Genomic DNA, 228,531 nt, shown 5'->3' with positions numbered 1-228,531 from the left:
CACCTGATATGGGATTTCGTCGATGACGATGGCTTCGCGTTCGCCGTTTTTGCCTATGGGTTCGATATGGGTTTTACCGCGCATGACGACGCGGCCGCGGCCGGTTTTATAGCCTTCGCGCACGCCGCTCAAGCCGTAGATGGTTGCGCCGGTCGGGAAATCGGGGGCTTGGAGGATGTTGATCAATTCGTCGATTTCGGTTTCAGGTTCGTCTAAAAGGCGCAGACAGGCGTTGATGGTGTCGGTGAGGTTGTGCGGCGGAATGTTGGTCGCCATACCGACGGCGATACCGGACGAGCCGTTGACCAACAGCGCGGGAAAGCGGGTCGGCAACACCAGCGGTTCATGTTCGCTGCCGTCGTAGTTCGGGCCGAAATTGACGGTTTCTTCTTCGATGTCCGCCAGCATTTCGTGGGCGATTTTCGCCATGCGGATTTCGGTATAACGCATCGCTGCTGCGCCGTCGCCGTCAACCGAGCCGAAGTTGCCCTGACCGTCGATTAAGACGTAGCGCATCGAAAAATCTTGCGCCATGCGCACGATGGTGTCGTAAACCGCAGAATCGCCGTGCGGATGGTATTTACCGATGACATCGCCGACGATGCGCGCCGATTTTTTGTAGGCGGCGTTCCAGTTGTTTTTCAGCTCGTGCATGGCGTAAAGCACGCGGCGGTGTACGGGTTTGAGACCGTCGCGCACGTCCGGCAGCGCGCGCCCGACAATCACGCTCATGGCGTAGTCGAGATAGCTTTTTCGCATCTCGTCTTCAAGGCTGACGGGCAGGGTTTCGAGGGCGAATTTGTGGTCGTGGCGGATGGTTGCGTCGGTCATGGTTTCAATGTTTCGTATGGCAAAAAATTGTTGCTTATTTTAGCATATTTTGACGCGGAACGGTGCGGCGGCCGGATATGCCGTCTGAAAGGCACGGGAAAAATGTGGCGGGAAGCGTCCGGCTTCCACAAATTTGTACAGGCGGCATTTCAGACGGCATTGGGGCATAATCCTTTCCATAGGAAAACGGGACGGAGGGGAAGATGGCGTATCGTGCCGATGACGGTGATTGGTGGGACGTATTGGCGTTTTTCGATTTGGAGGAACAGGTGGATGAAGACGGTATATTGTCGGATGGGAATGCGAGGAGGAAAAATGGGCGGATTGAAAAAGTTTGATGTGCAGGTATGTGTGCTTTCGGGACGGTCTTTGCCGAAGCTGATGCCGATTTTGGCATACCGCCAGAAGAGGGTTTTTCTGCCGGTAGTAGACCCTATTAGAGTAACAGATGTAATAATAACAAAAACATTATGAATAATACAGAAAAACTGCAAAAAGCTATTGCACAGGACGAAATTTTTGATTTTTTAGTTGGAAAAGGAGAATATGAAATTAAATTGTATGAGGCAAATATGCCAACAGATACAATAACAGTTTCTCGTACTATCAAAAGCTATATACAATTAAACCCATATTTTGATAAATCCGAATTTTACAAAGCATTTTATGAATTAAGCAAATCGGAATGGTTTTGGTTGATTGTGTATTATATGCAAGATAGTGAATTAGATTTTATTTCTTTTACAAATCATTTACCAAATTTGAGGAAACAAAAAAATCACTCTCAACACGAAATGAATGGATATGTTTTAATTTCGGTGATGATTGTCCTAATTTGTGGAGTGTTGTAATGTAGGAATTGAATGCAATGAATGGGAAAGGTATAAAATTACCTGACTTATCTGATTGGTAATGTTTCGAAGGATAGAATGGGGGCAATGCCGAAACGCTGGCGCATGTCATTAAAAAACGGATGCAGGCGGAGGTTCGGCATTGCCTCCCGCAAAAATGTTATTTTTTGGATGTTCCTCCACGGCTTTTGTCTGTTGTGGACAGGTAGCCGCTATGTTCAGACGGCATGGCGTATGAAGCGGGTATGCCGTCTGAAACACGGTGCGGATTATAATGCTGAGGAAATTTCGTTGCGGAGTTTGTCGAGAAACCTGCCTTGGCGGACTTGTTGTGCGGCGGTGTCGTAGTCGTTGCGGGCAAATGACTGTTTCAGGTCACAGAGCAGTTTTTCTTGTTCGGCACGGATTTCGTTGTCGAGATTTTTCAAGGATTCAAGGTCGTTACCTGTCCGTGCCTCCATCAGCGTTTCGCGCCATTCCATTTGCTGCATAAGGAATTCGGGGGCGAAAGAGGTGTGTTCCGGCGCATCGGCATCGATACCCGATGTTTTCAACAGGTACGCGGCGCGGTCGATGGGATTTTTCAAGGTACGGTAGGCATCGTTGATGGTGGAAGACATCATCACTGCCTGCTTTTGCTCGAAAGCGGAAGCTGAAGCGAATTTATCGGGATGGAAACGGGCAGCTAAGGCGCGGTAGGTTTGTTCCAAGTTTTCGGTGTCGATATCGAAAGAGGGTTCAAGTTGGAAGAGTGTGAAATATTGAGACATGGCGGGATAATGAATGTGAAATGTTCGGCAGAAGTCCAATTTTGCCTTATAATCTGCTGTTTCTTAAACAAAAGGACTGAATATGGGCGGTAAAGTGCAGCACAATAAAGGTAAAATACGCGACAATGCTTTAAAAGCCTTAGTGAAATCCGATTTGTTCCGGCACAAGGTGGAACGGAAAAGAAAAGGAAAAGGCAGCTACAACAGGCAGGAAGCGAAAAAATGGCGGGACGGTTTTGATACGGTCCCGCCATTTTTATGCCTTAAACGTGGAAGCTCTCGCCGCAGCCGCAGGAGTCTTTGACATTCGGGTTTTCAAATTTGAAACCTTCCTGCAAACCTTCTTTGGTGTAGTCGACTTGCGTGCCGTCCAAATAAACCAAGCTTTTCGGATCGATATAAATGCGCGCGCCGTGTTCTTCGAAAATCAGGTCGTCCTCGTTCGCTTCATCGACAAATTCAAGGTTGTACGCCATACCCGAGCAGCCGCTGGTTTTCACGCCCAAGCGTACGCCCAAGCCTTTGCCGCGTTTGGCGAGATAGTCATTGATGTGTTTTGCGGCATTCTCGGTAAGGGTAATCATATTTCTTCCTTGTTGAGCCGCCCCGGAAAGAACCGAAGCGGCGGGCGGTTCAGACGGCATTGCGGGACGATGCCGTCTGAAGGGGTTTATCTGTTTTCCTGACGTTTGCGGTAGTCGGCAACGGCTGCCTTTACCGCATCTTCCGCCAAAATGGAGCAGTGGATTTTTACTGGCGGCAATTCTAACTCTTCGGCGATTTCGCTGTTTTTGATTGCCAGCGCGTCATCCAAGCTTTTGCCTTTGACCCACTCGGTAATCAGGCTGGACGAAGCGATGGCGGAACCGCAGCCGTAAGTTTTGAATTTCGCATCTTCGATGATGCCTTCATCGTTCACTTTGATTTGCAGGCGCATCACGTCGCCGCAGGCGGGCGCGCCGACCATGCCGGTGCCGACGGACTCATCGTTCTTGTCGAAAGTGCCGACGTTGCGTGGGTTTTCGTAGTGGTCGATTACTTTATCGCTGTATGCCATGATGTGGTTTCCTTAATGTTTTTTGATGATTTAAGTGGTTTGTTTGCCTGTTTTCAGACGGCCTGAGTTAGATTTTGCACGCACCGCCTTCGCAGCCGTCGTCGTTTTCCGAATCGACGCCACCTTCCACGGTAACGCCGTCAAAATCTTCAAGCAGGTTGTCGAGATTGTCGAGGTCAAGTTCTTGTTCGTTCATGGGTTGTATCCTTGATTTTAATGTGGTGGCTTTTAGACCGTCTGAAAAGGTCTTTATAGGGTTTTCAGACGACCTTTTTTATTTATAGGTAGGTTGGGTTATTAAACCCAACGTTTCAGGTGCTTTAATAGGCTTGTTGGGTTTCCAACCCAACCTACGCTTGCTTAAAATATCGTGGTTTGTTGATGTTTTAGTCGTCTGAAAAAGACGATTGTTCTAAATTGTCTAAAATTAATCGTGCCAATAAACTGCTATCGGCATGGTATGCCTGAATAGAGGCTTGAATCATTTGTTCGGCAGAGATATTTTGCCAATGTATCTGCAAACCGTTTTTCATTGCCAATTGTGTCATAAACAGGCGCAATGTTCTGCCGTTTCCTTCACGAAAAGGATGTAGGACGTTCAACTCGCCCAAATAATAGGCCACACGCTCGGCGAATTTATCTTTATCCAACCCCCGCAAATAGTTTTCGCTTTGCAGCTTCTCCAAAAGTTTACGGCTTTCGTTTTCGATAAAAGCAAAATTGGCAAATCGAGTATTACCTTTGGAAATATCAATTCGCCGGATTTCTCCTGCCCAATCATAAACATTGCCAAACAGTTCGCGATGAATGGTCTGTAAATGCGCCAAATCGAAATTGCCTGTAATGGGTTGCAAAAGCAGATTTTGGGCGGAAATAGCAGAAATGTCTCTTTCGACCTTTTCTAATTTAAGTGGATCTTGAATGGCTAATTTATTTCTGAATACACCATCATTCATATAGATTATGTCTTCACCACCGTATTTACTCATTTTTTTAGAACCTTTGTTTAATTTTTCTTATTTCTTTCTCAATATTTGTTTTACCAATCTTTAGAAGTTGCATTGCATATTGAGTTTGTCGGCTAATTTCTAAATTCTCCATTTTCCATGAACCAGTGATATCATCAACATCTTTTGTCCAATGATCTTCAATAGTTAACCATTCCAAACTTCCTTTATCACGATCAATAATATCAAGATGATGCCCTCCTTGATAAACAAAAATGTTTTTATTCTTAAATAAGGAAGAGAATTTTTTGAATATAGATCGATTGTATTCAATAACAGATAAAGCAAATTCAATATCTTTTTTTAATACGTCTAAATCTTGTTTATAATCTAAGTCAAATTGTTCAAAATATTTTCCATAAATAATACGTTTATAACCATTTGGCAAATTAATAATTTTAACTTTCATGGTATTCTTTCTATGAAAATAGCTTACAAGACTGTCTATAAAAAGTGTTTTACTGTATTCAAAAATTAGACTCACTTTCTCAGACAGCCTTTGTTTGACATCAATCTTAATGCGCCGCCCATTCAATCGAGTTCAAATCAATCCCGTCTTTGAACATTTCCCACAGCGGCGACAGTTCGCGCAGTTTGCCGATTTTGGATTTAATCAGTTCGGCGGCGAATTGCACTTCTTCTTCGGTGGTCATGCGGCCGAAGGTGATGCGCAGGGACGAGTGCGCCAATTCGTCATTTCTGCCCAATGCGCGCAGGACGTAACTGGGTTCGAGCGAGGCGGAGGTGCAGGCGGAGCCGCTGGATACGGCGAGTTCTTTCACCGCCATAATCAGGCTTTCACCTTCGACGAAATTGAAGCTGACGTTCAGGTTGTTCGGAGCACGGTGTTCGAGGTCGCCGTTGATGTAGACTTCTTCGATACCTTCAATGCCTTTGAGGAAGATGTCGCGCAGTTTGCGGTAGTGCGCCATATCTTGCTCGAGTTCTTCTTTGGCGATGCGGAAGGCTTCGCCCATGCCGACGATTTGGTGGGTCGGCAGGGTGCCGCTGCGGAAGCCGCGTTCGTGGCCGCCGCCGTGCATTTGGGCTTCGAGGCGGACGCGGGGTTTGCGGCGGACGTACAGCGCGCCGATGCCTTTGGGGCCGTACACTTTGTGCGCGGACATCGAGAGCAGGTCGATTTTGGCGGCTTCGACATCGACAGGCACTTTGCCGCAGGCTTGGGCGGCATCGACGTGGAAGACGATTTTGCGTTCGCGGCAGATTTCGCCGATGGCGGGAATGTCTTGCACCACGCCGATTTCGTTGTTTACCCACATTACGGAAATCAGGATGGTGTCGTCGCGGATGGCGGCTTTGAGTTCTTCCAAGTCAATCAGGCCGTTTTCCTGCACGCCAAGGTAGGTTACTTCGAAACCTTGGCGTTCGAGTTCGCGCATCGTGTCGAGCACGGCTTTGTGTTCGGTTTTGACAGTGATGAGGTGTTTGCCTTTGGTTTTGTAGAAGTTTGCCGCACCTTTGATGGCGAGGTTGTCGGACTCGGTCGCGCCGCTGGTGAAGATGATTTCTTTGGGGTCGGCATTAATCAGGGCGGCGATGTCGGCGCGGGCTTTTTCGACGGCCTCTTCTGCTTCCCAGCCGAATGCGTGGCTGTTGGAGGCAGGGTTGCCGAAGGTTTCGGTCAGATAGGGAATCATTTTTTCGGCAACGCGTTTGTCAACGGGTGTGGTGGCGGCGTAGTCGAGGTAAACGGGGGTTTTGACGGTCATGGTTTGCTCTTTCTTTTTCGGGTGTTATTTAATGGATGTGTGTAAATTGGACGACGCGGCTGCCGTCGCCGTTGTTTTTCTGTTCGATGATGCTTTGCAGGGTAACGCTGCCGAGGTAGTCGTTGATGGTTTTGTTTAAATTCTCCCAAAGGTCGTGCGTCAGGCAGGGCGCGCCGTGGTGGCAGTTGGCTTTGCTGCCGCATTGGGTCGCGTCCAGCCGGTCTTCGGCGGCGGAAATGATTTGGGCGATGTTGATTTGTGCGGGAGGGGCGGCGAGGATGTAGCCGCCGCCGGGCCCGCGCAGGCTTTCAACCAGTCCGGCGCGGCGGAGTTTGCCGAACAATTGCTCGAGATAGGAGAGGGATATATTTTGGCGTTCGCTGATGGCACTGAGTTTGACGGCGCCGGTTTGCGCGTTCATCGCCAAATCCAGCATAGCGGTAACGGCGAAACGCCCTTTGGTGGTCAGTCTCATGGTGGTGGTTGCCCGTGTCGCTTTTTTATAGTGGGCGGAATTGTCCAATATCTGAGTGTTTCAGTCAAGTATGGGGGATCTGTTGCCGATTGTTTGTTTAAATGGCGGTATAGTCTGATTTTGCTTTATTTGTTTTATTTTTTGAATCAGTCGATTATGTTTTTTGAGGAGCGGCGGTTGGGGTGTTTTGCCGGCAAGCGGCTTTAAAACGATTTGATTTATTTTTGATATTGATATAGATTATCTAAATCTTAGTGATTTATTTGGGTATTGCCTGAAATGCCGTCTGAAGGCTCAAGCGGTTTCAGACGGCATATTCCATCAGGCTGTCAAACAGGGAAAAACAAGATGAAACGTGATTTGAGCAAAATAACCTGCATCGAAGACTTGCGCCGCGTTGCCAAGCGCAAAATGCCGCGTATGTTTTACGATTACATCGATTCAGGTTCGTGGACGGAAACGACTTATCGGGAAAATACTTCGGATTTCAAAGATATCCGCTTCCGACAAAAGGTATTGGTCAATATGGAGGGACGCAGCCTCGAAACCAAAATGATCGGGCAGGATGTGAAAATGCCGGTAGCGATTGCGCCGACGGGCTTTACCGGTATGGCTCACGCAGACGGCGAAATTTTGGCGGCGCGTGCGGCGGAGAAGTTCGGTATTCCGTTTACGTTGTCCACCATGTCCATTTGTTCGATTGAAGACGTTGCCGAAAACACCAGCGCGCCGTTTTGGTTTCAGCTTTATGTGATGCGCGACCGCGAGTTTATGGAAAACCTGATTAAGCGCGCGAAAGATGCCAAATGTTCGGCGTTGGTATTGACCGCCGATTTGCAGGTTTTGGGTCAACGCCACAAAGACATCAAAAACGGCCTGTCCGCGCCGCCGAAACCGACCATCGCCAATTTAATCAATCTGGCGACCAAGCCCGAATGGTGCATGAAAATGCTGAACACGGAACGCCGAACGTTCCGCAATATCGTCGGACACGCCAAAAACGTCGGCGATTTGTCTTCGCTGTCTTCTTGGACTTCCGAACAATTCGACCCGCGCCTGAGCTGGGACGACGTTGCACGCATTAAAGATTTGTGGGGCGGCAAGCTGATTATCAAAGGCATTATGGAACCCGAAGACGCGGAAAAAGCAGCGAAAAGCGGTGCGGACGCATTGGTTGTTTCCAACCACGGCGGCCGCCAGCTCGACGATACCGTGTCTGCCATCAAAGCCTTGCCCGACATCGTCAGCGCAGTCGGCAGCGACATCGAAGTTTGGATGGACAGCGGCATCCGCAGCGGTCAGGACATCCTCAAAGCATGGGCTTTGGGCGCGAAAGGTACGATGATAGGCCGGGCGTTTCTGTATGGTTTGGGTGCGTATGGTGAAGAAGGCGTAACCCGTGCGTTGGAAATCCTGTATAAAGAAATGGATATATCTATGGCGTTTACAGGACACTGCGATATTCAAGATGTCGATGCCTCGATTTTAAGGGGTAAAGATTGGGGTAGGGAAACGGTTTAGATACTGAAAAATATGATGCCGTCTGAACACAGGGTTCGGACGGCATTAAAATTTGGCTGTATTTTAATAATGTGTTGATTAAATATTTGACGAAACGCCCTTTTGTAAAGGAAGTTTTGTCAAACGGGGCTGCCGGCAATGCACTACTTCATTTTTCAAGCGATGCCGCACCTAAAGGGAATGACTCCGCAAATTGTCCATTTTTCTGATGATCAGTAAAAAACGGTAAACCGATCAAACGATAATGCGGTGTATCTTTTTGCAGGATTTTATCCTTCCCATATTCCACTGTGATTGCCTCTAAAAAAGCTGCTTTCCACGAATCATTTTCCACTAAATGCCCGCCTTTCGGTTCAATGAAAATTTGGTAATGCAAAAAGCCGTCCACGCTGTCGGAAGAAGATTTTTGTTTATCTTTCAGCAATAAAACAAAGTCCGGCATAAATCCTTCACCATCGGCAAAGTTATTCAATTTAAACACTTCTTCATTGCGGATTAAATGAACGTCATATTTAGATTTCAAATCGCCCAAACGCTCTGAAATAAATTGAATTAACGCTTCTTCCAAACTCGTTCCAGCAAAATTATCCATCACATACCAATCATTTTGCGTGGCAATAGTCGTTTTTACATCATCTTTTTTGACCCATTTTTGTTTTGGCGTGCCGAAAATTTCCCCCAATTTCTTAGGCGTAAATTCTTTTGTACCGATAAACGGTATATCACTTTCATTGAGGTGTTTTTCAACCATTTCCAAGATTGTCAGGCAGCCTGCAAGTTTATCATCCGGGCGAACCTGTTTATCTTGCCCTAATCCCAAAAATTCAATCTGCCAGTCTTTCAACAATTTATTTTGCAATTCATTGCGATTTTGAATGTCGAGTTTGCTTTGCAGGCGGTCAAAATGGAATAAAGATTGACTGTTTTTCCCTTTGATATGTAATGCTTTATTGAAAATATGCCGCTCCATTTCACTCATTTTTATGGTTTGAGTAAAATTATTTTGTGTGCCGATTTGTCGGGCGGTTTCATCATTTTCATCGGCTGTAAATTGCGTTTCCTGCAACAGTTGATTACCGTGAACTTGGAATGAAAGCGTTTGCGGATTGGCTTGCAGGCTGTATGCATTATTGCTTTTGGCGTTTGGGTTGGGGATTTTTTTATTTGCCCAAATTAACAATTCTCTAAAATCCTTATTATCGGCAAATTCAGATTTGAGTTTAAATGTTGCCAATACCTTATCACCGTCTTTTTCAGGCAAATAACCGTCTTTTCGCAACTCGTTTTTCAGTTCTGAAATATAGCGGGATTGCTCATCGTGCGTGTAATAAAACAATTCTTCCAAAATACGCAATTCGTGTTGCATGTCGTTGTCAAATTTGCGTTTATTCGGCTGTTTATCTTCAAACGCAAATGGAAAATAACGCACGCCGCGACCGATCAACTGCTTTTCCGATACGGTGGCGGCAGCCGTTTTGCCTGATTTTTTATTTGAACCTCCGCCGTTTTGCCCTTCATACAAACGCACAATATCAAACAAATTTAAAACGTCCCAACCTTCGGTTAATCTATCCACCGTAAAAATGGCGCGGATTGGATTATCAGCCGCTTCCAAATTGTTTAGCAATTTTTCGGTTTCGCTGTCGGTTTTTTCGGTTTTGGTTTTGTTGGTTTCGGAGTTGGTAATAATGACATTGTGTTTTTGATAATTTTGTTTCACCCAATTTGCCAAATGTGCAAACTCAAAGCCATTTTCCTGCATAAATTTTAGGGCTTGTTCGGTGCGGGTTTTGCCTTGTTCGTTGGCGTTATCGCTATCGTTTAAGCTTGTTGAAAATGTCGTTAAAAACGAAAAATCATCCGCCTGTACATTTTCCGCCCAATTTAAAAATGCCGAATAATCCGCTTTTGATTCATCAATCGTCTTACTTCTAAACAACATCACAGGCTTAAAATTGGCAATGTCATATTTCAACGCAATTTGATGGCGATACCAAGCAAACAATAAAGCGTGCAACACCCGCTCTTTCTTACCCAGCGTACTGGATACCAAATTGATTTCTTTGGTATAACCTTTTTGCAAAAATTCTTTTAACCCAAATTTTGTGATGATTTTATCCGCGTATTTTTGTTGCACGTCAGCATTTTCAGGCAGCGTGGCGGTAAATTCCAACAGCACATTTTGGCCGGGATTGCCATTTTTATTGAGCAACAATTCCAAAACCATATGCTCCCAGCCTTTTCGTTCAATTTCGGCATTGCCTGCATTGGCTCTTAATTCCACTTCCAAATCCAACTCGCCTTGTTTTTTGCCTTTGGTTTGCGCGTTTAAATGGTGCGCTTCATCGCCCAGCATTACAAGGTTCAAACCGTGCAAATCCACCAATGTGGTTTGGTTTTCCCGTTCGGTGTGAATATCGTTATACAGCTTTTGAATGCTGGTAAATTTAATTTCAATGCCGTCTGAATATTGGCTAAACGTTTCCACTTTGCGAATAGGAATTACATTATTACCTTGCAAAATCTTCTCGGTAAATAAAAATTTTGCGTGCGTTGGGTCAATAAAATTATTTTCCGTTTTATCCACAATATTGTTTTGATTCACAAAAAACAAAAAATGCCGATACCCTTTTTCAAAATAATACAGAATCAAGGCTGCCATCATCATCGTTTTGCCGGCACCGGTTGCCATATTGAACAGCAAATGGGTAGGGCGGTTTTTGATGTCGGGAAAATCCTTTAATTTTGAAGTACGGTCAAAAATCACAAAATTTTCTAAAGCCGATTTTTGCCATTCAAAAAACGGATATTTTAAATTGCGTTCTACAAATTCAGGCAGCCTGAATTTTTCATCATCTCCGTCTTCCAAATACACAGTTTTGCGGTTTTCAATCACTTCAAACAAAATTTTATTATTCGCCATCTTTTTTCTCCGCTTGATAGAACGCACGGCTTAAGGCTTTATCATCATCGTTCAGGCAATCTGCAAATTGCTCGTCGTCCATTTCGGATAATGAAACATACATTTGATTTAAATCCAACATTTCAAGCACCATTTGTTTTTATTCGTCTAATGCCAAGGATTGAAATTCAGGCTCTTGAATGATTTGACTAAATTCATTTATGCTGACGTTGTATTTCAAGAAATAGCGTTCGCATAAACCTTCAAACAGCGTTTTGATGCCGTCTGAATCTTCGCAAGCCAAAATTTGTTGTTTTGCGGTTTCGTTAAATGGGGCAAGTTCGGCATAAACAAACTCGCTACCACCTTGCCAATTCACGGCTTTGGAAATACCGCCTTGCTCGCCATCAATCACTTTTTTTAAGCGTTCAACGGCAAGTGTTTCAATATAATCCATTTGTTCAATGCCGATATATTGGCGGTTCATTTTATGAGCAACGACAGCGGTTGTGCCACTGCCTAAATGGTAGTCTAGGACGATGTCGGATTCGGATGTGGCGATTTGAATAAGATACTGCAATAAGCTCTCAGGTTTTGGAGTAGTAAAAACTTTGCTGCCGAACAGTTTTTTCAATTCATCTGTCGCATGTGTATTTAAGATATCCTGTATTAAGTTCTTATAGGGAGCAGAACGTTCTATCGGCTTGTTTTCGTTATCAACCAACATATAGTTTTTATAACATACACTCCATCCAGATTTTTTAGACTTTGATTTTCTAAACTCCAAAAAACCGTTTGTTATTGCCCAATCAATTTTATTTTTACTCCATTTCCATATCCAGCCATCATTGACAAATTCAGTCCTGCCATTCGGATACGTAAAAGTGCCATCTGGACATTGGATTGCAAAATTCAAACTGTCACTATACTGCAATCCTCCTCTATCTAAATTGTCGATATAATATTTGCCTCTTTCCTGTTCAAACTTATCACTTAATTTGTATCTCTCTGTATCATAAGAAGACGTATTTTTATTTAATTTAACTGTTTTAAAGTTCTTTGAGTAACATAAGACAAACTCTGTAATAGTCGCTATCTGTTTGGCATCGGACGCACCTGTCTTTTTTTCCCAAATAAAATTGCAGATGAAATTTTCATTTCCGAAAACTTCATCCATTAAAATTTTCAAATATGCCTGTTCGTTGTCGTCAATTGACACAAAAATCGAACCGTCTTCCATAAGCAGCTCTTTGGCGATTTCTAGACGGTTTTTCATAAAAGTCAGCCAAGTGGAGTGATTAAATTTGTCGTTGTATTTGAAACCGTCATTGCCCGTGTTATATGGCGGGTCAATATAAATCAACTTCACTTTGCCCCTAAACTGCTTGGCAAGCGAGTGCAGGGCAATCAGATTATTGCCTTTGATAATGAGATTTTCAGCGGGTGTGCCGTCTGAACTACGTTTGATTTCGCCAACGGCTTGTTTGCCGTCTGTGGTGTAGCGGGAGAATTTTGAGAATGCTTTTGCGTCAAAAAGCCGATCGATTTCATCAAAAGCAAGCGTTTGATTAAAAAAGATTTCTTGTCTTTTTCGGGTTAATTTGGTGTATAATTGGCTGGCTGGCTGGCTGGCTGGCTGGCTGGCTGGCTGGCTGGCTGGCTGGCTGACTATTATTGCGTTTAAAATAAATCTCTTCGCCTTCTTCGGTGCTTTGCCCGCCATTCAATACGCAATCTTTAAACGGAAAATCCAACACAATATCCGAATTGTCTTTCAAAAAGCGGTTGCCGTCCGTCAAACCAATGCGGTTGGCGTATTTTGTGTAGGAATTATTGACGCTGTGTTTGTCCAAGAAAAAACGAAAATCCTGCAATTTAAATACCAAAACACCATTCACTTCCACAAAGAAATGGCGTTTTAACTCATCATTATTCAATAACAAACCGATAATGGCCGGGTCGGTTTTTTCCACCAAATCCAACAGAATGTTTTTGGCTAAAATGGTTTTTTCTTCGTTCGCCCATACTTTTTCGTGTGATAGCAGGGCTTGGGTTAATTCGGCTTGAATGTCTGTCTTCATCGTTATAAATCCTCATCAGTCATTTTAATGTACCATTCTTGTGTAACGGCAAATGGCTTTGCAAATAAATTCTAATAAAATCAATTCTTTGATGTCTTTGCTGTTTCCGGGGGGCGTTCGCAAAGTTGCGATAAGCGGGGCGAGTGTCCGAGTGTGTCGTGATTTTACGGAAATATCAACACATTATTCAAACACAGCCCGTATTTTTAACCGCCGTTCAGGCGGCGGATACCGCAGTATTCATCAGGCGCAAGGCTTTCAGACGGCATATTTCCTTTTGATATTCTGCTAAACCGACAAATTCTCCGGTTTCAGTGTAAACGCGTACCGGCGTATCGGAAGGTAGGTCTTCCTCGAAACGCGGCCTTTGCCCGCATTGGAGCATATGGACGGCATAATCGTTTAAAACGGTTTGGGGGAAGTGTGAAACCAATACGTCGCAGGGTAGCAGCAAGCTGTCGCGTTCTGTTTCGTCCAAGTTTGCCAAGGCTTCGAGCGTGTGGCTTTGGGTGATGGTAAAGCCTGCGGTTTCGGTGCGGCGCAGGGCGGTCAGGTGGGCGAACGTGCCGATGTGTTTGGCGATGTCTTCGCTGAGGGTGCGGATGTAGGTGCCTTTGCTGCAACGTACGTTTATCACGGCTTTGGGCGCGTCAAACTCGGTAATATCAATGGCGTAAACGGTGATGTCGCGCGGCTTGCGTTCGATGACGATGCCTTTGCGCGCGTATTCGTACAGCGGTTTGCCTTCGTGTTTGAGGGCGGAAAACATCGGCGGCACTTGGCGGATGTCGCCCGTCAGGGCTTGGCATGCCGTCTGAAATTCGGCTAAAGAAATATCGGCGCGTGCGGTGGCGATGATTTCGCCTTCGGCGTCGCCCGTGCTGCTGGCTTCGCCGAGTTTCAGCGTGGCGGTGTAGGCTTTGTCGGCATCCAGCAGGTATTGGGCGAACTTGGCCGCTTCGCCGAAGCAGACGGGCAAAAGTCCGGTTGCCAAAGGATCGAGCACGCCGGTATGCCCTGCTTTTTCGGCATGAAACAAACGCCGCGCTTTTTGCAGGGCGGTGTTGCTGGAAAGGCCTTCGGGTTTGTCGAGAAGAAGAACGCCGTTGACCGGGCGTTTGGCGGGTTTATTGGTCATATCAATTAGGGAATATTAATGTTCAGACCGTCTGAAAGGGTTCAGACGGCCTGTGTGTCAGCTTAATTCTTCATTCAATAATTCACGAACAGAGTGTTTTTCATCAATTAGATCAACGCTGATTGCATCAAAGCCATTTCGTTTTAATGAGTCAAAACTAATGATTCGGCCATCAATTAAGGGGACTTGTCCTTCAAAATTGACGAAATCTTCATATTCATCTTCGTAGTCTATATTGTAATAAAGATGGATCAGAACCCGGTAAGCATACTCATCCAAATCAGTTAACATTCTGTTTTGCTTTTGATTTGGGCTATATTTGTCGCAAAACATAGCGTTATAGCCATGTTCCGCGCCATCAAACAGTACGATTTCATCGCCGCTTACAGCTTCTACCGCCACAATTTTTACCGGCGCCTTATCAGTATCGGTAATCAATCCGTCAAAAGGCTCTCCGTAGTAACGGATGTGGAAAGTATCTCTACCTTGGCAGGATAATGAAAAGCAACGATGCCTGCCTTCAATTTGCAGGCTATCACTATGTGCATAGGCGGCTAAATGTTCGGGAATCAGATTGTTCATTCTGGCAGTATCAGTCTTCAACCGGTTTTTCCGCCGCCACTTGGTCGATAAGGGCGGACAGGTTCATACCGCGTTCCAAGGATTCGTCGTATTTGAAATGCAGCTCGGGGATTTTGAACAGCTTGATGCGTTTGGCCAATTCGCTGCGGAGGTGTCCGCGTGCGTGTTCCAGCACTTCTTCCGTAATTTCGCGCGTATCTTGGTTCAAAACGGTGTAGAACACGGTGGCGTGGCTGTAATCGCGGGTAACTTCGACTTCGTTGATGGTGATGAAGCCGGCGCGCGGGTCTTTCAGTCCGGTACGGACGAGTTTGGCAAGCTCGCGCATAATTTGTTCTTTGACACGGTCTTGGCGGGCGTAGCCGCGTTGGGGTTTTTTCATGAATATCCTCAGATTTGGTTTCAGACGGCATTTCTGCCGCCGGGGCGGTTGCGAAGGGGCGTATTATAACCGAATCGGCGGGATTTTAAGGTAATACGCGGCAGGATGTCCTTGGGATCACAAGAAGGCAATACAAAGACTTCAAGGGTATAAACATTGGTCTTGTGATAAGAATAAACATTTCTTGTTTTTCTATGATTTGTGGTCTAAATATACACTATGGTTTTATCGGAAAAGCGGTTGGGTTTACAGAATGGGAGTTAACAGCCGAGGCAGGAGTAGTACAGTTGAAAGATAATAATCGAAATTTGGGGGCATGGGTTTCTCAATACATTCAAAATCGGATTAGAGAACTTTGGGATGCAGATTTTTTAGCAGCTTTTGATGATGCGAGTGATATTGAGGGAACTAAGACATTGCGAGTACTCTTGATTTTGCCGAAAAGGTCATTATTCCGGTGGCAAAGCCCCAAAACAACTATTGTGACCATCAATTGCTTCTTTTAATACTGGCAATTTTTCATATCCAATTCTTTTAATTCCTGATTTTTTTATTTGTTTTAAAATTTCGTCATTCACAATAATACCTGTTAAAGCGCTTGGAAAGAAAGTGAGATTTGGGATAGATTTATCCACAATATACCAACTATTTAATGGCAAAGGAAAATATAAAACGACTCCGCACTTTTCACATATACTACAAGTTGATTCTTTCCCTCCCCTTATATAAATTCTAAATTTTGGAACAACTGAAATGTATTCTTTGGATACAGTTTTGTTTACATCATAAACCTTTCCTACAAAATATACATTCTCAATATTTTGAATGCCCAGTAATGAAACAATATCTTTATGTAACATTCCAATAAATGTACCTCTTGTGTAGGTAATTGGAGCAAAACTTTTTTTTATTTTTTCATTTAGAAAGACATCAATTGCTGTATGTTTAATGATATTTCCACAATCGCACATTATATTCTCTTGTTTCAATTGATCTATCCAACTGTCATCTCCTTCGGGAACATTTTGTGTGGGGTCGCTAATTTGATAAAACATTTTTTCCATTATGGGTGTACTTTAAAATTTCCTTTATAGATATAATGAAGCTATCAAAATAGGTTTCAGACTATATAATAGATATGGAGGAACTCCTTCTTTTTTAACGGCTCAAGTTATCTTAGATGAAATCTATAAATCTTATTAAGATAACAAACCTGTAAATATCAAGAAATGCCTAAATTATTAATATTCTTTTTAATTACATTCATTTTTTTGCTTTTTGGGTGTACAAGAAATAATGTGTCGTCAGATCATCAAATGTTAGAGCATTTCAATCTCTACGAGTCTGAATTTGAGAGATTGAGAAAAATTTCTGTTAAGTACGATGGATTTCATTATCCCCCTTATGACGAAACAGATAGTACAGCCTATGTTATTTCATCTAAAGATAAAAAGGAATTGGACTCTTTAATCAAGAGACTGGATATTATTAGTATACAGTATGATGGGATATCAGAAGTATGCTTGCTCTTTCATACATGGGGTGTTTCTATCAGCGGAGGGTACAAGGAGTATGTCTATACTCCAAATCTTGAGGATCATATAAAGAACTACGATAAAGAGGTTGCCTTAGATCCCAGCACTGAAATGTATATCGTAGAAAGAATTACGGAGGAAGATTTGGATCAAGTTGCTCAAAGATATTCTGCAAATATAGAGTTATATCGTCCTATAAAAAATGGTTGGTATATACATCTTAGTCGAGAGAATTGATTCTTGAGATGTATGCTATTCTTTTATATTGATAAGCACGGATATAGTTATTATACTTGGCAACCCGAACGGCGCGTGCCGTTTCTGCAACGCATACATTGTAAAGAAAGCCATGTCCAACGAAAACCGTACCTGTTCCTTTTGCGGAAAATCCAAATCACACGTCAAACATTTGATTGAGGGCGAAAACGCCTTTATCTGCGACGAATGCGTCTCAAACTGTATTGAAATATTGCATGAAGACGGAAATGATGGCACGCCTCCGGAAAGTGCCGGAGGGGAGCCGGAGGAATCCGGCAAGCTGCCCACGCCCGCCGAAATCGTCGCCAACCTCAACGACCACGTTATCGGTCAGGAACAAGCCAAGAAAGCCTTGGCGGTGTCGGTGTACAACCATTACAAACGCCTGCGCCATCCTAAAGTCGGCGGTAATGTCGAATTGTCGAAATCCAACATCCTGCTTATCGGCCCGACCGGTTCGGGTAAAACCCTGCTGGCGCAATCTTTGGCGCGCAAACTGGACGTACCGTTCGTGATGGCGGACGCAACCACGCTGACCGAGGCAGGTTATGTCGGTGAAGACGTCGAGCAAATTATTACCAAGCTTTTGGGTAAATGTGATTTCGATGTCGAAAAAGCCCAGCGCGGCATCGTCTATATCGACGAAATCGATAAAATTTCACGCAAAAGCGACAACCCGTCGATTACCCGCGACGTATCCGGCGAAGGTGTGCAGCAAGCCTTGCTGAAACTGATTGAAGGTACGGTGGCAAGTGTTCCGCCCCAAGGCGGCCGCAAGCATCCAAATCAGGAATTTATCAACGTCGATACCACCAACATCCTGTTTATCTGCGGCGGCGCGTTTGCAGGCTTGGAAAAAGTGATTCGCCAGCGCACCGAGAAAGGCGGTATCGGTTTCGGTGCGTCCGTTCACAGCAAGGACGAGGATGCCGACATTACCAAGCTGTTCGGCATCGTCGAACCGGAAGATTTGATCAAATTCGGTCTGATTCCTGAATTGATCGGACGTTTGCCCGTGATTGCAACACTAGAAGAACTGGATGAGGACGCGCTGATTAATATTTTAACCGAGCCGAAAAACGCCTTGGTCAAGCAGTATCAAGCCTTGTTCGGCATGGAAAATGTCGAACTGGAGTTTGAAGAAGGCGCATTGCGTTCCATCGCGCGGCAGGCAATGGAACGCAAAACCGGCGCGCGCGGCCTGCGGTCCATCGTCGAACGCTGTCTGTTGGATACCATGTACCGCCTGCCTGATTTGCAAGGCTTGAAAAAAGTGGTGGTCGGCAAGGCAGTCATTGAAGAGGGCAGGGAACCGGAATTGGTGTTCGAGTCCTGATGGCAAACAAAACCGCTTCGGAACGCCGAACCACGTTTCCGAAGCGGTTTTTTGTTTCTGATGCCGTCTGAAGCCTTCCCGCCTTCAGACGGCATCTGCTTTCTACCTAGGGGCGGTTTGCGGCGGCAAATTCCGCCAGCGCGTTTTCCAGACGCGCCAAACCTTCCGCCATATCTTCATCGTTCAACAGCAGCGAAGGCGCGAAACGCAATACGTCCGCACCCGCAACCAAAATCATCACGCCGTGTTTCAACGCGGCGGCGGTTATTTCGGATGCGCGTCCGCAATAAGGCGCGTCCAACACGCAGCCGAGCAGCAGCCCCATCCCGCGAACCTGTGAGAACAAGCCCGTTTTCCTGCCCAAATCCAGCAATGCCGTCTGAAGTTTCCGCCCCTGTTCACGGACATGGTTTAAAGTTTCGGGCGCATTGATGATGTCGAATGCGCGGCTGCCGACCGCACACGCCATCGGGTTGCCGCCGAAAGTCGAGCCGTGCGTACCCGGTTGGAAGGCGGCGGCAACCTCTTCCTCCGCCAGCATCGCGCCGATCGGAAAACCGCAGCCCAAGGCTTTTGCCGAACTCAAAATATCGGGAACAACGCCGTAATGTTCATAGGCAAACAGCCTGCCCGTATGCCCCATACCGGTTTGAACTTCGTCCAAAATCAACAATGCATTGTGCCGGTCGCACAGACGGCGCGCGGTTTGCAAATATTCCGCAGTGGCGGGCAGGATGCCGCTTTCGCCCTGTATCGGCTCGATGATGACCGCGCAGGTCTGTTCGCCGACGGCAGCTTCCAGAGCGGCAATATCGTTGAACGGAACGTGCGTAACGCCTTGCGGCAGCGGTGCATAATCCTTGCTGTATTTCGGCTGGCCGCCGACGGACACGGTAAACAGCGTGCGTCCGTGGAAACTGTTGATACAGGCGACGATTTCGCTTTTACCTCCGCCGAAACGGTCGCGCGCATATTTCCTTGCCAGCTTCAACGCCGCCTCATTTGCTTCCGCGCCCGAGTTGCAGAAAAAAACCTTGTCGGCAAAGCTGTTTGCAACCAATTTTTGCGCCAATTCCTGCGCCGGACGCGTCGTATAGATATTGGAAATGTGCCACAGCTTGTGCATCTGCTCGTTTAAAGCATCGGCAAGGGCAGGGTGGCAGTGTCCCAGCGCGTTAACGGCGATGCCGCCTGAAAAATCAATATATTTACGCCCTTCCGTATCCCAAACGCGGCTGCCTGAAGCGCGTTCGGGAATCATCGGGGCAAAGGCGAAATTGGGGGTCAGATAATTTTGCATAATTGCTCCTGATTGCGGTTTTGCTCGGGATTATGCACCGTTTTTCAAGGCGGATAAAGGGAAATTGCCGACAATATCGGGTAGCGGTAAAAATAAACCAAAATATTTTCAATAGGATAGATGAAAAATCAAAAAAATTTCGATAAAGTGCTTGAGGCGCGGCAGCGTTTTGATTTAGACTCTCCCCAATATTTTTATCTTCAGACGGCATTTCATCATGCAAGGCAAAATGTTTACAACCGCTTACTGCTATTGGTACCACACAGACGTGCGGTACTTTTTTGCGCTTGCTTGAAATCCATCCCATACGCAAAACAGGCCGCTCGGAACAGGGCGGCTTTTTTGTTACCTTCACACAGGTCGCCCGATTCGGCAACACACGACAGAATCAGGAAAATGACCATGAATGCAATGCCCCAAACCGCCGCACAAAACGAAACCCTGCACACTTGCAGCATTATTGTCGATGATACGCAGGATTTTTCCCCCATGCTTCTCGATGCAGGGCGGGACGACACACTCATCAGCGAATCGATGATTCCGCAAATCCGCACCGTTGCCGCCCTGATAGCCGCCGAACGGCACGATTTCAGCCGCAGCAGCCCCACCGAGTTTACCGATGCCGCCGATTTTTTTGCCGCACGGATTCTCGTATTGGGCGTGCGCTGCTTCCATCTGGACGTATCGCTGCTGCAAGTATTGAAAACCGCCAACAGCCGCGCCCGCCGCTTTGCCGAAAAACACCGCCTGTTTTTCACACCCGCGCAAGCCGAATTGAGCCTGAACAAACACAAAAACCGCCGCCTGCTGACCGTAGAAACCGAACACGAAGTCGAAAACAAAGGCAACCCCGTCGCCAACAGCCTCGCATTTGTCCGCAAACTGCACCCCCTGCCCCTGTAAACATCACGATTTGCCGGCAGAATGCTTGCCAAAATTCCCGACGGCGATACAATAAAACCGATTTTCCACCCGAACAGGACACACATGAAAAAAATCATCGCCTCCGCGCTTATCGCAACATTCGCACTTACCGCCTGCCAAGACGACACGCAGGCGCGGCTCGAACAGCAGCAGAAACAGATTGAAGCCCTGCAACAGCAGCTCGCACAGCAGGCAGACGATACGGTTTACCAACTGACTCCCGAAGCAGTCAAAGACACCATTCCTGCCGAAGCACAGGCAAACGGCAACAACGGGCAACCCGTTACCGGTAAAGACGGGCAGCAGTATATTTACGACCAATCGACAGGAAGCTGGCTGCTGCAAAGCCTGGTCGGCGCGGCGGCAGGCGCGTTTATCGGCAACGCGCTGGCAAACAAATTCACACGGGCAGGCAACCAAGACAGCCCCGTCGCCCGGCGCGCGCGTGCAGCCTACCATCAGTCCGCACATCCCAATGCGCGCACCAGCAGGGATTTGAACACGCGCAGCCTCCGTGCAAAACAACAGGCGGCGCAGGCGCAGCGTTCCCGCCCGACAACGCGCCCGCCTGCCAATTACCGCCGCCCCGCTATGCGCGGTTTCGGCAGGAGGCGGTAAATCCGTCGCGCCAATGCCGTCTGAAGGGCTTTCAGACGGCATTTTTGCATTTGTTAGGGGGGGCATTGTTATGTTGCCGTTTGATTTTCAGACGGCATTTCGTTTCCAAGCGTTTGATGTCGGGATGGCAATTCTGACCCAGGTGCGTTGGCAGGGCGGCATTGTCATGCCGCCGTTGGGTTTTCAGACGGCATCATATCGAACCGTCAAACCGTAGGGCGAGCATTCTTGCCGACCGATGCAAGGGCGGGATTTGGCGGGCGGGAATGCCCACCCTGCATCTGAACCTTTCCGCGTCATTCCCGCGTAGGAAGGAATCTAGGTATTTGAATTTACATAAATTTCAATCGTTACCAAAGCGGAAAAGGGTTTTTATTGCAGCCTAATCCTTTGGGTATCAAAGCCGGGCGGTGCTGAAACATTATAAAGGGTTTATTACACCAAGAGGAACAGCATATCCAATTTATGGAAGATAAGGAAATGATATGATATCTATTTTTAAAGCTTATTACGATATTTATGAATTTAATGGAGAACTATTAAAAAGATGTATATTTTTAGATGAAGAAAATAATGAAATAATTAAAGATAGAATATATGAATACTTAATTTATGTTTTAACAGGAGACCTTTATCTACAAAAAGACATTGATGAAAATTTAGAATTTATCCATCAAGCAGAAAATAATCCCAATGAAGTTTATTCAGGAGGTGGACAAGGTTTTTGCTGGGATATTTCTGCTGAAAAAGTAGTTTTCTATAACAACGAATTTGATGAAGAAGACGGCTGGCCTGATTTAAGCTGTTCGCTGCATACTTTTAAAACTGCTTTAATTGCTTGGAATGCTTTTTTGCAATTGCCTAAAAGTATTCATTCGGTGGTGGAAACCGTGATTGAGGAATAAGCATAATGGCTTAATGAATAGAATCAGAAAGTATAGATTGGGCTGCAAATCCACGCTTATACGCTGCGCCATGATTAAGATGTTAGGACTTGTATTGAATACAAGTCCTCATAAACGAATGGCAGCAATCCTTTGATTTAGATAAGATCCTTGATTTAGAATAATGTGGATTAACAAAAACCAGTACGGCGTTGCCTCGGCTTAGCTCAAAGAGAACGATTCTCTAAGGTGCTGAAGCACCAAGTGAATCGGTTCCGTACTATTTGTACTGTCTGCGGCTTCGTCGCCTTGTCCTGATTTTTGTTAATCCACTATATAAAAATGCCGTCTGAAACCCGAAATCGGTTTCAGACGGCATTGGTTTATGCGGCAGGTTGGGGCTTAGCGGTCTTTGTAACGGCGTTCGCTTTTGTCTGCAAAAGAATCGCCGGCTTTGCGTTTGCCTTTGAAGCCTTCGCCGGTTTTTCTGAAACTATCTTTCTTAAAGCCCTCTTTCTTGAAACCTTCGCCGCGCGTTTTGCCGCCGAAGCCTTCTTTGCCCGGTTTATGATCGCCGCGCCGGCCGCCGGATTTACGATCGCCCCAGCCGCCTTTGCCTTTCGGCTTGCCGCCGGCCGGTTTGCGTTTGCGTGTCGGTTCCATGCCTTCGATGGTCAGCTCAGGCAATTTGCGGCCGATGTATTTTTCGATTTTGTGTACTTTGACGTATTCGTTTACTTCGGCAAAAGTAATCGCGATACCGGTGCGGCCTGCGCGACCTGTACGGCCGATGCGGTGGACGTAGTCTTCCGCCTGTTTCGGCAGGTCGTAGTTGATGACGTGGGTAATGGTCGGTACGTCGATACCGCGTGCGGCAACGTCGGTGGCAACCAAAATTTTGCAGCGGCCTTTACGCAAATCCATCAGCGTGCGGTTGCGCCAGCCTTGCGGCATATCGCCGTGCAGGCAGTTGGCGGCGAAACCTTTTTCGTACAACTCATCCGCGATGACCTCGGTCATGGCTTTGGTGGACGTGAAAATCACGCATTGGTCGATGTTGGCGTCGCGCAGGATGTGGTCGAGCAGGCGGTTTTTGTGGCGCATATCGTCGCAGTACAGCAGTTGTTCTTCGATTTTGCCTTGGTCGTCCACGCGTTCGACTTCGATGACTTCAGGGTCTTTGGTCAGTTTGCGCGCCAGTTTGCCGACCGCGCCGTCCCAAGTGGCGGAGAACAATAAAGTCTGACGGTCGGCCGGGGTGGCTTTGACGATGGTTTCGATGTCGTCGATAAAGCCCATGTCCAACATACGGTCGGCTTCGTCCAAAATCAGCACTTCCAAGCGGGCGAAATCGACTTTGCCGCTTTGCATCAAGTCCATCAGACGGCCCGGCGTGGCGACAATTAGGTCGACCGGTTTGCTCAAAGCACGGGTTTGGTAGCCGAACGATGCACCGCCGACGATGCTGACGGTACGGAACCAACGCATATTTTTGGCATACGCCAGCGCGTTTTTCTCGACTTGCGCCGCCAATTCGCGGGTCGGCGTTAACACCAACGCGCGCGGGCCTTTGCCCGGTTTTTCGCTGCGTTTGGTCAGCCGCTGCAACGTCGGCAGCAGGAAGGCGGCGGTTTTGCCGGAGCCGGTTTGCGCCGAAGCCATGATGTCGCGGCCTTCCAAAGCAAACGGAATGGCTTGCGCCTGAATCGGTGTCGGGCTTTCGTAACCCTCGCTGCTCACGGCGGACAAAATGTTTTTATCAAGGTTCAAATCGGCAAATTTAATAGACATGGCTATCCTTGGAAGACAACAACGCCCGCGTCCGAAAGGTTCAGACGGCCTGAAGCAGGGAAGGGTAACGATACGGGGAATGTGAAGTTACAGGGTTGTCGCAAGCGGCTCGCTTGTGGTTTACATCGACGGCAACCTGCACAGATACGCTTTGCAAAATCAAAGCAACAAAAGAAACGCGCCCGGAAGGGCGGTTTAGGTTGGAAGGCGATGGCTTCGTATGACAAGATAAGCGGCGGATGGTATAGGGTTTGCCCGAAACGGTCAAGCAATCGGGCGTTAATTACAGTAAAATTGCCGTTTTCCACTTTATTCCGCCTGAAATCAATGACCGACATCACACCGTTTGCCAACCGCATGGGCAAAAACATCAAACACCTTATGAAATGGGCGAAACGCAACGGCATCGAAGCCTGGCGCATTTACGACCGCGATATTCCCCAATTTCCCTTTGCCGCCGATGTTTACGGCGACCAAATCCACCTTCAGGAATACGATACCGGCTGGCTGATGCAGCACGAAGAATACGAAGCGTGGCTTGCCGAAGTGCTGGAAGCCGTCGCCTTCGTTACCGGTTTTGCACCCGAACAAATCCACCTCAAACGCCGCGAACGCCAAAAAGGTTTGCAGCAATACGAGAAAACCGGAAAGGCGGGCGACGATTTCGTTATTGCCGAAAACGGCCGCAAGTTTTGGGTCAACCTTGATAAGTATTTGGATACGGGGCTTTTTTTGGATCATCGAAACACGCGCAAAAAAGTCGGCGAAACGGCGGCGGGCAAACGGTTTTTAAACCTGTTTTCCTACACCGGCAGCTTTACCGTCTATGCGGCGACCGGCGGCGCGGCATCCAGCGAAACCGTCGATTTGTCCAATACGTATCTCGATTGGGCGAAGCGCAATTTTGAATTGAACGGCATCGATATGGAACGGCACAAAATTGTCCGCGCCGACGTGTTCCAATATCTTCAGACGGCATATGGGGAAGGCAGGCGGTTTGACCTCATTGTGATGGATCCGCCCAGTTTTTCCAACAGCAAGAAAATGTCCGACATTCTCGACATCCAGCGCGACCACAAAAAGCTGATTGACGGCGCGGTGAAGCTGCTCGCTTCAGACGGCATTTTGTACTTTTCCAACAACCTGCGCAGCTTCGTTTTGGACGATTCGGTATCGGAACAATACGCCGTAAAAGACATTTCCAAACAATCCGTTCCCGAGGATTTCCGCAACAAAAAAATCCACCGGTGCTGGGAAATCCGCCACAAATCTTAAGGGTGCGAAAAAGCCGCCGAAATCTTCCGGCGGCTTTTCGATTGCGCTTTATCAGGCGATGGAGGCTTCGACAAAGGCGGTCAGCTGACCTTTTGCCAATGCGCCGACTTTGGTAGCCACGACTTCGCCGTTTTTGAACACCATCAGGGTCGGAATACCGCGCACGCCGAAACGGGACGGGGTGGCTTCGTTGTCGTCGATGTTGATTTTGACTACTTTCAGACGGCCTTCAAATTCGGCGGCGATGTCGTCCAAAATCGGGGCAATCATTTTGCAGGGGCCGCACCACGGAGCCCAAAAGTCCAGCAGGACGGGGAGGTCGGATTTCAAAACATCTTGCTCGAAGGCGGCATCGCCGGTGTGTACGATTAATTCGCTGCTCATTATTTTTCCTTTTCGGTTGGGATTGGCACGATAGCGTGCAGGATAGGGCTTGGGCATAAAAATTTCAAGTGGGCGGGCGGGATAATAGTTTTTCTGTACCGTCCCAATCGCCTTTGCAAATTCTAAAAAACGGTTCGGACAGTATTTTATTTTTGAAAATTACTTTTATTATCAAAATGTAAGGAATGTTTTTGAAGCTGTACAGAAACGCGCGGGCGGTGTATGCTCCGTTTAAATAGATTCTTAAAGTATGAATGTTCAAAACCAAACCCGAAACCCTATAAAAGGAACACTGCGATGACTGATTTTTCCGTTTGGGAAACTGCTCCCTTTGGTGCGACTGTCGATCATATCCTGCAACGCTACCACAATGTACACCGTGCACAATTTGAAGAATTGGTGCCGCTGGCGCAAAAAGTGGCCCAAGTCCATGCCGATACCTTTCCGGCGGAAATTGCCGGGCTGCTTGCCTATATGCAGAACGAACTGCTGATGCATATGATGAAAGAGGAAAGGATGCTGTTTCCGATGATTAATCAGGGTGTCGGACGCGGTGCGGCGATGCCGATCAGCGTGATGATGCACGAACACGAAGAACACGACCGCGCCATCGCACGGCTCAAAGAGCTGACCGACAATTTCCAAGCGCCCGAAGGGGCTTGCGGAAGCTGGACGCGGCTTTACGCGCTGGCGAAAGAAATGGTGGAGGATTTGAACGACCACATTCATTTGGAAAACGATATTCTGTTTGTCCGCGTACTTGCTTCTTAAGGAACGGGAGTCGGATATTTCCATGCCGTCTGAAACACGGTTTTCCGCTTCAGACGGCATTTCCACGTTTCAGCACAACAATTCGGGCGGGATGCGGCACACGGGAATCGGGTTGATTTTGTGCTGCATCGCGCGGTGCAGCCGCGTATAGATTTCCAAAACTTCGCGCCGCCGCCCTTCAAAATCTTCGGGTTTGCGCGTGCCGTACACGCCCATTGCCCACTCCAGTTCGGGATAGCTTGCGCCCATCTGTTCCTCGTCGGTGCGTTCCGTATCCCACAGGCCGTCGGTCGGCGGAGCTTTTTGAATCGCCTTGTCCACGCCCAATGCTTCGGCAAGTCGGTAAACCTGCGTTTTGGTCAGGTCGGCAATCGGACTGATGTCCACGCCGCCGTCGCCGTATTTAGTAAAAAATCCCACGCCGAAATCTTCAATTTTATTACCTGTCCCCGTAACCAGCAGTCCGTGTATCTGCCCGTAGTAGTACAGGGTCAGCATACGCAGGCGGCTTCTGGCGTTGGCGAGGGAAAGCGGCTGATTGTCAAATACCGTCTGATGAACGCCGACGGTTTGTTCAAAGGTCTGGAAGGTGTCGGTCAGATCGACCGTTTGCGCGCTTACATTGGCATATTGCCGTTGCAGATTGCGGATGTGCAGCCTTGCCCGCTCAAGCTGGTCGGGGTGTTGGCGTATCGGCATATCCAGAAGCAGCGTGGTGCGGCCGGTGCGGGCGGCGAGTGCTGAGACGACGGCGGAATCGATGCCGCCGGAAACGCCTACGACGAATCCTTTTACATTTGCCTGAGCGGCGTATTCGTCCAACCATCGGACAATATGTGTGATAACTGCCTGCGTATCCATTTTTCCTCCTGTTGAAAATATCCGCATCATAGCCTGCCGGCGGTGCAATTTGAATAGATTGCAGGCAGGTTGATGAATATTTTTCCCATTCCCCGCTTAAAAAAGTCATACGGGCAAAGTCGGGCGGCAAGATGGCGCGTGTTATAATATTGTTGACAATTTAGGCGGGCTAATGTCGCCTTAGGCTTTTAAACATATTCATATTTTTTATTATTTGATTGATTCGATGTCTGATTTTTTTCATTCTGACGTATTGTCCGTTTCTGAGTTGAACGCATTTGCCAAAAGTCTTTTGGAAAACCACCTTGCCGGTTTGTGGATTGCGGGCGAAGTGTCCAATCTGACCCGTGCCGCCAGCGGGCATTATTATTTCTCACTCAAAGACAGCCGCGCACAGGTGCGTTGCGCGATGTTCAAAGGTGCAGCGGCGCGTTTGGCGAAGCCTTTGAAAGAAGGCGACCATATCGAGGTATCAGGAAAAATCAGTATTTATGAAGCGCGGGGCGAATTTCAAATTACCGTGAATGAGGTGCGGCTCAAAGGTTTGGGGCAGCTTTACGAAGCCTACGAGCGGTTGAAGGCGCAGTTGCAGGCGGAAGGCGCGTTTGCGGCGGAACGCAAAAAACCTTTGCCCGCCCGTCCGCAATGTATCGGCATCGTAACCAGTCTGGCGGCGGCGGCTTTGCGCGATGTTGTAACCACCTTAAATCGCCGCGCGCCCGAAATCCCCGTTATCGTCTATCCGACCGCCGTTCAAGGCGCGGGCAGCGAATTTCAGATTGCCCAAGCGATTAAAACCGCATCGCAACGCGCCGAATGCGACGTATTGATTGTCTGTCGCGGCGGCGGCAGCATTGAAGACTTGTGGGCGTTTAACGAAGAACCGGTCGTGCGCGCCATTGAAGCCTGCACGATTCCGGTCGTCAGCGGCGTAGGCCACGAAACCGATTTCACGCTCGCCGACTTCGTCGCCGATATGCGCGCGCCCACGCCGACCGGTGCGGCGGAGCTGGTCAGTCCCAACCGCCAAGAATCGCTACATCGTCTCGCCCAAGCGCAAGGCCGTCTGAAAACCGTTTTGGAGCAACGCTATTTCGATGCCAGCCAAAAACTTGACTGGCTTGCGCGGCAAATCCGTCATCCGCGCCAAAAGCTCAATGAACAGCGCACCTACATTCACAAACTGGCGCAAACCCTATCCTACTCGATGACGCAAAACGTCCGCGCCCACACTGCCCGTTTCGAACGCCAAACCCAAGCCCTGCAACATTACCGTCCTGATGTTTCCGTTTACCGGCAAGACATCGACCGCTTTCAGACGACCTTGTCGCACGCCTTCCGCCAGCTGCTCGCCCGTCGCCGCCAAAGTCTGGCTGCCCAAGCCGCATTGCTCGAAGCCGTTTCGCCGCAGCACATTCTGGAGCGCGGCTTTTCCGTCGTCAAAAACACACGCGGACAAGTCATCCGCAACGCCGATGTTTTGAAGCAGGGGCAGAAGCTGCACATTACCTTCGCCGACGGCGAAGCCGACGTGCGCGTAAGCAAAGAACAAGGGCAGCAGGATTTGTTTGATTGTATTTAAACTCAATCGGAAAAACCGCTCCCCCTCTGCCGTCATTCCCGCAAAAGCGGGAATCCGGAAGCGAAAAGCCGCAGGAATTTATCGGAAAAAACAGAAACCTCTCCGTACACCCAAAATGTTTCAGACGGGGCATCTTGGGGCGGATAAAAACCAACCAAATATTTTTATAATTTTCAATAAGTTACATTGATCAAATGAAATTTTATTTTTCAACTGACAGAAAGAGGATGTTATGAAGTTTTTAGACCGTGAGGCAAGCATTGCCAAGCCGGGTTTCAACCGTTGGCTCGTACCGCCCGCAGCATTGGCGGTGCACCTTGCCATCGGGCAGATTTACGCCTATTCCGTATTCAACGCGCCGCTGACCAAACTTATCGGCATAACCGAATCGGTGGCCGGAGATTGGAAGCTGACGACCGTAGGTTGGATTTTCAGTATCGCACTCGCGATGCTGGGCGCGTCGGCCGCCCTGTTCGGCACATGGATGGAACGGGTAGGGCCGCGCAAAGCCATATTTGCCGCCGCCTGCTGCTTCAGCCTGGGCTTTTTCGTATCCGCATTCGGCGTGAGTACGCACAACCTCTTCCTGCTTTATTTGGGCAACGGCGTCATCGGCGGCGTAGGCTTGGGTTTGGGCTACATCGGGCCGGTTTCCACACTGATGAAATGGTTTCCCGACAAGCCGGGTATGGCGACCGGTTTGGCGATTATGGGTTTCGGCGGCGGCGCAATGCTCGCCTCGCCGCTTTCCGTATCACTGATGAACGCCTTTTCAAACGCTGCTTCGGTTGGGGTTGCCGAAACCTTCGCCGTATTGGGTCTGCTTTACCTCGCACTGATGATGTTCGGCGCGTTTACTATCCGCGTACCTGCCGACGGCTGGAAACCTGAAGGCTATACCGCGCCGAAAACGCAAAACAAGCTGGTCAGCAGCAATCATGTCAACGTGTCCCAAGCCATGAAAACGCCGCAGTTTTGGCTGTTGTTCTGGGTATTGTGCCTGAACGTAACCGCCGGCATCGGCGTATTGGGTCAGGCATCCGTGATGATTCAGGAACTTTTTTCCGAAACCTCCGTAGGCAGGCAGGCGGCAGTCGGCGCAGGTGCGGCGGCAGGCTTTGTCAGCCTCCTTAGCCTGTTTAACATGGGCGGACGCTTTTTATGGTCGAGCGTTTCCGACAAAATTGGACGCAAAAACACCTACACCATCTTCTTCGTACTCGGTTCGCTGCTGTATTTCGCCGTTCCCTCCATCGGCGAGGGCGGCAGCAAAGCCCTGTTCATCATCGGCTTTTGCGTGATTATTTCCATGTACGGCGGCGGATTTGCCGCCATTCCCGCCTACCTGAAAGACCTGTTCGGCACCTATCAGGTCGGCGCGATTCACGGGCGCATCCTGCTGGCCTGGTCAACCGCCGCCGTCATCGGCCCGGTACTGGTCAATTACATACGCCAAAGCCAAATCGACAGCGGCATACCGGCGGCACAGGCATACAGCGTAACCATGTACATTATGGCGGGCCTGCTGATTATCGGTTTGTTGTGCAATCTCGCCGTCAAATCCGTACACGAAAAACACCATGAAAAAGACATCAAAACCGCCGCACACAGCGGCAACCCCGATGACGAAACCGCCATATCCGACGCTTACCTTGTGGGCGAAAAAGTTTCCGGCGGCGGCATATCGGTCTGGTGGCGTTGGGCATTGGCCGTCATACCGCTCGCCTACGGCGTGGTGATGGTCTTTGTCAAAGCACTCGACCTTTTCTCCTGAAAACGTCCGAACAAAATGCCGTCTGAAACAGCAGATGTTTCAGACGGCATTTTGTTTCAGGTCGGGTTGTCTTGGTTGGGAAGGGAATGTGCCGTGTTGTCGGTGATGCCGTCTGCGTTTTGGATTTCTTGGGGGATTTGGGGTTTGAGGAGGCGGAACAGTGCTTGTCGGACGGCGGTTTCGATGCGCTTGCGTATGGATAGGAGGATGAGGAAAATCAGGATGAATAGGGCGGTAAAGATGAAGAGGCCGTACAGATAGCTGCCCAGCAGTTGTCCGATAAGCAGGGAAAGGCTGAGCAAGGCGAGGATAAGGGTGAAAATGCCGGTCAGTCCGGCAGTCAGCCAAAACAGTATGGTCGCGGCCCGTTCGGCGGTTTTGCGGGCAAGTGCTTCCTGTTTTTCGTGAACCATGCCGGTAAGGGGGTTGACGGCGTAGGTTTTGATTTTGTGTTTGAGGTAGTCGAACACGGGGCATCCTCGGGATTATGGGGACATTCCCCAAAGAAATACGAAAAGGATACTAATTATGATATTTGGATGTAAGAAATTTTTTGCTATTGAAGTAACCAAGCTACCAATAAAATCCTATTATTCCACAATACCATTGAGAATTTGGATAAATTCTATACCGCTAGGAACATTTAATGATGAGACCTATATTCCCGTATTTATAGCCCGCCTTGAGCGATGTTTATCGAATCAAATTAGATTACCGGAAGATATTATTAATTCCAATACCAATAGGAAATTTTATTATCTAATCAATGATGAGACCACTAGTGAATATATTGTAGGGCTTGGGGATTCATTTGATGATTATCAAATGTATTATTTTAATAATAAAAATCGTGTTTCATTTTTATGGAAATTACGTGAAAATACATTTTCAAATTATAGCTATGAATACGATTGCAACGATTTATTTGAGTTTGAATTAGAGAAGAAGATAATTGAAAATAGTATACTAATTTTTAAGGAAGCTATCGATAATAATAATATTAAATATAATATTGTGAAAATGAATGAATGATTTTTAATAATTTTTTAATATAGGCTAAGACTATGGTAGAAAAATTTCACAGTATGCCGTCTGAAGGTGTGGCGTTTCAGACGGCATTTTTACTTTCAGGCTTTTTTGCGGCGGCGTTCGCCGGGCAGCAGCATGTCCGCCCATTTGAGGATGTTGGCGACTTCGGCGGGGTTGAGTTCGTAGAACTGTCCGCGTTTGAGGCGGTTGGGCAGTCCGATGGGGCCGAAGCCGACGCGCACGAGGCGGCTGACGGTGAGTCCTTGGCTTTCAAAAATGCGGCGCACTTCGCGGTTGCGGCCTTCTTTAATCACGACGTTGTACCATTTGTTCGCGCCTTCGCCGCCTTGTTCGCGGATGCGTTCGACTTTTGCCAAGCCGTCTTCGAGCATTACGCCTTCTTCGGTGAGGCTGCGCATTTGTTCGGTGGTCAGCCCGCCCAGTACGCGCACGGCGTATTCGCGTTCGACTTCGAAGCTGGGGTGGGCGAAACGTTGGACGAGTTCGCCGGAGGTAGTAAGGATGAGCAGGCCGCTGGTGTTGATGTCCAAGCGTCCGATGGCGACCCAGCGGCTGCTGGCGGCCTGCGGCAGGCGGTCGAATATGCTGACGCGGCCTTGCGGGTCGTCGCGGGAAACGATTTCGCCTTCTTGTTTGTAATACAGGATGATGCGCGGCAGGCGGTCCGCCCATTTGAGTTTGATGATGCTGCCTTTGACGGTAACGTGGTCGTCGGGGGTAACTTTGTCGCCCAGTTGCGCGGTTTTGCCGTTGACCGTTACCCAGCCGTTGGTAATCCATTCTTCCATTTCGCGGCGCGAGCCGACACCGGAGGCTGCAAGCACTTTTTGCAGGCGTTCGGGTTCCATGCGCGACAGGTCGCTGCGGCGTTCTTTCAAATCGCGCGCGTGTTCCATAATTTTTTGGTTGGGATTGCGGACGACGAGTTTTTTGGCTTTGGCGGCGCGCTGTTTGGGGGCGTTTTGCGGCTTGATGCCGTCTGAAGCTTTTTGTCCGTAAGCTTGGGCGGCGGTTTTGCCCATTTCGTCTTTGGGACGGGCTTTGCTTTTGAAAGGTTTGGCGGTTTTCTTGGCAGACGGGGCTGCGCCGTCGCGCCATTGGCGTTTGCTGGTGGGCTGTTTGGACATAATTTTTCCTAACTCGCCTGATAAGGCGGTTCTTCTGCGGCGTGTGCGGCAGGACGGGTTGATAAAATGCCGTCTTTGTTCGGGACGGGCTGCCATTGTACCTGATGCGGTGTGTTTGTGGATGAAATCGTCGCTGCGGCTTTGGGGACAAAGTTTGTGCAACGGTTGAAATCGGTTTGTGTGCGAGAGTAGAATCTTTTAAATGATATAGTGGATTAACAAAAATCAGGACAAGGCGACGAAGCCGCAGACAGTACAAATAGTACGGAACCAATTCACTTGGTGCTTCAGCACCTTAGAGAATCGTTCTCTTTGAGCTAAGGCGAGGCAACGCCGTACTGGTTTTTGTTAATCCACTATAAGAGGAGCGGTAAATGGATTTGCACAATATTCGGGAAGATTACAGCAAACGGGAATTGTCGGAAGGCGATTGCGCCGACAATCCGATCGAGCAGTTCGAGCGGTGGTTGGACGAGGCGGTACGCGCACAGGTCAACGAGCCGACGGCGGTCAATGTGGCGGCGGTCGATGGACGCGGTAGACCCAACAGCCGTATGGTGCTGCTGAAGGAAGTTAATTCTGAAGGTTTTGTTTTCTTTACGAATTATCACAGTCGCAAGGGGCGTTCGCTGGATGCTCATCCATTTGCGGCGATGACGTTTTTTTGGCCGGAGCTGGAGCGTCAGGTGCGCGTGGAAGGGCGTGTTGAAAGGCTGGCGGAGAAGTTGTCGGACGAATATTTTGAGAGTCGCCCGTATCAGAGCCGTTTGGGTGCGTGGGCAAGTGCGCAGAGCGAGGTTATTCCGAACAAGGCGGTATTGGTGGCAAAGGCGGCGGCGGTCGGACTCAAACATCCTTTGCATGTGCCGCGTCCGCCGCATTGGGGCGGCTATATTGTGATTCCCGATTTGCTTGAGTTCTGGCAGGGCAGACCGAGCAGGCTGCACGACCGCATCCAATACCGTTTGCTGGATGGCGGCTGGATACGCGATCGGCTGTCGCCTTGAACAGGAAAAAACATATGCCGTCTGAAAACCGGAATCAGGTTTCAGACGGCATTTTTTCACGGGGAAAATACGGACGGGAAGTTTTTTGTGTTCCGAACGGAAAGCCCGAATCTTCTTTATACCGGGGAATTATGATGCGGACGGCGTGAATGCGTCGGAGAAAAACAAGTTTTCCGGCAGCTTATGCTGTTGCACAAACAGATTCTTTGTTTGTTCGGTCATGGCCGGAGAACCGCAGGCAAATACTTCGTATTCCGACAGGTCGGGGTGGTCTTGTGCCGCGATGTCTTGTACGTGGCCTTTTCTTCCCTGCCAGCTTTCTCCGGGGCGGGACAATACGGGGGTGAAGCAGGCGTTTTTCAGACGGCATGTCAACCCTTGTGCTTCTTCGAGGGCATACAAATCATCTTGATGACGCGCGCCCCAGTAGAAATGGACGGCGCGGCTGCTGTTTTGGCGGATAAGGTCGAGCAGGATGCTGCGGATGGGGGCGTAGCCTGTGCCGGTTGCCAGCAGGATAACGGGTTTGCCGCTGTCTTCCTGCAAGGTAAACGAACCGAGCGGACCTTTAATGCGGACGATGCCTTTTTCTTTGACTTTGGGTTCGCTGCCGAAAATCATTTCCGAACAGACACCGTTTTCGCGCCTGCGGATGTGCAGTTCCAAAATGCCTTCTTGGTCGGGCGGATTGGCGATGGAGTAGCTGCGGCTGACGTTGCCCGGCAGCAGTAAATCAATGTATTGCCCAGCGTAGAAGGCAAACGGCGGGGCTTTGGGCAGGGCAAGTTTCAGGAGGGCGACATCGTGTTTGAAAATAATATTTTCGATGCGTGCGGGCAGAGTGCGGACGGGTAGGGCATCGGCTTTGTAGCCGGGGATGTTGATGCTGATATCGCTTTGCGCAGTGGTGCAGCACATCAAAATCTTGCCTTGCGCTTTTTCTGCTTCGGATAAAGCCTGTTCCGAGTGTCCGCCCATTTGAATATCGCCGCTGACCAGTTCGGCTTTGCATTGCCCGCATACGCCGCTTTTGCAGGAATGGGGCAGGTTGAGGTTTTGTCGGGCGGCGGCGGCTAAAACGGTTTCACCGTCGCCGGCGGCAAAGGTGGTTTGGTCGGGCAGGGTAACGGTGTGGTTCATGGAATATTGTTTTTATGCTGTTTTAATGTGGTCAGACTGTGAAAATGCCGTCTGAACGTCGGATTTGGGTTTCAGACGGCATCTTGCTTATCAGGCAAGTTTGGCTTTAATCAGTTCTTGAACTTGCGCGGGATTGGCCTTGCCTTTGCTGGCCTTCATCACTTGCCCCACAATCGCATTCAGGGCTTTTTCGTTGCCGGATTTAAACTGTTCCACGGCTTTGGCGTTGTTTGCCAGCACTTCGTCCACCATGGCTTCAATCGCGCCGGTATCGGTCATCTGTTGCAAACCGTGTTTTTCGATGATTTCGGCAATGGTGGCTTCGGGTTCTGCCCACATGGCTTCAAAGGCTTTTTTCGCTAACTTGCTGCTTAATGTGCCGTCGGCGATTTTGCCTACCAGCGCGGCGAGGCGCGGGGCGGTAATCGGGCTGTCGGCAAGTTCCATGCCTTCTTTGTTCAGCGTAGCGGCAAGTTCGCCGTTCATCCAGTTGGCAGTCAGCTTGCCTTGTCCGCTTTCTTTGGCGGCTTCTTCAAAATAGGCAGCCTGCACGCGGCTGGCGGTGAGCAGGCGCGCGTCGTAGTCGCTCACACCGTAGTCTGCTACGAAACGCGCTGCCATTTCTTTCGGCAGCTCGGGCATTTCTGCTTTGGCTTTTTGCAACCGGTCGTCTGAAATGATGACGGGCAGCAAATCGGGGTCGGGGAAGTAGCGGTAGTCTTGCGCGTCTTCTTTCAGGCGCATTACGCGGGTTTCGCCTTTTTCAGGGTCGAACAGCATCGTCGCCTGCTGTACTTTACCGCCGTCTTCCAAAATCTCGATTTGCGCTTCCGCTTCGTAATTAATCGCCTGCTCCAAGAAGCGGAAGGAATTGAGGTTTTTAATCTCGCGGCGCGTGCCGAACTCTGCTTGGCCTTTCGGGCGAACGGATACGTTTGCGTCGACGCGGAATGAACCTTCCGCCATATTGCCGTCGCAAATGTCCAGCCAGGTGACTAAGCTGTGTAATGCCTTGGCGTAGGCAACGGCTTCGGCGGCGGAGCGCATTTCAGGTTCGGATACGACTTCCAACAGCGGCGTGCCGGCGCGGTTCAGGTCGATACCGGTCGCGCCGTTCAAGCCTTCATGCACGGACTTGCCTGCGTCTTCTTCCATGTGCGCACGGGTTACGTTGATGGTTTTCACATCGTCGCCGACTACGATTTCCAATTTGCCGTGTTCGACAATCGGTAAGTCCAACTGACTGATTTGATAGCCTTTGGGCAAGTCGGGATAGAAGTAGTTTTTACGGTCGAACACGTTTTTCTGATTGATTTTCGCATTTAAAGCCAAACCCAATTTGATGGCTTTTTCAACGACTTCACGGTTCATTACCGGCAGTACGCCCGGCAAAGCACATTCCACCACGCTGGCGTGCGCGTTGGGTTCTGCGCCGAATGCGGTCGATGCGCCGCTGAAGATTTTGGATTTGGTGTTCAATTGGACATGGATTTCCAAGCCGATTACGGTTTCCCAGGTCATGTTGAAGCTTTCTCAAACAAATTTCTGATTAATGGAATTCTCGATATCATCGAGCATTTGATGGCGTTTCCTATACATTGAACGTTTTTTGCTCTCTATTTCTGCTTCTGATTTCCTAGGGAAGCTTTGCGGAAGAGACCAATAACCGTTGCTTAGTTTTTGTCCTTGGACAGACTGCCAAAACTCATTGTAATTAATTAACACCCTTTTTTTTAATTTCCAGCGGATTTTAACATGATGTTCCTGTGAAATCCCAAGCAGGCTGTTAATCTCAAAACGCGCGGCCAGCAGTTGTAAAACAATGATCATGAATTGCTGCGGGCGCAGGCCGTGCATGGTTTTGGTTAAAGAGCGCACGATGTCTTTTGCGTCTTCACCGGCGGGGCCCTGTACTGAAGTAATGAGTAGCCCGTTGTCTTTTGTGAAAGCAAATGTCGACGTGTAAAGGCGTTTTCCTGACTCGTCCCTTAAGGAAACAGCCCAAAAACCTTCATTGCTGCAGAGGTCGTTGCGATTCAGCTGCAAGGTTAAATGATCGGTTATTTGGGCTAAAACATAAGGTTGTTCCTGGTTGAATTTCTCAATTACAGAAGAACCGAATAATTTCTCCGCCCTTGTCAAATCGGTAATTAATGCCTCCAAACGGTCTGATGCAAAGATAAACCTCTTGTCCAAGTAGGTATGTATCAATGGATAGCTTGCTGCTGCCGACTTTTGGAAAAAAGTGCGCCAGTATGGGGAGGCATTGATGAAATTCTCAAATTGTTTAATTTGAGGAAGCGCGGCCAAGCAACGTATTCTGAATTTTAAATGCTTAAATCCATAATACGAAGAGGTTGCAAATATTTCCTTAAAACGGGGAAAGGTATAGGGTGTCGTCATAAGTGTCCAACATAAGCATAACTGTTTATGGAGTATTACAGCGTGCAACCGATATGCACGGTGTAAGAATTATTCCATATAACCTTTTCAAATTGCTTTAAATTCCGGAGGACGGAATTTTTTAAGATGATTTTATTTGCAGGTTTTTTGATGCCAATCGCTGTTGAGTTGGATTTGGTGTGCCGCACCGAGTATTCGTGCTTCGGAGAAATAGTTGCCGATAAGCTGAACGCCGATGGGCAGTCCGCCGCCGCTGAAACCTGCAGGCAGGGTCAATGCGGGTAGTCCGGCGAGGTTGACGGCGATGGTGTAGATATCGCTCAAGTAGGTTTCAACCGGCGAAGAATCCGCTCCGATTTTTGGGGCTGCAGTGGGTGCGGTCGGCGCGAGGATGAGGTCGCACCGTGCAAATGCCGTCTGAAAATCATCGGCAACGAGACGGCGCAGTTTTTGGGCTTTGAGATAGTAGGCATCGTAGTAGCCGTGTGACAGTACATAAGTGCCGATCATGATGCGGCGTTTGACTTCGCTGCCGAAACCTTCGGCGCGGGTTTTGCCGTACATTTCTTCCAAATCGCCGAATTGGGCGGCTCGGTGTCCGTAGCGCACGCCGTCGTAACGTGAAAGGTTGGTACTGGCTTCTGCGGAGGTGAGGACGTAGTAGGCGGGAATGGACAGCTTGGTTTGCGGCAGGGAAACTTCGACCAATTCCGCGCCTTGTGCTTTCAGCAAATCAATGGTGTTCTGCAATGCTGTCTGAACATCGGTGCTGTTGCCTTCGCCGAAGTATTCTTTGGGCAGGCCGATTTTCACGCCTTTGAGCGGTTGGTTCAAATCGCGGGTGTAGTCTTCTTTTTCGCTCTCGAGGCTGGTGGAGTCTTTGGGGTCGAAACCTGCCATCGCGTTTAACAGAATCGCGCAGTCTTCGGCAGTTTGCGCCATCGGGCCGGCCTGGTCGAAGCTGGAGGCGTAGGCGACCATGCCGAAGCGGGAAACCGTGCCGTAGGTAGGTTTGATACCGGTAATGCCGCAGTGTGAAGCAGGCTGGCGGATAGAGCCGCCGGTGTCCGAACCGAGCGCGGCAGGGGCGAGACGTGCGGCAACGACGGCGGCGGAACCGCCGGATGAACCACCGGGTACATGCTCAAGATTCCACGGATTTTTGGTTGCGCCGTAGAACGAGGTTTCGTTGGTCGAACCCATGGCAAACTCGTCCATATTGGTGCGGCCGAGCGTTACCATGCCTTCGTCGAGCAGGTTTTGGACGACGGTGGCGGTGTAGGGGGAGATGAAGTTGTCGAGCATTTTGGAAGCGCACGCGCTGCGCCAGCCGGTTTGGCAGAAAATGTCTTTGTAGGCGACGGGAACGCCGGTAAGTGCCGAAGCGTTGCCCTGAGCGATACGTTCGTCTGCGGCACGGGCTTCTGCGAGGGTTTTATCTTGGTCGATGGTGATGTAGCCGTTGAGGGCGGGATTTTTTTCGGCAATGGCGGCGAGGTATTCGTTTGCCAGTTCGACGGCGGAAATCTGTTTGGACTGCAACAGGCTGCTTGCCTGTTTCAATGTGTATTGGGTCATAAATCTTCCATCCCTAAAGGGTTTCAGGCGGTATTGCTGATGCCGTCTGAAGCGTATTCGGATTATTCTTCGATAACTTGCGGTACGATGTACAGGCGGTCGCGTACTTCCGGTGCGACCGCCTGATATTCGGCGGCGCGGTCGGTTTCGGTTACTTCGTCTTCGCGCAGGCGCAGGGCGGCCTCGTGCGGGTGCGCCATCGGTTCGATGCCGTCTGTGTTGATGTTCTGCATCTGTTCGACCATAGTGAAAATGTCGTTTAATTCTTGAAGCGATTTTTCTTTTTCTTCCGCAGTCAGGTGCAGTCGGGAGAGTCGGGCGATTTTGTCTACGTCGGCAAGTGTCAGTGCCATGAAAAGCATCCTTGTCTGATGGTAAAGATACCGTCGTTCGGGTATGATGGGGCGTATTGCTTGAATTTTTAATTATAACGGAAAAATCCGTTGCGGCGGCAATTTGCAGCATCAGATGCCTGCCGCACGGGTTTGAAGGAGGGGAAATAATGGGATTGGGTATGGAAATCGGCAAGCTGATTGTGGCTTTTTTGGTGCTGATCAATCCGTTTAGCGCGTTGTCGCTTTACCTTGACCTGACTAACGGGCACAGTACGAAGGAGCGCAGGAAGGTCGCGCGGACGGCCGCCGTCGCCGTGTTTGCCGTGATTGCGGTATTTGCGCTGATCGGCGGTGCGCTGTTGAAGGTTTTGGGCATCAGCGTCGGTTCGTTTCAGGTCGGCGGCGGGATTTTGGTGCTGCTGATCGCCATTTCGATGATGAACGGCAACGACAATCCCGCCAAGCAGAATCTCGGCGCGCAGCCGGAAACGGGGCAGGCGCGCCCCGCCCGCAATGCCGGGGCGATTGCCGTCGTGCCCATCGCCATACCGATCACCATCGGTCCGGGCGGTATTTCGACCGTGATTATTTACGCTTCGGCGGCTAAAACATACGGCGACATCGCGCTGATTATCGCGGCCGGTTTGGTGGTCAGTGCGATTTGTTATGCCATTTTAATCGTTGCCGGGAAGGTCAGCCGCCTGCTGGGCACGACGGGGCTGACGATTTTAAACCGCATTATGGGTATGATGCTGGCGGCGGTATCGGTGGAGATTATTGTGTCGGGACTGAAAACGATATTCCCGCAACTGGCAGGTTGATTCGATGTTTCACAGTGTCAATGTATTTACGGGCGAAACGCTTTACCGCCGCTCCGCTCAAGATTATGCGGAGTTTGAACGGCAACTGGCGGATTTGAAAATGCGCGGCGGGGCGTTCGCGCAATTGGGCGTAACCGAACGTGCCACGCGTCTGAGGCGGTTTGCTGACCGTCTGGAGGCGGAGAAAGAGCGTTTTGCAGAAATGGTGTGCGAGGAAGTCGGCCGCTGCCTGCACGAATGTCGCGCGGAAATCGGCAAGTCTATCGAACTGATACGCTATTACGCCCGTCTTGCCCCCGAACTGCTCGCCCACAAAACCATTGCGACGCAGGCGAGTTTGAGTCAGGTGCGCTTCGAGCCTTTGGGCGTGGTGTTTGCCGTCATGCCTTGGAACTATCCCGTCTGGCAGGTTTTGCGTTTCGCCGTTCCCGCCATGTGCGCGGGCAACGCGTGCGCCGTCAAACCCGCACCCAGCGTGGCACGCGTCAGTCAGGCGTTGTTCGATTTGGCTTCAGACGGCATTCCTTTGGCAGGCGTGTGGCTGGATGAGGCGGACACGCTCAAAGCCATCGAACACACCGACGCAATGGCGTTTACCGGTTCGACGCATACGGGGCGCATCCTTGCGGCACACGCGGGCGCAAACCTCAAGAAAACCGTGTTGGAGCTCGGCGGCAGCAACGCCTTTATCGTGATGCCCGATGCCGATTTGGAACGCGCCGCCGCAGAAGCCTGTTATTCCCGTTTCCGCGACGCAGGACAGTCGTGTAATGCCGCCAAGCGCATCATCGTAACCGAAGCCGCAGCCGATCGTTTCATCCCGCTGTTTCTCGCCGAATGCGCCAAATTGAAAATGGGCGACCCCAAACATCCCGATACCACGCTTGCACCGCTGCACCGTGAAGATTTGCGGGAGCGGGTTCACGGGCAGGTTGAAGATGCCGTTGCAAACGGCGCGGTATGCCTGACCGGCGGCAAAGTTCCACAGGGGCCGGGATGGTTCTATCCCGCAACGGTTTTAGATAGGGTAAATCCTGCCTGCCGGGTTTGGCATGAAGAAGTATTCGGCCCCGTCGCCCTGATTTTGCATGCTGCAAACGAAGATCATGCCATCGCCCTTGCCAATGATTCCCCGTTCGGGCTCGGTGCCTGCATTTATACCGCCGATACTGACCGCGCCTGGCGGTTTGCCGAAAAAATACAGGCGGGATCGGTGTTTATCAACCGCCATACCAGCAGCGATTTGCGCCTGCCTTTCGGAGGGGTTAAAGATTCCGGTTACGGGCGCGAATTGTCCGAATTCGGGCTGTACGAGTTCGTCAACGTCAAAACCTACTGGCAGAAATGACAAACCCCGTGCCGCTTCAGACGGCATGGGGTTTGCGCTAGAGCCGATTAACGGCAGTATTTGTTCACATCGTTATTGTATTTACGGATCAAATCATCCTTGTTTTTCGCATTTGAGTTTCCCACCGCCTTCAGGTTCATTTTTGAAATCCGGCAGTTTTCTTCTTTGTTCTGCCGTTCGGTTTCGGCAATTCTTTTCTTTTCTTCCTCAAGCTGCCCGTTTTTCTCGGCAATATCCTTTTCGTTTTCCTTCGCACTGCCCGCATTCTGATCGACGGCAGGTTTGGGCTTGACCGCCGGTTTGGTTTGGCGCGTCCGCAGGTTGAGGATTTGGCTCTGGTCAGGATGGAGCTGTTTCGGTACATCCGAATAGCTGTTGCCGCCGCCGTCCTTCCAAGTAAAGACGGCGGCTTCGGCAGGCGGTATGAGCAGGAAAGAGGCGAGGGTAAATATGATGACGGATAAAGAAAAGTTCATTAGGGTTTCCTTAATGGTTGGCTGCCGAGGCAGCATCAGGATTGGCTCGGGCGGTGTTTTTCCGGGTTCGGGCCAAAGTGGGGAAGACACTCCGCCTTATATGGTGCTTTATATATTGGGGTAAAACAGATTCCCAAAAATATCATTGGAATATGCTTATGCTACCGTATATTTCGACAAAGAAAAAGAAAATTGCAGCCCGGTGTGTATAAAATCCGAAGGGGCGCGTGATTCTGCCTTTGGTGTTGAATCGGTTGAATCTGCGGTATTTTGATATTTTTATAGTGGATTAACAAAAATCAGGACAAGGCGACGAAGCCGCAGACAGTACAAATAGTACGGCAAGGCGAGGCAACGCCGTACTGGTTTTTGTTAATCCACTATAATTGATGAAATGCCGTCTGAACGCTTTGAAAAGGGTTCGGACGGCATTTTGTTTAAACAGGGTTATTTGCGTTGCAATACAGCGGCGAAGAAGCCGTCGGTTTGGTGTTTTGCCGAATCGAGGCGCAGGTATTTTCCGGTATCCAAATCGACCTTCAGGCTTTGCAGCAGCTCGGCGCAGTTGACGGGTTCAAATTCGGGATGTTCGGACAGGAAGCGTTCGACTTGCAGCTCGTTTTCTTCGGGCAGGATGCTGCAAGTGGCGTATACCAAGCGTCCTTGCGGTTTGACCAGTTTGGATGCGGCATCAAGGATGCTGTGTTGCTGTTCCAAAAGGTTGGCTACGGTCTCGGCAGATTGGCGGTATTTGAGGTCGGGATTGCGGCGCAGTGTGCCTAAGCCGGAGCAGGGCGCGTCCACCAACACGCGGTCGGCTTTGCCTGCCAGTCGGGCGATACGGCTGTCGTGTTCGCTGCTGATGCGTTCGGGGTGGACGTTGGTCAGTCCGGCGCGGGTCATGCGCGGTTTGAGGTTGGCAAGGCGTTTTTCGGCGATGTCGAAGGCGTAGATTCTGCCTCTGTTCGCCATTTGCGCGCCGACGGCGAGGGTTTTGCCGCCTGCGCCGGCACAGAAATCGACAATGATTTCGCCGCGTTTTGCACCGACGAGCAGGGCAAGCAGTTGGCTGCCTTCGTCTTGGACTTCCAGCGTGCCGTCCAAAAACAACTCGTGTTTGTTAAGCGCGACTTTATTTTTCAGGCGGATGCCCCAAGGCGAATAAGGCGTTGCCTCTGCATCGGCACTTTCGGCTTGCAACAATGGCAACACTTTATCGCGTTTGCCTTTCAAGGTATTGACGCGGATGTCGAGCGGGGCAGGTTGGTTGATGCTGCGGCCGAAGGCAAGGATTTCTTCTTCGCGCCAATGCTGTTGCAGTTGTTCCACCAGCCATTGCGGCAATTCGGCGGCGGTATTCAGGCCGTCTGAAAACTCGGTTTTACGGGCTTTCAACTTGCCGAGAAACTCTGTTTCTTCTTCATCAAGCAGGTCTTTGATTTGGCTGATGTTGGTGCTTCTGCCGAGAACCAGTGCGGCGAGTGCGGCTTTGCGCGGCTGCGCGTGAGGGCGGCGCAGGGCGGTACTGATTTTTTGATAGTGGCGCAGCGCGGCAAAGGCGGTTTCGGCGATTTCGTGGCGGTCTTGCCTGCCGAGCTTTTTGTGTTCGCGGAAATAGGCGGAGAGGACGGTATCGGAAGGCTGTTTGAAAGTCAGCATTTCAGCCAAAACTTTGGCGGTATGGTCGAGTTGTGCGGCGTTCATAATGTAATGGGTTTCTCTTAAAGTTGGTAAAGGGTTTCAGACGGCCTTCATAATGCGTTCGATTTCGTGCCAAAAGCCGTCCGGCCGACATTCCAAGACGGCAATCAAACCTTGTCCGATATGGCGGATTTCGGTTGCGTTCAATGTTTCGGTTTCGGCGACACGCGCAGGCGAGAGGTAGTCCATACGGTCGAGCAGATGGTAGCGGGCTTCTCGGCGTTCAAACCCGTATTCAGCCCAATCTTGAATATAGATGCCGCACCAGCCGTATGGGTTAAGTGGCGGCTCAAAAGCATGGAAACCTTGTGGAAAAAAGCCGATACCGCGCACGATGGACGCGGGTTTTACGTCAAGCGGCAAATCGTGCCGCCGCAAGGTTCGGATGCCGTCTGAAGTGTGCGGCAGACCGAGTTGGGCGGTCAGTTTGGCGGCTTTTCCCAACAGCGTGTCTTTGGGGTTGAGTCCGCGCATGTCTTCGGGTTTGCCCGTGCCGCCGCCGTAGTATTTGCAGGTCAGCTCGATATGGTAGGGCTTGCCGTTAAGCCTTGCCACAAAATCCGCCGCGCCTTGCGTGCCGCCGTCCGAACCGGAAACCGTCAGGTTGTGCGCGTGCAGTTCGGCGTGCGGCGCGTTAGCAAACCAAAATGCCAGCAGTTCTTCGGCGTAAATGCCCAAGCGGCGTCCGAACGGGGCGCGTCGGGCGAGGTGTTCCGTCAGCGGCGCAGGATCTGCATCCAATGCCAAAAGGTAACGGAAACCGCGTTCCCCCAATAATTCGCGTACGCCCAATTCACAACCGCTTTGCCACAAAGGCGGCGCAGTCAGCAGCGAGGCTAAATCCCGCACGGCAGGGTCGGTCAGTTTCCACCACAGGGCATCGAGGGCGTAGTTCATGGTTTTCCTGTTTCTGTATTCTGATTTTTCCTGAAATGCCGTCTGAAAAGCGGATTCAGACGGCTTGTGCTTAGGATTGCCCGTCCTTCAGACGCTGTTGCAGCGTATTGAAAAAACCGCGCAGGATGTCGATGTCTTCCGTTTGCGTGTTGGCGCGTCCGAACAGGCTCTGCATATGGCGCATCAGGCGTTCGCCGTTGCGGCGGTTGAAAAAGCCGATGCTGTCCATCACGCTTTCCATATGGGCGACCATACCTTTGATTTGTTCGTGGGTGGCGGCGTGGTCTTCCTGTTGCAGGTGGGTCATGGGCATATCGGTCTGGCTGAAGATTTCGTAACACGCGACCTGCACGGCTTGGGCGAGGTTGAGCGAGAAATAATCGGGGTTGCCGTTGATGGTCATCAGGCGGTTGCACGCCCGGACTTCTTCGATGCTCAAGCCGAAAGTTTCGTTGCCGAACACGAGTGCGGCCTGTTCGCCGCGTTGCGCCGCCTGCAACAGCTCGGGAACGAGTGTGCGCGGCGTTTGCAGCGGTGCGGTGATTTCGCGGCGGCGGCTGGTCAGGGCGCAGGCGATGGTAGTGTCGGCAAGGGCTTCGTCCAAAGAAGCGGCAATGGTGGCATTTTCCAAAACGTCTGCCGCGCCGGAAGCGAGGATGAAGCTTTCTTCCGGTAATTTAAACGATTGCAGATGCTCCGGATCGAACACGGGCGGATTTTCCGTCATCGGCGTTGCCATCAGATTGGGGGCGACGATGGTCAGTTTGTGCAGACCCATTGTTTTCATCGCGCGCGCGGCGGAACCGATATTGGCGGGATGGCTGGTGCGCGTGAGGATAATGCGGATGTTGCCGAGATAGTCGGGCAGGGCGGGTTTGAGAGCAGTCATGTTCGGTTTTCGGTCGGAATGGAATAGGGTATAATGCGCCGTCTTTTTCGTTCGGACGGTCAAATGCCGTCTGAAATGTTCTTTAACAACGTCGGAAATTTAACGTTGCGCCTGAAGCAGACACACGTCAGGCGGTATTTTACCCGATTTGGCAGGATTTACCCCAACCAAATAAACTCCGATTTTGCCGCTCCGAAGGACTGCGCGTCCGAACCGGCGGTATGCCACCCTTAAGGAAATCTGATGAATCCGTTTTTGAATACAGCCTTTAAAGCCGCCCGCCGTGCCGGTCAGATGATGATACGCGCCGCAGGCAACCTCGATGCCGTCAAAACCGACAGCAAAGCCTTCAACGATTTTGTTTCCGATGTTGACCGCAATTCCGAAATCATCCTGGTTGAGGCTTTGAAAGAAGCCTATCCGCACCACAAAATCACTTGCGAAGAAAGCGGCTCCCACGGTAAAGCCGCAGCCGAGTACGAATGGATTATCGATCCGCTTGACGGCACGACCAACTTCCTTCACGGCCATCCTCAATACGCCATCTCTATGGCACTCCTGCACAAAGGCGTGTTGCAAGAAGCTTTGGTGTACGCCCCCGAACGCAACGACGTTTACATGGCATCCCGCGGCAAAGGCGCGTTGCTCAACGACCGCCGCATCCGCGTTTCCAACCGCATCGAATTGAACCGCTGCCTGATCGGTACCGGCTTCCCTGTTGTCGATCAAAGCATGATGGACAAGTACCTGGCGATTTTGAAAGATTTCTTGGCAAAAACCGCCGGCGGCCGTCGTGAAGGCGCGGCTTCTTTGGATTTGTGTGCCGTAGCGACTGGTCGTTTTGACGGCTTTTTCGAGTTCAACCTCAAACCGTGGGACATTGCCGCAGGCGCATTGATTGTCCAAGAAGCGGGCGGCATCGTTACCGATATGTCGGGTGAAGACGGCTGGCTGGAAAGCGGCGATGTTGTCGCCGCCAATCCCAAAGTGCTGGCGCAAATGTTGAAAATTATTTCTGCACACGTTTAATCCGAGTCTTTCCCGAAGGAGGGGAAGAATAGAATGCCGTCTGAAATACCCGACCGTATTTCAGACGGCATTTTGCTTTGAAGCGGAACAATCTTTTGGTCGGATATTGTTGGTTCGTTAACTTTTCCTTTATTGCCGCCTAAAGCGCGGGGTGACGGCACACCCAGCCGGTGTGGTATAAAGTACACACTTGAAAATAGAAATAAACCGATATTTGGTAGGCGGATAGATTAAGCGTATGGATTCATTTTGTAATGGGTTTGATTATCAAATATAATGCGCGCACAAAATATCCTTTGGGTTTTATCTTTTCCAATTCAAATTTGAACAATCAATAAAGAAAGCGTTTTTATGAACAAAAAACTTGCCTTAATGCCGCTGTTGATTTTGAGCGCGTTTTCGTCTGCCGCCGACAATACTCCGCAGCAGGGCGAACTCGGACAGGTTCATGTCCGTGCCGATGCCAAGCGCGTTAAAGCTGCCCGTTCTTACTCCATTGCCAGCGACGGCGACTTGCGCGACCGCGTGAACTTGGGTTTGTTGGGTAAGGCCAACGCCTTTACCGCGCCGATTACCGTCGTCAACTACGACGAACAAGCCCTCAACAACACCGAAGCGCGTACTTTGGTGGATGCCGTAGCGAAAAAAGACGCTTCCGTCTGGCAGTTCGGCGGCGAAAGCAACACGCTGACCGGTCTGTATTTCAGAGGTTATCAGCTTGACTCGCGCCAATTCAGCGTCAACGGTTTGGCAGGGATGTACGGCACGCAAGGCACAGCCAGCGTGCATGTCGGTTCCGCACAGCTGATTAAAGGCGCGTCCACCGCCGTAAACGGTATGGACCCTGAAGGCGCGGTATCCGGTTCCGTCAACATCGAAACCAAAAAAGCCGCCGATGAAGGCAACCGCAAAATCGGTTTGGGCTGGTTCAGCAACAACCGCGCCCAAGGTACGTTCGACTTGGGCCAACGCTTCGGCGAAAACAAAGAGTTCGGTGTGCGTGCCAACGGCAAACTGCGCCACGGTGATACCCCGCGCCACGGTTACAGCGAGGACAACAAAGAATTTGCCTTGAATGCCGACTATCGCGGCGAAAAATTGCGCGTGGCGTTCGATTCCATCTACGCGAAACGCAAAACCAACGGCGGCCGCGCGCGTATGCAGGATATTCAAAACGCCAACGGACGCTTGTTTGACGCACCTGAAGGCAAAGTGAATCTGGCACCGAGCTGGCAGGCTCAAAACACGCGCGGTCAGACCAATATGCTGACTTTTGAATGGGATGCGTTTGAAAATGCCCAAATTACAGGCGGCATCGGCTACAACAATGCGCGCTATTATGGCAATTTCGCCTCTCCGACCGTTACAGACAGCGGTTTAACCTACAATTCCGGTCGCGCGCGTTTGACCGACCAGCGTTTTAAAACGCTCAGTATGAATCTGACTGCACGCGGCGAATTTGAAACCGGTCCGGTAAGCCACAACTGGAGTACCGCATTTGACCGTATCGACCGCAAACGCACTACTTATCAAGGCGCACGTCAAACAAGAAGCAGCGTTATCGATCCGAGCATCGACATTCCTACTCAATTGGCAAAATTGGATTCCAACTTAGGCAGCGCATGGAATACAACACCTTCATTGGATACCGTGATCAAAGTAAACAGTTTGGCGGTATCTGACACGCTTGGTTTTGCCGACAACAAATACCGCCTCACTTTGGGTGGACGTTTCCAAGCCGTCGAGCAGAAAAACAAATTAAACGGCCGCAAAGCGGATGCGAGCCGTTTTAGCCCGATGTTGATGGCGGCATGGGTTCCGCAGCCTGATTTGGTGGTTTATGGCAACTATATGGAAGATTTGGAGCCGTCCGACATCCGTACCGATGATGACGGTCATGTAACGATGGCAGATCCGCGTGTCAGCCGCCAATTTGAAGTCGGCGTACGCAAAAACTGGGGCGACTTTGTCACCACTTTAAACGCGTTCCAAATCAAACGCCCGGGCTACTGGCGCGGCAACACGACCTCAGGAACTGATTTCGCAGCGCGCAAAAATGCAGGCTTGGCTTATAGCGGTTCGGAGCAAGGCATAGAACGCAGCCGCGGTATCGAGTTCAATACCTATGCCAACTTGTTGAACAAAACCCTGCGTCCGACTTTCGGTCTGATGTATCTGCAATCAACCGTAAAAGATTATCCGAATTTTGCCGACAATTTGGTTAACGGCGTACAAGTTGCCAACCCGCGCGTGATTGCCAAAGCAGGTGTTGAGTGGGATACTCCGTTTGCCAAAGGCTTGACTTTAAACGGAAACGTTTCGTATTTCGGTAAGTCTTACCAAGACACGCAAAAACAATACGCCTTCCCATCCTATACTTTGGTTGACGTAGGCGCGCGCTACAAAACCAAGCTCGGCAAAAATACTTTAACTGTCAGCAGCTCGGTAGAAAACCTGTTCAACAAAAACTACTGGCAGGTTCAGCGCGGCCAATACGACCGCAGCTTCGCCGTCGTCGGTATGCCGCGTACTTACTGGCTGAAAGCGGAATTGGATTTCTGATTTCTCTGCATCCGGAAAATGCCGTCCGAACAGGTTTCAGACGGCATTTCTTTTAAAGAGATATGGCGGGATATGCTTAAATAATGCTATTCTAGCGTCTTTGAAACCTGCTTGTTTGAAGTGATGAAAAAACCTTTGATTTCGGTTGCGGCAGTATTGCTCGGCGTTGCTTTGGGTACACCTTATTATTTGGGTGTCAAAGCCGAAGAAAGTCTGACGCAGCAGCAAAAAATATTGCAGGAAACGGGCTTCTTGACCGTCGAATCGCACCAATACGACCGTGGCTGGTTTACCTCTACGGAAACGACGGTCATCCGTCTGAAACCCGAATTGCTGCATAATGCGCAGAAATACCTGCCGGATAACCTGAGAACAGTGTTGGAACAGCCGGTTACGCTGGTAAACCATATCACGCACGGTCCTTTTGCCGGCGGATTCGGCACGCAGGCGCACATTGAAACCGAGTTCAAATACGCGCCTGAAACGGAAAAAGTTCTGGAACGCTTTTTTGGGAAACAAGCTCCGGTTTCCCTTGCCAATACCGTTTATTTCAACGGCAGCGGTAAAATGGAAGTCAGTGTTCCCGCCTTCGATTATGAAGAACTGTCGGGCATCAGGCTGCACTGGGAAGGCCTGACGGGGGAAACGGTTTATCAAAAAGGTTTCAAAAGCTACCGGAATGGCTATGATGCCCCCTTGTTTAAAATCAAGCTGGCAGATAAAGGCGATGCCGCGTTTGAAAAAATGCATTTCGATTCGGAAACTTCAGACGGCATCAATCCGCTTGCTTTGGGCAGCAGTAATCTGACCTTGGAAAAATTTTCCTTAGAATGGAAAGAGGGTGTCGATTACAACGTCAAGTTAAACGAACTGGTCAATCTTGTTACCGATTTGCAGATTGGCGCGTTTATCAATCCCAACGGCAGCATCGCACCTTCCAAAATCGAAGTCGGCAAACTGGCTTTTTCAACCAAGACCGGGGAATCAGGCTCATTTATCAACAGTGAAGGGCAGTTCCGTTTTGACACTCTGGTTTACGGCGATGAAAAATATGGTCCGCTGGACATCCATATCGCCGCCGAACATCTCGATGCTTCTGCCTTAACCGTATTGAAACGCAAGTTTGCACAAATTTCTGCCAAAAAAATGACCGAGGAGCAAATCCGCAATGATTTGATTACTGCAGTCAAAGGCGAGGCTTCTGGATTATTTACCCATAACCCGGTGCTAAATATCAAAACTTTCCGTTTCACCCTGCCTCAGGGAAGAATTGATGTGGGCGGAAAAATCATGTTTAAAGACATGAAGAAGGAAGATTTGAACCAATTGGGACTGATGTTGAAGAAAACCGAGGCAGACATCAGAATGAGTATTCCTCAAAAAATGTTGGAAGATTTGGCGGTAAGTCAGGCCAGAAATATTTTCAGTGTAAATGCCGAAGATGAGGCGGAAGCCAGAGCAAGCATTGCCGATATTAATGAAACATTGCGCCTGATGGTGGACAGTACGGTTCAAAGTATGGCAAGGGAAAAATATCTTACTTTAGACGGTAATCAGATTGATACTGCCATTTCTCTGAAAAACAATCAGTTGAAACTGAACGGTAAAACGTTGCAAAACGAACCGGAGCCGAATTTTGATGAAGGCGATATGGTTTCAGAGCCGCAGCAGTAATGGGTCAAATGCCGTCTGAAATATTCAGGCGGCATTTTGTTGTATTGGAAACTGCCGTTTTCAACCATTCTTTCAGATAAGCCGTGTCGGATTCGTTTTTAGACCGGAGGAAATATTTTAATCCGCTGTAAAATAGAAAATGCCGCCTGAACATTTCAGACGGCATTTGCTCAAATAAACCTTATCGGCTGTTTATTCAGTCGGATTTATTTTTTCTTTTGCGGAGGCAGGTCGGTACAAGTGCCCAAAGCCACTTCCGCAGCCATACCGATGGATTCGCCCAAGGTCGGGTGCGGGTGGATGGTTTTGCCGATGTCTGCCGCATCGCAGCCCATTTCGATGGCAAGGCAGACTTCGCCGATCATGTCGCCACCGTTCGGACCGACAATGCCGCCGCCGATGATGCGGCCGGTTTCGGCATCGAAAATCAGCTTGGTAAAGCCGTTGTCGCAACCGTTGGCAATCGCGCGGCCGGAAGCAGCCCACGGGAAGTTGGCTTTGGTGATTTTGCGGCCGGATGCTTTGGCGGACAATTCGGTTTCGCCCACCCACGCCACTTCGGGGGAGGTGTAGGCAACGCCCGGAATCACGCGCGCGTCGAAGTAGGCTTTGTGGCCGGCGCAGTTTTCAGCGGCAACGTGGCCTTCGTGAACGGCTTTGTGTGCCAACATCGGTTGACCGACGATATCGCCGATAGCGTAGATGTGCGGCACGTTGGTGCGCATTTGTTTGTCAACTTCGATGAAGCCGCGATCGGTTACGGCAACGCCTGCTTTTTCCGCGCTGATGAGTTTGCCGTTGGGCGCGCGGCCGGCGGCAACCAATACGGCATCGTAGCGTTGCGGCTCTTTCGGCGCGTTCGCGCCTTCAAAGGTAACGTAAACGCCGTCTTCTTTCGGCTCGACTGCAACGGTTTTGGTGTTGACCATAATGTTGTCAAAACGGTATTCGTTTTGTTTTTGCCATACTTTCACCAAGTCGCGGTCTGCGCCTTGCATCAGGCCGTCCATCATTTCAACTACATCCAAACGCGACCCCAGTGTGCTGTAAACCGTACCCATCTCGAGGCCGATAATGCCGCCGCCGATAATCAGCAGTTTGCCCGGTACTTCTTTCAGCGCCAATGCGCCGCTGGAATCGATGATGCGCGGATCTTCAGGAATGAAAGGCAGTTTGGTTACGCGGCTGCCTGCTGCAATGATACAGTTTTTGAAGGCAACGATTTTTTTCTCGCCGGTAGGGGCTGCCTGTTCGTACGCGTCGCCGGCAGTCAGCGACACTTCCAAGTGGTGCGGATCCAAGAATTGTCCGTCGCCTTGGATAACGTCCACTTTACGGCCTTTAGCCATGCCTGCCAAACCGCCGGTCAGACGGGAAACCACACCGTCTTTATAGGCGCGCAGCATGTCGATATCGAGTTCAGGCTCAGGGTATTTGATACCGTTGGCAGCCAAGTGGCGTACTTCATCGATAACGGCAGCATTGTGCAACAGGGCTTTGGAAGGGATACAGCCTACGTTCAAGCAAACGCCGCCCAAAGTTTTGTAACGCTCGACGATGGCAACTTTCAAGCCTTCGTCAGCAGCGGCAAATGCAGCAGAATAACCGCCAGGGCCGCCACCCAATACGACTACGTCGTATTCGGCATCGGCAGAACCGCCGAATTGAGCAGCTTGAGGAGCAGGAGCGGCTGCTTTAGGTGCTTCTTGTGCAGGGGCAGCAGGCACTTCGGCTTTAGGAGCAGCAGCTGCACCTTCGGCCTCAACGACAACAATCAAACCGCCTTCGGAGATTTTGTCGCCTACTTTAACTTTAACTTCTTTGACCACGCCTGCAACTTCGGCAGGTACGTCCATAGTCGCTTTATCGGTTTCCAAGGTAATCAGGGTATCGTCAATGGCGATGGTATCGCCCACATTCACTTCAACCGCGATAATATCTACATTTTCGTGTCCGCCAATGTCGGGCACTTTCAATTCAACTAAGCTCATGTCTCATCTTTCTGAATGATGTTCAAACTTCCTTTTCAGACGGCACAGACCGCTATGCCGTCTGAAGCCGATCGGGTTACAGGGTAATGCGGCGGAAGTCTTTCAACAGCTTCGCCAAGAATACGGTGAAGCGCATACCGGCGGCACCGTCGATGACACGGTGGTCGAAGGACAGGCTCAATGGGCACATCAGGCGAGGAGCAAATTCTTTGCCGTTCCAAACCGGTTTGATTTGAGATTTGCACACACCCAAGATAGCAACTTCAGGAGCATTCACGATTGGTGTGAAGCCTGTACCGCCGATACCGCCCAAGCTGGAAATAGTAAAGCATGCGCCTTGCATTTCTTGTGGTTTGAGCTTGCCTTCGCGGGCTTTTTTAGACAATTCGGTCAGCTCTTGGCTGATTTGTTTCAAGCCTTTTTGATCTACGTCTTTGATTACCGGAACAACCAAGCCGTTAGGTGTGTCGGCTGCGAAACCGATGTTGAAATAGTTTTTCAGCACCAAGTTGTCGCCATCCAGAGAAGCATTGAATTCAGGGAAGGCTTTCAGCGCAGCAACAGAGGCTTTGATAATGAACGCTAATGGGGACAGTTTCACGCCTTCGCGTTCCCATTCTTTGTTCAGCTGTTTGCGGAATTCTTCCAATTCGGTCATGTCCGCTTCTTCGTGTACGGTAACGTGAGGAATCACAACCCAGTTGCGGGACAGATTTTGACCGGAGATTTTCTTAATGCGGGACAGTTCTTTAACTTCGACATTGCCGAATTTAGAGAAGTCCACTTTAGGCCATGGCAACAAGTCCAGACCGCCGCCCAAAGAAGCAGCGGCAGGTTTGCCTGCACCGCTTTGCATAACGGATTTAACGAAGGCTTTAACGTCTTCGCCCATGATACGGCCTTTCAGACCGGTACCTTTAACTTGACCCAAGTCCACGCCCAATTCGCGCGCCAGTTTGCGTGCGGAAGGACCTGCATGAGCTTTTGCGAATGCAGCTTCGTCGATTTTGGCAGCAGCAGGTGCAGCAGGTGCAGGCGCGGCGGCCGGAGCGGCAGGAGTCGGAGCGGCAGCCGGTGCAGGTGCGGCAGCTTGAGCGGCAGGAGCCGGAGCTGCTGCGGCAGAGCCGGCGGTTTCTACCTCGATAATAGCAGAGCCTTCGGATACTTTGTCGCCGACTTTCAGGAATACGGCTTTAACGACACCGGCGGCGGTACAAGGTACGTCCATCGTCGCTTTGTCGGTTTCCAAAGTAATCAGCGTGTCGTCTTCGGCAACGGTATCGCCAACTTTAATTTCGACGGCGATTACATCTACATCGGTATGACCGCCGATGTCGGGGACGGCTACTTGGACGGTCGCACCGCCTGCGGCAGCGGGTGCGGCAGCAGGCGCAGCAGGAGCTTCTGCTGCAGGAGCAGGAGCGGCATCAGCAGTGGCAGCACCGGTTTCAACGGTCAGAATAACGCCGCCTTCAGAGATTTTATCGCCCACTTTAACTTTAACTTCTTTCACAACGCCGGCCGCATCGGCAGGTACGTCCATAGTGGCTTTGTCGGTTTCCAACGTAATCAGGGTGTCGTCAACGGCAATAGTGTCGCCCACTTTAACTTCTACGGCGATGATGTCGACGTTTTCATGACCGCCGATATCAGGGACTTTGATTTCTACGATACTCATTTGAGTTCCTTTAATATTTTCAGTTTGATGCCGTCTGAAAATTTGCTTCATACGGCATTGGTACAGTTTGTTCAAACCATTCAAGCATTCGGTTTTCAGACGGCCTGATGTCTGAATGAAGCAAACAGGCCGTCTGAAATATCAATTAGCGTTTCCAGCTAGGGGCTGAATCGGCCTTGATACCATATTTTTCAATAGCTTGTTGAACGGTTTCTTTGCTGACTTTGCCTTGCTCGGCCAATGCGCTCAATGCAGCAACGGCAACGTTGTAGCGGTCAACTTCGAAGAAGCTGCGCAGGTTGGCGCGGCTGTCGGAACGACCGAAGCCGTCAGTACCCAAGACGTGGTAATCGTTCGGGATATAGGCGCGGATACGGTCGGCATAGCTGCGGATATAGTCGGTAGCGGCAATCACTGGGCCGTCATGACCTTGCAGTTGAGAAGTAACAAATGGTACTTTGGCAGTTTCCAAAGGATTCAGGCGGTTGAAACGTTCTGCTTCGATAGCGTCGCGATGCAACAGGTTGAAAGATGGGCAAGACCAGATGTCTGCTTCTACACCGAAGTCGGCTTTCAACAATTCAGCACCGGCAATGACTTCTTGCAGAATCGTACCGGAACCCATCAGTTGGACTTTCTTGTCGCCTTTGCCGCCGGCTTTCAGCAGGTACATACCTTTGAGGATGTCTTGTTCCGCACCTTCCGGCATATCCGGATGGGTGTAGTTCTCGTTCATCAGGGTGATGTAGTAGAACACGTCTTCATTATTGGCATACATACGGCGCAGACCGTCTTGTACGATGACGGCTACTTCGTATTGGAAGGTCGGATCGTAAGAAACGCAGTTCGGAATCAAATCTGCTTGAATATGGCTGTGGCCGTCTTCGTGTTGCAGACCTTCGCCGTTCAGCGTCGTACGGCCGGCAGTACCACCCAATAGGAAGCCGCGTGCGTGCATATCGCCTGCCGCCCAAGCCAAGTCGCCGATACGTTGGAAACCGAACATAGAGTAGTAGATGTAGAAAGGAATCATCGCAAAGTTGCTGTTGGCGTAGCTGGTTGCAGCAGCGATCCAGTCAGCCATTGCGCCCGGTTCGTTAATACCTTCTTGCAAGATTTGACCGTCGACAGATTCTTTATAGAACATCAGTTGGTCTTTATCTTGAGGGGTATATTGTTGGCCTTTGGGATTCCAAATACCGTATTGGCGGAACATACCTTCCATACCGAAAGTACGGCTTTCGTCGGGAACGATAGGTACGACGCGTTTGCCGATTTTTTTGTCTTTCAACAAGGTTGACAAAATGCGGACAAATGCCATAGTGGTTGAGAATTCGCGGTCGCCGCTGGATTTGAGTTGTGCGTCGAATGCCGACAGCTCGGGCACTTCCAATACTTCCTGCGTCGGTTTGCGTTGCGGCAGGTAGCCGCCCAAAGCATCGCGGCGTGCGTGCAGGTATTTGTACTCTTCACTGTCGGGAGCGAAAGTCAGGTAAGGCAGATCGCCACTGTCGATTTGCTCGTCGGTAACAGGAATGTCAAAGCGGTCGCGGAATTGTTTCAGAGACGCTTTGTCCATTTTTTTGGCTTGGTGGGCAACGTTCTGACCTTCGCCGGATGCGCCCATACCGTAACCTTTAATGGTTTTCGCCAAGATGACGGTAGGTTTGCCGTCGGCATGGTTCGCTGCGCGGTCGTAGGCGTTGTACACTTTTTGAGGGTCGTGACCGCCGCGGTTCAATGCCCAAATTTCGTCATCGGTCATATCGGCAACCAATGCTTTCAGTTCGGGCGTATTGAAGAAGTGTTCGCGCACATACGCTCCGTCTTTGGATTTGTAAGTTTGGTAGTCGCCGTCCAAACATTCTTCCATACGTTGGCGCAGGATGCCGTCTTTGTCTTTTGCCAAGAGGCGGTCCCAACGGCGGCCCCAAATGACTTTGACGACATTCCAGCCGGCACCGGCAAAGTTGCCTTCCAGCTCTTGAATGATTTTGCCGTTGCCGCGCACCGGGCCGTCCAAGCGTTGCAGGTTGCAGTTGATGACGAAAATCAGGTTGTCCAAGCCTTCGCGTGCAGCTAGCGCGATTGCACCTTGGGATTCGGGTTCGTCCATTTCGCCGTCGCCGCAGAAACACCATACTTTACGGCCTTTGGTTTTTGCCAAGCCGCGTGATTCCAAGTATTTCAGGAAACGCGCCTGATAAATCGCCATGATGGGACCCAAGCCCATGGATACGGTCGGGAACTGCCAGAAGTCGGGCAAGAGGTGGGGGTGTGGATAGGAAGGCAGACCGTGTCCGTCCACTTCTTGGCGGAAGTTGTTCAGTTGATCTTCAGTCAGACGGCCTTCGACGAAGGCGCGTGCATAGATGCCCGGGGCAACGTGGCCTTGGAAGAAGACCAAATCGCCTTCTTCGCCTTCGCCCTTGGCTTTCCAGAAGTGGTTGAAACCGACTTCATACATGGTGGCGGCAGATTGGAAAGATGCGATGTGCCCACCCAGTTCCAAATCTTTCTTGCCGGCGCGCAGTACGATGGCGGCGGCGTTCCAGCGCACGAATGCACGGATGCGGTGTTCGATGTTTTGGTCGCCCGGAATGCCTTTTTCGTTTTCGACGGAAACGGTATTCAAATACGGGGTGGTCGTGCCGTGGGGCATACGTACGCCTTTGTCGCGGCAGTATTTGACCAGGTTTTCCAAGAGGTATTGCGCGCGTTCGCCGCCTTCATATTCGAGGACGGAGCTTAACGCGTCCAACCACTCTTGGGTTTCGATAGGGTCAACATCGTGTAATTGGGTGGACATAGTATCTATCCTTTATGTTGAGTGTTTAATCGGCAGGGAGGGTGTAGCCAACCCCTTTATTTTCGTTTGTGAAAAATAATAAGCAAAAACGAAAATTTCTAAATCAAACCGAAACAAAATAATTTAAGTCCAATGTTTTCAAAAAATTATAAAAGTCTTGGAAACAAGGGAAAACTTGAAAAAATGTTCGGTCTGCTCCACACGAAATCCTATCAGCAATCGGGTCTGCTGGCAAATAACCATGCTTTTAAAAGCAGGTTTTGTTCCGAAGTGGGCGTTTGGTAAGGACAGGTCTTTTTGATTGCGAAAACATTCTGTTTAATTTTGGTTATATTTTTTCGGAATTGTGGGATATCGAATCGTTATGTCTCTGCCGGCAATTTTCCTATTGTAGAAAATCTATACACAAGCTTTGTGGATAACCGTGTTGATAAGCCACGGCTTGTGTTAAAAAAGTCTTACGCAACAAATGTACGCTTATTTTGATTAAAAAATAGGCACATTTAAATCTATAAAAATCATGTAATTATGTTCAATATGATGTTTCTGGTTATGTTTTTGCCGTCTGTAATCGGATTTGTCCCGTGCTTGGGGCAGGGGGTGAATTTTGGAGGTTGGTGCAAAACCTGCTTTTTTCGCGTTACAATCTGCACCCGATTTACTTTTGAATCTGCCTGTTTGGAAAAATACTTTTATGAAAGCCAGCCAATTTTTCATTTCCACCCTGAAAGAAGCCCCTGCCGAAGCCGCGCTTGCCAGCCACAAGCTGATGATTCGCGCCGGTCTGATTAAGGCCAACGCGTCCGGCCTTTATACTTGGATGCCGATGGGGCTGCGCGTGTTGCGCAAAGTCGAAAACGTCGTGCGCGAGGAAATGGCGCGCGCGGGCAGCGTGGAGCTGCTGATGCCGGTGGTGCAGCCTGCCGAACTGTGGCAGGAATCCGGCCGCTGGGAGTTTTACGGTAAAGAACTGCTGCGCCTGAAAGACCGCCACGACCGCGATTTCTGCATGGGCCCGACCTGCGAGGAAGTCATTGCCGACATCGTGCGCAAAGAAATCAACAGCTACAAACAACTGCCAACAAACTTTTACCACATCCAAACCAAATTCCGCGACGAAGTGCGCCCGCGTTTCGGCGTGATGCGCGCGCGTGAGTTTGTAATGAAAGACGCTTATTCCTTCCACGCCGACTACGCCTCGCTTCAGACGGCCTATCAAGATATGTACGACGCTTACTGCCGTATCTTCACCCGTCTGGGCTTGGAGTTTCGCCCTGTCGCCGCAGACACCGGCAGCATCGGCGGTACCGGCTCTCACGAGTTTCAAGTGTTGGCGGAAAGCGGCGAAGATGTCATTGCGTACAGCGACACTTCCGATTACGCCGCCAATATCGAGCTGGCACCGACCTTGCCGCTCAAAGGCGGACGTGCCGCCGCTCGGGCGGATTTGGTCAAAGTGCATACGCCGAATGTTAAAACCATTGATTCATTGGTTGAATTTCTCAATATTCCGGTTGAACAAACACTCAAATCCATCGTGGTCGAAAGCGAAAACGGAGGCGAACTCGTCCTGCTGCTGTTGCGTGGCGACCATGAGTTTAACGACATCAAGGCAGAAAAACTGGCCGGCGTAAAATCGCCACTGACCATGGCAGATCCTGCCGCCATCCGCGCGCAGTTCGGTGCAAACGGCGGCTCGCTCGGCCCTGTCGGCTTCACAGGCAAAGTCTATGCCGATTTCGCCACCGAAAAAGGCGCGGACTGGGTTATCGGCGCGAACGAAGACAGCTACCACTACACCGGCTTCAACTTCGGGCGCGACGCTGCCGAGCCTGAATTTGTCGATTTGCGTAATGTTGTCGAAGGCGACGAAAGCCCCGACGGGCGAGGCCGTCTGAAACTCGCACGCGGCATCGAAGTCGGACACGTTTTCCAATTGCGTGACAAATATACCCGGGCGATGAACGTCAGCTTCCTCGACAACAACGGCAAATCGCAAATTATGGAAATGGGCTGCTACGGCATCGGCATCACCCGCGTCGTTGCCGCCGCCATCGAGCAGAGCAACGATGAAAAAGGCATCATCTGGACGAAGGCGATGGCACCGTTTGAAGTTGTTATCGTGCCGATGAACTACAAAAAATCCGACACTGTGCGCGAAGCCGCCGACAAAATTTACGCCGAACTGCTGGCGGCAGGCGCGGATGTGCTGCTGGACGACCGCGACGAACGCGCAGGCGTACTGCTGAACGATTCCGAGCTGTTGGGGATTCCGCACCGCATCGTCATCGGCGACCGCGCTTTGAAAGAAGGCAATGTCGAATACGCCGAACGCCGCAACAACGAAGCGCAGGCAGTTGCAATCGGAGAAATTGTTGCGCGTGTAACAGCTTCATTAAATGGGTAAGCTTGGTCGAATGCCGTCTGAAAATAATTTCAGACGGCATTTTTATTTAGGGGGAAAGTGAAGTGGCTTCAGTAAAAACAATCAATATGGACAAGGGTGCAAAAAAATACGGAAAAATCTACGAAATCTCACTCCCAAATGGGAAATTTACTTATATATGTAGGGTAAGGCAATACGAGTTTGGTATTTTTGATTATCTCTCAGAAAAGACAGCCAATACGGATGAGCTTCTTTCTGTTGGGTTTAAGACTTATAAATCCTGTATAGAAACAGCTATAAGAAAGAAGATTTGGAAACTAATAGGACAGGTTGATTTAGAGAAGGAAAATATAATATATCCAGATTTAGCGATTTTCTTGTCATACAATAAAGAACTTTTTATTAGACAATCAAGAGTGATGAGAAATGGAAATCCTTTGGTAGTGCCTCAAAAAGATTACATAGACTTACTAAAAAGGGGATATGTATATGGTTTCTTTGATGATTACAAAATCTTTGAACTCTGGCTGTCTAGTAATATAGAGAATTATCCAGAAAATCAAGACATATTTCCTTTGCCATCTCAGTATTTATTTTGAGTGCGAGCTCGTGTTGCTGGTCGGTAAGGATTCAGACGGCATGGGCGAGGGTGAAGATATTTTGGGATGTGTCGCAGGATATGGTGTAGGGTTGGACCTTACGGTACGGGATATCCAATGCCGTCTGAAGGAAAAAGGGCTGCCTTGGTTGAAGGCAAAGGGATTCAGGCATTCTGCATGTGTTTCGGACTTCGTGGCGGCGAACAAGGTTTCCAGCCAATCCTTCCTTTTTTCATTGAGGCAGAACGGTATATTGAAACAGAGGGGCAACACGGAAATGATGCTTTGCCCGCTCAGGATGGTTTTATGCGAGCTGGTTCTGTCCTATGGCTTGAAAAAAGGTGATCTGGTATTTACCGGAACACCTTCAGGTGTAGGGAAAATCAGCGAGGGGGACAGATTGGAACTGGAATTGGACGGGCTTGTAGAAGCTTTTTTTACGGTAGCCCGAAAATAAGGCAGACTTATTCGTCCCGTCCGTTAAAAAATTCTTCCGAACTACCTTCGAAGAAACTTTGCAGGATTGCCTGTGCGGCTACTTGGTCGAGAACGGATTTCCTTTTTTTGCCAAAAACTTGTGCTTCTGAAAGCAGGCCTTCCGCATAGACGGACGACAGCCGTTCGTCCACCCAATAGACGGGAAGCCCGAATCTGCCGTGCAGCCTGCGTCCGAACTTGCGCGACAGGTGCGTCATTTCGTGTTCCGTGCCGTCAGTATGGACAGGCAGTCCGACGACAAAATAACGCGGCTGCCATTCTTGAACCAGCTTGGCGATTGCCGCGAATTTTTCATCGTTGCTGCAGCCGGTAACGGTGGCCAGCGGATGGGACAGCCCCAATTCCGCATCGCCCTGCGCCACGCCGATGCGCGCTTCGCCGAAGTCGAACGCCAGTGCCGTTCCTTTTGGAATTTTATGCATGGCCGGCTCCCGAAAACAGGGCGAGCGGGTCGATGCCGAGTTTGGCGAATGCGGCGGCGTAACGGTGTTCGTAGGGGATGTCGAACAGGATATGTTCGTCGGCGGGAACGGTCAGCCACGCATTGTCGGCAAGTTCGCGTTCGAGCTGGCCTTTTCCCCAGCTTGAATAGCCGATACTGATTAATATTTTGTCAACCGCGCCTTCGCGTGAAATATTTTCAATCACGTCTCGGGAAGAAGTCAGCGCGATATTGTCCGAAACGCCGATACTGCTTTGCCAGTTGCCGATCGGGGTATGCACGACATAACCTCGCTCGACTTGCACCGGCCCGCCCATCATCACGCTGTCGTGCTGCATCCGCAAGGGGATGTTTTTGCCGGTGGCGGAAAAAATCATGTCCATCGTAATCGGAGAGGGTTTGTTGATGGCGATGCCGAGTGCGCCGTCTTCATCGTGTTTGCAGATATAGACGACCGATTGTGCAAAAAACGCGTCTCCCATATCGGGCATGGCGACGAGAAAGTGGTTGGACAGGTTCATATCAGCGTTTGTCGGGATTTTCTATCGGGTTGGAAATAATGCAGGCGCCAGCAAGCATTTTGCCGGAAGTGCCCGCTTGAGGCATATTGGTTTGCAGGTTGCTGCCGAAACAGGAAACCACACTTAAGGAATTTTTCGGAGAACCTTGGACGATTTTATCGCTGTAAACCAAATAAGCGAAAGTTTTACGTTTCGGATCATAATAACGGACAATCTGCCGGCTCTTGAACGCGAAGCTCGTACCGTGCTTGAAAATTTCTTTCGGTTTGCGCACGGCGGTTTCGTCAAAAGAAATCGAAGATGCCGTCTGAACGCACGAAACCGATGCGTCGGACGCGTCCTCTTCCAAATTGACCATTTCCTTCAAACCGCCTTTTTTTGCATACGAAATATAACAGGAAACCCCTCGAACGTCGGGATCGTCGAATCCTTCCACTTCGATACGGTCGTTTTTGCCCAGCATATTGAAAACGGTGCTGACCCGTCCGATTTTATCGGTTTCGCCGCTGCCGCAGGCAGTCAGCAGGACGGCGGCAGACAGCAGTAGCAGTCTGTTCATCAAAATTTCCTTATCGGTTGAATCACCGTTTTCCGGAAGGCGGCAGGGCTTGCTTTGTTTGGATGGGCGCACGCTCCCGAATCGGGCAACATACGGTACGCGGCTTAATGTGCTACCCTGTGTGTCGGAACACAATATCCGTTGCAGCATTGAAAATATGCCACACAATATAAGGCTGTTTGAACCGATTGCAAGTGTCCGTGCAAAGAAGGTGCAAGATTGGGCAAACGGCATTTTCAGACGGCATAACTGACAGTATAATCCAAACGTCCGGCTGCTTTCGTGCAGCCTTCAGTATTATCCAACTTTTTCCGAAGGCCGAACCATGCGCTACAAACCCCTCCTGCTCGCCCTGATGCTCGTTTTTTCCACGCCCGCCGTTGCCGCCCACGACGCGGCACACAACCGTTCCGCCGAAGTGAAAAAGCAGGCGAAGAACAAAAAAGAACAGCCCGAAGCGGCGGAAGGCAAAAAAGAAAAAGGCAAAAATGCCGCCGCGAAAGATAAAAAAACAGGCGGCAAAGAGGCGGCAAAAGAGGGTAAAGAGGGCAAAAAAACCGCCAAAAACCGCAAAGAAGCAGAGAAGGAGGCAACATCCGGGCAGTCTGCGCGCAAAGGACGCGAAGAGAATAAGGAATCGAAGGCGGAACACAAAAAGGCATATGGCAAGCCTGTGTCCGAATCCAAAGAAAAAAACGCAAAAACACAGCCTGAAAACAAACAAGGCAAAAAAGAGGCAAAAGGACAGGGCAATCCGCGTAAGGGCGGCAAGGCGGATAAAGACACTGTTTCTGCAAATAAAAAAGACCGTACCGACAAGGACGGAAAAGCAGTGAAACAGGACAAAAAACACACGGAAGAGAAAAATGCCAAAACCGATTCCGACGAATTGAAGGCCGCCGTTGCCGCTGCCACCAATGATGTCGAAAACAAAAAAGCCCTGCTCAAACAAAGCGAAGGAATGCTGCTTCATGTCAGCAATTCCCTCAAACAGCTTCAGGAAGAGCGTATCCGCCAAGAGCGTATCCGTCAGGCGCGCGGCAACCTTGCTTCCGTCAACCGCAAACAGCGCGAGGCTTGGGACAAGTTTCAAAACCTCAATGCCGAGCTGAACCGTTTGAAAACGGAAGTTGCCGGCGCGAAAGCGCAGATTTCCCGTTTCGTATCGGGGAACTATAAAAACAGCCAGCCGAATGCGGTCGCCCTGTTCCTGAAAAATGCCGAACCGGGTCAGAAAAACCGCTTTTTGCGCTATACGCGTTATGTGAACGCCTCCAATCAGGAAGTCGTCAAGGATTTGGAAAAGCAGCAGAAGGCATTGGCGGCGCAAGAGCAGAAAATCAACAATGAACTTGCCCGTTTGAAGAAAATTCAGGCAAACGTCCAATCACTCCTGAAAAAACAGGGTGTAACCGATGCTGCGGAACAGGCCGAAAGCCGCAGACAGAATGCCAAAATCGCCAAAGATGCCCAAAAACTGCTGGAACAGAAAGAAAACGAGCAGCAACTGAACAAGCTCTTGAGCAATTTGGAGAAGAAAAAGGCCGAACACCGCATTCAGGATGCGGAAGCAAAAAGAAAACTGGCGGAAGCCAGACTGGCGGCTGCCGAAAAAGCCAGAAAAGAAAAAGAAGCGGCGCAGCAGCAGGCTGAGGCACGACGTGCGGCAATGTCCAACCTGACTGCCGAAGACAGGAACATCCAAGCCCCTCCGGTTATGGGTATCGGCAGTGCCGACAGTTTCAGCCGCATGCAGGGACGTTTGAAAAAACCGGTTGACGGTGTGCCGACCGGACTTTTCGGGCAGAGCCGGAGCGGCGGCGATGTTTGGAAAGGCGTGTTCTATTCCACTGCACCGGCAACGGTTGAAAGCATTGCGCCGGGAACGGTAAGCTATGCGGACGAGTTGGACGGCTACGGCAAAGTGGTCGTGGTCGATCACGGTGAAAACTACATCAGCATCTATGCCGGTTTGAGCGAAATTTCCGCCGGCAAGGGGCAGCCGGTTTCTGCGGGAAGCAAAATCGGCACGAGCGGGTCGCTGCCGGACGGGGAAGAGGGGCTTTACCTGCAAATACGTTATCAAGGTCAGGTATTGAACCCTTCGAGCTGGATACGTTGATCGGATTGCCGAACGGTAGGCTTTATGCAAATCGTGCCGATATGGTGCGCTGTTCCGTGAAGTCTGCCGTTTGCCGTACCTGTGTTTTCCGGTTTTTGGAAATCAAGAGAGAAAGTTAAAGAAGAATGTCGAAACCTGTTTTCAAGAAAATCGCACTTTATACCCTGGGCGCAATCAGCGGCGTTGCCGTCAGTCTGGCGGTGCAGAGTTTTGCCGCCGTGAAGGACAGGCGGGATAACGAAGTCCTGCCGGTGCAATCCATCCGCACAATGGCGGAGGTTTACGGTCAAATCAAGGCAAACTATTATCAGGACAAACCCGATGCCGATTTGTTTGAAGGCGCGATGAAGGGTATGGTGGCCGGTTTGGATCCGCATTCCGAATATATGGATAAAAAAGGTTATGCGGAAATGAAGGAATCGACCAGCGGCGAATTTGGCGGCTTGGGGATGGAAATCGGGCAGGAAGACGGTTTTGTCAAAGTGGTTTCGCCGATTGAGGACACGCCTGCGGAACGGGCGGGGGTGAAAAGCGGCGACTTCATTGTGAAAATCGATAATGTTTCGACGCGGGGGATGACGGTTAGTGAAGCGGTGAAGAAAATGCGCGGCAAGCCGGGTTCGAAGATTACTTTGACGCTGTCGCGTAAAAATGCCGACAAGCCGATAGTCGTCAACCTGACGCGCGCCATCATTAAAGTGAAAAGCGTCCGCCATTATTTGCTCGAGCCGGATTACGGCTATATCCGCGTGTCGCAGTTCCAAGAGAAGACGGTCGAAAGCGTCAATACCGCCGCAAAAGAGCTGGTAAAGGAAAACAAAGGCAGACCGCTCAAGGGGCTGGTGTTGGATTTGCGCGACGACCCCGGCGGGCTTTTGACCGGCGCTATCGGCGTGTCGGCGGCGTTTCTGCCGTCTGAAGCGGTCGTCGTCAGCACAAAGGGGCGCGACGGCAAAGACGGCATGGTACTGAAAGCCGTTCCTGAAGATTATGTGTACGGTATGGGCGGCGATCCTTTGGCGGGTATTCCCGCCGAGTTGAAAACGATTCCGATGACGGTATTGGTCAATTCGGGTTCGGCTTCCGCGTCGGAGATTGTCGCAGGTGCATTGCAGGACCACAAACGCGCGGTGATTGTCGGTACGCAGAGCTTCGGCAAAGGTTCGGTTCAGACTTTGATTCCCTTGTCCAACGGCAGCGCGGTCAAGTTGACGACCGCCCTGTATTACACGCCGAACGACCGTTCTATTCAGGCGCAGGGGATTGTTCCCGATGTCGAGGTGAAGGATAAGGAACGCACTTTTGAAAGCCGCGAGGCGGATTTGATCGGACACATCGGCAATCCTTTGGGCGGCGAGGATGTCAATAGTGAAACCCTTGCCGTACCGCTTGAAAAAGATGCGGATAAGCCCGCTGTAAAAGAAAAAGGCAAAAAGAAAAAGGATGAGGATTTGTCTTCAAGGCGGATTCCCAACCCTGCCAAAGACGAGCAGTTGCGCAAGGCTTTGGATTTGGTCAAGTCGCCCGAGCAGTGGCAGAAGTCTTTGGGGCTGGCGGCGAAAAAGCCGGTTTCAAATAAGGATAAGAAAGACAAAAAAGATAAGAAGTAGGTTTTGACGATGCCGTCTGAAAGGGTTTCAGACGGCATATTATGTTTGAGAGGACAGGTTATGAGCGATTTTTTACCGGAATTTGAACCGTTTGCAGAGAAAATTGCAGCCACGGCAAAACCCGTCGTGCGTTTTTCTTTGAAGAAAGAGACAGTAGAACTGTGGGACAGCAAGGTCGGCGGCAGACCTTATCTGCCGGAGGGTATGGAATATCCCCAAAACGACCAAGGACAACCGCTTTCCCTGCTGGCACAAATCAACTTTGCCCAAATGCCGCATCTGCCGGACTATCCGACCGAAGGCATCGTCCAGTTCTTTGTCGACGGTTACGACGATTTGTCGGGCATGGATTTCGACGACTTGCGCGCTCAAAAGGGATTCCGTGTTTTGTACCATCGCGAAGTACGGCAGGAAGGTTTGCGTTCGGATGTTCCGGCATATTCCGATTTCGGGGATTTCGGAGTCGGTCTGCCGTTTGGTGCAGAGGAAGAATTCCGCATGGTTTTTTCCGAACCGGAGACGCAATATCTGTCTTTCGACGATTACCGTTTCGATCGGACTTTTCCGGAAATGCGCAAGCTGATTCTTGAAAGGGTTACGGATACGGGTAACAACGATTGGCGGCTTTACGAGAACTATCGGGAAGCCTCCAATCAGGCGGGACACTGTATTGGCGGTTATCCCTGCTTTACCCAATACGATCCGCGCGGCGGCAGTTTGGAAGGCTACGAACTGCTGTTCCAATTGGAAAGCCAATATGATGAGAACGAAGGAATAGACATCATGTGGGGCGATATGGGTATCGGCAATTTCTTTATCGCGCCCGAAGATTTGGAAAAATGCGATTTTTCCAAAACGGCATTCACTTGGGATTGCGGTTGAGTTCAGACGGCATACGGTCGGGAATGTCTTTTATTCCATGCCGTCTGAAAGACGTTTCTGCCCCATCCCTACTACACGCTTTGTCCGCAAACGCATCACAGGCAAGATTATGGAAGTTATCCGATACCCCGATTCCCCCTTCAAACTCCACCAACCTTTCCCGCCCGCCGGCGACCAGCCCTCCGCCATTGCCGGCCTGCTCGAAGGGCTTTCAGACGGCCTTGCCTATCAAACCCTGCTCGGCGTAACCGGTTCGGGCAAAACCTACACCATGGCGAACGTCATCGCCCAAAGCGGCCGCCCCGCCATCATCATGGCGCACAACAAAACCCTTGCCGCCCAGCTCTATGCCGAAATGCGCGAGTTTTTCCCCGAAAACGCGGTGGAATATTTCGTCTCCTACTACGACTATTACCAGCCCGAAGCCTATGTACCCAGCCGCGATTTGTTCATCGAAAAAGACAGCGCGATCAACGAACACATCGAGCAGATGCGCCTTTCCGCCACCAAAAACCTGATGACGCGCAACGATGTAATTATCGTTGCCACCGTGTCCGCCATTTACGGTATCGGCGACCCGACCGAGTATCAACAAATGGTGTTGTCCGTCAAAGAAGGCGACACCATCGAGCAGCGCGACATCATCGCCACGCTCGTTTCCATGCAGTACGAACGCGGCGATTTGGACTTCAAACGCGGCAGCTTCCGCGTGCGCGGCGACGTGATTGACGTGTACCCCGCCGAAAGCTCCGAAAACGCCTTGCGCATCAGCTTGTTCGACGACGAAATTGACCGCCTCGATATGTTCGACCCGCTTTCAGGCAGCCTGCAACAGCGCGTCGGCCGCTACACTGTCTTCCCGTCCAGCCACTACGTTACCCCGCGCGACACCGTATTGCGCGCCTGCGAGTCCATCAAAGAAGAACTGCGCGAACGCATTGATTTCTTTACCAAAGAAAACTGCCCCGTCGAACAACAACGCATCGAACAGCGTACCCGCTTCGACCTCGAAATGCTCTACGAAATGGGCTTCTGCAAAGGCATCGAAAACTACTCCCGTCACTTCTCCGGCAAAAAAGAAGGCGAACCACCGCCCACGCTGATGGACTACCTGCCCGACAACGCCATCATGTTCATCGATGAAAGCCACGTTACCGTTACCCAAATCGGCGGCATGTACAAAGGCGACGCATCGCGCAAGCAAAACCTCGTCGACTACGGCTTCCGCCTGCCTTCCGCCCGCGACAACCGACCGCTCAAATTCCACGAATTTGAAAAAGTCATGCCGCAAACCGTTTTTGTTTCCGCCACCCCCGCCAAATATGAAGAAGAACACGCCGGACAAGTGGTCGAACAAGTCGTCCGCCCCACAGGACTGGTTGACCCCAAAATCATCATCCGCCCCGTTGCCACCCAAGTCGATGACTTAATGAGCGAAATCAACGACCGCATCCAAAAAGGCGAGCGCGTACTCGTTACCACCCTCACCAAACGCATGGCGGAACAACTCACCGACTATTACAGTGAACTCGGCATCAAAGTGCGCTACCTGCACAGCGACATCGACACCGTTGAGCGCGTTGAAATCATTAGAGATTTACGGCTCGGACTGTTTGACGTACTCGTCGGCATCAACCTCTTGCGCGAAGGCCTCGACATCCCCGAAGTCTCCCTCGTCGCCATCCTCGACGCAGATAAAGAAGGCTTCCTGCGCTCCCACCGCAGTCTGATTCAAACCATAGGGCGCGCCGCGCGCAACGTGAACGGTGTCGCCATCCTGTACGCCGACAAAATCACCGACTCCATGAAAGCCGCCATCGACGAAACCGAACGCCGCCGAGAAAAACAGATTAAATTCAACGAAGAACACGGCATCGTGCCGCAGCAGATTAAAAAACAGGTCAAAGACATCATCGACGGCGTGTACCACGAAGAAGACAGCGGCAAAGGCCGTCTGAAAGGCAAAAACAAGGTCAAAGTCGGCGAAATCCACAACGAAGAAGACGCGATTAAAGAAATCGCCAAACTGGAAAAAGCCATGCAGCAGGCGGCTAGGGATTTGCAGTTTGAAGAGGCGGCTGTGTTGCGGGATAGGATTCGGGGGATTAAGGAGAATTTGTTGTTTGGGGCGGAGTGACTTGTATAGTTATGTATTTTTATACAATTTATAATTTCTAATATTATAGTATAGGATGAGGGTTAAATGTCTAAATCATCATTTTGTGAAACATTTTGGAACGATTGTAAAGAATACCTTTTACAGGTTCTTTTATTTACAATGACAGCTATCGTGTATTCGTTAATTTACGAATCATCTAATAAAAAAGCTATTGAAATATTTACTGATTTAGTAGTACCCAATAATGGATTCGTTAGTCAGTTATTGATATATTTATTTGTGGCTGTATTATTGTTTATTTTTACAACGATAATTTTAACAATGTTAGCTTCAATTTTGAATTGGGCTAAAAATCTATTTAAGAAAAATAGTATGAAAAATAAAAAGATTAAAGAACAAAACAAAATTTTATCTTGGTCTGAAGTTAAATATAGTAGTCCACTATTTTTTAAACGTGCTGGCTCTACATGTGCTAACGTAGGCTCTGTAGGTATATCTGTTATTTCTATTCTGACATTTTTATGGGCATTCCCACATTTGTTTGAGTTATCTGAAGCAGATAAGAAATTCATAGAGACTATTAAATATGACGAAATAATTATTTATTGGGTTGTAATGGTTTTGTTCTTCATGATGATGATTGCTTGGAAAAGTTTCTCTTCCGTATATATTGAAGCGTGGATTAAAAACCGCAGCAATCGGTAACCTGCATCTCCACCAACTGCGTGCGTGGCTGCACCACACACCCTACCTGCGGACGACACAAACTTTAAACCCAACGTTCAGGCGTGTGCGGTATGCACGCCCGCGTTTTCTGCTTGAGGCAGCCTGCACTTTCCAATTCCCAAAGCAACCGTAGGTCGGATACTTGTATCCGACAAAACCTTTAATATTCCCGTCGTTGCAATTCATTGCAGAAATACCCAAAATGTTGGATTCGAGAATCCGACCTGCGGAAAACTAAAGATTTCATGCGGGCTACGGCTTGTTGAGTTATCAAAGGAGCGAAAATAATGAATCAGAACAGGGATCTTCGTTTTGCAAAGCAGTTTGGAGATTTTGCTGAGTCTTTAGTAATGTATGTTTTAGGTCTAAATAATTGGTCAGTTGCGCTAATTGATCATGTTGGTGCTGATGTTTTGGCGATAAGCAGAGAAAAACCATGTAAGAGGATAGTTATATCGGTAAAAGGAAGAAATTTCCCAGAGACAGAAAGCAAATCATTTGATTTTGATAGGAATAATATAAATAAATTAAAAGACACAGCCGAGCTTTTAGATATGGCTCCCGCAGTTTCTTTTGTATTTGTTGATACTTCAGAAAAATTAAGGAAAATCAGATTGATAATGACTGAGTTATCAGAGTTGGAACGTCTGGCTGAAGATAAGGCTATTGATTTTATAAACTATAATAGTAAGCAAGGTATTCAAATAAAATTTACTCAAACTAAAAGAGTAAATCATTTGTGTGCAATAAAAGAAACTCCTAGTATTTTTTATACGGAACTAACATTTAATGTTGAGGGCGTGTTTTCTCAAAAGACATAATCTATACTCCAATAAACTTTGAGTAGAGCAGTGCATATACTTTACCTGCAGGCGGCACAAGCTTTAAAATCGATGTGCAGGTTAAAACCTACACGTAGGATGTGTGCGGTACACACGCGTTTTTGCCGTTCAAACCATTGTTTTAAACCTTGTATCAAAACATCGCCCGCTGCTTTATCTTGAAAAAATGCCGTCTGTCAGCAAACGTGCTTCAGACGGCATTTTTTATTCGGCGGTCTGTTATCCGATCCGTTTGAATACCAAGTCCCAAACGCCGTGTCCGAGGCGTTTGCCGCGCGCTTCGAATTTGGTTTCGGGGCGGTAGTCCGGGGTGGGGGCGTAGTCTGCCGCCGTATTTTGCAGGCTGTCGAAGCTGCTGAGGACTTCAAGCATCTGCCGCGCATATTCTTCCCAGTCTGTCGCCAGGTGGATATAGCCGCCGGTTTTGAGTTTGGGCAGCAGTTTGGCGATGAAGGGGGCTTGTATCAGACGGCGTTTGTGGTGGCGTTTTTTGTGCCACGGGTCGGGGAAGAATATGTGGATGCCGTCGAGCGAGCTGTCTTGAAGCATATTTTCGACAACTTCTACGGCATCGTGCCGCATCACGCGGATATTTTCCAAATGGTTTTCGTTGATGAGTTTGAGCAGGTTGCCTACGCCGGGACCATGTACGTCGATGGCGAGGAAGTCGGTTTCGGGCAGGCGGCGGGCAATTTCTGCGGTTGCCGTCCCCATGCCGAAGCCTATTTCAAGGATTTTGGGTCGGCTGCTTCCGAAACGGGCATTAAGATCGGCCGGTGTTGCTTGGTAGTCGATGCCGAAGCTGTCCCATAAGGTATCGATGGCGCGTTGCTGCGCGGCGGTCATATGGCTTTGGCGGAGGACGAAGCTACGGATGCTGCGGGGGTGTCCGGCTTGATGGTCGTTTGGTGTTTGGTTTTCGGCGGTGTCTGTCATAATGCTTTCGTGCGCTTGTGCAATCAGGATGCCGTCTGAATGTGAAATGCCTGTTCGGACGGCGGGAAGGGAAAGGGGCGATTATACCTGTTTCGTTTTTGCGGGGTAAATGTACCAGTGTTCAGACGGCATTTTGCCACTGTTGCAGCAGTTCTTGCAGGACGCTTTTTTGCCCGTATCCGTTGTTTATGGCTTCTTGCAGGTAGCGGCAGGCTTTTTCTTTGTCCGGTCCTACACCGTGTCCGCTGTAATGGATGCAGGCGAGGTTGTAGAACGCCATACTGTCTTTTTGCGCGGCGGCTTGTTCAAACCATTTGCGGGCTTTGCCGTAGTCGGCGGCTATGCCCTGTCCGAAGTAATACATACTGCCCAGATTGGTTTGGGCTTTGCTGTGTCCGAGTTCTGCGGCTTCTGTGTAGAGTTTGAGCGCGGCTGCGTATTCGGGTGTGCATTGTAATCCGTAATGCAGGGCTTGGGCTTTTTGATAAAGCTGTTCTGCCCTTTGCCGCCTGATGGCGGAATCTTTGATGCCGCCGTATTGGTCGGGATGGTTTAACGCGCTGTCGGATATGAGTTTCTGATAGGCGGAAAGGCTGCCGGCTTCGGCTGCCTGCCGGTAATAATGCCGGGCTTTTTCTGTATCGGGGGCTGTGCCCAAACCGTAGCGGCAGATGTCGCCCAGTATCCGCAAACCTTCGGGATGGCGTTCGGCGGCTGCTGCTTCGGCATGATGCAGGGCAAGTTTGTGGTTTCTTTCCTGATATTTGCCTTGCAGGTAGATGTCGGCCAGCGCGGCATGGGCATCGGGGTCATTTTCCTGTGCCGCCTGTTGGAACCGGTAAACGGCTTCGTCGGGAGCCGTAGGCAGGATGAGTTCGGCAAGCGGGGTGTAGGCGGGAATGTATCCTTGTTGCGCGGCGGCACGCAAATGATTGACGGCCTGTGCCGTGTCGGTTTGCGTCCCTTGTCCAAAACGGTATTGCAGCCCGAGTTGCCAATGTGCTTCCGGCAAGCCTTGTGCCGCCGCTTTTCGGTAGAGCAGGTGCGCCGTTTCAAAATCCGGCGGTGTGCCGTACCGGCAGTATTGGGCAAGCAGGTATTGCCCGTGGGGGTTGTTGTTTTTTGCGCTTGTTTTTGCCCATTCCAAGGCCTCTTTAAAATGCCGGGACGCATACAGCAGGTACATCAGGCGGACTTGTGCTTCAGGCAGCCCTTTCTCTGCCAGAGGTCTGTAAAGCGGTATCAGGGTTTCTGGGGGCGCGCCTTCCAATTCTTGGATATATGCCAAATTGTAACGTGCATAGGGATGCCCCTGTTCGGCGGCGATGCGGAGCATTTCCATACCTTGTTCGCGGTCTTGGTGCGGGCTGTCCGCGTCCATCAGGTGTTTTGCCAACTCGAATGCGGCGGCGGGATGGCCTGCCGAGGCCGCTTCTGTCAGCAGTCGGCGGACTTCGGCAAAGTTATATTGTTTTTGAGACAGGCGTTCCAAGACCTGTCGATAGGTTAAGTCGGGATTGTTCATATCAGATCGTTTTCCGTTTTGTCGAATCATCGTTATGTGTTATGAAGTTAGGTTTATATCGGCACGCCGGCCTGCTGTATCATATTTTTATAGACGGTTTTTGCTTTAGCGGCATACTAATGCAGATGATTATAAATGGTTTCCGCCAATGTCTTGCTGATGCCTTCCACTTTTTCCAAGTCCTCGCGGCTGGCTGCAATCACGCCGCGCAGGCCGCCGAATCGGGTGAGCAGGGCTTGGCGGCGTTTGCTGCCTACGCCGGGAATGTCGCCGAGGGACGAGGTAACGCGTGCTTTGTCGCGTTTTTTGCGGTGGCCGGTGATGGCGAAACGGTGTGATTCGTCGCGCACGGTTTGCAGAAGGTGCAGGGCGGGGCTGTGCGGGGGCAGGCGGAAGGTTTCACTGGTAAACGGAAGGATGAGTTCCTCCATACCGGCTTTGCGCTCCGGGCCTTTGGCGATGCCGACCAAAGGGATGTGCAGCCCGAGTTCTTCCCATACGGACACGGCGATGCCGATTTGTCCTTTGCCGCCGTCAATCAACACGGCATCGGGCCATTTTACGGCCTCGCCGTTGGCTTCGGCTTCCTGCATTTTGCCGTAACGGCGCGTCAACACTTCACGCATGGCGGCGTAGTCGTCGCCGGGTTTGGCGGTGGTGATGTTGTAGCGGCGGTATTGCGAAGGCTGGATGTTTTGTTCGTCGTATACGACGCAGGAGGCGATGGTGGCTTCGCCTTGGGTGTGGCTGATGTCGAAGCATTCGAGGCGGTTAAGGTCGTCTGAATTCATGTTCAGGATTTTTGCCAACTCGTCGATGCGGTGTTGCTGGCTGCTTTGTTGCAGGCGGCGTTGGGCAATCGCCATTTGTGCGTTTTGTTCCGCCATTTTCAGCCAGACTTTGCGTTCGCCTATGGTTTTGGTCACGAACTGCATTTGTTTGCCGTGTTCGCCCTCCAAGGCTTCTTTTAATGCGTCGGGGACGGGGAAGTTGCTGATGATGATGTCGGGCTTGCTTTTGCCCAGATAGTGTTGGGCGACGAAGGCTTCGGCGTAGTCTTGTCCGTTTGGTTCGGGGTCGTTTTTGGTGTCGGGGAAAAAGCTTTTGTCGCCGACGTGCCGCCCGCCGCGTATGCTGACCCAGTGTATGCAGACGATGCCGTCTGAAACCGCCAGCGCGAGCAGGTCGATGTCGTTGGGGTTGTTGGGGTTTTTGCTGTCGATGAACTGGTTGCTCTGCATAATGCCGAGTGCTTGGATTTGGTCGCGGTAACGGGCGGCTTCTTCAAATTGCAAATTCGCGGCGGCGGTCTGCATTTTGTGTTGCAGGGTGCGGGTCAGTTCGTCGGTTTTGCCGTTGAGGAAGGTGGCGGCTTGACGTACGCTGTCGCGGTAGTCTTCTTCGCTGATGTGTCCGACGCAGGGCGCGGTGCAACGTTTGATTTGGTACAGCAGGCAAGGGCGGTCGCGGTGTTCGAACACGCTGTCTTCGCAGGTGCGCAGCATAAAGACTTTTTGCAACACTTGAATGCTGTCGCGCACGGCGTTGCTGTTGGGATACGGGCCGAAATATTGGTTGGGCTTTTTCAGCGTGCCCCGGTAATACGCCATTTGCGGATATTGATGGCCGCTGAGCATCAGATAAGGATAACTTTTGTCATCGCGGAAAAGGATATTGTATTTCGGCGACAGGGCTTTGATGAAGTTGTTTTCGAGAATCAGGGCTTCGGCTTCGGAACGGGTGACGGTGGTTTCGATGTGGCGAACCTGTTTCACCATCAATGCGATGCGCGGCGAATGGTCGTTTTTTTGGAAATAACCGGACACGCGCCGCTTGAGGTTGACGGCTTTGCCGACGTATAAGACCTTGCCGCTTTCGTCGAAAAAACGGTATACGCCAGGCAGCTTGGGCAGGTTTTTGAGGAAGAGCGGGATGTCGAATTGTTCCGGAGGACAGTTTTCTGTATTCATATCAATCATTTGAAAAACGGCTTCAGACGGCATATCGGCAGCGGCAGCCTTATCCGTTCGGAAAAGCTGTCGGGTAGTTATATGCGGTCAATCGATTTTTACCCGTTTCAGGCGCAAGGCATTGCTCAACACGGAAATTGAGCTTGCCGCCATTGCTGCACCTGCGATGACGGGGTTTAAAAAGCCGAGTGCGGCGAGCGGAATGCCCAAAATATTGTAGAAGAAGGCGAAAAACAGGTTTTGCTTGATGTTTTTCAAAGTCGCCTGCGACACCAGCAGGGCATCGGCGAGCTGGTTGACCGAATGTTGCATCAGCGTGGCGGACGCGGTGTGTTCGGCAACGTCCGCGCCGCCTTTCATCGCAAAGCTGACGTTGGCGGCAGCGAGCGCGGGCGCGTCGTTGATGCCGTCGCCGACCATCGCCACGGTTTTGCCGGCGGCTTTGAGTTTCTGCACTTCGGCGGCCTTGTCGCGCGGACTCATATTACCAAAGGCGTGTGCGATGCCCAGTTGTTTGGCGACATATTCGACCGTGCCTTGGTTGTCGCCGCTCATAATATAGACATCGATATTGTGTTTTTTCAGACGACCTACGGCTTCGGCGGTATCGGCTTTCAACGCGTCTGCAAGTGCGAATGCGCCGATAGGTTTGTTATCGACTGAGACTGCAACAATGCTTGCAATGTCCCAAACGCCGTCTGAAAACTTCGGCAAGGTCAATTCGGCAAATTCGGCTTTGCCTGCTTTCACCAAACCCACGCCTTCCACTTCGGCGGTAATGCCTGCGCCGACAACGGTTTGCGCGTTTTGTGCGGCGGGAATGTCCAAACCGCGCACTTGGGCGGCGGAAACGATGGCGCGGGCAAGCGGATGAGCGGCGTTTTGTTCGACGGCGGCGGCGATGCGGTACAAAGCGTCTTCGTCAAAGCCGCTGTCGGGAACGCAATAAACGGCGGCAACCTGCGGCCTGCCTTCGGTCAGCGTGCCGGTTTTGTCCAGCACGACGGCATCGACGTGGGCGGCTTCTTCCATTGCCGCCGCGTCTTTAAACCAAATACCGTGTTTCACCGCTTTGCCCATGCCGACCATAATCGCGGCAGGGGTTGCCAGACCGAGCGCGCACGGGCAGGCAATTACCAAAACGGCAACGGCGTGCATCAGAGCAACCGTCCAATCGCCTTTTACCAGCCAAGTGGCGATAAAAGTCAGAAGCGCGATGCCCACGACGGCAGGCACAAACACCGCCGCCGCCTTGTCTGCCACGCGCGCAATCGGCGCTTTACTGCCCTGCGCTTCGGACAGCGCGTTCATCATGTCGCCGAGCAGGGTTTGGCTGCCGAGCTGCGCGGCGCGGTACACCACGCTGCCTTCGGTCATCAGTGCGCCTGCCAACACTTTGCCACCCGCTTTTTTTTCTTCGGGATTGGATTCGCCGGTGAGGTGGCTCTCGTCCGCCCAACCGCTGCCGCTCTCGATAATGCCGTCGGCAGCGATGCGTTCGCCGTGGTTGGCGCGGATTAGGTCGCCGATTTGCACTTGGTCGATGGGCAGTTGTTTCCATTCGCCATCGCGTTGCACGTTGACTTGGGTTGGCGTGAGTTTGAGCAGCAAACCCAAGCTGTTCAGGCTGGATTTTTTGGTGCGGTGTTCCAAAAATTTACCCAGTGACACAAAACCGATCACCATCACGCCCACTTCAAAATACACATGCGCCATGCCGTGCGCCGCATGCGGACTGAAAAACAGCATATAGACGGAATACAGATAAATCGAGACCGTGCCGATGGTAACGAGCACGTCCATATTCGCCAGTCCGCCCTTAATGCTCGCCCACGCGCTTTTGTAAAACGGGATTGCCAGCCAAAGCTGTACCACGCTCGCCAGCGCGAATTGCCATACCGGCGGAATCATCCAATCGTGCCGACCAATCATCATGCCTGCCATGCCGATAAGGAACGGGATATTGATGGCGAACAGCAGCCACAACCGCCAGCCGATATGGTGTTCTGCTTCGGGTTGCGGCAATGTATCTTCCGTTTTTTCCTTCGCGCCGTAACCTGTTTTCTCAATGATTTTGGCAATATCGGCTGCGGAGGTTTTGCTGTCGTCAAACGTAACCTGCGCCTCCTCGCTGGCGAAGTTCACCCCCGCCGATTCGACAAAATCTTTTTTGTTCAACACTTTTTCAATGCGCGAAGCACATGCCTGACAGGTCATGCCTTCGATTTGGAAACGGATTTTTTGTTGCATAAGTTTGATTCCTTCTTTGATGTTCAGACGGCGGTCAAGGTTGCGGGATGCCGTCTGAACGCCCGTATGGTCGAAATTTCTCAAACGCGCCGATAATTCGAGTAGAATCCGAAAACTTGACACAGCAAAGGAAAAACGATGTCCCAACACCGCAAACTGATTATTTTGGGTTCCGGCCCCGCCGGATACACCGCCGCCGTCTATGCCGCGCGCGCCAATTTAAACCCCGTCATTATTACAGGTATCGCGCAAGGCGGGCAACTGATGACCACTACCGAAGTGGACAACTGGCCTGCCGATGCTGACGGCGTGCAAGGGCCGGAATTGATGGCGAGGTTTCTCGCCCACGCCGAACGTTTCGGAACAGAAATCATTTTTGACCAAATCAACGCCGTCGATTTGCAAAAACGCCCGTTCACACTCAAAGGCGATATGGGCGAGTACACTTGTGATGCCATGATTGTCGCAACAGGCGCGTCCGCCAAATACATTGGTTTGCCGAGTGAGGAAGCGTTTGCAGGGAAAGGCGTTTCCGCCTGCGCCACCTGCGACGGTTTCTTCTACAAAAACCAAGATGTTGCCGTAGTCGGCGGCGGCAATACGGCAGTTGAGGAGGCACTCTACCTTGCCAATATCGCCAAAACCGTTACGTTGATTCACCGCCGCAGCGAGTTCCGTGCCGAAAAAATCATGATTGACAAACTGATGAAACGCGTGGAAGAGGGCAAAATCATCCTCAAGCTGGAAAGCAATCTGCAAGAAGTACTGGGCGACGATCGGGGCGTAAACGGCGCATTATTAAAAAACAACGACGGTTCTGAGCAACAAATTGCCGTCAGCGGCATCTTTATCGCCATCGGGCACAAGCCGAATACCGATATTTTCAAAGGGCAGTTGGAAATGGACGAAGCCGGCTACCTGAAAACCAAAGGCGGTACGGCGGACAATGTCGGTGCAACCAATATCGAAGGCGTATGGGCGGCGGGCGACGTAAAAGACCATACCTACCGTCAGGCAATTACCAGCGCGGCCTCCGGCTGTCAGGCGGCTTTGGACGCGGAACGCTGGCTGGGCAGCCAAAACATTTGAATGCCGTCTGAAACCGAAATTTTCGGCGGAATGCAAGTTTTTCGTACTAAATCCTTGATTCCGTCGGAAAACCCCAATATAATGCCGCTTCTTTAAACCTTGCCTTCTGCTTTCGCATGGCAGAAGGCTGTTTTTACCATCCATAAGGAGATAACATGCGTCATTACGAGATCGTGTTTATCGTTCATCCTGATCAAAGCGAGCAAGTGCCCGCTATGGTTGAGCGTTACAAAACCATGATTACCGAGGCAAACGGTAAGATTCACCGTCTGGAAGATTGGGGTCGCCGCCAACTGGCTTACCCGATTAACAAAATCCATAAAGCACATTATGTTTTGATGAATATTGAAACCACTCCCGAAGTTGTTGAGGAGTTGGAAACCGCGTTCCGTTTCAATGATGCGGTATTGCGTCATCTGACCATCAAAACCAAACACGCCGTTACCGAAGCATCCCCTATGTTGGGTGGTGAAAAGGCTAAGAACCTGCTGAGCGGTGCGTCTGAAGAAGCGGCTGCCCAATAATTGGGATTCAATAATCTTGTTTCGCTTGTCGCGTTAATTGAAAAGGTTTTCCCTATTCGATATACGCCTGCCGGAATCTCTGTCTTAGATATTATCTTAAAGCATGAATCATGGCAGAAAGAAAATGGACAGCAATGTCTTGTCCAATTGGAAATTCTGGCACGGATTTTAGGCAGGCAGGCGGAAGAGTGGCAGTATCGGCAAGGTGTATATGTTCACGTCGAAGGTTTTTTAGCTCAAAAAAGCAGACGTTCCCTGATGCCGATGATCAGAATACAAAATATTAAAGAATATAAAGGTTAAACGACAATGGCTCGTCAATCATTCAAACGTAGAAAATTCTGCCGTTTCACGGCTGAAAAAATCCAAGAAGTCGATTACAAACAAGTTGATTTGCTGAAAGACTTTATCTCTGAAAACGGTAAAATCATTCCTGCCCGCATTACAGGAACGAAGGCATTCTACCAACGCCAATTGGCTGTTGCCGTAAAACGCGCGCGCTTCCTGGCTCTGCTGCCTTACACCGACCAACACAAATAATTTTGGAGATTGAATCATGCAAATTATTCTGTTAGAAAAAATCGGCGGTCTGGGCAACTTGGGCGACATCGTAACCGTTAAAAACGGTTATGCCCGCAACTTCTTGATTCCTGCCGGTAAGGCAAAACGTGCTACTGAAGCAAACATGAAAGAGTTTGAAGCACGCCGCGCCGAATTGGAAGCCAAACAGGCTGAAATTTTGGCAGATGCCCAAGCCCGTCAGGAAAAATTGGATGGTCAAACCATTACCGTTGCCCAAAAAGCCGGTGTGGACGGTCGTCTGTTCGGTTCCGTTACCAATGCTGACATTGCAGCTGCAATCGTTGCTGCCGGTATCGAAGCTGTGAAAGCAAATGTACGCCTGCCAAACGGTCCTCTGAAAGCCGTTGGCGAGTACGAAGTGGAAGTGGCTTTGCACACTGATGCCGTTGCTAAAATTACCGTTGCCGTCGTTGCCGCAGTCGAGTAATTGAAATTATCAGAATGCCGTCTGAAACCCTGCCGATTATCGGAATGTGGTTTCAGACGGCATTTTTTTTGTTTTCCGTATGTTCTGCAAAAATCGGGATGGTTGTTTTTATTTGCCTGAAATCTTTGCAGAAATAGTTTGTTAACGAAATTTGATGCATAAAATGCGCTAAAAAATATTCAATTGACAAAAACTTTTCTAATTTTGAGAAAAGTAGGAAAATCAGAGGCTTATTTATTTTGAAAATGGTAGCGGGCATAAAATTTGGCTATGTTTCAATATTGTGCTGGTAAGCATACTTCGTTTTAGAATATTCAATAGGATAACTTCCTGACTGACCGAAAACCATGGTCTTTTCCCTTGCAAACAGTTGAAATCAACGGATTGTTAAAATACATCCTAAAAATTTAATAACTTATATGATTGCAAAGGTTGTGGCTTGTATGCCGGTCATTATGGCGGAAATGCCGTTTGGGAGGCGGCCGCATCGCGTGGAATCGGCACGGCAGGCGATGCGCCGATGCCTTCGGACGTGAAGGCAGGGAAATCGGCAGTTTGGAAAAAGGCAATAGAATCTGTGGGCAGAAGAAGTTAAGGGCAAAAGTCGGGCGCACGGTCAGGTTGTCTGTTCTCTTGTCGGAACAGGAGGCAGGGCAGCTTTATTCTGATTAATTGCTTGTGCAAACGGTAAAAAGGTTTTTTCGTGTGTTTTAAAGCAGGTTGTACAGCATTTTTCCGGCAATCAAAAGCAACATAATGCCGAAGGATTTTTTGAGTTTGGCAGAAGAAAGTTTGTGGGCGGTTTTGACACCGAGCGGGGCAAAGGCAATGGTTGCCGCGCTGAGGACGGCAATGGCGGGCAGGTAAAGGAAGCCCAGCGACCCTTCGGGTAATCCTGCAATATTCAGGCTGTTGACCAGATACGATATTGCGCCGGATAGTGCAATCGGCCAGGCAAGGCCGGATGATGTACCGATGGCTTTATGGGCGGGGAAGCCGCAGTGGATTAAGAAGGGGACGGAAAGTGAACCGCCGCCTATACCGACCCAGCTCGACATTGCGCCGAACAGTGTGGAAACCACAGTCAGCCCAGGCAGCTTGGGCAACGGGCGTGATGCCGTCTGAGGGCCGGTATGCAGTGTTTTGAATGCGACGGCGGTTAAAAACAGGATGAAGAAAATTTGAAGCCCGAACGCGGGGATATATTTTGCGGAGAGTGCGCCCGCGAATACGCCGAATATCATACCCGGCATCATCGCAAATACGGTTTTCCAGTCGACCGCCCGTTTTTTGTGCTGCCCCAACATACTGGAAAAGGCGGTGAAGACCATGACGGCGAAGGATGTGCCAACGGCGAGGTGTTGCGCGTAAGGATGTTGTGCCAAACCCTGCAAATCAAGCACCCATAAAACGACAGGGACAATCAGCGTGCCGCCGCCTACGCCGAACAGGCCGGCGATAAAACCTGCCGCACTGCCTACGGCAAGCAGGATTAAGATAATGTCCCAATGCCACATTTAATCTGCCTTTCTGTATTTTTTCCAAAATCGGCGTGCCGCCATAATGTAGCCGGAGAGGCTGTATCCGAAGAAGAACAGGAAGAGGACAAGAGACGGCTCCCAAGTAATCAGAAGCAGCAGCAAAACGGCAAGCAGCATTCCGACAAAGGGGACTTGTCTGCGGATGTTGATTTCTTTAAAACTCCAAAAAGGGATTTGGACAATCATCGACAGGCCGGCAAACAGTGTGATGCCCAATGCCCACCAGTGGACGGCGGGGAATTTTTCGACGCTGTGGTTGACCCAAATCAGCCCGACAATCAGCGCGGCGGCAGTCGGACTGGGCACGCCGATAAACCAGCGTTTATCCACCTTGCCGATAAGCGTGTTGAACAGCGCGAGGCGCAGGGCGGCGCAGGCGCAGTAGATGAAGGCGACGGAATAACCGATTTTGCCGAACTGCCAAAGCTGCCATTTATAGGCAATCAGCGCGGGGGCAACGCCGAAGCTGACCATGTCGGCAAGGCTGTCGAGCTGCTCCCCGAACGCGCTTTGGCTGTTGGTCAGCCGCGCCACGCGCCCGTCCATGCCGTCCAGCAGCATGGAGATGAATACCGCGATGGCGGCGGTTTCATAACGTCCGTGCATGGATTGGGTGATTGCGTAAAACGCGGAAAACAGCGCGGCGATGGTAAAGGAGTTAGGTAGCAGGTAAATACTGTTTTGACGCAGAGAGCGTTGCGGGGTGTTTGGCGGGATTTCCATAGTTGAAGTGTCTCACGGACGTGGAGAATTGATGTTCGGATTATAACGCAAACGCTTATCAAACAATACGCCCTGCCGGTTTAAGCCTCTGATAAGATGTTTGCATGAAAGGCGGAAACAGAAGCCACGGGCGGATTTGCCATTGCTATCGGTAATGTCAGCAAGTCCAACTCGATTAGAAGTACGGTATTGGATCCGAACTCAACCATTGACGATAAATCTGACAGCAGCCTTTTGTTGGGTAATAGTGCGACCATTACAAAAAGTGCAAATTCGGTTGCATTCGGTCTGCTCTTTAAAATCGAAAATTCACAAAATGCCGTTGCGTTTGGTCGAAGCACAAATGCAACAAATGCCAATAGAGGGGTGCAATCGGTTCAACGTCGACGGTTTTATCTGAAAACGGCGTTGCAGCAGGTGCGTTCTCCGAAGTAAAAAACTCGGAAAGTGCCGTCGTATTGGGTAAAAGTGCCAATGTAAAAAGATGCTGACAATGTGATGGCATTGGGTACTGATGCCACTGTTTCGGCTGAAAACGCCGTAGCGGTGGTAACGGTGCCAATACCGGTGGCAAAAATACCGTTGCTGTCGGTGCAAGCTCAAGAGCAACCAAAGAAAGCGGTGGCATTGCCATCGGTTTATCCGCCCGTACAAAGGCGATTTTGCTAACGCAATCGGTTACAAATCACGTGCAGGCGGCGAACACGCAAGTGCTTTCGGCACAGGCAGCACCGCTACCGCAGAAGGCGGATCAGCGTTGGGTTCACATTCCAAAACCTCGGTTGCCGGTAATGTTTGGGGGTACGATCTGCTGAAAAGTGCGGCTCAAACCCAAGATGATTTGATCGGCGGCAATAACGTTACTGCTGATGATGCTGCCGTTCAAGAATTGGTAACGTTGAAAGCCGGCAGCAGCGAAGTGGCAACGGAAAACAACTTTAAAACCGTCTTCAACAAGTTTTATGAGTTTAAAGACGGCTTGAAAACCGAATCCGATACAACGGATACCGACAAAACCATCGTTATCCTCGGTAAAGACGACCTGAAAAATAATCCTGATTTTAAAGGGGATAAGGGCGATAAATGCGACGAGGGTGCAGACGGCAAGTCGGCGTTCGAAATTTGGAGAGAACTGCAGGGCAATACCGGCAAAACCGAAGCCGATTTTGCTGCTGCATTGAAGGGTGAAAAAAGGTGATAAGGGCGATAAAGGTGAATCCGGTCAGGACGGTTCACCCGGAAAATCGGTTAAGGTGGCTTCAGACGGCAGAGGCAACATCCGTGTCGAAGAGAAGGCAGACCATATCGAAATTTCGCTGAATCCGAAACTTGGCAATCTTGAGACAGGTTGTGCGTTTCGGGAACGGTCAAAGCGGTTTCCTTATTTGCATGAATGGCGATGTCCCAAACGTTCATTTCCGTAAAGGTTTTGGCTGTTCCTTTTTCTTCCTCGTATTTTCCGGCGATCAGCCGCAAACTTCCTGCACCTTCGGGAATCGCCGCAACGGGAATGGCGGCTTTGGCAAGGTGTAGGTAGCGGGGCGGAGTGTTCTTGTATCGGTGGGCAGATTGACCCCAAGCTGCACCATTTTAAAAAGCCCGCCTGTTTTGTTGAAGCATTCGGAATGGAATTCTTCATGGATGATGCCCGAATCGGCAGTCATCCATTGCACACCGCCTCAGCCGCTTGAGTCGCGGTGTGCGGCTTCGCCGCGATAGGCGATGGTTACGGTTTTAAAATCTTTGTGGGGGGGAGACACCTCGGGGGGCGGTTCGGATTGGGTGCAAGTTCATAAGGTACGACATAGTCGAGCATTAAAAACGGATTCGTTCCCCTGTCGTCGCCCATGTGGGAAAACAGAGACCGGACAGGGAAGCCGTCGCCTACCCGGTGTTGCCTGTCGTTACGGTAGGTTTGTCTGACATTTTTCATGATGTATTCCTTTTTTAGTGTTATGCCTCTTGAACGCTTTTTCAGACGGCATTTGAAGTGTTATTATGGGGTATACATGGGGCGTGCGGTATGCGGATGCCTGCCGTAAACGGCAATCCGTTTCGGAAGGCTAAACCGGCAAAGCAGGGATGTATTCTGTCTTTTTGTTTATAATGCGACAGAATTTGGACGAACCGTCGGGAATTTATCATGATGAAAAAGATACTGGCAGTATCGGCACTATGCCTGATGACTGCGGCGGCACGGGCTGCCGATACTTACGGCTATCTCGCCGTTTGGCAGAATCCGCAGGATGCAAACGATGTTTTGCAGGTTAAAACCACAAAAGAAGATTCGACGAAAAGCGAAGCGTTTGCCGAGTTGGAGGCCTTTTGCAAAGGTCAAGACACGCTTGCGGGCATTGCCGAAGACGAGCCGACCGGATGCCGCTCTGTCGTATCCTTGAGCAATACCTGTGTTGCGTTGGCATATCCGAAAGCAGAAGGTGCGCTGCGTGCCGACAACGCCGTCGTGATTACTTCTCCGCGTTTTACGAGCGTTCATCAGGTCGCACTCAACCAGTGCATCAAAAAATACGGCGTTCAGGGGCAATGTGCTTTGGAAACAGTGTATTGCACGTCTTCTGCTTATTACGGCGGGACTGTGCGCTCTTTGATTCAAAATCTCAAATAAAACGGAAAATGCCGTCTGAAAGATGTTCAGACGGCATTTCCATATCAGCGGTCAGGATTCTTTTGAATCAGGCAGCAGGCTGTTCAACACAATGGCAAGTACGGCGCACAAGCCCACGCCGGCAAAGCTGAAGCTGCCCAGTTTGAGTGTCATACCGCCGATACCCGTGGTCAGTACCGAGCTGACGATGACCAGGTTTTTCGGCAGCATCAAATCGACTTTGGCATCAATCAGGGTTTTGATGCCCAAAGAAGCAATCGTGCCGAACAGCAGCAGCATAATGCCGCCCATCACGGGCATCGGGATGGAGGCCAAAAACGCATTGAATTTGCCGAAAAACGCCATGCAGACGGCAAAAACCGCCGCCCAAGTCATGATGACGGGGTTGCTGTTTTTGGTAATCATCACCGCACCCGTTACTTCGCCGTAGGTTGTAACCGGCGGGCCGCCGATCAGACCGGCAAGGCACACGCCCAAGCCGTCGCCCGCAAGGGTTTTGTCCAAGCCGGGGTCTTTCGTATAGTCTTTACCCGTCACATTGCCGATTGCCATAATGCCGCCGATGTGTTCGATGGCGGGGGCGACGGCAACGGGCAGCATAAACAGTGCCGCCTGCCAGTTGACTTGCGGCGTTTCAAAATGGGGAACGGCGAACCAGGGTGCGTGTGCAATGCTTGCCGTGTCCACCAGTCCCATTAGCAGTGCCAAAACATAACCCGAAGCGACACCGATCAAGATGGGGATCAGCTTCATCATCCTGCTGCCGAAAACCGATACGATGGCGGTAACGGCAAAGGTAAAGCCGGAAAGAATCAGCGAATCGGTATAGTCGATGACCTGTTTGCCGTCCGCCTGACCCATTGCCATGCTGCTTGCCGCCACGGCAACAGACAGGCCGATAACCATGATGACGGGACCGATGACGACCGGCGGCAGCAGTTTGTGTACCGCCGCCAGTCCGCGCCAACGGATCAGCGCGGCAAACACAAAATACATAAAGCCGGCGGCAAACAGTCCGAACATGGTGGAAGGCAGCCCCCATTCGCCGACGGAGTAGATAATCGGCGCGATAAAGGCAAACGAAGAGCCGAGAAAAATCGGCACTTTGCGTTTGGTTGTGATTTGGAACAGCAGCGTTCCCAAGCCTGCGCCCAAAAGCGCAAGAGCCGGATTCAGACCGGTCAGCAGGGGAACCAGCACCATTGCGCCGAATGCCACAAATAAAATCTGCGCACCGGAAACGGCAAGTTTCAGTTGGTTCATACCATTTTCTTTCAGTCGGTTCAAACGGCACGGATTATACTGGTTTGCCGAGGGTCTGCGTAAAAATACATACGTCGGGCAAAGATATGCCGTCTGAAAGGCAACGTCTGTCTGTTGCAGGATGAAAGCAGGAGAAATGGAGTATAATCCGACACTTTCCATATTCAATCCGCAAGCCGTCCCGACCCTTATTTCAGACGGCATTTTCCGGTAATACGGCATGACAGAAAAATCCCATAAAAAAACAGCAAAAGGCAGGGCGGGAAGCCCGTCCCCAACGTCCGCGCGCAACAAGAAAGCCGACAACGGCGCGCGGGGCAATAAAGTTTCCGAGCGGCTCAAGGCGGTCAAAGAGCTGCAGAAAACCGAAGCCAAAAAGGCGCGTCCCGAACATGTCGTCAACCTGATTGCCGACGCACTGTGGCTGATGGGTTTGGCGGCAACCCTGTATCTGGCGATTTCCCTGATCAGTTTCGATATGGGCGATCCGTCTTGGTCGCACAGTTCGCCGCTTGCCGGAGATGCCGCCAATTGGGGCGGACTGTTCGGCGCGTATATTGCCGATGTCGGCTATTATCTTTTCGGCTGGTCGTTCTGGTGGTGGATAGCGGCTGCCTGCGTCGTGCTGTATAAAAATTTCCGTCTGCACGCAAAACAGACGGAAAACGAGGCATACAACCACAAAATCGCTGCCGCCGCGCTGTTTGTCCTGACGGTCTTCAGCCCCGTCTTGGAGTATTTTGTGCTGGCCGGAAAATATGCCGACTCCCTGCCTGTCGGAGCAGGCGGTATGGTCGGCATACGTGTCGGCGCAGTGTTTGCGTGGCTGCTGGGGAAATCGGGCAGCCTGCTGATTATCCTGGTTGTTCTGCTGTTGTCGTTGTCCCTGCTGGTGCAGATTTCATGGCTGGAATTTTTGAACGGTACGGGCAGGGCGGTTCAAAACCGTCTGAGTGCCTTATCCGGCAAGGTCATGGCTTTGGGAAAACGCCGGCCGAATACCAAAACAGACGGTGTCGATACCCAAAACACACGGCGCATGGTGAAAGAAGCCAAAAACATCACCGCCAAACCTGTTATTCCCCTCGAAGGCAGCAGCAGCAACCGAAAATCCGTCGCGGTTTCCGTTGCGCCGCCGCCTAAAATCCAACCTTTGCTGTTTGAAGACAATGAAGTACAGCAGAACGGCGAATACCACAAGCCTGCATTGAACCTGTTGCGGATTCCCGACAGCGAGCCGGTCAGCATCAATCCCGCCGAATTGGAAAATACAGCCGAACTGATCGAATCCAAACTGGCAGAATTCGGCATCGGTGTACAAGTCGTATCCGCCACATCCGGCCCCGTCATCACGCGCTACGAAATCGAACCCGCGCAAGGTGTCAAAGGCAGCCAAATTGTCGCCTTGTCGAAAGATTTGGCTCGCTCGATGTCGCTGCAATCCGTGCGTATCGTCGAAACCATCGCCGGGAAAAACACGATGGGCATCGAGTTGCCCAACGACAAACGCCAAGACGTGATGTTGAGCGAAATCTTGTCCTCGCCCGTGTTTGCCGAAGCCAAATCCAAGCTGACCGTCGCGCTGGGCAAAGACATCGCCGGTATGCCCGTCGTTGGCGACTTGGCGAAAATGCCGCACCTTTTGGTTGCCGGTATGACCGGTTCGGGCAAGTCCGTCGGCGTGAACGGCATGATTATGTCTATGCTTTTCAAAGCTACGCCCGAGGAAGTCCGCTTTATCATGATCGACCCGAAAATGCTTGAGTTGAGTATTTACGACGGCATTCCGCACCTGCTCTGTCCCGTCGTTACCGATATGCGCGAAGCAGGGCAGGCGTTGAACTGGTGCGTCGCCGAAATGGAAAAACGCTACCGCCTGCTCTCCCATGCGGGTGTACGCAACTTGGAAGGCTTCAACCAAAAAGTCGAACAAGCCAAAACGGCAGGAAAGCCGCTGCTCAATCCGTTCAGCCTGACCCCCGACGAACCCGAACCTCTGGAAAAACTGCCGATGATTGTAGTCGTTATCGACGAGTTGGCAGACCTGATGATGACCGAACGCAAAGCCGTCGAGCAACAAATCGCCCGCCTCGCCCAAAAAGCGCGCGCCGCCGGCATACATATGATTGTCGCCACCCAACGTCCCAGTGTCGATGTCGTTACCGGCCTGATTAAAGCCAACATCCCGACCCGTATGGCGTTTACCGTGCAAAGCAAAATCGACAGCCGAACCATCCTCGATCAAATAGGCGCGGACGAACTGCTGAAATACGGCGACTCCCTGTTCCTGCAACCGGGCAGTGCCGAACCGACCCGCCTGCAAGGTGCGTTCGTTTCCGATGATGAAGTCCACCGCGTCGTCGCTTTCGTCAAGGAGCAGGCACCGGCAAATTATGTAGAAGGGCTGCTTACAGGCGAAGCGGCACAGGAAACGGCAAATATCGTCAGCCCCAATGCAGACAGCGACGAATTGTTCGATCAGGCAGTCGCCTATGTTTTGGAAAGCAAAAAAACCTCCATTTCGTCTTTGCAGCGGCAGTTGCGTATCGGCTATAACCGCGCGGCAAACCTGATGGAGGCACTGGAAAATGCAGGTATCGTTTCTCCCTCCGACCTCAACGGCAGCCGTAAAATTTTGGCGCACAAGAACCATTTATAGCCCGTATCGCAAAATGCCGTCTGAACGGCGGAATTGGCGTTTCAGACGGCATATTATGTTTCAGACGGCATATTATGTTTCAGGCGGAACATTGTGATATACTTGCCAGCTAAAATTTTCCCTTTGCGGCAATGCGGTTCAAATATCCGTACCGTTGCGCTGTTTGCTTCCCCATGCAGGGAAGAAGGTTTATCATTTTATCAACACAACAAATTTAAGGGCTTATGATGAGCGTAACTGTTGAAACTTTAGAAAATCTAGAACGCAAAGTAGTGTTGTCCCTGCCTTGGTCCGAAATCAACGCAGAAACCGATAAAAAACTGAAACAAACCCAACGCCGTGCAAAAATCGACGGTTTCCGTCCGGGTAAAGCACCTTTAAAAATGATTGCCCAAATGTACGGTGCAAGCGCGCAAAACGATGTCATCAACGAAATGGTACAACGCTACTTCTACGATGTTGCCGTTGCCCAAGAATTGAAAGTTGCAGGCTTCCCCCGTTTTGAAGGCGTTGAAGAACAAGACGATAAAGATTCTTTCAAAGTTGCCGCCATTTTTGAAGTGTTCCCCGAAGTCGTTATCGGCGATTTGTCTGCACAAGAAGTTGAAAAAGTAACCGCTTCCGTCGGTGATGCTGAAGTAGACCAAACCGTAGAAATCCTACGTAAACAACGCACCCGCTTTAACCATGTCGAACGCGAAGCCCGAAACGGCGACCGCGTCATCATCGACTTCGAAGGCAAAATCGACGGCGAACCTTTTGCCGGCGGAGCATCCAAAAACTACGCCTTCGTATTGGGCGCAGGTCAAATGTTGCCCGAATTTGAAGCCGGCGTAGTCGGCATGAAGGCAGGCGAGGGCAAAGACGTTACCGTCAATTTCCCTGAAGACTACCATGGTAAAGACGTTGCCGGTAAAACTGCCGTGTTCACCATTACGCTGAACAACGTTTCCGAAGCGACTCTGCCTGAAGTCGATGCAGATTTTGCAAAAGCCTTGGGCATCGCTGACGGCGACGTTGCCAAAATGCGTGAAGAAGTGAAGAAAAACGTAAGCCGCGAAGTGGAACGCCGCGTAAACGAACAAACCAAAGAATCCGTAATGAACGCGCTGATTAAAGCCGTAGAGTTGAAAGTTCCGGTTGCTTTGGTCAATGAAGAAGCCGCCCGTTTGGCAAACGAAATGAAACAAAATTTCGTTAACCAAGGTATGGTCGATGCCGCGAACTTGGATCTGCCTTTGGATATGTTCAAAGAACAAGCCGAACGCCGCGTATCTTTGGGTCTGATTTTGGCCAAACTGGTTGACGAAAACAAACTGGAACCGACTGAAGAGCAAATCAAGGCCGTTGTCGCCAACTTCGCAGAAAGCTACGAAGATCCTCAAGAAGTAATCGACTGGTACTACGCAGAGCCTTCCCGCCTGCAAGCCCCGACTTCTTTGGCAGTAGAAAGCAACGTCGTTGATTTCGTTTTGGGCAAAGCTAAAGTAACCGAAAAAGCTTTGTCTTTTGACGAAGTGATGGGTGCACAAGCCTAATCATCTTCAAAAGGTCGTCTGAAACAGACAACTTGAAAGCACCAAAGCACCCCTTTGGTGCTTTCGCAACATTGACAGGAGACAAAAATGTCCTTCGATTTCAATAATTACCTCGTTCCTACCGTTATCGAACAAAGCGGCCGCGGCGAGCGTGCATTTGATATTTACTCGCGCCTTTTGAAAGAGCGCATCGTATTTTTGGTCGGTCCGGTAACCGACGAGTCCGCCAATTTGGTGGTTGCCCAGCTGTTGTTTTTGGAAAGTGAAAATCCGGACAAAGATATTTTCTTCTACATCAATTCCCCCGGCGGCTCGGTAACGGCAGGCATGTCGATTTACGACACCATGAATTTCATCAAGCCCAACGTCTCCACTTTGTGCTTGGGACAAGCGGCAAGCATGGGCGCATTCCTGCTCTCGGCAGGCGAAAAAGGCAAACGTTTCGCCCTGCCCAACAGCCGAATTATGATTCACCAGCCTTTAATCAGCGGCGGCTTGGGCGGTCAGGCATCCGACATTGAAATTCACGCACGCGAACTGTTGAAAATCAAAGAAAAACTCAACCGCCTGATGGCGAAACACTGCGACCGCGATTTGGCAGATTTGGAGCGCGACACCGACCGTGATAATTTCATGTCTGCCGAAGAGGCAAAAGAATATGGTTTGATTGACCAAGTTTTGGAAAACCGCGCTTCTTTGCAGCTTTAAACCTTGTGAAGTAGACAAATGCCGTCTGAAAACAGTTCAGACGGCATTTGTCTTATAGGGGCTGTATCGGGATGATTTTGTTCTGGTTGCGTTTGAAGCCGTTTTCGCCGTAGTTGGTTTTGACATACTCTTCAACAATAGCCAGAAATTCCGTTGCAATGTTGTCGCCTTTCAGCGTTACTTTACGTTCACCATCTACATAAACCGGCGCGACGGGTGTTTCCCCCGTACCGGGCAGGCTGATGCCGATGTCGGCCAATTTGCTTTCTCCGGGGCCGTTGACGACACAGCCCATCACGGCGACATTCAAGGATTCCACACCGGGATAAGCAGTGCGCCATACGGTCATTTTTTGGCGCAGGTAGTTTTGCACATCTTGAGCCAGTTCTTGAAAAACGGTACTGGTGGTGCGTCCGCATCCCGGGCAGGCGGTAACCATCGGCGTAAACGAACGCAAACCCATAGTCTGTAAAATCTCTTGCCCGACGACGACCTCCTGAGTACGCGGGCTGCCCGGCTCTGGAGTGAGTGAAATGCGGATGGTGTCGCCGATTCCTTCTTGAAGCAAGACGGATAATGCCGCTGTTGATGCGACAATACCTTTGCTGCCCATACCGGCTTCGGTCAAACCCAAATGCAGCGGATAGGCGCAACGGCTGCCCAGTTCGCGGTAAACCTGAATCAGGTCTTGAACCGCGCTGACTTTGCACGACAGGATAATTTTGTCTTCGGGCAGTCCCAATAGAACGGCTTTTTCGGCAGATTCCAAAGCGGAGACAATCAGTGCTTCCTTCATCACTTCTTCGGGCGGTTTCGGCGCGGAAGAAGCGAGGTTGGCATCCATCATGCGTTTGGCGAGGCTCTGATCCAAAGAACCCCAGTTTACGCCGATGCGGACGGCTTTATCGTTTTCGGCAGCAGTCCGAATCATAAAGGCAAATTTTTCATCGCCTTTTACGCCTTTGCCGACATTGCCGGGATTGATGCGGTATTTGGACAGGGCTTTTGCACACTCGGGAAATTCCGCCAACAGGCGTTCGCCGTTGAAATGGAAATCGCCAATCAGTGGTGTGGCATAGCCCATATCGTCCAAGCGGAGGCGGATTTCGGCAACTTTGGACGCGGCTTCGGGGCTGTTGACGGTGATCCGCACCATTTCCGAGCCGGCATCGCTCAATTCCTTAATCTGCAATGCGGTGGCTTTTGCATCGGCAGTGTCGGTGTTGGTCATAGATTGGATAACGACGGGTGCTTCTGAACCGACGGTAATATGATCGATGCGGACTTGATGCGTCCTGCGGCGTTGGAGTGTGTTCATATGGTTTGAATCTGTTTATTGACCGGTGAGGACGGTTTGCAATTCTTCCGAGTAGGGGAAATTTGCCTGCAATTGTGCTTCATATTCGTATGCCGCCTGCGCGTTGCCGAGGGCTTTGGCAATTTTCCAGCCAAGCAGCAAATCATCGGCCTGAAGGACTTCTACCCTGCTTTGGTATTTTTTAAAGTAGTAATCGGCATTGCCCAACTGCCCGGCCAGCATTTTGGTGCGCGCCAGTTCTTTAAATGCGGGGGGGAACTGCGGCTGCGAGGCGAGCGAGCGTTCCAAATAGGCTTCCGCCAATCCGAATTGCCCCTGTTTGGCACTGCATATTCCTTTATTCAGGTTGGCAATATAAGGGGTCGGGTAGGTGGGGTCGGCTAGGGCTTTGTCGAAATATGCCATAGATTCGGCAGGGCGGTTGAGCCTGCCGCACAGGAACCAGCCGTAGTTGTTGTTGATTTCGGCACTGTCGGGTTTGATGGAGAGGGCTTGCCGGAAACTTTCCTGCGCCTTGTCGTTAACTTTCAGGTATTGATAGATTTCGGCACGAACCAGCCAGGCAAGTTCGTTTTTAGGGTCAGATTTCAAGGCATCTTCAATACTTGCCGTTGCCTGACGGTAGTCCTGACCGCGCATATATTCCATTGCCAACTGGGTTTTGATATTGGAAACCTGATTGGCTTTTTCTGCCCGCGAGGGGCGGTAGGAAGTGCTGCACGCGCCCAAGGCAAGGACAAGCAATAAAGAGATTCGTTTGGATGGCTTAAAAGGCATAATTACCCCTGTTGTCCGATTAAAATCTGCTGCCATTTTTGTTGGCGGCGCGTTTTATCCTGAACCTGCCCCGCCAACTGTCCGCAGGCGGCATCGATGTCGTCGCCGCGCGTTTTTCGTACGGTAACGACAAATCCTGCCTGCTGCAAAATATCGCGGAACACACGGATGTTCTCATTGCTGGAGCGTTCGTATCCGGAGTTTGGGAAGGGATTGAACGGAATCAGATTGAACTTGCAGGGAACATCTTTGACCAGTTCGATCAGTTCGCGCGCATGTTGTGCCTTATCGTTTATTCCGTCCAACATGACGTATTCGAAAGTGATGAAATCCCTGGGTGCTTTGACCAGATAGCGTTGGCAGGCCGCCATCAGTTCTTTCAAGGGATATTTTTTGTTCAACGGTACGATTTGGTTGCGGACTTCGTCATTGGAAGCATGGAGGGAAACCGCCAAAGCCACCGGCATGACATCGCGCAACCTGTCCATTTGGGGAACCATACCCGAAGTGGAAACCGTTACGCGGCGGCGGCTCAAACCGTAGCCGTGGTCGTCCAGCATGATGCTCAAGGCGGTAACGACATTGTCGAAGTTCGCCATCGGCTCGCCCATACCCATCATCACTACATTGGAAATTACGCGTTCGTTTTTCGGTGTAACGCCCATCGCTTTGTTTGCCCACCACAATTGCCCGATAATTTCGGCAGCGGTCAAATTGCGGTTGAAGCCCTGCCGGCCGGTCGAGCAAAATGTACATTCCAAAGCGCAGCCGACTTGCGAGGAAATGCAGAGCGTGCCGCGATCCGATTCGGGGATGAAGACGGTTTCCACGCCGTTGCCTGTCCCGACATCCAAAAGCCATTTTCTAGTGCCGTCTGAAGATTCTTGAGACATCATCAGCTTGGGAATTTCGATGCTTGCCTGTTCGTTCAGTTTATGGCGCAGGGATTTTGCCAAATCGGTCATTTCGTCAAAATTTTGCGCGCCGGATTGGTGCATCCAACGCATAACCTGTTTGGCACGGAAAGGTTTTTCGCCCATATCGGCAAAATGTCGGGTCAGCCCTTGGAGGTCGTAGTTGAGCAGGTTGGTTTTCATGTGTTTGTGTTTTTCTTAAATTAAGGCTTCAAATAAAAAATTGCAGGGCAGGCAAGTTTGATTTGAAGCCTTTTGCAACAGGGTTTTCAGACGGCATGGATATATTTTATGCCGTCTGAAGAGGAGTTGGGCGGTGTATTGTATCAACGGGGGCAGATTTCGGTTTGGCTGAAAAAGTAGGCAATTTCCAAAGCGGCATTTTCCACGCTGTCGGAACCGTGTACGGCATTGATACTGACCGATGTGGCAAAGTCCGCGCGTATCGTGCCTTCGGCGGCCTCGGCGGGATTGGTTGCCCCCATCAGTTCGCGGTTTTTCAGGACGGCGTTTTCGCCTTCCAGTACTTGAATCATAACCGGGCCGCCGGTCATAAACTCAACCAATCCGGCATAGAAGGGGCGGTCTTTGTGAACCGCATAAAATTCTTGCGCCTCTTTGAGGGTAAGCTGCTTCATTTTGGCGGCAACGATTTTCAGACCGTTCTCCTCAAAGCGGCTGTATATTTTGCCGATAACGTTTTTGCCGACGGCATCGGGTTTGATGATGGAGATGGTGCGTTCAATCGCCATGCTATATCCTTATTTTTACTTAAGAAGAATCAAATCGGTATTCTACCAAAAAAATAACTTATCCGCCTGAAGCCTTGGGAGATAGGGTCAGGTGCGGCTGTTTCAAATAAACTTCGGACTGCATTTCGACCATCCGGCTGGCGGTGCGGGTAAATTCTTCGGCAAAATCGCCTTCCGTGTAGATATGGTTGACATCTACCGCGCCGGTGGCACACAGTTTGACTCGGAAATCGTAGAGCACGTCAATCAGCCAAGTCAGCCGCCGCGCCTCCGCCTTTTCTTGCGGTGAGAGTTGTTCCAAACCTGAAACAAAAACCATTTCATAATGTTCGGCCAAATACAGATAGTCGGACTGCGAGCGGGGGCCGAAGCACAGTGCGCGGAAATCAAACCATATGGCAAGGCCGGACTCGGCTTTGTGGGGAATTTCCCGGCCGTGGATGGTGCTGATGCCGGGGTTCAAATCGGTAATGCCTGTCATTTCTTTGAACAGTTTTGCCAGTTTTGCCTCATTTTCTTCATTGGCAGGCGTAAAGAAAATCTCGGCGGGGCGGAGGGTACGCAGCCGGTAGTCTTCCCCGCCGTCAACGTTTAAGACGGTCAGGCTGGATTCTATGAGCGCGATAGTGGGAAGAAAACTGCTCCGGTTTTGACCTTGGGGGTAGAGTTCGGAAGGCGCGTAGTTTGAAGTCGCCACCAAAACAACGCCCTCGTTAAGCAGGTTTTCCAGCAGACGGCCTAAAATCATTGCATCCGCAATATCACTGACATGAAATTCGTCAAAACACAATACGCGGGTTTCTTTGGCAATCTCGGCGGCAACGGATTTCAACGGGTTGCTTTCGCTTTTCAGGGCTTTCAGCCGCCGGTGGATTTCTGCCATAAAGGCATGAAAGTGGACGCGGCGTTTGCGGCGGTAAGGCAGACATCCGAAAAAAGCGTCCATCAGAAAGCTTTTGCCGCGTCCGACTCCGCCATAGAAATAAAGCCCTTTGGGGACTTGCGGGGAACGCAAACTCCTGCCCAAAAAACGGTTTCTTTTGCGTTTGAACATCATCAATTCGGTCCAAAGCCGATCGAGGTGTTCGATGGCGGCAGCCTGTGCGTCGTCGCGGATAAAGTTGGGCAGTTGTGAGGCGGCTTGATACCAGGTCAGCGGGCTGTGGTTTTCAAACGGCGGGGCTTTAAAAAGTTGGTCTCTATTACTCATATTTAACCTTGTTATACTTCTTGCGGCTAAGAAAGAAAATGCTTACCGTCGGTATTATAAATGATTTCCTTCAAACTTGGCGTTTTCAGTGGAAAAGAATAATGACGCGCACAAGGGGGTATAAGCAAAGGCGGCGTTTCAATATGGTGCAGATATGAGCCCAAATGCCTTTTATTTCAGGCTGCGTTTTAATATTGAAGGAGGACAAATGAAACAGATGGTGAATCGCGAAGCTGTTACGCTACCGTCAGCTTGGAGGAGGCGAAAACACAACAGGAACAGGTTGCTTATGCAAATTCGGCAACGAATAATGCGAAGCTTGGAAGTGAAGTAGGAAATACGGGCGATTTTAATGTTTGACCAATCAGGTTTTAAGCTCAAAAATGATACTGATCAAATCAAGGGCAGGGTTTGGTAATCCGTAGGGCCGGCTCCTTCAGGTTCAGACGGCATACGTTTATGCCGGCACTTCTTACCGCCCTCGTGCCGGCTATCCCAAACTGCTTTGAATACTGAACGCTCTTCGGTTTACTTCAAAAATGCGGCGTGATAAGCAATATGCTCGCCAATAAAACTGGCGATGAAGTAATAGCTGTGATCGTATCCTTTATGGAAGCGTACATCGACCGTTTGATTTGCCGCACGACAGGTTTTGATAAAATCTTCGGTACGCAATTGTATTGGCAAAAACTCATCTTCCAAGCCTTGATCGATACGCATACCTTGCACTTTATAGCCTTGTTGGATGAGTGAGTTCGCATCATATTGCTGCCATTTTTCGCGATCTTTTCCTAAATAAGCAGTAAAGGCTTTTTCTCCCCACGGTACGAGGCTTGGCGATAAAATAGGCGAAAAGGCAGAAACACTTTGATAATGTTCCCGATTCCGTAGTGCCAATACCAATGCGCCGTGTCCGCCCATCGAATGCCCCATAATGGAACGTTTGCCGTTGGTAGGAAAATGTTTCTCAATCAGACGGGGCAGCTCGTTCAAAATATAATCATACATTTGATAATTCGCCGCCCAAGGCTGCTCGGTCGCATTCAAATAAAAGCCCGCACCTTGCCCTAAATCGTAAGCAGCATCATTCGGCACTTGCTCTCCGCGAGGGCTGGTATCAGGCGCAACAACAATCACTTGATGTTCTGCCGCGTAACGCTGAAAGCCTGATTTGGTAATGAAATTTTGTTCCGTACACGTTAAGCCGGAAAGCCAATAAACCACACCAAGTGGTCGATTTTCTGGATTATTTGGCAAATAGACGGCAAATTTCATTTCGCATTGAAGCGTTTGGGCATGGTGTGCCCAAACTTGTTGCGAACCGTCAAAAATTTGATGTTGTTCAATCAGTTTCATCGCGTACCTTAGTAATGAATAACAGCGCGGATCGATTTACCTTTGTGCATTAACTCAAAGGCTTCATTAATTTGATCGAGTGTCATTGTGTGGGTTACAAACGGTTCTAATTCGATGTCGCCTTTCATTGAGTCTTCCACCATTTTCGGCAGTTCAGAGCGCCCTTTCACGCCGCCAAATGCCGTGCCTTTCCAAACACGGCCGGTTACCAACTGGAACGGACGCGTTGAAATTTCTTGTCCTGCACCCGCTACGCCGATAATAATGGATTGTCCCCAACCGCGGTGTGCGCTTTCTAATGCTTGACGCATTACATTTACATTGCCGATACATTCAAAGGTGTGGTCTATGCCCCATTTGTTGATGTCTAACAACACATCTTTGATCGGTTTATCGTAATCGTTCGGATTTAAACAATCCGTTGCACCAAACTGTTTTGCCAACTCGAATTTTGCAGGATTGGTATCAATGGCGATAATGCGGCCGGCTTTGGCTTGACGCGCACCTTGCACCACAGCCAAACCAATCGCCCCCAAGCCAAACACGGCCACAGAGTCGCCTTCTTGCACTTTTGCCGTGTTATGTACCGCACCAATACCCGTAGTAACGCCACAACCGAGTAAACATACATGTTCGTGGTTGGCTTCCGGGTTGATTTTCGCCAGTGAAACTTCGGCAACAACAGAATATTCGCTGAAAGTAGAACAGCCCATATAGTGATAGATTGGCTGACCTTGATAAGAAAAACGCGTCGTGCCGTCCGGCATTAAGCCTTTACCTTGCGTATCACGCACTGAAACGCATAAGTTGGTTTTACCCGAGCGGCAAAACTCACATTCGCCACATTCAGCGGTGTAAAGCGGAATAACGTGATCACCCGGTTTTACGCTTGACACACCTTCGCCCACAGCAACGACCACACCCGCACCTTCGTGTCCAAGTACCACAGGGAATACACCTTCAGGATCGCTTCCTGATAACGTAAATGCATCAGTATGGCACACACCAGTATGGGTATTGCGGATTAACACTTCGCCTTTGCGGGGCATTTCTACATCGATTTCCACAATTTGTAAGGGTTGGTTAGGGGCGAATGCCACCGCTGCACGCGATTTGATGGTTGAATCGGTTTGTTTCATTTCCACTGTCTTTCCTCTTAATTCATTGACAAAACAGCCTTGCCTGAGCAACATAGCAACAGTTTACACTTTAGAGTTCACTCTAAGGCAAGTATTTTTTACCGTTTTTTGTTTAGAGGGAGGGAAAATGACTTATACCACTGCCAAAGCTGCCGAAAAAATAGGCATCTCCGCCCACACTTTACGCTTTTACGACAAAGAAGGCTTGTTGCCTAATATCGGACGTGATGAATACGGTAACCGCTGTTTTACCGATAACGATTTGCAATGGTTGGGCTTATTGCAATGCTTGAAAAATACGGGAATGAGCTTAAAAGACATCAAACGCTTTGCGGAATGTACCGTCATTGGCGACGATACTATTGAAGAACGCCTTTCCTTGTTTGAAAATCAAATAGAAAATGTGAAGTGTCAAATTGCCGAATTAAAACGTTATTTAGATTTGCTTGAATACAAATTGGCGTTTTACCAAAAAGCGAAAGCATTAGGTTCGGTAAAAGCCGTAAATTTGCCTCAAATTCCTGAAACGGCTTAGTTTTAGTGCAACAAACAGGATTTTTGTCCTGTTCGTAATAGAAATCAACAATTTGTTGTTTAAAAAGCGGATTGTAAGCAATGGTAAAAAAATCCACGCTTTAATCCGTTGCTTGCCTGGCTCAAGGTATTGAAGCAGCGGATGAAGTTAAACCATAGAAAAAACGCCGCTTGGAAGCGGCGTTTTGGTGCTAAGGTTTAATTGGCATTTTCTTTTAAAGCCAAGTCGACCCGTTCGCGCAATTCTTTACCGGGCTTGAAGTGGGGTACATGTTTTTCAGGTACTTCCACACGCTCGCCGGTTTTGGGATTGCGACCGATGCGGGCAGGACGATGGTTCAAATCGAAGCTGCCGAAACCGCGAATTTCGATGCGTTGACCTCGGGCAAGCGATCGGGTCATGGTGTCAACCAGGACTTTTACGCTGTACTCTACGTCTTTTGCCTGAAGATGCGTGCCGTTTTTGGCGGCAAATACTTCTGCCAAGCGAGCCATTAACTCAGACTTTGTCATGTCTGCAACCTTATTCTTGCTCGCCGGAGAGTTTGGCTTTCAGCAGGTCGCCCAAGCTGGTGGTGCCGGCATTTGCAGTAGCGGCTGCGTTGACGGAGTTCAGTGCTTCGCGGCTTTCTTTGGCGTCTTTGGCTTTAACAGAAAGTTTGATGCTGCGGTTTTTGCGGTCAACAGTAACGATGACGGCTTCAACTTCGTCGCCTTCTTTCAGTTTGGTAGTCAGGTCTTCAACGCGGTCGGCGGCGAATTCGGAAGCAGGCAGGTAACCTTCAACTTCTTCAGACAGGGAAACTACTGCGCCTTTAGCGTCAACAGATTTTACAGAACCTTTAACCAGAGATCCTTTGTCGTTTACGCTGATGAAGTTGCCGAACGGATCGCCTTCCAGTTGTTTGATACCCAGGGAAATGCGTTCTTTTTCAACATCGATTGCCAATACAACGGCTTCAACTTCTTCGCCTTTTTTGTATTTGCGTACGGCTTCTTCTCCGGCTTCGGTCCAAGAGAGGTCAGACAAGTGAACCAGGCCGTCGATGCCGCCGGGCAGACCGACGAAGATACCGAAATCGGTAATGGATTTAACGGCACCAGAAATCTTGTCGCCTTTGTTGTGGTTGGCAGCAAACTCTTCCCAAGGATTCGCTTGGCATTGTTTCATGCCCAAAGAGATACGGCGGCGGCTTTCATCGATTTCGAGGATCATTACTTCGACTTCGTCGCCCAATTGTACAACTTTGCTCGGGTGTACGTTTTTGTTGGTCCAATCCATTTCGGAAACGTGTACCAAACCTTCAATGCCTTGTTCGATTTCAACGAATGCGCCGTAGTCGGTCAGGTTGGATACTTTACCGAACAGGCGGGTACCTTGCGGGTAACGACGGGTCAGGCCGCTCCAAGGATCTTCGCCCAGTTGTTTCATACCCAAGGAAACGCGTTGTTTTTCTTGGTCGAATTTCAATACTTTGGCTTCAACTTCCTGACCGACTTCCAAGACTTCGCTCGGGTGTTTTACGCGACGCCATGCCAGATCGGTGATGTGCAGCAGACCGTCGATACCGCCCAGGTCAACGAATGCGCCGTAGTCGGTGATGTTTTTGACGATGCCTTTGATGACGGAGCCTTCTTGCAGGTTTTCCAGCAGGGCTTTGCGTTCTTCACCCAAAGTGGCTTCCAGAACGGCGCGGCGGGAAACAACGACGTTGTTGCGTTTTTTGTCCAGTTTGATCACTTTGAATTCGATCTCTTTGCCTTCAAAGTGGGAAGTGTCTTTAACGGGACGTACGTCGACCAAAGAACCCGGCAGGAATGCGCGGATGCTGTTGATCATAACGGTCAGGCCGCCTTTGACTTTGCCGTTGATGATGCCGGACAGGATGTCGCCGTTTTCCATGGCTTCTTCCAAGGCAATCCAATCGGCTGCGCGTTTGGCTTTTTCGCGGGACAGTTTGGTTTCGCCGAAGCCGTTTTCGACGGATTCGATGGTAACGGTAACGAAGTCGCCGACTTTAACTTCAATTTCGCCTTGAGCGTTTTTGAATTCAGCTACATCGATCAGGGATTCTGATTTCAGACCTGCGTTTACGGTAACGAAGTTTTGGTCGATTGCCACTACTTCAGCGGTAATCACCTCACCCGGGTTCATTTCTTGCAGGGTAAAGCTTTCTTCCAACAGTTGGGCAAAATTTTCCATAGACATATATAACTCTTTTCGGTACACCGCCAAGGGGTGCGGGGTAGGTTGGTGGATGTCTGCCGTCCTTGGCAGGGCAGACGGGTCAATAAGGTTTCAGACGGCATCCGTGTGTTTTTATGCCGTCTGAAGCTGAACGTGGGCGATTATACCTGAAAATTTAAACTTTACGATACCAATCAAGCACTTTTTTTACAGTTTCTTCTATAGTCAGGAGGCTTGTGTCCAAAAGCAGGGCATCGGGCTGTTGTTTCAGGGGGGCAACCTTGCGGTTTAGGTCTGCCTTGTCTCTGGTCTCGATGTCGGACAGGATGCGCTCGAATGCCAAACCTTCGTAGGGGATGCCGATTTGTTTGGCGCGGCGTTCGGCCCTGATTTTGGATTCGGCTGTCAGAAAAATTTTGAGTTCGGCTTGGGGGAAGACGACCGATCCGGTGTCCCGTCCGTCGGCAACCAGTCCTTTTTCGGTCAGAAAATCGCGTTGGCGTTGCAGCAGGGCGGTGCGGACTTTGGGCCATTGCGCGACTGCGGATGCGCCCATACCGATGGCTTCTGTCCGGATGCCGTCTGAAACGTCTTCGCCATTGAGCAGGATGCGGCTGCCTGAAAATACGGCGGGCAGTTTTTCGGCAAGTGCGGAAACATTTTCTTCATCGTGCCATTCCACGCCTTGTTTTTGTGCATATAGGGCGGTCAGGCGGTAGAGCGCGCCGGTATCGAGATAATCGTATCCCAATGCGGCGGCAACGCGGGCGGCGACCGTACCTTTGCCCGATGCGCCGGGGCCGTCGATGGCGATGACTTTTTGTTTGTTCATAAGGGGGATTCCTGATGGTTTGGGGTATAGGTTTTGCCGTCTGAAGGGTGTGTTTCCCGTTGGGGCGGATTCTACCTGTTTTAAAGGACGATTGTCTAAGCAGACGGAACGCTGCCTGCCCGGAAAGCATCCGACAGAAGCCGGCAAGCCGGTTCGGATTCCGGCGTTGCGGGTATTGTGGCGGGCATCAAGACAATGCCGTCTGAAAGAGGTATGACCTTCAGACGGCATCGATTGCTGCGGATTAAAACAGGTTGCTGACGAAAATCAGCAAAATCACCAGCGGCACAAGGTATTTCACATAGGCAAACCAGATATTGACCGTCGTATGGTTGCCTTTATAAAGCAATTCTTCCTTCGCTTCGTCCTTCATCACGAAACCGACAAACAATGCAGAGCCGAGCGCGGTCAGCATAAACAAGATGTTGCCGCTGATGTAGTCAAAAGCGTCAAAAATATTTTTGCCAAATATGGAAACATCTTTCCACGGACCATAGCTCAGAATGGACGGAATATTGCCAAAGATGAAGATGGCGGACAATACAATCGTGATTGCGGCGGTACGGCGGATTTTGGTTTTTTCCTGAATGGTCGTAATCAACACTTCATAAATCGTCAGCGAAGTTGTCAACGCGGCAATCAGGAGCAGCGAGAAGAAAATCACGGCGAACACAGGTCCTGCCCACATATGTGAGAACACAATCGGCAAACTTTGGAACACCAAAGTCGGGCCGGAATCGGGGGCAACGCCGAAGCTGAAGAGCGACGGGAAAATCATAAAGCCCGCAAGTACGGCGATGATGGTATTGGTAATTGCCGTAATGACTGCGGTTTGCACCAGATTTTCGTTTTTATCCAAATAGCTGGACAAAGTAATCATTACGCCGAAACCCAAGCTTAAGGCGAAAAATACCTGCCCCAAAACGAAGACGAACAGTTCGGCGGTAATCTTGCTGAAATCAGGCTTCAGATAGAAAGTAATCCCTTCCATTGCACCAGGCAGGGTAACGTTGCGTACGACCATCGCGATTAGGAATAAAAACAGCAGCGGCATCAGGTATTTCGCCGCTTTTTCAATGCCGCCGATAACGCCTTTAACCAAAATCCATTGGTTCACAACGACAAACAAGAAAGTGTAGAACGCAATTTCCCAAGGGCTGTTTTCAATGTGTTCGGTAAAAAAGCTTTTCGTTATTTCGCCGCTGACAGGGCTGGAAATATTCAGATTTCCACTAATAATATTAACGATATAGCTGATGACCCAGCCTCCGAGCACCATGTAATAAGCCATGATGCCGAACGCGCCGAGCAACCCCATCCAGCCGACCAGTTTCCAAATTTTGGCAACGGGTTTGCCGTTCATCGAGCCGCCGAACGCATCCAGCGCGTTCACGCCTTTGCGCCGTCCGATGACGTTTTCCACCAAAATCATCGGGATGCCGATAACCAGCATCGCGATACAGAATAAAAACACATACGCGCCGCCGCCGTTTTCACCGACCAAATACGGGAAACGCCACGTCGCGCCGAAACCGACAGTCGCGCCGGCAACGGTAAGGATATAAGTCAAACGGCTGGACCAGGTTTGACGATTGGTGTTGGAAGACATATTGAAACCGTGTCCGATTGAGATAAAGCGGAAATTTTACACGTGATTCTTAACAGAAATTGACTGAATGTTTTCCAACTGTCTAGTGATTTTTCCTGAAAAAGGCATATATTTCAGTGAGTATTTCTGATAAGTATAAACCGATAAGGAAGAATCGAAGTTTATGAACAGATTAATTTGTTATTCTTCTGCATCGGTGTACGGAAGTGAAATTTTTTTGATTATATTAACGATAGTATTTTAATGGTGATGGAGGAATAGATGGCCAAACACATTACGGGGAAAACGTCTTACTCATAAGCCTGCTTGCACAGGCATTGCTCAGACAGGAGAATTATATCACAAACCGGCTGTTTTTGAGTTAATTTCGGTTAAATTATTCATTTTAAAGGTATGTATTTGAATATAAGGAAATAATGGATTTTTTCAGAATTTGGGGCATCCGATAAATTTCCATTCCCCAGGTTTGAGGTTTTCTGTTTCCAAATGTGCGAATTGCCGGCGGTGAAGGTGCTGCACGCGGTTGCCGGCGGCGGCGATCATGCGTTTGACTTGGTGGTATTTCCCCTCGGTAATGGTCAGCAGCAGGGTGGTCGGGTTTTCCAAAACGGCATCGGCGGCACAAACGGTTTCGTTTTCGTCGTGGAGCAGCACGCCGTTTTTCAAGGTTTCGCAGAGTGTTTCGCCTGTAGGGTGTTTGAGCGTTACTTCGTACAGTTTGGGAATTTTTCTGCTCGGCGAAGTCAGGTTGTGGTTCAATTTGCCGTCGTTGGTAATCAGCAATACGCCGGTCGTATCCGCATCCAGCCTGCCGACCGCCTGCATATCGATGTTCCGCATATTGTCGGGGAACAGGCTGAATACGCTGCGGTAGTGTTTCGGTTTGTGCGAAGTTTCGTAATCTTCAGGCTTGTTGAGCAGGATGTAGAAATAGGGTTTGGGAACGACGGTAACCGCTTCGCCGTCAATATCCAACGTTTCGACGGATGAGGAATCGATGTCTGCATCGGTGTCGTCCATGCAGGTTCCGTTGATGGAGACGTAGCCGCCCCTAATCAGCCATTGGCATTGTTTGCGGCTTCCTATGCCTTGATATTGCAGGTATTTGATGAGTTTCATGATGGTATGGGAAATGTGGGATGAAAAAGACAGGACTGAGAAAGTCCTGTCATGTGCCGTATCCGAATCAGCTTCCAATCAGTTTGACCCTCTGTCCCGGATTGATGGTGTTCAGGTTGGGATTGAGCCGGCGGATGTCGTCGATATGGATATTGAAGCGCGCGGCGATACTTTTGAAGGTGTCGCCTTTGCGTGCGGTGTAGGATACTTTTTCAATACGGGTTTGGGCGGGGGCTGCCTGCGCCAGGCGGAGTACCTGTCCTTTTTGGATGGTGTTGCCTTTGATGTTGTTGGCGACAATCAGGTCGGCTACGCTGACGTTGTAGCGTTTGGCAATGTTGAACAGGGTGTCGCCTTCTACAACACGGTGGATTCCGGTGCGGGCGGCGGGGTCTGTTCCGCTGTCGGCGGCTTTGGCTACGCGCGTTTCCAAACGGACGCCGCGTTTGCCGTCGGCGGCAACGGTATGTTGCAGAGATGCGGAAATTTTGTGTTCGGCAACTGTGTCAGGTGTGCCGATGACGGCTGAGATGGTTTCTTCAGCCTGACGGCGCAGGTTGTTTCGGGCAACAAGCTGCATGAGTTCGTCTGCCGCCTGCATGTCGTTTGGGGGGGCAATCTGCGCGAGTGTTGCGGTTTGGGTTTCAGACGGCATGGCGCTCTGTTTTTCGGTTTGAGGTTGCGCTGCGGCTGTTGCAAGGGCGGGTTCGGCAATGCGGACAAGGGGGTCGGGTTCCGTACGGACGGTTTCCTGCTGCAAAGGTGCGACGGTAATGTCCGCTGTCTGTGCGGCGGCGGATTGGATTCGGGCAATGCCGACGTTCACCGTGCCTGCCGGCATATTGGAGCGGTAGGTGTCGGGCGTATTGTCGATGTCGATGGAAACGACGGATTCCGATGCCGTCTGAAGGGTCTTGCCGTTCTTGGCGACAAGGATGCTGCGTCCTGCGTTGACAAGGTTGCCGTTCAGGTTGTTGAGGCGTTTGATGTCGGCAATGCTCATGCCGGTTGCCGTCGATATGTCGGACAGGCTGGTTTTGGCGGCAGGCGTATAGACTTCCCATGAAAACAGGCTGTCGGGCGCGGCGTTGAGGTAGTTGCTTTGGAAAGTTTGGACGGACGCGGCGGGAAGCAGCAGTTTACGTTTGTTTTTGGGGATGAACGCGGGGACGTTGAATGCCGGATTCAGGGCGAGCAGCTCGCTTTGCGTGATGCCGGCGAGCCGGGCGATGGCTTCGTTATCGATGGGGCGGTCAGGTTCGACTGCCTGAAAATAGGGTTTGTTGTTTATGTCGCTGATATTCATGCCGAAAGATTGGGGGGTGGCAATAATGTTGCGCACGGCGAGCAGCTTGGGGACATAGTTGCGCGTTTCGTTGGGCATACGCAGATTTTCGTAGGTCGGTTCGAGACCCTGTGCGCGGGCGCGGTTGATGGCGCGTCCGACGTTGCCTTCGCCCCAGTTGTAGGCGGCAAAGGCAAGAGACCAGTCGTCGAACAGTCCATAGAGGTATTGCAGATAGTTGAGTGCGGCATCGGTGGCGGCGTAAACGTCGTGTCTGCCGTCGTAAACCGGTGTTTTTTCCAAGCCGTAATGTCTGCCGGTAGCGGGCATAAACTGCCACAGGCCCGATGCGCCGACATGCGATTTGGCTTTGGTAACGAACGCGCTTTCGATGAAGGGAAGCAGGGCGGCTTCGGCGGGCATATTGCGTTTTTTGACTTCGTTGGCGATATGGTACATATAGGGCCGGCTCCGGTTGACGACCCTATCAAAATAGCTGCGGCTTGCGATGAATTTGCTTTCGTGGCGGCGCACCAGTTCGGGATTGACTTCGTCCATCCGGAAGCCTTGGCGCAGCTCGCCCCACAGGCTGCCCGATTGGAAATATTGTTTTGTCGGTGGCAGGTCGAGTATTGAAGAGTTTAAGCGCATAATCGCCAAACCGATTTGGTGTGAAGAGGTGTTTTGGGCGTACAGTGGGCCGGAACAGACGGAGAGGCCCGAGGCAGTCAGGACGATGGTTTTGAGTTTGGACATGATTTATATCGGCGGAATAAACATATTTTATCGTCCGATGGTACTGTTTGACTGAAAAAGCGTCAAGTTTTACAGGAACTTTATGCGGATTCGGAAATGGGCGGCCGATGTGTTTTTTGACAGAAACTCTGTTTGGAATAGAATATCGGTAGGCAATCTGTTTGAAACGGACGCAATATGGATGCATGGTTTGAAGATACGACGATGGGGCGGTATGTTGCAAAATTGGAACAGGACTTCTTCGGGCGGTATCTGGATTCATACCGTTTTTCGGGAATGTGTGCGGTTCAGGTGGGCGGCAGGTGGCTGATGCCGTCTGAAGATGTTGTCTGTGTGCCGCGAGATATGTCGATGTCGGCGGAAAATATGGCTTTGGCGGATGTTTCTGCGGATATGCTGCTTTTCCCCCATACGCTTGAAGGCGGTGTTCCTTCGCAAATCCTGTCCGATGTGTACCGGATATTGAAACCGTCCGGACGTTTGATGCTGACGGGTTTCAATCCGTATTCGCTCTGGGGATTCGGCCGTTGGTTTGACGGCGAACGCCTGCCGGAGAAACGGTTTTGTCTGCCGCTGTCCGGGTTGAAAAGGCAGCTTGCGGATGTCGGTTTCGATATTGAATTTGGGAAATTTATGGTGTATCTGCCGCCTGTTTCGTCGCTCGGGCAAATACGCTTTTGGCAGTTTATGGAAAAGGCGGGCGACCGTTGGTGGCCGCAGTGTGCCGCAGTGTACGGTTTGGTTTTGGTCAAAAGGGCGGCGGGCGTAACGCCCCTGCCCGCGTGGGACGGGTATTTGGGCGGCAAAGCCCTTGCGGCGGGTGCGGCAAGGGTTGCGGATTAAGGGACGGCCGTCTTTCAGACGGCATCTGTCAGAAGAAATATCGGGAGGGGTTATGCCTGAATTGCCGGAAGTGGAAACGACGTTGCGCGGCATCGCGCCGCATATTGAAGGGAAAACGGTGGAAGCCGTGATATTGCGCCAATCGAAGCTGCGCTGGCAGGTCAATCCCGATTTGGGGGAGATTTTGTCCGGCCGGCAGGTTTTGTCCTGCGGCAGGAGGGCGAAATACCTGCTTATCCGCTTTCAAACGGGCGTACTGCTGATTCACTTGGGGATGTCGGGCAGTTTGCGGATTTTTACGCCGTCGGACGGACGTATCGGCAGGCCGGACAGGCACGATCACGTCGATATTGTGTTTTCAGACGGCACGGTCATGCGTTACCGCGATCCGAGAAAGTTCGGCGCGATACTTTGGTATGAGGGAATCGAAGAACATCATCCGCTGTTGGAAAAACTGGGGCCGGAGCCTTTGTTGGAGGCATTTTGCACGGATTATCTGTATGCGGGGCTGAAGGCGCAGAAACGCGCGGTCAAACTTGCCCTGATGGACAATGCCGTCGTGGTCGGCGTGGGCAATATTTATGCCAACGAGAGCCTGTTTAGGGCGGGCATTTCGCCCCGCCGTCCTGCCAACCGCCTGAAAAAGAAAGAGTGCGCGCTTTTGGTTGAAACCGTCAAAGCGGTGTTGCGGCGCGCCATTGAAACGGGCGGAAGCACCTTGAGGGATTTTGTGGACAGCGACGGCAAAAGCGGCTACTTCCAACAGGAATATACGGTGTACGGGCGGCACAATCAGCCGTGCCCCCGGTGCGGCGGCTTGATTGTGAAAGAAACTTTGGGGCAGCGCGGCACGTTTTATTGCCCGAACTGTCAGAAATAGGGCGGAACACGGTTTCAGACGGTATTTTATCGGTATGCCGTCCGAACGTTTCAACAACAAACACCGATTATCGGGAAAGAATTGCTCATGTCTTCAAATAAAGCTTCATTTTTTACACGTTTGCGCCGCTTGTGCCGCTTGACGGTCTGGCTGTTCAAAACCGGCAAAAACCTGCGCGGTATTGACGGCGGCTGCACCGAGTCGCGCAATCGGGCGGTAATCGAATTGGGCAGGGGGGCTTTGGCGGCTTTGGATATCGGATTGGAGGTGGGCAGGCCCGCACCCGAACATCCGAACGGTGTCTTGGTTGCCGCCAACCACGTGTCCTGGCTGGATATTTTCGCGATGAGCGCGGTTTATCCGAGCAGCTTTATCGCCAAGCAGGAAATCAAAAGCTGGCCGGTATTGGGCAAGATGGGGCAGAACGCGGGAACGGTGTTCATCAACCGCAATTCGCGGCGCGACATCGAACCGATTAACCGCGCCGTCTGCGAAACCTTGCAACGCGGTCAAAACGTCAGTTTTTTCCCTGAGGCGCGGACTTCTTCGGGCTTGGGGCTCCTGCCGTTTAAAGCCGCGCTGTTCCAATCTGCCATCGATGCGGGGGCAAAGGTTTTGGCGGTCGCGCTACGTTATTATGACGAAACGGGAAAAAGGACGGTCCGTCCGTCGTATGCCGATGTCGGTTTGCCGACCTGCCTGTGGCGCATCGTGTCTATGAAAAAACTGACCATCAAAGTCGATTTCGTTTGCGTGGCGGATGCGGCGGAAAGCGAAGACCGTTATACTTTAAAGGATAAAATCGAAGAAAGCATCCGTGCCGTTGTCGCCGGCGATGCGGATGTTGCCGTCTGAAACCGATTGTTGGAATGTGGCGGTATGATTCGCTTTTGCGGATGCGTTAAGGCTGCGGCAACGGGAGTATCTCAAACGAAATGGCGTAAGGATAGTTTGTTGTATCTATGGAAAATGCCGTCTGAACCTGTGTTCAGACGGCATATTTTATATGGGATTAACGGCGGAATCTGCCGCCGTCGAAATCATCGAAAGCCTCATAAGCCGCCCGGCATTGAGTTTTCTGTTCCTTATAAGGCAGGGAGCGGAATGCTCTGCGCGCCTTTTTGTTTTCGCGCAATTCCTGCACGTTGCCTTGCAATCGGTACCACGCGGCACGGCGTTCCAAATATTTCCTGCATTCGGGGTGCAGCATCTGCTTGTTTGCCTTGCGGATATGTTTGGTATGACGGTGGGCGGGTTCTGACGTGCCGGCAGCGGCAGTTGCCGATACCGGTCCCAATATTGCAGACAACAGTATGGCAAGCATTTTTTTGACAGACATGACAATCCTTTCTGTTTGCAATTCCTTCCAGTATAGGATGGAAGGATGGAACGGGCAAACTGTCGGCAGTTTCAGACTCGTTCACCCGGCAAAACTTGCCGTTTGATATACAGATTCAAATAACACATTAATCTCAATAATAAATTCCAATCGGTAAGAAAATGAAATTTGTCGGCGGCGGCGCGGCAAAATCATACTTTGCAAAATTTAACAATTTACAAGGGCAGAAAACTGGAAGCTTTCCTTTTCCGTCGGAAAATCCTTATTTCATCGCCTTGTAGCAGGAGCCGGTCAAAAGGCAAAAAATTTACCCGTTTTTTATCGGTAAAGAATTATCAGATAAAACAAATATTATAGGAAAAATACGACAGGCGGGTTTTATCGCGGATTGCCTGAAACTGAAAAATGCAACCGTTGTCAAGACTGGAGAAAATGCCAAAAATCCACTATATTGTCTGCCTTAATTTATTTGAAAAGACCGTGTCTTGAATATCAAGAGTGGAAGAGGAAGCGATGAATACACCGACTGATTTGAAAGTAACCAAACGAGACGGGAGATTGGAAGCCATTGATTTGGATAAGATTCACCGTGTCGTTACTTGGGCGGCGGAAGGATTGGAAAATGTTTCCGTGTCGCAGGTCGAGTTGAAATCGCACATCCAGTTCTACAACGGCATCCGCACCGACGACATCCACGAAACCATCATCAAAGCCGCTGCCGATTTAATTTCGGAAGATACCCCGGACTACCAATACCTTGCCGCGCGTTTGGCGATTTTCCATCTGCGTAAAATAGCCTATGGCGATTTTGAACCGCCCCATCTCTACGACCACGTTAAAAAGCTCACCGATGCCGGAAAATACGACAGGCATATCCTTGAGGATTACAGCCGCGAAGAATTTGACGAGCTGAACGCCTATATCGACCACGAACGCGATATGTCCTTTTCCTATGCCGCCGTCAAACAGCTCGAAGGCAAATATCTGGTACAGAACCGCGTTACCCGCCAGATTTACGAAACGCCGCAGTTCTTATATGTTTTGGTGGCGATGTGCCTTTTCAGCAAATACCCGAAAGAGGCACGCCTGGGTTACGTCAAACGTTTTTACGATGTCGTTTCCACATTTAAAGTATCGCTGCCCACGCCGATTATGAGCGGCGTGCGTACGCCTACGCGCCAGTTCTCAAGCTGTGTGCTGATTGAATGCGACGACAGCCTGGATTCCATCAACGCCACTACCAGCGCGATTGTGAAATATGTTTCCCAACGCGCGGGTATCGGCATCAATGCCGGACGTATCCGCGGTTTGGACAGCGAAATCCGGGGCGGCGAAGCGCGGCATACCGGCTGCATCCCGTTTTTCAAAATGTTTCAGGCGGCGGTCAAATCCTGTTCGCAAGGCGGCGTGCGCGGCGGCGCGGCAACCTTGTTCTACCCCTTGTGGCACATCGAAGCCGAAAGCCTGCTGGTGTTGAAAAACAACCGGGGTGTGGAAGACAACCGTATCCGTCAATTGGACTACGGCGTGCAAATCAACCGCCTGCTCTATACCCGCCTGATTAAGGGCGGCAATATTACGCTGTTTTCGCCCAACGAGGTTCCCGGGTTGTACGAAGCGTTTTTTGCCGACCAAGACGAATTTGAGCGGCTCTATACGAAATACGAGCAAGACCCGAACATCCGCAAGCGCATTATTCCGGCTGCCGACCTGTTTTCCACGCTGATGCAGGAGCGTGCCGGAACCGGGCGCATCTACATCCAAAACGTCGACCACTGCAATATGCACAGCCCGTTCGATCCGCGCGTTGCCCCCGTGCACCAGTCCAACCTGTGTATGGAAATCGCGCTGCCGACCAAACCTCTGGACAACATTAACGACCCGAACGGCGAAATAGCTCTGTGTACCCTGTCCGCCTTCAACTTGGGCGCATTAAACAGCTTGGACGAATTGGAAGGGCTTGCCGATTTGACCGTTCGCGCACTCGATGCACTTTTAGATTATCAGGGTTATCCGGTAGAAGCTGCGCGTACCTCCACTATGGGCCGCCGTTCGCTCGGCATCGGCGTGATCAACTATGCATATTATTTGGCGAAAAACGGTGTCCGCTACAGCGACGGCTCCGCACTCGGCCTGACCCACCGTACCTTTGAAGCCATGCAGTATTACCTGCTCAAAGCGTCGGTAAACCTTGCCAAAGAATACGGCGCATGCCCGCTCTTCAATCAAACCGTTTATTCTCAAGGCAAACTGCCTATCGACACCTACAAAAAAGACTTGGATGCCGTGTGCAGCGAACCGCTGTTGTGCGACTGGGAAAGCCTGCGCGCCGACATCGTCAAATACGGCCTGCGTAACTCTACTCTAACCGCACTCATGCCGTCTGAAACCAGTTCGCAAATCGCCAACGCCACCAACGGCATCGAGCCGCCTCGCGGACTGGTAACGGTCAAAGCGTCGAAAGACGGCATCCTGAAGCAAGTCGTGCCGGAGTTTGAAACCCTGAAAAATGCCTATGAAACCCTGTGGCAGCTTCCCGGCAACGAAGGCTACCTGAAACTTGTCGGCGTGATGCAAAAATTCGTCGATCAGGCAATTTCCGCCAATACCGCCTACGATCCGGGCAAATTTGAGGGCAACAAAGTTTCCATGAAACAAATGCTCAAAGACTTATTGACCGCTTACAAATACGGCGTCAAAACCCTGTACTACCACAACACCCGCGACGGCGCGGACGATACGCAAGCCGATATTCAGGATGACGGTTGCGCGGGCGGGGCTTGTAAGATTTAATAATGTTCTATTTTTCATATTAATGTTAAATTAAAAAATATTAGCAATGGTATCTAATTTTAAATGGTGAAACTAATACCGTAGGTATTGGTGAGAATATGTTAAATCAAGGCTATGCTTTACAGATGGATGCTCTGTCATTTGATTCTTTACAAAAAATTGCGGGGGGCGCATATAAGATTCCCCCTGGTGAATATGTAAAAACAGGTGAGGATGAAAATGCCGACTATTATCTAGTTAGTAATACTAATGGAAGTCGTGTTATGGTAGGAATGTTAGCGGATCCTATTATATCGATCATGAAAATTAAAAAAAATAATGAAATTTGTTTAATTACTGCTTTAAATTTAAAAAGCTGCTCAAAAAATATCCCAACAACTATTAAAAAAATTAATTCCACTAATGCAAATGGATTTCAACAAAATCTTTTATATAGTGGAAAAATAGGAAATAGAATAAAACTTTCATATAGAGAATTCCAAAATAATATGGCACGTCAGGCGTTTAGTAATGATGTTGAATATGATTTAAGTGAGTCTCATCAAGTAGGATATAAAGGTGCATTATTGGAAATAATAAATGCAACAAATCAATCTGTTACATATAAGGTGATACGTAATTTTAACACTCCAAAATAACTATAAATATTATAAATTTTTTAAGAATTCTATTCTGGAAAATTATTGAATAAAAATTATAATATTTATTTTTTTAAAAAACGAAAGACATTATGTCCTGCGAACACTTAACTATGTCATACAGCACCTTTCCCAAAACCAAAAACGACGCGCTGAAAGAGCCGATGTTTTTTGGTCAGCCGGTGAATGTTGCCCGTTATGACCAGCAGAAATACGAGGTATTTGAAAAACTGATTGAAAAACAACTGTCGTTTTTTTGGCGGCCGGAAGAAATCGACGTGTCGCGCGACCGTATCGACTACGCCAACCTGCCGGAACACGAGAAGCATATTTTCATCAGCAATCTGAAATACCAAACTTTGCTTGATTCCATCCAAGGGCGCAGTCCGAATGTTGCCTTGCTGCCTTTGGTTTCGATTCCCGAGCTGGAAACGTGGATTGAAACGTGGAGCTTCAGCGAAACCATCCACTCGCGCAGCTATACCCACATCATCCGCAATATTGTGAATGACCCGTCGGTCGTGTTTGATGATATTGTCGAAAACGAATATATTACCGCCCGCGCCGAAGACATCGCCTGCTATTACGATGACTTAATCGAATACACCCAGTATTACAACCTGTTGGGCGAAGGGGTGCACAATGTCGGCGGCAAACCCGTTACCGTGTCTTTGCGCGGGTTGAAGAAAAAACTCTATCTCTGTCTGATGTGTGTCAACGTGTTGGAAGCCATCCGTTTCTACGTTTCATTTGCCTGCTCGTTTGCTTTTGCCGAGCGCGAGTTGATGGAAGGCAACGCCAAAATCATTAAACTGATTGCCCGCGACGAAGCCCTGCACCTGACCGGCACGCAGCATATGCTTAATCTGATGCGTTCTGGTGTCGATGATTCTGAAATGGCGGAGATTGCCGCCGAGTTGCAGGACGAATGTTTCCAACTCTTCAAAAAGGCGGCGGAACAGGAAAAAGAATGGGCGGCATATTTGTTTAAAGACGGTTCGATGATTGGTTTAAACAAAGAAATCTTATCCCAATACGTCGAATATATTACCAATCTGCGTATGCAGGCGGTGGGGTTGCCGGCCGGATTTGAAGGCGCAAATCAAAACCCGATTCCGTGGATTAATGCGTGGCTGTCGTCCGACAACGTACAGGTCGCGCCGCAGGAAGTGGAAATATCTTCTTACTTGATCGGTCAGATTGATTCTGAAGTGAATACGGATGATTTGGGAGATTTTGAGTTGTAAACGTTTTTTTGAAAAAATGCCGTCTGAAGCCGGATGTTTCAGACGGCATTTGTATGTTGTATGATGGGAAAAACAGCGGGTAGGATCGGTTATTGTTCCTTTTATAGTGGATTAAATTTAAATCAGGACAAGGCGACGAAGCCGCAGACAGTACAGATAGTACGGCAAGGCGAGGCAACGCCGTACTGGTTTAAATTTAATCCACTATATTTTTGATTGGTTGGAAATGGCGCACATTGGTACGAATAAGGGTCTTTTTGAGCTCTTGGAGGGTGAGACCCTGTTGGAAGGCTTGGAACGGACGGGACATATGGTGGAATATCAGTGTCGAAGCGGATATTGCGGATCGTGCCGGGTAAAGATTTTGGAGGGAAGCGTTACTTATCGGGAGCCGCCTTTGGCTTTTTTGGGGCGGGACGAGATACTGCCGTGCTGCTGTTGTGTCGAGGGGGATGTCAGGCTGGATTGCGGTTTGGCGGGGGAGGATGAGGTGCTGTCTGACCGTTTGTTGAAATAAAAGCCGTCCGAACATTGGTTCGGACGGCTTTTTGACGGTATTACCGGTTATGCCTGATGAGTCGGTAAAAGGTTTCGCCGTCTTGGATATAACCCAGTTCTACCCGGGCGATTTCCGAAATGGCTTCTTGACCGTTTTCCAAATCATAGACTTCGGCGGCAAGGGAATGATTGCGTAGGGCGAGCGTCTGGTTTTTTTCTTCTTGAACGGCAATCTGTTCTCTCAGACTGCTGTTGCGTCCGATGCTGCCTTTGCTGAACCACAGGCTGTATTGGCAACAGACAAGTGCGAAGGATAAAACGACAGTTACCCACTTCATACCTTAACCTTTTCTTATTTGCCCAGTTGGTAGAATGCGGCTTTGCTGGGGTAGTAGGCGGCTTCTGCCAATTCTTCCTCGATACGCAGCAGTTGGTTGTATTTTGCCATGCGGTCGGAACGGCTCAAAGAACCGGTTTTAATCTGCATACAGTTAGTGGCGACTGCCAAGTCGGCAATAGTGCTGTCTTCGGTTTCGCCGGAGCGGTGGCTCATCACACTGGCGTAGCGGTTGCGTTTTGCCAGATCGACGGCTTTCAATGTTTCGCTCAAAGTACCGATTTGGTTGACTTTGACCAATAGTGCGTTTGCCACGCCTTTTTCGATGCCTTCGGCAAGGATTTTCGGATTGGTTACGAACAAGTCGTCGCCGACCAATTGAACTTTTTTGCCCAATTTTTCGGTCAGTAGTTTCCAGCCTTCCCAGTCGTTTTCGTCCATGCCGTCTTCGATGGAGATGATGGGGAACTCGTTAACCAAGCCTTCCAAGTATTCGGCAAATTCCGCGTTGGTGTAGGAGCGGCCTTCGGCTTCCAAGTGGTATTTGCCGTCTTTGTAGAATTCGCTGGATGCGCAGTCCAGGGCGAACAATACGTCTTCGCCTGCTTTGTAGCCTGCGGCTTCGGTCGCTTCAACCATCAGTTGCAGGGCTTCTTTGTGGCTGTTCAGGTTGGGGGCGAAACCGCCTTCGTCGCCGACTGTGGTCGGGAAGCCTTTGCTGTCGCACAGTTTTTTTAGAGCGTGGAAAATTTCCGCACCGCAGCGCAACGCTTCGCGGAAAGATTTTGCGCCGACAGGCATAATCATGAATTCTTGGATATTCAGGCTGTTGTTGGCGTGTTCGCCGCCGTTGATAACGTTCATCATCGGAACAGGCAGGGCCATTGGGCCTGCGCCGCCCAAGTAACGGTACAGGGGCAGGCCTGCATCTTCAGCGGCTGCGCGTGCTACGGCCATAGAAACGGCCAAAGTCGCGTTGGCACCCAAGTTGCCTTTGTTTTCAGTACCGTCCAATTCGATCATGATTTGGTCGATATAAGATTGTTCGCTGGCATCGATACCGATGAGGGCTTGCGCGATTTGGTTGTTGACGTGTTCTACCGCCTTCAATACGCCCTTGCCTGAATAACGGGATTTGTCGCCGTCGCGCAGTTCCAAAGCCTCTTTTTGACCGGTGGATGCGCCGCTCGGTACGGCTGCACGTCCCATTACGCCAGATTCGAGCAATACATCACACTCGACTGTGGGGTTGCCGCGTGAGTCCAAAATTTCGCGGGCGAAAATATCAACAATTGCGCTCATGAATGTTCTCCAAGTGAAGTGAAGGGAGGTAAAAAATGGGAGGGCTTCAGACGGCCTTTTTGCCGGAAAGCCGCCAACTTAAAACTGCTGAAAGTAGGGCGGCTGCCATGAAAATCATGCTGGAAATGCCGTGCCACATTCCGAAAGATCCGCCTGCAACCGACAACAGCCAATTTTCATGTCCGTATTTCAGTGCCTCGATAACGGGGGTAACCAAAAATTGGTTGGCGGCAAGGGCGGACAATAAAAAAAGCAGCAGGGCGGTTTGCCGCCGGGTTAGGGCGGCAAAGGCGGCAACCAGTACCGCGCCCCAAACGGCAAGCCCGCTCAAAGAGAGGATGTCGAACAATACGCCGACAATTTCGCCCGCCTGCATTTTGGGCAGCATTTTGAACAGCACCGGTGCGGCGATATAACCCGTCATAATCTGCATACCGAGCCACAAGGTTGCGGCATACAGGCTGATTTTTCGGAAAGTCTGCATCATAAGGCGAAACCGTGTTACTCAATGGTTAAAACCGGCTGCGATTTGATTAAATCGTCCAATGCCTTGACGCGGATTAAAAAGTCTTCCAGAAGGTGTAGCGGCAGCGCGCTGGGGCCGTCGCATTTTGCCAGTTTCGGATCGGGGTGCGATTCGAGGAACAGGCCGGCAAGGCGGGTTGCCATGCCTGCAAGTGCCAAATCCAAAGCCTGTGCGCGACGACCGCCGGATGCGGCAGAACCGGCATCGCGGGTTTGCAGGGAATGGGTAACGTCGAAAATAACCGGCAGGTTGCCGCAGGTTTGTTTCATCACGCCGAAACCGAGCATATCGACAACGAGGTTGTCGTAGCCGAAGCTGCTGCCGCGTTCGCATAAAATCAGTTTCCCGTTGCCGGCTTCGCGGAATTTTTCCACAATGTTTTTCATTTGAGAGGGGCTGAGGAATTGTGGTTTTTTGATGTTGATGACATTGCCCGTTTCCGCCATTGCGGCCACCAAATCGGTCTGCCGCGCAAGAAAGGCGGGAAGCTGGATGACATCGCACACTTCGGCAACGGGTCGGCACTGATAGGGTTCGTGTACGTCGGTAATGACGGGGATGCCGAATTCCGCTTTGACTTTTTCAAAAATCTTTAAGCCTTCTTCCAAGCCTACGCCGCGATAAGAATGGATGGAGGAACGGTTTGCCTTGTCGAAAGAGGCTTTAAAGATATAGGGAATGCCCAGTTTGCGGGTTACTTCGACGTAATGCGCACAGGTTTGGAGGGTGGAATCCAAATCTTCTAAAACGTTGATGCCGCCGAATAGGACGAAGGGCGAGTTGTTGCCGAGGGTAATGCCGTTGATTTTAATATCCATAATCAATGTCCGTTTTCAGGGTTACAGCACGGTGTGCGGCGGCTCGTAGGAGATGATGTCGCGGATTTTGTTGTTTCCGTCTACCAAGACGACTTTGGGTTCATGCGCGGCGATTTCCGGTTCGGAGAGTTGGATATAAGACATGATGATGACGATGTCGCCTTTCTGCACCAGCCTGGCCGCCGCACCGTTCAGGCAGACCACGCCGCTGCCGCGTTTGCCTGAAATGGTATAGGTTTCAAAACGTTCGCCGTTGTTGTTGTTGACGATGGCGACTTTTTCGTTGGGATAGATGCCTGCCGCGTCCAACAGGTCTTGATCGACGGTAATGCTGCCGACGTAGTTCAAATCGGCTTCGGTTACGGTGGCGCGGTGGATTTTTCCGCCAAGCATAGTACGGAACATGTATTTCCTTTTGGTTTGTGTGCGGTCTGACGGGCGTGATGCCGTCTGAAAATCTGAATGCCGTATTATAGTGGAGTTTCCTTCAAATTCATAATGGCAAGGCTTCGGGCAGGGAAGCTGTTTTCAGACGGCATTTCATTTTTGCCGATTGGCAATCCGGTTCAACTCTCCCAATCGATTGAGAAAATGCTGCCGTCCAAATGCAGTTTGACGGCAAGGATTTCGTCGCTTTCCATATTGGCGGGCATATAATCCATAACGGCAAAAGCCGGACTTTCTGCCCATAAGCTGATATAGGTCAACTGCATGGTGCGGACAAACTTTGCCGCATCACGGCTTGTTTGGGTATCTTCGGTGTGAAAGTCGATATAGCGGCTGTCCCGTTTCAAATATTCCGTCAGTGCGGCGCGTGCAGCATCGTCGGCTTTTTCCAATTCGGACAGGAAGGCGGCAAATGCATCCAATGTTTTGGTTGGCAGGCTGTTTTCATTTTCTGCCCACAGGGATACCTCGACAAGATTGCCTTTGACGGTCAGCTCGTCTTCCCAGAGGACATCTTCTTCTCCGTCAAAACCTTCGGTGGACAGTTGTCGGAAATAGGGGTGAAAAATCGACATGATTGTTCCTTTTGGTGAGGATTGGGAGATTGTATGCCGTCTGAACGGTGTTCTTCAGACGGCATCGTTACATCAATTTCCTTTGGGCAGGCGTTTGCCTTGCAGGGTTTTTAGCACGGTTTTGACGGTGTTGATCCTGACTTCGATGTTTTCCATTTCCGCTGCAAACCTCAATTTGTCTTCCCCTGCCAGCCGGTATTTTTTATCCGTCTGAATCAGCAGGATAATCTCCGTCGGGTCGATACAGTGGTGTTTGCCGAAGGTAACGGTTACGGCTTCGCCTGTAGCATCGATGGCATCGATACCCAATTCTTTTGCCGCAAGCCGTAAGTGGTGGCTTTCGATGAGGGTTTTGACGGGTTGTTCGGGCAGGCCGAAGCGGTCGACGAGTTCTTCGTGTATGGCGTTGATTTGCTGCACGGTTTCGCAGACGGCGAGGCGTTTGTAGAGGACGAGCCGTTCGTGGATGTCGGGGCAGTAATCTTCGGGCAATAATGCCGGGCTGTGCAGTTTGATTTCGGTGGTAATGCCTAATGGCGCGTCGAGGTCGGGCTGGCGGCCTTTTTTGAGGTCGCGCACGGCTTGTTTGAGCATTTCGGTGTAGAGCGTGAAGCCGACCTGCATCATTTCGCCGGACTGCCCTTCGCCGAGGATTTCGCCTGCGCCGCGGATTTCCAAATCCTGCATGGCGAGGGTGAAACCTGCGCCGAGTTCGTCTGCCGCCGCAATGGCATCGAGGCGTTTTTCTGCGTCTTTGGTGATGTATTCGGGCGTGAGCAGGTAGGCGTAGGCTTGGTGGTGGCTGCGGCCGACGCGACCGCGAAGCTGGTGCAGTTGCGCCAGCCCGAATTTGTCGGCGCGGTTGATGATGATGGTGTTGGCGTTGGGAATGTCGATGCCGGTTTCGATGATGGTTGAACAGAGCAACACGTTGAATCTTTGCTGCAAAAAGTCGCGCATCACTTGTTCCAGCTCGCGCTCGCGCAGTTGTCCGTGTGCCACGCCGATGCGGGCTTCGGGCAGCAGGGTTTCCAACCGCTCGCGCATATTCTCAATCGTATCCACTTCATTGTGCAGGAAAAACACTTGTCCGCCGCGTTTGAGTTCGCGCAATACGGCTTCGTGCACGCTGCCTTCGCTGAAAGGTTTGACAAAAGTTTTGACGGCGAGGCGGCGGCTGGGCGCAGTGGTAATCAGCGAGAAGTCGCGCAGCCCTTCGAGCGCCATGCTGAGGGTGCGCGGAATCGGCGTGGCGGTCATGGTGAGGATATCGACATTGGCGCGCAGGCGTTTGAGCTGCTCTTTTTGACGCACGCCGAAGCGGTGTTCTTCATCGATAATCACTAAGCCTAAGTTTTTGAATTTTATATCGTCTTGTACCAGTTTGTGCGTACCGATAACGATATCGACCGTGCCGTCCGCCATGCCTTCCAGCGCGGCTTTGGTGGCTTTGCTGTTGTTGAAACGCGAAAGGCCGGCGACTTTCACGGGGAAATCGGCGAAGCGGTCGGCGAAGTTTTGCGCATGTTGCTCGACCAGAAGCGTAGTCGGGGCGAGTACGGCAACCTGTTTGCCGCCCATCACCGCCACAAACGCAGCGCGTAGGGCGACTTCGGTTTTGCCGAAGCCGACATCGCCGCACACAAGGCGGTCCATAGGTTTCGCCTGCGTCAAATCTTTAATCACGGCAGCGATGGCGGCAGCCTGGTCTTCGGTTTCTTCGTAGCCGAAACCGTCGGCAAACGCCTGATAGTCCAGCTCGTTGATTTCAAACTTGTGTCCCGATTGGGCGGCGCGTTGGGCGTAGAGGTTGAGCAACTCGGCGGCGGTATCGCGCGCTTTTTCGGCGGCTTTGCGTTTCGCCTTGTTCCACGCGCCGCTGCCAAGCTTGTGCAGGGTAACGTTTTCATGCGCCTGGCCGGAGTAGCGGCTGATTAAATGCAGCTGAGAAACAGGCACATAAAGCTGAGCTTCGCCTGCATATTCAAGCAACATCATTTCGTTGGTTTCATCGCCCAAGTCCATTGTGACCAAGCCCATATATCGGCCGATGCCGTGTTCTTCGTGCACGACAGGGTCGCCGATATTGATTTCGGCAAGGTCGCGCAACAGGCCGTCTGAAACGGCGGCGTGTTTCTTGCGATGATATTTGCGCGAGCGGGCAACATATTGATAAAGATCGGATTCAGTAATAACCGCGATGTTTTGATCTTCTAATTTAAACCCGTAAGCCAACGGCGCCACTGTAATCATCAGCGGCTTATGCGCCGACAAGAAGCCCTGCCAGTCGGATACGCTTTTGGCTTTCAAGCCGTTTTGCTGCAAGAAACCGAGCATGGTTTCGCGTCGTCCCAAACTTTCGGCGCACAGCAAAATCCGTCCGTCAAAGGCCGTCTGAAAATCCTTCAATGCCTGCAACGGTTCATCTGCTTGGCGGTTGACGGCAAGGTTGGGCAGGCTGTGTTCCTTGCCGGAAACATCGGGCAGCACTTGTCCGTAGTTTTTCAGACGGCCTGCGAATACATCGGCAGAGAGATACAAATGCTGTGGAAGCAAAGGCGGATAGGTTTCGTCGCCATGCGCCATCGCGTAACGCGATTTGACATCGCCCCAAAAGCGGTTGGCCTCGGCGTGAACGTCGCCCAAAGAGACAAACAGCGCATCCTCGCCGATATAGTCAAACAGCGTTTCCAACTCGTTTTCAAAAAACAGCGGCAGATAATATTCCACACCCGCACCGAAATGGCCGTTACTGACGGCTTTGTACACGGCGGCATCGTTCGGATTGCCATCGACTTCCTCGCGGAAGCGGCTTCGGAAGATTTTTTGTGCTTCGCTGTCGGTGGGAAACTCGTGCGCCGGCAGCAGGCGGATTTCGGAAACGGGGGAGATGGTGCGCTGCGTGTCCGTGTCAAAGGTTTTGATGCTGTCGATTTCATCGTCGAACAAATCGATGCGGTAGGGCATTTCGCTACCCATCGGGAACAAATCGACAATGCCGCCGCGCACGGCAAATTCGCCCGCCGCGACAACGTGGGAAACATGGTTGTAGCCCGCATCCGTCAAATCGGTTTTCAGACGGCCTATATCCAGAGTCTGCCCCGTTTTCAGCCAAAACGTGCGCCCCGCCAGAAACGGCACGGGCGGCAGCTTCTGCATCGCCGTGGCAACCGGTACGAACAACACGTCCGCCGCACCGCTTTTAATCTGCCACAACGCCGACAAGCGCTCCGACACCAAATCCTGATGCGGAGAAAAACGCTCGTAAGGCAACGTTTCCCAGTCCGGCAGGAACACCGCCGTATCGTGCGGACGGAAAAACCGCCAGGCCGTCTGAAGGCGTAGCGCCTGTTCCGCATCTTGGGTCAAGACAACCTTGATCTGCTTATGCGGCAGATAACGCGCCAAAGCCAAGGGCAGCGAGCCTTGCGAAAGATTGAGCCAACGGGATTTTTCACGGGGTTTGGGGATGGGGTAGGTCATGGCGTAGGGATAATGGCTTGCGGCAGCCGGAAAAAATTTCGAGCCGCTTCGGGGTTAGTCAGGCTGTATAGATGGAATTTTAACAGATTAAGAACAGGATACTTGCCTGGTTTTTTAAACGGCTTTTGTATCTCGAAGAAAACTTGATTTTATGGGAAAAAAGGATGTGTAAAACGCTACCTTTGCTACCGGATAGTAAGTTTCAGTTTTTCAAATGGCAAGGCAAAGTGAGGTTAAGAAACGAAAATATAAAATATGTCGGCATTATTAGTATCAAGGGGGAAGATAATCTTTATCTCAACTCCTTATATATTACGCCTCATCGGAAGGAGTGCTTTTGGTTGAAGCCTTGCCACTTATGGCAATAGAATCTAATCGGATGTGAAAGTGCCCCCCCATTCAGGACGGCACACAGGGCGACGCTTTTATGTGCCGTCCTGTTTGTTGAAACATGTTTTATCAAATAAGATTTATTTATTTCTGTAGAAATTAAAAATCAGGGTGTAGCGGCAACCGGCATAAATTTTGCTAACGGTGTGATGAGATTCCCTTGATATTTCAAATGCGAACATACTTCGATGCTCCGGTAAAATTATATTAGCTATATCCTGTGGATCTTCGCTGTTAAAAATCATTAAGTATCCGCCATTATCAGCAGGCCAGCTGTGGTTTAGTTGAATAAGCAGGCGATGCGATTCAGTTTCAAAATCAGCTTCTTCAATGTAATCATTGTGAATTTTGATGATTTGATTGTCTAATAAGCGATGGGCAACTATCTCGACACTATCCTTTAATTGACATGAAAATAAATTCTCCATTAAATTCTTTAATCTTTGCTTTGTTTCATCGCTAATCAAGAATTGTAGGTTTTTTGGTACATTCTGTATATCAAGTAAAAATTCGTACTGGCTGTAGAAATCTGTAATAGTTAAATGCCAAGGGGCAATTTTCAACCATTCTAAAATATCTTTTGCTTGTTGCTCATCTAAAAAATTTTTAGAAAAAGCATGAGGAAAAGGTATTTTATTGCATTGAATATTATTTGTATTTATCTTCATAGATATTTTTCTAATGTGTTTGATATGGTTTCAATGATATATATGTGGTCTTGGCAGAATACGGATGGATTATCAAATCCGTTTTTATCACTCCAACGATATAGGGGCATCCCACCGCCACAGATTGACAAATAGCGACAATTTTTACATTTTTTTGATGTTGGATTTTGAAGTTCCAAGTAATCCTTAAATTCATCAGATTGGATTAGTTCTATTAAATTATTCTTGGATACATTCCACGAAAACTCGAATCTGTCTGCCCGATTCTTTGTGCTTTTTAGGGTATCGTTCTTGGTAATATCTCCATTTGTGTCAATAATCAAAATGCCTGAAGTTTCAGTTCCTGTTCCCTCTTTCGAACTAAACCCTCCAATCAGCAGTTTAATGTAGTTGTCAAAAAATGCTATAGGGATAGGATTGGGGTCATAGAAATATAAATTCCATAAAGATTCTAACCATTTTCCATATTCTAATGATTCAAAACTTGATTTCCCAAAGGGATACCGGTCATGATTGCCGTCTCTCATTAAGAAATTAACACTTGGAATATTTAATTTTTTAAAAAAATTATAAACCTCTTTAGGGTTGCTTAAAGGGTTAATAACAGCCAAGCAACCAGTAAAAACTTGATTTGAAAATGGATGATTTTTTATTAGGCGAAGACTATCCATAATGCGGTAAAATGAACCACGTCCTAAATGATCCAGCCTCATTTCATCATTGATGTTTTGCGGACCATCCAAGCTGATAGAAATAGTTACGTTATATGTATAACAAAGTGTAATCAATTCTTCTGTAAGAAGAAGCCCATTAGTTTGAATTGAAACAGTAGTATATTCAGGCAATCTATGCCGCAATTTTTTCAATAAATATTCAAGTCGATGTTTTGGCAATAAAAAAGGTTCGCCACCATGAAGAACAATCGCAAAACTTTTTCCTTGAAAAGAGTATAAATTAAACAAAGATTCCTCAATATCATCAATAACTTTTTCACTAAGCAGTTTGGTATTGTCTTTCCAACCGTCATCACCTAAATGGTACACATAACAGTAGGTGCAATTTAGATTACACCTACTGGCGACCTTCAATAAAACAGTATCAATCATAACTTAATATTACTGACCACGGTTATGGCGGTTGTGCGTGCGGTCATATTTGAGCATCATCGCTGTTTTCTGCTCATTCTCAACTTCTTTAATTAATCGAGAAAGTAATGGGTGGTTAATCGGCATTTTTGGGTTAATTAAGTGATTTTTATTCAGCATTTAAGCCTCCATAATAATGGTTGGGAAGATTCAATAAAGCAGTACGGTTGCCATTATATATATATAATGTAAACAATTAGTTTTTATTAAAAATCAATATGTTATTTTTAATATTTTATAATTAAATTTGGAAACGGCTGCAGCTGCTACGTTGTGAGTTATTCAAGCTGTCCGATAATCATTGTTGCCTAGGTAAGTTTGTGGTATAAAGTTTAGAAACTTAACTCTAAACCGTGGCAGGCGGTTTGACCGGCCGCCGATTAATGGGAACTGACAGAGGAAGCCGATGATACACACCGAACCGAGCGCGCAGCCGTCAACCATGGACACGGCTGCTTTTTTAAAGCACATCGAATCCGTATTCCGCCGCATTTTTTCAGACGGCATCGACCTGATGCAATACCTGCCCGAAGACAAATGGCTTGCCTTGAAGCAGGCGGGTTTGCTGTTGCCCTTCCTCGACAAAAAACACGGCGGGCGCAAGGGCAGCCAGTTTGAAATTCAGGAAGTATTGCGGATTGCGGGGCATTACGGCGTGCCCGTTACGCTGCGTACAGGCATCGAAGGCGCGCTGGTGTTGCAGCCTCTGCAAGAATTCGGTGACGAAGCGCAAGTCGCGCAAGGTTTGGAGATGATTTTCAAAGGCGAGGGCGGCGGTTTGGGCATTACCGAACCCGAAACCTCCGGCGCGGCGATTGCCCGCGAAATGCAGTCTTACTACGAATACATCGACGATAAAACCATTTACGTTAACGCCGCGAAATATTGGCAGGGCAATTCGCAAAGCGACTTCCTCCTCGTTGCCGCCAAAGAACGCAAAAACGGCAAACTCGCCAAAGTCATCGACCTGCTGCTCGTCCCCAAAACATACATCCGCTGCGAAACCCTCGCATCCGAAGGCCTGCGCGCCGTCCGTTACGCCGTCAACCGCATCGATGCCCAAATGCCTGCAGCCGCCGTGATGAAACTCTCTCAGGGCGACGCGGCCGGTTTGCGCGCGTTCCAAAACATCTTTATCCGCAGCCGCCTGCAACTGATTGGCATGACGCACGGCATCATGGAATACATCCTTGACAACCTGAACCGATACGTCCGCCACGACATCAAATTTGTCGATTACGAACGCCGCGAAATCCAACGCCGCCATCAGGTTTCCGAAATCCTTTACCGCTACGTCTGCCATTGCGTTTCGCCCGTTGCCCCCGTCGCCCATCAGCTGATGGAGGCAAACATCATCAAAACCCTCGCCACGGAATACACATACGCCGCTGCCCAAATGTTGCAAAAACTCTTGGGCGCGAAGGGTTTTGAACGCGGACACACCGCCAGCAATATCGCTATCGACATCCGCCCCTTCACCATCTTCGAAGGTCCGAACGATATGCTTTATGCCGAAATTTACGACCAGTTCGTCCGCGCCACCGCCGAAGAAAAAGAAGCGGGCATTAAGTTGGACAAAAACCAAACCCTGCTTGACCGCCTGCAAACCGATGCCCGCTTTGCCGCCGTCGCCCGCGATTACACTTTGCCCGAAGACATCCGCAGCTTCCTGCAGGAACACACCCTGACCGACGCCTGCGCCCTGCAAAAAGTCTTCATCGGCAAAATCATTGCCCGACTCTTCGCCTTCGTACAGGCGGAACACGAAGACACCGCAGCCTTCCTGCTGAACGACATCCGCAAAGATATATTGGACTGCCGATATTGCGGATAGCGGGCAAATACGGAGCAGGCAATGCCGTCTGAAGGGGGGAACGTGCCTTCAGACGGTATTTCCGGCGGCGGCACACGGATTTCGGGCGGTGCAAAAGGCAACGCGCGGCATTCCGCAAAGCCGCCGATTGCGCCGGATGCCGCATTTCGCGCCGCGCCCTTGTTTTGCTACATTTCCCACTTACCTTATTTGTTCGGAACATATTGATGAAAAAGAGAAAAATACTGCCGTTGGCAATTTGTTTGGCGGCTTTGTCTGCCTGTACGGCGATGGAGGCCCGCCCCGGGCAAATGAAGCCCAAGCCCCCCCGCGCGGATGAAATGAAAAAAGAAAGCCGCCCCGCGTTTGACGCGGCAGCCGTACCGGTATCCGACAGCGGGTTTGCCGCCAATGCAAATGTCCGCCGTTTTGTGGACGATGAAGTCGGGAAAGGGGATTTTTCCCGGGCGGAATGGCAGGATTTTTTTGACAAAGCGGCTTACAAGGCGGACATCGTCAAGATTATGCACCGACCCTCCACATCGCGTCCGTGGTATGAGTTCCGCACGGGAAATTCGGGCAGGGCAAAATTTCACGGCGCGCGCCGGTTTTATGCGGAAAACCGCGCGGTTATCGATGATGTGGCGCAAAAATACGGCGTGCCTGCCGAGCTTATCGTGGCGGTTATCGGGATTGAAACGAATTACGGCAAAAATACGGGCAGTTTCCGTGTGGCGGACGCATTGGCGACTTTAGGCTTCGATTACCCCCGCCGAGCAGGGTTTTTCCAAAACGAATTGGTCGAGCTTTTAAAGCTGGCAAAAGAAGAAGGCAGCGATGTTTTCGCCTTTAAAGGCAGCTATGCGGGCGCAATGGGGATGCCGCAATTTATGCCTTCGAGCTACCGGAAATGGGCGGTGGATTATGACGGGGACGGACATCGGGACATATGGGGCAACGTCGGCGATGTTGCGGCATCGGTTGCCAATTATATGAAGCAGCACGGTTGGCGCACGGGCGAGAAAATACTGGTGCCGGCGACGTTGGACACGGGTGCGGATGTTCAGGCAATCATTGGCGAAAAAACCGCCCTGACGCGGACGGTGGCGGATTTGAAGGCGTACGGCATCATCCCCGGGGAAACGCTCGCAGATGATGAAAAGGCGGTTTTGTTCAAACTGGAAACCGCACCCGGTGTGTTTGAATATTATTTGGGTTTGAACAATTTTTATACGGTATGGCAGTACAACCACAGCCGGATGTATGTAACGGCGGTCAGGGACATTGCCAATTCGCTTGGCGGCCCGGGATTGTAGTGTTTTTTAAAATGCCGTCTGAACCGAAACGCGGTTCGGACGGCATTTTTGCATCCTTTTATGGGGATTTCCCGCATCAGGGCGGTATTCGGGGCGAAGCCCGTTTCAAACGGCATTGCCGGTCAAGGCTTGTCCGAAGGAGGGTGTCCCTGTCCTTTGGCGGGCGGGAGGAAAAGTATGCAGGGATTGCTTTTAATCTGATTCCAAAAACTTTTGATCAGGTTTCGGATGCTGCCGATTTTCGTGCCGCGCGATCGCAGGGCGACGAAGAGGGCGAGGCTGAAGCTGACGCAGAGGTTGACCAGGCCGATGGCGAGGACACTGAAAATGCCGAGTACGAACGTGCCCAAGCCGACGTTGCCGCTGACGGCGGCATAGCCGAGGTTGGCGGAGGAAAAGGCGACGTGGCGGATGTCCAGCGGCAGCCCGAGTAGGTGTCCGAAATAGCCGGTCATACCCAGGAGCATCCCGAAAATAAAGTTGCCGACCAGCGAGCCGTAGTGTTTGTGGATATAGGCGGCGAGGACACGGCGGGGTCCGGGGCGCATGATTTTACGCAGCAAGGGGTTGAAGGGCAGGCGTTGGCGCAGGTTGAGGTAGTCGGCGCGGTTGTCGAAAAAACCTGCGATGATGCCGGAACAGAACAGCCACAGACCTGCAATGGCTGCATACCACAGCGTCGGGTAAGCGATGATGTCTATGGATTTGAACTGGTAGGCGGCGGTGTGGGCATCGAGTATGGGCTGCCGGTACAGATGGGCATAGCCGAACGATATGGCGCACGCCAAAAGGATGGCGATGGAAACGTTGCCGAAGACAGCGACGCTTTGGGAGCGGCATACGTCGATGAGGAGCTTGGCGAGTTTGTTGTCCACCGCTTTGCCGCCTTCGTTGAGATCGACCTGTTCGGCAAAGCTGGCGGCAGTCATCGCGGGCTGCTTGGTGGCGACGGTGCAGTGCAGCATATGGATGATCATAAAGCCGATGCCGTAGTTGAACCCCGCCGACAAGGAGGCGAGGAAGGGGCTGAGGCCGAGTGTGCCGATGCGGATTTTGAGCAACGCCATCAGGGCGATGATGATGCCGCCGCCTGCCGCCGAGTAGAACATTTTGAAATATTCTTTGCGGTTGCGGGTGATGTAGTGTTCGCCGTGGTGGCTTTTGTTTTCGGTAATGCTGCGGGCAAGCATACGGATGCTGCTGCGGCGCAGGTGGCGGGTGCTGTATTGTTCGACCGCCGCGTAGATGAGGGAGTTCATCAGCGCGATGGTCAGGCGGTTGCTGTTGCCGGCACCGGTTTGGATGTCGGTGAGCAGCTTCAGACGGCCTACGGTCTGCCGGAGCCGTTCGAGCAGGTGGGCGACTTTGACCGACGAACCGGAGCCGGCCCCCGTCCCTTTGCGGCGCAAATAGTCAATCTGGCTGAAACATTGGTCGAACATCACTTCGAGGTGGGCGGTGTCGTAAGGCGCGGTGCCGTTGCGGTAGTGTTCGACCAGTTTGGCGGTTTCGCGCTGGAGGGCGACGAAGGAAGAATCGGCTTCCAGCAGGCGCGGGGAGATGCGGATGAGGTCGGGTTCGATGGCTTCGGATGCCGTCCAGACAGACAGCATTTCGATGGCGCGCAAACGGGCATCGGCAAGGCGGATGCCCGCCGTCTGCAATTTGGACGGTTCGGCGTGGCTCCGGATGAGTTCGTATAAAACCAGCCATTGGCGGATATTGAGCGTTTGCAGCCATTTGTCGTCGTTTTCGGAATGGAAAAGATAAAGGAAGACTTCGCCCAAGTTGGCAAAATCTTTATATGACGGGCTGAAGCGTTCGTAGATGCGTATGCCCATTTCCCGGGCAAAGCTGTGGCGCGAGAAGATGCCGAGTTTGATGAGTGCCGGATAAATGTGTATTTGCGCGAGCCAGATGTAAAAACACCGGCTGAAGCGGGACAGTAATTCCCTGTCTTGTTTGAATGTGTCGATAATCAGGTCGAAACGCTCCCCCGCACATTTTTTGCCGCCACGGCGCAAAAATTTAATCAGTGCGTTGAGGACGTTGACAAAATCGGTATGTCCCAAGCTTTCCGAAAGCAGGGGGCGCAGGTTTTGAGGGGTAATTTTCTTCATATCAGCCATTGTACCGCATCGGCAATCCGGCGTTAAACGCCCCGATGGCGGGGAGGGCGCGCCTGCGGAAGGCGGCGCATTTTCCGCCGGTTTGAAATCAAACTATATTAATGATATAATAAATATCGATAAATCAATCTGATAGAATAATCCGTATTGATTTTTAATTTTTTCGATTATAACAATTTCGGCCGGTTTGTGCATTTCGTCATCCGGAAGCCGGTATTTTGTCGGCAGGTTTTGACCGCTTTGCCCGATGACCGGGTTTGTCTGTTTTTAACAAAGGAGTGAGAAGGTTTGTCCCTGTCTGAATTTATAGAACGCCGAACGTCATTTAATCCGATGGTTATTTTGACGACTTTGTTTTTTGTGTGTGTTTTGGTGGTATTGGTTTTAACCGTGCCGGATCAGGTACAGATGTGGCTCGATCGGGCAAAAGAAGTCATTTTTACCGAGTTCAGCTGGTTTTATGTTTTAACGTTTTCCATTTTTCTGGGTTTCCTGCTGATACTCTCGGTCAGCAGTTTAGGAAACATCAGGCTCGGACGGGATGAAGATGTGCCGGAATTCGGCTTCCTGTCGTGGCTGGCGATGCTGTTTGCGGCCGGGATGGGCGTGGGTCTGATGTTTTTCGGCGTGGCAGAGCCGTTGATGCATTATTTTTCGGACATTACGGCCGGCACGCCGGAACACAGGCAGCAGCAGGCATTGCTGCACACGGTGTTCCATTGGGGCGTTCACGCTTGGTCGGTGTACGGTACGATTGCATTGGCTTTGGCTTATTTCGGTTTCCGCTACAAGCTGCCGCTTGCCCTGCGTTCTTGTTTTTACCCCCTGTTGAAAGAAAAAATTTCCGGAAGGTTCGGCGATGCCATTGATATTATGGCGTTGCTTGCTACTTTTTTCGGCATCATCACCACATTGGGGTTCGGGGCTTCCCAACTGGGCGCCGGATTGCAGGAAATGGGCTGGATTGCCGAAAACAGCTTCAGCGTGCAGGTTTTGATTATCGCCGCCGTCATGTCCCTCGCCGTCGTTTCGGCAATATCCGGGGTGGGGAAGGGCGTGAAGGTGTTGAGCGAGTTGAACCTGGGCCTTGCGTTTTTGCTGCTGTTTTTTGTTTTGGCGGCGGGGCCCACTGTTTACCTGTTGTCGGCATTCGGCGACAACATAGGGAACTACCTCGAAAATCTGGTGCGCCTCAGTTTTAAAACTTATGCGTACGAACGGGAACACAAGCCGTGGTTTGAATCTTGGACGGTGCTTTATTGGGCGTGGTGGTGTTCTTGGGCGCCGTTTGTGGGTTTGTTTATCGCGCGCATTTCAAAGGGGCGCACCATCCGCGAGTTTGTCTTCGGGGTTTTGCTCATCCCCGGCCTGTTCGGCGTTTTGTGGTTTACCGTCTTCGGCAATACGGCGATTTGGCTGAATGACGGGGTTGCGGGGGGAATGCTCGAAAAGATGACCTCCTCTCCGGAAACGCTGCTTTTTAAATTCTTTAATTACCTCCCCCTGCCCGAATTGACGAGCATCGTCAGCCTGCTGGTCATTTCCCTGTTTTTTGTAACTTCTGCCGATTCCGGGATTTATGTCCTGAACAATATTACCTCTCGGGACAAAGGCTTGAGCGCGCCACGGTGGCAGGCGGTTATGTGGGGCGTGCTGATGTCTGCCGTTGCCGTTTTGCTGATGCGCTCGGGCGGACTCGGCAACCTGCAGTCTATGACCCTGATTGTTTCCCTGCCGTTTGCCCTGCTGATGCTGATAATGTGTTTCAGCCTGTGGAAAGGCTTGAGTGCGGATAAGAAATATTTTGAGACCCGGGTTAACCCTACCAGTGTATTTTGGACGGGCGGCAAGTGGAAAGAACGGCTGGTGCAGATAATGAGCCAGACGCAGGAGCAGGATATTTTAAAATTCCTCAAACATACCGCATCGCCCGCTATGCACGAGTTGCAACGGGAGCTTTCGGAAGAATACGGCTTGAGCGTCCGGGTCGATAAGATGTTTCATCAGGACGAGCCCGCAATCGAGTTCGTCATTCGGAAAGAGACGATGCGCGATTTTATGTACGGGATTAAGTCTGTCGGGCAGGATGTATCCGACCAGTTGATTAACGACGGCAAGCTGCCGCATATCCGGCATCAGACAACTTACAAACCCTACGCTTATTTTTTCGACGGGCGCGTCGGGTACGATGTGCAGTATATGAACAAGGACGAGCTGATTGCCGACATTTTGAAAAACTACGAACGTTATTTGATGTTGTTGGATGATGTCGGTCAGGAACTGATGGCGCACGAGCAGGTGGAATTGGCAGAGTAAGTGCCTTATCTCCGGCGTTTGCCAAAAAAATGCGGTGAAGCAGATTCACCGCATTTTTTTGCCGGACGGGGCTTCAGAGGGCACGGCGTTCATTTGTTTTTTTCAAACTGCTCCTTCAACACCCGTTTCAATACCTTGCCCGTAGCGTTGCGCGGCAGCCCGTCTTTAAAGTGGATCTGTTTGGGGATTTTGAAATTTGCCAGCACGGTACGCAGGTGGCGGCGGATTTCGTCCTCGCCCAGATTCATACCTTCCTTCAATTGGACGAAGGCGACGATTTCCTCGTCGGCATAACGGTCTTTCACGCCGATGACGGCGGCGGCTTCGACGGCATCGAGTTTGTAGATTTCTTCTTCGATCTCGCGCGGATAGACATTTTGACCTTTGGAAATAATCAAATCTTTTTTGCGGTCGACGATAAAGATGAAGCCGTCCTCGTCTATGGTAACGAAATCGCCCGTTTTCAACCAGCCGTTGACGATGGTTTCATCGGTGGCGGCAGGCATATTGAGGTAGCCCCGCATCACCGAACCGCCCCTGACAATCAGTTCGCCCACTTCGCCGCGCGGCACTTCGACCAGTTCTTCATCGACGGCTTTGACTTCCAAACCGGGAAGGGGGATGCCGACGCTGCGGGCTTTTTGCCTCTCGGGCGTATTGACGGCGACGACGGGCGAGGCTTCGCTCAGTCCGTATCCTTCCAGCAATTTGGCGCGGGGGAACTTGGCTTTGAAATCGAGGATGGTTTGTTCCGCCAAAGGCGCGCCGCCGCTGATAAACAGGCGGATGCGGTTGAACCATCTGAAATACCAAGGGATTTTCGCCTTGCTCATCGCGGTGTAAATCGCGGGCACGCCCAAAAATACGGTCGCGCGTTTGAGCAGTGCCTGTTTCAAAACGTTGGAAAACGGGAAAACGGATTTGACCAAAATAATCGAACACGCCATATAAATCGGCAGCAGCACCATAGCCGTCAGCGTGAAGCTGTGGAACATCGGCAGGAAAACGATAAAGCGGTCGCGCTTGGAGATTTTAAAGATGCGTTCGATGCCGTTCAGGTTGGCGAACAGGTTGGCGTAGCTGATTAGCGCGCCTTTGGGATGCCCCGTCGTGCCGGAGGTGTAGATGATGTGTGCCAAATCATTTATCCGGGGTTGGCGGCCCAAGTCGGGTTTTTCGGGGAAGCGGCGCACGTCTTCAAAAAAGGCATCGCCTTCCGCCGTTTCGCCGGCCGGCCGGCTTTGGCCCGTCCAAATGATTTTTTCGACGGGCGTTTGCGCCTTCAAGCACGCTAATTCTTTGGACAGGCCGGCCGAGGCGAACAGGAAGCGCGCCTTGCAGTCGTTCAAAATATACGCGTATTCGCTGTTTTTCAAAAATGTGTTCATCGGCACGGCGACCGCGCCGATGGCGGAGACGGCGAAATAGGCGGTAATAAATTCTGTGGAATTGGAAACCGCCAGCGCGACTGTGTCGCCGAACTTCACGCCGATATTTTGCAGATACGCCGCAACGGCTTCGGCTTCCTGCTTGAGCGCGCGGTAGGCGGTTTTTTCCTTGCCGTCGAACACTGCCGTGCCGTTGCCGTTTTTGCGGCAGGCGGCGGTCAGCATTTCGTAGAAATTGGCATAAGTCCGGTTCATGAAACTTCCTTTATGGTTGCGGACGGAGAACGCCCTCATTTGAAAACAATATGCCGTCTGAAAACGGAAGGCGGCAGTTTATCATCTTTGCCTTCAGACGGCATATCAAACGCCGCCTTTGCGCCGTATGCCGGAGGTTCGCCCCCGTCCTTCCGATGCCTGAGGCGAATGCCGTCTGAAACACTATTTTTGTCCGACAGTTTTCTGGCAAGTGAAACAATAGACTTTGCCGTTGAATTTTACTTTATTCTGCCAGCAAAACTTAGCCACATTCTCGGAAACGGTTTTATGGCATGAGCAGCAGAACAAACGTCGAGCGGGTATGGGCTGTGTTTTATCTTTAGGGTTTGTTTCAGGGGTGTTTTCTGGCTCCGCAATACCAAAGCGCGCCTTCCAATCAATTTGTAACGGTTTATGAAGTTTGACCAGTTTTTGAGCTAAGTCCATAACCGTGTCTGCGGATACAATTTTTGACATGGAAGCCATTTGATGCAGAAAGGCAGATGGGCTGATTTCATCAATATCTTTGTCAATCCGTTTTTTCAACTGCTCATTCTTAATAATTCTTTCCAACTCTTTCGGATTTTGACTGTTCTTGGGCCGATGGATAATGGCAGAATTTGCAACCAAAATAAGACTGTGCAGGGAGGGCTTCATTTTCAACCCCATTCTGACGGGCAGTTCGATTTCGTCGCTTCTGAACAGTCTGGACAAAAACAACTGGTGACGGTTGTTTTGTTCGATAGGTGAAGCGATGCCATAGGGTTTACCTTGGTAAAATGCCGAAAATTCCCCATATTCATTAATGGCAATACCTTCGCCAAACCGTTTGCTTTCGCAAACATAGATTTCTAAGAAACGGTTGATTAATAAGTGATCAATCTGCGCGGAATGTCCTTCCAACTCTAAGCGTAAATCATGAATGACTGCCCAATTTTTGTTGTTTCCATAGAGGAAGTTGATTTGATAAGCAGCTTCTTTTTCACCTTTTAATCCAGACTGGATGTTGCGGATTTCTCTCTGAATCTGATTTTTCTGCTCTTGGGACAGCTGTGGCAACTCAAGCAGCCGGTTTAATTCCGACAAATCATTTTCCCGATTATCAGAATCTTTAATAATCATATTGTTTCCTTGATGTTTTCTATTTACAGTATTTTCAGAAGGCATCTGTATTTTTCATGTCGTCTGAAAGTCTTGGGTTTACGGTTTTGCGTGTGCGGAGCGGACGAGTTCTTCGAGGCTGTCGGCGAGCATTTCCGCCGCGCGCCGGTAGCCTTTGGCGGAGAAGTGTACGCCGTCTTTGGCGGCCCATCCTTGGTTGAGCCAGTTTTTCATACTGCAAACGCCGCCCATCGCGTTTTGCCAAGACCAAAACATCGTCTGCCCCTGACGGGCGACGCGCCGCTGCATCTGTTGGACTTCGGTCAGGCGGACGGGGCGTGTGCCGCATACGCCGAGCGTGTTTTTCAGGGATTCGGGTGCGCCGATGATGAGGATGCCGGCGGCGGGCAGGCTGTCGCGGATTTGGCGGACGGTATCCAGCCATTTTTGTTCGGTATCGGCAATGTCGATGTTGTCGCCGAAGGCTTCGTTGGTACCATAGGCAAGGATGACTAGATCGGCACCGGTTTGGGCAAGGTCGTTCATACGGTCGGCACGCCATTTCGACCACTGGGTCAATTGTGCGCCGTTAATGCCCATGGCGGAAACGGTAATGCCGCCGGCGGGATTTTCGATATTGATAAATCCGATGTCCCACGGCATTTCGGTCTGTATGGTCAGGGGCAGTGCCGCGCCCGTATCCAGTACCTGCCAGCCGCCGCCGTTGGCGGAGACGGTGTTGCCGTTGACGGTCAGGGTTTGTTCGGCGAGCAGGGGTTTGGCAAACAGGGAGATGCGTTGTTTGCCGGTCTGGCCGTCAGATGCGGTCAGGGTCATGCTGCCGTTATCGCCTGTTCGGGCAAGGATGCCGCCGAGCGGGAAGTCTCCGGTATTGTTCCTGCTGGTGAGGCTTTGCCAGTTGCCGTTATAGCGGACGGCCGCCATACGCTGCCCTTTGACGTTGGCGGGGTAAACCCAGCCTATGCCGCCGTCGCCCCATGTTTTTTGCAGGCGTTTGCGGAGGCTGTCGGTAAAGAAGTCGCCGGCGGTGTGCGAGTCGCCGATTTGCAGGATGCGGAAGGTCTCGCCGCTGCCCTGTGCGACGGATCGGAGTTTTTTCATCCAAGGCGAGGCGGCGGCGTTGCCGTAGTCGGTCAGCAGCCCGTTCGTATCGGTGTAGGGGGCGGACGGGGAAACGGTAACGGTGTCGAGGCTGACGGAGGCGACGGGCAGGGCTTCTGCCTGTATGGCGGCGAACAGGGCGGAAAATGCGATGAGGTGTTTGGGGTTCATGGCTGTGTACTTGATGGTTGCGTACTTGGTTCAAAAACGATTTTTTCCATTATTTTTGCCGCCAGCAGTTTTTGTCCTTCGGCGGTAAAGTGTATGCCGTCTTTACTGCGGTAGCGGACGGGTTTGCCGTTGACGTTGACGGAGTCGGTGTAGCGGTCTTCCCCGCCGCTCAGAGTGTGCGCGGTGGGAATCAGGATGATTTTGCCTTCCAGGTGTTCCGAAAGCAGTTTGTCGAGGTAGCGCATCTGCCCGTCGAGCTTGGCTTTTTTCATGTAGGGGATGCCGAGCCAGACGACTTGGACGTGGTGTTGTCGGGCGGCTTCGAGGATGCGGTCGGTGCGTTTCAGGTATTCTTGCGCCCATTCGTCGGAAGCGAATTTGAGGTAGCGTTTGCCGACGGGGAAATCCCACGGGTCGTTCGGACCGAGGAAGACGGCGAGCACGCTGATTTCGGGATGTTTTTTCAGGGTTTCTTCAATCGTTTTCGGCCAGTCGAAGAATGAGGGGTAGGACAGCCCCGTGCTTTGTTTGCTGAGGTTGACGGATTCGATGCCGTATTGCTGTTTCAGGCTTTTTTGCACGAAGGGTGCAACGCCCTGCATCAGCGAATCACCGGCAAAAAAGACTTTGTCGCCGCTGCGGACGGCGGCGGCTTCGGTGTCTTGTTTCCATTCTGTTTCACTGGTTTGAGGGACGGCTTCGGATGCGGCGGCTTCAGACGGCATATCTGCCGAACCGCCGTCTTGGGCCGCCGGCGGCGTTTCGCTGGACAGGAAGGCTTTGATGCCGTCTGAAAAGGCGTAGGCATTTTCTTGCAACGCCGCACCGTTCCGCCACCATCCGTAGGAGGCAAGCGGTTCGAGCGGACTGTTGCGGTGGTAGGTCTGCTGCCAGTAGGCGTTGATGGGGTTTTGGCTGAACCACACGGCAATCAGGGCAGACATCAGTATGGAGGCGAAAAGGGAAAGAAAGTTTTTCATGTCCAAACCCTTAAAAATTGGCATAAATAAAGCCGGGTATCCCCGAGGGGGCGAGGACGATAATCAGCAGCAGGATGATGGAAATCGGGATAAACCACAGCCACATCGGGATTTTTTCCAAACCTTTGACCGCGCCGTCGAAAGCGCGTTGCAGGTAAGGGTAGAGCAGCATGACGGATGCAAACGAGGCAAGCAGCAGCATATCCGCCCGTTGCGGCGCGTTCCAGCCGCCGGTATTGGCAAAGAGCGCGCTGAAAACCGCGCCTGCATCGTCGGGGCTTGCGGTATTGAAGACGACGAAGGTCAGGCAGACGAAATGGAAGGTGACAAACCACGAGAGCGGCGCGAGGTATTTCAGACGGCATAGCGCGTCGCGTCCGAAATAGCGGTCGCCCGTGTTGAGCAGCACCAACGCCGCGCCGTGCAGCGCGCCCCAAATGAGGAAGTTCCAGCCGTAGCCGTGCCAGATGCCTGAGAGTACCATTGCCGCCATCAGGTTGAACTGTGTCCGCAAAAAGCCTTTTTTGCTGCCGCCCAAGGGGATGTAGATGTAGTCGCGTATCCAGGTGGAAAGGCTGATGTGCCATTTGTCCCAAAATGCGCGGATGTTTAAAGCACGAAGCGGTGCGGAGAAGTTTTTGGGCAGCCTAAAGCCCAGCAGCATTGCCATGCCGATAACCAAATCGGAATATCCGGAAAAGTCTAAAAAAAGTTGGAAGGTATAGCCGTACACGCCCGCCAATACGCCCCAGCCGTCGAATTGGGCGGGGTTTTCAAATACGGGCGACACCCAGTTTTCCGCCAGCATCCCCGCCAGCCACCATTTTTTGGCAATGCCCAGCAGAATCAGGGAAACGGCGAGGGCGGGGCGGACGGGCGAACGCGGCCGGCGGGTGCGGATTTGCGCCAGTGCGCCCGCCTGTTCGCCGTCCGCGCTTTTGAATGCGGCGGCGCGGATAATCGGGCCGGAGGTAACGGTGGGGAAAAAACTCAGGTGCAGCAGCAGCTCGTGCCAGCCGAAACGCGCGGCGTGCGGGGCGCGGAAGCAGTAAACCAGATAGGCGAGCGACTGGAAGGTGTAATACGAAAGCCCCAGCGGCATCAGGATGTCGATTGCGCCGCCCTTACCGGCATATTGGGCAATCAGCGGCCGGAAAAAGTCGAAATATTTGAAAAAGCCCAAGACGGTAATCGAGGCGGCAATGCCGCACCCCAGCCAAAAGCGGCGCGTATTTTCGCGATCGGAACGGAGCAGTTCGCCCAAAAGGTACACGCAGGAGGAATAAAGGACGATGATTGCCGCAAATACAGGGCTGATATGGTAGAGCCAGCCCATACCGGCAGCCAAAAGCAGCAGGTTTTGGACGGACGGGTATTTCGCAAAGCCCCAGTAAATCGGCAGGAAGGCGAGAAAGAACAGTGCGAATTCGACAGACAGCAGCGGCATAAACCATCCTTGGAACAAAAAAATAGGCGTTCAAACACGGCAAAGCCCGTTATTTTAAGCAGGGGCGGATATTTCTTCAATCAAAATGCCGTCTGAAGGGCGGGAGGGGCTTCAGACGGCATCGCGCGGTCAGGTTCGGATATGGCGGTTCAAATTCAGGCAGACCCACAAACCTGCCGCCGCCGTCAGCATACCCGCAACGCCGATGCAGGAAATGCCCGAGTATTGCGTAACCCAATGTCCCAGCAGCGCGCCGCCGCCGATACCGACGTTGTAAAGCCCCGAATAAATCGAGTTGGCAAGGTCTGCGGCATCGGAGGCGAAATCCAAAACTTTGGAAACCATCCCCAAACTGACGACCACAATCGCCGTCCCCCATACGAACACCAGCGCGTAAATGGCGGCAGGAAAATGCGCCAAAGGCAGCAAAAGTCCCGAAGACAGGGCGATAAGCGATACCGCGCCCGCCAAAAATGCGCGCGGATGTTTGGCAAACCATTTGCCGAACAGGTACGACGCGGCAAAACCCGCCAGGCCGTACAGCCCCAGCACCACCGTAACCTGCCGCGCGGAGAAACCGCCGATTTGGATGACGAAGGGCTCGATGTAGCTGTATGCGGTAAAGTGCGCCGTAATCACCAGCACCGTCATCGCATACAGCAACATCAGTTTTTTTCGTTTCAAAAGCAGGGGCAGGCTGCTTAAAGAACCGGCATTCACGCTCGGCAGGCGCGGCAGGCTTTTGGCAAGCACTGCCATCACCGCCGCCGCACACAGTCCGATCAGCAGAAAACTCGCCTGCCAGCCCAAATATTGTCCGACCATACGCCCGAGCGGAATCCCCGCCACCATCGCCATCACCGTTCCCGTGCTGAGCAGCCCCAATGCCTGATTCCCTTTTCCGACAGGGGCGATGCGTACTGCCAGCGAAGCCGTAATGGACCAGAACACCGCGTGCGTCAGCGCAATCCCCACGCGGCTGGCAAGCAGGATTTCAAAACGCCATGCGGCAAACGACAGGATGTGGCTGACGGTAAACAGTGCAAACAGTACCAGCAGCAGGCCGCGCCGTTCCATATGGCGCGTCAGCAGCATCAGCGGCAGCGAAGTCAGCGCGACAATCCACGCATAAACCGTAATCATCACACCCGTTTCGGTCGCCGCCATGCCGAAGCTTCGTCCGATGTCGCTCAAAAGCGCGATGGGGATGTATTCGGTCGTGTTGAAAATAAATGCGCCGATTGCCAAGGCAATGATGCTCAACCAGGGTTTTTGTGAAGCGTTCATTGTTGTTGTCCTGATGGGAATTGCCGCCATTATGCGCAAGCGTCCGTATTTTTTCAAACCGCCGTACCGTTTCCGCGTTTGCCCAAGTTCACGCTCCGACTTACAATAACGCCCGTCAGAATGCAGTACCAACGAAAGGAAAAATCATGGAAACCCTTATCCTCGACATCGGCGGCATGAGCTGCGGCGGCTGCGTCAAAAGCGTTACCCGGATATTGGAAGGCGTAAAAGGCGTGGCAAGCGTCGAAGTCAGCCTTGAAAACAAAAGCGCGACCGTCGGTTACGACCCCGTGCAAACCGATGCAGGGGCGTTGATTGAAGCCGTTGAAGACGGCGGCTATGATGCCGCGTTGAAATAAAGCGGCAAAAATGCCGCCTGAAGCCTTCGCGCCTCCCCGATGCCGTCTGAAGCACGCTCCGTGCCTTCAGACGGCATTTTTTATGTAAGGTTTACGGCTCCTGAGGAATCATCAGTACGGGGATGACGACTGCCCATACCGGAATGTCTTCCCGATATTGTTCGAGATATTTTTTGCCTACATCTTTCAAATAGGAGACACCGACAGCGGCAACGGCGGCACGGGCATGTTTGGGGATTTTTTCTTTAAAATTCTTGGCGGTTTTGGCAACCGGTATATTGTTGGCGCAGAAAAGGTAATTGCCGCCGCCGTCTTCAATGATGTCCAGGCTGTCGCCGGTTTTCAACATTTTGGCAGCTTCGATGCGTTCGCCGATTTCCCCGTATGAAGGATTTTCGTTTTCTCGGGCGATAAAGCCGATATCCAACGCTCCTCCATAGTTGGAAAGCATCCTATATTCGACATTCAATTCAGGCAGTTCGGCAAAGGTGCGGTCTATGCGCTCTACGTCTTCGGGCAATGTGTTTATCCATGCGTGGTGCGGCGTGTGGCAGATCAGTGTCAGCGTCTTTTTGGCACGGGTCATTGCGACATAATAGAGGCGGCGGTTTTCGTCGCTGCGCTCTTCCCAGCCGTCGTCCAGGATAAAGACGTGGTCGAACTCCAAACCTTTGGATGAATGCGCCGTTCCCAAGAATATGCCGTCTGAACGGCTGATTTTTTCGTTGCCGACATATTCGTACAGCCAGTTTTTCAGAAATGCCGCAGGATGTTGCTGTGCGACAGTGTTTTCAGACGGCAGGGCAATGGGGAATTCGTTGAGGAAGTCGGTTTTAAGCTGTGCGAACCAGTTTTCCCATTTCTTGCCGCTGCGTCCGATTTCTTTCTCTGTCAACCGACAGAAATCCGCCGAAGAAAGCATACCGTCCACCGCCGTTTCGATGCCGTGCACCAGACGGACAAATTCGCGTGTTTTGCATAAAGACAGGCTTTGTTCGTTTTTCAGGAAGTAGGGAATGCCGTTTTGTTCGCACCATGCCTGCATGGGGTTGAGTGAGGCGTTGTTGCGGGCAAGGACGGCGATGCTGTTCCAAGAGATATCCGCCAAATTCCGCAAACGCTGTATTTCCGCAATGACGGCTTGGGATTGGATGTTGAAGCGTTTTCTCCGGTGGAACTCGGGGTGCAGGCGGATGACGCGGACGCGGCCTTGGCGTTCGGGGTCGGTTTTCGCCCAGCCGCCGCCGTCGGGGTCTTGCCGCCTTTCGGGATTGACGGCGATAGGGTGCCGGGTTTTCAGGCGGTCGGGCATTCCGCTTATCACGCGGTTGGCGGCGGTGATGATGTTTTGCGTGCTGCGGTAGTTGAAAGTCAGGAAATCGGGCGAATCCACGCCGTATTCTTCCTGAAAACGGCGGATGTATTCGTTGCTGCTGCCGTTGTAGGCAAAGATATTTTGGTCGTCGTCGCCGACTGCAAGAATGGTCAGCTTGTCTTCATCGTCGCGTTTCCTGCCTGCCAGCGCGGAAACCAGCCTGTAATGCCGTTCGCTGATGTCTTGGTACTCGTCTACGAGGATATAACGGAATCCCGACATGATGCGCTCGCGCGCTTCGTCCCCGTCGCCGCCGCTTATGCCGTCTGAAAGCATGGCGGTGGCGGCTTCACACCATTTTTCAAACTGTTCTTCGGTTTTCCGTTCCTCCTGTTCTCTGCTTTTGCCGTCGAAGCCTTTGCTGTCGAAACGTACGCCTAAAAGCCGCATTGCCATACCGTCGTAAGTCAGGACGGTAACGGCCCGGGCAAGGTTGCCGACCAGTCCGTGCAGGCGGCGTTTGACTTCCAGCGCGGCAAGCCGGGTAAAGGTCAGGACGATGATGGAGGATGCCGGAACGTGCTGGACGCGCAGAAGATAGGCGACACGGTGGACGATGATGCGCGTTTTGCCGGAACCGGGGCCGGCAAGTACCAGGCGGTTCCTGCCGCTCTGATCGGTAACGACGGCTTTTTGCACGCTGTTCAGACCGTCCGTTACGGCATGGAGGGTATCCGGGGAGACGGGTTCTTCCAACTCTTTCAGCCTTCCTGAGAACCATTTGTCCTTAAATGATTTTTCATCCGTTTTAAAATAGTCGGCGACCAGGTTTAAGGCTTCGGTGATGTTTTTGAGCGCGCGTTCCGCATATTCGCGCATGACGTGGATTTGGAAACGTTTTTCCCCGTAAAACGTTTCCAAGGGGCGGTAGTCAGATTTGAGGTATTGCCGTTTGGATTCCAGCGCGTTCCGGTTGGGGACGATGGTCATCGCGTGGCGCAGGATGGTAATGCCGTGGTTCAGTTTGATGATGCCCAGTTTGTGCATGAACAGCAGTGCCTGTTTGAGCAGGGTTTCGCGGCGGTTTGCCGGAATCTGTACCGACAATTGCATATCGTCGGCAAGCTGCTGCACCATTTCGCCGATTCCGGTTTCCACGACGACATCTTTTCGCCGGACACCCTCTGTCTTGCCGATGAGGAAGGACAGGATGCAGGCGCAGATGTTGCGGCGCAAAAGGGCGGTTTCCTGAATATTTTCCCAGCTGTCATTGTTTTTGAAACGGATTTTCAGGCAACCGTTGCCTAAGTCGCGGATTTCAAAGCTGCCGTTTTTATTGGATTCGAGTGCGGATTTGTCGTCTGCAAAAGACAGGATGAGCTGCTTGATTTCGGCGGGCGTGCTTTCCAGTCCCGAATCGTGCATTTCGTAGCAGACGGCATTGACGGCGAGATTTTGCCATATTCCTTGGTCGGCATCGGGAATTTCCGTTTTCAATATCTGCCAGAGTTTTTCTTCCCATCGGGTTATTTTTTCCAAAAGCCCAGACGACGGTTTGATGTTGTCGGTACGCAGGATGACGGTCATGCGCGTATCGTTGGTCAATATGCCCATTTCTTCGAGGCTGTGCAGGTGTCCGCGCAATTCTTCCAAGCTGCATGCGGTCGCCTGTATCAGGTCGTCGGTACTGAGCGGTTTGTCATCCGGTGCGTTGAATACGATTTCGGTAATGGTCAGGTAGATTTCTTTGAGCCGTCGGGCGAACCGGCCTTTTTGAATCAGCTCCGAAGCCTGTTCCAGAGTCAGTTTGCCCGAGCGTGAAGGGAAGATTCTGGTGCGGTTTTCTTTGCGGTCGAGCAGTTCGGCACGTTCCAGCCAGGAAATGGCGGTTTTGATTTTGGTGTCCGACTGGCGGTCGTCCCTGTCGAAGCTCATATATTCTTCGCTGTCTTTCAGAATCTCGCCGCCGGTGGCGACGACTTCGCCGCAACCGTCCTTACCGTGTGCAGCCGTGTTGAGCATGCCGATTTTGCGCCATACCGTTTTGAGGTCGCGCAATTCTATTTGCGACATTTTGCTGATGCCGAATTGGGTATCCACATCGCTTTTTTCATAAAGCAGGATGCATTTTGCCTCTTCTCGGTCCCGTCCGGCGCGCCCGGCTTCTTGAAGGTAGTTTTCCAGCGAACCGGTGATTTCGGCATGAATGACCAGCCGTACATCAGGTTTGTCCACGCCCATGCCGAAGGCGTTGGTGGCGACGATGACGCGCAACCCGCCCTCGATAAAGCGGTTCTGTATGTCTGCTTTAGCATTGGTTTCCAGGCCTGCGTGGAAGTATTCGCACGCCCAGCCTTGTTTTTGGAGGTATTCGTTATAGCCTTCCGCACTTTTGCGCCTGCCGACGAAAACGACTGCGCCGCCACTTTGATGGTCGAGTTCGCGGTGGAGTAGCTCGTCGATTTTTTGTTTTTTGATGCCGTCTGAAGCTTCGAAAACTTCGTAAGACAGGTTGTCGCGCGCGTTGTCGCCGATAAATTGCCTGAATTCTATGCCGGCCTGCTCGCGGAAATTATCGGTAATGTCGGCAAGTACGTCGGGTTTGGCGGTGGCGGTAAAGCAGCTTACCGGTGCGGTGCCGCCGTTTTTCCTGCCGTGTTCGGCGATGAATTTGACCGCATACAGGTAATCGGGTCGGAAATCGTGCCCCCATTTGGACAGGCAGTGCGCCTCATCGAATACCCAGCCGTTGATTTGACGTTGGGAAATGGCGGAAATGAAACTGTCGTTGCGGAACTGTTCGGGGGCGACCAGCAGGATGCCGATGTCGCCTAATGCGGTTTTGTCCAATATTTCGGCACGTTCGACCACTTCGACCAGGCCGTTGAGCATAGCGGCGCAGGTAATGTTTTTTCTGAGCATTCCGTCCAGCTGGTCTTTCATCAGCGACTGCAGGGGCGAAATGACGACTGTCAGCCCGCCGTTACGGTAATAGCGGTTGAGTGCGGGAACTTGGTAACACAGGGATTTTCCGCCGCCTGTGGGCAGGACCGCCAGCGTGTGCAGACCTTTCATCCCCGACTGCACAATGGCGCGCTGACCGCCTTCGAAACCTTTGAAATGGCGGAATTCGGACAGTTTGAAATAACGCTGCAACTGGGCTTCGGGATTGAGCATGTCGGCGCAGTAGTTGCAGTTGCTGTCGCCGCAGTCGTGATCGCGCAGTTCGGCAATCAGCCGGGCCGTTTCCGGAAAACGGCTCCGCACCCACGGGGCAAGCACAGAGTTGCAGCCGGAGACGTTCAGCCATGACAGGGCATAGGCAAGCGAAGGATAGATGTCGCGGTTGTGGATGTCGGTTTTCATCAACTCCAGAAAACGTGTGCGGCAGACTTTCAAACGCCCTTTCCCTTCGTTGTCCTGCATCATCATCCAAATAATGCGTATCAATCGGTTGGTATCCGGGTGTTCGGTACGTTCGGTGAGGGAGATGCCGTCTGAAAAACGATACGGCAGATGCATATCGGACAATGCCGCCCACAGGGTAAATTCATCGGGTCTTTCGGTTTTGATTTTGCCGAATGCGGTGCACTGATCCTGAAAAAGCTGCCAACAGGCGCGGCAGTCCGCCAACGGGGAGTTGAGTTCGGAAGAGATGATTTTGTAGTTTTTAATCAGACGGTGGTACGGGTTTTGCGGAAAGGCGAGCGGCGACAGCTTCAGCGTATCGATAACGGGCAATGAAAGCCATGCCTGGTCGGGCGCGGCTTTTTTCAAATACGGCAGGTCGTGTTCGAGGAGGTTGTGTCCCATCAGCCATTCCGCACCTTCCGCAAGGGGCTGCATTTCCGCCAATGCCTTCCTGAAACCTTCTTCATTGCGGAAGCTTCGTTCGAAGCCGAGGTCAAGGTCGGGCCGGTATGCACCGATTTTGAAGACGGTATCGGTTTTGGGGTTAATTTCCAAGTCGATGATTAAAACGGCAGGTACGGCAAAATCCATGGCGGTCGGGATGCTGGCATAAAACGGTCAATATACCATAGTGTTGCGCCTTTATCCCTTATTTCGGCAAGATGCGGAGGGATGCGTCCGGACGTATGCGCATACCTTCAGACGGCATACTTGTTCGGAAGCCCGATAATTTCCGTGCGGTTGAAGTAGGCAGGCGAATTGGTTAAACTTGCGGGCATATTGTCTTTAGAGTGAACAGAATATGTCGGGCAAGAAGAAAAAAGCCGCTTCCGCACCCCCCGTTATGGCGAAGAAAGCGCGGCAGACGGTTGTCGGCAGTCCTGCCTCCCATATGGCGGAACCTTCGGAAATATCGGACATCAAAAATTCATATGATGATTTGATGTACGAATCCGGTGCGTTCCCTCAAACCGCCATCAATAATTTGGAGGCACGCGCCCGCATGATGGGTCTGAAGCCTGCGGCAGCGGCAAAAGCCAAGGTCTTGGAGCTGGGCTGTTCGATGGGCGGCAATATCATCACGCAGGCGCTTTATTACCCGGATGCGGAATTTGTCGGCATCGACTTGTCCGGCAGGCAGGTTGCGCAGGGCAACGCCATCATTGAAAAAATGGGCTTGAAAAATGTGCGTCTGGAAGAAAAAGATATTTTGACCGTCGATGAGTCATTCGGAAAATTCGACTATATCATCGTCCACGGCATTTGGTCGTGGGTGCCTGACGCAGTTAAAGACAAAATCTTTTCGATTTGCCGGAACAACCTGACCGAACACGGCATTGCCTATATTTCATACAATGTTTACCCCGGTTGGAAGCGGCAGGAGCAGTTGCGGGATGTTATGCAGTTTGCCGGCAGGGATGTGCTTGAAGAACCCTTGGAAGCGCGAACGCGGAAAGGCTTGGACGCGCTCAAGGCACTGGCGGAAATTTTGGAAAACGACAAGGGCTTGGGCGGCGGCGGCAAACTTCCGGCGATTCAAAAAATATTGAATCACAATACTTATTATGTCGCACACGAATATATGGAAATATTCAACGACCCGATTTACGTCAACGGCTTCATCGAATGGGCAAACCGCCACCGGCTGGCGTATATCGGGGATACCGATTTGCACGCGTCTTTTGTTTCTTGGATGGCGGAGCATACGCGGGAGCGGATTCTGGCATTGGCAGGGGGCGATTATATTGCCAAAGAATTTTACAGCGATATTTTATCCGACCGCCAATTCCGCCGTTCTCTTTTATGCCGTGAGGAAGTCGGGGATACTGTCAGGCGTGATGAGTCGGTTGCCGTCGAAGTGATAGAAAGTTTGAATTTCCGCCCGGCAAGAGGGGAAACAATCAACTTTGATGAAAACGATACCCTGCTTTCGGGTATACGCGATGTGATGAAAACCGGAGAGGCGTTTAAAACGGAAGATGTTGCGGAAAATCTCGCCCGCCGATTTCCCGGTTTGGAATTTGACCGCATGAAAATCAATTCCCAGCTTTTATTGCAAACCATTCTCGGGCGTTTTTCTGTTTCATCAGACAATGCGGGCAAACCATTTTTTGAAGACCATAAAACCTATGTGCCGGCGCGTTTTACAGATTATGTCGCCGCCTTTGTGGAACACGGCGCGGAAGCGTTTGTCCGGCCTGCCAACCGTTACAACGAAAGCACGCCCTCATTCGGATACGGGCATTTGTACATTATGCGGCAATTGTCGCGGCCGACGAGCAAACAGGCGGTGATAGATGCGGTTGCTGAAAACTTGAACATCGTCAGCACCACGCCCGACGGTTTGACATTCCATCCGCCTGCCGAAGTGTATGTGGAAGAAATATTGGCAGACTTGGCAGACAGGCATTTTCTCGTTTTGGCGGATTGACGGGCAAGTCCCGACGGCAGTCCGGCCGATATATTTTCAGACAGGAAAGACACACACTGCGAAAAGCGGTACACGACACATATGAACCAGACATTTACCTTGCCCGATACGCGCCCGTATCCCCAAAATCCGATTAAAAACCACCTGCTGCTCAATGCCTACCAGTTGGCGCATAATTCTTCCCAGGCTTCGCGCAAACTCTCGTCCGGCCAACTTCAAACCGAAATCAGGGGGATGCTTGAGCAAAACCACTATATCAACCTTTCCCTCGCGCTGACGATGTCGCCCGATGCCGGAACTTATGCCGCGCTGCTTTCCAGTGTGAACGCGGTACTCGATTGCGAGAAAGAAGGCGAAGTGCAGTGGTTCGCCCTGCCGGTCGTGCTGGTGTCCGGCTGCAAAAAAGAACGGGCAATCGAGATGAAGCTGCCGACGGAGGCCTTGTTTGCCTGCCTGCAAAACTATCCGCACCTGCGCGCGTTGACGCAAAAGACACAATGGCTGCCTTATCTTGTGCATTCGTCCGATTTAAGTGCGGTCGCGCCGGATGAGTGGTGGCGTGCCAAACAAAATACCGAAGCGGCGGCGCAACACTTACGCCGTTTCGCCCCGCGCCCTTTGCTGTTGCCCGAAGGACAGTCCGTCCACGTCGTTTACGCGCTGGGTTTCGGCAGCGGCAAAGTTCAGACGGCATTGGGTCAGAACCTTCTTCAGGCAGGCCTGCCCTTAATGCAGGTATGGCAGGAAAATCTCGCATCGGAAGGCGTTACGCTGTTTGCCAATCCCTTATCCCCCAACGCACCCACGCAGGCACTTTCAGACGGCAGCCACACGCGCCAACGTATGGCGATGGATGTTTTTGCGGCAAACGCGATACGCGCCGTCCGTATGCAGAGCCCGCGCGTCGGCGTGGTCGCTGCGGCAAAGGCGGGCGGACAGATTCTATTCGGGTTTAATGCGACAGACGGCGCGTTTGAAGTCGTGCCGCAGGTGTTTTCGTGGCAGCTTTCCTTTACCGACAATATCGCCGTTGTTCAGCAGAATTTTTTGGATTTAATGGCAGAATGCCGCGTGGAACACGTTTACCTGTTGCACAATCCCTTGGGCGAACAGGAAAACATCCCGAGCTATGCGGAAGCGTTGAAACGGGAAGGGCACAATCCGTTTTTCAGTACACAATACGATTGACCTGCCGATGCCGTCTGAAAGGGTTTCCGCTTCAGACGGCATCGCGTTGGAACAGGGCGCGGATATGAAAAAACCGAAAATCCTTTTTGTCTGCCTCGGCAACATCTGCCGTTCGCCGATGGCGGAATACATTTTGCGCCGCCGTGCCGCCGAAGTAGGGATTCCCCTCGAAACGGACAGCGCGGGGACATCGGGCTGGCACGACGGCGAGGATATGCACCGTGAAACGGCAGGCATATTGAAAAAACACGGTATTAACGCTTCGGGATTCGTCAGCCGCAAAATACGGAAAAGCGATGCGGCGGCGTTTGACTACATCATCGCGATGGACGGCAAGAATTTGTCCGAATTGGAAAAAACCTTCGGCAGGCAGCCGGAAAAAATATTCAAGCTGACCGACCTGATACCCGAAAGCGGTTACGACCATGTCCCCGATCCGTGGTACACGGGCGATTTTGAAGAAACCTTCAGGCTTGCGGATGCGGGCTGTCGGGCATTGTTGGAAAAGATTTCCAAATAAAGTAATTGAATACAAATATAAAACCGCCTCCTGCCGTATTGGTTGTTCAGACGGCATAAACAGGGAATTTATGAAAACAAATTTCAAGCAAAAAATCATCGAACAGGCACGCAGAGAGGGCTTGCAGGTAACCGCTTTGCGCGAGCAGGTATTAGATATTGTCTTGCAGCAAAGCGGAGTGATTAAAGCCTACAATGTTTTGTCGCAGATGCAGCAGCAAAGCGAGGGCGCGGTTGCGCCGCCGACCGCCTACCGCGCCCTTGATTTTTGGGCGGAGCAGGGCGTTTTGCACAAAGTGGCGGCGGTCAACGGCTATATTTTGTGCAGCCACGCGCAGCACGAGTGCAACGACCATTGCCACGACCACGAAGAAGCCGAAGCGCACCACAGCGCGTTTATTTTGGTCTGCACCGAATGCGGCACGGCGGACGAGCAAACCCTCAGCCACGAGTGGGCGGCACTGCGCGCTGGCGTTGCCGAGAGCGGCTTCGCGCTGAAAGAAGAACACGTTGTTTTAACCGGGATTTGTAAAAAATGTCAGAAGTGAAAAAAACCAAAGTCCACCTGATTTCAGGTTTTCTGGGAACAGGCAAAACCACCGCGCTCAAAAGCCTGATGGCGCAAAAAAACCCCAACGAAAAATGGGTCATCATCGTCAACGAATTCGGCGAAATCGGCATTGACGGCGCGGTATTGAGCGACAACGGTATCCCTGTGGCAGAAATCGCCGGCGGCTGTTTGTGTTGCACCGCCGGCCCGCAAATGGGCGTAACCGTGCAGAAAATGCTGCGCGACGCCAAGCCCGACCGCCTGATGATTGAAGCCAGCGGACTGGCGCACGCCGCCAGCGTCATCGACGAATTGAAAGCCAAACCGCTGGACGGCCTTTTGGAAATCGGCGCCGTCTTTACCGTCGTCGATCCGCGCCAGTTCATCAACCCCGATTACGCGCAACAGGCGTTGTATAAAGACCAAATCGGCATCTGCGACGTATTGGTCGCCAGCAAAACCGATTTATGCACCCCCGAACAGCTTGCCGAATTTCACGATAAAGCGGCAAAACTGTTCCCGCCCAAAGCCAAAGTGGTCGAAGTCCGAAACGCGCAACTCGACATCCGGTGGCTCGATATTCTCGTCATCGAAAAATCACGCTACCGCCTCAAAGCCCTGCCGGACAACACCATGGGCTTCCAGTCGCAAGGTTTCACATTCCCCGCCGGACGCGATTTTGACGGCGAAAAGCTGACCAACTTCTTCAATGATTTGCCCAAGATGACCGAAGGACTCGTCCGTGCCAAAGGTGTGTTCCAAGTGCTCGGCACTTGGGTGTGGCTCAACTGGGTGGACGGGCAGTGGGGCGCGAACCAAGTGTCTTGGCGGCGCGATTCCCGTTTTGAATTGATTGCCAAATCGTTTGACGCGGATTTAATCGAACAAAAGCTCAAAGACGCATTGGAATAGCGTTCACGCGCCTTCAGACGGCATATGAAATGAAAATGCCGTCTGAAGGCTTTAACCGTTTCCAAAATCGCCCGCGTCAAAACCGCCGCGTCGTCGGGTAATAACACGCGGCAGACGTTCAGACGGCGCACCCGTTTCCCAAAAAACGCCGTCTGAAGTGAAAAAATATTTTAAAACAGACAGTTATATATTGACAAATTCAAACCGAGGATTTTAAAATGCTGCCAAGCCAAGCCAAGCCAAGCCAAGCCAAGCCAAGCCCTGATCTAGGCGACACAGCCGGGGCGGACACCGAGGCAATCTACACTTCAGACGGCATTACCGCCAACTCTACCCAACTCGAACAGCTCAAAAAACTCTTTCCCGCCTGTTTTGACGCAGACGGGCATTTCCTGATAGACAAATTCCAAGCCGAAATCGCGCCGCAGACCGACATCAGCCGCGAATTTTATGCAATGAACTGGCTGGGCAAATCCTATGCCCGCCTGCTTCGCAACCTGCCGCCCGAAACCCTGATAAGTGAAGACAAAACGCACAACGCCAAGCCCGAAAATGCGGGCAGCCAAAACCTGCTGATTCGCGGCGACAATTTGGAAGTGTTGAAACACTTAAAAAACGCCTACGCAAACAGCGTGAAGATGATTTATATCGACCCGCCCTACAACACGGGTTCGGACGGCTTTGTCTATCAGGACGACCGCAAATTCACACCCGCCGAACTTGCCCGCCTGGCGAATATTGACGAAGACGAAGCCGCGCGGATTTTAGATTTCACCGACAAAGGCTCAAACTCGCACAGCGCGTGGCTGACCTTTATGTATCCGCGCCTGTATGTCGCCCGCGAACTGTTAAAGGACGACGGCGTGATTTTTATCTCGATTGACGATAACGAAGCGGCGCAATTGAAGTTGCTTTGCGATGAAGTGTTTGGAGAGGGGAACTTTGTTGGGCAGATTTGCTGGCAGAAGAAAACAGGGGCTTCAGATGCTAAAGGTATTGCAACAATTACTGAATTTGTTTTGGCATATATGAAAACAGAATCTGCTCTATTTGAATTTACCGGAAATACTGAATCATTCGATTTAAATAGATATAAATATCAAGATAACTACTTTGAAGAACGTGGTGCATTTTATTATGACAATTTAGACCGTGGCACATTAGGATATATAGAATCTTTGGACTATCCAGTTAAAACTCCAGATGGGTCATTAATCTATCCAAATGGTCGTAGCAAACAATTCAATGATGGTTGGCGTTGGAAATGGAGCAAAACCAAAGTAGAAAACGGTTTAAAAAATGGATTTATTGAAGTTAGAAAAAACCAAAAAACAGGAAAATGGGGTGTTTATTACAAGATTTATCATCTAGTTGATAATGATGGAAATAAAATTGAACGTTCATCACCACATAAAAATTTAATACAAGGAATTTTAAATACTCATGCTACAAATGAAGCAAAAGAAATTTTTGGGAGTTCAGGACTATTTACAAATCCCAAACCCGTAGAGCTAGTTTCACGATTAATTTCATTTATAAATTTTGAAGACGACCTAATCCTAGACTTCTTCGCAGGCAGCGGCACAACCGCCCATGCCGTGATGCAGCTTAACGCCGAAGAACAAAACGGCAGCCGCCGCTACATCTGTGTGCAGCTTCCCGAAAAAACCGGCGAAAAGTCCGAAGCCCATAAAGCAGGCTACCCGACCATCTTCGACATCACCAAAGCCCGCATAGAAAAAGCCGCCGCCAAAATCCGCGCCGATCATCCCGATTACACGGGCGATTCGGGCTTCAAAATCTTTCAAACGGCAGACAATTTCAGGCAGCATCCGGACAAGGATTTTTCGCCCGAACAACCGGATTTGCCGCTTAACGATGAATTAAGCGAAGAACAGCTGCAAACGCTTCTGACCACCTGGACGCTGTATGACGGGGCGGCACTGACCACGCCGGTTGAGCCTGTGCGGTTGGGCAGTTATACGGCGTATTTGTGCGAAAAACGGCTGTATCTGATTAACGAGGGTTTTACTTCCGCCGATTTGTTGGCGTTTATCCGCAAGCTGGACGACGATGCGGCTTTCAATCCCAACCGCGTGATTGTGTTCGGCAGCAATATGGCAAGCGCAATGCAGCACGAACTTGACCAGGCGGTACGCGGTTATACCAATAAAAAAGAAATTGAGTTAAACGTGATTATCAGGGTTTGACGGAGAAAGTTTATGGGCGGTTTTAATTACGAGAAAAACCAGCCGCACCAGATGCGGGCGGTTTCGGCGGTTTTGGGCGTGTTTGACGGGGCAACGCCCAAATATTGGGCGGCAGACGAAAATCCCGAACTTTTGTTTGCTGCAAAACAATACGCAAACAATATCTTGAAAGTGCAAAGCCAAAACGGCATAGGCGGCCGATTCCCCGCCCGTTCGGACGACCAAAATATCCTTGATATTTCCATGGAAACGGGCACGGGCAAAACCTATACCTACACACAAACCATGTTCGAGTTGCACCGTTGGCTGGGCGTGTTCAAATTTATCGTGGTCGTGCCGACTTTGTCCATTAAGGCGGGAACGCGGCAGTTTTTGCAAAGCAAGGCTTTGGCGGAGCATTTTGAACAGGATTTCGGCGGCGATTATGAAGGCGTGCGCCTGAAAACCTATGTGGTGGAAAGCGCGAAAAAGAATAAGGGCAAAAAGTCCAATGCGCCCATCACGATTGAGCAGTTTGTCAAAGCGGAAAACAAAAAGGAAATCCATGTGCTGCTGATTAACGCGGGCATGGTTAATTCGCCGTCCATGACCGATACGGGCGACAAGGCATTGAAGGATTTGTTTGACAATCCCGTTGATGCATTGGCCGCCGTGCGCCCGTTTGTGATTGTGGACGAACCGCATAAATTCCCGACCCGGGAGAGCGCGAAAACGTGGGGCAATATCAAACGCTTAAAACCGCAATATATTTTGCGCTACGGTGCAACATTTAACGACGAATATTACAACCTGCTTTACCGTTTGATGGCAGTAGGCGCGTTTAACGACGGGCTGGTCAAAGGCGTGCGCGTGTTTCAGGAAGAAATGCAGGGAGGTATGGATGCAGCGGTAAAACTGGTGTCGTCGGACGGCAAAGAAGCGAAATTCGAATTAAACGAAAAGGACAAAAAGCAGACGTTCAAACTGGCAAAAGGCGAAGATTTGGCGAAAATCCATCCGGCCATTTCTGATTTGAAAATCGACAAAATGAATAAAACCGCGGTGGTGTTAAGCAACGGCTTGGAGTTGAAAACGGGTGCCGTCATCAACCCTTATTCCTATTCGCAAACGGTACAGGATGCGATGATGCAGCGGGCGGTTGCCGAGCATTTCAAGCTGGAACGCGAACTTTTGGCAGAACGCGCGCCACAGCCCAAAATCAAGCCGCTGACGCTGTTTTTTATTGACGATATTGTGGGCTACCGCAGCGGCAACGAGCTTTCAGGCAGCCTGAAAGATAAATTTGAAAGCTGGATCCGTGCGGAAGCGGCACGCCGCCTGGAAACGGAAAGCGACCCGTTTTACCGCAATTACCTGCAAAAGACGTTGGACGATGTATCCGCCTGCCACGGCGGCTATTTTTCCAAAGACAATACAGACAGCGACGATAAAATCGAGCAGGAAATCAATGAAATCCTGCACGATAAGGAAAAACTGCTGTCTTTGGACAACCCGCGCCGCTTTATTTTTTCCAAATGGACGCTGCGCGAAGGCTGGGATAATCCCAACGTTTTCCAGATTTGCAAACTGCGTTCCAGCGGCAGCACGACTTCCAAGCTGCAAGAAGTCGGACGCGGCCTGCGCCTGCCGGTAAACGAGCTGATGGCGCGGGTGCGCGATGTGCCGTACAAGCTGAATTATTTTGTCGATAGCAGCGAAAAAGACTTTGTGAAGCAGCTTGTCGGCGAAATCAACGACAATTCTTTTCAGGAAGAAATCCCCAAAAAGTTTACCGAGGAACTGAAACAAAAAATATTGCAAAAATACCCCGATATCAAACCGCTGGTATTGGTAAACAAACTGTTTTCAGACGGCATCATTGACGACAATGAAAACTTTACCGAAGACGGCTATGACAAATTAAAAGCCGCCTATCCCGAAGCCTTCCCCAAAGGTTTGGACAAAGGCAAAGTCAGCAACGCCAAAGACGAAGGCAAAGACACCATCATCATGCGCGAAGGCAAATATGAAGAACTCAAAGCCTTGTGGGAGCTGATTCACCATAAAGCCGTTTTGCAGTACAAAATCAAGGATGAAGCCGAATTTGCCGATTTATTTACCGCCTATTTGCGTGAAAACGCCGCCAAATTCCCGCAGGCAGGCATACGCACGGCGGTAAACGAAGCTTATATCAACAACGGGCTCATGCTTTCCCACCGCATAGACAGTTTTGAAGATGGAGATTTTATCCGTTTCAACACAATGACTTACCGCGAGTTTCTGGAAAAACTGGCACAAACGGCAAAAATCCGCATGCAGACTTTGCATCAGGCGTTTTACCGCGTCCGCGACGAACTGGACATTGGCGATTTTTTGAATATGCAGACCATCGCCCAAATCAAAAACGGCTTCAACCGGTTTTTGCTTCATCATTCCTTCCATAAATTCGAACTGGATTACCGGCTTGTCGGCAGCAAAATCCATCCGACCAAATTTACCGATAAAGACGGCAAACCGCGCGCGGTGAAAAAAGCAGATTTGGGCAGATTTGAAGATACTAAGAACCGGCCTGCCGCCGGCTATCTCTTCGGCGAGATTTTCTACGATTCGGATATAGAACATGAAAATGTCGCCAACAACCAAATTGAAGGCGTAACCGTATTCACTAAAATACCGAGAAACTCCATCAAAATCCCTGTTGCCGGCGGCGGCACGTATTCGCCCGATTTTGCCTATATCGTGAAAACCAAAAGCGGCGAGATTCTGAACTTTGTGATTGAAGCCAAAGGGACTGACGGGGCGGAAGATTTGCGAAAAAGCGAAGAGCGGAAAATCAAACATACCGAAAAGCTGTTTGCCGAGATTTCCAAAGAAATCAAGGTGGTGTTCAAAACGCAGTTTGACGGCGAGAGGATAGCCGAACTGATCGGGCAAAATATGCCCGCAGGCGGGCATTCTGAAAACGGACGTTAAAGAACAGATGTCTGGGGCGCGGGCTGCCGGCTTCGGGCTTTTAAAATGCCGTCTGAAACGCCAAACGGGCTTCAGACGGCATTTTTGACGGTGGAGGTTTATGCGCCGCAGGTTTTCGGCTTGTTCGCCAGAATGTTGATGACTTTGCGTTCGGCTTTTTGCGGCTCGATTTTGATTTCGCTCTCATCTTCTTCGCTGCCGTCTGAAAAACGTTCGGGCATTTTTTCGCTGTCAAACGCCAAATCGCCGCCGTGTTTCAGGCTTTGACCGCGTTCCAATCCGACAAAGTCAAAGAGTTCGGTATCGGCAAGGTGGGAAGGGACGACGTTTTGTAGGGCGGAGAACATCGATTCGATACGGCCGGGGAAGCGTTTGTCCCAATCGCGCAGCATATCGCCGATGACTTGGCGTTGCAGGTTGGGCTGCGAGCCGCAAAGGTTGCACGGGATGATGGGGAATTGCTTTAATTCGGCGTATTTGATTAAGTCTTTTTCTTTCACATAAGCCAAGGGGCGGATGACGATGTGTTCGCCGTTATCGCTCACCAGCTTGGGCGGCATGGCTTTGAGTTTGCCGCCGTAAAACATATTTAAAAACATGGTGGCGAGGATGTCGTCGCGGTGGTGTCCCAAGGCGATTTTGGTGCAGCCCAATTCTTTTGCGGTGCGGTAGAGGATGCCGCGGCGCAGGCGGCTGCACAGCGAACAAGTCGTTTTGCCTTCGTCCAATACGCGTTTGACGGTGGAGTAGGTGTCTTCTTCGACGATTTTGTACGGCACGCCTATGCTTTCGAGATAAGTCGGCAATACTTCTTCGGGGAAGCCCGGCTGCTTTTGGTCGAGATTGACGGCAACCAGTTCGAAATCAATCGGCGCGCTGGCTTGGAGCTGGCGCAGGATGTCTAACAGGGCATAGCTGTCTTTGCCGCCGGAGAGACAGACCATGATTTTGTCGCCCGGCTCGATCATGTTGAAATCGTTAATCGCGTCGCCGACGGCGTGGCGCAGGCGTTTGCTGAGTTTGTTGTTTTCCAGTTCTTGTTTGGTTTTTTTGGACATGGCGGTGGTTTGAAAAATTAGGGATGCGGCATTGTAACCGAAAACAGGGGCGGTTTTAAAATGCCGTCTGAAAAAGGTTCCGACGGCATTGGAGGGCTTATTCTGCATTTTCGGTTTTAAAGAAGAGATGAACCGCTTTGAAGATACCGCCGTTTGGGACGGTCAGTTCTTTTTGTGCGGCGGAGAATTTAATTACGGCAAGGGCGGTAAAGTTTTCCGAACCTTTAACGCAGTCGAGTACGATGCCGGCCTCTTCGCCGTCCGCCGTCAGCAGGATGCCCGCTTCGGCTGCCGAGTTTCCCGACAACACCGCCAAGCCGCGTTTGACCTGACCGCGATATTGGGCGCGCGCGATGATTTCCTGACCGGGGTAGCAGCCTTTTTTGAAGTGTACGCCGCCGATGATGTGCTGGTTGAGCATTTGGGCGACGGCGGTTTCTTTGGTAGCCGCGCATATCCACGGATAACCGCTGCGGATTTCGTGCAGCCGCCACGCGCTTTCGGCAGCGGCATCATAAGGTGGCAGGGCGGTTTCGGGGGCGATGTGCAAAATGCCCCGATGGGGCAGGACGACGGAACAGATGCCGTCTGAAACACATTCGGCGGTAAAGGCAAGGCAGGGTTCTTGCGCGGCAAGCGGTTCGGCGGATGCTGCCAATTCCGCGCCGACGGCGTAATCTTCAAGGATTTCAAAAACGACTTTGGCACGCAACACAAACATCCGCAGGCGTTTGACCGTTGCTTCAAGCAGGTCTTGCGCCATAATCAGCAGCAAATCGTCCCCACGGTTGACGACAATCATATTGGCGATGACGCGGCCTTTGGGCGTGTTGTAAGTCGCGTAACACGCCTGCCCAGTCTGAAGATTATTGATGTCGTTGGAAAGCTGTCCGTGCAGGAAGGTTTGGCGGTCTTCGCCGCTGACGCGCGCCACGCCGAAAAAGGGCAGTAAGGTTTTCATCATTTGCGTACTCTGAAATATAAGGAAATCTGTTTATGCAGTTGCCGCGTCTTTCTTCACGGCGGTTATTTTGATTTCGACGCGCCACTCCGGACGGGCGAGCCGCGCTTCCACGCAGGCGCGGGCGGGCGTTCTGCCGGCGGCAACCCAAGCGTCCCAAACTTCGTTCATCGCGGCATAGTCGCCCATGTCGCGCAGATAAATGACCGCATCCAAAACGTGCGCTTTATCCGAGCCGCATTCCGCCAGCCAGCGGTCGATTTGGGCAAGCACGTCGGCAGTCTGTTCGGCAGCCGTTTCACCGTTTTCGGGAACCATGCCGGAGAAGAAAATCAAGCCGCCCGCGCAAACCGCTTCGGAATAGCGGGGCGTAGTGCCGAAATATCGGATATCCATCACGTCGTCCTTTCACAAAGGGGATATATGGTAACATTGCGTTTGACCGATTTCCATGTTTTGCATGACGAAAAATGAGTAAACACACTTATCCGATAACACCTGCCGTGCGCGTTTTGCGTGAAAACGGCATCGAATTTGAACCTTTTACCTATGCCTATGAGGAACACGGCGGCACGGCGCAGTTTTCCCGATTGTTCGGCAAAGACGAACACTTGGTCATTAAAACCATTGTTTTGCAAGATGAAAATGGTAAGGGGCTGATTGTCTTGATGCACGGCGACAAACAGATCTCAACCCGTAATCTGGCACGGCATTTGGGTGTGAAACACATCGAACCCGCCACGCCCGCGCAGGCAAACAAGTGGACGGGCTATCTGGTCGGCGGCACAACGCCGTTCGGCATCAGGACAAAGTTGGATATTTACGTCGAACAGTCGGTGATGGATTTGGAAACCATCTATATCAATGGCGGAAAACGCGGGTTCATTATCGGCATCCGTCCCGGAGATTTAAATATTTTGAACCCGAAAACAATACAGGCGGCGGTTTGACGGGGGAGTATAAAGGAGCAATATGGACAAAGATTTGTATGCCGTATTGGGCGTGTCGCCGCAGGCGGGGGCGGACGAAATCAAACGCGCCTACCGCAAGCTGGCGATGAAATACCATCCCGACCGCAATCCGGGCAATCCGCAGGCTGAAGAAAAATTCAAAGAAATCCAACGGGCTTACGATACGCTTTCCGACCTGTCGAAACGGACGCAATACGACGCATCCTTCAGACGGCATAATGAACGCGAGCGGCAGGAAGAGGCATTCCGCCGCGAACAGGCGCGCAGGGAGCAGTTTTACCGCGAACAGATGCGCCGCGAACAGGCGTTCGGACGGGCGTTTGAACGGCAGGCTTCACGTTCGCGCCATGCTTACGAACCGTCCGGCGGCGGAAGCGGACGCAACTATGTCCTCGCCGCCTACATCCTGTTCGGTTTGGGTGCAATCATGCAGTTTATGCCCATAGTCGGCGTGATTCTCGCCTATATGAAACGGAACAGTTTGGACAGCATTATCTATGCCGCACATACCGAATACCTGATTAAAACCTTTTGGCGCACATTTTGGCTTTATCTTGTGGGCGCGCTGACTGCCCGTTTCGGCATCGGCGTACTGATTATTATTGCAACGACCGTCTGGTATTTCTACCGCATTATCGCCGGCTTTATACGCTTCAACGACGGCAGGGCGGTCGCACCTGAGAAATGGATATAGTATGGCTTACCTGTTAATCAGCATCGTGTTCAGCGTGTCGGTTTCCATTTTGCTGAAAATGGCAAGGAAGAAAAAAATCGACATCGCGCAGGCGGTCGCCGTCAATTATGTGGTCGCGGTCATACTGACCCTGCTGGTATTGAAGCCGGATGTCGGCAATATCGGCGCATTTTTGCCGACATGGTGGCTGTTTGCCGCTTTGGGCGTGCTGCTGCCGTCCGTATTTGTCATTATGGGCAAATCCGTAGAAGCCGCCGGTATCGTCAAATCCGACGCGGCGCAGCGTTTGTCGCTGTTTTTGCCGATTGTTGCCGCACTGACGCTGTTTGGCGAAAAACTCAGCGAAGGCAAACTAATCGGGCTGTGCCTCGCCTTTGCCGCGCTGTTCTGTCTGCTTTGGAAACACGGCGGTGGCAAAAAATTAGGCAGCGCGTGGCGGCAGGCGGTATTGCTGCTGGGCGTGTGGGCAGGTTACGGCACTATCGATATCTTGTTTAAGCAGCTTGCCAAAAGCGGCACGGCATTTGCGGGCAACCTGCTGATTGCATTTGCTTTGTCCGGTATTTTGATATTTGCCTACCTATTGTCCAAATCAGTCAAATGGCGCATTGAGAGTGTGGTTGGCGGCGCACTATTGGGCGGTTTGAACTTCATGAATATCGTAACCTACATCACCGCGCACCAAATGATGAAGGATAATCCAACCTTGGTTTTTGCCGGTATGAATATCGGTGTGATTGTTTTGGGTACGCTTTCGGGCGCACTGTTTTTTAAGGAAAAAATCAACACAATCAATACGGCGGGAATCGTGTTGGCACTGTGTTCTATCGCCTGCCTGTTTTATTGGGGGGAAGTCAAGGCACTGTTCGGCATATAATCCGGCTGATTGATATAACAAAATGCCGTCTGAAGCAACATTCCTGCTTTAGACGGCATTTGTCTGCAACGTTACAGATGGGGGTTCATCAGGTTTTCAGGAGAGAGGATGCGGTTGAGTTCTTCTTCGCTCAACAGCCCGCGTTCCAAAACGACCTCACGCACGCCTTTGCCGGTTTGGGCGCAGATTTTGCCGACCAAATCGCCGTTGTGGTGTCCGATATATGGGTTCAGATAAGTAACCAGCCCGATGGAGTTGAAGACATACCGCTCGCAGATTTCGCGGTTGACCGTAATGCCTTTGACGCATTTGTCGGACAGGTTGACTGCGGCATTGCCCAAGAGGGAAATGGTTTCAAACATACATTGGGCGATGACCGGCTCCATCACGTTCAGTTGCAACTGACCTGCTTCGGCGGCGAAAGTGATGGTGGTGTCGTTGCCGATGACTTTGAAGCAGACTTGGTTGACCACTTCGGGAATCACGGGATTGACTTTGGCGGGCATAATGGAAGAACCGGCCTGCAATTCGGGCAGGTTGATTTCTTTCAAGCCGGCACGCGGGCCGGAAGAGAGCAGGCGCAAGTCGTTGCAGATTTTGGAGAGTTTGACCGCCGTGCGTTTCAATGCGCCGTGTACCATTACATATGCGCCGCAGTCGGAGGTCGCTTCGATCAGGTTTTCAGTCAGTTTGCAAGATAAGCCGCTGACTTCGGAGAGTTTTTTGACCACCAGTTCCGCATAGCCTTTGGGCGTGTTCACGCCCGTGCCGATTGCCGTTGCGCCTAAATTGACTTCCAAGAGCAGTTGGCGGGTGCGGTCGAGGTTGAGGATTTCTTCTTCCAACAATACTTGGAAAGATTGAAACTCTTGTCCGGCCGTCATCGGTACGGCATCTTGAAGCTGGGTGCGGCCCATTTTCAAAACGTCTTTAAATTCTTCGGCTTTGGCGGCAAAGGCGTTTTTCAATACGGTCAGTTTTTCCAGCAATTCGCCGATGCTGTAATACACGGCAAGGCGGAAGCCCGTGGGATAGGCGTCGTTGGTGGATTGGCTGGCGTTGACGTGATCCATCGGATTGACGATGTCGTAGCGGCCTTTCTCATATCCCAAGGCTTCCAATGCAAGGTTGGCGATGACTTCGTTGGTGTTCATATTGACCGAAGTACCTGCGCCGCCCTGATACACGTCGGACGGGAATTGGTCGAGGCAGCGGTTGTTCAGCAGAACTTCGTCGCAAGCCTTTTCAATGGCGGCGGCGATTTCGGGTTTTACTGCACCCAATTCTCCGTTTGCCTGCGCGGTCGCTTTTTTGACCATCACCATACTGCGGACAAACTGCGGCACGTCGGAAATTTTTTGTGTGGAAATTTTAAAGTTTTCAATGGCGCGCAGAGTGTGGATGCCCCAATATACTTCGGCGGGAATCTCGCGGTCGCCCAATAAGTCGTGTTCGATACGGACAGTCATGTTTTTACCTTTGTAAGTCGGATAATTAATATTGAAAAAATGCGTCATCGGAAAGATGCCGCAGTAGGACGAACACTATACCAGTTGGGCGGTATTGTCTATGGTGTTTTCAAGAACAATGCCGTCTGAACGCAGAAGTGCCGCGTCTTAAGGATGCTGCTCCGGCAGGTCTGCCAGCGTTTTCCGCGCCAGCGTCGCACCGAGGTTATGGCGGTGCAGCCCCAAAACGATGCCCGTCCACACACCGCGTCCGCTCGGGCCGGTCAGCAGCGCAACGCCTCCGGTCAGCCATTGGTAGAGGGAATGCGGAAGCACATGGACGGAATATGCCGCATCATGCCTGCCGCGATAACGGACACGCCCGAACGCACCATAAACAACCAGTTCCTTATCATCGATATAAACCGATTTGCACGTCGTCAGCGCATACCACCAACGCTCCATGCGCCACATCCAAAACACGGAAAAACCCGCCGTCAAGACGCTGTAAACCGAATCGGATACGGGAGGAACACCCCATTCGAGCAACTGGTTTCCGCCGCCCATCCAAAGCAGCAGACCGAAAAACAGCGCAAGCAGCGGCTGAAACAACCTGCCGCGCAGAACGGAATGCCGGAACAGCAGCCCTTCGCCCGCAACAGAAACCCCGAACGGCAAATCACGTTTTAAGGTTCTGATGTATTCGGAAAGGTTGGTCGGATTGAGATGCGGTGCAGCCATATCGGTTTTCGGTTTGCAGCATGTCGAACAATGCCGTTTGAAGGGATACACCTTTTTAGTCCTTACAGGCTTAGGAAGAGGGTAAAACATACCGCAAAACATACCACAAAAAACGGTAACAGATAGTTGTAAACGGTTGATGACGATTATAGACAATAACAGGTTTTCCCAATGAAATTATTGTTTGAATAATAAAAAATCCCAAACTGTAAAAGCTTGGGATTCGTATTTGGCAGAGAGGAAGGGATTCGAACCCTCGATACGCTATTCACGTATACACGCTTTCCAGGCGTGCGACTTAAACCACTCATCCACCTCTCTAATGGCGGAAATTATCCCAATCGGGACAATTTGTTATTTGGTGCCCGGGAGAAGACTCGAACTTCCACACCTGTGAGGATACCAGCACCTGAAGCTGGCGCGTCTACCAATTCCGCCACCCGGGCAATCTAAATATTGAAATAAAGCAAAGCATTTGATTTGGTGCCCGGGAGAAGACTCGAACTTCCACACCCGTGAGGATACTAGCACCTGAAGCTAGCGCGTCTACCAATTCCGCCACCCGGGCTTTGCTTTATTTACTGTTTTGCGGTACAGTGTCCTTCCGCAAAGAAGTCGCTATTATATAGGTCATAAAAAGAATGTCAACGGTCAAAATGAACAAAAATATTAAATATTTAAATTTACGGGAAAAAGACCCGTTTTTGAGTCGGGAGAAACAGTGTTATGAACATCCCTTGCCAAGTAGGGAATGGATTGTCGAGCTGCTTGAACGTGAAGGCGTACCGTCCAAGATTGAAGCTTTGGCACGCGAATTGTCGATTAAGGAAGAAGAGTACGAATTTTTCGAACGTCGTCTGAAAGCGATGGCGCGGGACGGTCAGGTTTTAATCAACCGCAGGGGCGCGGTTTGCGCGGCGGACAAATTGGATTTGGTAAAATGCCGCGTCGAGGCGCATAAGGACGGTTTCGGCTTCGCCGTACCGCTCACACCCACCAAAGACGGCGATTTCGTTTTATACGAACGCCAAATGCGCGGCATCATGCACGGCGACATTGTTACCGTCCGCCCCGCCGGTATCGACCGCAGAGGCCGCCGCGAAGGTACGGTTTTGGATATTGTAGAACGCGCGCAAAGCAAAGTGGTCGGCCGTTTCTATATGGATCGCGGCGTAGCGATTTTGGAAGCGGAAGATAAACGCTTGAATCAAAGCATCGTCTTGGAACCTGACAGCGTCGCGCATTTCAAACCCGAAATCGGTCAGGTCATCGTCGGCGAAATCGAGACTTATCCTGAGCAAAACCGCCCAGCCGTAGCGAAAATCATTGAAGTATTGGGCGATTATGCCGACAGCGGCATGGAAATCGAAATTGCCGTGCGCAAACACCATTTACCACACCAATTCAGCGAAGCGTGTGCCAAAGCTGCAAAAAAAATTCCCGACCATGTACGCAAAAGCGATTTGAAAGGCCGCGTCGATTTGCGCGACCTGCCTTTGGTAACGATAGACGGCGAAACGGCGCGCGATTTCGACGATGCCGTGTTTGCTGAAAAAGTCGGACGCAATTACCGTCTGGTTGTGGCGATTGCTGATGTCAGCCATTATGTCCGCCCCGATGACGCTATCGATACGGACGCACAGGAACGCAGCACCAGTGTTTACTTCCCGCGCCGTGTGATTCCGATGCTGCCGGAAAACCTGTCCAACGGCATTTGCTCGCTCAATCCCGATGTCGAGCGTTTGTGTATGGTGTGCGATATGGTCATCACTTATGCGGGCAATATTAAAGAATACCGCTTCTACCCCGCCGTGATGCGCTCTCATGCCCGTCTGACTTACAATCAAGTCTGGGATTGGATTTCAGACGGCCTCGACCATCCGCACAAAGCCCAAATCGACACCCTCTACAAACTCTTCAAAATCCTTCAGAAAAAACGCTTCGAACGCGGCGCGGTGGAGTTTGAAAGCGTCGAAACCCAAATGCTTTTCGACGACAACGGCAAAATTGAAAAAATCGTCCCCGTCGTCCGCAACGATGCCCACAAGCTGATTGAAGAATGTATGCTGGCGGCGAATGTTTGCGCGGCAGAGTTTTTGCTGAAAAACAAACATACGGCTTTGTTCCGCAACCATTTGGGTCCCACGCCCGAAAAACTCGCCACCCTGCGCGAGCAGCTCGGTCTGTTGGGGCTTCAACTTGGCGGCGGCAACAACCCGACGCCGAAAGACTATGCCGCGCTTGCCGAACAATTCAAAGGCAGACCCGATGCCGAATTGCTGCAAGTCATGATGTTGCGCTCCATGCAGCAGGCGGTTTACGAACCGCATTGCGAAGGGCATTTCGGTTTGGCTTATGAAGCATACGCCCACTTCACTTCCCCCATCCGCCGCTATCCCGACCTGACCGTCCATCGCGCCATCAAAGCTGTATTGGACAAGCAGACCTACACGCCAAACAAAAGCTGGCAGGCTTTGGGCGTGCATACTTCGTTTTGCGAACGCCGTGCCGACGACGCCAGCCGCGACGTGGAAAACTGGCTGAAAACCTATTATATGCGCGATAAAGTTGGCGAAATATTCGAAGGCAAAATCTCCGGCATGACCAACTTCGGCCTCTTCGTTACCTTGGACGGCATCCACATTGACGGCTTGGTACACATCAGCGATTTGGGCGAAGACTATTTCAATTTCCGCCCCGAAATCATGGCGATAGAAGGCGAACGCAGCGGAATCCGTTTCAACATGGGGGATAGGGTTACCGTTAAAGTTGCCCGTGCTGATTTGAATACCAGTAAAATCGATTTTATTTTGATTTCAGGAGGAGTTGCGGGCAGGCGGCGGAAGATTAAATCATCCCAATATGCCAAGCCGGCAAAGGCGGTTGGGCAAAGCAAGCTGAAAACTGTTGCAAAGAAAAAAGCAGCCCGAGACTGCAAGGCAAAGGAAAGAGGTAAGTCTGTTGCCGCGCTGCCGAAGAAAAAGGCAAAAAAATCGGTTTCGATTAAAATAAAAAAAACGAAAGGTAAATAATACGGGTTGGAGCGGGCAGTAGAAGCGTTTAAGAAAAATCCCAAGCCATGCCTGCCATGACACAGTTGCCTATCTTTCTATGGCCTATCTGTTTTATCAGGTAGGTTATTATTCTCGGTAAATTTAAAAATGCCGTCTGAAACCTTAAAATCGGGTTTCAGACGGCATTTTAATAAAGACGGCTTGAATCAGCGATGGTAGTTCGGCGCTTCTTTGGTGATTTGCACGTCGTGAACGTGGGATTCGCTCATACCGGCAGAAGTGATTTCCACAAATTCTGCTTTCTCGTGCATTTCAGCAATATTGGCGCAACCCAAGTAACCCATGCTAGAGCGCAGACCGCCGGTCAGCTGGTGGATGATGTTCACAATCGGGCCTTTGTAAGGTACGCGGCCTTCGATGCCTTCAGGGACGTATTTGTCGGTGCTGTCGGTTTTGTCTTGGAAGTAGCGGTCGGCAGAACCTTGGCTCATCGCGCCTAACGAACCCATGCCGCGGTAAGACTTGTAAGAGCGGCCTTGATAGAGTTCGATTTCGCCCGGTGCTTCTTCCGTACCGGCAAACATACCGCCGAGCATGACGCTGTATGCGCCGGCAGCAAGTGCTTTGGCAATATCGCCGGAGAAGCGGATACCGCCATCGGCAATCAGAGGGACACCCGTGCCTTTCAGGGCTTCGGCAACATTGTGGATGGCGGTCAGTTGAGGCACGCCCACACCGGCCACGATACGGGTCGTACAAATCGAGCCCGGGCCGATACCGACTTTGACGGCATCCGCACCGGCAGCCACCAAATCCAAAGCGGCTTTAGCAGTGGCGATGTTGCCGCCGATGACTTGGATATGCGGATAGGTTTCTTTGACCCAGCGCACGCGATCGATAACGCCTTGGCTATGACCGTGGGCAGTATCGACCACAATCACATCCACGCCTGCTTCTACCAATGCTTTGACACGCTCTTCGGTATCGCCGCCGGTACCCACCGCGGCACCGACGCGCAGACGACCTTCGGAGTCTTTGTTGGCGTTGGGAAATTCGGTAGTTTTTAAAATATCTTTAACGGTAATCAAGCCTTTAAGCTCGTCTTTTTCGTTCAATACCAAAACGCGCTCGACTTTGTGCGCATGCATGACTTCGCGCGCTTCGTCTATGCTTGTGCCTTCGGGGACGGTAACCAAACGCTCGCGCGGTGTCATGATGGCGGAAACAGGCAGATCGAGACGGTTTTCAAAACGCAGGTCGCGGTTGGTTACGATACCGACCACTTTGCCGTTTTCAACGACAGGCAGGCCGGACATTTTGCGTTTGCGCTGTGCGCGCATTTCCAAAACTTCGCGGATCAATGCGGTCGGTGCAACGGTAACGGGATCTTTCACCACGCCGCTCTCATGGCGCTTTACTTTGGAAACCGCACGCGCCTGCAACTCCGGCGTCATGTTCTTATGGATAATGCCGATGCCGCCTTCTTGCGCCATAGAGATGGCCAAACGCGCTTCGGTAACGGTATCCATTGCCGCAGAAAGCAGGGGGAGGTTGAGTGTGATGTCGCGGGTGAGTTTGGTTTGAAGCTTGACATCTCGGGGTAGCACGGTTGAATGTGCAGGAACCAACAGGACGTCGTCGAAAGTATAGGCTTTTTCTACGATACGCATGATGCTTGGTCTTTCAGTTTGTGCAAGATGCACGGCATTATAACATGGTACTTGCGTCTTAGCAGCCGATATTGTTTACAATATTTATCCGTTGCAGGATAGTTGGAAAACAGAAGGGCTAATGCCGTCTGAAAAGGGAAGAGGAATCATGTTAATTGTTCCAACAAAGCCTGTTTCAGGGTAGATTGGATTTTCGGATTTTTCAAATCGGGGCTGAAGACGGTAAAACTGTCTTCGACGCGTTCGTCCAGCGTGGAGATTTTGGCGTAGCGCAGGCTGACGTTGTGGGCGAAAAAGACTTCCGCCATATCGGCGAGTAGGAAGGGGCGGTTGACGGCGGTGATTTCGACGGAGTACCAGTCGGGGTAGTCTTCTTCGGGGGTAATGGTGATGCTTGGCGCGATCGGCATATAGCGGCTGCGGCGGCTGATGCGGCGGCTGTGGTTTGAGGTTTCGGCAACGGTGTGTCCATGGATAAAGCTGTTGAGTTCGGCTTCAAGCGCGCTTTGGATGTCGGGGTAGTCTTCGGGGGCGTGCTGCGAGGGAATTTGCACGATGAAGGTGTCGAGGATGTAGTCGTGTTCGGTGATGAAGGCGCGGGCGGCGAGAATGTCGAAGCCGTGGCGGCTGAAGATACGGCAGAGACGGGCAAACAGGCGCGGGCCGTTGGGCATAAAGATCATCACTTGGAAGCTGTCGCTTTTGGGCAGGATGCGGCTGCGGACGATGGGGGTTTCAAAGTCGTGGACGAGGTTGGCAGCGTGCCACAGGATTTCGCGCGACTGGTGGCGGGCGAAATAGGCGGAACCGAGTGCGTTCCATAGTTTTTTCTGCTGTTTTTCGGGGACGGCAGCGCGGGTGAGCAAGTCGGCGGCTTCTTGTTGGCGGCGACCGAAGAGGGCGTGCGGGTTGCCGCCGTTGCCTGCGAGGTAGCGTCCGGCGGCATGGAAGAGGCTTTCCAGCAGGCTGGCGCGCCATGCGTTCCACAATTTGGGATTGGTGCCGCGTATGTCGGAAATGGTCAGAAGGTAGAGCGCGCTGAGGCGTTCGTGGGTTTGCACGCGTTTGCAGAAGGCATCGAGTACGTCGGGGTCTTGGATGTCTTCTTTTTGGGCGACAGTGGACATAAGAAGATGGTTTTCGACCAGCCAGGCAAGCAGGTCGCTTTCTTCTTCGGTCAGGAAGTGGTCGGCGGCAAATTGGCGCGCGTCTGCGATGCCTTGTATGGCGTGGTCGCCGCCGCGTCCTTTGGCGATGTCGTGGAAGAAGGCGGCGAGATAGAGAATGCCTTGCTTTTCAAAGGACTGCATCAGCGCGGAGGCGTAAGGCAGTTCGTGGCTGTGCATGTCTAGGGCAAGGCGGCGGACGTTGCGGACAACGGCGAGGATGTGGTCGTCCACAGGATAGATATGGAACAGGTCGTGTTGAAGCAGGCCGACGATTTTTTCCCACGCGGGCAGGTAGCGTCCCAACACGCCGTAGAGGTTGAGGAAGCGCAGGGTTTGGGTCAGCCCGTTGCCGCTGCGGAAAAAGCCGGCGAAGCGGCGGCGGTTTTCGGGATTTTGGTAGAAGCTGCGGTTGATTTTGCGCGTCGCGCCCCACCATGCGCGCAGGGTTTGCGGTTCGAGCGCGGTAATGTCGTTGCGCTGCTGCATGATTTCGACGATTTTGAAAATGTGTTCGGGCCGTCTGAAAAAAATATCGGTGTGCCGCGCGGCGATTTGGTTGTTCACTTGGATGTAGTCGTCGTCAATCCGCAGGGTAACGCGCAACGGGGTGGAAGAAACGCGGCTTTGTAGCATGGGCGTGAGGATGCCGCTCAGTTGTTTGACGGTTTTAATCGCGCGGTAAAACACGCGCATCAGTTCTTCGCTTTGACGGCGGCGGTTTTCATTTTGATAACCCATACTTTCGGCGACTTGCGGCTGCAAATCGAACAGCAGGCGGTCTTCGGCGCGCTTGGCTTTTAAATGCAGATGGATGCGGATGTGGGCAAGGCGGCGGTAGCCGTGTGAAAGCATACCGGCTTCAGTGCGCGTCAGAATGCCTTGTTTGACCAGCGCAGGCAGGTTGGCCGCCAAGCCTTGCGCTTTCGCTATCCAAAGCAGGGTGTGGATGTCGCGCAGACCGCCCGGACAGCTTTTGATGTTTGGTTCCAATACCGCCCCTGAGCCTTGTGATTTGGCATGGCGGTGTTCCATCTCCACCAGTTTTGCCTCGATAAACGCCGCTACATTGCGTTGCGCGTTCATTTTTTCCGCCAGTTCGTCCGCCGTTTGACGGTTGCCGAACAAAAAACGGGCTTCTAAAAACGCCGTGTCCCCCGTAATATCATTGCGCACGCTTTCGCACAGTTCGTCAATGCCGCCGCTTTTTACAGACGGCAACAGTTTACAGTCCCACAGGGTTTGGACAAACCGGGCAATCTGTTCCTGAATGCCGTCTGAAAGCGGGGCAGGGGAGACAATCGCCAAATCCACATCCGAACAGGGATACAGTTCGCCGCGCCCGAAGCCGCCCACCGCCATCAGGCATAACGCGCTGTTTTGAAAATGTTCTACCCACAATGCTGCCAGTAAGGTTTCGACTGCCGCCGTATATTCCCTGAAAAATACCGACACGCGGTTGGCTTTCAAATAATGCGCTTCGGCGGCATCGCGCTGCTGTTTGAAGGTTTCCAGTACTGAAGACAGGTTTGCAGGCATTTTTATTCTTTCGATTGGCGGGAAAAGGGAGGCGGATGGTTCGGCGGTCAAATACCGCTTTCAGACGGCATTTGTCGGGTATCGGCGGAATTGGTCATCAGGTTCAACCGTTCCTGCGGCGGCAGCAGCAACTGATACGCCGCCACGCCCAAAGCCGCCGCCATTTTTTCGATATTCGACAGGGCGATGTTCCAGCGTTTGCGCTCGACTGCCGACACATAAGTCCTGTCCAAACCGCATTGCCGCGCCAATTCTTCTTGCGACCAACCCTTGTTCACGCGGAAAAGCCGCATATTGTATGCCAATACCGCCCGCAAATCCTGTTCGTCAGGCAGTTCGGCAGGCAGAGTCAATTTGTTGCCCATCATTTGTTTCCGGATAAATGGTTAAAGTTAAGCATTTGCTGTTACGGATTTTACTTCACATAAAAGCCAAAAAAAGGGGTGGCGGCAGCCACACCCAAACACACACACATCAAGAGGAAAGAGGTAAAATCAAGACAGATTGGGAAACAGCAAACAAGCAATCTAGATTTCATATCGGTATTATCAAACAAAAACCGTTATCGAGTATTGATTCAAATCAATTTCGATTTTATTCGCAATCCGGTAAAGAAAAACGGCATATCCGTTTATATGGATATGCCGTCTGATGGTGCAGGAGACTGCTATATTTGGCAGTGATTTGTGTTTTAGTCCTCTTGCGCCGCTGTTTGCAGGTAGTTGGGCAAACCAATTTTGCCGATCAGTTCCTGCTGGGTTTCGAGCCAGTCGATGTGTTCTTCGTTGGTGTCTTTTTGTTTTTCCAACAAATCACGGCTGACGTAATCCTGTTGCGCTTCAGCTGTGGCGATGGCGGCAAGCAGGGCTTCGTGTTTTTCCTGTTCTTTGGTCAAATCGCAGGCAATGATTTCTTCGGTAGATTCACCAATCAACAGTTTGCCCAGTTCTTGCAGGTTTGGCAGGCCTTCGAGGAACAGAATGCGCTCGATCAAATCGTCGGCAGCTTTCATTTCAACGATTGACTGTTTGAAGAAATGTTCGCCCAGTTCTTCAAAGCCCCAGTTTTTCAAAATACGGGCGTGAAGGAAATATTGGTTGATGGTTACCAGTAGCAGGCCGAGATTTTTATTCAGCTCGCGGATAACCAAACGGTCGCCTTTCATACGGACTCCTTTTATTCCGAATACAGATTACAGTTGGCTTTGGTAGTAGTTGCCTTCGCCAATCAGCTCGATCAGGCGCAGCTGCTGTTCCAACCAGTGTGCGTGGTCTTCTTCGGTGTCTTTCAATTGGGCAACCATCAAATCGCGGGAAACATAGTCTTGCGCTTCTTCACACAGTTTGATGCCTTTTTTCAAAGCGTCGCGCACTTCGTATTCGGTTTGCAGGTCGGCTTTGAGGCAGGAAACCACGTCCGTGCCGATATTCAGTTCGGCGCGCGTCATTTTCGGCGTGCCGCCCAGCATCAGGATGCGGCGGATAAAGTCTTCGGCGTGTGTGGTTTCCTCTTCCATCTCGTGGTTGAGACGCTCAAAAAGTTTGGTGTAGCCCCATTCGGAGTAGAGGCGGGAGTGGATGAAGTATTGGTCGCGTGCTGCCAGCTCGCCGGACAGCAATTCGTTCATATAATCTAAAACTGCTTGATTGCCTTGCATAATATTTCTCTTTTCTTAATTTGGGTTTCGTGCGGTTAAACAGCGTTCTGTAACGCTGTTCGGGATGCGTGCATTGTATGCAAAAGTTTTTGATATGACAAATTTTCTATTTAAAATACAAACAATTATCAAAAGAAATAGGGTGTATTCCCCGATGCCTTCCAAATCAGTACGCTGTTTTTTATCGGTTTTTTGTGCTGCTAAAACTAAGAATCCATATCATCCATAAAGAACATTTACACTTGTTAACCATAGTGAAAAGCAAATACTGTACGTTTTTTTATCAAAATTTATAATGAATCGTTCTCATTAACCGACAGATTCTTTTGAGATTATCGGACTTTGGGAAGAAATTATGCCGTCTGAAGGGCTTTCAGACGGCATGGACAATTCAAATTGATGTTGTTTACATCAAACAAGACGGCAGATAGCAGCGTAGGAAATTATTTTTTACTTCGGAATGGTGTCCGAGTTTAATGATGCCCGCAACCGCCGTGGCTTTCGCTGTGAATTCCAACGTTGTTTGCGACTAAAATATGCAAAATTTTATACTTTTAATAATGTTATTTGAGACTAAATTATAAGAAAGCTAATTGAGTTTGGGTTATTGATAAAGGGTATTAACTCATTAAGATTGTCTTCCTTTTAACCATTTTTCTACTACGCATATAAAACTATGCCAATCCGTAAAATTCCTAAAAACTATCGAAATATTACAGGCATCGCTCCATATAACAAAGCTATAGGCATTGCAGCTTATGAGTCATCTTTGGAGCATGATTTTTTAACTCTGCTGGAATTTGATTCTAATGTACAGCATTTTGAAGTACAGCCTATCGCGATTGAGTGGTTTGACCCAGCAGGAAAGAAACATATCTATACCCCTGATGTTTTGCTTCATTATCAAAATGATGTAATTATTTACGAAGTGAAATATCGTAGCGATTTACGTAAAAACTGGCGTGAACTCAAACCTAAATTTCAGGCTGCCTTACATTTTTGCAAATCACACGGTTGGCATTTTAAACTGATTACAGAGTTAGAGATTCATACTGATTATTTATGCAACGTACGCTTTTTATTGCCATATCAACAAAATGGCTTATCTGGCGAATACAGCGAAGCATATATGACTTTATTGGATGAATCGTTACGCGAATTGAAAAAATCCACACCTAAACAGCTTATTCAACAGACTTTTCAGGATGAATACAATCAAGCAAAATTATTGCCTGTATTGTGGTACTTACATTGCAGAACGAAAAATTGGCGCAGATTTAAATCAACCACTCACTATGCAATCCGCTATATGGTTTAAAAAATGAAAGCAACTTTAAATGTGAATGTCGGTGCAATGGTTTTGTTTCAAAACAAAATCTGTGTAATTACAGCAGTCCTGGATTTAGAAACATATCAGTTACGCGATAGTGTAACCGGTGCAGATTACCAAGCAAAATTAGCGGATCTATCAACAGTCCAGAGTGCTGAATTAACCCATTTAGATAGTATTCCTGAGCAAAAATGGCAATTAGCTCAACAACATTTCGATGTAATTGAGCCACTTATCCGAAATACAAAACGTAGTAAATCTGATGTTCAAGCGAGAGCTGCCGAATGCAGTGTATATATCAGTACGGTTTATCGCTGGTTAAAAAGTTATAAGGAAAGCGGCGTTCTTACTGCTTTAACACGTAAGCAGCGTAGTGATAGTGGTAAAACACAGCTTTCTGATGATGTAGAACAGCTTATCAGGCAAGTATTGGAAGTGGATTATTTAAGCACACAACGTAAATCAATACAGAAAATCATTAGAGAAATTACACGGCGTTGCCATAAACAAAATTTACCGGTCCCTCATGCTAATACCATTCGTTCTCGAATCAAAAATATTGCGCCTCAAATTAAAATTGCTAAACGGTTAAGCCATAAAGCAGCAGAAATGAAATTTTCTCCTTTACAAGGTAGCTTTCCAAATGCCGATTATCCGCTTTCAGTGGTACAAATAGATCATACAAAGTTAGACATTATTTTAGTCGACGATGTATATCGTAAGCCTATTGGTAGGCCGTGGATTACGCTGGCGATTGATGTGTTCAGCCGAATGGTTACGGGATTTTATGTGTCATTCGAACCACCAATTGCATTATCTACAGGTTTGTGTTTAGCACATAGTATTTTGTCTAAAGAAAGCTGGTTGGCAAAACATGGAGTGAAAGGGCGGTGGCCTGTGTGGGGTTTGCCACGCAAAATTCATTTGGATAATGCAAAAGAATTCCGTGGCAAAGTGCTGGAAAAGGCGTGTAAACAATACGGTATTGAAATTGAGTGGAGGCCTGTGGCACGTCCTCATTTCGGAGGACACATTGAGCGTTTACTGGGTACGATTTTGGATGAAGTCCACGGTTTAACTGGTACTACTTTTGCAAATACACAACAAAGAAAAGATTATGCTTCCGAAAGCAAGGCGGCATTAACGCTAACTGAATTTGAAACGTGGTTAACACTATTTATTTGTGATGTTTATCATCAGCGTACTCATTCTGGATTGGGAATCTTACCGTTAGCCAAATGGAAATCAGGTGTATTTAGGAGATGATGTTTCTTTAGGAACAGGATTACCTGATAAAGTGGTTGATGAGACACTATTGTGCTTGACCTTTATGCCGTTTGAAATGCGGACGGTGCAGCAATATGGGGTAGTTATCCATAAAATCACTTATTGGCATGACGTTTTACGACCGTGGATTGCAGCAACTAATCCGACTAATCCTAGACAGGCTCGCCAGTTCATTTTTCGCATAGATCCACGTGATTTAAGCGTGATTTGGTTTTATGACCCAGATTTATTGATGTATTTTCCAATACCTTATCGGAACAGTTCGAATCCGGTTATCAGCATTTGGGAGTTACGAGAGATTCAGAGACAATTAAAAAATGAGCAGAAACAGAATATTGATGAGAACATGATTTTTGCAGCATACGGACGAATGCGAGAATTGGAACAGCAAGCTCAAGGTAAGACTAAAGCTATCCGTCGCGCTCAACAACGTCGCCAATTAGATCGACGTACTCGAGCATCTTTACCTATGCCTCAAATTGATTCGAGGAATATTATATCGTCTGGAAATGAGGAAAATATGTTTGATGATATTCAGCCTTTTGATGATTTGGATGATTTATCATGAATTATCCTCACCTTTCTCCCAAAGCAGCCGAGCAACTGAATTTAGATGAATTAGAGCGTATTGAATACATACGTTCTTCACGTTGGATAGGCTATCCGCAAGCACAACAAATTTTGACGAAATTGGAAGATTTGCTTGTATTCCCCAAACAGAACCGTATGCCTAATATGCTATTGGTTGGCGATACAAACAATGGCAAAACGATGTTGGTTTCCCATTTTCTGCGCCAACACCCTGCACACGATAACCCAAACGGCAACGGCATTATTGCGCCAGTTGTGCTAATCCCAAGCACCGCCAACGCCTGATGAAAGCCGTTTTTACAATGCTATTTTGGATTTGCTGTTTGCGCCCTACAAAGCCCACGACAGAACTGATAAAAAATTAGCGCAAGTGCTGCATTTACTCAAATATATCAATACGAAAATGCTGATTATTGATGAAATTCATCACATTCTGTCAGGCAGCTTGAATAAGCAAAAAGCCTTTTTGAATGTGATTAAATACATGGGAAATGAATTACAAATTCCGATTGTAGGTGTAGGTATTAAAGACGCATATCGAGCCATTCAAACTGATGCACAGTTGACCAACCGTTTTGAACCTGCGGTGCTTCCTCGTTGGGAATTAAATAAGGATTTTATGCGTTTATTGATGAGCTTTGAACGGATGCTGCCGCTTAGTCAGCCGTCGGATTTACATGAAATTTCGTTGGCTACAAAGTTATATGCCATGAGTGAAGGATATATTGGAGAGCTTTCTCGTTTGCTGACACAAGCTGCTGTAGCCGCTATTCAACAACAAACTGAATGTATTAACGAAACAATCTTAAATTCAATCAACTGGATTAGCCCAAGCCAACGTAAACGTCAATTGGATAAACTCAGATGATTCTACCCGCTCATCCAAAACCTTATCCTGATGAATTGCCGGAAATTCGATGGTTGCGTTGCAGTTGCCGTCAACCGCTATCAAGGAGAGCAAGCGGTTGCAGTTGGTTATTCCAAACTTTCAGAAAACGGCAAACATGTTTTCAAATTAAGCGGCTCGTTTAATGTAACCGGTTCCACCATCAAAGAAGCCATGATCGGCTCAACTTACGGTTATCAGTGGTTTTGATGCGGCAAACACATCTTTGATCATTCGATAGTATTTGATTTGACATCCTCCCCCGCCTTTAGGCGGGGGATTCCGCCCTAAAGGACGGAGCTTTACAGCACAGGGCCGACAAAAAACGGCAGCCTTTCGACTGCCGTTTTCTGACCTTTCTACATTAGTCTTCGTATATTGCAATGTAGTGTGCGACTGCTGCTGAAGGATTGAAGCATCGGAAGACGAAAAACATGGCGACAAAAAAGAAACCTGAAAGCTTATTACTATCTTTTAATAAAAACAGCAATAAAAGGCAGTAATGTGAAAAATACAAAAATAAAAATTAAAAAACCGCGATTAAAATTCCAGTAAAGCCGATATGACTTTTCCCGTTCCTCATAGTGCATTCTTTGAGCCTTCAATGACTCTATTTTGCTTCTCTTGTACTGTTCTTTATTGTTCATATACAACCTCATTTATTCATAATTGCAGGAAGCATATTAAGAATAAGGAAGACATAGATCGCAGCAAAAATTATTCCAAATATACTATTTCTTTTATTCCTCTGCAACTTAGCCCTACTTTCAATACATTTGGCCTTTGCCTTCATCAGCTTGGTAAGCTCTTGTTGATACTCACGATCTAAATCTTTTAAATAATTCTGACGTTCGGGTTTTGAGATTGTTTGTCCATATACATACTTTCCATACGAATACTCTATTCTTCTTATTCACTAAAATGACAGATGGAATGCTAGTCAAATCGGTTGTTAATTTGTGCATATTATGTGAAAAAGAAGGAAAATCAACCTAGTTTAGCCTAACCGGTTTGTTTGTGCAAAAAACGGCAGCCTTTCGACTGCCGCTTCTTTGTTACGCTCTATTGTTTCCTGATGTTTTGCTACTTTGGGAAAGCCGTAGCCTAGCTGAGCGACACAGCACCATTCACGCTTGCTTATGGTTGCTGCAAGATTATTCCAACAACCTAATTCAGGCATGGCAGGATAAAGCAGTTCGCTACAACCATTTACTGAGAGATTTTTGGAATTGTCCTGATAGCTTTCGGGAAATGGTGTCGCAAATGAATCGGAATGTGCATAAAGAGTTGTATATGTCTTCAAATTCACAATAAAACATTTCACAAAATGTGGCAATTTGCCGTAAAATAGAATTTTCTTAATCAGTAAAAGGATGAGGAAAATGTCCACGACTTATGCCCGAATTGAAGCGCGTATTCCTATTGAAATTCAGCAAATGATTAAACAAGCTGCTAATTTGGAGGGAAGAACACTAACCGATTTTATGATTAAAGCACTATCAGAAGCAGCCAAACAAACCATTGGAGAAAATCAAATGGTTAAATTATCTATGGCAGACCAACAGCGTTTTGTAGAAATAATGCGATCGTCTAACCAACCTACCGTAGCCATGCAAGAAGCAATGAAACTGCACGAAAAAATGGTTCAGTCATGATTAAAATTAAAGCATTTGATAAATCCATCAATCGCAAAACTTTTCATTGCACGTCAGAACCGCTTAATCACTACTTTCAGAAAACCGTTAGCCAAGATGTAAAACGTAAATTGAGTTCGTGTTTTGTGGCGGAAAATGAACAAGGCGAGATAGTTGGCTTTTACACGTTGGCAGCGACAGGTATTTGCCTTGACTTGTTGCCTGAAAGCGAAGCCAAAAAATTGCCGAAATATCCGCTTATTCCGTGTGTATTGTTGGGACGATTAGCAGTTGATGAACGATGTACAGGACAAGGATTAGGGCGAGTATTGTTGGTTGATGCAATTCAGCGCGTGAGCCGTTCTGATATTGCTGCGTTTGCTGTGATGGTAGAAGCAAAAGATGAATCAGCTAAATTGTTTTACGAAAAAATGGGTTTTCAAGCATTGATTGATGAACCATTGCGATTGTTTTTCAAATTATGATTTTCAGGCTGCCTGTTACTTGTTCAGGCAGCCTGAAATTATGCTAATTGTCAGGTAAATCAACTCAATGGAAATAACTGGTCAAACTTATCATATTGTTTAGGATTTTTCTCTTTATCAGTAAGAAACGGCAAGCCAATCAAACGATAATGCGGTGTATCTTTTTGCAAAATCCTATTTTTACCGTATTGTGTGGTAATCACATTTAAGATATCTTGTTTCCAAGAATCCGTTGCTATCAAATGTTCGCCTTTTGGTTCATTGGTCTTGAATTTTACTATCTATCATTGGAAATCCTTACTTGTTAGAGTTAATAATTTTAGTATAAATCTTCTCTGCATAACTTTTAATATCTGTATGCGTATGCTTAAAAGTTTTCATATTTTGTATGCCTACAAGTTTACCCCAAATACCTTTATTCTTCGCCAATTCATGCAATAAATTAGCAAAATAATCTATTTCATTATTCGTATCTAAATGAAGAATAGCGGTAATAAAATGTTCATTATCTCGCGCTTGAATTTCAATTAGCCAAAATGTTTTTCCGCAATATTCAATTTTACCAAATAAGACTTTACGTCTTGTCTTACTTTTGGAATCCAAATAAGACCATTGAGCTTTATTTCTTGGGGCCATAAAAGGAACAAAATCACAGTTCTCGTTATTAAATAGATGGATAGCAGCCTGAATGTCGGCATAATGTTCATTCAAATATTTAATCGCTAAATCTGAATTTTCAAAAGTTGCAGCTAAGGCATCCCTATTTTGTTTTTCGGATTGGGTATTAAAAGTGCTAATGGACGCAGGCATAATTGTAGTTTGGCTCCATGTACCTAAATCCACTCCTAAGCCGGTTACATTAATTTTTTCATTTATGGCAAGTTTCTGTGCTTTGTATTCATTAAAGGGCTTTTGGGGTTTTTCAATCTTTTTATCGATCAAATCTGAAAAGCAATTTATGTTTAAGTTAAATTGTAATGTTGATACGCAATTGACTGATTCATATTGATTTTGAATAGTGGAATTTCCCTTGAGACTGGGAGTTTGTCCCCCTCTTCGATATTCTTTCTTTTTATCATCAGGTATATCTGTTTTTTTTATCTCCCTTTCGATTGTCATTATTCCTATCAACAGAAATATCAGGAAAAGGAGCCGAACAAGAACAAATCTCCGTAACTAAGAATCTATCAACAATTTTAATACCGCGAACCATTAAATTGGTTGGATTGATAAATGGGAAATTGGTAGATAATAATGTAGTTGGTTGTTCGGTAACTCCTATTTTTATTAGGGAATTTTTAATCTGAAAGAGTCCAGATAAAGCAATATTTGAAGTCAATATTCTTGCTAAAATAAAGGCCTCTTGATCTGTATATTGCTGTGGTAATTTAATGACTACCTCGTCTGTTTCATTATCTATCGCATATGAGCTAGTCTAGTTGAACAGGCATAGTAAAAACGGATAATTTCTATTACTGGAATAATTATTCCATTTTTGTAATTTTCATTTTGAATTCTGAAGCAAGAAAAAGGTACTTTTGCATCAGTTGCGAAATTTTTCTGCAACAATAATTTGCATTCTTGTTCTCTTCCGCTTGAATCTAAATATTTTATTTTGTAATTGCTATTAATTATTTCTACTGTATTTGCATTTATTTCAATATTTTTAAGAGTAACTATATCTGTAACTGTATTATTATTTTGGAGTTTTCCTTTTATCCAAAGAGATCCCACTCTTAAAATAGGAAGCAAGCCTATATTAACAGGAATCTTTTTCAATTGATTATATTCTGGAATTTCTCTACCAGAACTATCAAATCTAGCAAAGTTATATACAGAATTATCGTGAAAGTTAACTGGGCGTAAATAGACTTCAATAAACAGGTTATTGTTATTTTTTAATTGGGAAAAAATCTTCCCTAACCCATCAATTCGCCACAATTTATTATCATGTGGGAATTCGGCAATTTCAATAACTGGTTGTTGATCCATATTTGCCCAGTCGAACTTAGCGTTATAAAGTCGCAAATAGCGTAGTTCAGTCTCAAATAGCGTCAGAATTCACATTTACATCAAACAAGGCGGCAGACAGCAGCGTAGGAAATTATTTTTTACTTCGGAACGGTGTTCCGGGTTTAATGATGCCCGCAACCGCCGTGGCTTTCGCGTAAGGCTTCGGCAGCCTGTTCGTCGGCGTGGTAGCTGGAACGGACCATCGCGCCGATGGCGGCATTGGTAAAGCCCAGTTCGTATGCTTCTTTTTCAAATATTTTGAATTGTTCGGGTGTAACGTAGCGCAAGACAGGCAAGTGGCCGTCTGAAGGTTGCAGATATTGGCCTATGGTAATCATTTCGATATTGTGCGCCCGCATATCGCGCATAATTTCGCGTACGTCTTCGTCTGTTTCGCCCAAGCCGACCATAATGCCGGATTTGGTCGGGATATGCGGCATCATTTCTTTATAACGTTTTAATAAGTCTAAAGAATGTTGATAATTGGCACCGGGACGGGCTTTTTTGTACAGGCTCGGATGGGTTTCCAAGTTGTGGTTCATCACGTCGGGCGGGGTTTCGGCAAGGATTTTGAGTGCGATGTCCAAGCGGCCGCGGAAGTCGGGGACGAGGATTTCGATTTTGGTGTTCGGGCTGGTTTCGCGGATGGCTTTGATGCAGTCGGCGAAGTGTTGTGCGCCGCCGTCACGCAGGTCGTCGCGGTCAACCGAGGTGATGACGACGTAACGCAGGTTCATGGCTTTGACGGATTCTGCAAGGTTTTTCGGTTCGTCGGGGTCGAGCATATTCGGACGGCCGTGTCCCACGTCGCAGAACGGGCAGCGGCGGGTGCAGATGTCGCCCATAATCATGAAGGTCGCCGTGCCTTTGCTGAAGCATTCGCCGATGTTGGGGCAGGAGGCTTCCTCGCAAACGGTGTGCATTTTTTGTTCGCGCAAAATGTCTTTGATTTCAAAGAATTTGCGTGATGGGAGTTTGGCGCGTATCCATTCGGGCTTTTTCAGTTTTTCCTGAAGGGGGACGACTTTGATGGGGATGCGGGCGGTTTTGTCCGCGCCTTTGAGTTTGATGCCGCGTTTGGGATCGTCGGTTTTGATTTCACTCATTGTTATCTGCTTTCGGTGTGAGTTGTGTTTTAAGATGTGTGGTCAGCTTGGCGGCGACTTCGTCCAGCGTGGGGCAGGGGTGGACAAAATCCGCGATTTGCGTCATTTCCATACCGGCATAACCGCAGGGGTTGATATGGGTAAACGGGCTTAAATCCATATTGACGTTGAGCGCAAGGCCGTGATAGACGGAACCTCCTTTGATACGCAGCCCCAGTGAGGCGATTTTGCGTTCTCCGACATAAACGCCGGGGCGTTTCGGATCAGCTGCCGCTTCGATGCCGTATTCCGCCAATGTGGCGATGATGCTGTTTTCAAGCGCGGAGACGATGTTTCTAACACTGGTTTTGCGCCGTTTGAAATCAATCATCGTATAAACGACCAATTGCCCGGGCCCGTGATAGGTAATCTGTCCGCCCCGGTCAATCTGGATAACGGGGATGTCGTCCCTAATCAGCAGATGTTCGGGTTTGCCGGCCAGTCCCTGAGTGAACACGGGCGGATGTTCTATCACCCACAATTCATCTTCGGTAGAGGCGGTACGGTTGGCGTTGAAAGTTTTCATTGCCTCAAAAGTCGGCAGATATTCAACCAAACCTTTATGTATGATTTTCATATCAAAGTACCACTTTGACCAGTTTGTGCGAAGTCAGCGCGCGGTAGATATTGTCAAGTTGTTCTTGGTTTTCAACCTTTACTTGTACGGTGGCGCCGGTATAGTTACCTTTGCTGCTCGGCCGCGTGGTGATGTGGTGCGCCTGCGTGTCAGGGGCGTGAAGGCGGACGGTGTCCAATACCGCCTGCTCGAACTCGGGATGCACCGCGCCCATTACTTTTAATGGGAAGGTGCAGGGAAATTCGATGAGGGATGTTTTGTTTTTTTGTTCGGTCATAATGTGCTGCCTTATCGTGTACGGTATGCCGTCTGAAGGCGGGTTTGCCTTTCAGACGGCATCGGATGTGCGGTATTTTAGCCTAAACCGCGATAACAGGCTATCGGGAAGGCGGGGGCTTTTTTGACGGAGCGGCGGTTCTGCTATACTGGCGAGCAATATTATTTTCGGAAGGGTGGATTTTATGTATCGGAGGAAAGGACGGGGCATCAGGCCGTGGATGGGTGCCGGTGCGGCGTTTGCCGTCTTGGTTTGGCTGGTTTTCGCGCTCGGCGATATGCTGACCCCTTTCGCCGTCGCGGCGGTGTTGGCGTATGTGTTGGATCCTTTGGTTGAATGGTTGCAGAAAAAAGGTTTCAATCGTGCCGCCGCTTCAATGACTGTAATGATTTTTGCCTTGCTGCTGCTTGCCGCGCTGCTTTTGATTATTGTCCCTATGTTGGTCGGACAGTTCAACAGCATGGCATCCCGTTTGCCACAACTTGCAGGTTTTATGCAAAACACGCTGCTGCCGTGGTTGAAAAATACCATAGGCGGATATGTGGAAATCGATCAGGCATCCGTTATCGCATGGCTTCAGGCGCATACGGGCGAGTTGAGCAACGCGCTTAAGGCGTGGTTTCCCGTTTTGATGAGGCAGGGCGGCAATATTGTCAGCAGTATCGGCAACCTGCTGCTGCTTCCCCTGCTGCTTTATTATTTCCTGCTGGATTGGCAGCGGTGGTCGTGCGGCATCGCCAAACTGGTTCCGAGGCGTTTTGCCGATACTTATACCCGTATTACAGGCAATTTGAACGAGGTATTGGGCGAATTCTTACGCGGTCAGCTTCTGGTGATGCTGATTATGGGCTTGGTTTACGGTTTGGGATTGATGCTGGTCGGGCTGGATTCGGGATTTGCCATCGGTATGGTGGCCGGTATTTTGGTATTTGTCCCTTATCTCGGGGCGTTTACGGGATTGCTGCTTGCCACTGTTGCCGCCTTGCTCCAATTTGCTTCGTGGAACGGCATCTTGGCTGTCTGGGCGGTTTTTGCAGTCGGCCAGTTTCTCGAAAGTTTTTTCATTACGCCGAAAATCGTGGGAGACCGTATCGGCCTGTCGCCGTTTTGGGTTATCTTTTCCCTGATGGCATTCGGACAACTGATGGGCTTTGTCGGAATGTTGGCAGGATTGCCTTTGGCTGCCGTAACCTTGGTATTGCTGCGCGAGGGCGTGCAGAAATATTTTGCCGGCAATTTTTATCTGAACAGATAAGGCATTGACGAAGTATAAAGTTTCCGAAGGGGATGTTTTGTTTTTATCCGAAAATGCAGTATGGATACCTGCAGTCCGCGTCCGTTATCAAATAAGGGTATGGGGATAAACATATTTTTGAGATTTTGGATTTAGATAAAAATGCCGTCTGAACCTTTCCCGTAAGATTCAGACGGCATTTTTCATATCTACTGATTGGGATATTTATTGGGAAGTTTTACCCTTGTCGAGGATTTTCATCCCAGCCGAAATCAGACTACCAATGTCGGCAACATTGGCGGGCATAATCAGCGTATTGCTTTCTTTGGCAAGATTGTTGAACGCGGCGACGTATTGTTCCGCAATCTTCAGGTTGACCGCATCCGCGCCGCCTTGGGTTTGAAGGGCGGCGGCAATTTGGCGGATGGCTTCGGCATTGGCTTCGGCAACAAGGCGCAAGGATTCCGCTTCACCTTTGGCACGGTTGATGCGGGCGATTTTCTCGGCATTTGACGCATTGACCGCAGCCTGTGCCTCGCCTTCGGATTGTTGGATTTCGGCTTCGCGCTGACCACTGGCAAGGTTGATTTGTTCGATTTTACGGCCTTCGGATTCGGCGATACGGGCGCGTTTTTCGCGTTCGGCAGTAATTTGCGCCTGCATCGCGCGCAAAATCTCTTGCGGCGGCACCAAGTCTTTAATCTCATAACGCAACACTTTCACGCCCCAGGCTCCGGCGGCTTCATCGAGGGCGGAAACGACGGTGCTGTTGATTTCGTCGCGTTCTTCAAACGTTTTGTCCAACTCCATACGCCCGATAACGGAGCGCAGCGTCGTTTGGGCAAGCTGGGTAATTGCCATGATGTAGTTGCTCGAACCGTATGAGGCAAGTTTGGGATCGGTTACTTGAAAATAGATGATACCGTCAACAGTCAGCTGCGTATTGTCGCGTGTGATGCAGACTTGGCTGGGGACATCCAAGGGAATTTCTTTCAGCGAATGGCGGTAGGCGACGCGGTCGATAAAGGGAATCAAAATATTCAAACCGGCTGTCAGGGCGCGATGGAAACGCCCGAGCCTTTCGACAACGTGGACTTCCTGCTGTGGGATGACAACAAAGGATTTGAAGCCGAAAACGGCAACGGCTACCAACAAGATAATGAAAAATTCCATAATTCCTCCGAGTGTTAAGGGTTTGCGATGATAAGAAGGTTGCCTTCCTTGCGGACGATTAGGGCGCGTGTTCCCGGTTCAAACACTTCCTGCCCCGTATTTTGCGCCTGCCAGTGCGTACCGCGATAAAAAACTTCGTAACGGTTGCCGCCTGCGTGCCGGAGGATTTCGGCATATTGCCCGGCATCCAAATCTTGATATGAATCCGTTTCAATTTTTCCCACGGTGGTTTTGGCGTGTACGAACCAAATGCCCAGCGCGGAAAGCAGTGCGGCGGTCAAGACGGCGGCAGGTGTGCTGCCGGTCAGCCCGTAGATAATGCCCGAACCCGCCAAAGCCGCGCTGACAACCAAAAGATAAACCGTTCCCGTCAATAATTCGATGATTAAGACGGCAACAGCAGCAACAAACCATACGGTCATACATTTCCCCACAAAGCGCGTCGTTTGACAAAATAACGCAATATCAGCAGTATAGCCGAATTTGAAAGGATAGGGCAGATATGGACACTTGGCACGATGCACTCGGCGGTGAAAAACAGCAGCCGTATTTTCAGGAAATTTTAAATGCAGTCAGGCAGGAACGTTTGTCGGGACAAATCATCTATCCGCCGGCGGCGGATGTGTTCAACGCATTCCGCCTGACAGCGTTCGACCGGGTCAAAGCCGTTATTCTCGGACAAGATCCGTATCACGGGGCAGGGCAGGCGCACGGTTTGGCATTTTCCGTCAGGCAGGGCGTCCGCATACCGCCGTCTTTGTTGAATATCTACAAAGAATTGGAAACCGACATCGAAGGCTTTTCCATTCCCGATCACGGCTGCCTGACGGCTTGGGCGGAGCAGGGCGTATTGCTTCTGAACACGGTTTTGACGGTGCGTGCAGGACAGGCGCATTCGCACGCCCTTTTAGGTTGGGAACGCTTTACCGATACCGTCATCAGGCAGCTTGCGACACACCGCAAGCACCTTGTCTTTATGCTGTGGGGCGGGTATGCACAACAAAAAAGGAGGCTGATAGACAGTCAAAATCATTTGATATTGACCGCGCCGCATCCGTCCCCTTTGTCGGCATATCGCGGTTTTTTCGGCTGCCGCCATTTTTCACAGGCAAACAGCTATTTGAGCCGACACGGTATCGATCCGATAAACTGGAAGCTGTGAATGCCGTCTGAATGCTAAGTTGCTTAAACCTCGTTCAAGGCTGCTTTTGAAACCGGAAATAAGGTGATTAAGGAAAACCGGCTCATAATGCAAAACCGTCTGAATCCCAGGGTTCAGACGGCATTCGAGCGTCAAAGTTTTCGTGTCGGGTTCATTTAGCGGAATTCAAACAGCTCTTGATGCAATGAGCGTGTCTTAAGGTTTCCTGCAATACCGCTTGTAAAGCTGCGACTGCCGCAAAGCCATAGGCTGCGGGCTTCACTATTCCGAACGCTTTGTGCAATATGATTGACGGACAATCTTTGGGTTTCGGAAGGAATATAGTGGAACGCAACATTCGCTTGTTCAGCCAACGCTTTCCATTGACCGATTAGTTCCGCAGATAAATTTCTATCGGCATGAAACCAGTCAATCGGTTGATTGGAAGGTTGTTTGGCTAATTCTTTGAGTCTTGCAAGGAAAGGCGTAAAACCAATACCGTTGCTTACCCAAATCTGTGCATTTTTATCTGAAAAATTGAAGCGGTCGTATGCACCGTCAATTTGAACGGTATCACCGATGTTCAAGCGTTGGGGTAGGCGATGGGTGTAGTCTCCCAAGTCTTTGATGATGTTGCTCGTAGCTCTCAGGGTCGGCATAGATTTCTACGCTGTTCGGGCTTCACATTCAGTTCTCCTAAGCGGATAAACGGAGCAGCCTGCACCTGTAAAGTCAGTCCAAGACAAGCCATTGCGAAAAGTTGTTTCAGTTTCATTCTAGCCTCCTTAGGAAAAGCGGAATTTTACTTTTGACGTAAAATCCCACCGCACTTTTAATAAGCCGCTTTATTTTTCGCTGCTTTTGTCAAACCGTCCAACCATGCTTGATGGCCGTTGACCATTGGATTGGGCACGGTTTCTGCCAAGCCTTTGGCGAGTTTGCCGATTTGGCTTTCTTCAGTTAATACACGCACGCGGTTGTTCGGCAGGTTTTCTAAAATCCATGCGTGATACACATCGCTGAAATCTTCGCCTTCGCCAAAAGTGCCGGACCATGCAAGACGGACAAGATTGCCATCTTTGCCGATATCAAATTCTTCTACTTTGCAGGTAACGTGAAAGCCAAAAGTATCAAACACAAAATCGGCATCCGCTGAAAGCTTAGTCGTTGAACCGTCGCCCACCACGATATTTTCTGCATTGTGATAATAAGTGCCCCATGCTTTGGTATCCGCTAAATAAGGCAGCACATCCGCAGCAAAGCCGCCGAGCGTTTGGCGATTACGCAGCCCGCCATGAGCGGCGTGTTGACAAGATTGCGCGACAGTTTTGATGATCCGTTGTTTGTGCGGGTACAGGGGGCGTTGTGCCGACCAATCGGGCATTAGAACTTGCTCCGCAAGTGAAAAAGGTACTGCATGAAATAGAGCAATTATTACAGCCGCCACGGTTTGATCCGACAACGGCTGAATTAACCGTACGTATCGCTTGCACGGATTATGCAATGCGTGCCGTAATCGTACCGTTTCTGCATTTGCTGAAAATCCAAGCCCCAAAAATCAAGGTAGCGGTGCTGGCGATTAACGAAAGCGCCGTGCAAAATCAGCTTGAACGGCGGCAAATCGATTTTGCGCTGGTTACACCAAACTTCCAAGCACCGGATATTCACGCAAAAAATTTGTATGACGAGCGTTATATCTGTGCCGTTCGCCACGATCACCCAATAGCCCAACAATCCCAACTGACCCTTGAGCAATTTTGCCGGTTAGAACAAGCCTTGATTTCCTATCATGGCGGCAGCTTCAGCGGTGTTACCGACCAAGCCCTGCAAGCGATGGGACTACAAAGAAATGTCAGCCTGTCGGTACAAAACTTTATTGTTTTGCCTGAATTGTTGGAGCAAAGCGATTTACTGGCAGTCGTGCCTGAGCGTTTGATTGCCAATTTGCCCAATCTCAAACGCTTTGAATCCCCTCTTAAAATTCAAGGTTTCACCAAAACATTGATTTGGCACGAACGGACACATAAAGATCCTGCCTATCGCTGGGTCAGAGAGCTGATTGAAAAGGCTTGTTTGATTGAAGAGAGATAATGGATGCTAATGATAGGTAGACGTTTTCTTCATGATTCATCTCGTAGTTTCTTACAGCCGCTTCGACAAACGGATACCATTCCGCCACTTTCTTGTAATCGGCAGGATAGTGCTTTTTCAGCAATGCCATTTCTGACGGCTCAAGTGAACGGAAAGAATGCCCTAATACCGCACTTTCCGGCGAAAGTTTCAATTTATGATGCTGTATGTACCGCATTACTTCCGCTTTATTCCAGTGCGCCACCGGGTAAATTCGGCCACGTTTGTCATCAATACTGCCGCTGTTTTTAATCATGGCGCGGCGGACAATGCTGTCGGCGATTCGTTCGCCGGCCGCAATCCACCATATATCGGACGACAGCCTCAAATACTGATAGACATCAAGTGGCTTGACGACAGGGACAGAGTAATCTTCTTTCCGGAACAAGCCGTACCGCATCCACTCCGAAATCATAAAATGCGGTATGCGTTCAATTTCAATACCGTATCTCGCTTCGTACCAGCGCAAATTAGCCTCTTGAAAACTCAAGCCCGGCACAGAGTACATAAACACAACATGAATGCGCTTAAAGTAACGGGCGCACAAATCCAGCGTTACTATGCTGTCTTTGCCGCCCGAAAAACACACAATACAACCGTCCGAAATCCTGCTTGCCGTCTTAACTGTCTCAAACAGGATATTCGACATAATTAACCGCCTTTACCGCCGATGGACTTACGACGCGCGAGGTTTGCGGCATCACGGCGGGAAATTGTATTACGAAGTGCCCCATAACCCAATGAACCGACACGGCCAAAAGAGTTACTTCGGCTGCCTCCGCTGCCGACATAAGAATTACCTTTTGCTTTAGCCATTCTAATCTCCAATAAAAAACCGCCTTTCGGCGGTTTTACTTGTATTTAAGCCAAATACTTTTTTCAGTAAAAGACCTGCCTGTTTCAAAATGACGCGCCTCATCAAAAAACGCACCATCTGAAAACTCTATCAAATCATCATCGACATCAAACAAACGAAGCCTGCCGTTTACCTTCTTTAAGCTGACATGGCGGATATTGTCCAGCACCCACGCATAGACACCGTCTTCAATTTCATCCGCGCAAGCATCTTCCGCATCATCAGGCATAGCAGGACGAACATCTACCAATTCGACGACACACATCATCACACCGGCAGGCAGTTGATGGGGTTCATCACCCCAAATAACCCACGCGTCTTTTTCTGACTTGGATGCACAAATCAACAAATCGCCGCGATAGTCTGTCTTCCAGCTTCTCAGTTCGATTGATTTTTCACAATTGCCGATCAGAAAAGCAAACGGCTGCTTTACACTCAACGCTTTCATAATCTAACTATGTTATACTAATAATCACATTTGGCACAAAATCGGCGTTCCGCAATATGCGGCTGCCTATCTTGATCTGCTGGCAAAATATAACCGTTTGATCGATAAGATTTAAAAACGAAAAAAACCGCCTGTAAAGGCGGTTTATATAGCTATTTCCAAAATATATCATAATTGTATCTAAAAGGTTTTACGCAGTCAATATGTTAGAACAATTTCATATTGGAAATTTTTTCAGTTTCAACGCCGTAACTGATTTGGTCGCCACGCGCAACAAAGGCGTAGTCCTTAAAGCCCGTATATCCGCCGTGCTGATTTTTTGCGTTAATACGCGCGTTGAAGATATGTCCGAAGTAAAACATACGCGTCATGCAATTACCCATTGACGGGTCGATTTTTGTACAAACCGCAATCCACCCTTTACGCGCCGGTGCCGTATCAACGCTGCGAATATTCACAGAATCCGGGTCAACAAGGTTATCGACCGCCCATTCTTTTATCGCTTTCTCAAACTGACTAGGCGGCATCGGTGCCGGATACGTCGCAGCCGCCAACTGTTGCCGACTAGGCTCAAGTGCCGCCGCACATCCCGCCAAGCCGGCAGCGACAACGACAGCAAGAATCAGATTCTTCATTTTTCATCCTTTTGTGTAGTAATGGGGGGGGGGTGAAATTATGCCACAGCGTTTAAACTCGTCATAGAGTTTTATTTGCGCGGTCTCTTCTAGTCGGGCGATGACTTGACTGACTTTTTTTTGTTGCCGCCATTGAGAAATTTCCCTAATATAAGTGGCTGAGTTCTGAATGGGTTTGAATAGATTTGCAAAAATATCTATTCAGCCTGTTATAAATTTAACATAATATACATTATGCGAACTATTGGAAACAGCTGTATGTGCTTTGAAATATCTGTACTCTTGATGCTGTTTCTGGTTCTATAATCAAGTCTATGACTTCCTGTGGTCTTTCCAAATGGTATAGACAAAGGCAGGCAGGAAAATTAAAGTATGGACAATGCGGCTGAATGTATAGCTCGGCGCATCCGCGTATCTGAAGGTACTGAACGACATGCCCTGCATCCCTTTCGACGCTTCCGTCCGGCCGATATTGGGGAATACGTTGACCTTCAATACGATATACAGGCAGCAGACACATAAATATGCCGCCCATACTTTTTTAATCCAAAACATTATATTAACGGGTGCAAACAGTAAATCGCCCGACTTATCCCAAAAATTCTCTTACTTTTTCATCATTTCTTCTGTCAAATCCTTGGAACGGTCGATTTGAAAACACGGCTTTACATACGCCCCAATTCCCTTTGCAGGGCTTGGATATTTTGCTGTCTGTCCAAAACATTGCTTTGCAATGCGTTGATTTCTTGATGATTGATGTTACCGCCTTTTGCCAGACGTGCTTGTGATAACATTTTTTGGGCTTCAGCCAATGCTTTGCGTTCGTTGCTCAATTCTGTTTCTAGAATGGAACGTCTGCTGTTGTTTGCGGGCGCCTGTTGCGACGGGGGCGTATTGGATTTTGCCGGCTTGGATACTGTTTTGACCGGGGCTTTATATTTGACAGCCTGTCCGCCGTTTGACGGTGATGGTGCCGGTTCGGATGTTTGGGGCGGGATATAGCGTTCGCTGCTGTAGTTGCCGATCGGGGGCAGGTCGGTTGAGTGGCAGCTTTTAGACGGCTTGGTGGTGTAAACGGTTTCTCCGTTGATTGTGCAGGTATAGATTTTGACCGCATTCGCACCCAACGGGCTTGAAATTAGGGAAAGGTTGATTAGGATTAAAGGGAGTTTTGATTTCATAATGTGCTTGATACTCGGATAATAATTTGATTTTTTGGGATTTTTTGTAAGGCTTTCTTGGCGTTTTACGGGTTTTTCTTTTCGGTTGTCCGCTTTTGATTTTCCTTCGGGGCTTTGGCAGCCTGCCTGTTCTTTTTCCCGGCAGGTTTTTTCTTTTTGTTTCCTGTGTGTATTTTGGCTTCTTGACTGAGTTTTTTAATTTTCAGGCGGTATCCGCCTCCCTGATGGCTGCTGATTTTAGGCAAATCCGCATCGGCGCACGATTCTGACGGGTCTGATGTATATACGCTTTTGCCATTTGAGTTGCAATGGTATATGGAGGCTTGCGCCGCCGCGCCGGAAAGGGACAGGAGAACCAAGGCGGCAAAAAGTCTGATGTTCATACCGGTAAAGTAAAAAGGCGGTGGTAACGTCCGAATTATACCGTTATTGGCAGACAAAGATAAGCACCCTGCCCGCGCTTCTTTATCGCTCGGCAAACTGTTTCTCGATTTCAGTTTCAATCCGTTCCAATTCTTCTTGGCAAGCCAGCCAAACCTCTTCGATTCGGTCAAGTTGTGTTTTGACTTTTGCCAGCTCGGATAAGGTGTTTTGCAATTTTTCTTTGTTTGCTTCAAGGTAAGCGTCTTCTTGTGCTAAAAATGCTTCACATGCCGTCTGAATTTCGGAAAGTTGCGCCATTTCTTTTTCAGCTTTGCCGATTTTCTGCTGTATCGGCTTGCCGCGTCGGGCTTTTTCCTGACGGATTTGCGCTTCGATGCGCTTGGTGTCTTTGCGGCTTTGGCTTTGTGCGGATGCTGCGGGCGCGACGGCGGCGTTTTCCTGTGCCAAACGCCATTGCCGGTAATCGTTTAAATCGCCGTCGAAGTTCTTCAGACGGCCTTTGTCGATCAGGAGGAAGCTGTCGGTAGTCGCTTCAAGCAGGCTGCGGTCGTGGGATACGACGATTAAGGCACCTTGGAAACTTTGCAACGCGAGCGTTAAGGCATGGCGCATATCCAAGTCCAAATGGTTGGTCGGCTCGTCAAGCAGCAGCAGGTTCGGCTTTTGCCAGATAACCATGGCAAGGGCAAGGCGGGCTTTTTCTCCGCCGGAAAAGGGTTTGGTTTTCTGCAACGCCATATCGCCTGCAAAGTTGAAGCCGCCGAGGAAATTTCGGATTTCTTGTTCGCGTACTTCGGGAGAAAGCTGCTGAATGTGCCAAACAGGGTTTTGGTCGGCGCGGATGGTGTCGAGCTGGTGCTGGGCAAAATAGCCGATATTGAGTTTTTCGGAACGGACGATGCTGCCGGAGAGCAAATCGATTTTGCCTGCCAAGGCTTTGATAAAGGTGGATTTTCCGCTGCCGTTGACACCCAATAACCCGTAACGTGCGCCGCTTTCTAACGATAGGGTGATGTCGTGCAAAACGGTTTTGCCTTCGTAACCCAAATCGGCGTGTTCCAGCTTCAGCAAAGGATTGGGCAGATGATCGGGATTGTAAAACTCGAAAGAAAACTCGCTGTCCAGATGCGCGGGCGCGACGCGTTCGAGTTTTGCCAATGCCTTCATACGGCTTTGCGCCTGCACGGCTTTGGTGGCTTTGGCTTTGAAGCGGTCGATAAAGGATTGCAAATGTTTGATTTGCGCCTGCTGTTTGACATAGGCGGCTTGTTGCTGCGCCAAACGCTGCGCACGTTCGTTTTGGTAAAAATCGTAATTGCCGCCGTATTGGGTCAGCTTTTGCTGCGACAGTTCGATGGTTTGTGTGGTCGTTGCATTGAGGAAATCGCGGTCGTGGGAAATGATGAATTGCGTGCAGGGCAATGAAGCGAGGTGGTTTTCCAGCCACAAGACGGTTTCCAAATCCAAGTGGTTGGTCGGTTCGTCAAGCAAGAGCAAATCGGCGCGGCAAATCAGGGCTTGGGCGAGATTGAGGCGCATACGCCAGCCGCCGGAAAAGGATTTGACGGGACGGCTGTGTTCTTCTTGCGAAAAACCCAGTCCGTCCAACAGTTTTGCCGCGCGGGCAGGCGCGGTATAAGCGTCGATTTCTTCCAATTTGGCGTGATATTCCGCCTGCTTCATACCGTCGTTTTCCGCCTCCGCCCGCGCCAATGCCGTCTGAAGGGTCTGTAACTCGGCATCGCCCTGCAAAACGTAATCCAAAGCGGAAATGTCCAAATCGGGCGTTTCTTGGGAAACGGAGGCAATCCGCCAGTTTTTCGGAATCGAGATATCGCCGCCGTCTTGAGTGATTTCGCCCTTGATTAAGGCAAACAGGCTGGATTTGCCCGTCCCGTTTTTGCCGATCAAACCGACGCGCTGACCGGGATTGACGGCAGCGGAGGCCTTGTCGAGCAGGACTTTCAAACCGCGTTGCAGGGTGAGGTTTTTAATTTCAATCATAACGGAAACATCGTCGGGCGGAAAAAGCCCGTATTTTACCTGAAAGAAAGTGCTGATGCCGTCTGAAACGGGAAATTTACGGTTGAAGCCACGCCCAGGCTTTACGCCCTTCAGAGTGCAAAAAGGCCAATGTCCTGCATGCCGATTCGGTATTCATACATTCCACACCGATTCCGATCTGAGAAAAATCCGCCATGATTTTGGGATGGATAAACTTCTGTACCGCCCCAGTTCCGATAATCAATATTTCCGGATAATCATCCGCTTTGACATCAGACAACAGATTATCCGGAGTCAGTTCTGACAATGACTGCCATTTCGAGGGCATTGCCGAACCTTGCCGCAACAGTACAGGCCGGTCGAAATATTGCCCCGCCAACCGGATTCCGCCCGCGCCGCATTCATATTCCGCAAACTGTCCGTCTATCGGATTTTCTTCAAACAGCATATTTTTGTCCTTTTGCCGCTTCAGTCGTGTCGGAAAAGGTGCAAAATCAGACAAATTCATGTAGGATTAGCGGATTTCATCTGACCTTTCCTGCTGATTTCAGACGGCATTTGATTTAAAGTGCGGCACAATTATATCGGCAGCGGATATTTTCGTCTTTCAATATTTACATTTCAGTCGGCTTACAAGGAGACACAATGAAGCCAGTAAACATCGGTCTTTTAGGTTTAGGTACGGTCGGCGGCGGTACGGCTGCCGTGTTGCGGGACAATGCGGAGGAAATCAGCCGCCGTTTGGGACGCGAAGTGCGCATCAGTGCCGTATGCGACTTAAGCGAAGAAAAAGCCCACCAAATCTGCCCGTCCGCCGCCTTTGTCAAAGACCCGTTCGAACTGGTCGCGCGTGAAGACGTCGATGTCGTCGTCGAACTGTTCGGCGGTACGGGCATCGCCAAAGAAGCGGTGTTGAAAGCCATTGAAAACGGCAAACACATCGTTACCGCCAATAAAAAACTGCTCGCCGAATACGGCAACGAAATCTTCCCGTTGGCGGAAAAACAAAACGTTATCGTCCAATTTGAAGCGGCAGTCGCCGGCGGCATCCCGATTATCAAAGCCCTGCGCGAAGGTTTGGCGGCAAACAGAATCAAATCCATCGCCGGCATCATCAACGGCACCAGCAACTTCATCCTTTCTGAAATGCGCGAAAAAGGCAGCGCGTTTGCCGACGTATTAAAAGAAGCGCAGGCATTGGGCTATGCCGAAGCCGACCCGACCTTCGACATCGAAGGCAACGACGCAGGCCATAAAATCACCATCATGAGCGCGCTGGCATTCGGTACGCCGATGAACTTTTCCGCCTGCTACCTCGAAGGAATCAGCAAACTCGACAGCCGCGACATCAAATACGCCGAAGAACTCGGCTACCGCATCAAACTTTTGGGCATCACCCGCAAAGCCGAAAAAGGTATCGAATTGCGTGTCCACCCTACCCTGATTCCCGAAAGCCGCCTCTTGGCAAACGTCAACGGCGTGATGAACGCCGTGCGCGTCAATGCCGATATGGTTGGCGAAACCTTATATTACGGTGCGGGAGCGGGTGCATTGCCGACTGCTTCCGCCGTGGTTGCCGATATCATCGACATCGCCCGCCTGATCGAAGCCGATACAGGCCACCGCGTACCGCATCTGGCGTTCCAACCCGCCCAAGTCCAAGCGCAAACCATCCTGCCTATGGACGAAATCACCAGCAGCTACTACCTGCGCGTCCAAGCCAAAGACGAACCGGGCACGCTGGGGCAAATCGCTGCGCTGTTGGCACAAGAAAACGTGTCCATCGAAGCACTGATTCAAAAAGGCGTGATTGATCAGAGCACTGCCGAAATCGTGATTCTGACCCACAGCACGGTCGAAAAATACATCAAGTCGGCAATCGCAGCCATCGAAGCACTGGATTGCGTGGAAAAACCGATTACCATGATCCGTATGGAAAGCCTGCATGACTGAGCCGAAACACGAAATGTCCGCCGAAGAGCAGGCCGCGGCGCGTAAAAAAGCGAAAGCCAAAATCCGCACCATCCGCATTTGGGCGTGGGTCATTTTGGCGTTGCTCGCTTCAACCGCCCTGCTCTCCCAATGCGCCATGTCCAAACCGCAGGCGAAGCAGAGAATTGTCGAGTCCTGTGTGAAAAACATACCGTTTGCCGAAAAATGGCAGAACGATTTGAAAGCGCGCGGCTTGGATGCGGACAATACCCGCCTCGCCACCGATTACTGCAAATGTATGTGGGAGCAGCCTTTGGACAGATTGAGCGAGAAACAGATTAGTTCCTTCGGCAAACTCGGCGCACAAGAACAGCTTGACCTGCTTGGCGGTGCAAACGCGTTTGAAGCGCGCGACAGACGGTGCGTTACTGATTTGAAAGCTGATTGAACCGCTAAACCGGAATGCCGTCTGAACACGGGAAAAGCGTTTCAGACGGCATTTTTTCAAACTGACCAACAGGACAAATAAAAAGCCGATTCTTCAAGGAATCGGCTTTTTGCTGAAAAACAGTTTACAGTGCGTCTTTCAATGCTTTACCTGCACGGAATTTAGGCGTTTTGGCGGCGGCAATGGTCAGAGGCTCGCCGGTTTTGGGGTTGCGGCCTTGGCGTTCTGCACGTTCGCCGACGTAGAAAGTACCAAAACCGACCAAAGTAACGGTGTCGCCTTGTTTCAGGGCGTTGGCTACTGCATTGGTAGTGGCATCCAAAGCTTTTTGTGCGGCGGCTTTGGAAATGCCGGCTTCTTGAGCAATCGTTTCAATCAATTCAGACTTGTTCACAATCAGTCCCTTCCTATCTTAAAAAATGATGAAATGCCCGAATACTCGGGGGTTTGTACTGCTTGAGCAACTTTCGCTTTATAGCAATTCTGAAATTGCCGTGTCAAGCAAAAAATACGGAATCGCCCTATTTTACAGGCTTTCAGGACGAAACCGCATTTTTACAACACATTTCCTGCGTTTCAATGTTTGATTGCCCTGCTGCGGGGTTTCGGTTTTGAAGCGGGGTCCGCCGCCGCTTCCACGGCAGAAGGTTCTGCCCAAGGCTCAGGCCGGCTTTCCAAACCCAGAGCCAATACCTCGTCTATCCATTTGACCGGATGGATGGTCAGGCCGGTTTTCACGTTTTCAGGGATTTCCTCCAAGTCTTTGACGTTGTCTTTCGGAATCAGGACGTGTTTGATGCCGCCGCGAAGCGCAGCCAACAGTTTTTCCTTCAAACCGCCGATGGGCAAAACTTCGCCGCGCAGGGTGATTTCGCCCGTCATGGCAACATCGGCGCGCACCGGGATTTTGGTGAATGCGGAAACCATCGCCAAAGTCATGGCAATGCCCGCACTCGGACCGTCTTTCGGTGTCGCACCTTCGGGAACGTGAACATGGATGTCTTTTTTCTCGTAAAAATCAGGAGCCAAACCCACTGATTCTGCACGGGAACGGACAACAGACCATGCTGCGGACACGGATTCTTTCATCACATCGCCCAACTGACCGGTACACTGGATCACGCCCTTGCCCGGCAAGGCTGCGGCTTCGACGGTCAGCAGTTCGCCGCCGACTTCCGTCCACGCCAAACCGGTTACCTGCCCGACGCGGTTTTCGCTTTCGGCAACGCCGTAATCGAAGCGGCGCACACCCAAATAGTCGTGCAGATTTTTCTCGTTAACTTTAACCGTTTTAGGTTTGGCCTTACTTGCTTTTTTGGTTTCAGACGACCTTTTTTTGTCTTGTTCCAAAGTAATCTGCATCACCACCTTACGGCAGATTTTGGCAATCTCGCGGTCGAGCGAACGCACGCCCGCCTCGCGGGTGTAGTAACGGATAATATCGCGCACCGCGCTTTCTTCGATTGCCAATTCACCTTCTTTCACGCCGTTGCGCTTCATTTGTTTCGGCACGAGGTACTGCATCGCGATATTGATTTTTTCGTCTTCGGTATAGCCCGAAAGACGGATGATTTCCATACGGTCGAGCAGCGGGGTCGGGATATTCAGGCTGTTTGAAGTCGTAATAAACATCACATCGCTCAAATCGTAATCCACTTCGGCATAATGATCGGCGAACTTGTTGTTTTGTTCGGGATCGAGCACTTCAAGCAACGCGCTGGCAGGGTCGCCGCGGAAGTCGCTGCCCAGCTTGTCGATTTCATCAAGCAGGAACAATGGGTTTTTCACACCCGCTTTCGCCATGTTTTGCAGGATTTTGCCGGGCATAGAGCCGATATAGGTGCGGCGGTGTCCTCGGATTTCGCTTTCGTCGCGCACGCCGCCCAAGGCCATACGGACATATTTCCGACCTGTCGCTTTGGCGATGGATTCGCCCAAAGAGGTTTTGCCCACGCCCGGAGGGCCGACCAGGCACAGAATCGGACCTTTGAGTTTGTCCATGCGTTTTTGGACGGCGAGGTATTCCAAAATCCGTTCTTTGACTTTTTCCAGGCCGTAGTGGTCGGCATCCAGCACCAGTCCGGCTTTGGCGATGTCTTTGCTGACGCGGGATTTTTTCTTCCACGGCAGTTCGAGCAGGGTGTCGATGTAGTTGCGTACGACGGTGGATTCGGCAGACATCGGCGGCATCATTTTGAGTTTTTTCAGTTCGGACAGGCATTTTTCTTCCGCTTCTTTGGTCATACCCGCCTTTTTGATGCCTGCTTCCAAGGCATCCAGTTCGCCGTTTTCGTCTTCTTCGCCCAATTCTTTGTGTATCGCTTTAATCTGTTCGTTCAGATAATATTCGCGCTGGGATTTTTCCATTTGGCGTTTGACGCGTCCGCGTATGCGTTTTTCGGCCTGCATAATGTCGAGTTCGGATTCCAGCTGTGCCAGCAGGAATTCCATCCGTTTGCCGATTTCGGGAATTTCCAAAATCTGTTGGCGTTGCGCCAGTTTCAACTGCAAATGCGCTGCGACCGTATCGGTTAGCCGGCTGTTTTCGGCAATGCCGTTGATGCTGCCGATAATTTCGGCGGGGATTTTTTTATTGAGTTTGGCGTATTGTTCAAACTGCGCCAAAAGGGTGCGGCGCACGGCTTCGAGGTCGGTATTGCCGCCCTCATCTTCTTCCCCGACTGCCTCTATATGGGAAACGAATAGACCGCCCGTGTCTTCAATGGTCAGAACACGTCCGCGATACAGACCTTCGACCAATACTTTTACCGTGCCGTCGGGCAGTTTCAACACTTGCAGGACTTGTGCGACCGTACCGGTTTGATACAGGTCTGCGGCGGAGGGGTTTTCTACTGCGGCATCGGTTTGCGCCAACAGGAAAACCGGTTCCTCGCGGGTAATGGCGTTTTCCAGTGCGGCGATGGACTTCTCCCTGCCGACGAACAGCGGCAGAACCATATGCGGGTAAACGACGACATCCCGTAAAGGAAGGGTCGCCAAAGCAGCATATTCCTCAAAATGCTTTTCTTTTTGTGTCATGGATACTCTCTTGTGTCTGACAGAATACGGATTGCCGCGTAAATTGGGGTTGAAAGCATTATTTCAAGCATACGCAGTTTATTTATGGAGTTTGATGCGATGCCGTCTGAAACATTCCGGCTTCAGACGGCATGGGCTTGGAAAGACAAGGCGGGAATAAAAACTGTTCTGTGTTGCCGCTCCTTGCTGTACCATCCGTATGGTTTACGGTTCTGCCGCCCTATTTTCAAAACATGACGCAGGTATCCCATGTCTTCTTTTATTTTTCCCGATAACGGGTTCGAATGGCGCAATGAAAGTCTGCAAAAGCCGCCCAAAGGTTGGCATTATATCCGCGAAAGTGGCGCAGACGGCATTTTGAAGGCTGCCTATCAAAATATTGCAACTGTCTGGCAGGGCGATTTCCACAATGCCAAACAGGTGCTTTCGGCAATGAAGAAGAAGGTCCGCAAACCTGCCGCCGTCCGTTCCGATGCGGACATCGCCGCCCTTTTCCACGCCCACCGTATGAAGCAGGCGCAACAGAGCCGTATTCTGAATATGCTTGCCGTTGAAATCCGCCCCGGTTTTGTGTTGGACAACAAACGCGCGCCCGATATACGCGCCGCTTTGCTCGACGTGTACGGAGAGGCGGACGGCAAACCGTTTTTCCTGCCGCTCAATCTGCTGCTGGGGTTTATGGGTGCGCACGAGTGGCATAAGAAAGGGGTTGCCGTTCCGCAGCTGGGCGGCAGCATACACGTTCCTTTCGGCGTATTTTCGCCGTTGCGCGGCGAGTATCTCAACCTGCTTGCCCATGCGCCGTCAACGGGTTTTCAGACGGCATTCGACATCGGGACGGGCTCCGGCGTGCTTGCCGCCATTTTGGCGAAACAGGGCATTCCTTCCGTCATCGGCACGGATACCAATCCGAGGGCGGTTGCCTGCGCCCGTGCCAATATTGCCCGTTTGGGTTTTGAAAAACAGGTTGAAATCCGCGAAACCGATCTGTTTCCCGAAGGGTTTGCCGATTTAATCGTCTGCAATCCGCCCTGGCTTCCCGCCAAGCCGACTTCCGCCGTCGAATCCGCATTATACGACCCCGAATCTGCGATGCTGGCTGCGTTTTTGCGTGATGCGCCGAAACATCTGAATCCCGACGGAGAAATCCGTCTGATTATTTCCGACCTTGCCGAACATCTGCACCTGCGTCCGTCCGATTTTCTGGATAAGGCATTTGCTCAGGCAGGTTTACGCGTTGCCGATATTATGAAAACCAAGCCGAACCACAAAAAAGCTGCCGACCCGGACGATCCGCTGGCTTTTGCCCGAAACAGGGAAACTACTTTCCTGTACCGTTTGAAAAAGACATAACAAAACGGCTGCCCGTTAAAGCAGCCGTTTTTCATGCAGATTTGTACGATGCCGTCAGAAAATGTATTCCAACTGGCCGCGCACTACGTCGACATTTTGTCTGACGTTGCCCGCCGTCGGCGTAACCTGTTTGCCGTTCAGGTAGAAGCCCTTAATCCGCCAGTTTTTCCAAGGGATGTAGGTCAGACCGAGCTGTACGCCCTGAACGTTTTTGCTGTAATCCTCAGCCGAAGACACGCCGGACAGCGAACCGACTTTGCGGTAGTTGGCGAATACGTCGTAAGACTGCGGTTTTTTGGTGTCGGCAAGTTTGTAGCGCAATTCGGTAAACACGCCGTAATTGGCGATTTTGCCTCCCGCATCGTGATAGGCTTTCAGATTGGATTTGCCGGCTGCCGCCATCCAGCGGATATTGTCGTTCAGTTTCACGTCCGTACCGATTTCGCCCAATACGGCATCATGTTCCGCGTTTCCGTGTTTGACTTTGTCCATATAGCTGACGGTTGCGCCGACATTGATGCGTTCGCTGACGGGCAAAGTTGCCTGGGCGGAGGCAAAATGCCTGCGGTGTCCGCCTATGCCCCATACGTTATCGTTAAGATTGCCGGTTCTGCGTCCGAGTGTAATTTTCGCCGGTAGCGAGGTATTGTCGAAAAACAGTTCGGCACCGATAACTTCCGTATCCCAAACCCTGCCGTAAGAGGAGAATGCGCCAAATTTGCCGATACGCGCCTTCAGATTGGGCGTAAGGCTGCCTTCTGCATAGAGTTTGTTCATCGGCACATCGTGTTTGCCGTTGAATTTGCCTGTTTCCAGATTGATGTTCGGCTCGATTTGGACGACCGCCTTCCAATCTTTATAGAGTTTGGCACGCAGCCACAATTCGGTATTGAAGTCGGCGTTGGTGTTTTCGCCGGTCGGATAGGAGCCGCTGTTGCTTGCCGCCGTATCTTTGCCGTCCACGCGCACGCGGAAACCGCCGTTGAGTGTCAGCCTGTCGCCGAACAGACTGATTTTGTCGTCGTCTTTGCTGATGATGCTGCCCGAGTTGACGTAATCGCCTGTAGTCGAAAGGGCTGCCGCATCACGACCGCCGTCGATACCCGATGCCGACACGGGAAGGGAAACCAGCATTGCCATGACGGTCAGAAGCGTGGGTTTCAATAAGTCCATACTGTCTCCGATAAAAGAGGAAAACGTCGGTAATTGTTGTATTTCGTGCAGACCTATCGTATGGAAAGCCATCTGTCGGGTCAAGAAAATATTGACGGTTTTTAACGTTTTTTATCGGGGTTTGATGTGTGTCAATCTTGGGAAAACACACGTTTGAGCATATTGCCCAATGCCGTCTGACGGACTTTGACAGTAGCTGCCGCCTGACGGAAGGTTTCTTCTCCGCCGAAGAACACGAATTTTTCCTTTGCCCTGGTAATGGCGGTGTAAAGCAGCTCCCTGCTCAAGCCGGAAAGCGCATCGTCCTCCTCGTTCGAAGGTGCGGCAGAGGGCGGCAGCAGCCAGACTTCCCGATACTCCGAACCTTGGCTTTTGTGGACGGTCATGGCGAATGCGGGTTCAAAATCCGGAAGGCAGCTGACTGCAACCTTTTTAAATCCGTCCGCATCGGCAAAATAGGCGGCAAGGCTGCCCTGCCGTCCGACATCTTCCATAATCAGTCCGATGTCGCCGTTGAACAGTTCAAGCGCGTAGTCGTTCTGCCTGATCATAATCGGCTCTCCGGCAAAATATGCCGGATGTTCCGGTATGTTCATTTTGCGGCGTACATGGCTGCAATAGGCTTCGTTGAAGTCTTCCGCATCCTGCCGCCAAGCTGCCAAAACCACGATATCCGAGATGCCCGCGTATGCGGCTTCGATATTGCCGTCTTTTACCGCCTGCCAATAGGCTTTGTGCGCCCGGTACAACCTTTCGACTCGAGCACTCGGACTGCATTCCGAATGTTCCAGTTCGTCCGGAAACCGGTCAAACAATGCCCACGCCCCTTCATCGCCCGATACGGCGGCACGGGCAAGGCAGCCGATGCCGCTGTCGCCGCCGAAGCGGTGGCTGAACGACAAATGGGCGGTGTTTTGCGCCAACACGGGCGGATTTGCGCTGACGCTGAAACCGTGTTCCGGAAGGAAGCCGGCCAGCCTTTGGTGCGTTTCTCCGTCCAAAACGGTTTTTTGCGACAGGACGGACAGCACGGCCCCGATTCCGACGGACGGAAGCTGGTTTTCATCCCCCAGCAGAATCACGCGCGCGCCGGTTTTGACTGCTTTTAAAAGTTGCAGCATCAATGCCGTATCCAGCATAGAGGCTTCATCGACAATCAATACGTCGAACGGCAGCGGGCGGATATGGTCGAACGCCGACTGCATTTTGGGCGGATACAGCTTCAGCAGGCGGTGGACGGTTTGCCCTTCCAGTTTGAGCAAATGGCGACGGACGGCCTCCAGCGCGTCAAAACCGTTGATTGCACGGTGCAGCGCACGCGCCATATGTGCCGCCGCTTTGCCTGTCGGTGCGGCAAGCGCGATGTTGGGAAGATTTTCGTCTTCACCGCAAATCAGCGCCAGCAGTTTGGCAACCGTTGTCGTTTTGCCCGTTCCCGGCCCGCCGGTAATCACCATAAAAGACTGCAACAGTGCCAAGGCAGCGGCATCGCGCTGTCCTTCGCTGCCCGTGCCTTGAAACCATTTTGCGAGGTTTTGCCGCGCGCCTGCCGCGTCGGGGGCGGACGTGCCGGCTGCCGCCAAGCGTTTTATCTCGACCGCCAAATCGTATTCCAACTGCCACATCCTGCCCAAAAACAGCCTTCTGCCTTCCAAAATCAAAGGCGCGGCGGATGTTCCGACCACGGGCGCGAGTGCCGACAGCGCGTCAGCCTCGCCACCGCTCAAACGGATAAACGAATGACCGTTTTGCAATGCCTGAAACAGGCGTTCGGTGCAGTTGGCAAGCACTTCGCTGCCTAAACCCGCATAGTGTTCCAAAAAACGGATTGCCGCCCTTGCCGCCGCTTGGGCAAATTCATCTGTCTGCCGCTCCATCGTATTCCTTGTCGAAATGCCGTCTGAAGGCGCGGGGCTTCAGACGGCGCGGTGTTGTTTCGGCTGTTTAGGCGTTTGCGCCCTGTTTGGGGTGCAGGCTGCCGTCTTTCATCTCCATAACGCTCCCGAAGCGGCCGGCAAGTTCGTCGTCGTGCGTTACGACCACCAGCCCTGTCCCCAATTCTGTTTTCAGTTCCAGCATCATATCCAGAACATTCCTGGCGTTTGCCCGGTCGAGGTTGCCGGTCGGTTCGTCGGCAAGCAGGCATTTGGGTTGCGTAACCAAGGCGCGTGCAATGGCGGCACGCTGCCGCTCACCGCCGGACAGTTCGCCTGCGCGGTGCGCCGAACGGTGTTTCAGTCCGACCTTTTCCAGCATCGCCATTGCTGCCTCCGCAGCTTCTTCACGGCTTTTTTTGCCGATTAGAAGGGGCATCATCACGTTTTCCAGTGCCGAAAATTCGGGCAGAAGATGGTGGAACTGGTACACGAAACCGAGATGGCGGTTGCGCAAATCGCCCAAACGCCGCTGGTTTAAGGCACGCAAATCCTCGCCCATCAGCAGCACCCTGCCTTCAGACGGCATATCCAGCCCACCCAAAATATGCAGCAGTGTCGATTTTCCGCTGCCCGAAGAGCCGACGATGCCGGTACTTTCTCCGGCACGGATTTCCAAATTCAGACCATGCAGAACCGGAACATCCAAACCGCCGTCCCGATAGCGTTTGCCCACGCCTTCGCATTTCAAAATCAACTCACTCATAACGCAAAGCCTCCGCCGGTTGGGTTTTTGACGCGCGCCAGCTCGGGTAGAGCGTGGCAACGAAAGACAGTCCCAAGGAAATGCAGGCAATCAGGGCAACGTCGCCCATATCGACATCGCTGGGCAGGTAGTCGATAAAATAAACCTGAGAATTAATGAGGTGGACACCGAACAAACGTTCAAAAAATGCAACAATCCTTCCCACATTCCAGCCCAACAACACGCCGCAGACCACACCCGCCAGCGTGCCGAAAAAGCCTGAAAACGCGCCCTGCACCATAAAAATCTTCATCACGCCGGCAGGGGAAAGACCCAAAGTCCGCAAAATCGCAATGTCCGCCTGCTTTTCCGTAACCGCCATTACCAAGGAAGAGACAAGGTTGAACGCCGCCACGGCGATAATCAGCGTCAGGATGATGAACATCATCCGTTTTTCCAGTTCGACCGCCTCAAAATAGCTGCGGTTGCTGTACGTCCAATCGCGCACCCAAACCGCGTCCCTTTGCGCCTCCGGAATCAGTGTTGCCGTCAAGGCGGGGGCGTTTTGCGGGTCGGCGAGTTTCAGCCGCAGCCCCGCAACTTCCTTATCCAAGCGGTACAGTACGCGCGCGTCTTGGATATGCGTCATCGCCAATGAGTTGTCCACTTCGTAAACGCCCGTCTTGACCAGACCGACCACGGTAAACTGCTTCAGGCGCGGCACGACTCCGGCAGGGGTAACGTTGCCCTCCGGCGTGATGACGGTAACTTTATTGCCGACTTCCGCACCCAAAGCCTCCGCCAAACCGACACCGAGGATAATGTCAAACTCGCCCGGAATCAGGTCTTCAAACTTGCCTGCCGGCATTTTGTCGCCGTATTCCACCACTTTGCGCTCTTCAGACGGCAAAATGCCGCGCATCTGCACGCCCCTGATTTCGCCCGCGTTTGCCAGCAATGCCTGATTGGAAACATAGGGCGCGGCAGCCAAAATACCTTTGCGGTTTTCGGTAAACCGAAGCAGGTTGCGCCAATCCGTATCCGTATTGTCGATATAGCCGATTTCGGCGTGCGGCGCGACATTCAGGAGCTGCCCGCGTATTTCTTTCTGAAAGCCGTTCATAACCGACAAGACGACAATCAGCGCGGTTACGCCCAAGGCGATTCCGGCAATCGAAACCATCGTGATAAACGACATAAAGCCGTTGCGCTTTTTCGCCCTGAGATACCTCAAGCCTATCCAAGCCTCTAGAGAAAACATAACGCTACCTTAAAAATGTCTGCAAACGTGCCGCCCCGGACGGCGGTTTGGGGGCGGCGGCAAAAGTTTATTGTACCGTAAAACCCCGGCAGCGTTCGAACGCCCGAGTGCGGGGGACGGGGCGGCAGAGCGGGCGGAAAACTTGCACAACGCGTCAAACTGCCCTATCCTTTCCTTCAGAAAAACCGTTTCTTGAGGAAAACAATGAATATCCGAACTGCTTTTGCTTTGTGCGCCATCGCCTTATCCGCCGCTGCGGCTGCCTACGCCAAAGAAATCAAAATCGATGCCAACAACACGCCTTATTCCGAAGCCGACGCGCAAAAACTGGCGGCAACGGCAGTCGGTATGGGCGTTAAGGAACCTGTCAGCCTGAACGGCGGCAGCGGCAGCATTACCGTGTCCGGCAGCAGCGCGACGCAGTGCGTGTTCAAAGTCGGCAACGGAGGCGCGTTGCAGATTCAAGGGCTCAACTGCAAGTAAACCGCCCGGAAAAATGCCGTCTGAAGGCTTCAGACGGCATTTTGCATTGGCGGCGTTACGCCCCGCCTTCTTTAATCAGCCGCCGTTCGTACACCGCCTGCGCCAGCGTTCCCGCATCGACATATTCCAATTCGCCTCCCAAGGGGATGCCCTGCGACAGCCTGCTGACTTTGTAAGGCAGGTTTTTGAAAAACTCGGACAGGACATACGCCGTGGCATTGCCTTCTGCGGTAAAAGCGGTTGCAATAATGATTTCTTCGACTTCCCCGCTACCCAGCCGTTGCGCCAGCCTGTCCAATGCGATGGCGGATACGTCTATTCCCAATGCCGTATTGATTTGCCCCATTAGGACGAAATACAGCCCGTCGTGGCAGTTTGCCGCTTCCATATTCGACACGTCGGCAGGCATATGCACCACCATCAGCCGCCGACCGTCGCGTGTTTCATCGGCACAAATATCGCACAATCCGCCTTCGCAAAACGTGTTGCACCTCGCGCAATGGTGAACCTGTCTCAATGCCGTCTGTAAGGCATCCGCCAGCTCTTCAGCCTCTTTGCGCTTGTGCTGCAACAGATGGTACGCCATCCGCTGTGCCGATTTCGGCCCGACGTTGGGCAATACTTTCAGCGCACCTATCAGCCTTTGGAAGGCATCCTGTTTTTTGGAATTCATCATACTCCGCCATATGGGAAAACGGTCGGAATATTCCGACCGTTATGTCGTCAACAAAAGTGTCAATTACTGACCGTCGCCGTTGTCGACCGATTGCGCTCCTTTGGTCTGTTTGATTTTGCCGTTGAAATAGCGGATCAGCAGGTCGAAGGTATTGGCAGACTGCTGTTGCGCCAAAGCCTGTTTCGCAGGCGGGATGCGCGCGGCGGTATCATCGGGCGGCGTTACAGCCTGTACTTCGACAATCACGGGTGCCGGCAGGCCGGTCAGTCTGACATAGGCGGGTTTGCCGTTTGCAGGTTTTGCTTTCAGCAGTTCCGCATAAGCCTCGGGCGGCATGGACTGCCTTGCCTGCTGCGCGCCCAAAATAGACACTTCCGACCATTTCACGTCAACTGCCTTGCCTCCGCTCAACTGCGCCAGCGTTTCTTTTGCCTTGTTTTCGGCAAGTTTGGCGGCTTCAGCGCGGATATAAGCCTGACGCACCGCATCTTTGGCTTCTTCAAACGGTAAGGTTTTTTCTTCGCGGACTTCTTTGGCACGGACGACCCATGCGGTTTCATTATTGATAGACAATACTTCGGAATTGTGTTTTTTCTTCAATACGTCGTCGCTGAATACGGCATTGATCAGGTTTTCGGGCATACCGGACATTTGCGCGTCCTGCCTGCTCAACCACGTATCTTGAGTTTCCACTTTCAAACCGCTGTTTTTGGCGGCTTCGGCAAGCGAGGAAGGATGGTTGAACGCATCATCGCCCAGCTTTTCTTTTGCCTTATTGAAGTCGGCAACCGCCTTTTTCATTTTCAATTCGTTTTCGACGGCGGCTTTTTCCTGCTCGAAAGAAGGTTTGGCTTCATTTGCCGGCAAACGCGCCACGCGCTCTTCAAACGCATTTTTCACTTCTGTTTCGCTGACGGTCTGCTTGTCTGCAAAATCCTTCAGATTCAGGGCGACATATTCCAATTTGACTGCCTGCGGCAGCAGGTAGTCTTTTTTGTTTGCATTATAAAATTTCTGCAAATCGGCTTCAGACGCTTTGACTTGGGCGATGAACTCGTCGGGATTGAAGGTGTGCGAACGGATGGTGCGGTTGACCTGCGTCAGCCTGATCAGCTGTTCCGCCTGCACGTCGCCGACCAAGACACCGTTTTGAACAAGGTTTACCAAATTCTGCAATGCGAATTGGTTACGGATTTCCTCGACGAACTGGTCTTCCGACATATGGCGTTGCGAAAGGTACTGGCTCAAAAGAGCATGGCTGAATTTGCCGTTTGCGTCGTGGAAATTGGGATCATCCACAATCATCTGCTTGATTTGTTCGGAAGAAACCGAAATGCCCATCAGCTTCGCGCCCTGTTTCAGATAGGCGCGTTGCAGCAGGGATTGGAATACGGCATCGCGTGACGGGCTGCCGCCGTCAGCCTGTTCATTTTGCATGGCGACATTAATCGAATGATCGCTGATTTTTTCGTCGCCCACTTGGACGATGTAGTCGGCGCCCGGATGGGATACCGTGCTGACCCCGAAGCCGACGAAGGTTAATGCAATCAGCCCCAAAAGGACTTGGGCGGGCGTTCTGTATTTTTCGATGGAATGGAACATATTTTAAATCGGGATATAGAATGGGAACGGGAAATTCAAGTCGGGTATTGTAACGGTTTTTATCCCTGTCTGCACGGGGCTTGCCGGTTGAAGATGCCGTCGTAGGTTTCTTCGCTGAAGCCGACGTAAACCCTGCTGCCGCACTCCAATACGGGACGCTTGATCAGGCTCGGCATTTCGGACATCAGTTTGACGGCCTCCGCTGTCGAGGACAGGGCTTTTTGCTGTGTTTCGGCATCAAGTTTGCGCCATGTGGTTCCCCGTTTGTTGAGCAGGGTTTCCAAAGGCACTTGTTCCAGCCACGAGCAGATTTCCGCTTCAGACGGCCTCTGTTTCTTAAAATCCCGAAATTCAAACTCCAAGCCGTATCCGGTAAGCCGGTTTTTGGCTTTTTTGACCGTATCGCAATTTGGAATGCCGTGAAGGATTATCATTTGAAAACCTTTTGCCTGAAATAATAAAACGGACATTTTACTATAAGTGTCTGAAAATTTGCCCGTCTGTTTCAGACGGCAGTGCGCTTATGTTACAATCCGAAAATTCGAAAAATTAATCTCTTGTTCAATAAAGGCTTTACCAATAATGATTTCTACCAACGGCATTACCATGCAGTTCGGCGCGAAGCCGCTGTTTGAAAACGTATCCGTCAAATTCGGCGAAGGCAACCGCTACGGCTTGATCGGCGCGAACGGTTCGGGCAAATCCACCTTCATGAAAATCCTCGGCGGCGATTTGGAACAGACTGCGGGCGAAGTGGCGATTGAAAACGGCGTACGCTTGGGTAAGCTGCGCCAAGACCAGTTTGCCTACGAAGACATGCGCGTGCTGGACGTGGTGATGATGGGGCACACCGAAATGTGGGCGGCGATGACCGAACGTGATGCGATTTACGCCAACCCCGAAGCCACCGAAGACGATTACATGAAAGCCGCCGAACTAGAAGCCAAGTTCGCCGAGTACGACGGCTACACCGCCGAAGCGCGCGCCGCCGAACTGTTGAGCGGCGTGGGCATTTCCGAAGATTTGCACAATGCGACCATGGCGGAAGTCGCCCCGGGTTTCAAACTGCGCGTATTGCTGGCGCAAGCCCTGTTCTCCAAACCAGACGTATTGCTCTTGGACGAACCGACCAATAACTTGGACATCAATACCATCCGCTGGTTGGAAGGCGTGTTGAACCAATACGACTCCACCATGATTATCATCTCGCATGACCGTCACTTTTTGAACGAAGTCTGCACCCACATGGCGGATTTGGACTACAACACCATCACCATCTATCCGGGCAACTACGACGACTACATGCTCGCTTCCGCCCAATCGCGTGAGCGCGCCCTGAAAGACAACGCCAAAGCCAAAGAGAAACTGCAAGAGCTGCAAGAGTTCGTCGCCCGCTTCTCTGCCAATAAATCCAAAGCCCGTCAGGCAACCAGCCGTCTGAAACAGGCCGACAAAATCAAATCGGAAATGGTCGAAGTCAAACCTTCCACCCGCCAAAACCCGTATATCCGTTTTGAAGCCGATGAAAAAGCCAAGTTGCACCGTCAGGCTGTGGAAGTTGAAAAACTGGCCAAACGTTTTGAAACCCAGTTGTTTAAAAACCTGAACTTCATCCTTGAAGCAGGCCAACGCCTTGCCATCATCGGCCCGAACGGCGCAGGTAAATCTACCTTGCTGAAACTCTTGGCCGGCGCGTACAACCCCAAATATTCAGACGGCCTGTTGCCGGACGAAGGCAGCATCAAATGGGCGGAAAAAGCCAGTGTCGGCTACTACCCGCAAGACCATGAAAACGACTTCGACGTCGATATGGATTTGAGCGAATGGATGCGCCAATGGGGGCAGGAAGGTGACGACGAACAAGTCATCCGGGGCACTTTGGGGCGTTTGCTCTTCGGCAGCAACGACGTGGTAAAAAAAGTGAAAGTCCTCTCCGGCGGCGAAAAAGGCCGTATGCTTTACGGCAAACTGCTGCTGCTGAAACCCAATGTTTTGGTGATGGACGAACCGACCAACCATATGGACATGGAAAGCATCGAATCCTTGAACATGGCACTGGAAAAATACAACGGCACGCTGATTTTCGTCTCGCACGACCGTCAGTTTGTATCTTCACTGGCTACCCAAATCATTGAATTGGATGGCAAAGGTGGATATGAACACTACTTGGGCGATTACGAAAGTTACTTGGAGAAAAAAGGCGTAGCATAAACGCACAAAATACCCTCCGGTTGAAACAATGCCGTCTGAAGCCTCTTCAGACGGCATTATTGATAACTTTAAAATAGGAAGCATATGCAGACTTACCTCGTCGGCGGCGCAGTCCGCGATTATCTTTTGGGCTTGCCCGTCAAAGACCGCGATTGGGTGGTCGTCGGCGCAGACGCGCAAACCATGCTGGCGCAAGGCTTCCAGCCGGTCGGCAAAGATTTTCCCGTATTCCTTCATCCCAAAACCCACGAAGAATACGCCCTCGCCCGTACCGAGCGCAAAACCGCCAAGGGCTATGCCGGTTTCAGTTTCCACGCCGACAAAGACGTTACGCTGGAGCAGGACTTGATGCGCCGCGACCTGACCATCAACGCGATGGCGCAAGATGCGGACGGCAAGATTATCGACCCTTTCGGCGGACAACAGGATTTAAAGGCAGGCATTTTGCGCCACGTTTCCCCCGCCTTTGACGAAGACCCCGTCCGCATTCTGCGCACTGCCCGCTTTGCCGCGCGCTACGGATTTGAAATCGCCGAAGAAACCATGAAGCTGATGCGGAAAATGGTCGAAAACGGCGAAGCGGACGCATTGGTTGCCGAACGCGTCTGGCAGGAATTGGCAAAAGGCTTGATGGAGAAAAATCCCCGCAGGATGATTGAAGTGTTGCGCGAATGCGGCGCGCTTAAAGTCTTGCTGTCCGAAGTCGATGCCCTCTTCGGCGTGCCGCAACGCGCCGACTACCATCCCGAAATCGACAGCGGCATCCATACCCTGATGACGCTGCAACGCGCCGCCGATATGGGTTTGAGCCTGCCCGAACGCTATGCCGCCCTGCTGCACGACTTGGGCAAAGCCAAAACGCCGCCCGACATCCTGCCGCGCCACTACGGACACGACATCAACGGCGTCAAACCCGTGCGCGAAGTCAATCATCGGCTGCGTGCGCCGAAACATTGCGCCGAGCTTGCCGAATTGGTTTGCCGTTGGCACATTATTTTCCACCAAGTCGGACAGCTTAAAAGCCAAACCATTCTGAACGTATTGAAAAAAACCGATGCCTTCCGCCGTCCCGAGCGTTTTCAGACGGCATTGAACGTCTGTATCGCCGATACGCAAGGCCGTCTGAACCGCGAACACACGCCCTACCCGCAACGCGCGCACTGGCTCGCCCTGCTCGAAACCGCCAATCAGGCGGATTCGGGCAAAATCGCTGCCGAATGCCGCGCGCAGGGAAAAGCGCACCTTATCGCCGAAGAAATCGACCGTGCGCGGTTGGCACGAATCGCCCCGCTGCAAAAAGCGTTTCGTACGGAGTAAGAAAAGACGGAAAGACATTAATTCGATAAAGCAAAGCCCCGAAGTGCTAGCTTCGGGGGCTTATCGGATAGAAAAGAAATTTCATCGGATGACTGTGGAAACAATCCATTTAATATAGATTGCAAATATCCAAGTTCAAATATTGAAAAGCAAGATAAACCAAAATAAATAATACCTTTAATATTATTATATTTATTTATTATTATATTTATTGTTGGATTGCAATATATTATGGTTAGCTTTAGTTATTTTAAAACGAAGGTCGATTATATTTAAAATAGTACATATGCCTGTTGACAGAATATATCCAATTAATGCAAAAATCAAGCTGGAAGCACCTATATGGATAGTGTTGGATGTGCCTAATATCCAAGTAAAACATCCTGAAATCAAAATCAATTGCCAGAATTTCTTTATCAACTGTTTTTCAAATATCACAAATGGAATAATCAATTGAATTAATATCAATAAATTATTTTCCAAATGATTCCAGTTACCATGCATTGTCCATGACATAGCAATTCCATATATGGAATTAAATGAAAAAGTTCTTGGATAAATGCCAAATTGATTATAATCAATAAATCCAGCAACATATCCTATTATAATAAATAGGAAAAATATTGTTGTTATAATCAATTTGTTATTAAATATATTTTTAATCAACAGTTAACGCCTGATCCATGTAATTCAGTGATATGATTGCAAGTAGGGCATTTATATTTATAGATTTGTCCATTTGGTATAGATATAAGCAATGGAATTGAAAAATGTCTTGGGTCGTTACATTGCTTGATTTTATTTCCATTCATATTTTTCATAAAATTTCCTTAGTCTTTATTAAAATAGTTTATTTCTTTTCAAACATCCAAATGTGATTTTCTTTATAGAATCGAATGGTATCACCTATTTTCCAATTTCCGCTTTTCAATAAGTTGTCGTTGCTTTGGCTAAATCGACCTGTATTTTTTACCAATTTTGGGTCATTGATTTTAAAATAGATGAATGTAGTATTTACGGTTTTATAATTTTCTGACATGCTTTTTTTCATGGCATTATCATACTTTGCATTTCCAAATATCGAACCAACAATCAATCCAACCAAACCTGCGCCTATTGAAGTATTACGTGTTTGAACATCATTATGGTGTGTCAATTGGGATGAAACAGCACCTGATAAATTTCCAATAGTCAAACCAAATCCCGGATAATCTTCCTTGTATTGGCGTGTTAATTGATAATTATTTAATCCTTCATCATAATTCGGATTAGTACGAACAACAGTGCTGCTAGGTTTCATATCAATAACGGTTGCATAATATTCCGTTTGTTCATCAAGAGGTGTAAGTGTGGTTGAATCATTGACATATTTACCTACAAACAAAAGGTCTGGATAGTTTGGATATAAATGAAAATTTCTACTCATTTGATTCCATTTTATAAAATTTTCTTTGCCCATTACGTCCATATAGCTAGGTTTTTTTGAGTATTAGTTTCAGCTTCAGCTTCGCTGTTTATAACATTCTTCCGCTTTATCAATTTGTTGATCAGAAGCCATAGCATTACCCACGCACATTAAGGCTGCTAATGTGATAAATTGGATTTTTTTGGATGTAATTCCCATGTTGATACCTTTCATGAAATAATGACTTGATTGCTTTAATTATTAAGAATGTAATTTTTACAATTCAAATTAGACTTATATTGGTCATATTGTAAGGAGGCTTGAAGAAATGGCGAAAGTTATTTTATTCTTGTTTCTTTTGTTAGTTTGCACTCCAGCCTACTAATGAAAAACTGAAATAACAAGGGGTGGCAGAACACCGCGCCCCTTTCGCCAACCTTTCTACGAACCATTTTACTGCAACGGTTTTAAAAATCAAGGATTACCTATGGACGAAAAAGCCGAAAAGCAAGCAGGGTATCAGCGGAAATACAACGCACAATGCAGCCACTTGAAAATTTTGAGGACGATACCCAATCCAAGCTTTACAACGGCCGCCGCCATATCCGCTATAATTCACGCTTCAGCCATTCCGCCCCCGACATAAAATCATGCCTCTGAAAACCGATTTATTGCCTAAAATCAACAATGAAGATTATCAACGCCTTATCCTAAAACACAGCGCGGAATTCAGCGAGGGCGAAATCCGCCTGTTGAACGAAATCCTCGAAAAATTCAATTTCGACGTTGTTCAGGCGCAGGCATTGGCGCAGGCGGTAATGCAGCAAGTCCGCTTCGATCCCAACGCCTACCACATCGACAGCGACGACGAAGACACCACCGGCATCTGCCCCCACTGCATCAACCCGCCTATGCCGCCCCTGCGCGACTATCTCGTTTGGCGCGAAACGCGCGGATAAAACGCTTTTGACCGTTATCTTTTCAATGTCGTCTGAAACGCCGCCGACCGTTCGGACGACATACCCGACAAAGGGAACACTATGCTGCAAACCGACAACCTGACCGCCGCGCAACCGCAACGCATCGTTGCCGCCCAAACCGCCTCCGCACAGGAAGAACTGCTCGAACGCGCCCTCCGCCCCAAAACGCTGGACGACTACATCGGGCAGCATAAAGCCAAAGAGCAGCTCGCCATTTTCATCCAAGCCGCCAAAAAACGCGGCGAAGCACTCGACCACGTTTTGCTTTTCGGCCCGCCCGGACTGGGCAAAACCACCCTTGCCCACATCATCGCCAAAGAGTTGGGCGTAAATTTGCGCCAAACCAGCGGTCCCGTCCTCGAACGCGCCGGCGATCTCGCCGCCCTTTTGACCAACCTTGATCCGCACGACGTATTGTTTATCGACGAAATCCACCGGCTAAGCCCTGTTGTGGAAGAAATCCTCTACCCCGCGCTCGAAGACTACCGGCTCGACATTATGATAGGCGAAGGGCCCGCCGCCCGTTCCGTCAAAATCGACCTGCCGCCCTTCACGCTTGTCGGCGCGACCACCCGCGCCGGTATGCTGACCAATCCGTTGCGCGACCGCTTCGGCATCGTCTCCCGCCTCGAGTTTTACGAAAACCGCGACCTTACCACCATCGTCAGCCGTTCGGCACAACTGTTGCAGCTCGATATGTCCGAAGAAGGCGCGGAAGAAATCGCCAAACGCAGCAGGGGCACGCCGCGCATCGCCAACCGCCTGTTGCGCCGCGTGCGCGATTTCGCCGATGTGAAAAACAATGGCATGATCGATGCCGCCGTCGCCGATGCCGCTTTAAGTATGCTGGATGTGGACGCGCAGGGGCTGGACGTGATGGACAGGAAATTCCTCGAAGCCGTTTTGCACAAATTCGGCGGCGGCCCCGTCGGTTTGGACAACGTTGCCGCCGCCATCGGCGAATCTACGGACACCATCGAAGACGTTATCGAACCCTACCTCATCCAACAAGGCTTTTTGCAACGCACCCCGCGCGGCAGGATGGCGACCGAACGCGCCTACCTGCATTTCGGGCTGCCCGTCGAAAAATAAACCATGCCGTCTGAAACCGAACCGCCGACCAAAGTCGGACATCATCCCCTTTGTTTGCAACAGCTTCAGACGGCATGTATTTTTTATCAGGTTTTGTACCCTATCCGTTGCAGAATGCAGGATTCGCAAAATTCCGTACTGCTCGGACTTGATACTGACAACTGCAATGCCGACTGATGCGCCGATAGTAACGCCTGAAGAAAAACCGTTTGCCATATACTGATATACATCCATTGAAATAAGGTTGTTTGCATGTTTATCGTCGGTATGCTTATGTGTCGCCACATTCGGCGTATAAGCATTGGTATCCACCAAAGCGACCTTGACCGTATCATCCGCCCGGTTCAACTGCCCCTCCAAGAACATCTGGCGGGAAGTATCATAAAGCGTATTGGCCATACCGTACCTTTCCGTTAAAAACCCCATTAAACCAAGCGCATCGGCGGCATTCAACCGCCTAAAAAAAGCCCGAACCGTTTTCAGGTTCGGGACTTCCTCAATACCCGAAGGCAAAACCGCCGTCCGTCCGCGCATCCGACCGGCTGTCCGGCAGGTAGATGCCGTCTTTCGCCCCCGCAACGGTCGTTGCCGGTTCCTCATGCTTGACATAATATTTTTCGACTTAATGGCACGCTCCGAATGCTTCCTGTTCCACTGCGCCACCACGCCGCGCAACTCGTGCAAAGCCGACGCGTGCCATGCCGCACCGCCCAATCCGCCCTTGACGGACTCCTTAGCCGTTAAAGCCGCAAATTCAGGCATTCCCTTAGCCGCCGCAACGCCCATTTTCTTTAATACAGCCTTCTCGGCGGCTTTCCTGCCCATATTCAAAATACCGCCGCCAAGCCTCATCGTCGCCTTGTCCACCACACCGACACCTTCGCCCTTATCCCAAGCCACGCCAAGCTCCCTGCGAGCCTGAGACTTACGCCCCTCCTGAATCTTCCGATAATCCATATCCTCAGCCTTCAGTTGGCTGAGTTCCTCTGTATCGCGCGTAAAAGCATTCCACGCCATACGCACCGAACGTGCAGAATTTTTAAACCCGCGCGTCAACGCCCAATCATCGGAAGCCTCTCGCGCATCTTTTTCAGTAAAGCCGCGATACTTCTTCACCCCCCAGCAAGCTGCCCGTGTTCCAACGGATCGTATCTGACCAAATCATTCATTGCCCAACCCTCTTCTCGCCTTTTCCATTCACATATAAGTTACACAAAAAACACACCGACAAACCATTTCTCGGGGCAAATAAAAAGCCGCCTGAAGCAAATTTGCTTACAGACGGCATTATTCCGATGTTATTCAAACAAAACCGATTTAAAGATTCCCCAAATATTCCAACAAAACCAACCAACGCGTGTGCGGCATATCGCAATGCGCTTTCAAACCCATTGCCACCTCCCGCTTTTGTTCCGTCGCCAAAGTTACGCCCGTAATCTCGGCAACCCACTTTTGCGTCAAGCCGTATTTATGGCGCAATTCCTTCAGGTTGTTTGGCGTGTAACCGATGTTTTCACGGTAATGCAAGAGGTTTTTGAATATATTGCAAGATTCTGATTTATATGGTTTTAAATTTATCCAAGCCCAATAAAAAAGCCACCTGGTTAAATCAGGTGGCCTGTATTTTGCGTCCCTAAATTGTTCCAATGTGTATTAATTGCTTGATTTATTTATTGTTAATGGTGCTACGGAGAGACTCGAACTAAATAATTAATATATTGATATTTATACATATAATTTCATGAATTTGGAAAAATACCCCCAAATACACCCCCATTTTGTCAAAGTCAAAATTTTCAGGGGTAAGCATTACTCCGTTTTAGCTGTTCGCCATCAAATTAGCGGCTGATATTCAGTTCCGCCGTTTTGCCTGTCTTAGCAAGCATGGTTAATAACGCATCTATCGTGAACTTGCTGATTTTGCCGTTTATCAAATCAGAAACACGGGGGCGGCTGGTGTTAAAGATTTCTGCCGCCTGTTCCTGTTTCAAGCTCTGCTCTTTTATCCATGCGCTGACGCTTTCGGCAAGCTGTAACTTGGTTCTGATAATCATATCACTATGCGCCTTGAGTTTGGCGGCTTCGTCAGGCTGAAAACCCAAATCGGCAAAAACATTACCGCCTACCGGTGTAATGTGCGTGGTTTTCGATGTCATTTTCCTATCTCCTGTATCAATGCTCTATATCGGCTCTTGATGATTGCTGTGTCTTTCGGGGCGGTTTTTTGGCTTTTCTTTTGGAAGCTGTGCAATACATAGACGGCTTTTTCAAACTTAGCCACATAAACCACTCTAAATGCTCCATCGGGCAAACGTTTTCTAAGTTCCATAACTCCGCTGCCAAAACTAATCATCGGTTTAAAGTCTGTCGGCTCTAAGCCATTTTGGATTAACCCCAACTCATAACCGAAATGCTTTACCGCCTCAAGCGGGAATGTTTTAAGGTCTTCCAGTGATGTATCACGCCATTCAATCGGCTTCTCTCTGTTCATGTATCAAATTTTATACAAATAAGCAGCAAGGGGCAAGAATAAAGAAAAAGTATATATATATACAAAAAGCACTGGTTACTCTGGTTACCTGGTTACCAGCCCCTAAAAACCCTTATAAATCAAAGATAATGAGGTAACCAGTTGTGCCTTTGTCATTGGTTACCAGTGCCGGTTAAGTGGTTACCCGCCGTTTTTTGCTTTCTTTTTATGGACTTGAAAAATTCAAGGGGCTGCTTTTCTCGCGCGCGCGTATTGGTGTCGAAATTATTTATTCCACTGCCTGTCTTTTTGGTAGATATGGCGTAAATAGGCTAAAATCGCGCTGTAAGCGTGTTTCATTGATTGGGTAGGGTAGGTATAGGGAAAGGGTCAAACAGCCCTAATTTTTGAGTTTTTGGGGCTTTCTGTTGGTTTTATGCTTTCTTGGTTGGTCTGCCTGAATGTTTGGACGTAAAAAAGCCCGCCATTGTCGGTAATAGCGGGCTTGCTCTTGGTTATTCGTCAAAGTCGGGCGGGGCTTTTTCCATCAAAACATAGAATCGGCTTGCAACGCCGTTTTTTTTGCGCTGGTGTCGCCATCTGCCGTTATCGGCTTTCTTCAACCATCTGCGAGTATGTAGGACTTCACATACTTTGCGCTGGCTATATCCTTTACAGACTTCATCTTCAAAGACTACGGGGATTATCCAATACTCATCTATGCTTCCCTCTTGTTTCCGATAACCTGCATGATCGCGGTTTACGGTTTGGCTGTTCCAGTCTGAAAAGCGCATAGACAGGGCGTTAACGTCCATAAAGGCGATTACTTGTTCAATAATCCGGCGATCTTCGCGGTTTCCTGTGCCGTTTTCTTCAAGCCATTCATTGAAACACTGCCTTACTCCTGCTTCTCCTGCTCCTTGTCTCATGCCGGTAATAGGGGCGGCATATTCCAAGACGGCGGCCAAAAGGGCAAAGCGGCGGGCAATTCTTCGCGCCTGTCCCTCCATTGGTGGCAAGGTCTCAAGGAATCGGGCGCGGCTAGCTTCTACGGCTTGGGCGGCGGCTTCTTTTCCGTCTTTGAGGATTTGGCGGATAAGGGCGCGGCCTGCTGTTCCTCGCTGCTTGGCTGTGGCTTGGTTGATATGCTCCGACAGTTTCGCGCCATCTGCGAAGCCGTGTAACGTGTCGTAAATGCCAAATCTTGCCTCTGCCTGTATGTCAGGCAATCTAACATGGTTACCCGCTTTCCATTGGGCGCGGTCTCCTATCAGGCTTTCAGGGTTTATTTCGCCGGTCGAAAGGATCAGATTGCGCCCTGTGTTTTTGAAACGCCGTTGATAACGCTGTAAACCATTTGCGGGATTTTTCGGGGGTCGGCTGTTTGCCCGATTTCATCTAACATCAGCAAGCCATCATTACGGGCTAAAGCTAAATTTTGCAAGCCAAGCGGGGTAGTGTCCCAATTGCCTTTAGTGGTTTCAGGGTCGCCCCATACGCTCAAGGCAAGCCGCGCGGCGGTTGTTTTGCCTTTTGAGGAATCGCCCGCCAAATGGAAGCCGCCGCCCTCTTCGTTCAAAAGTGCCAAGAATGGCGCGGCCATGCTTAATCCTAGTGCCAGGCATAGGCGGCTATTGTTCTCTGCGTATCGTGCGGCCTGTTCCTGCCATTCCTTGAGGCTGCCTTTTTCTGTGTAACCGTCTTTTTGGCTGGTGTCTCCGTTGTATAGAATGTTTGTGCCGTCTGCGTTAATAGCTTCCCCGCCTGCCAGTATGTAGGCTTCCCCGTTCCACCCGGCGCGGTCGGTAATGGTAAAGGCCGCCTGGCTTCCCTCTTTCTGCAAATAGTCCGCCATTCTTTCCTTTTTTACCCGTCCGCTCATGATGACTAGGCCGAAATTCTGCAAACGCTGCCAGCCTTGAACTGTGCCGATTTCTGCTTGTGGTATGGCGGCGGTTTTATGCCGGCGTGTGATTTTGTCTTTAAACTTGATAATCCGATAATACGCGCCGTCATTGTCTTGCCCCGTGCCTATAATGTCGATAGGGTCGGAAAGAAATAGCGGCTCTGCTTCGATAATATCGCCGTCTTTGTCGGTTCTAACGTTTACCCACCATACGCCCCGATGGTCGATTTCAAAGTGAGGGCGCGGGCGGAATGGCTCGATATTTTCAAGGTTGTAGTCGTTGGTGCTTTCCTGCTTCGCTGTTTCGGTATTTTTCATGCTGTCTGTCCTCCGAAATGGTTGTCTGATTGCTTCTTCTCGTTCAGTTCGTCCAGTGCGTCATAGCCTGGCGTTTTGCTTTGCCATATGCTCGCCTTGATTCCCTGCTTAATGGCTCGCATTGCCAAGTCATAAGCGGCTCTGTAACCAACAGGGCGGGGCGTGTCGTTATCGGCAATAATTACAATCTCTTTTATACTGTGCAAAAACTGAAAATTTGCCATGCTGTTTGCGCTCAAGGCTGCGTATAAGCCCCAATCGTAAGCCTTGTACAATTCACGCGCGGCAAGGGCGGTCTCTATTCCCTCTGCAATGACAAGCCGGCCGTTTTCAGGAATCGGGAACAAGTGGACGGCTTGCCCCGATATGCTGCCTTGCTTACGGTTTCGCATTTTCTTGGCGGGTAGGGCTTCGCCTGTTTCGGGGTCTTTGATTGCCAGCTTCTGATAGCGCGGGGCGTGTAGTCCGTCCTCTCCGCATGGCTTGTCATAGCCCGCCCGCAAATAGGTCAGGTGCAAGCCTTGTAGCTCCTCGTCCATATCGCGGATAGCGCAAACCATACAGGGGTAACGGCCAAGCAAAAGCGGCTTATCTTCGCCTGTCGTCCAATAATCCGCCTCTCTCAAAAAACGGATGTTTTCGGGTAAATGCGCCATGCCCAAACCGCGCGATTTCAAATACCGGATAATGGGGGAATCGGGGCGGATAGGTTCTGTGCTTCTCCACAATGCCGCCAGTTTCTCGATTTGGTCTTTTTCGGGGCGTGGTTGCTCTTGTGGGCGTGTTGGCGGTATCGGCAAGGGGTCTGCATTGCCCATGCCTAAAACGCCTGAAACCTGCTTCAAGGCCGTCTGAAAGTCGCATTGCATATAGTGCATTACCAAGCCGAAACCATCGCCCGCGCCGTTCTCCCAATGGGTGCAAATGAATGTGCCGTTTCCGTCCTTATCGTCATATCTGAAACGGTCTTTCCCTCCACACGCGGGGCAGGGCTGGTGTTTGTTTTTCAGGTATCGCGGGTCTATGCCTAATGCGGCGTGGATTTCCTGCCAGCGGTATTGTGCGGCGGCTTTAATGTCTTGATAAGTCGGTTTCATTTTCCTACCTCCTCGAATCTGTCCATAGCTTCGCGGGCTATGGCTGATACGGTATGAATCGCCTCTTTTTGGCTTGCTCCGTCATTCACGATCAGCAATATAGTGCTTACAACGTCCACCGCTGCGATTGCCTTTTCTTTGCTGTTTAACTGGTTTGCCAGCTTCTCCGTGATGGTTTTCATTGCTCTGCCTCCTCTGATACAGGTTCTAAAACAATTCCGGCCATCGGGTCTGTTTCCCATATTGCGGGCGTTTCCTGCTCCAGTTGCTCCGTGTCGGCGTGGGCGGGCTGGTTACAGGCTCGAACTACCAAAGCCAAAAGCAACACCCAAAACACCAGCAAGGCGCGGTTTAAATACCGGCGGAAACGGTCAGATTTATTGGTCTGTTTCATGGTTTTATCCTTTGCTCTGCCTCCAGTGGTTCAAAACATGAATCTAATAAAATCAATTAGTTATGAAAACACTAGGGCGAAGTTTGCCCGTACCGCCTAAAAATAGGCGGCATGGCGGTTTAGGTTTTGATGGGGTTTGGGGCTTATTTCAGGGTTTGGGCTTGTGCTTCATCGGCGGCGGCTACTGCGTCGTTAAGGCTGAAACAAAGACTTGAAATATTAAAGGGATGGTTATTCTCCAATCCCTCCGCCTGTGCTATGGTCAAATCGGCAAGGTTGGCGGCGTTTCGGCAAAAGTAACGCGCCTCGTTGATGTCGGTTTGATGCTGGGCTGCGTCAAGCAACGCGCGAATGGCGTTTGCCAGTTTGTGCGCCGCGTCTGTGTGGATGTCTGCAAAATAAAGCGCATCTGCCGCGTCGTTTGCCAGCTCGCGGGAAATGGTTACCGTTTGGGCTTGGTTTTGAATATTTTGAATTGATGGTGCTGCTTGAGAAAAATTGCGTTGCATTTGGAATGCTCCTATACGTTTGAGATTTGAGAATGCCCAAAAAGGGGGCGGTGCTCTCTCCTGCGTATAGTCAGGCGTGGGCATTGCTGCTACCACACACCGCCATTGACTTTGATATGCCGTCTGAAGCCTTGAACAGACTGCAAACAGCATAGGGGAAATGGCGATAAAAAATCAGCGTTTACCCTGCTGATTTTGGGCTATACGATTTGAGAGAGAAACTTAATTCTGCTTCTCAAAGCTCAATCTGTCAAATGGTTTTTGCAGGATTGGGCGATTTAGCGTTAGATTCTGTCCAGTGCTGTAATAAGAATGACGGCATAGCACGTCTTATCAGTGTCTTTACCTGTAACAGCTGCAATGTCTGCAAGTGTTACTGCCTCCCATTTGCCCCTATGTGTCTTAAGGGCTAAGTCCATGATTGCCTTTTTCTCTTCCTCCGTGAGTGATTCCACAATCGAAGATACATAACTTTCCGGCTTTTCCTGTATTTCCGCCTCTGCCTTGATTTCCGCCTTATCCACCAGCAAGCCCAGCATTTTCGCCTTGCCCATCGTTGCCGATACCGCCGCGCTGCTTTGCGGTGTAGGGGCTGCCAATGCCGCCTCCCGCGCCTGCTCCAGTTCGTGTAACAGGTCGTCCACTGTTACCGCGTGGCGTTGCCGTGCCTCTGCCTTGAGGTTATCTACCATCGCGGAAATATCGGGGGTTTGTAGCAGCTTATAGGCTTCATTGGTTACCGTTTCAGGCTTCATGTTGTCGGTGTTGTAGGCTTGCCGGTATGCTTCGCTTGCATTGCCTGTTTCCACATACAGGCGGGCAAACTGTTCTTGCTTTGGTGTCATGTCTTAATCCTTTCAAAAAGCCGCCCAATAGCTGTTTTCTGCCTTTGGGCGGCTGTTTGGGTGTTGCTACTTCAAGCTATTGAAAACCGCTTCTTTTTCTTTCTCCATGTCTTTAAAGATGTCGAAAATAGCGTTTTCTTCCCCGCCTGTGCCGTCCATCATGTTGAAGAAGCCGGGCAAACGTAAATCAATTATTCGATTCGGCATAGATTCCCCATAGTTTCGGCAATCAGGCCGCAAACCGTTTTCCTGAAGATTCGTTCTCATTTCAATGGCGGCCTTACCGATTCCTACCAGTTTCGCGGCGGCTTTGGCATAGGCGCGGGCGGCCTCCAAATATTCAGGTAAGTGGGTCTCTTCAATACCGGCAATAAACATTTCATAGCGGGAAACGGCCAGCAAATTGCGAAGCTCTGAAATACGGTTCAGATGTTGACGGCGGTCATTAAATAGGCTTTCCAACAGTTCTTTTTGTACTTCCAGCACATCGGCGGCGCGGTCTGCCTCTTCTCGCTTGGCGGCAATCTCTAAATCAAGCTCTTTGGCTTCTTCGGTGTTTGTGGGTTTGCCCATCTTCAATAAATCGGCAAATATTCCTTTGCGCTTGCTTCTCAGCCCCGCAAATTCATTGATCACCGCCTCCGCCTCTGAAACACCGGCTTCAGCCGCTTCAATTTGGGCGGTCAGTTCACTGCATTTGTCCTCTTCCTCTTTCAGTAATTTTTGACGGGTTGCAAAAACTGTTTTTTACGTATGTAACATTCATGTTTAAAGCTCCTGATTTAATTGATTAATACAAACCGCCCGCGCTTCACGGTTTCGCCATATTGGTTTTGGATTTCTTCCATCACGGTAACAATGTTATGCCCCTCTTGGCGTAGCTCCAAAATGCGTGAGTTATAGCCAAGTATGCCCATTTGGGTAAGCTCCCATGATGTAACGCTCCCTTTTTTCAATCGGTTTAAAATGCGCTCTTTTTGGCTTGGCGTTTTGGCCTTGTGGTTGGTATAATTAACTTTCATCAGATTTTTCCTCCATACCGTCTGAATAGCCCTCTATTCAGGCGGTTTTATTTTGTCTAAAGGGATAGATTCACGCTGATTCTTCGCACGCGCGTATTGCTCCGAAAACTCCTACTCTTCGCGTTTGGCGGCCAGTTTGCCGATATAGTCGTCAATCTCGCTTGCAAGCCAGCCGGTAATGTTGGCGGAAAGTTTGATAGGCTTTGGAAAATCAGGGCGGTAATGGCGGCTCTTAGGGTTTACCCAATTCCAAACAGTGGCTTTTGAAACACTAAATGTGCGTGATAGGCTATCCACTCTTAAAACGGCATTTGTCATTTTTTCTTCCTTTCTGCGGGTTTAACAGGGTTGTTCAATGTGTAGAAATAATATCCATTTAAAATGTTCTAAGTGAGTGATGAAAAACATCTTTTTTTTTACATGTTTCATATAGTGTGAAAATCCTTTTTTCTATTGCATTTTCGTATCATGTAAAAAACGCGCCTTTTTTAAGGGCGCGTTTTATTTTTTTGTTTTGATTGCCGTGTTATGATCTTGGCTGTCTATCGCTTACAAATGATATTTTTTGTTGCCCGCCGTTCTGCTCTTGTAGTTCGGCGGCTCTTTCTTTTCGATATAGTTCAAGCTGTTCGTCTATTTTTTTCTACTCTCTTTGCTTAAGTGTTTTCGTATTGTTTGAACATCAGGATAATTATCCAAGCCTGCCAAAGGTTTGAGAATGTCAAAAATGCGGTTAATTAGCCCGATTTTCAGATTCATTACATCAATATCTAAGCAATATCGGAAAACCTGGTATATCCTCCTTAAAAGTGTTTGTGTTTTCCCGCTTCCTCCATGCGTTGGATAACAGACAAGATAAATCAGGCTTTGATTAATTTCTTCTATCCTTTTATCTGCCTCCCTTTGAAACACATGTTCTTCCTCTTTGTTTCTGAAACCTCCCCTTAATTTTATTCCCCGTTTTTCTAATTGAAAGCCCTGAATATATCTTTTTAAAGCCTTTTTTGCCGTCATTATTTTCTTTGGTATTGTTGAAGCTGCTTTTATCAGCATATATAGACAGGATGTTATTTGGTTTTCCTTATAATCTTCCTGTGTTTTAAATATCCCATCAGTGATATGGCTGATTAAATCCTTCTTCAATAATTTTTCAAGTTCTCTATATGCTGCCTCCTCTTGAGAAGTTATTTCATAAAAATTAAAACAGCGTATCTCGATCAATTTCCTAATAAATTGAATGTTATCAAGGTCATTCAATTCTAGAAAATAGCCGTGACGATCTGTAATTAACATAGATTTCTCTTTCAATAAATTATTTCGCCCATTTTCAATATTAAGCGCGGGTTACTCGCTTATTCCGCATTTAATCGGAATAAATAATTAAAAAGGAATTTTCAGCATTTATCTAGTCTTGACAATTCTCTTTTTCTCATGAATTTATTTTGTATGAGTGAAATTTATTAATAAATTTCAATTAGTTATAGTTGATTATGATAGATTAGGCTAGATTAAGATTGATTAAGGTCATTTTAGATTGGTGCAGATCGCGCCTTTTTTCTATTATTATTATTTTTTTTAATGAAATTCTCAGTTTAAGATTAAAAAATTTCATTATCTCAATAAGTAAAAATCCTACTTCAAAATCTCGAAGTAGGATTTCAGATAGCTTCTTATGCGTGTTGCTCCGTGCCGGTCTCAAGCTCTATGTTTCCACGTCCAGGCGAGCAAACGAAAGCAAAACATCTAATACACTGTATTTCATAGGGTTAATCTCTTCTGTATGAATTGGTAACCAGTGGTAACCAGTTGGTAACCAGTAAATTTACGTTAACTGGTTACCGCTTTTTCTTTGTATTTATATTTATATTCATATGGTTATATCTGTAAAGATTTGTGGTAACCAGTGTAACCAGTATATTTACTCACGCGCATAGGGAATTTTTAATCTGCCTTGCTCTCTTGAATCATCTGTAATGCCTGGTTGTATCGCTCCCGTAAATAGTCGCTATACCATTGCATAAACTCGATACGCTGGGGCATATACTCGGCCATGTAGGCGTATGAATCCTTTGTCTTATCTTCTTCAACGTGGGCAAGCTGTATTTCGATTGCGCCGCCGTTGAAGTTGTTTTCATAAAGCAAACTACTTGCTACTGCTCTGAAGCCATGCGGCGTGGCCTTGCCCTTGTAGCCTAGCTTCTCGTTAATGATTTTTCCTAGCGTGTTCTCGCTGATATGGCGGTTTACGCTGGTTCTACTTGGAAACATAAACCGGCTATGCCCTGTCAGCGTGTGTAACTCTTGAAGTAGCTCTATTGCCCAATCAGAAAGAGGCACACATAAAGCGGGCTTGGGCTTCATCTTTTCATGCTTCATTCTTTCGGCGGGAATAATCCAACGCTTGTTTTTAAAATCCACTTCTTGCCATTACCCGCCGCGCAATTCGTTATTTCTCACAAACACCAGCATGACAAGCATGATGGCAATTTTGTTTTGCCGCTCTATATTGTTTGCCAGTATCAGGCGGCGGTAAAACTCCGGCAATTCTTCACGGGGTAGGGCGGGTTTGTGTTTGGTGGGTAAGTTGGGGATGTGATTTTTCAACAGGCGGGCGGGGTTGTTTTCTGATATTTCCAACATGGCGGAATAGTCGAAAACCGCCCCAATCCAGCCCCTGATTTTATCGGCGGTATCAGTAACGCCCCTTGCCATAATGTCATCTAGCAGGTTCTTGATATGAATTACCTTGATTTCATTAACGGGCATTTCTCCAATGACTGGGAAAACGTCATTTTCTAAATAACGCATGATTCGCTCTGCGTGATGTTCTTTCCAGCGTGGCAAATTGTCCTTGTGCCATTGCTTGGCTAAATGCTCAAAAGTATTTAACAAGGCGGCTTGTCGGGCTGCTTTGGCTTCTTGCTTGGCTTTGCTGGGGTCTTGCCCTTGTACAATCATGCGGCGGGCGTTTTCGGTGGCTTGGCGGGCTTCTACCAATGAGAAAGCAGGATATTTCCCGATAGTGAGTGTTTTCTCTTTACTGGCAAAACGGTATTTCAGACGGAATATTTTTCCGCCCGCTGGTGTAACTTCAAGATACAGGCCGCCCCCGTCAAATAACTTGATTTTCTTTCCAGTATCAGACGGCTTGGCAGCTTTGATTTGGCGGTCGTTCAGGGGCATTGGAGGTATGTTTTTTGGGGGGTGTTGTCAGATTCCCCGAATCATACCCCCATATTTTGCTTTATTCAATTATATGGCATTGGGGGTATTTAGACATTTGGCAAGGAGGTTATTAGCCTGAAATCCTTGCCAGTATTGAATCTTGATTACTGTGTTAGATTTGATTAGACGAAAAAAAGCCCCTAAAAGGGGTTGGGTGGTGCGGACGGAGAGACTCGAACTCTCACACCTCTCGGCGCCAGAACCTAAATCTGGTGCGTCTACCAATTTCGCCACGTCCGCATAAGGGTGGAGATTATACAGATTTTGTCCGATTGCGCAAGGCTTTGGGCGTAATAGTTGAGGCTTATGCTTTGCAGCGGTAAAATCCGCTATTCGTCCGCCTGGCATCGGAATCCGGCGGTTTTATTTTATTGACGGAATTTGAGTATGCCTGCTGCTTTGATTAAAGATTTTCTGCTGACTCAAGGTTTAAAGCTGCCGCCAGACGAGGTACGGACGGCGTATCTGACCGCAAAGACGGTGATGGATATGGGGATGGCTTCGATAGACCGTTCGGTTTTGTGGCGCAATCATGAAGGTTGGAAACTTGCCGATTATCTGCCCTGCGATGATGGTCGCGAAGACAGCCTGAAACAGCTTTTTATGGCTCTGGATTCGGTATTCTCGCGCTCCGAAGGAGTGCGCGCCGCAGCCGTTTATGCCCTGATGCCGTCTGAAAACGCCGCCTTTCAGCTGGTTTGCCTGTCCCAACAGGGAGAAGGTTTGGAAAACATATGGGAGCTGGATGAAAATGTTGCCGATGTTTCGCTTGCCTGCCGTTCGGCGCAAAGCGGTTGGATGAATATTGCCTCGGATGTCGGGCGTTGGCTGGAATTAGGAGAGCTTTCCGGCGAACGCAACCGGCATTCGGCGGCGCAGCTTTCCATTCCCATTTGTACGGAGAGCGGCGGCGTGCTGGGCGTGCTTCACGTCGAATTTGAAAAAGCCGGTTGTGCGGATGAGGCGGCGCAGGCGGAATGGGTGGCTCTTGCCTTGGCTTTGCCCGAACCTTTGAAGCAGCTTTTGGGCATCACTGCCGCAGAGGGAGCTGAAAATGTCTGAATTATTGAGCTATGTCGCTTCCTGCCGCCTACCGACCGAATGGGGCGTATTTACGATGCACGGTTTTGAAGAAGCAAGCGGGCAGGAACACGTCGCGCTGACCGTCGGCGATTGTTCAGACGGCAATCCGGTTCTGACGCGCATCCACTCAGAATGCTTGACGGGCGACGCGCTGTTCTCGAGAAAGTGCGACTGCGGGCCGCAACTGGAAGCGGCAATGAAGGCGGTACAGGCGGAAGGGCGCGGCATCATCGTCTATCTGCGTCAGGAAGGACGCGGAATCGGGCTGATTAACAAAATCCGCGCCTATCATCTGCAAGACCAAGGTATGGATACCGTTGAAGCCAATTTGGCACTCGGGCTGCCCGTCGATGCCCGCGATTTCCGTTTGGCGCAATCTATCTACGAATATCTGGGCATCCGCTCGGTCAAACTGCTGACCAACAACCCCGAAAAAATCCAAACCCTGAAAGATGCGGGGATTAACGTGGTCGAACGCATCCCCCTGCATGTCGGGGAAAATCTGGAAAACGAGCGTTATCTCCAAACCAAAGCAGACAAGCTGGGGCATTTGATGTCGGAATAAGGCAAAGATGCAGGGAACGGGCATCCTGCGCCGCCTTTCGGGAAACAGGTTTCCCATACCTTGATAAAGCAATAAGTTTTATAGTGGATTAAATTTAAACCAGTACAGCGTTGCCTCGCCTTGCCGTACTATTTGTACTGTCTGCGGCTTCGTCGCCTTGTCCTGATTTAAATTTAATCCACTATATAAAGTTACAGGGTGCGGATGCAAACGCATTGCGGGTGCGGGTTTGAGGCATACGCGCAAACATCTTAATACAACGGATTGATATTTATGATTTTCTCTATCATCGTCCCTATTTACAATGTGGAAAAATACCTCCGCTGCTGCGTGGATTCCGTGCTTGCCGAAAATTTTGCCGATTATGAAATGATTTTGGTCGATGACGGTTCGCCGGACGGCTGCGGGAAGATTTGCGACGAATATGCAGGCAAATATCCGCATATAAAAGTGATTCATAAAGAAAACGGCGGGCTGTCGGATGCCCGCAACGCCGGTATCCGGGCGGCAAAAGGCGATTACCTGATCTTTTTGGACAGCGACGACTATTGGGCCGATACCAACCGTTCAAAAAACGCGGGGGGGGGGGGGGATTTTTTTTGTTTTA

At 50.1% G+C, this 228,531-nt stretch carries 222 protein-coding genes, 4 tRNA genes and 8 pseudogenes (1 of these 234 only partly in view); 92 read left to right on the top strand and 142 right to left on the bottom strand.

Features of this window, described 5'->3' with window-relative positions:
- Both gyrA and DBY86_RS13915 read right to left on the bottom strand, forming a co-directional pair.
- A protein-coding gene (gene gyrA / locus DBY86_RS04215; protein ID WP_107819029.1) for a DNA gyrase subunit A crosses the window boundary here: on the bottom strand, positions 1-831 show its 5' portion. The gene continues 1,926 nt to the left of window position 1, outside the view; only the first 831 of its 2,757 coding nucleotides appear in the window; the start codon lies at positions 829-831; the stop codon falls past the left edge of the window.
- Between the two features lie 39 nt (positions 832-870).
- The gene (locus tag DBY86_RS13915) at positions 871-999 is read right to left on the bottom strand and encodes a hypothetical protein (RefSeq protein ID WP_300906312.1); all 129 of its coding nucleotides are present in this window, start codon (positions 997-999) and stop codon (positions 871-873) included.
- Between the two features lie 35 nt (positions 1,000-1,034).
- Here DBY86_RS13915 and DBY86_RS13910 point away from each other — a divergent pair, with 35 nt between their 5' ends.
- Complete coding sequence (locus tag DBY86_RS13910) at positions 1,035-1,169, top strand: hypothetical protein (RefSeq protein ID WP_300906311.1); 135 nt, start codon at positions 1,035-1,037, stop codon at positions 1,167-1,169.
- Positions 1,170-1,301: 132 nt separating this feature from the next.
- Positions 1,302-1,682 carry a hypothetical protein gene (locus tag DBY86_RS04210; protein ID WP_107819028.1) on the top strand — a complete coding sequence of 127 codons (381 nt, stop codon included), beginning with the start codon at positions 1,302-1,304 and terminating at the stop codon, positions 1,680-1,682.
- 269 nt (positions 1,683-1,951) lie between these two features.
- On the opposite strand, the gene hscB is transcribed toward DBY86_RS04210, so the two are convergent.
- A complete protein-coding gene (gene hscB, locus DBY86_RS04205) occupies positions 1,952-2,452 on the bottom strand; it encodes a Fe-S protein assembly co-chaperone HscB (RefSeq protein ID WP_107819027.1) in 501 nt (166 codons plus the stop codon).
- 82 nt (positions 2,453-2,534) lie between these two features.
- On the opposite strand from hscB, the gene DBY86_RS04200 reads away from it, so the two are divergent.
- Positions 2,535-2,756, top strand: a complete 222-nt coding sequence (locus tag DBY86_RS04200; protein WP_003751095.1) for an alternative ribosome-rescue factor A — start codon at positions 2,535-2,537, stop codon at positions 2,754-2,756.
- Here the strand turns inward: DBY86_RS04200 and iscA are convergent.
- The 7 genes from iscA to iscR all read right to left on the bottom strand — a co-directional run bounded on the left by iscA (position 2,716) and on the right by iscR (position 6,721).
- Complete coding sequence (gene iscA / locus DBY86_RS04195) at positions 2,716-3,036, bottom strand: iron-sulfur cluster assembly protein IscA (RefSeq protein ID WP_107819026.1); 321 nt, start codon at positions 3,034-3,036, stop codon at positions 2,716-2,718. The genes DBY86_RS04200 and iscA overlap by 41 nt on opposite strands.
- 86 nt (positions 3,037-3,122) lie before the next feature.
- Complete coding sequence (gene iscU / locus DBY86_RS04190) at positions 3,123-3,509, bottom strand: Fe-S cluster assembly scaffold IscU (RefSeq protein ID WP_002213175.1); 387 nt, start codon at positions 3,507-3,509, stop codon at positions 3,123-3,125.
- Positions 3,510-3,576: 67 nt separating this feature from the next.
- Complete coding sequence (locus DBY86_RS13905) at positions 3,577-3,705, bottom strand: hypothetical protein (RefSeq protein ID WP_003712319.1); 129 nt, start codon at positions 3,703-3,705, stop codon at positions 3,577-3,579.
- 190 nt (positions 3,706-3,895) lie between these two features.
- Positions 3,896-4,498: a Fic/DOC family protein gene (locus tag DBY86_RS04185; RefSeq protein WP_192882192.1), complete on the bottom strand. Its 603-nt coding sequence runs from the start codon at positions 4,496-4,498 to the stop codon at positions 3,896-3,898.
- Between the two features lie 4 nt (positions 4,499-4,502).
- The gene (locus DBY86_RS13610; RefSeq protein ID WP_234403382.1) at positions 4,503-4,925 is read right to left on the bottom strand and encodes a hypothetical protein; all 423 of its coding nucleotides are present in this window, start codon (positions 4,923-4,925) and stop codon (positions 4,503-4,505) included.
- 106 nt (positions 4,926-5,031) lie between these two features.
- On the bottom strand, positions 5,032-6,246 hold the full coding sequence (locus DBY86_RS04175; RefSeq protein WP_107819025.1) for an IscS subfamily cysteine desulfurase: 1,215 nt from the start codon (positions 6,244-6,246) through the stop codon (positions 5,032-5,034).
- A gap of 28 nt (positions 6,247-6,274) precedes the next feature.
- Positions 6,275-6,721 (bottom strand): Fe-S cluster assembly transcriptional regulator IscR, encoded by a 447-nt coding sequence (iscR, locus tag DBY86_RS04170; RefSeq protein WP_003688879.1) that lies wholly within the window; start codon positions 6,719-6,721, stop codon positions 6,275-6,277.
- Positions 6,722-7,069: 348 nt separating this feature from the next.
- On the opposite strand from iscR, the gene DBY86_RS04160 reads away from it, so the two are divergent.
- A complete protein-coding gene (locus DBY86_RS04160; protein WP_107819023.1) occupies positions 7,070-8,242 on the top strand; it encodes an alpha-hydroxy acid oxidase in 1,173 nt (390 codons plus the stop codon).
- A 148-nt stretch (positions 8,243-8,390) separates the two neighbouring features.
- Here the strand turns inward: DBY86_RS04160 and DBY86_RS04155 are convergent, their stop codons facing one another.
- From DBY86_RS04155 to rbfA, 6 genes and pseudogenes are all read right to left on the bottom strand, one after another.
- Positions 8,391-11,165 carry a DEAD/DEAH box helicase family protein gene (locus DBY86_RS04155; protein ID WP_107819022.1) on the bottom strand — a complete coding sequence of 925 codons (2,775 nt, stop codon included), beginning with the start codon at positions 11,163-11,165 and terminating at the stop codon, positions 8,391-8,393.
- Positions 11,155-12,816: pseudogene (locus DBY86_RS04150) on the bottom strand (site-specific DNA-methyltransferase). Before DBY86_RS04150 ends, DBY86_RS04155 begins: the two are co-directional and overlap by 11 nt.
- A complete protein-coding gene (locus DBY86_RS04145; protein ID WP_159068546.1) occupies positions 12,713-13,225 on the bottom strand; it encodes a site-specific DNA-methyltransferase in 513 nt (170 codons plus the stop codon). The pseudogene DBY86_RS04150 and the gene DBY86_RS04145 overlap by 104 nt, the downstream one beginning before the upstream one ends.
- 217 nt (positions 13,226-13,442) lie before the next feature.
- The gene (gene truB, locus DBY86_RS04140) at positions 13,443-14,363 is read right to left on the bottom strand and encodes a tRNA pseudouridine(55) synthase TruB (RefSeq protein WP_107819021.1); all 921 of its coding nucleotides are present in this window, start codon (positions 14,361-14,363) and stop codon (positions 13,443-13,445) included.
- Between the two features lie 57 nt (positions 14,364-14,420).
- Positions 14,421-14,945, bottom strand: a complete 525-nt coding sequence (locus tag DBY86_RS04135) for a hypothetical protein (RefSeq protein ID WP_199901046.1) — start codon at positions 14,943-14,945, stop codon at positions 14,421-14,423.
- A 10-nt stretch (positions 14,946-14,955) separates the two neighbouring features.
- Positions 14,956-15,327 (bottom strand): 30S ribosome-binding factor RbfA, encoded by a 372-nt coding sequence (gene rbfA / locus DBY86_RS04130; RefSeq protein ID WP_107819019.1) that lies wholly within the window; start codon positions 15,325-15,327, stop codon positions 14,956-14,958.
- A 194-nt stretch (positions 15,328-15,521) separates the two neighbouring features.
- Between rbfA and DBY86_RS14095 the strand changes: the two genes are divergently transcribed.
- Positions 15,522-15,833: a polymorphic toxin type 44 domain-containing protein gene (locus DBY86_RS14095; RefSeq protein WP_107819018.1), complete on the top strand. Its 312-nt coding sequence runs from the start codon at positions 15,522-15,524 to the stop codon at positions 15,831-15,833.
- On the opposite strand, the gene DBY86_RS04120 is transcribed toward DBY86_RS14095, so the two are convergent.
- The gene (locus DBY86_RS04120) at positions 15,777-16,391 is read right to left on the bottom strand and encodes a hypothetical protein (RefSeq protein WP_107819017.1); all 615 of its coding nucleotides are present in this window, start codon (positions 16,389-16,391) and stop codon (positions 15,777-15,779) included. The two genes, DBY86_RS14095 and DBY86_RS04120, sit on opposite strands and share 57 nt — an antisense overlap.
- A gap of 252 nt (positions 16,392-16,643) precedes the next feature.
- Between DBY86_RS04120 and DBY86_RS04115 the strand changes: the two genes are divergently transcribed.
- The gene (locus DBY86_RS04115) at positions 16,644-17,099 is read left to right on the top strand and encodes a DUF4948 family protein (protein WP_007172853.1); all 456 of its coding nucleotides are present in this window, start codon (positions 16,644-16,646) and stop codon (positions 17,097-17,099) included.
- A 112-nt stretch (positions 17,100-17,211) separates the two neighbouring features.
- A complete protein-coding gene (gene clpX, locus DBY86_RS04110) occupies positions 17,212-18,456 on the top strand; it encodes an ATP-dependent Clp protease ATP-binding subunit ClpX (protein WP_107819016.1) in 1,245 nt (414 codons plus the stop codon).
- A 106-nt stretch (positions 18,457-18,562) separates the two neighbouring features.
- On the opposite strand, the gene DBY86_RS04105 is transcribed toward clpX, so the two are convergent.
- Positions 18,563-19,756, bottom strand: coding sequence for an acetylornithine/succinyldiaminopimelate transaminase (locus DBY86_RS04105; RefSeq protein WP_107819015.1), 1,194 nt, complete (start codon positions 19,754-19,756; stop codon positions 18,563-18,565).
- A gap of 402 nt (positions 19,757-20,158) precedes the next feature.
- Between DBY86_RS04105 and DBY86_RS04095 the strand changes: the two genes are divergently transcribed.
- The 4 genes from DBY86_RS04095 to DBY86_RS04080 all read left to right on the top strand — a co-directional run bounded on the left by DBY86_RS04095 (position 20,159) and on the right by DBY86_RS04080 (position 22,203).
- Complete coding sequence (locus DBY86_RS04095; protein ID WP_107819014.1) at positions 20,159-20,659, top strand: hypothetical protein; 501 nt, start codon at positions 20,159-20,161, stop codon at positions 20,657-20,659.
- A gap of 84 nt (positions 20,660-20,743) precedes the next feature.
- The gene (locus tag DBY86_RS04090; RefSeq protein WP_107819045.1) at positions 20,744-21,298 is read left to right on the top strand and encodes a hypothetical protein; all 555 of its coding nucleotides are present in this window, start codon (positions 20,744-20,746) and stop codon (positions 21,296-21,298) included.
- Between the two features lie 13 nt (positions 21,299-21,311).
- On the top strand, positions 21,312-21,515 hold the full coding sequence (locus tag DBY86_RS04085; protein WP_107819013.1) for a hypothetical protein: 204 nt from the start codon (positions 21,312-21,314) through the stop codon (positions 21,513-21,515).
- A gap of 268 nt (positions 21,516-21,783) precedes the next feature.
- Positions 21,784-22,203, top strand: coding sequence for a hypothetical protein (locus DBY86_RS04080; protein WP_019271405.1), 420 nt, complete (start codon positions 21,784-21,786; stop codon positions 22,201-22,203).
- Positions 22,204-22,584: 381 nt separating this feature from the next.
- On the opposite strand, the gene DBY86_RS04075 is transcribed toward DBY86_RS04080, so the two are convergent.
- Entirely contained in the window at positions 22,585-23,973 is a 1,389-nt protein-coding gene (locus DBY86_RS04075; protein ID WP_107819012.1) for a DEAD/DEAH box helicase, read from the bottom strand.
- A gap of 327 nt (positions 23,974-24,300) precedes the next feature.
- On the opposite strand from DBY86_RS04075, the gene DBY86_RS04065 reads away from it, so the two are divergent.
- A complete protein-coding gene (locus tag DBY86_RS04065; RefSeq protein ID WP_199901040.1) occupies positions 24,301-25,248 on the top strand; it encodes a class I SAM-dependent methyltransferase in 948 nt (315 codons plus the stop codon).
- 51 nt (positions 25,249-25,299) lie between these two features.
- On the opposite strand, the gene trxA is transcribed toward DBY86_RS04065, so the two are convergent.
- Entirely contained in the window at positions 25,300-25,632 is a 333-nt protein-coding gene (gene trxA, locus DBY86_RS04060) for a thioredoxin TrxA (RefSeq protein ID WP_002247584.1), read from the bottom strand.
- Positions 25,633-25,929: 297 nt separating this feature from the next.
- On the opposite strand from trxA, the gene dnrN reads away from it, so the two are divergent.
- A complete protein-coding gene (gene dnrN / locus DBY86_RS04050) occupies positions 25,930-26,403 on the top strand; it encodes an iron-sulfur cluster repair protein DnrN (RefSeq protein ID WP_107819009.1) in 474 nt (157 codons plus the stop codon).
- A gap of 69 nt (positions 26,404-26,472) precedes the next feature.
- Here the strand turns inward: dnrN and nadE are convergent, their stop codons facing one another.
- Positions 26,473-27,294, bottom strand: coding sequence for an NAD(+) synthase (gene nadE / locus DBY86_RS04045; protein ID WP_107819008.1), 822 nt, complete (start codon positions 27,292-27,294; stop codon positions 26,473-26,475).
- A gap of 196 nt (positions 27,295-27,490) precedes the next feature.
- On the opposite strand from nadE, the gene xseA reads away from it, so the two are divergent.
- Both xseA and DBY86_RS04025 read left to right on the top strand, forming a co-directional pair.
- On the top strand, positions 27,491-28,846 hold the full coding sequence (xseA, locus tag DBY86_RS04035; protein ID WP_107819043.1) for an exodeoxyribonuclease VII large subunit: 1,356 nt from the start codon (positions 27,491-27,493) through the stop codon (positions 28,844-28,846).
- Between the two features lie 232 nt (positions 28,847-29,078).
- Complete coding sequence (locus DBY86_RS04025; RefSeq protein ID WP_107819006.1) at positions 29,079-30,620, top strand: L-lactate MFS transporter; 1,542 nt, start codon at positions 29,079-29,081, stop codon at positions 30,618-30,620.
- Between the two features lie 56 nt (positions 30,621-30,676).
- Here DBY86_RS04025 and DBY86_RS04020 read toward each other — a convergent pair whose 3' ends face one another.
- Positions 30,677-31,090 carry a hypothetical protein gene (locus tag DBY86_RS04020; RefSeq protein WP_107819005.1) on the bottom strand — a complete coding sequence of 138 codons (414 nt, stop codon included), beginning with the start codon at positions 31,088-31,090 and terminating at the stop codon, positions 30,677-30,679.
- A gap of 58 nt (positions 31,091-31,148) precedes the next feature.
- Here DBY86_RS04020 and DBY86_RS04015 point away from each other — a divergent pair, with 58 nt between their 5' ends.
- Entirely contained in the window at positions 31,149-31,652 is a 504-nt protein-coding gene (locus tag DBY86_RS04015) for a hypothetical protein (protein ID WP_107819004.1), read from the top strand.
- 95 nt (positions 31,653-31,747) lie between these two features.
- Here the strand turns inward: DBY86_RS04015 and DBY86_RS04010 are convergent, their stop codons facing one another.
- Positions 31,748-32,797, bottom strand: a complete 1,050-nt coding sequence (locus tag DBY86_RS04010; protein ID WP_199901039.1) for a pseudouridine synthase — start codon at positions 32,795-32,797, stop codon at positions 31,748-31,750.
- Between the two features lie 374 nt (positions 32,798-33,171).
- On the opposite strand from DBY86_RS04010, the gene pdxH reads away from it, so the two are divergent.
- Positions 33,172-33,804, top strand: a complete 633-nt coding sequence (gene pdxH, locus DBY86_RS04005) for a pyridoxamine 5'-phosphate oxidase (protein WP_107819003.1) — start codon at positions 33,172-33,174, stop codon at positions 33,802-33,804.
- Between the two features lie 129 nt (positions 33,805-33,933).
- On the opposite strand, the gene DBY86_RS04000 is transcribed toward pdxH, so the two are convergent.
- The 5 genes from DBY86_RS04000 to gatC all read right to left on the bottom strand — a co-directional run bounded on the left by DBY86_RS04000 (position 33,934) and on the right by gatC (position 39,278).
- Complete coding sequence (locus DBY86_RS04000) at positions 33,934-34,944, bottom strand: 2Fe-2S iron-sulfur cluster-binding protein (protein ID WP_025457727.1); 1,011 nt, start codon at positions 34,942-34,944, stop codon at positions 33,934-33,936.
- 90 nt (positions 34,945-35,034) lie between these two features.
- Positions 35,035-36,465, bottom strand: coding sequence for an Asp-tRNA(Asn)/Glu-tRNA(Gln) amidotransferase subunit GatB (gatB, locus tag DBY86_RS03995; protein WP_025457726.1), 1,431 nt, complete (start codon positions 36,463-36,465; stop codon positions 35,035-35,037).
- A 12-nt stretch (positions 36,466-36,477) separates the two neighbouring features.
- Positions 36,478-37,347: a VirK/YbjX family protein gene (locus DBY86_RS03990; protein ID WP_025457725.1), complete on the bottom strand. Its 870-nt coding sequence runs from the start codon at positions 37,345-37,347 to the stop codon at positions 36,478-36,480.
- Positions 37,348-37,479: 132 nt separating this feature from the next.
- A complete protein-coding gene (gatA, locus tag DBY86_RS03985; protein WP_025457724.1) occupies positions 37,480-38,925 on the bottom strand; it encodes an Asp-tRNA(Asn)/Glu-tRNA(Gln) amidotransferase subunit GatA in 1,446 nt (481 codons plus the stop codon).
- Between the two features lie 62 nt (positions 38,926-38,987).
- The gene (gene gatC / locus DBY86_RS03980) at positions 38,988-39,278 is read right to left on the bottom strand and encodes an Asp-tRNA(Asn)/Glu-tRNA(Gln) amidotransferase subunit GatC (RefSeq protein ID WP_002229589.1); all 291 of its coding nucleotides are present in this window, start codon (positions 39,276-39,278) and stop codon (positions 38,988-38,990) included.
- Between the two features lie 149 nt (positions 39,279-39,427).
- On the opposite strand from gatC, the gene DBY86_RS03975 reads away from it, so the two are divergent.
- Complete coding sequence (locus DBY86_RS03975) at positions 39,428-40,081, top strand: MarC family protein (protein ID WP_107819002.1); 654 nt, start codon at positions 39,428-39,430, stop codon at positions 40,079-40,081.
- 4 nt (positions 40,082-40,085) lie between these two features.
- The gene (locus DBY86_RS03970; protein WP_107819001.1) at positions 40,086-41,429 is read left to right on the top strand and encodes an aldehyde dehydrogenase family protein; all 1,344 of its coding nucleotides are present in this window, start codon (positions 40,086-40,088) and stop codon (positions 41,427-41,429) included.
- A gap of 47 nt (positions 41,430-41,476) precedes the next feature.
- On the opposite strand, the gene DBY86_RS03965 is transcribed toward DBY86_RS03970, so the two are convergent.
- The 4 genes from DBY86_RS03965 to DBY86_RS03945 form a co-directional block, all read right to left on the bottom strand.
- Positions 41,477-41,905 carry a DUF4124 domain-containing protein gene (locus DBY86_RS03965; protein WP_107819000.1) on the bottom strand — a complete coding sequence of 143 codons (429 nt, stop codon included), beginning with the start codon at positions 41,903-41,905 and terminating at the stop codon, positions 41,477-41,479.
- Between the two features lie 447 nt (positions 41,906-42,352).
- Positions 42,353-43,609, bottom strand: coding sequence for an RsmB/NOP family class I SAM-dependent RNA methyltransferase (locus tag DBY86_RS03955; protein WP_107818999.1), 1,257 nt, complete (start codon positions 43,607-43,609; stop codon positions 42,353-42,355).
- Positions 43,610-43,645: 36 nt separating this feature from the next.
- Positions 43,646-44,503 (bottom strand): DUF1853 family protein, encoded by an 858-nt coding sequence (locus DBY86_RS03950; protein ID WP_107818998.1) that lies wholly within the window; start codon positions 44,501-44,503, stop codon positions 43,646-43,648.
- A gap of 70 nt (positions 44,504-44,573) precedes the next feature.
- Positions 44,574-45,392 (bottom strand): RNA methyltransferase, encoded by an 819-nt coding sequence (locus tag DBY86_RS03945; protein ID WP_107818997.1) that lies wholly within the window; start codon positions 45,390-45,392, stop codon positions 44,574-44,576.
- A 63-nt stretch (positions 45,393-45,455) separates the two neighbouring features.
- On the opposite strand from DBY86_RS03945, the gene DBY86_RS03940 reads away from it, so the two are divergent.
- From DBY86_RS03940 to DBY86_RS03925, 4 genes are all read left to right on the top strand, one after another.
- Positions 45,456-45,626 carry a hypothetical protein gene (locus DBY86_RS03940; protein ID WP_199901038.1) on the top strand — a complete coding sequence of 57 codons (171 nt, stop codon included), beginning with the start codon at positions 45,456-45,458 and terminating at the stop codon, positions 45,624-45,626.
- A 9-nt stretch (positions 45,627-45,635) separates the two neighbouring features.
- A complete protein-coding gene (locus tag DBY86_RS03935; RefSeq protein WP_101116026.1) occupies positions 45,636-46,421 on the top strand; it encodes an inositol monophosphatase family protein in 786 nt (261 codons plus the stop codon).
- 351 nt (positions 46,422-46,772) lie between these two features.
- Complete coding sequence (locus DBY86_RS03930; protein ID WP_107818995.1) at positions 46,773-48,983, top strand: TonB-dependent receptor; 2,211 nt, start codon at positions 46,773-46,775, stop codon at positions 48,981-48,983.
- Between the two features lie 123 nt (positions 48,984-49,106).
- Entirely contained in the window at positions 49,107-50,657 is a 1,551-nt protein-coding gene (locus DBY86_RS03925; protein WP_107818994.1) for a YdgA family protein, read from the top strand.
- A 4-nt stretch (positions 50,658-50,661) separates the two neighbouring features.
- Here DBY86_RS03925 and DBY86_RS12890 read toward each other — a convergent pair whose 3' ends face one another.
- The 5 genes from DBY86_RS12890 to DBY86_RS12885 form a co-directional block, all read right to left on the bottom strand.
- Positions 50,662-50,823 carry a hypothetical protein gene (locus DBY86_RS12890; RefSeq protein WP_159068544.1) on the bottom strand — a complete coding sequence of 54 codons (162 nt, stop codon included), beginning with the start codon at positions 50,821-50,823 and terminating at the stop codon, positions 50,662-50,664.
- 40 nt (positions 50,824-50,863) lie between these two features.
- Positions 50,864-52,648, bottom strand: coding sequence for a dihydrolipoyl dehydrogenase (gene lpdA / locus DBY86_RS03920; RefSeq protein ID WP_107818993.1), 1,785 nt, complete (start codon positions 52,646-52,648; stop codon positions 50,864-50,866).
- Positions 52,649-52,724: 76 nt separating this feature from the next.
- On the bottom strand, positions 52,725-54,326 hold the full coding sequence (aceF, locus tag DBY86_RS03915) for a dihydrolipoyllysine-residue acetyltransferase (protein ID WP_107818992.1): 1,602 nt from the start codon (positions 54,324-54,326) through the stop codon (positions 52,725-52,727).
- Between the two features lie 145 nt (positions 54,327-54,471).
- On the bottom strand, positions 54,472-57,135 hold the full coding sequence (gene aceE / locus DBY86_RS03910) for a pyruvate dehydrogenase (acetyl-transferring), homodimeric type (protein WP_107818991.1): 2,664 nt from the start codon (positions 57,133-57,135) through the stop codon (positions 54,472-54,474).
- Between the two features lie 486 nt (positions 57,136-57,621).
- Positions 57,622-57,852 (bottom strand): hypothetical protein, encoded by a 231-nt coding sequence (locus tag DBY86_RS12885; protein WP_153559842.1) that lies wholly within the window; start codon positions 57,850-57,852, stop codon positions 57,622-57,624.
- Here DBY86_RS12885 and DBY86_RS03900 point away from each other — a divergent pair.
- The 3 genes and pseudogenes from DBY86_RS03900 to DBY86_RS03890 all read left to right on the top strand — a co-directional run.
- Positions 57,830-59,542 carry a proline--tRNA ligase gene (locus DBY86_RS03900; RefSeq protein WP_002257224.1) on the top strand — a complete coding sequence of 571 codons (1,713 nt, stop codon included), beginning with the start codon at positions 57,830-57,832 and terminating at the stop codon, positions 59,540-59,542. The two genes, DBY86_RS12885 and DBY86_RS03900, sit on opposite strands and share 23 nt — an antisense overlap.
- Positions 59,543-59,604: 62 nt before the next feature.
- On the top strand, positions 59,605-60,120 hold the full coding sequence (locus DBY86_RS14090; RefSeq protein WP_107818990.1) for an Imm26 family immunity protein: 516 nt from the start codon (positions 59,605-59,607) through the stop codon (positions 60,118-60,120).
- Positions 60,110-60,577: pseudogene (locus tag DBY86_RS03890) on the top strand (fumarylacetoacetate hydrolase family protein); the annotation flags it as partial. The gene DBY86_RS14090 and the pseudogene DBY86_RS03890, both read left to right, overlap by 11 nt.
- Positions 60,578-60,584: 7 nt before the next feature.
- Here the strand turns inward: DBY86_RS03890 and ruvX are convergent.
- The 3 genes from ruvX to DBY86_RS03875 are packed head-to-tail and all read right to left on the bottom strand — an operon-like array spanning position 60,585 to position 62,140.
- Entirely contained in the window at positions 60,585-61,040 is a 456-nt protein-coding gene (ruvX, locus tag DBY86_RS03885) for a Holliday junction resolvase RuvX (protein WP_002257221.1), read from the bottom strand.
- Complete coding sequence (locus tag DBY86_RS03880; RefSeq protein WP_107818989.1) at positions 61,033-61,581, bottom strand: YqgE/AlgH family protein; 549 nt, start codon at positions 61,579-61,581, stop codon at positions 61,033-61,035. The genes ruvX and DBY86_RS03880 overlap by 8 nt, the downstream gene beginning before the upstream one ends.
- Position 61,582: 1 nt before the next feature.
- Entirely contained in the window at positions 61,583-62,140 is a 558-nt protein-coding gene (locus tag DBY86_RS03875; RefSeq protein WP_107818988.1) for a CreA family protein, read from the bottom strand.
- A 325-nt stretch (positions 62,141-62,465) separates the two neighbouring features.
- Between DBY86_RS03875 and DBY86_RS03865 the strand changes: the two genes are divergently transcribed.
- From DBY86_RS03865 to DBY86_RS03840, 6 genes are all read left to right on the top strand, one after another.
- Positions 62,466-64,262: a peptidoglycan DD-metalloendopeptidase family protein gene (locus DBY86_RS03865; protein ID WP_107818987.1), complete on the top strand. Its 1,797-nt coding sequence runs from the start codon at positions 62,466-62,468 to the stop codon at positions 64,260-64,262.
- A 125-nt stretch (positions 64,263-64,387) separates the two neighbouring features.
- Entirely contained in the window at positions 64,388-65,872 is a 1,485-nt protein-coding gene (locus DBY86_RS03860; RefSeq protein ID WP_107818986.1) for a S41 family peptidase, read from the top strand.
- A 60-nt stretch (positions 65,873-65,932) separates the two neighbouring features.
- A complete protein-coding gene (locus DBY86_RS03855; RefSeq protein ID WP_107818985.1) occupies positions 65,933-66,754 on the top strand; it encodes a DUF1963 domain-containing protein in 822 nt (273 codons plus the stop codon).
- A gap of 109 nt (positions 66,755-66,863) precedes the next feature.
- Positions 66,864-68,891: an excinuclease ABC subunit UvrB gene (gene uvrB, locus DBY86_RS03850; RefSeq protein WP_107818984.1), complete on the top strand. Its 2,028-nt coding sequence runs from the start codon at positions 66,864-66,866 to the stop codon at positions 68,889-68,891.
- Positions 68,892-68,957: 66 nt separating this feature from the next.
- Positions 68,958-69,578, top strand: a complete 621-nt coding sequence (locus DBY86_RS03845) for a hypothetical protein (RefSeq protein ID WP_159068543.1) — start codon at positions 68,958-68,960, stop codon at positions 69,576-69,578.
- A 308-nt stretch (positions 69,579-69,886) separates the two neighbouring features.
- Positions 69,887-70,420: a hypothetical protein gene (locus DBY86_RS03840; protein ID WP_003752575.1), complete on the top strand. Its 534-nt coding sequence runs from the start codon at positions 69,887-69,889 to the stop codon at positions 70,418-70,420.
- Between the two features lie 240 nt (positions 70,421-70,660).
- On the opposite strand, the gene trmB is transcribed toward DBY86_RS03840, so the two are convergent.
- The 4 genes from trmB to DBY86_RS03815 form a co-directional block, all read right to left on the bottom strand.
- The gene (gene trmB / locus DBY86_RS03830) at positions 70,661-71,377 is read right to left on the bottom strand and encodes a tRNA (guanosine(46)-N7)-methyltransferase TrmB (protein ID WP_107818982.1); all 717 of its coding nucleotides are present in this window, start codon (positions 71,375-71,377) and stop codon (positions 70,661-70,663) included.
- A gap of 121 nt (positions 71,378-71,498) precedes the next feature.
- Positions 71,499-72,902: a tetratricopeptide repeat protein gene (locus tag DBY86_RS03825; RefSeq protein WP_107818981.1), complete on the bottom strand. Its 1,404-nt coding sequence runs from the start codon at positions 72,900-72,902 to the stop codon at positions 71,499-71,501.
- A gap of 116 nt (positions 72,903-73,018) precedes the next feature.
- Positions 73,019-74,905, bottom strand: a complete 1,887-nt coding sequence (gene uvrC, locus DBY86_RS03820; protein WP_107818980.1) for an excinuclease ABC subunit UvrC — start codon at positions 74,903-74,905, stop codon at positions 73,019-73,021.
- Between the two features lie 54 nt (positions 74,906-74,959).
- Positions 74,960-77,122 (bottom strand): heavy metal translocating P-type ATPase, encoded by a 2,163-nt coding sequence (locus tag DBY86_RS03815; RefSeq protein ID WP_101133151.1) that lies wholly within the window; start codon positions 77,120-77,122, stop codon positions 74,960-74,962.
- A gap of 138 nt (positions 77,123-77,260) precedes the next feature.
- Here DBY86_RS03815 and trxB point away from each other — a divergent pair, with 138 nt between their 5' ends.
- The 5 genes from trxB (at position 77,261) to rplI (ending at position 79,744) form a co-directional block, all read left to right on the top strand.
- Positions 77,261-78,211, top strand: a complete 951-nt coding sequence (gene trxB, locus DBY86_RS03810) for a thioredoxin-disulfide reductase (protein WP_002245073.1) — start codon at positions 77,261-77,263, stop codon at positions 78,209-78,211.
- A 155-nt stretch (positions 78,212-78,366) separates the two neighbouring features.
- Positions 78,367-78,735 (top strand): 30S ribosomal protein S6, encoded by a 369-nt coding sequence (gene rpsF / locus DBY86_RS03805; protein ID WP_002232587.1) that lies wholly within the window; start codon positions 78,367-78,369, stop codon positions 78,733-78,735.
- Positions 78,736-79,038 (top strand): primosomal replication protein N, encoded by a 303-nt coding sequence (priB, locus tag DBY86_RS03800; protein ID WP_107818979.1) that lies wholly within the window; start codon positions 78,736-78,738, stop codon positions 79,036-79,038. It abuts the gene before it with no gap.
- 6 nt (positions 79,039-79,044) lie between these two features.
- Positions 79,045-79,275, top strand: coding sequence for a 30S ribosomal protein S18 (gene rpsR, locus DBY86_RS03795; protein WP_002213306.1), 231 nt, complete (start codon positions 79,045-79,047; stop codon positions 79,273-79,275).
- Positions 79,276-79,291: 16 nt separating this feature from the next.
- Positions 79,292-79,744, top strand: a complete 453-nt coding sequence (gene rplI / locus DBY86_RS03790) for a 50S ribosomal protein L9 (protein WP_107818978.1) — start codon at positions 79,292-79,294, stop codon at positions 79,742-79,744.
- Positions 79,745-80,454: 710 nt separating this feature from the next.
- On the opposite strand, the gene DBY86_RS03780 is transcribed toward rplI, so the two are convergent.
- From DBY86_RS03780 to DBY86_RS12880, 3 genes are all read right to left on the bottom strand, one after another.
- Positions 80,455-81,261 (bottom strand): sulfite exporter TauE/SafE family protein, encoded by an 807-nt coding sequence (locus DBY86_RS03780; RefSeq protein WP_107818976.1) that lies wholly within the window; start codon positions 81,259-81,261, stop codon positions 80,455-80,457.
- A complete protein-coding gene (gene pssA / locus DBY86_RS03775) occupies positions 81,262-82,008 on the bottom strand; it encodes a CDP-diacylglycerol--serine O-phosphatidyltransferase (RefSeq protein ID WP_107818975.1) in 747 nt (248 codons plus the stop codon).
- 295 nt (positions 82,009-82,303) lie between these two features.
- Positions 82,304-82,642: a hypothetical protein gene (locus DBY86_RS12880; protein ID WP_159068542.1), complete on the bottom strand. Its 339-nt coding sequence runs from the start codon at positions 82,640-82,642 to the stop codon at positions 82,304-82,306.
- Between the two features lie 123 nt (positions 82,643-82,765).
- On the opposite strand from DBY86_RS12880, the gene DBY86_RS03770 reads away from it, so the two are divergent.
- Positions 82,766-83,206 carry a hypothetical protein gene (locus tag DBY86_RS03770; RefSeq protein WP_234403380.1) on the top strand — a complete coding sequence of 147 codons (441 nt, stop codon included), beginning with the start codon at positions 82,766-82,768 and terminating at the stop codon, positions 83,204-83,206.
- 50 nt (positions 83,207-83,256) lie between these two features.
- Here DBY86_RS03770 and DBY86_RS13595 read toward each other — a convergent pair whose 3' ends face one another.
- Positions 83,257-83,484, bottom strand: coding sequence for a hypothetical protein (locus tag DBY86_RS13595; RefSeq protein WP_234403379.1), 228 nt, complete (start codon positions 83,482-83,484; stop codon positions 83,257-83,259).
- Positions 83,475-83,672 carry a hypothetical protein gene (locus DBY86_RS13590; protein WP_234403378.1) on the bottom strand — a complete coding sequence of 66 codons (198 nt, stop codon included), beginning with the start codon at positions 83,670-83,672 and terminating at the stop codon, positions 83,475-83,477. Before DBY86_RS13590 ends, DBY86_RS13595 begins: the two co-directional genes overlap by 10 nt.
- 479 nt (positions 83,673-84,151) lie before the next feature.
- On the opposite strand from DBY86_RS13590, the gene DBY86_RS03760 reads away from it, so the two are divergent.
- A complete protein-coding gene (locus tag DBY86_RS03760) occupies positions 84,152-84,634 on the top strand; it encodes a DUF4189 domain-containing protein (RefSeq protein WP_107818974.1) in 483 nt (160 codons plus the stop codon).
- 51 nt (positions 84,635-84,685) lie between these two features.
- Here DBY86_RS03760 and DBY86_RS03755 read toward each other — a convergent pair whose 3' ends face one another.
- Complete coding sequence (locus DBY86_RS03755) at positions 84,686-85,897, bottom strand: uracil-xanthine permease family protein (protein WP_107818973.1); 1,212 nt, start codon at positions 85,895-85,897, stop codon at positions 84,686-84,688.
- A 220-nt stretch (positions 85,898-86,117) separates the two neighbouring features.
- Here DBY86_RS03755 and DBY86_RS03750 point away from each other — a divergent pair, with 220 nt between their 5' ends.
- The 3 genes from DBY86_RS03750 (at position 86,118) to clpP (ending at position 90,802) form a co-directional block, all read left to right on the top strand.
- Positions 86,118-88,556, top strand: coding sequence for a DNA translocase FtsK (locus DBY86_RS03750; protein WP_107818972.1), 2,439 nt, complete (start codon positions 86,118-86,120; stop codon positions 88,554-88,556).
- A gap of 227 nt (positions 88,557-88,783) precedes the next feature.
- Positions 88,784-90,094 carry a trigger factor gene (gene tig / locus DBY86_RS03745; RefSeq protein WP_199901037.1) on the top strand — a complete coding sequence of 437 codons (1,311 nt, stop codon included), beginning with the start codon at positions 88,784-88,786 and terminating at the stop codon, positions 90,092-90,094.
- A gap of 87 nt (positions 90,095-90,181) precedes the next feature.
- A complete protein-coding gene (gene clpP / locus DBY86_RS03740) occupies positions 90,182-90,802 on the top strand; it encodes an ATP-dependent Clp endopeptidase proteolytic subunit ClpP (protein WP_107818970.1) in 621 nt (206 codons plus the stop codon).
- Between the two features lie 52 nt (positions 90,803-90,854).
- Here clpP and ispG read toward each other — a convergent pair whose 3' ends face one another.
- The 7 genes from ispG to DBY86_RS03705 form a co-directional block, all read right to left on the bottom strand.
- Positions 90,855-92,120 carry a flavodoxin-dependent (E)-4-hydroxy-3-methylbut-2-enyl-diphosphate synthase gene (gene ispG / locus DBY86_RS03735; RefSeq protein ID WP_107818969.1) on the bottom strand — a complete coding sequence of 422 codons (1,266 nt, stop codon included), beginning with the start codon at positions 92,118-92,120 and terminating at the stop codon, positions 90,855-90,857.
- A 15-nt stretch (positions 92,121-92,135) separates the two neighbouring features.
- Positions 92,136-92,897 carry a type IV pilus biogenesis/stability protein PilW gene (gene pilW, locus DBY86_RS03730; protein WP_107818968.1) on the bottom strand — a complete coding sequence of 254 codons (762 nt, stop codon included), beginning with the start codon at positions 92,895-92,897 and terminating at the stop codon, positions 92,136-92,138.
- 2 nt (positions 92,898-92,899) lie between these two features.
- Entirely contained in the window at positions 92,900-93,994 is a 1,095-nt protein-coding gene (rlmN, locus tag DBY86_RS03725; RefSeq protein ID WP_107818967.1) for a dual-specificity RNA methyltransferase RlmN, read from the bottom strand.
- A gap of 143 nt (positions 93,995-94,137) precedes the next feature.
- Entirely contained in the window at positions 94,138-94,563 is a 426-nt protein-coding gene (gene ndk, locus DBY86_RS03720; RefSeq protein ID WP_014573969.1) for a nucleoside-diphosphate kinase, read from the bottom strand.
- Positions 94,564-94,621: 58 nt separating this feature from the next.
- Positions 94,622-95,773 (bottom strand): cell division protein ZapE, encoded by a 1,152-nt coding sequence (gene zapE / locus DBY86_RS03715; protein ID WP_107818966.1) that lies wholly within the window; start codon positions 95,771-95,773, stop codon positions 94,622-94,624.
- 528 nt (positions 95,774-96,301) lie between these two features.
- Positions 96,302-97,129, bottom strand: coding sequence for an S-formylglutathione hydrolase (gene fghA, locus DBY86_RS03710; RefSeq protein WP_107818965.1), 828 nt, complete (start codon positions 97,127-97,129; stop codon positions 96,302-96,304).
- Positions 97,130-97,137: 8 nt separating this feature from the next.
- Positions 97,138-98,274: an S-(hydroxymethyl)glutathione dehydrogenase/class III alcohol dehydrogenase gene (locus DBY86_RS03705; RefSeq protein WP_107818964.1), complete on the bottom strand. Its 1,137-nt coding sequence runs from the start codon at positions 98,272-98,274 to the stop codon at positions 97,138-97,140.
- A gap of 121 nt (positions 98,275-98,395) precedes the next feature.
- Here DBY86_RS03705 and DBY86_RS03700 point away from each other — a divergent pair, with 121 nt between their 5' ends.
- Entirely contained in the window at positions 98,396-98,803 is a 408-nt protein-coding gene (locus DBY86_RS03700; RefSeq protein ID WP_002213348.1) for a MerR family transcriptional regulator, read from the top strand.
- Between the two features lie 197 nt (positions 98,804-99,000).
- Here the strand turns inward: DBY86_RS03700 and DBY86_RS03695 are convergent, their stop codons facing one another.
- From DBY86_RS03695 to DBY86_RS03670, 6 genes are all read right to left on the bottom strand, one after another.
- Entirely contained in the window at positions 99,001-99,315 is a 315-nt protein-coding gene (locus tag DBY86_RS03695) for an integration host factor subunit beta (RefSeq protein ID WP_107818963.1), read from the bottom strand.
- A gap of 10 nt (positions 99,316-99,325) precedes the next feature.
- Entirely contained in the window at positions 99,326-101,011 is a 1,686-nt protein-coding gene (rpsA, locus tag DBY86_RS03690) for a 30S ribosomal protein S1 (RefSeq protein WP_107818962.1), read from the bottom strand.
- A 154-nt stretch (positions 101,012-101,165) separates the two neighbouring features.
- Entirely contained in the window at positions 101,166-101,822 is a 657-nt protein-coding gene (gene cmk, locus DBY86_RS03685) for a (d)CMP kinase (RefSeq protein WP_107818961.1), read from the bottom strand.
- A 244-nt stretch (positions 101,823-102,066) separates the two neighbouring features.
- The gene (locus DBY86_RS03680; RefSeq protein WP_107818960.1) at positions 102,067-103,431 is read right to left on the bottom strand and encodes a sodium-dependent transporter; all 1,365 of its coding nucleotides are present in this window, start codon (positions 103,429-103,431) and stop codon (positions 102,067-102,069) included.
- A 426-nt stretch (positions 103,432-103,857) separates the two neighbouring features.
- The gene (locus DBY86_RS03675) at positions 103,858-104,550 is read right to left on the bottom strand and encodes a 16S rRNA pseudouridine(516) synthase (RefSeq protein ID WP_107819039.1); all 693 of its coding nucleotides are present in this window, start codon (positions 104,548-104,550) and stop codon (positions 103,858-103,860) included.
- A gap of 67 nt (positions 104,551-104,617) precedes the next feature.
- Positions 104,618-106,591, bottom strand: a complete 1,974-nt coding sequence (locus tag DBY86_RS03670; RefSeq protein ID WP_107818959.1) for a LysM peptidoglycan-binding domain-containing protein — start codon at positions 106,589-106,591, stop codon at positions 104,618-104,620.
- A gap of 177 nt (positions 106,592-106,768) precedes the next feature.
- Here DBY86_RS03670 and DBY86_RS03660 point away from each other — a divergent pair, with 177 nt between their 5' ends.
- From DBY86_RS03660 to DBY86_RS03650, 3 genes are all read left to right on the top strand, one after another.
- Positions 106,769-107,434, top strand: coding sequence for a class I SAM-dependent methyltransferase (locus DBY86_RS03660; RefSeq protein WP_107818958.1), 666 nt, complete (start codon positions 106,769-106,771; stop codon positions 107,432-107,434).
- 52 nt (positions 107,435-107,486) lie between these two features.
- On the top strand, positions 107,487-108,314 hold the full coding sequence (mutM, locus tag DBY86_RS03655; protein ID WP_107818957.1) for a DNA-formamidopyrimidine glycosylase: 828 nt from the start codon (positions 107,487-107,489) through the stop codon (positions 108,312-108,314).
- Positions 108,315-108,401: 87 nt separating this feature from the next.
- A complete protein-coding gene (locus tag DBY86_RS03650) occupies positions 108,402-109,169 on the top strand; it encodes a 1-acyl-sn-glycerol-3-phosphate acyltransferase (RefSeq protein ID WP_107818956.1) in 768 nt (255 codons plus the stop codon).
- Between the two features lie 157 nt (positions 109,170-109,326).
- On the opposite strand, the gene DBY86_RS03645 is transcribed toward DBY86_RS03650, so the two are convergent.
- Entirely contained in the window at positions 109,327-109,653 is a 327-nt protein-coding gene (locus tag DBY86_RS03645; RefSeq protein ID WP_107818955.1) for a stress response protein, read from the bottom strand.
- A 513-nt stretch (positions 109,654-110,166) separates the two neighbouring features.
- On the opposite strand from DBY86_RS03645, the gene nrdA reads away from it, so the two are divergent.
- From nrdA to yfaE, 5 genes and pseudogenes are all read left to right on the top strand, one after another.
- On the top strand, positions 110,167-112,446 hold the full coding sequence (gene nrdA, locus DBY86_RS03635) for a class 1a ribonucleoside-diphosphate reductase subunit alpha (protein WP_107818953.1): 2,280 nt from the start codon (positions 110,167-110,169) through the stop codon (positions 112,444-112,446).
- A gap of 98 nt (positions 112,447-112,544) precedes the next feature.
- Complete coding sequence (locus tag DBY86_RS03630; protein WP_159068541.1) at positions 112,545-113,084, top strand: hypothetical protein; 540 nt, start codon at positions 112,545-112,547, stop codon at positions 113,082-113,084.
- Positions 113,085-113,197: 113 nt separating this feature from the next.
- Positions 113,198-114,331 (top strand): class Ia ribonucleoside-diphosphate reductase subunit beta, encoded by a 1,134-nt coding sequence (gene nrdB, locus DBY86_RS03625; RefSeq protein ID WP_003752662.1) that lies wholly within the window; start codon positions 113,198-113,200, stop codon positions 114,329-114,331.
- Between the two features lie 102 nt (positions 114,332-114,433).
- A pseudogene (locus DBY86_RS12875) lies at positions 114,434-114,541 on the top strand (IS5/IS1182 family transposase); the annotation flags it as partial.
- Between the two features lie 16 nt (positions 114,542-114,557).
- Positions 114,558-114,848, top strand: a complete 291-nt coding sequence (gene yfaE, locus DBY86_RS03620) for a class I ribonucleotide reductase maintenance protein YfaE (protein ID WP_107818951.1) — start codon at positions 114,558-114,560, stop codon at positions 114,846-114,848.
- A gap of 40 nt (positions 114,849-114,888) precedes the next feature.
- On the opposite strand, the gene ftsB is transcribed toward yfaE, so the two are convergent.
- From ftsB to yhhA, 10 genes are all read right to left on the bottom strand, one after another.
- Positions 114,889-115,167: a cell division protein FtsB gene (gene ftsB / locus DBY86_RS03615; protein ID WP_107818950.1), complete on the bottom strand. Its 279-nt coding sequence runs from the start codon at positions 115,165-115,167 to the stop codon at positions 114,889-114,891.
- Between the two features lie 14 nt (positions 115,168-115,181).
- The gene (gene eno / locus DBY86_RS03610; RefSeq protein WP_107818949.1) at positions 115,182-116,468 is read right to left on the bottom strand and encodes a phosphopyruvate hydratase; all 1,287 of its coding nucleotides are present in this window, start codon (positions 116,466-116,468) and stop codon (positions 115,182-115,184) included.
- 46 nt (positions 116,469-116,514) lie between these two features.
- Entirely contained in the window at positions 116,515-116,955 is a 441-nt protein-coding gene (locus DBY86_RS03605) for a DUF4149 domain-containing protein (RefSeq protein WP_107818948.1), read from the bottom strand.
- Positions 116,956-116,969: 14 nt separating this feature from the next.
- Positions 116,970-117,812: a 3-deoxy-8-phosphooctulonate synthase gene (gene kdsA, locus DBY86_RS03600; protein ID WP_107818947.1), complete on the bottom strand. Its 843-nt coding sequence runs from the start codon at positions 117,810-117,812 to the stop codon at positions 116,970-116,972.
- Between the two features lie 21 nt (positions 117,813-117,833).
- Positions 117,834-118,217, bottom strand: a complete 384-nt coding sequence (gene panD / locus DBY86_RS03595) for an aspartate 1-decarboxylase (protein WP_003752675.1) — start codon at positions 118,215-118,217, stop codon at positions 117,834-117,836.
- Positions 118,218-118,378: 161 nt separating this feature from the next.
- Complete coding sequence (locus DBY86_RS03590; RefSeq protein WP_107818946.1) at positions 118,379-118,834, bottom strand: DUF2004 domain-containing protein; 456 nt, start codon at positions 118,832-118,834, stop codon at positions 118,379-118,381.
- 72 nt (positions 118,835-118,906) lie between these two features.
- Positions 118,907-122,317: a transcription-repair coupling factor gene (gene mfd, locus DBY86_RS03585; protein WP_107818945.1), complete on the bottom strand. Its 3,411-nt coding sequence runs from the start codon at positions 122,315-122,317 to the stop codon at positions 118,907-118,909.
- A gap of 470 nt (positions 122,318-122,787) precedes the next feature.
- Entirely contained in the window at positions 122,788-123,375 is a 588-nt protein-coding gene (yhhC, locus tag DBY86_RS03580; protein WP_107818944.1) for a cyclophane-containing peptide 2OG-Fe(II) oxygenase YhhC, read from the bottom strand.
- Complete coding sequence (gene yhhB, locus DBY86_RS03575; RefSeq protein WP_107818943.1) at positions 123,372-124,481, bottom strand: cyclophane-forming radical SAM/SPASM peptide maturase YhhB; 1,110 nt, start codon at positions 124,479-124,481, stop codon at positions 123,372-123,374. Before yhhB ends, yhhC begins: the two co-directional genes overlap by 4 nt.
- Positions 124,482-124,490: 9 nt before the next feature.
- A complete protein-coding gene (gene yhhA / locus DBY86_RS13300; protein ID WP_167435377.1) occupies positions 124,491-124,640 on the bottom strand; it encodes a YhhA family cyclophane-containing RiPP in 150 nt (49 codons plus the stop codon).
- Positions 124,641-124,926: 286 nt separating this feature from the next.
- Between yhhA and DBY86_RS03565 the strand changes: the two genes are divergently transcribed.
- Genes DBY86_RS03565 through mltB form a run of 3 tightly spaced genes read left to right on the top strand, consistent with a single transcriptional unit; the run spans position 124,927 to position 127,649 of the window.
- Positions 124,927-126,354 (top strand): acyl-CoA dehydrogenase family protein, encoded by a 1,428-nt coding sequence (locus tag DBY86_RS03565; protein WP_107818941.1) that lies wholly within the window; start codon positions 124,927-124,929, stop codon positions 126,352-126,354.
- 21 nt (positions 126,355-126,375) lie between these two features.
- Positions 126,376-126,561 (top strand): hypothetical protein, encoded by a 186-nt coding sequence (locus DBY86_RS13585; RefSeq protein WP_234403376.1) that lies wholly within the window; start codon positions 126,376-126,378, stop codon positions 126,559-126,561.
- Positions 126,561-127,649 (top strand): lytic murein transglycosylase B, encoded by a 1,089-nt coding sequence (mltB, locus tag DBY86_RS03555; RefSeq protein WP_107818940.1) that lies wholly within the window; start codon positions 126,561-126,563, stop codon positions 127,647-127,649. Before DBY86_RS13585 ends, mltB begins: the two co-directional genes overlap by 1 nt.
- A gap of 122 nt (positions 127,650-127,771) precedes the next feature.
- Here the strand turns inward: mltB and DBY86_RS03545 are convergent, their stop codons facing one another.
- Positions 127,772-129,778 (bottom strand): site-specific recombinase, encoded by a 2,007-nt coding sequence (locus DBY86_RS03545; RefSeq protein WP_107818938.1) that lies wholly within the window; start codon positions 129,776-129,778, stop codon positions 127,772-127,774.
- A gap of 288 nt (positions 129,779-130,066) precedes the next feature.
- Here DBY86_RS03545 and DBY86_RS03540 point away from each other — a divergent pair, with 288 nt between their 5' ends.
- The gene (locus DBY86_RS03540; protein ID WP_002241635.1) at positions 130,067-132,094 is read left to right on the top strand and encodes a BCCT family transporter; all 2,028 of its coding nucleotides are present in this window, start codon (positions 130,067-130,069) and stop codon (positions 132,092-132,094) included.
- 89 nt (positions 132,095-132,183) lie between these two features.
- Here the strand turns inward: DBY86_RS03540 and DBY86_RS03535 are convergent, their stop codons facing one another.
- Complete coding sequence (locus tag DBY86_RS03535) at positions 132,184-133,737, bottom strand: fatty acid--CoA ligase (protein ID WP_107818937.1); 1,554 nt, start codon at positions 133,735-133,737, stop codon at positions 132,184-132,186.
- A gap of 50 nt (positions 133,738-133,787) precedes the next feature.
- On the opposite strand from DBY86_RS03535, the gene DBY86_RS13900 reads away from it, so the two are divergent.
- Positions 133,788-133,916, top strand: coding sequence for a hypothetical protein (locus tag DBY86_RS13900; RefSeq protein WP_259677180.1), 129 nt, complete (start codon positions 133,788-133,790; stop codon positions 133,914-133,916).
- Positions 133,917-133,920: 4 nt separating this feature from the next.
- Here DBY86_RS13900 and DBY86_RS03530 read toward each other — a convergent pair whose 3' ends face one another.
- From DBY86_RS03530 to DBY86_RS03510, 5 genes are all read right to left on the bottom strand, one after another.
- Positions 133,921-134,859 carry a nuclease-related domain-containing protein gene (locus tag DBY86_RS03530; protein ID WP_107818936.1) on the bottom strand — a complete coding sequence of 313 codons (939 nt, stop codon included), beginning with the start codon at positions 134,857-134,859 and terminating at the stop codon, positions 133,921-133,923.
- A gap of 78 nt (positions 134,860-134,937) precedes the next feature.
- Positions 134,938-136,131: an SGNH/GDSL hydrolase family protein gene (locus DBY86_RS03525; RefSeq protein ID WP_107818935.1), complete on the bottom strand. Its 1,194-nt coding sequence runs from the start codon at positions 136,129-136,131 to the stop codon at positions 134,938-134,940.
- Positions 136,128-137,111: a peptidoglycan O-acetyltransferase PatB gene (gene patB, locus DBY86_RS03520; protein ID WP_107819038.1), complete on the bottom strand. Its 984-nt coding sequence runs from the start codon at positions 137,109-137,111 to the stop codon at positions 136,128-136,130. Before patB ends, DBY86_RS03525 begins: the two co-directional genes overlap by 4 nt.
- A gap of 10 nt (positions 137,112-137,121) precedes the next feature.
- Positions 137,122-138,558 carry an MBOAT family O-acyltransferase gene (locus tag DBY86_RS03515; protein WP_107818934.1) on the bottom strand — a complete coding sequence of 479 codons (1,437 nt, stop codon included), beginning with the start codon at positions 138,556-138,558 and terminating at the stop codon, positions 137,122-137,124.
- Positions 138,559-138,687: 129 nt separating this feature from the next.
- Positions 138,688-139,845, bottom strand: coding sequence for a sugar transporter (locus DBY86_RS03510; RefSeq protein ID WP_107818933.1), 1,158 nt, complete (start codon positions 139,843-139,845; stop codon positions 138,688-138,690).
- A 146-nt stretch (positions 139,846-139,991) separates the two neighbouring features.
- On the opposite strand from DBY86_RS03510, the gene DBY86_RS03500 reads away from it, so the two are divergent.
- Positions 139,992-140,204 (top strand): heavy-metal-associated domain-containing protein, encoded by a 213-nt coding sequence (locus tag DBY86_RS03500; RefSeq protein WP_107818931.1) that lies wholly within the window; start codon positions 139,992-139,994, stop codon positions 140,202-140,204.
- Between the two features lie 91 nt (positions 140,205-140,295).
- Here DBY86_RS03500 and DBY86_RS03495 read toward each other — a convergent pair whose 3' ends face one another.
- Positions 140,296-145,521 (bottom strand): RecQ family ATP-dependent DNA helicase, encoded by a 5,226-nt coding sequence (locus DBY86_RS03495; RefSeq protein WP_107818930.1) that lies wholly within the window; start codon positions 145,519-145,521, stop codon positions 140,296-140,298.
- 301 nt (positions 145,522-145,822) lie between these two features.
- Here DBY86_RS03495 and DBY86_RS03490 point away from each other — a divergent pair, with 301 nt between their 5' ends.
- The 7 genes from DBY86_RS03490 (at position 145,823) to DBY86_RS03460 (ending at position 155,692) form a co-directional block, all read left to right on the top strand.
- Positions 145,823-147,361 carry a class I SAM-dependent methyltransferase gene (locus DBY86_RS03490; RefSeq protein ID WP_199901043.1) on the top strand — a complete coding sequence of 513 codons (1,539 nt, stop codon included), beginning with the start codon at positions 145,823-145,825 and terminating at the stop codon, positions 147,359-147,361.
- Between the two features lie 81 nt (positions 147,362-147,442).
- Positions 147,443-148,549: a hypothetical protein gene (locus DBY86_RS03485; RefSeq protein WP_003713079.1), complete on the top strand. Its 1,107-nt coding sequence runs from the start codon at positions 147,443-147,445 to the stop codon at positions 148,547-148,549.
- A gap of 64 nt (positions 148,550-148,613) precedes the next feature.
- Entirely contained in the window at positions 148,614-149,069 is a 456-nt protein-coding gene (locus DBY86_RS03480; protein ID WP_107819037.1) for a low molecular weight protein-tyrosine-phosphatase, read from the top strand.
- A 70-nt stretch (positions 149,070-149,139) separates the two neighbouring features.
- On the top strand, positions 149,140-149,616 hold the full coding sequence (locus DBY86_RS03475; RefSeq protein WP_003713075.1) for a Fur family transcriptional regulator: 477 nt from the start codon (positions 149,140-149,142) through the stop codon (positions 149,614-149,616).
- Positions 149,604-150,530 (top strand): CobW family GTP-binding protein, encoded by a 927-nt coding sequence (locus DBY86_RS03470; protein ID WP_107818928.1) that lies wholly within the window; start codon positions 149,604-149,606, stop codon positions 150,528-150,530. Before DBY86_RS03475 ends, DBY86_RS03470 begins: the two co-directional genes overlap by 13 nt.
- Before the next feature lie 218 nt (positions 150,531-150,748).
- Complete coding sequence (locus tag DBY86_RS03465) at positions 150,749-152,740, top strand: site-specific DNA-methyltransferase (RefSeq protein WP_107818927.1); 1,992 nt, start codon at positions 150,749-150,751, stop codon at positions 152,738-152,740.
- A gap of 12 nt (positions 152,741-152,752) precedes the next feature.
- Positions 152,753-155,692, top strand: coding sequence for a type III restriction-modification system endonuclease (locus DBY86_RS03460; RefSeq protein WP_107818926.1), 2,940 nt, complete (start codon positions 152,753-152,755; stop codon positions 155,690-155,692).
- A 98-nt stretch (positions 155,693-155,790) separates the two neighbouring features.
- On the opposite strand, the gene ttcA is transcribed toward DBY86_RS03460, so the two are convergent.
- The 3 genes from ttcA to DBY86_RS03445 all read right to left on the bottom strand — a co-directional run bounded on the left by ttcA (position 155,791) and on the right by DBY86_RS03445 (position 158,107).
- Positions 155,791-156,750, bottom strand: a complete 960-nt coding sequence (ttcA, locus tag DBY86_RS03455) for a tRNA 2-thiocytidine(32) synthetase TtcA (RefSeq protein WP_002256663.1) — start codon at positions 156,748-156,750, stop codon at positions 155,791-155,793.
- Between the two features lie 97 nt (positions 156,751-156,847).
- Complete coding sequence (gene ygfZ / locus DBY86_RS03450; RefSeq protein WP_199901042.1) at positions 156,848-157,711, bottom strand: CAF17-like 4Fe-4S cluster assembly/insertion protein YgfZ; 864 nt, start codon at positions 157,709-157,711, stop codon at positions 156,848-156,850.
- 33 nt (positions 157,712-157,744) lie between these two features.
- Positions 157,745-158,107: a RidA family protein gene (locus DBY86_RS03445; protein WP_107818924.1), complete on the bottom strand. Its 363-nt coding sequence runs from the start codon at positions 158,105-158,107 to the stop codon at positions 157,745-157,747.
- 74 nt (positions 158,108-158,181) lie between these two features.
- Here DBY86_RS03445 and ybaK point away from each other — a divergent pair, with 74 nt between their 5' ends.
- From ybaK to DBY86_RS03430, 3 genes are read left to right on the top strand one after another with little or no spacing between them, the layout of a single operon-like run.
- Positions 158,182-158,661, top strand: coding sequence for a Cys-tRNA(Pro) deacylase (ybaK, locus tag DBY86_RS03440; protein ID WP_107818923.1), 480 nt, complete (start codon positions 158,182-158,184; stop codon positions 158,659-158,661).
- Between the two features lie 22 nt (positions 158,662-158,683).
- A complete protein-coding gene (locus DBY86_RS03435) occupies positions 158,684-159,376 on the top strand; it encodes a DnaJ domain-containing protein (protein WP_107818922.1) in 693 nt (230 codons plus the stop codon).
- 1 nt (position 159,377) lies between these two features.
- On the top strand, positions 159,378-160,253 hold the full coding sequence (locus DBY86_RS03430; RefSeq protein ID WP_107818921.1) for a DMT family transporter: 876 nt from the start codon (positions 159,378-159,380) through the stop codon (positions 160,251-160,253).
- A gap of 71 nt (positions 160,254-160,324) precedes the next feature.
- On the opposite strand, the gene aspA is transcribed toward DBY86_RS03430, so the two are convergent.
- From aspA to DBY86_RS03405, 5 genes are all read right to left on the bottom strand, one after another.
- Positions 160,325-161,722, bottom strand: a complete 1,398-nt coding sequence (aspA, locus tag DBY86_RS03425) for an aspartate ammonia-lyase (RefSeq protein WP_107819036.1) — start codon at positions 161,720-161,722, stop codon at positions 160,325-160,327.
- A gap of 147 nt (positions 161,723-161,869) precedes the next feature.
- On the bottom strand, positions 161,870-162,442 hold the full coding sequence (locus DBY86_RS03420; RefSeq protein WP_199901036.1) for a hypothetical protein: 573 nt from the start codon (positions 162,440-162,442) through the stop codon (positions 161,870-161,872).
- Between the two features lie 230 nt (positions 162,443-162,672).
- Positions 162,673-162,763, bottom strand: a tRNA-Ser gene (locus tag DBY86_RS03415).
- A 38-nt stretch (positions 162,764-162,801) separates the two neighbouring features.
- A tRNA-Leu gene (locus tag DBY86_RS03410) sits at positions 162,802-162,888 on the bottom strand.
- Positions 162,889-162,923: 35 nt separating this feature from the next.
- A tRNA-Leu gene (locus DBY86_RS03405) sits at positions 162,924-163,010 on the bottom strand.
- 88 nt (positions 163,011-163,098) lie between these two features.
- Between DBY86_RS03405 and rnr the strand changes: the two genes are divergently transcribed.
- Complete coding sequence (rnr, locus tag DBY86_RS03400) at positions 163,099-165,474, top strand: ribonuclease R (protein WP_107819035.1); 2,376 nt, start codon at positions 163,099-163,101, stop codon at positions 165,472-165,474.
- A 188-nt stretch (positions 165,475-165,662) separates the two neighbouring features.
- Here rnr and guaB read toward each other — a convergent pair whose 3' ends face one another.
- The 3 genes from guaB to DBY86_RS03385 all read right to left on the bottom strand — a co-directional run bounded on the left by guaB (position 165,663) and on the right by DBY86_RS03385 (position 170,199).
- Positions 165,663-167,126, bottom strand: coding sequence for an IMP dehydrogenase (guaB, locus tag DBY86_RS03395; protein ID WP_107818919.1), 1,464 nt, complete (start codon positions 167,124-167,126; stop codon positions 165,663-165,665).
- Positions 167,127-167,272: 146 nt separating this feature from the next.
- Positions 167,273-169,831 (bottom strand): [protein-PII] uridylyltransferase, encoded by a 2,559-nt coding sequence (glnD, locus tag DBY86_RS03390; RefSeq protein WP_107818918.1) that lies wholly within the window; start codon positions 169,829-169,831, stop codon positions 167,273-167,275.
- A gap of 47 nt (positions 169,832-169,878) precedes the next feature.
- Positions 169,879-170,199 (bottom strand): helix-turn-helix domain-containing protein, encoded by a 321-nt coding sequence (locus DBY86_RS03385; RefSeq protein WP_003710267.1) that lies wholly within the window; start codon positions 170,197-170,199, stop codon positions 169,879-169,881.
- Positions 170,200-170,213: 14 nt separating this feature from the next.
- On the opposite strand from DBY86_RS03385, the gene DBY86_RS13295 reads away from it, so the two are divergent.
- Positions 170,214-170,483 carry a hypothetical protein gene (locus DBY86_RS13295; protein WP_199901035.1) on the top strand — a complete coding sequence of 90 codons (270 nt, stop codon included), beginning with the start codon at positions 170,214-170,216 and terminating at the stop codon, positions 170,481-170,483.
- Between the two features lie 39 nt (positions 170,484-170,522).
- Here DBY86_RS13295 and bfr (DBY86_RS03375) read toward each other — a convergent pair whose 3' ends face one another.
- Together bfr (DBY86_RS03375) and bfr (DBY86_RS03370) are read right to left on the bottom strand one after the other, a co-directional pair.
- Positions 170,523-170,996 (bottom strand): bacterioferritin, encoded by a 474-nt coding sequence (gene bfr / locus DBY86_RS03375; RefSeq protein ID WP_002213535.1) that lies wholly within the window; start codon positions 170,994-170,996, stop codon positions 170,523-170,525.
- A gap of 27 nt (positions 170,997-171,023) precedes the next feature.
- Positions 171,024-171,488, bottom strand: coding sequence for a bacterioferritin (bfr, locus tag DBY86_RS03370; protein WP_107818917.1), 465 nt, complete (start codon positions 171,486-171,488; stop codon positions 171,024-171,026).
- Positions 171,489-172,164: 676 nt separating this feature from the next.
- On the opposite strand from bfr (DBY86_RS03370), the gene DBY86_RS03365 reads away from it, so the two are divergent.
- From DBY86_RS03365 to DBY86_RS03350, 5 genes and pseudogenes are all read left to right on the top strand, one after another.
- Positions 172,165-172,806: a TnsA endonuclease N-terminal domain-containing protein gene (locus DBY86_RS03365; protein WP_234403374.1), complete on the top strand. Its 642-nt coding sequence runs from the start codon at positions 172,165-172,167 to the stop codon at positions 172,804-172,806.
- Between the two features lie 3 nt (positions 172,807-172,809).
- Positions 172,810-174,084 (top strand): DDE-type integrase/transposase/recombinase, encoded by a 1,275-nt coding sequence (locus DBY86_RS03360; protein WP_234403373.1) that lies wholly within the window; start codon positions 172,810-172,812, stop codon positions 174,082-174,084.
- Complete coding sequence (locus tag DBY86_RS13580; protein WP_234403372.1) at positions 174,068-174,673, top strand: Mu transposase C-terminal domain-containing protein; 606 nt, start codon at positions 174,068-174,070, stop codon at positions 174,671-174,673. Before DBY86_RS03360 ends, DBY86_RS13580 begins: the two co-directional genes overlap by 17 nt.
- Positions 174,670-175,564: pseudogene (locus DBY86_RS14085) on the top strand (TniB family NTP-binding protein). Before DBY86_RS13580 ends, DBY86_RS14085 begins: the two are co-directional and overlap by 4 nt.
- A gap of 30 nt (positions 175,565-175,594) precedes the next feature.
- Complete coding sequence (locus tag DBY86_RS03350) at positions 175,595-175,792, top strand: YadA C-terminal domain-containing protein (protein ID WP_107818916.1); 198 nt, start codon at positions 175,595-175,597, stop codon at positions 175,790-175,792.
- 787 nt (positions 175,793-176,579) lie between these two features.
- Here DBY86_RS03350 and DBY86_RS13290 read toward each other — a convergent pair.
- Complete coding sequence (locus DBY86_RS13290) at positions 176,580-176,972, bottom strand: hypothetical protein (RefSeq protein ID WP_199901034.1); 393 nt, start codon at positions 176,970-176,972, stop codon at positions 176,580-176,582.
- Between DBY86_RS13290 and DBY86_RS03335 the strand changes: the two genes are divergently transcribed.
- Together DBY86_RS03335 and DBY86_RS03330 are read left to right on the top strand one after the other, a co-directional pair.
- Positions 176,965-177,237, top strand: coding sequence for a type II toxin-antitoxin system TacA family antitoxin (locus DBY86_RS03335; RefSeq protein ID WP_003710290.1), 273 nt, complete (start codon positions 176,965-176,967; stop codon positions 177,235-177,237). The genes DBY86_RS13290 and DBY86_RS03335 overlap by 8 nt on opposite strands.
- Positions 177,234-177,701 (top strand): GNAT family N-acetyltransferase, encoded by a 468-nt coding sequence (locus tag DBY86_RS03330; protein ID WP_107818914.1) that lies wholly within the window; start codon positions 177,234-177,236, stop codon positions 177,699-177,701. Before DBY86_RS03335 ends, DBY86_RS03330 begins: the two co-directional genes overlap by 4 nt.
- A gap of 59 nt (positions 177,702-177,760) precedes the next feature.
- Here the strand turns inward: DBY86_RS03330 and DBY86_RS03325 are convergent.
- The 5 genes and pseudogenes from DBY86_RS03325 to DBY86_RS03305 form a co-directional block, all read right to left on the bottom strand.
- Positions 177,761-177,961: pseudogene (locus tag DBY86_RS03325) on the bottom strand (hypothetical protein); the annotation flags it as partial.
- Positions 177,962-177,998: 37 nt separating this feature from the next.
- Positions 177,999-179,693, bottom strand: a pseudogene (locus DBY86_RS14080) (hypothetical protein).
- Positions 179,694-179,836: 143 nt separating this feature from the next.
- On the bottom strand, positions 179,837-180,820 hold the full coding sequence (lipA, locus tag DBY86_RS03315) for a lipoyl synthase (RefSeq protein ID WP_003752416.1): 984 nt from the start codon (positions 180,818-180,820) through the stop codon (positions 179,837-179,839).
- Entirely contained in the window at positions 180,813-181,436 is a 624-nt protein-coding gene (lipB, locus tag DBY86_RS03310) for a lipoyl(octanoyl) transferase LipB (RefSeq protein WP_107818913.1), read from the bottom strand. Before lipB ends, lipA begins: the two co-directional genes overlap by 8 nt.
- Before the next feature lies 1 nt (position 181,437).
- Positions 181,438-181,713, bottom strand: coding sequence for an HP0495 family protein (locus tag DBY86_RS03305; protein WP_002213528.1), 276 nt, complete (start codon positions 181,711-181,713; stop codon positions 181,438-181,440).
- Positions 181,714-181,897: 184 nt separating this feature from the next.
- Between DBY86_RS03305 and DBY86_RS03300 the strand changes: the two genes are divergently transcribed.
- Entirely contained in the window at positions 181,898-182,968 is a 1,071-nt protein-coding gene (locus DBY86_RS03300) for an AI-2E family transporter (protein ID WP_107818912.1), read from the top strand.
- A 204-nt stretch (positions 182,969-183,172) separates the two neighbouring features.
- Here the strand turns inward: DBY86_RS03300 and DBY86_RS03295 are convergent, their stop codons facing one another.
- Both DBY86_RS03295 and DBY86_RS03290 read right to left on the bottom strand, forming a co-directional pair.
- Positions 183,173-184,120 (bottom strand): SPFH domain-containing protein, encoded by a 948-nt coding sequence (locus DBY86_RS03295; RefSeq protein ID WP_107818911.1) that lies wholly within the window; start codon positions 184,118-184,120, stop codon positions 183,173-183,175.
- Positions 184,121-184,134: 14 nt separating this feature from the next.
- Entirely contained in the window at positions 184,135-184,542 is a 408-nt protein-coding gene (locus DBY86_RS03290) for an NfeD family protein (protein ID WP_107818910.1), read from the bottom strand.
- Positions 184,543-184,622: 80 nt separating this feature from the next.
- Between DBY86_RS03290 and ung the strand changes: the two genes are divergently transcribed.
- Positions 184,623-185,282: a uracil-DNA glycosylase gene (gene ung / locus DBY86_RS03285; RefSeq protein ID WP_107818909.1), complete on the top strand. Its 660-nt coding sequence runs from the start codon at positions 184,623-184,625 to the stop codon at positions 185,280-185,282.
- A 155-nt stretch (positions 185,283-185,437) separates the two neighbouring features.
- Here the strand turns inward: ung and DBY86_RS03280 are convergent, their stop codons facing one another.
- Positions 185,438-185,920, bottom strand: coding sequence for a ferredoxin reductase domain-containing protein (locus DBY86_RS03280; RefSeq protein ID WP_199901033.1), 483 nt, complete (start codon positions 185,918-185,920; stop codon positions 185,438-185,440).
- 173 nt (positions 185,921-186,093) lie between these two features.
- The gene (locus DBY86_RS13555; RefSeq protein WP_234403367.1) at positions 186,094-186,723 is read right to left on the bottom strand and encodes an SRPBCC family protein; all 630 of its coding nucleotides are present in this window, start codon (positions 186,721-186,723) and stop codon (positions 186,094-186,096) included.
- 41 nt (positions 186,724-186,764) lie between these two features.
- On the opposite strand from DBY86_RS13555, the gene DBY86_RS03265 reads away from it, so the two are divergent.
- Positions 186,765-187,352 (top strand): LysR substrate-binding domain-containing protein, encoded by a 588-nt coding sequence (locus tag DBY86_RS03265; protein ID WP_107818907.1) that lies wholly within the window; start codon positions 186,765-186,767, stop codon positions 187,350-187,352.
- Here DBY86_RS03265 and DBY86_RS03260 read toward each other — a convergent pair.
- The 9 genes from DBY86_RS03260 to DBY86_RS03225 form a co-directional block, all read right to left on the bottom strand.
- Entirely contained in the window at positions 187,309-188,040 is a 732-nt protein-coding gene (locus DBY86_RS03260) for a phosphoadenosine phosphosulfate reductase domain-containing protein (protein WP_107818906.1), read from the bottom strand. The two genes, DBY86_RS03265 and DBY86_RS03260, sit on opposite strands and share 44 nt — an antisense overlap.
- Before the next feature lie 2 nt (positions 188,041-188,042).
- Positions 188,043-188,207 (bottom strand): hypothetical protein, encoded by a 165-nt coding sequence (locus tag DBY86_RS12870; RefSeq protein WP_159068539.1) that lies wholly within the window; start codon positions 188,205-188,207, stop codon positions 188,043-188,045.
- A gap of 35 nt (positions 188,208-188,242) precedes the next feature.
- Positions 188,243-188,695 (bottom strand): ASCH domain-containing protein, encoded by a 453-nt coding sequence (locus DBY86_RS03255; protein ID WP_107818905.1) that lies wholly within the window; start codon positions 188,693-188,695, stop codon positions 188,243-188,245.
- A gap of 206 nt (positions 188,696-188,901) precedes the next feature.
- Positions 188,902-189,330, bottom strand: a complete 429-nt coding sequence (locus tag DBY86_RS03250; protein WP_107818904.1) for a hypothetical protein — start codon at positions 189,328-189,330, stop codon at positions 188,902-188,904.
- Positions 189,331-189,642: 312 nt separating this feature from the next.
- Complete coding sequence (locus tag DBY86_RS03245) at positions 189,643-189,885, bottom strand: hypothetical protein (RefSeq protein ID WP_107818903.1); 243 nt, start codon at positions 189,883-189,885, stop codon at positions 189,643-189,645.
- Between the two features lie 110 nt (positions 189,886-189,995).
- The gene (locus DBY86_RS03240) at positions 189,996-190,511 is read right to left on the bottom strand and encodes a hypothetical protein (protein WP_107818902.1); all 516 of its coding nucleotides are present in this window, start codon (positions 190,509-190,511) and stop codon (positions 189,996-189,998) included.
- Between the two features lie 65 nt (positions 190,512-190,576).
- A complete protein-coding gene (locus DBY86_RS03235) occupies positions 190,577-191,014 on the bottom strand; it encodes a DUF4124 domain-containing protein (RefSeq protein WP_234403366.1) in 438 nt (145 codons plus the stop codon).
- A complete protein-coding gene (locus DBY86_RS03230) occupies positions 190,977-192,899 on the bottom strand; it encodes an ATP-binding cassette domain-containing protein (RefSeq protein WP_107818901.1) in 1,923 nt (640 codons plus the stop codon). The genes DBY86_RS03235 and DBY86_RS03230 overlap by 38 nt, the downstream gene beginning before the upstream one ends.
- Before the next feature lie 76 nt (positions 192,900-192,975).
- Positions 192,976-193,347, bottom strand: a complete 372-nt coding sequence (locus DBY86_RS03225; protein ID WP_107819033.1) for an MTH938/NDUFAF3 family protein — start codon at positions 193,345-193,347, stop codon at positions 192,976-192,978.
- 197 nt (positions 193,348-193,544) lie between these two features.
- On the opposite strand from DBY86_RS03225, the gene DBY86_RS03220 reads away from it, so the two are divergent.
- Both DBY86_RS03220 and DBY86_RS03215 read left to right on the top strand, forming a co-directional pair.
- A complete protein-coding gene (locus DBY86_RS03220) occupies positions 193,545-194,852 on the top strand; it encodes a homoserine dehydrogenase (RefSeq protein ID WP_107818900.1) in 1,308 nt (435 codons plus the stop codon).
- Positions 194,845-195,279 carry a hypothetical protein gene (locus DBY86_RS03215; protein ID WP_107818899.1) on the top strand — a complete coding sequence of 145 codons (435 nt, stop codon included), beginning with the start codon at positions 194,845-194,847 and terminating at the stop codon, positions 195,277-195,279. The genes DBY86_RS03220 and DBY86_RS03215 overlap by 8 nt, the downstream gene beginning before the upstream one ends.
- Before the next feature lie 124 nt (positions 195,280-195,403).
- Here the strand turns inward: DBY86_RS03215 and DBY86_RS03210 are convergent, their stop codons facing one another.
- A complete protein-coding gene (locus DBY86_RS03210) occupies positions 195,404-195,673 on the bottom strand; it encodes an HU family DNA-binding protein (protein ID WP_107818898.1) in 270 nt (89 codons plus the stop codon).
- Positions 195,674-195,855: 182 nt separating this feature from the next.
- Positions 195,856-198,318 (bottom strand): endopeptidase La, encoded by a 2,463-nt coding sequence (gene lon / locus DBY86_RS03205; RefSeq protein WP_107818897.1) that lies wholly within the window; start codon positions 198,316-198,318, stop codon positions 195,856-195,858.
- A 249-nt stretch (positions 198,319-198,567) separates the two neighbouring features.
- Between lon and DBY86_RS03195 the strand changes: the two genes are divergently transcribed.
- A complete protein-coding gene (locus DBY86_RS03195; RefSeq protein ID WP_107818896.1) occupies positions 198,568-199,671 on the top strand; it encodes a N5-glutamine methyltransferase family protein in 1,104 nt (367 codons plus the stop codon).
- A gap of 54 nt (positions 199,672-199,725) precedes the next feature.
- Here the strand turns inward: DBY86_RS03195 and DBY86_RS03190 are convergent, their stop codons facing one another.
- The 4 genes from DBY86_RS03190 to DBY86_RS03175 form a co-directional block, all read right to left on the bottom strand.
- A complete protein-coding gene (locus DBY86_RS03190; RefSeq protein ID WP_234403365.1) occupies positions 199,726-200,844 on the bottom strand; it encodes a hypothetical protein in 1,119 nt (372 codons plus the stop codon).
- 131 nt (positions 200,845-200,975) lie between these two features.
- Positions 200,976-202,721, bottom strand: a complete 1,746-nt coding sequence (gene recD, locus DBY86_RS03185; protein WP_107818895.1) for an exodeoxyribonuclease V subunit alpha — start codon at positions 202,719-202,721, stop codon at positions 200,976-200,978.
- A 67-nt stretch (positions 202,722-202,788) separates the two neighbouring features.
- Complete coding sequence (gene lolD, locus DBY86_RS03180) at positions 202,789-203,484, bottom strand: lipoprotein-releasing ABC transporter ATP-binding protein LolD (RefSeq protein ID WP_107818894.1); 696 nt, start codon at positions 203,482-203,484, stop codon at positions 202,789-202,791.
- On the bottom strand, positions 203,477-204,724 hold the full coding sequence (locus DBY86_RS03175) for a lipoprotein-releasing ABC transporter permease subunit (protein WP_107818893.1): 1,248 nt from the start codon (positions 204,722-204,724) through the stop codon (positions 203,477-203,479). Before DBY86_RS03175 ends, lolD begins: the two co-directional genes overlap by 8 nt.
- Positions 204,725-204,928: 204 nt before the next feature.
- Between DBY86_RS03175 and DBY86_RS03170 the strand changes: the two genes are divergently transcribed.
- A complete protein-coding gene (locus DBY86_RS03170) occupies positions 204,929-205,207 on the top strand; it encodes a hypothetical protein (RefSeq protein WP_003709976.1) in 279 nt (92 codons plus the stop codon).
- 55 nt (positions 205,208-205,262) lie between these two features.
- Here DBY86_RS03170 and recR read toward each other — a convergent pair whose 3' ends face one another.
- The 3 genes from recR to DBY86_RS03155 all read right to left on the bottom strand — a co-directional run bounded on the left by recR (position 205,263) and on the right by DBY86_RS03155 (position 207,919).
- Positions 205,263-205,880 (bottom strand): recombination mediator RecR, encoded by a 618-nt coding sequence (recR, locus tag DBY86_RS03165; RefSeq protein WP_107818892.1) that lies wholly within the window; start codon positions 205,878-205,880, stop codon positions 205,263-205,265.
- Between the two features lie 66 nt (positions 205,881-205,946).
- Positions 205,947-207,485: a SurA N-terminal domain-containing protein gene (locus tag DBY86_RS03160; protein WP_107818891.1), complete on the bottom strand. Its 1,539-nt coding sequence runs from the start codon at positions 207,483-207,485 to the stop codon at positions 205,947-205,949.
- Positions 207,486-207,544: 59 nt separating this feature from the next.
- On the bottom strand, positions 207,545-207,919 hold the full coding sequence (locus DBY86_RS03155; protein WP_107819031.1) for an arsenate reductase: 375 nt from the start codon (positions 207,917-207,919) through the stop codon (positions 207,545-207,547).
- Positions 207,920-208,067: 148 nt separating this feature from the next.
- Here DBY86_RS03155 and DBY86_RS03150 point away from each other — a divergent pair, with 148 nt between their 5' ends.
- Together DBY86_RS03150 and DBY86_RS03145 are read left to right on the top strand one after the other, a co-directional pair.
- Positions 208,068-209,696 (top strand): ABC-F family ATPase, encoded by a 1,629-nt coding sequence (locus DBY86_RS03150; protein ID WP_107818890.1) that lies wholly within the window; start codon positions 208,068-208,070, stop codon positions 209,694-209,696.
- An 84-nt stretch (positions 209,697-209,780) separates the two neighbouring features.
- The gene (locus tag DBY86_RS03145) at positions 209,781-211,013 is read left to right on the top strand and encodes a multifunctional CCA addition/repair protein (protein ID WP_107818889.1); all 1,233 of its coding nucleotides are present in this window, start codon (positions 209,781-209,783) and stop codon (positions 211,011-211,013) included.
- Between the two features lie 192 nt (positions 211,014-211,205).
- Here DBY86_RS03145 and DBY86_RS03140 read toward each other — a convergent pair whose 3' ends face one another.
- The gene (locus DBY86_RS03140) at positions 211,206-211,679 is read right to left on the bottom strand and encodes a rhomboid family intramembrane serine protease (protein ID WP_159068538.1); all 474 of its coding nucleotides are present in this window, start codon (positions 211,677-211,679) and stop codon (positions 211,206-211,208) included.
- 184 nt (positions 211,680-211,863) lie between these two features.
- Complete coding sequence (locus tag DBY86_RS03135; RefSeq protein ID WP_159068537.1) at positions 211,864-212,472, bottom strand: hypothetical protein; 609 nt, start codon at positions 212,470-212,472, stop codon at positions 211,864-211,866.
- Positions 212,473-213,068: 596 nt separating this feature from the next.
- Between DBY86_RS03135 and DBY86_RS03130 the strand changes: the two genes are divergently transcribed.
- From DBY86_RS03130 to DBY86_RS14075, 4 genes are all read left to right on the top strand, one after another.
- Positions 213,069-213,377, top strand: a complete 309-nt coding sequence (locus DBY86_RS03130; protein WP_107818886.1) for a hypothetical protein — start codon at positions 213,069-213,071, stop codon at positions 213,375-213,377.
- An 81-nt stretch (positions 213,378-213,458) separates the two neighbouring features.
- Entirely contained in the window at positions 213,459-214,490 is a 1,032-nt protein-coding gene (gene ruvB / locus DBY86_RS03125; RefSeq protein ID WP_107818885.1) for a Holliday junction branch migration DNA helicase RuvB, read from the top strand.
- Between the two features lie 3 nt (positions 214,491-214,493).
- Entirely contained in the window at positions 214,494-214,667 is a 174-nt protein-coding gene (locus tag DBY86_RS13280; RefSeq protein WP_199901032.1) for a hypothetical protein, read from the top strand.
- 421 nt (positions 214,668-215,088) lie between these two features.
- Entirely contained in the window at positions 215,089-215,412 is a 324-nt protein-coding gene (locus tag DBY86_RS14075; protein WP_199901031.1) for a hypothetical protein, read from the top strand.
- Positions 215,413-215,807: 395 nt separating this feature from the next.
- Here the strand turns inward: DBY86_RS14075 and DBY86_RS03115 are convergent, their stop codons facing one another.
- The 16 genes and pseudogenes from DBY86_RS03115 to DBY86_RS03045 all read right to left on the bottom strand — a co-directional run bounded on the left by DBY86_RS03115 (position 215,808) and on the right by DBY86_RS03045 (position 226,516).
- On the bottom strand, positions 215,808-216,017 hold the full coding sequence (locus DBY86_RS03115) for a helix-turn-helix domain-containing protein (protein WP_107818884.1): 210 nt from the start codon (positions 216,015-216,017) through the stop codon (positions 215,808-215,810).
- A 311-nt stretch (positions 216,018-216,328) separates the two neighbouring features.
- Positions 216,329-216,646: a helix-turn-helix domain-containing protein gene (locus tag DBY86_RS03110; RefSeq protein ID WP_107818883.1), complete on the bottom strand. Its 318-nt coding sequence runs from the start codon at positions 216,644-216,646 to the stop codon at positions 216,329-216,331.
- Complete coding sequence (locus DBY86_RS03105; protein ID WP_107818882.1) at positions 216,643-216,981, bottom strand: type II toxin-antitoxin system RelE/ParE family toxin; 339 nt, start codon at positions 216,979-216,981, stop codon at positions 216,643-216,645. Before DBY86_RS03105 ends, DBY86_RS03110 begins: the two co-directional genes overlap by 4 nt.
- Before the next feature lie 494 nt (positions 216,982-217,475).
- Entirely contained in the window at positions 217,476-218,189 is a 714-nt protein-coding gene (locus DBY86_RS14070) for a hypothetical protein (protein WP_308446918.1), read from the bottom strand.
- 77 nt (positions 218,190-218,266) lie between these two features.
- On the bottom strand, positions 218,267-219,184 hold the full coding sequence (locus DBY86_RS14065; RefSeq protein WP_465119540.1) for a DUF927 domain-containing protein: 918 nt from the start codon (positions 219,182-219,184) through the stop codon (positions 218,267-218,269).
- The gene (locus DBY86_RS03095) at positions 219,181-220,281 is read right to left on the bottom strand and encodes a DUF7146 domain-containing protein (protein ID WP_107818881.1); all 1,101 of its coding nucleotides are present in this window, start codon (positions 220,279-220,281) and stop codon (positions 219,181-219,183) included. The genes DBY86_RS14065 and DBY86_RS03095 overlap by 4 nt, the downstream gene beginning before the upstream one ends.
- Positions 220,278-220,463 (bottom strand): polyribonucleotide nucleotidyltransferase, encoded by a 186-nt coding sequence (locus DBY86_RS03090; protein WP_107818880.1) that lies wholly within the window; start codon positions 220,461-220,463, stop codon positions 220,278-220,280. Before DBY86_RS03090 ends, DBY86_RS03095 begins: the two co-directional genes overlap by 4 nt.
- A complete protein-coding gene (locus DBY86_RS03085) occupies positions 220,460-220,675 on the bottom strand; it encodes a PTS sugar transporter subunit IID (RefSeq protein WP_107818879.1) in 216 nt (71 codons plus the stop codon). Before DBY86_RS03085 ends, DBY86_RS03090 begins: the two co-directional genes overlap by 4 nt.
- 143 nt (positions 220,676-220,818) lie before the next feature.
- Complete coding sequence (locus tag DBY86_RS03080; RefSeq protein ID WP_107818878.1) at positions 220,819-221,184, bottom strand: hypothetical protein; 366 nt, start codon at positions 221,182-221,184, stop codon at positions 220,819-220,821.
- 284 nt (positions 221,185-221,468) lie between these two features.
- Complete coding sequence (locus tag DBY86_RS03075) at positions 221,469-222,029, bottom strand: terminase small subunit (RefSeq protein WP_107818877.1); 561 nt, start codon at positions 222,027-222,029, stop codon at positions 221,469-221,471.
- Positions 222,030-222,095: 66 nt separating this feature from the next.
- A complete protein-coding gene (locus tag DBY86_RS03070) occupies positions 222,096-222,665 on the bottom strand; it encodes a hypothetical protein (RefSeq protein WP_234403364.1) in 570 nt (189 codons plus the stop codon).
- 146 nt (positions 222,666-222,811) lie between these two features.
- Entirely contained in the window at positions 222,812-223,051 is a 240-nt protein-coding gene (locus tag DBY86_RS03065) for a helix-turn-helix domain-containing protein (protein ID WP_107818875.1), read from the bottom strand.
- Positions 223,052-223,162: 111 nt separating this feature from the next.
- The gene (locus DBY86_RS03060; RefSeq protein ID WP_107818874.1) at positions 223,163-223,369 is read right to left on the bottom strand and encodes an AlpA family phage regulatory protein; all 207 of its coding nucleotides are present in this window, start codon (positions 223,367-223,369) and stop codon (positions 223,163-223,165) included.
- A 315-nt stretch (positions 223,370-223,684) separates the two neighbouring features.
- A complete protein-coding gene (locus DBY86_RS03055; protein ID WP_107818873.1) occupies positions 223,685-224,344 on the bottom strand; it encodes a hypothetical protein in 660 nt (219 codons plus the stop codon).
- Between the two features lie 648 nt (positions 224,345-224,992).
- A pseudogene (locus DBY86_RS03050) lies at positions 224,993-226,234 on the bottom strand (tyrosine-type recombinase/integrase).
- Positions 226,235-226,431: 197 nt separating this feature from the next.
- A tRNA-Leu gene (locus tag DBY86_RS03045) sits at positions 226,432-226,516 on the bottom strand.
- A gap of 147 nt (positions 226,517-226,663) precedes the next feature.
- On the opposite strand from DBY86_RS03045, the gene DBY86_RS03040 reads away from it, so the two are divergent.
- Both DBY86_RS03040 and ribA read left to right on the top strand, forming a co-directional pair.
- The gene (locus tag DBY86_RS03040; protein WP_107818872.1) at positions 226,664-227,338 is read left to right on the top strand and encodes a hypothetical protein; all 675 of its coding nucleotides are present in this window, start codon (positions 226,664-226,666) and stop codon (positions 227,336-227,338) included.
- A complete protein-coding gene (ribA, locus tag DBY86_RS03035; RefSeq protein ID WP_107818871.1) occupies positions 227,331-227,924 on the top strand; it encodes a GTP cyclohydrolase II in 594 nt (197 codons plus the stop codon). The genes DBY86_RS03040 and ribA overlap by 8 nt, the downstream gene beginning before the upstream one ends.
- A gap of 81 nt (positions 227,925-228,005) precedes the next feature.
- Here ribA and DBY86_RS12865 read toward each other — a convergent pair.
- Positions 228,006-228,116, bottom strand: a pseudogene (locus tag DBY86_RS12865) (IS5/IS1182 family transposase); the annotation flags it as partial.
- 81 nt (positions 228,117-228,197) lie between these two features.
- On the opposite strand from DBY86_RS12865, the gene DBY86_RS03030 reads away from it, so the two are divergent.
- Positions 228,198-228,531, top strand: a 334-nt coding sequence (locus DBY86_RS03030; protein WP_107818870.1) for a glycosyltransferase, incomplete at its 3' end; no start/stop codon positions are given.

Origin of the sequence: Neisseria bergeri (assembly GCA_003044455.1) — a bacterium.
Taxonomy (GTDB): Bacteria; Pseudomonadota; Gammaproteobacteria; order Burkholderiales; family Neisseriaceae; genus Neisseria; species Neisseria bergeri.
The sequence above is the reverse complement of the archived record's forward strand: the minus strand, read 5'-3'. Positions and strand labels throughout refer to the sequence as shown.

Bases quoted from the DNA above. Each gene is read 5' to 3' on its own strand.
- DBY86_RS13915 (WP_300906312.1), bottom strand. From the start codon at position 999: ATGCCCCAATGCCGTCTGAAATGCCGCCTGTACAAATTTGTGGAAGCC.
- DBY86_RS13910 (WP_300906311.1), top strand. From the start codon at position 1,035: ATGGCGTATCGTGCCGATGACGGTGATTGGTGGGACGTATTGGCGTTT.
- DBY86_RS04210 (WP_107819028.1), top strand. From the start codon at position 1,302: ATGAATAATACAGAAAAACTGCAAAAAGCTATTGCACAGGACGAAATT.
- hscB (WP_107819027.1), bottom strand. From the start codon at position 2,452: ATGTCTCAATATTTCACACTCTTCCAACTTGAACCCTCTTTCGATATC.
- DBY86_RS04200 (WP_003751095.1), top strand. From the start codon at position 2,535: ATGGGCGGTAAAGTGCAGCACAATAAAGGTAAAATACGCGACAATGCT.
- iscA (WP_107819026.1), bottom strand. From the start codon at position 3,036: ATGATTACCCTTACCGAGAATGCCGCAAAACACATCAATGACTATCTC.
- iscU (WP_002213175.1), bottom strand. From the start codon at position 3,509: ATGGCATACAGCGATAAAGTAATCGACCACTACGAAAACCCACGCAAC.
- DBY86_RS13905 (WP_003712319.1), bottom strand. From the start codon at position 3,705: ATGAACGAACAAGAACTTGACCTCGACAATCTCGACAACCTGCTTGAA.
- DBY86_RS04185 (WP_192882192.1), bottom strand. From the start codon at position 4,498: ATGAGTAAATACGGTGGTGAAGACATAATCTATATGAATGATGGTGTA.
- DBY86_RS13610 (WP_234403382.1), bottom strand. From the start codon at position 4,925: ATGAAAGTTAAAATTATTAATTTGCCAAATGGTTATAAACGTATTATT.
- DBY86_RS04175 (WP_107819025.1), bottom strand. From the start codon at position 6,246: ATGACCGTCAAAACCCCCGTTTACCTCGACTACGCCGCCACCACACCC.
- iscR (WP_003688879.1), bottom strand. From the start codon at position 6,721: ATGAGACTGACCACCAAAGGGCGTTTCGCCGTTACCGCTATGCTGGAT.
- DBY86_RS04160 (WP_107819023.1), top strand. From the start codon at position 7,070: ATGAAACGTGATTTGAGCAAAATAACCTGCATCGAAGACTTGCGCCGC.
- DBY86_RS04155 (WP_107819022.1), bottom strand. From the start codon at position 11,165: ATGGCGAATAATAAAATTTTGTTTGAAGTGATTGAAAACCGCAAAACT.
- DBY86_RS04145 (WP_159068546.1), bottom strand. From the start codon at position 13,225: ATGAAGACAGACATTCAAGCCGAATTAACCCAAGCCCTGCTATCACAC.
- truB (WP_107819021.1), bottom strand. From the start codon at position 14,363: ATGACCAATAAACCCGCCAAACGCCCGGTCAACGGCGTTCTTCTTCTC.
- DBY86_RS04135 (WP_199901046.1), bottom strand. From the start codon at position 14,945: ATGAACAATCTGATTCCCGAACATTTAGCCGCCTATGCACATAGTGAT.
- rbfA (WP_107819019.1), bottom strand. From the start codon at position 15,327: ATGAAAAAACCCCAACGCGGCTACGCCCGCCAAGACCGTGTCAAAGAA.
- DBY86_RS14095 (WP_107819018.1), top strand. From the start codon at position 15,522: ATGATTTGTGGTCTAAATATACACTATGGTTTTATCGGAAAAGCGGTT.
- DBY86_RS04120 (WP_107819017.1), bottom strand. From the start codon at position 16,391: ATGGAAAAAATGTTTTATCAAATTAGCGACCCCACACAAAATGTTCCC.
- DBY86_RS04115 (WP_007172853.1), top strand. From the start codon at position 16,644: ATGTTAGAGCATTTCAATCTCTACGAGTCTGAATTTGAGAGATTGAGA.
- clpX (WP_107819016.1), top strand. From the start codon at position 17,212: ATGTCCAACGAAAACCGTACCTGTTCCTTTTGCGGAAAATCCAAATCA.
- DBY86_RS04105 (WP_107819015.1), bottom strand. From the start codon at position 19,756: ATGCAAAATTATCTGACCCCCAATTTCGCCTTTGCCCCGATGATTCCC.
- DBY86_RS04095 (WP_107819014.1), top strand. From the start codon at position 20,159: ATGAATGCAATGCCCCAAACCGCCGCACAAAACGAAACCCTGCACACT.
- DBY86_RS04090 (WP_107819045.1), top strand. From the start codon at position 20,744: ATGAAAAAAATCATCGCCTCCGCGCTTATCGCAACATTCGCACTTACC.
- DBY86_RS04085 (WP_107819013.1), top strand. From the start codon at position 21,312: ATGCCGTCTGAAGGGCTTTCAGACGGCATTTTTGCATTTGTTAGGGGG.
- DBY86_RS04080 (WP_019271405.1), top strand. From the start codon at position 21,784: ATGATATCTATTTTTAAAGCTTATTACGATATTTATGAATTTAATGGA.
- DBY86_RS04075 (WP_107819012.1), bottom strand. From the start codon at position 23,973: ATGTCTATTAAATTTGCCGATTTGAACCTTGATAAAAACATTTTGTCC.
- DBY86_RS04065 (WP_199901040.1), top strand. From the start codon at position 24,301: ATGACCGACATCACACCGTTTGCCAACCGCATGGGCAAAAACATCAAA.
- trxA (WP_002247584.1), bottom strand. From the start codon at position 25,632: ATGAGCAGCGAATTAATCGTACACACCGGCGATGCCGCCTTCGAGCAA.
- dnrN (WP_107819009.1), top strand. From the start codon at position 25,930: ATGACTGATTTTTCCGTTTGGGAAACTGCTCCCTTTGGTGCGACTGTC.
- nadE (WP_107819008.1), bottom strand. From the start codon at position 27,294: ATGATGCGGATATTTTCAACAGGAGGAAAAATGGATACGCAGGCAGTT.
- xseA (WP_107819043.1), top strand. From the start codon at position 27,491: ATGTCTGATTTTTTTCATTCTGACGTATTGTCCGTTTCTGAGTTGAAC.
- DBY86_RS04025 (WP_107819006.1), top strand. From the start codon at position 29,079: ATGAAGTTTTTAGACCGTGAGGCAAGCATTGCCAAGCCGGGTTTCAAC.
- DBY86_RS04015 (WP_107819004.1), top strand. From the start codon at position 31,149: ATGATATTTGGATGTAAGAAATTTTTTGCTATTGAAGTAACCAAGCTA.
- DBY86_RS04010 (WP_199901039.1), bottom strand. From the start codon at position 32,797: ATGTCCAAACAGCCCACCAGCAAACGCCAATGGCGCGACGGCGCAGCC.
- pdxH (WP_107819003.1), top strand. From the start codon at position 33,172: ATGGATTTGCACAATATTCGGGAAGATTACAGCAAACGGGAATTGTCG.
- DBY86_RS04000 (WP_025457727.1), bottom strand. From the start codon at position 34,944: ATGAACCACACCGTTACCCTGCCCGACCAAACCACCTTTGCCGCCGGC.
- gatB (WP_025457726.1), bottom strand. From the start codon at position 36,465: ATGACCTGGGAAACCGTAATCGGCTTGGAAATCCATGTCCAATTGAAC.
- DBY86_RS03990 (WP_025457725.1), bottom strand. From the start codon at position 37,347: ATGACGACACCCTATACCTTTCCCCGTTTTAAGGAAATATTTGCAACC.
- gatA (WP_025457724.1), bottom strand. From the start codon at position 38,925: ATGACCCAATACACATTGAAACAGGCAAGCAGCCTGTTGCAGTCCAAA.
- gatC (WP_002229589.1), bottom strand. From the start codon at position 39,278: ATGGCACTGACACTTGCCGACGTAGACAAAATCGCCCGACTCTCCCGA.
- DBY86_RS03975 (WP_107819002.1), top strand. From the start codon at position 39,428: ATGGGATTGGGTATGGAAATCGGCAAGCTGATTGTGGCTTTTTTGGTG.
- DBY86_RS03970 (WP_107819001.1), top strand. From the start codon at position 40,086: ATGTTTCACAGTGTCAATGTATTTACGGGCGAAACGCTTTACCGCCGC.
- DBY86_RS03965 (WP_107819000.1), bottom strand. From the start codon at position 41,905: ATGAACTTTTCTTTATCCGTCATCATATTTACCCTCGCCTCTTTCCTG.
- DBY86_RS03955 (WP_107818999.1), bottom strand. From the start codon at position 43,609: ATGAACGCCGCACAACTCGACCATACCGCCAAAGTTTTGGCTGAAATG.
- DBY86_RS03950 (WP_107818998.1), bottom strand. From the start codon at position 44,503: ATGAACTACGCCCTCGATGCCCTGTGGTGGAAACTGACCGACCCTGCC.
- DBY86_RS03945 (WP_107818997.1), bottom strand. From the start codon at position 45,392: ATGACTGCTCTCAAACCCGCCCTGCCCGACTATCTCGGCAACATCCGC.
- DBY86_RS03940 (WP_199901038.1), top strand. From the start codon at position 45,456: ATGCCGTCTGAAATGTTCTTTAACAACGTCGGAAATTTAACGTTGCGC.
- DBY86_RS03935 (WP_101116026.1), top strand. From the start codon at position 45,636: ATGAATCCGTTTTTGAATACAGCCTTTAAAGCCGCCCGCCGTGCCGGT.
- DBY86_RS03930 (WP_107818995.1), top strand. From the start codon at position 46,773: ATGAACAAAAAACTTGCCTTAATGCCGCTGTTGATTTTGAGCGCGTTT.
- DBY86_RS03925 (WP_107818994.1), top strand. From the start codon at position 49,107: ATGAAAAAACCTTTGATTTCGGTTGCGGCAGTATTGCTCGGCGTTGCT.
- DBY86_RS12890 (WP_159068544.1), bottom strand. From the start codon at position 50,823: ATGCCGTCTGAAATGTTCAGGCGGCATTTTCTATTTTACAGCGGATTA.
- lpdA (WP_107818993.1), bottom strand. From the start codon at position 52,648: ATGAGCTTAGTTGAATTGAAAGTGCCCGACATTGGCGGACACGAAAAT.
- aceF (WP_107818992.1), bottom strand. From the start codon at position 54,326: ATGAGTATCGTAGAAATCAAAGTCCCTGATATCGGCGGTCATGAAAAC.
- aceE (WP_107818991.1), bottom strand. From the start codon at position 57,135: ATGTCCACCCAATTACACGATGTTGACCCTATCGAAACCCAAGAGTGG.
- DBY86_RS03900 (WP_002257224.1), top strand. From the start codon at position 57,830: ATGAAAGCCAGCCAATTTTTCATTTCCACCCTGAAAGAAGCCCCTGCC.
- DBY86_RS12885 (WP_153559842.1), bottom strand. From the start codon at position 57,852: ATGAAAAATTGGCTGGCTTTCATAAAAGTATTTTTCCAAACAGGCAGA.
- ruvX (WP_002257221.1), bottom strand. From the start codon at position 61,040: ATGCATAAAATTCCAAAAGGAACGGCACTGGCGTTCGACTTCGGCGAA.
- DBY86_RS03880 (WP_107818989.1), bottom strand. From the start codon at position 61,581: ATGAACCTGTCCAACCACTTTCTCGTCGCCATGCCCGATATGGGAGAC.
- DBY86_RS03875 (WP_107818988.1), bottom strand. From the start codon at position 62,140: ATGAACAGACTGCTACTGCTGTCTGCCGCCGTCCTGCTGACTGCCTGC.
- DBY86_RS03865 (WP_107818987.1), top strand. From the start codon at position 62,466: ATGCGCTACAAACCCCTCCTGCTCGCCCTGATGCTCGTTTTTTCCACG.
- DBY86_RS03860 (WP_107818986.1), top strand. From the start codon at position 64,388: ATGTCGAAACCTGTTTTCAAGAAAATCGCACTTTATACCCTGGGCGCA.
- DBY86_RS03855 (WP_107818985.1), top strand. From the start codon at position 65,933: ATGAGCGATTTTTTACCGGAATTTGAACCGTTTGCAGAGAAAATTGCA.
- uvrB (WP_107818984.1), top strand. From the start codon at position 66,864: ATGGAAGTTATCCGATACCCCGATTCCCCCTTCAAACTCCACCAACCT.
- DBY86_RS03845 (WP_159068543.1), top strand. From the start codon at position 68,958: ATGTCTAAATCATCATTTTGTGAAACATTTTGGAACGATTGTAAAGAA.
- DBY86_RS03840 (WP_003752575.1), top strand. From the start codon at position 69,887: ATGAATCAGAACAGGGATCTTCGTTTTGCAAAGCAGTTTGGAGATTTT.
- trmB (WP_107818982.1), bottom strand. From the start codon at position 71,377: ATGACAGACACCGCCGAAAACCAAACACCAAACGACCATCAAGCCGGA.
- DBY86_RS03825 (WP_107818981.1), bottom strand. From the start codon at position 72,902: ATGAACAATCCCGACTTAACCTATCGACAGGTCTTGGAACGCCTGTCT.
- uvrC (WP_107818980.1), bottom strand. From the start codon at position 74,905: ATGCCGTCTGAAGCCGTTTTTCAAATGATTGATATGAATACAGAAAAC.
- DBY86_RS03815 (WP_101133151.1), bottom strand. From the start codon at position 77,122: ATGCAACAAAAAATCCGTTTCCAAATCGAAGGCATGACCTGTCAGGCA.
- trxB (WP_002245073.1), top strand. From the start codon at position 77,261: ATGTCCCAACACCGCAAACTGATTATTTTGGGTTCCGGCCCCGCCGGA.
- rpsF (WP_002232587.1), top strand. From the start codon at position 78,367: ATGCGTCATTACGAGATCGTGTTTATCGTTCATCCTGATCAAAGCGAG.
- rpsR (WP_002213306.1), top strand. From the start codon at position 79,045: ATGGCTCGTCAATCATTCAAACGTAGAAAATTCTGCCGTTTCACGGCT.
- rplI (WP_107818978.1), top strand. From the start codon at position 79,292: ATGCAAATTATTCTGTTAGAAAAAATCGGCGGTCTGGGCAACTTGGGC.
- DBY86_RS03780 (WP_107818976.1), bottom strand. From the start codon at position 81,261: ATGTGGCATTGGGACATTATCTTAATCCTGCTTGCCGTAGGCAGTGCG.
- pssA (WP_107818975.1), bottom strand. From the start codon at position 82,008: ATGGAAATCCCGCCAAACACCCCGCAACGCTCTCTGCGTCAAAACAGT.
- DBY86_RS12880 (WP_159068542.1), bottom strand. From the start codon at position 82,642: ATGGCAATGCCACCGCTTTCTTTGGTTGCTCTTGAGCTTGCACCGACA.
- DBY86_RS13590 (WP_234403378.1), bottom strand. From the start codon at position 83,672: ATGACTGCCGATTCGGGCATCATCCATGAAGAATTCCATTCCGAATGC.
- DBY86_RS03760 (WP_107818974.1), top strand. From the start codon at position 84,152: ATGATGAAAAAGATACTGGCAGTATCGGCACTATGCCTGATGACTGCG.
- DBY86_RS03755 (WP_107818973.1), bottom strand. From the start codon at position 85,897: ATGAACCAACTGAAACTTGCCGTTTCCGGTGCGCAGATTTTATTTGTG.
- DBY86_RS03750 (WP_107818972.1), top strand. From the start codon at position 86,118: ATGACAGAAAAATCCCATAAAAAAACAGCAAAAGGCAGGGCGGGAAGC.
- tig (WP_199901037.1), top strand. From the start codon at position 88,784: ATGAGCGTAACTGTTGAAACTTTAGAAAATCTAGAACGCAAAGTAGTG.
- clpP (WP_107818970.1), top strand. From the start codon at position 90,182: ATGTCCTTCGATTTCAATAATTACCTCGTTCCTACCGTTATCGAACAA.
- ispG (WP_107818969.1), bottom strand. From the start codon at position 92,120: ATGAACACACTCCAACGCCGCAGGACGCATCAAGTCCGCATCGATCAT.
- pilW (WP_107818968.1), bottom strand. From the start codon at position 92,897: ATGCCTTTTAAGCCATCCAAACGAATCTCTTTATTGCTTGTCCTTGCC.
- rlmN (WP_107818967.1), bottom strand. From the start codon at position 93,994: ATGAAAACCAACCTGCTCAACTACGACCTCCAAGGGCTGACCCGACAT.
- ndk (WP_014573969.1), bottom strand. From the start codon at position 94,563: ATGGCGATTGAACGCACCATCTCCATCATCAAACCCGATGCCGTCGGC.
- zapE (WP_107818966.1), bottom strand. From the start codon at position 95,773: ATGAGTAATAGAGACCAACTTTTTAAAGCCCCGCCGTTTGAAAACCAC.
- fghA (WP_107818965.1), bottom strand. From the start codon at position 97,129: ATGAAACTGATTGAACAACATCAAATTTTTGACGGTTCGCAACAAGTT.
- DBY86_RS03700 (WP_002213348.1), top strand. From the start codon at position 98,396: ATGACTTATACCACTGCCAAAGCTGCCGAAAAAATAGGCATCTCCGCC.
- DBY86_RS03695 (WP_107818963.1), bottom strand. From the start codon at position 99,315: ATGACAAAGTCTGAGTTAATGGCTCGCTTGGCAGAAGTATTTGCCGCC.
- rpsA (WP_107818962.1), bottom strand. From the start codon at position 101,011: ATGTCTATGGAAAATTTTGCCCAACTGTTGGAAGAAAGCTTTACCCTG.
- cmk (WP_107818961.1), bottom strand. From the start codon at position 101,822: ATGAACAAACAAAAAGTCATCGCCATCGACGGCCCCGGCGCATCGGGC.
- DBY86_RS03680 (WP_107818960.1), bottom strand. From the start codon at position 103,431: ATGTCTTCCAACACCAATCGTCAAACCTGGTCCAGCCGTTTGACTTAT.
- DBY86_RS03675 (WP_107819039.1), bottom strand. From the start codon at position 104,550: ATGAAACTCATCAAATACCTGCAATATCAAGGCATAGGAAGCCGCAAA.
- DBY86_RS03670 (WP_107818959.1), bottom strand. From the start codon at position 106,591: ATGTCCAAACTCAAAACCATCGTCCTGACTGCCTCGGGCCTCTCCGTC.
- DBY86_RS03660 (WP_107818958.1), top strand. From the start codon at position 106,769: ATGGATGCATGGTTTGAAGATACGACGATGGGGCGGTATGTTGCAAAA.
- mutM (WP_107818957.1), top strand. From the start codon at position 107,487: ATGCCTGAATTGCCGGAAGTGGAAACGACGTTGCGCGGCATCGCGCCG.
- DBY86_RS03650 (WP_107818956.1), top strand. From the start codon at position 108,402: ATGTCTTCAAATAAAGCTTCATTTTTTACACGTTTGCGCCGCTTGTGC.
- DBY86_RS03645 (WP_107818955.1), bottom strand. From the start codon at position 109,653: ATGTCTGTCAAAAAAATGCTTGCCATACTGTTGTCTGCAATATTGGGA.
- nrdA (WP_107818953.1), top strand. From the start codon at position 110,167: ATGAATACACCGACTGATTTGAAAGTAACCAAACGAGACGGGAGATTG.
- DBY86_RS03630 (WP_159068541.1), top strand. From the start codon at position 112,545: ATGTTAAATCAAGGCTATGCTTTACAGATGGATGCTCTGTCATTTGAT.
- nrdB (WP_003752662.1), top strand. From the start codon at position 113,198: ATGTCATACAGCACCTTTCCCAAAACCAAAAACGACGCGCTGAAAGAG.
- yfaE (WP_107818951.1), top strand. From the start codon at position 114,558: ATGGCGCACATTGGTACGAATAAGGGTCTTTTTGAGCTCTTGGAGGGT.
- ftsB (WP_107818950.1), bottom strand. From the start codon at position 115,167: ATGAAGTGGGTAACTGTCGTTTTATCCTTCGCACTTGTCTGTTGCCAA.
- eno (WP_107818949.1), bottom strand. From the start codon at position 116,468: ATGAGCGCAATTGTTGATATTTTCGCCCGCGAAATTTTGGACTCACGC.
- DBY86_RS03605 (WP_107818948.1), bottom strand. From the start codon at position 116,955: ATGATGCAGACTTTCCGAAAAATCAGCCTGTATGCCGCAACCTTGTGG.
- kdsA (WP_107818947.1), bottom strand. From the start codon at position 117,812: ATGGATATTAAAATCAACGGCATTACCCTCGGCAACAACTCGCCCTTC.
- panD (WP_003752675.1), bottom strand. From the start codon at position 118,217: ATGTTCCGTACTATGCTTGGCGGAAAAATCCACCGCGCCACCGTAACC.
- DBY86_RS03590 (WP_107818946.1), bottom strand. From the start codon at position 118,834: ATGTCGATTTTTCACCCCTATTTCCGACAACTGTCCACCGAAGGTTTT.
- mfd (WP_107818945.1), bottom strand. From the start codon at position 122,317: ATGACCTACCCCATCCCCAAACCCCGTGAAAAATCCCGTTGGCTCAAT.
- yhhC (WP_107818944.1), bottom strand. From the start codon at position 123,375: ATGAAGATAAATACAAATAATATTCAATGCAATAAAATACCTTTTCCT.
- yhhB (WP_107818943.1), bottom strand. From the start codon at position 124,481: ATGATTGATACTGTTTTATTGAAGGTCGCCAGTAGGTGTAATCTAAAT.
- yhhA (WP_167435377.1), bottom strand. From the start codon at position 124,640: ATGCTGAATAAAAATCACTTAATTAACCCAAAAATGCCGATTAACCAC.
- DBY86_RS03565 (WP_107818941.1), top strand. From the start codon at position 124,927: ATGATACACACCGAACCGAGCGCGCAGCCGTCAACCATGGACACGGCT.
- DBY86_RS13585 (WP_234403376.1), top strand. From the start codon at position 126,376: ATGCCGTCTGAAGGGGGGAACGTGCCTTCAGACGGTATTTCCGGCGGC.
- mltB (WP_107818940.1), top strand. From the start codon at position 126,561: ATGAAAAAGAGAAAAATACTGCCGTTGGCAATTTGTTTGGCGGCTTTG.
- DBY86_RS03545 (WP_107818938.1), bottom strand. From the start codon at position 129,778: ATGGCTGATATGAAGAAAATTACCCCTCAAAACCTGCGCCCCCTGCTT.
- DBY86_RS03535 (WP_107818937.1), bottom strand. From the start codon at position 133,737: ATGAACCGGACTTATGCCAATTTCTACGAAATGCTGACCGCCGCCTGC.
- DBY86_RS13900 (WP_259677180.1), top strand. From the start codon at position 133,788: ATGCCGTCTGAAAACGGAAGGCGGCAGTTTATCATCTTTGCCTTCAGA.
- DBY86_RS03530 (WP_107818936.1), bottom strand. From the start codon at position 134,859: ATGATTATTAAAGATTCTGATAATCGGGAAAATGATTTGTCGGAATTA.
- DBY86_RS03525 (WP_107818935.1), bottom strand. From the start codon at position 136,131: ATGAACCCCAAACACCTCATCGCATTTTCCGCCCTGTTCGCCGCCATA.
- patB (WP_107819038.1), bottom strand. From the start codon at position 137,111: ATGAAAAACTTTCTTTCCCTTTTCGCCTCCATACTGATGTCTGCCCTG.
- DBY86_RS03515 (WP_107818934.1), bottom strand. From the start codon at position 138,558: ATGCCGCTGCTGTCTGTCGAATTCGCACTGTTCTTTCTCGCCTTCCTG.
- DBY86_RS03510 (WP_107818933.1), bottom strand. From the start codon at position 139,845: ATGAACGCTTCACAAAAACCCTGGTTGAGCATCATTGCCTTGGCAATC.
- DBY86_RS03500 (WP_107818931.1), top strand. From the start codon at position 139,992: ATGGAAACCCTTATCCTCGACATCGGCGGCATGAGCTGCGGCGGCTGC.
- DBY86_RS03495 (WP_107818930.1), bottom strand. From the start codon at position 145,521: ATGGATTTTGCCGTACCTGCCGTTTTAATCATCGACTTGGAAATTAAC.
- DBY86_RS03490 (WP_199901043.1), top strand. From the start codon at position 145,823: ATGGCGGAACCTTCGGAAATATCGGACATCAAAAATTCATATGATGAT.
- DBY86_RS03485 (WP_003713079.1), top strand. From the start codon at position 147,443: ATGAACCAGACATTTACCTTGCCCGATACGCGCCCGTATCCCCAAAAT.
- DBY86_RS03480 (WP_107819037.1), top strand. From the start codon at position 148,614: ATGAAAAAACCGAAAATCCTTTTTGTCTGCCTCGGCAACATCTGCCGT.
- DBY86_RS03475 (WP_003713075.1), top strand. From the start codon at position 149,140: ATGAAAACAAATTTCAAGCAAAAAATCATCGAACAGGCACGCAGAGAG.
- DBY86_RS03470 (WP_107818928.1), top strand. From the start codon at position 149,604: ATGTCAGAAGTGAAAAAAACCAAAGTCCACCTGATTTCAGGTTTTCTG.
- DBY86_RS03465 (WP_107818927.1), top strand. From the start codon at position 150,749: ATGCTGCCAAGCCAAGCCAAGCCAAGCCAAGCCAAGCCAAGCCCTGAT.
- DBY86_RS03460 (WP_107818926.1), top strand. From the start codon at position 152,753: ATGGGCGGTTTTAATTACGAGAAAAACCAGCCGCACCAGATGCGGGCG.
- ttcA (WP_002256663.1), bottom strand. From the start codon at position 156,750: ATGTCCAAAAAAACCAAACAAGAACTGGAAAACAACAAACTCAGCAAA.
- ygfZ (WP_199901042.1), bottom strand. From the start codon at position 157,711: ATGAAAACCTTACTGCCCTTTTTCGGCGTGGCGCGCGTCAGCGGCGAA.
- DBY86_RS03445 (WP_107818924.1), bottom strand. From the start codon at position 158,107: ATGGATATCCGATATTTCGGCACTACGCCCCGCTATTCCGAAGCGGTT.
- ybaK (WP_107818923.1), top strand. From the start codon at position 158,182: ATGAGTAAACACACTTATCCGATAACACCTGCCGTGCGCGTTTTGCGT.
- DBY86_RS03435 (WP_107818922.1), top strand. From the start codon at position 158,684: ATGGACAAAGATTTGTATGCCGTATTGGGCGTGTCGCCGCAGGCGGGG.
- DBY86_RS03430 (WP_107818921.1), top strand. From the start codon at position 159,378: ATGGCTTACCTGTTAATCAGCATCGTGTTCAGCGTGTCGGTTTCCATT.
- aspA (WP_107819036.1), bottom strand. From the start codon at position 161,722: ATGACTGTCCGTATCGAACACGACTTATTGGGCGACCGCGAGATTCCC.
- DBY86_RS03420 (WP_199901036.1), bottom strand. From the start codon at position 162,442: ATGGCTGCACCGCATCTCAATCCGACCAACCTTTCCGAATACATCAGA.
- rnr (WP_107819035.1), top strand. From the start codon at position 163,099: ATGAACAAAAATATTAAATATTTAAATTTACGGGAAAAAGACCCGTTT.
- guaB (WP_107818919.1), bottom strand. From the start codon at position 167,126: ATGCGTATCGTAGAAAAAGCCTATACTTTCGACGACGTCCTGTTGGTT.
- glnD (WP_107818918.1), bottom strand. From the start codon at position 169,831: ATGCCTGCAAACCTGTCTTCAGTACTGGAAACCTTCAAACAGCAGCGC.
- DBY86_RS03385 (WP_003710267.1), bottom strand. From the start codon at position 170,199: ATGATGGGCAACAAATTGACTCTGCCTGCCGAACTGCCTGACGAACAG.
- DBY86_RS13295 (WP_199901035.1), top strand. From the start codon at position 170,214: ATGGTTAAAGTTAAGCATTTGCTGTTACGGATTTTACTTCACATAAAA.
- bfr (WP_002213535.1), bottom strand. From the start codon at position 170,996: ATGAAAGGCGACCGTTTGGTTATCCGCGAGCTGAATAAAAATCTCGGC.
- bfr (WP_107818917.1), bottom strand. From the start codon at position 171,488: ATGCAAGGCAATCAAGCAGTTTTAGATTATATGAACGAATTGCTGTCC.
- DBY86_RS03365 (WP_234403374.1), top strand. From the start codon at position 172,165: ATGCCAATCCGTAAAATTCCTAAAAACTATCGAAATATTACAGGCATC.
- DBY86_RS03360 (WP_234403373.1), top strand. From the start codon at position 172,810: ATGAAAGCAACTTTAAATGTGAATGTCGGTGCAATGGTTTTGTTTCAA.
- DBY86_RS03350 (WP_107818916.1), top strand. From the start codon at position 175,595: ATGAATTGCCGGAAATTCGATGGTTGCGTTGCAGTTGCCGTCAACCGC.
- DBY86_RS03335 (WP_003710290.1), top strand. From the start codon at position 176,965: ATGTCCACGACTTATGCCCGAATTGAAGCGCGTATTCCTATTGAAATT.
- DBY86_RS03330 (WP_107818914.1), top strand. From the start codon at position 177,234: ATGATTAAAATTAAAGCATTTGATAAATCCATCAATCGCAAAACTTTT.
- lipA (WP_003752416.1), bottom strand. From the start codon at position 180,820: ATGAGTGAAATCAAAACCGACGATCCCAAACGCGGCATCAAACTCAAA.
- lipB (WP_107818913.1), bottom strand. From the start codon at position 181,436: ATGAAAATCATACATAAAGGTTTGGTTGAATATCTGCCGACTTTTGAG.
- DBY86_RS03305 (WP_002213528.1), bottom strand. From the start codon at position 181,713: ATGACCGAACAAAAAAACAAAACATCCCTCATCGAATTTCCCTGCACC.
- DBY86_RS03300 (WP_107818912.1), top strand. From the start codon at position 181,898: ATGTATCGGAGGAAAGGACGGGGCATCAGGCCGTGGATGGGTGCCGGT.
- DBY86_RS03295 (WP_107818911.1), bottom strand. From the start codon at position 184,120: ATGGAATTTTTCATTATCTTGTTGGTAGCCGTTGCCGTTTTCGGCTTC.
- DBY86_RS03290 (WP_107818910.1), bottom strand. From the start codon at position 184,542: ATGACCGTATGGTTTGTTGCTGCTGTTGCCGTCTTAATCATCGAATTA.
- ung (WP_107818909.1), top strand. From the start codon at position 184,623: ATGGACACTTGGCACGATGCACTCGGCGGTGAAAAACAGCAGCCGTAT.
- DBY86_RS03280 (WP_199901033.1), bottom strand. From the start codon at position 185,920: ATGCCGACCCTGAGAGCTACGAGCAACATCATCAAAGACTTGGGAGAC.
- DBY86_RS03265 (WP_107818907.1), top strand. From the start codon at position 186,765: ATGCGTGCCGTAATCGTACCGTTTCTGCATTTGCTGAAAATCCAAGCC.
- DBY86_RS03260 (WP_107818906.1), bottom strand. From the start codon at position 188,040: ATGTCGAATATCCTGTTTGAGACAGTTAAGACGGCAAGCAGGATTTCG.
- DBY86_RS12870 (WP_159068539.1), bottom strand. From the start codon at position 188,207: ATGGCTAAAGCAAAAGGTAATTCTTATGTCGGCAGCGGAGGCAGCCGA.
- DBY86_RS03255 (WP_107818905.1), bottom strand. From the start codon at position 188,695: ATGAAAGCGTTGAGTGTAAAGCAGCCGTTTGCTTTTCTGATCGGCAAT.
- DBY86_RS03250 (WP_107818904.1), bottom strand. From the start codon at position 189,330: ATGAAGAATCTGATTCTTGCTGTCGTTGTCGCTGCCGGCTTGGCGGGA.
- DBY86_RS03245 (WP_107818903.1), bottom strand. From the start codon at position 189,885: ATGTTTTGGATTAAAAAAGTATGGGCGGCATATTTATGTGTCTGCTGC.
- DBY86_RS03240 (WP_107818902.1), bottom strand. From the start codon at position 190,511: ATGAAATCAAAACTCCCTTTAATCCTAATCAACCTTTCCCTAATTTCA.
- DBY86_RS03230 (WP_107818901.1), bottom strand. From the start codon at position 192,899: ATGATTGAAATTAAAAACCTCACCCTGCAACGCGGTTTGAAAGTCCTG.
- DBY86_RS03225 (WP_107819033.1), bottom strand. From the start codon at position 193,347: ATGCTGTTTGAAGAAAATCCGATAGACGGACAGTTTGCGGAATATGAA.
- DBY86_RS03220 (WP_107818900.1), top strand. From the start codon at position 193,545: ATGAAGCCAGTAAACATCGGTCTTTTAGGTTTAGGTACGGTCGGCGGC.
- DBY86_RS03215 (WP_107818899.1), top strand. From the start codon at position 194,845: ATGACTGAGCCGAAACACGAAATGTCCGCCGAAGAGCAGGCCGCGGCG.
- lon (WP_107818897.1), bottom strand. From the start codon at position 198,318: ATGACACAAAAAGAAAAGCATTTTGAGGAATATGCTGCTTTGGCGACC.
- DBY86_RS03195 (WP_107818896.1), top strand. From the start codon at position 198,568: ATGTCTTCTTTTATTTTTCCCGATAACGGGTTCGAATGGCGCAATGAA.
- DBY86_RS03190 (WP_234403365.1), bottom strand. From the start codon at position 200,844: ATGGACTTATTGAAACCCACGCTTCTGACCGTCATGGCAATGCTGGTT.
- recD (WP_107818895.1), bottom strand. From the start codon at position 202,721: ATGGAGCGGCAGACAGATGAATTTGCCCAAGCGGCGGCAAGGGCGGCA.
- lolD (WP_107818894.1), bottom strand. From the start codon at position 203,484: ATGAGTGAGTTGATTTTGAAATGCGAAGGCGTGGGCAAACGCTATCGG.
- DBY86_RS03175 (WP_107818893.1), bottom strand. From the start codon at position 204,724: ATGTTTTCTCTAGAGGCTTGGATAGGCTTGAGGTATCTCAGGGCGAAA.
- DBY86_RS03170 (WP_003709976.1), top strand. From the start codon at position 204,929: ATGAATATCCGAACTGCTTTTGCTTTGTGCGCCATCGCCTTATCCGCC.
- recR (WP_107818892.1), bottom strand. From the start codon at position 205,880: ATGAATTCCAAAAAACAGGATGCCTTCCAAAGGCTGATAGGTGCGCTG.
- DBY86_RS03160 (WP_107818891.1), bottom strand. From the start codon at position 207,485: ATGTTCCATTCCATCGAAAAATACAGAACGCCCGCCCAAGTCCTTTTG.
- DBY86_RS03155 (WP_107819031.1), bottom strand. From the start codon at position 207,919: ATGATAATCCTTCACGGCATTCCAAATTGCGATACGGTCAAAAAAGCC.
- DBY86_RS03150 (WP_107818890.1), top strand. From the start codon at position 208,068: ATGATTTCTACCAACGGCATTACCATGCAGTTCGGCGCGAAGCCGCTG.
- DBY86_RS03145 (WP_107818889.1), top strand. From the start codon at position 209,781: ATGCAGACTTACCTCGTCGGCGGCGCAGTCCGCGATTATCTTTTGGGC.
- DBY86_RS03135 (WP_159068537.1), bottom strand. From the start codon at position 212,472: ATGGGCAAAGAAAATTTTATAAAATGGAATCAAATGAGTAGAAATTTT.
- DBY86_RS03130 (WP_107818886.1), top strand. From the start codon at position 213,069: ATGCCTCTGAAAACCGATTTATTGCCTAAAATCAACAATGAAGATTAT.
- ruvB (WP_107818885.1), top strand. From the start codon at position 213,459: ATGCTGCAAACCGACAACCTGACCGCCGCGCAACCGCAACGCATCGTT.
- DBY86_RS13280 (WP_199901032.1), top strand. From the start codon at position 214,494: ATGCCGTCTGAAACCGAACCGCCGACCAAAGTCGGACATCATCCCCTT.
- DBY86_RS14075 (WP_199901031.1), top strand. From the start codon at position 215,089: ATGCTTGACATAATATTTTTCGACTTAATGGCACGCTCCGAATGCTTC.
- DBY86_RS03110 (WP_107818883.1), bottom strand. From the start codon at position 216,646: ATGACATCGAAAACCACGCACATTACACCGGTAGGCGGTAATGTTTTT.
- DBY86_RS03105 (WP_107818882.1), bottom strand. From the start codon at position 216,981: ATGAACAGAGAGAAGCCGATTGAATGGCGTGATACATCACTGGAAGAC.
- DBY86_RS14065 (WP_465119540.1), bottom strand. From the start codon at position 219,184: ATGAAAAATACCGAAACAGCGAAGCAGGAAAGCACCAACGACTACAAC.
- DBY86_RS03095 (WP_107818881.1), bottom strand. From the start codon at position 220,281: ATGAAACCGACTTATCAAGACATTAAAGCCGCCGCACAATACCGCTGG.
- DBY86_RS03090 (WP_107818880.1), bottom strand. From the start codon at position 220,463: ATGAAAACCATCACGGAGAAGCTGGCAAACCAGTTAAACAGCAAAGAA.
- DBY86_RS03085 (WP_107818879.1), bottom strand. From the start codon at position 220,675: ATGAAACAGACCAATAAATCTGACCGTTTCCGCCGGTATTTAAACCGC.
- DBY86_RS03080 (WP_107818878.1), bottom strand. From the start codon at position 221,184: ATGCAACGCAATTTTTCTCAAGCAGCACCATCAATTCAAAATATTCAA.
- DBY86_RS03075 (WP_107818877.1), bottom strand. From the start codon at position 222,029: ATGACACCAAAGCAAGAACAGTTTGCCCGCCTGTATGTGGAAACAGGC.
- DBY86_RS03065 (WP_107818875.1), bottom strand. From the start codon at position 223,051: ATGAAAGTTAATTATACCAACCACAAGGCCAAAACGCCAAGCCAAAAA.
- DBY86_RS03060 (WP_107818874.1), bottom strand. From the start codon at position 223,369: ATGACAAATGCCGTTTTAAGAGTGGATAGCCTATCACGCACATTTAGT.
- DBY86_RS03055 (WP_107818873.1), bottom strand. From the start codon at position 224,344: ATGTTAATTACAGATCGTCACGGCTATTTTCTAGAATTGAATGACCTT.
- DBY86_RS03040 (WP_107818872.1), top strand. From the start codon at position 226,664: ATGCCTGCTGCTTTGATTAAAGATTTTCTGCTGACTCAAGGTTTAAAG.
- ribA (WP_107818871.1), top strand. From the start codon at position 227,331: ATGTCTGAATTATTGAGCTATGTCGCTTCCTGCCGCCTACCGACCGAA.